Here is a 227,938-nt window from a genome sequence, read left to right as displayed (position 1 = left end):
AGGGGCTTGCCGTTGATCGCATAGCCGTCGTCGGCCGCAGTCGCGCTGGCCGCCAAATCGTGCTCCGACCGGCCGAACGTGTAGACGCGATAGAGTGGCTCGCCCTGCTCGACGCGGTCGCCGATCTTCTTGAACAGGCGGATGCCGGCGCCCTTGTCGAGCGGCGCGCCGGCGGTGCGGGCGAGGCGGTTCAGACGCAGGCAGTCGATTGCGGACACGATGCCGTCATGCCTCGCCTCGACGTCGAAGCTGAGCGGTCCGAGCTCGTTGCTGCATGTCGAGGGGCCCTGTGCGTCGATGATCTTCTGCATCTGCTGCAGTGCCGCGCCGCTATCCAGCAGTTCGCGCGCCCGGGCATAGCCGGCCCCGCCGCGCAGCTTGGGATCGTATTCCAGCAGATGGGCGGCGAGCCGGAGCGACTTCTCGCGCAGATCGCGCGGCGCATCCTTGTCATTGCCGAGCACCGCCATGACGTCGTTGGCCTCCAGCACCGGCCCAATGCCGTTGCCGATCGGCTGGCTGCCGTCGGTCGTGATCACCTCGACCGTCCGGCCGAAGCGGTCGCCGACGAATTCGAACAGCTTTCGCAGCCGCATGGCCTCGACGCCGCCGGTGACCTTCGCGGTCGGCCCGACCGGAATGTCGATCAGCAGATGGGTCGAGCCTGCCGCGATCTTCTTGGACATGATGGACGCGACCATCTGCTCGCGAGTATCCAGGCTCAGCGGGCGCTCGACCGAGATCAGGACGTCGTCGGCCGGCGACAGGTTCACGTGCCCGCCCCAGATCAGGCAGCCGTTGCAGGAGGAGACGATCGCCTTCATCTCCTCGACGGAGATATTCACCCGCGCCAGCACCTCCATCGTGTCGGCGGTGCCGGCCGGCGAGGTGATCGCGCGCGAGGAGGTCTTCGGGATCGGCAGGCCATGCGCGGCGACGATCGGCACCACCACCATCGAGGTGCGGTTGCCGGGGATGCCGCCGATGCAATGCTTGTCGACGACGACAGGGGTCGGCCAGACCAATTGCGTGCCGGCCTGCGCCATGGCCCCCGTGAGGGCGAGCAGCTCGTCGCTGGTGATGAAGCTCGCCGACCCGATCAGGAAGGCGGCGATCTCCATGTCGGAGTAGCGATAATGGGCAAGGTCGCTGATGATCGCGCCGATCTCGGCCTGGCTCAGAGTTCGTCCGCGGATCTTCGCACGCACCGCTTCCAGGCTCTCCGGAGGCGAGGCGGGCCTGACCGTGACCTCCGTTCCGACCGCTTCGGCGAAGCGCCGGAACGCAGGCTCGGAGAGGCCGATCTCGTCGGGAGCCGCGAGCGTATCGTCGTCCGTGATCAGCAGGGTCGCCAGCAGAACCTTGCCGCCCTGACGAAGCTCGACGCGGCTGAAACCGCGGAAGATCTCCGCGCGCAGCGCCTTGGAGCGCCTCGAGACGACGACGACGTTCTCACGGCCGGTGTCGAGGCGGACGCGGCGGATCTTCAGTTGGGAATGCGGAAGGTCTGGATGCATGGACGGGCCGGCAGCAGGGAGTCGGACCTCCATGCTTAGACGTCGCCGTCCCGATGCTGTTGACCCAGATCATGGCCCGCCGCTCCGGCGGGCAGCCGCTGCGCAGGCCGTTGGCCGGCGGTTACTTCATCGCCGTGCTGACCGAGTTGAACTTGTTGTTGAGCAGCGCAGCGCCCGTGCTGTTGACGATGGTCACGATTGCCAGAGCGATCCCTGCGGCGATCAGGCCGTACTCGATTGCGGTTGCGCCATTCTCATCGGCAAGGAAGGACCTAAGCAGACGCATTGCCAACTCCTGTTCATCCGATCCGATGGATGGTCGCGTCGTTATCGGACTTGCAAATCGATCGAATAAATCTTCGAGCGCGCCAAAACACGGCGATCGCACCTTACCTCGTACGACGGCATTCATTAAATTAGGGTTCCGTCGATCCGTTCAAATGAAGTCAAACCGACAGCCTGTTGCATTGCCCCCATTGGCTTGGCCGCTTAACCGATTGTTGAGCCTGTTCGTCAACGAATAGGCAAGGATGTCTCGATCGCGCTCATCCGCGCCGGCCGTCCGCATTCAGCGCCCGCAACATCGCGATGCGGGCGAACATCACCCAGCCGCCGCCGGTCTCGGCCGCATTGATCAAGGTCTCGATCGCCGTCTGCCAATGCGCCTCGTGCTGGGCGTCCTCGGGCAGCTCCATGATGTAGTCGGCGGCTTCTTGAAGCGTGAACAACTTGCGCTTGTTGCTCACGCGGACGGGATCGTCGAACGCCGTCGACCAGGGCATGTCAGGCCGGCCGATCGGCGAGGAGAGACATCACGGCGTGATCGCGGGGCGTGGTGCTGTCAGCCGGCCTTCTTTGCCCGCGCCGGTGCGCGCACCGGCTTGTCGGCGGCCTTCTTCGGCGTGGTCGCAGCCTTCGCCGCAGCGTCCTTGCCGCCCTTGCCTGATATCGGCAGCAGCATCTCGCGCTGGCCCTCGACGCGCTTCTTCGGCTTCTTGGCCTTGATGTCCTTGGCGGTCTCCTTGTCCGTGTCCCTGGCGACCTTCGCCGCGGGGGCCGCGTCCTTCTCGTTCGCGATGCTCTTCTTCAGCGCGTCCATCAAGCTGATGACGTTGCCGCCGGTCTTCGGTGCGGCCTTGGCGGTGATCGGCATGCCGCTGCGCTTCTTGTTGATGAGATCGATCAAGGCGGTCTCGTAATGATCCTCGAACAGCTCGGGCTCGAACGCGCCGGACTTCTTCTCGACGATGTGCTTGGCGAGGTCGAGCATGTCCCTCGTCAGCTTCACGTCCTGGATGTCGTCGAAATATTCCTTCTCGCTGCGGACCTCGTAGGGGTAGCGCAGCAGCGTGCCCATCAGCCCGTTCTCGAGCGGCTCCAGCGCGATGATGTGCTCGCGGTTGGTCAGCACCACGCGGCCGATCGCGACCTTGTCCATGCTCCGGATGGTCTCGCGGATCACCGCATAGGCGTCGTGGCCGACCTTGCCGTCGGGCACGAGGTAGTAGGGGCGGATCAGATAGCGGTTGTCGATGTCGGCCTTGGGCACGAACTCGTCGATCTCGATCGTGTGGGTGGAATCGAGCGCGATGTCGTCCAGCTCGTCCTTAGTGACCTCGATATAAGTGTCGGTGTCGACCTTGTAGCCCTTGACGATGTCCTCGGAGGTCACCTCGTCGCCGGTCTCGGCATCGACCTTGAGATACTTGATGCGGTGGCCGGTCCTGCGGTTGATCTGGTTGAACGAAACCTTCTCCGTATCCGAAGTGGCCGGATAGAGCGCGACCGGGCAGGTCACGAGCGACAGACGCAGAAAACCCTTCCAATTGGCGCGGGGGGCCATGGGCTACTCCAGACGCAACAGCGGACAAGCTTTGAGGATACCATCGCCCAGTTGCGAATCATAGCAACCGCCGGCGCGGAATCTTGCAACGGCGTTAATCGCCGCCTGCGCGGTGTTTGCTGGACCGGAACATCGCCCGAGATGACGCGTTGCCTCGGCAATTCATCGCCGAGGAGGTCGCGGCCATCCGACGCGACAGCCACAGATCGAGGTCACCATGGCAACCAGGCGAGAGCAGAACCGGATCGTCGAAACTCCGACCGAGGCGCGCCAGGGCGAGCCCGGACCTTCGGTGGCGGCGCTGCTCGCCATCTCGACCGGGCTTGCGATCCTGATCCTCGCCGTCGTCTGGTTCGTGTTCTTCCGGACCTGACGGCCGGATCAGCACGCCGGCACCTTCCGGCTCGCCGCGCGATGCGGCACGTTGCGCCCACCATGCCGCCGGCTCCTCCGGCGGCATGGTGGGCGCAGTCGCATTTGCGCGCGCCGGGTCGTATATGACCAAAAAGTAACGTAGCCTGGTTCCCTGCGTTCATATTCAGTTCACGCCCGAATTGCTCATCTGTGGCGGTGTTCATGTCGCCTGTTCTTGCAGCCTATCCTTGGAGAGAAGCGTGCGCCTGCTCGTTGTTGAGGACGACCCCGATCTCAATCGCCAGCTCACCAAGGCGCTGACCGACGCCGGCTATGTCGTCGATCGGGCTTTCGACGGGGAGGAGGGGCACTATCTCGGCGACAACGAGCCGTATGACGCCGTGGTGCTCGATATCGGCCTGCCGAAGAAGGACGGCATCTCGGTGCTGGAAGCCTGGCGCCGCAACGGCCGCACCATGCCGGTTCTGATCCTCACTGCACGCGACCGCTGGAGCGACAAGGTGCAGGGCTTCGATGCCGGCGCCGACGACTACGTCGCAAAGCCGTTCCACCTCGAGGAGGTGCTGGCGCGCATCCGCGCCCTGCTGCGCCGCTCCACCGGCCATGCCCAGAGCGAATTGACCTGCGGCCCGGTTACGCTCGACACCCGAACCGGCCGGGTCAGCGTGTCGGGCAATCCCATCAAGATGACCTCGCACGAATATCGGCTTCTGGCCTACTTGATGCACCATTCCGGGCGGGTGGTCTCGCGCACCGAGCTGGTCGAGCATCTCTACGACCAGGATTTCGACCGCGACTCCAACACCATCGAGGTCTTCGTCGGCCGCATCCGCAAGAAGCTCGACGTCGACATCATCCAGACCGTCCGCGGCCTGGGCTATCTCCTGACCCCGCCGCCGGCCCCGGGCGCCTGAGGCGTTCCGGCCTTTGAAGTATCTTGGCTTGACGGGAGGCCGAACAGGGCCCTTGGTCCGGTCATGACGTCCGACCACCTGCCATCCTGCGCCGCCCGGGATCATTCCGATGGCCGCTAGCTCGCTTGCGAACCGACTGTTCCTGTCGGCGACCGCCTGGCTCGTGGTGATCCTGGCCATCACAGGCGTGGTGCTGTCGTCAGTCTACAAGAACGCCACCGAGCGCGCCTTCGACCGCCGGCTCAATCTCTACCTGCGCACCCTCATCGCCGAGGTCGCAACGCCCGACGAGCCGCCGGATCGCCAGTTCCAGTCGCTTGGCGAGCCCCTGTTCGACCTGCCGCTGTCCGGCTGGTACTGGCAGATCACGCGGACCGACACCGAAAAGCCGGAAGTGCGCTCCTCGCGCTCGCTTTGGGACAAGAAGCTACCGAAGCTCGAAGAGCAGGGTGCCGAGCTCACCGCCGCCGGCATCCGCCTCGCCTATGTCGACGGGCCGGAAGGGCAGAATCTGCGCATGGTGGAACGGCCGGTCGATCTCGGTGCCGACGGCAAATTTCTGGTCAGCGTCGCCGGGGACGATACCGAGATTTTCGACGAGACACGCAGCTTCGACTACTATCTCGGCGGCACCTTCACGGCGCTCGGCATCGTGCTGCTGCTGACGACCGTGTTCCAGGTCCGTTTCGGCCTTGCACCGCTCAAGCGCATCTCGGACGCGATCGCCGACATCCGCTCCGGGCGGGCGGAACGGCTCGAGGGTGAATTCCCGGTCGAGATCGCGCCGCTGGCGCGCGAGACCAACGCGCTGATCGACGCCAATCGCGAGATCGTCGAGCGGGCGCGCACCCATGTCGGCAATCTCGCTCATGCGATCAAGACGCCGCTTTCGGTCATCGTCAACGAAGCCAGCGCGCATGCCGCCGATCCGTTCGCGGAGAAGGTGATGGAGCAGGCGGATGTGATGCGTGATCAGGTCGCCCATCATCTGGAGCGCGCCCGCATCGCGGCACGGGTCTCGGTGGTCGCGACCGTGACGGAGGTGGCGCCTGCCATCGAGGGACTGCGGCGGACCATGGAGAAGATCCATCGCGACCGCGGCATCGTGGTCGAGGCCAAGGCCGATCCATCCGCCAAGTTCCGGGGCGAGCGGCAGGATCTCGAGGAGATGGTCGGCAATCTCGTCGACAATGCCTGCAAATGGGCGGCCTCCCGCGTCCTCATTGAGGTCCTGGTCGAGCCGCAACAGCGGGCCGGCGCCGGCCCGAGTTTGCGGGTGATCGTCGACGACGACGGCCGTGGTCTGTCGGAAGCCGAGCGCGCCCAGGTCGCCCGGCGCGGCAAGCGCCTCGACGAGTCCAAGCCCGGGTCGGGACTGGGGCTGTCGATCGTCACCGACCTCGCGGCCCTCTATGGCGGCAGCCTTTCGCTCGGCAGCGCTCCGACTGGGGGTCTGCGCGCCGAGCTGGTTCTTCCCGGACTATAATCCCTTGTTTCGACGACAATTTCCGGCGCGGCCGAGGCTCCTCCAGCGAAGCATGGGAGGCATTCGAGGCAGCTTCCTAAACGGCTTCTTAAGTGGGGACCCCCTATGATCGCGCCGGACCCATCCCATGTCCGCCATTTTACCGTGCATTACCCGGGCGCATGAGCCAGACATCGATCGAGCGGCTGAGGGAATATCTCGCGCAGCTCCCGCCGCAGTCGCAGGCACTGCTGATGCGGGAGTTCGAGCGTGCGCTGGAGCGCGGCCAGGACACGGCGGTGGCCACCCTCGTGCTCGAGCAGCTGCGCAAGATCGTCCGCAAGAGCGAGGCCGACGAGGCTTTGCCGCCGCGCACGGACGATCTGTCGCGGCTCCTATTCCAGGTGTTGGAACCGTTCCTCGTCGAAGCGGGCACTCCTGTCAGGGCCGGCCAGATTCGCCGCTCCTCGCTGCAGCCGATCTGGCAGTGGCTTGGCCGTGACGGCGCACCGGACAAGGTGAACGAATTCGAGGCGGCGCTGGCGCGCATGCCGGCGGACAGTGCTGGGCAGGTCGAAGCCCTGGCGCAGAAGCTTCAGGCGGTGGCCGCGGACGCCATCTTCGAGCTGACGGGGCCGGGCGGCGGCGACAAGTCGCGGGCGCTGGCCCGGGTCGGACCGCCCAACGTGATCGAGGATCTCTATTCGATCGGTGCGGTGCTCCAGGTCCGGGACGCCATTGCGACATTGAACGAGAAATTACCGCGCACCTTGCGGGCCTTCGGGGATTCCCAGATCGCCTCGGTGACGTCGGCGCTCAACATTCCGGCGCTTCAGACGCCGCAGATGCTGCCTTTCGCCTTGTCGATCGTCGTGCAGCGGATGACCGCGCCCTGGCAGATCATCCGCCTTGCGGTCAAGATAGCGGCGTCCGATGACGAGATCCGCGTCGCGGCGACGCCCTACGGTATGGCCGTCACGATGGCCCTGCACGATTTGTCCTGCGTCGCCGCGGTCCTGCGCATGGACATCAAGCGCGGCCATTTCGACAATGTCGCCGGCAACCTCAAGACGCTGCACGACGGCGTGCGCGGACTGCGCACCGAGCTCGACCTGCGCAACGATTCGACCTGGGGCAAGCAACTGACGTCGATCCGGGCCGACATCTCCAATGCGCTGCAGTCCGAGATCGACAGCGTTCCCGGCCGCGTCCGCCGCATCCTGCGCCAGCGCCCCGAAAAGGACATTCCGCCGGGCGCGCGGATCGACAGCACCGAAGTCGAGGAAACGGTGGCACTGATCGACTTCGTCGCGACGTGCCGCAACTATGCGAGCGAGCTTGCGATCAACGAGGTGACGCTGCGTACCTTCTCCGATCTCCAGCAATATGTGGAACGGTCGACCGAGCAGCTGGTGCAGTCGCTGCGTGCCGCCGATCACAAGGTCCGCACCTATCGGCAGCAGCAGGTGCAGGCCGCGATCCGCTTCTGCCAGGTGCTGTTCGGCGACGATTACGCCTCATTGATGAGCCGGGCCGCCGAAAATGCACTCACGGGCGAGCGCAAATCGTCGCGCGCAGGCTGATCGGCGCGCATTTTTCCTGATCACAATTTGAAGTTGACGACACTGATGGCGCACCGTACTTTCGCAGGTGCAAGTCTGGAAATTTCCATCTGTAGGCGCATGAAACCGGTCATCAGCTCGATTGAAATTGAGAACCGCGTCATCGTTGCCAAGTATCAACGGCTGATGGTTGGAGCCAAGGTGGTGCTGGTCGAGAAGGCCAGCGATCGGCAGCTGCCCGAGACCGCCACCAGGGTTGCATCTCGGGTTCCGGTCGGAGCGCTGCGCATCAGATTGCCGGATGCAATCAAGCCCGGAACATACTTCCTGAAGGCCTTCGACGGGCACGGCGAGCAGGCCGCGCAAAGTATCGACTTCGAGATCGGCTAAGCCGTTGGATTTTCACCTTTTCGGCACTACATGCGGTTGCGCCGCCTTGACAATTGTCAATTGCCGCATCGTCCGGCCGTGGTGTAAAGGCACCTACAGGCGCGGTTCGGGCGCCGCCGGAAGCTTGCCAGATGACGCTATGGTTCGTGTTCGCGCTGATGACGGTCGCGGCGATTTTCGCCGTGCTCTTGCCGCTTGGCCGCACCAGCCGCGCACAAGATCAGGGCAGCGAGGTCGCGGTCTACAAGGACCAGCTGGCCGAGATCGAGCGTGATCTCGCCGCAGGGTTGATCTTGGCGCCGGAGGCGGAGGCTGCGCGCGTCGAGGTCAGCCGCAGGCTGCTCGCGGCGGCGGCCAGCGAGCCGGCAACGGCGCCGAAGTCGAACCTCAAATGGCGCCGTGCGGCGGCCGTGCTGGCGCTTGCCGGACTGCCGCTCATCGCGGCCGGCGTCTACATGCCACTCGGCTCGCCCCGGCTGCAGGACTTTCCCCTTGCGCAGCGGGAGCGCGGGGGTGGCATGGCGCAGTCGCTCGAGAACCTCGTCGTGCAGGTCGAGCAGCATCTTGAGAAGAATCCGACGGACGGGCGCGGCTGGAACGTGCTCGCGCCGGTTCTGGAGCGGCTCGGCCGCTTCGACGACGCGGTGCGCGCCTATCGCAACTCGCTCACTTACAACGGTGAGAGCGCGGAGCGCCGGTCCGATCTCGGCGAAGCGATCTCGGCTGCCGCCGGCGGCGTGGTGACCGCCGAGGCCAAGGCCGAATTCGAGCGCGCACACGCCTTGAACGCCGACGATCCCAAGGCGAATTACTTTCTGGGCCTTGCCGCCGAGCAGGACGGCCGCAAGGACGACGCGGCCAATATCTGGCGCGCGCTGCTTGCGAAAGCTCCTGCGGATGCGCCGTGGCGTGCCCTGGTGCAGTCCTCGCTGGCGCGGGTCGGTGGCGGCGGCACGCTGCCGGCGCTGTCCGACGAGACGATTGCTGCCTCCAAGGACATAGCCGAAACCGATCGCAACGCCATGGTGCGCGGCATGGTCGACCGTCTGGCGACGCGGCTGAAGCAGAACGGCGACGATGTCGAGGGCTGGCTGCGTCTGGTGCGCGCCTATCTGGTGATGGGCGAGCGGGACAAGGCAATGGGCGCTTCGGCCGATGCCCGGCAGGCGGTTGCCAGCAACGCCGAGCGGCTGCGCCAGCTCAACGAAGGCCTGAAGACTCTCGGGATCGGCGGATGATTTCGGGACGACAGATGCGGAGAACGGATACGCCATGACGCGCAAGCAGCGACGTATGACCATCATCGGCGGATCGCTCGCCGTGCTCGCGCTCGCGGCCGCGCTGGTGCTCAACGCGCTGCGCGACTCCATTGTGTTCTTCTCGACCCCGACCATGGTCGCCGAGAAGGATGTCGAGCCCGGCAAGCGGTTTCGCCTCGGCGGCCTGGTGCAGCCCGGCTCGCTCCAGCGCGGCGACAATCTTGCGGTGACGTTCGAGGTCGCCGACGGCAACGCCAAGCTGCCGGTCGCCTTCAAAGGCATTCTGCCCGATCTGTTCCGCGAAGGGCAGGGCGTCGTCGCGGAAGGCGCACTCGATGCCAACGGCGTGTTCAAGGCCGATACCGTCCTTGCCAAGCACGACGAGACCTACATGCCCAAGGACGTCGCCGATGCCCTGAAGAAGCAGGGGCACTGGAAGGACGATTACGGTACCCAAGGTTCCGGCACCCAAGCTTCTGGCGCTGCCACCCCCGCGGCGACGACCGCGCAGGGCAATCCGCAGGGAGCGGTGCGGTGATCGCGGAATCAGGACATTACGCGCTGGTGCTGGCGCTCGCCCTCGCACTGATCCAGTCCGTCGTGCCGCTGATCGGCGCGCGCCTTGGCGACGCCGCCCTGATGAATGTGGCGCGCTCGACCGCACTGGCGCAGCTGCTGTTCGTCGGCGCCTCGTTCACGGCGCTGGTGATGCTGCACGTGAACTCGGATTTCTCCGTCGCCAACGTCTACGAGAATTCCCACTCGATGAAGCCGCTGCTCTACAAGATTACCGGCGTGTGGGGAAACCATGAAGGCTCGATGCTGCTGTGGGTGTTGATCCTCGCGCTGTTCGGCGGCTTGGTCGCCAGCTTCGGCAATAATCTGCCGCTCTCGCTGCGCGCGCATGTGCTGGCTGTGCAGGCCTGGGTCGCCAGCGCGTTCTACCTCTTCATCCTGATGACATCGAACCCTTTCCTGCGCATCGCCAGCCCGCCGATCGAAGGACGCGATCTCAATCCCGTGCTTCAGGACATCGGTCTCGCCGTGCATCCCCCGATGCTCTATCTCGGCTATGTCGGCTTCTCGATCTCGTTCTCCTTCGCGATCGCGGCGCTGATGGAGGGACGGATCGATGCGGCCTGGGCGCGCTGGGTGCGGCCCTGGACGCTGGTCGCCTGGATCTTCCTGACCCTCGGCATCGCCATGGGCTCGTACTGGGCCTATTACGAGCTCGGTTGGGGCGGCTGGTGGTTCTGGGATCCGGTGGAGAACGCTTCGCTGATGCCCTGGCTCGCCGGCACCGCGCTATTGCATTCGGCGCTGGTGATGGAGAAGCGCAACGCGCTGAAGGTCTGGACCATCCTGCTCTCGATCCTGACCTTCTCGCTGTCGCTGCTCGGCACCTTTCTGGTGCGCTCGGGCGTCATCACCTCGGTGCACGCCTTCGCCACCGATCCGACCCGCGGCGTGTTCATCCTCTTGATCCTGTGCCTGTTCATCGGCGGCAGCCTCTCGCTGTTCGCGGGCCGCGCCACCTCGCTGAAGCAGGGCGGCCTGTTCGCACCGATCTCGCGCGAGGGCGCGCTGGTGCTGAACAATCTGCTGCTCACCGTGGCCTGCGCGGTGGTGCTGTTCGGCACGCTCTATCCGCTCGCGATGGAGATGCTCGCCGATTTCAAGATGTCGGTCGGCGCACCCTTCTACAATCTGAGCTTCGCGCCGCTGTTCGCGCTGCTGCTGCTCGCGGTGCCGTTCGGGCCGATGCTAGCGTGGAAGCGCGGCGACCTGCTCGGCGTGATGCAACGTCTGCTCGCGGCCGGCGTTGCCGGACTGGTCGTGGTCGCCATCGTCTGGGCCTGGGTGCGGGGCGGCAGCGCGCTGGCGCCGCTCGCGATCGGCCTCGGCGTCTTCGTCATCGCCGGCGCGGTCACCGATCTGGTCGAGCGGACGGGCCTGGTGCGCCTGCCGTTCGCAACGGTGCTGCACCGGGCGCGCGGCCTGCCGCGCTCGGCCTGGGGCACCGCGTTCGCGCATGCCGGCCTCGGCGTTGCGCTGATCGGGATCGTCTGCGAGACCACCTGGAACAGCGAATACATCGCGACCATGAAGCCGAACGAGACTGCCCATGTCGCCGGCTACGATCTGAAGCTCGACGGGCTGTTTCAACGCCAGGGCCCGAACTACCGCGAGATGATCGCAGAGTTCAAGATCAGCCGCGATGGCGAGGCGGTCACGGTGATGACGCCGTCCAAGCGCAGCTTCACCACGCGCGGCTCGTCGACCACCGAAGCGGCGCTGCTGACGCGCGGGGCGAGCCAGCTCTACGTCTCGCTCGGCGACGCCACCGCCGAAGGCGCCATCGCCGTGCGCATCTATCACAAGCCGCTGGTTCTCCTGATCTGGTGGGGGCCGGTGCTGATGGCGTTCGGCGGCGTGCTCTCGCTCTCCGACCGCCGCCTGCGGGTCGGCGCGCCGAAGCCGGCGCGCGCCAAGCAGCGCCTCCAGCCCGCGGAATGACCCGATGCGCCGGATGATGGCCGCGTTCATCGCGTTGGTGTTGCTGGCTTTGCCGGCGGCCCACGCCGTGCAGCCCGACGAGATCATGCCGGATCCGGTGAAGGAATCGCGCGCGCGCGAATTGTCGCGCGAGCTTCGCTGCATGGTTTGCCAGAATCAGTCGATCGACGATTCCGATGCGCCGCTGGCACGCGATCTCAGACTGCTGGTGCGCGAGCGCATCGCGGCCGGCGACAGCAATTCGCAGGTGCTCGATTTCCTGGTGGCGCGGTACGGCGAGTTCGTGCTGCTCAAGCCGCGCTTCGAGCTGCAGACCCTGCTGCTGTGGCTGCTCGGGCCGGTGCTGCTGATCGGCGGCGGCCTGGCGCTGTGGCTGCAAATCCGCCGCCGCTCGCGAACTGGTGTGGACGTACCGGCACCGCCGCTCACGCCCGACGAGAAGGCACGGCTCGCGGCCTTGATGTCGGACGAACCCAAATCGCCCTGAAGCCGTCTACGTCGTGCCACGCAGTGCGCGGCAACGGCTGCGTGGTTCATGCTAAATTGACCTTTGTCTGGAAGCTTGTCGCGAGATTTTGATTCCAGCTCCTGAGTCCCCCGATGTTCGCGAACAGCAATCTGACGATCCGCTTCCTGGTCGGCGCCGTCGTCGCTGCGTTATTGTTCCTGCTTGGCATCGGCGGCGGCACCGGCTTCATCGCGGTCCTCTATCTCAACAACGAGATCACCAGCCTGTCCTCGAACTTCGCCGCGCTGAGCGGCCCGGCGCGCGACCATGCCATGCAGATCTACCAGCAGGCGCAGACCGCGTTTTCTTATTTCCTGGTCGCCTGCGGCGTGATCGCCGTCGTCGCTTTCGCGATCTGCTTCACCACCTGGTTCGCCGTGCGCAACGGCATCCTCAATCCCCTCGCGGCCATCGTGCATGCCATGCGCGAGGTTGCCGACCAGAAGTTCGAGACATCAGTTCCGGGGCTCGGCCGCACCAACGAGATCGGCCTGCTCGCCGGTGCGCTGGAGGTGTTCAAGACCAACGGCATCGAGCGGCGCCGCCTCTCCGAGCAGCAGCTGCATGAAGCGCAGCACCAGGCCGAGCGGTCGAAATTCCTCGATAACAGGATCAAGCGCTTCAACGATCTCGTCGCCAGTGTCGTCGCCAGCGTGGCGTCATCGGCCGTGCATCTGAAGACCAACGCGGAGACGCTGTCGCGGACCGCCAACGAGACCAGCACCAAGGCCAATGCGGTCGCGAGCGCGGCGAGCCAGGCCAGCGCCAGCGTGCAGACGGTTGCAGGGTCCGCCGAGGCGATGACGAACTCGATCGGCACGATCAGCCGCCGCGTCACGGACGCGACCCAGCGCGCCGAGGGCGCTGCAAGCCAGGCGGAGAAGAGCCGCGATACCATTCACACGCTGTCGGATGCCGCCGAAAAGATCGGCGAGGTCGTCCAGCTCGTCCAGGCGATCGCATCCCAGACCAATCTCCTGGCGCTCAACGCCACCATCGAGGCTGCACGGGCCGGCGAAGCGGGCAAGGGGTTTGCGGTGGTCGCCTCGGAAGTGAAGAACCTGGCGCATCAGACCAGCAAGGCGACGGAGGAGATCACCTCGCAGGTCGCCAGCATTCAGGGCATCACCGCGGAGACCCGCGGCGCGATCGACGGCATTTCCAGGACGCTGTCGGAGATCTCGTCGATCATGTCGGGCATCGAGGTCGACACCGCCCAGCAGCGCAACGCCACACAGGAGATCACGCGCAGCGCCCAGGACGCCGCGCGCGGAACCCTCGACGTCTCCAACCATATCGTCCAGATCACCTCCACCTCGGCCGAGACCGGCCGCATGGCGGCCGAAGCCAGGGATTCGGCCGTCGATCTGTCGCGGCAGGCCGAGACCTTGAAGCGCGAAGTCGACGAGTTCATCGTCAGTGTCAGGGCGAGCTGAGGGGCCAGAATTCGCGCCTGCCGCTTTGTCGGGGAACTCGATTAAGTTCCTGTAAGGCCACGATTTTTGGCCTGTGCTGAACTGCCGCATCCGCCTCGACACATCATTACGAAAGTTTAACCCCGCCGCCAGCGCGCGGTAAGGCGGGAGTCCCCATGTTCAGGTCCGCAAGGTGCCGGCATCCGGCACCAACAGGAATTCAGGGCTCTGGAGATTTCCGCATGAACGATCGTATCGACCTTTCGAACCTCCCGTCCTACCGGCAGCCGCGCCGGTCGGTGTTTTCCGCGCGCAAGCTCGCGTTGATGGCTTCCGTCGTCGCCGGTCTCGGCGCGGCCGTCTATGGCTTCAGCCCGTCGACCTCGCCGGCCGACCTGTTCTCCAGCCCGGCGCATGCGCAGGTCAACAACGAGGTCCGCAAGGTCGAGCGTCCGGTCGGATTCGCCGACGTCGTCGAGCGCGTGAAGCCTTCGGTGATCTCGGTCAAGGTCAACATGAAGGAGAAGACCGCCAGCAATGACGACGGCGACGATTCCTCCTCGCCGTTCCAGCCGGGCTCGCCGATGGAGCGCTTCTTCCGCCGCTTCGGTGGTCCGGATGGTTTGCCCCCCGGCCTGAAGGGCGGCCGTGGCCGCGTCGTGCAGGGGCAGGGCTCCGGCTTCTTCATCTCGGCTGACGGCTATGCCGTGACCAACAACCACGTGGTCGATGGCGCCGACAAGGTCGAGGTTACCACCGACGACGGCAAGACCTACACGGCCAAGGTGATCGGCACCGACCAGCGCACCGACCTCGCGCTGATCAAGGTCGAAGGCAGCACGAACTTCCCGTTCGCCAAGCTCGCCGACAGCAAACCGCGGATCGGCGACTGGGTGCTCGCGGTCGGCAATCCCTTCGGTCTCGGCGGCACCGTGACCGCGGGCATCGTCTCGGCGAGCGGCCGCGACATCGGCAACGGCCCGTATGACGATTTCATCCAGATCGACGCGCCCGTGAACAAGGGTAATTCCGGCGGTCCGGCCTTCGACACCAACGGCGAGGTGATGGGCGTCAACACCGCGATCTACTCGCCCTCCGGCGGCAGCGTCGGCATCGCGTTCTCGATCCCGGCCAACACCGTCAAGAGCGTGGTTGCGCAGCTCAAGGACAAGGGCTCGGTCAGCCGCGGCTGGATCGGCGTCCAGATCCAGCCCGTCACCTCCGACATCGCCGACAGCCTCGGCATGAAGAAGGCCGAAGGTGCGCTGGTGGCGGAACCGCAGGCCAACGGTCCGGCGGCAAAGGCCGGTATCGAGTCCGGCGACGTGATCACCGCGGTCAACGGCGACCCCGTCAAGGATGCCCGCGAGCTCGCCCGCACGATCGGCGGCATGGCGCCCGGCGCGTCCGTGAAGCTCAATGTGCTGCACAAGGGCCAGGACAAGGTCGTCAACCTCACCCTCGGCCAGTTGCCGAATACGGTCGAGGCCAAGGCCGATACCGACAAGGACAGCGGCAAGGGCGCCAGCAAGGGCACCGACGTGCCGAAGCTCGGCATGACCGTTGCGCCGGCCAATTCCGTGGCCGGTGCCGGCAAGGAAGGCGTCGTGGTCACCGAGGTCGATCCGAAGAGCGCGGCGGCCGAACGCGGCTTCAAGGAAGGCGACGTGATCCTCGAGGTCGGCGGCAAGAGCGTGGCGACCGCCGGCGAAGTCCGCGACGCCATCAATGCGGCGCGGACCGACAACAAGAACAGCGTCCTGATGCGCGTGAAGAGCGGCGGCCAGTCGCGCTTCGTCGCGGTGCCCATCGCCAAGGGCTGAGGCCTTCAGGAGGCCCACGAGATGAAGGGTACCGCCGGCATCAGTCGCCCCCGCCGCCGGTGCCCTTCGGGGAAGCAGCGCAACGCTGGCTTCCCTCATCTACCTTCCGGTGGAATTACGCCCCCCTCCGTCGGAAGGCCTAGGGCGGTGAGGTCCCCCCAGCTTCACCGCCCGCCTTTTTCCCCGCTTCGAGCCTCTCCTGCTCGGCTTGCATGCGGTCGCCGCTCGCGCCATGTTTAGAGAAGGTTGACCTCCTTGACCGCCGCCGAACGCACGATGCGCCTCCTCATCATCGAAGACGACCGTGAATCCGCCGATTACCTCGCCAAGGCGTTTCGCGAAGTCGGACACATCGCCGACCACGCCGCCGACGGCGAGGAAGGCCTCGCCATGGCAGAGAACGGCGAATACGACGTGCTGGTGGTCGACCGCATGCTGCCCAAGCGCGACGGGCTGTCGCTGATCGGCGCATTGCGCGACAAGGGCAATACGACGCCGGTGCTGATTCTCTCCGCGCTCGGGCAGGTCGATGACCGCATCAAGGGTCTGCGCGCGGGCGGCGACGATTATCTGCCGAAGCCCTATTCCTTCGCCGAGCTGCTGGCCCGCGTCGAAGTGCTGTCGCGCCGCCGCGGCGGTCCCGCCGAGGAGACGCTTTATCGCGTCGGCGATCTCGAGCTCGACCGGCTCTCGCATCGCGTCGCCCGCGGCAAGGACGAGCTGACGCTGCAGCCGCGCGAATTTCGCTTGCTCGAATATTTGATGAAGCACGCCGGCCAGGTGGTGACGCGCACCATGCTGCTGGAGAACGTCTGGGACTATCATTTCGATCCGCAGACCAACGTCATCGACGTGCACATCTCGCGGCTGCGCTCCAAGATCGACAAGGGCTTCGAGCGCCCGCTGCTGCACACGATCCGCGGCGCCGGATACATGATCCGTGACGGCATGAGATAGGGCGTTCGGCGTCGATCTACGGCGCGCCTGCAATCATCGGCTGCGTCTTCATTTGCACCGCCGTCCGAGGGTTGCGGGCGATACTGGCCTAACGCCTCGTCCGATGGCAAGAATATCCGACGTGTGGTAGTGGACGTTTCACCGGGGTGAATCCGTCCACGATCAGGAAGGATATTCAAGCTTGCAAGTCGCCGCCTTCCCGTCCGACCGAGCTGAAGAGATCCTCGTGTCGGCTTCCAAGCTGTTTGCCCGCCATAGCTATGCGAATGTGACGATGGAGCAGGTCGCAGCATCGGTTCGATCGGTGCCGGGAGCGCTGTACCACTACTTCCGCGACAAGGAAGACCTGATCTTTCACTGCTACCTGCGCGGTCTTGCGATCTACAGGCACGAAATCGAGACGGCGGCCGAACCCGGGATAGACGGGCTCGAAATCGTCAGGCGCTTCATAAGAGCCCGGCTGCGGCCTGAAGGCCAGCGCATGATCCTGTTCTCCGACATCGATGCACTGGCTGCGTCTTACAGCAAAGACGTGCATGCCAGGCGCTGGCAGAATGCCGCGCTGCTCGCCGACTTTCTGAAGCGTGGCATTGCCGACGGCTCGATTGCCTGCGAGGAGCCGCTCCTTACGGCCGTCGCCCTCATCTCCATCCTGGATTGGGTTCCGTTCTGGTTCTCCGAGCGCGACTATTATTCGCGCCAGCAGGCGATTGATGCCATTGACGACATCATCACGCATGGGGTGTATCGGCGTGAGATTGCCTTACCGGACATGCCTGAAGCGCCGAGCCTGGCACCATTTCTCCAGTCCCGCTCGAAATTGAACAAGCGCGCCGCGAAGCTGGACAGGATGCTCTCGATTGCTTCGGACAGTTTCAATCGAAGGGGCGCGTCCGGTACGTCGCTCGAGAGCATCGCGGCGGAGGCAGGCATGACCCGCGCCGGCATCTATTATCATTTCAGCGAGAAGGAGCGCCTCTTGCTGGCTTGCCTGCGAAGAGGTCTGGCCGGTGAGATCGGGATTCGAGAATATTTGCAGGACCTGAGGCTCGGGGCGTTCGATTACGTCGTCCAGAGAGTCCGCCTGTTGTTGATGCTGCACGATACCCCTTGCGGCCCGAAGGCGACCTACCACAACATCAACTATCTCAACGACGTTGACCGCAAGCACTATGTCAGGCAGGTGCTCGCAACGATCCAGCAGGACCAGAGAAACCACCAGTGTTGGATCGACGAGGGATACTTCCGCAGCGTCGACACTTACTTCGCCGAACGCGTTCTGACTGGAATGGGCCACTGGTACCCGATCTGGTTCAGGGACGAGCGGAGCTGGTCTCCGATGCAGATTGCCGATTATTTTTCGCGGCTGTTCCTTTTGGGGCTCAAGCCCCGTCGGGGAGTGGTATAAAGCAACCAATATGAGACCCTGATCGCGCTCTTCATCCTTTCCCGTTCGGACTTGATGTCAGCCGCAGATTGAGCGCGGCTTTGATCCCAAAAGTTGCCTGTGAACTCAATATTCCGGACGGCGCGCGGCAATCTTCACGTTGAGGCCGCAATTACTTCTTGCACCAAAACTTTACACAGTATTCAATATTGGAGTAGCGAAGAGTGGGCGCGACCGACGTTGTGAGTCAGCTTCGATCGCCAAGGACAAGAACATACAAAAGGGAGAAGGCCAGGATGCACAAGCTCGCAATTGCTGCGGCGGCAGCGCTGACGATGCTCGGAGGAGCGGCATTCGCGCAGGAAACAATCAAGTTCGGCTACATCGATCCGCTGTCCGGCGGTGGCGCCAGCATCGGTGAAGGCGGCTTGAAGACGTTCCAGTATCTGGCTGACGAGATCAACGCCAAGGGCGGCATATTGGGCCGCAAGATCGAGATTCTGCCTCTCGACAACAAGACCAACCCGCAGGAAAGCCTGGTGCAGGCGCAGAAGGCCATCGATGCCGGCGCCCGCTTCATCACGCAAGGCAACGGCTCGTCGGTCGCCGCAGCGCTGTCCGACTTCGTTACCAAGAACAACACGCGCAATCCCGGCAAGGAAGTGCTCTACTTCAACTATGCCGCCGTAGATCCGAGCCTGACCAACGAAAAGTGCAGCTACTGGCATTTTCGCTGGGATGCGAGCTCCGACATCAAGATGGAAGCGCTCACCAGCTACATGAAGGATGTCCCCGCGATCAAGAAGGTGTACCTGATCAACCAGGACTACTCCTTCGGCCAGTCGGTGCGTGCGGATGCGCGCAAGATGCTGGGCGCCAAGCGGCCCGACATCCAAATCGTCGGTGACGAACTGCATCCGCTGTTGAAGATCACCGACTTCTCGCCTTATATCGCCAAGATCAAGGCTTCGGGCGCCGATAGCGTCGTGACCGGCAACTGGGGCCAGGACATCGCACTGCTGCTCAAAGCCGCGGCGGACGCCGGCCTGAAGGTCAATTGGTACACCTACTATGCCGGCGGCGCTGGTGGTCCGACCGCAATCAAGCAGACCGGTCTCGACCATCAGGTCTTCCAGATCACCGAGGGCTTTGCCAATTCCGGCCACCAGCCGGCGATGGACTTCGAAAAGACCTTCCGTGCCAAGGTCAACATGTCGCTTTGGTATCCGCGCGCCGTCAACGAGATGCGCATGTTCAAGGCCGCGGCCGAGAAGGCCAACTCGCTCGACCCGGTGAAGGTCGCGGCTGCCCTCGAGGATCTCAAGTTCGAGGTGCTGGATGGCGGTGAGGGCGTCATGCGCAAGGACGATCACCAGTTCTTCCAGCCGATCTACATCTCCTCCTTCGGCAAGCTCGCTGCAGACGAGCCGTTCGACGAGGAAGGTACCGGCTGGGGATGGCATCTGGTTTCCAAGATCGACACATCCAAGACGATGGTTCCCACAACCTGCAAGATGACCCGGCCGTAAGCCTGGAATAGCTTTGCCTTCCCGCAGCCGACAGCGGCTCGCGGGAAGGTTGCTGCTCGCATCCGGACCGACTTCGCCGGGGCCGTTTCTGTCCCGGCCAGAGGTGTGATTACTGTGCTTGAACTGATCGTTATATCGACGCTGAACGGTCTGCTGTTCGGCATGCTGCTGTTCCTGCTGTCGAGCGGCCTGACCGTCATCTTCAGCATGATGGGCGTGCTCAACTTCGCCCATGCCAGCTTTTACATGCTCGGCGCCTTCTTCGGTTTCCAGCTCACCAAATGGATTGGCTTCTGGCCGGCCCTGCTGCTGGCTCCGCTGCTGGTCGGCGCGATCGGCATGGCGGTCGAGCGCTACGGCCTGCGCAATACGCACAAGCACGGCCATGTGGCGGAGTTGCTCCTGACCTTCGGTCTTGCGTTCGCGATCGAAGAAATCGTGGCGATGATGTGGGGCAGGAGCCCCGTCGATTACCGCGTGCCGGCGCTGCTCGACTTTCCGGCCTTCACGATCTTCTCGACGAATTATCCCGCCTACAAGATTTTCATGCTGGCTGTGTCGATCCTGATATTCATCGTGTTGCTGATGGTGCTCAAGCGCACGAGGGTGGGCCTGATCGTTCAGGCCGCGCTGACGCATCCCCATATGGTGGGGCATCTCGGTCACAATGTCGGACGCATATTCATGCTGGTGTTCGGCGTCGGCAGCGCGCTGGCGGGAATTGCCGGCGTGATCGCCGGTCCGGCGCTGGTGACGCAGTCCGACATGGCCGCGGCGCTGGGACCGATCCTGTTCGTCGTCATCGTGTTTGGCGGCCTCGGCTCCTTGCCGGGCGCCTTCATCGCCTCGCTGGTGATCGGCCTGATACAGACCTTCGCGGTGGCGCTGAACGGTTCGTTGGCGAGCGCCTTCGGTCCGCTCGATCCGTCGGCAGGGCCGTCCGTGCTCACCGACATCTGGAACGTCACCATTGCCCAGGTGGCGCCGATCGTACCCTACCTGCTGCTGGTGATCATTCTGATCGTACGCCCCATGGGCCTGATGGGGACGCGCGAGACATGAACGCCAAAACGACATCGACGCCGACATCGACAATCGCAGGGAAGCCGGCCGGCGACGGCCTGCGCTTCTACGGCATATGGCTTGCCGGCATCGCCGTGCTGATCGTGCTGCCGCTGATCTTCTCCTCCGGCGGCTCGCTGACGTCCTTCAGCCTGATCGGCATCGCGATCGTGTTCGCGCTGTCCTACAACATCCTGCTCGGCCAGACCGGCCTCTTGTCGTTCGGCCATGCGGTGCATTACGGCCTCGGCGGCTTCGCAGCGTGCCACATGATGAATGCAGTGGTCTCGCACGGCTGGCCAATCCCGCTGCCGTTCATACCGCTGTTCGGTGGACTCGGCGGCCTCGTTTTCGCGATCATCATCGGCTGGCTGATGACCAAGCGGGCTGGTACCGTGTTCTCGATGATCTCGCTCGGCATTGCCGAGCTGGTGGCGTCGTCCTCGCTGATCCTGCGTTCGGTGTTCGGCGGCGAGTCCGGAATATCGACCGACCGCACGGCTTTGCCGAAGATCTTCGGCTTGAGTTTCGGCCCGCAGCTTCAGGTCTATTACCTCATCGCGTTCTGGCTGGTGATCTCGGCCGTCGCGATGTATGCGCTGACGCGGACCCCGCTGGGGCGAATCAGCAATGCGGTGCGGGACAACCCCGAGCGCGTCCAGTTCATCGGTTATGATCCGCACGTGGTGCGCTACATCGCCTTCTGTTTTGCCGGCTTCTTCGCTGGCGTGGCAGGGGGCCTGGCCGCGATCAACTTCGAGATCGCCAACGCCGCCTATCTCGGCGCGATCCAATCCGGCCTCGTGCTGTTCTCGACCTTCATTGGCGGCGTCGCGTACTTCTTCGGACCCATCCTGGGTGCAATCCTCGTGACCTATCTTCAGCTCGGGCTGACCAGCGTCACCGGCGTGTGGCAGCTCTATTTCGGCATTATCTTCATCGGCATCGTGATGCTGTCCCCCGGCGGCATCGCCGGGCTGGTCATGATGCACCGGCCGCTGGTTCGCGCCGGAACTCTGCCGACGGTGATCCCTTCCTATCTGATCGCGGCGGTGCCGACCTTGGCACTGGCTTGCGGTGTGATCCTGACGATCGAATCGATCGCGCGCACGCATAGCGGTCAGGGCAATCCGATCAACCTGTTCGGCGTTGCCTTCAGTCCGGCGTCGCCGCTGACGTGGGCGAGCGCGGCGGTCCTCCTCATCGGCGGCTTCTTCGTCGCGCGCCTGAGCTGGCGGCGCGTCGCCGAGGCATGGGACCGCGCGGCGACGGTCGCGCGCGATCGGGGGTACTTGGCATGACGGCAGCGATCGAAGTCCGCGCCGTTGAGAAGCGCTTTGGCAATGTCGGCATCATCCGCGATCTCAATCTCAGCATCGCGCAAGGTGAGCGTCACGCCATCATCGGTCCGAACGGTGCCGGGAAATCGACGACGTTCAATCTCATCAGTGGCCACATCAAGCCGACCTCGGGCGAGGTGAGACTGAACGGCGATGTGATCTCCGGCCTCAGGCCGTTCGAGATCAACCGGCGCGGCCTGTCGCGGTCGTTCCAGGTCACCAACGTATTCGCGCGCATGTCGGTCTGGGAGAACGTCCGCTGTGCCGTGCTGTGGGCGACGGGGCACCGTTACGCCTTCTGGAAGAACGTCGATAGCCTGCCGGAGGTGCGCGAGCGCACGGCGCAAATCCTCGACGACATCCATCTGACGCATCGGCGCGATGTTCCGGCCGGCTTGTTGACCTACGCGGAGCAGCGCGAACTCGAGATCGGCATCACCATCGCCAGCGGCGCGACCGTCGTGCTGCTGGACGAACCGACGGCGGGCATGAGCCACGCCGAGACCGACCGCGCGGTGTCGCTGATCCGGCGCCTGACCGAGGGCAAGACCCTGGTCATCGTCGAACACGACATGAGCGTTGTGTTCGGCCTGGCCGACCGCATTTCCGTGCTGGTCTACGGCCACATCATTGCTTCCGGCACGCCGGAGGAGATCAGGCGGGACCCGAAAGTCAAGGAAGCCTATCTCGGCGAGGAGGCGCACTGATGCTGGAGGTCAGGGACCTGCACGCCTATTACGGCAAGAGCCACATTCTCCAGGGCGTCGATCTCGACGTTGCGGCAGGCGAGGTCGTCAGCCTGCTCGGCCGCAACGGCGTCGGACGTTCGACCACTGTCAAGGCGATCATGGGCGAGGTTGCGCCGCAAGGCACGATCCGCTTCAAAGGCAAGGACATCGCGGGGCTGCCGAGCTACAGGATCGCGCGCCTCGGTCTCGGCTATGTGCCGGAGCATCGGGACGTCTTTCCGGGGCTGACGGTCCGCCAGAATCTGCTCCTCGGCATCAAGGATACGCGGCGTCCCGGCAAATGGCAGCTTAAGGACATGCTCGACATGTTTCCGAATCTTGCCGCGCGGGCAGATACGCCTGCGGGGGTGCTGTCAGGCGGCGAGAAGCAGATGCTCACGACGTGCCGGACCCTGATGGGCGACCCCGATCTCATCATGATCGACGAGCCGACCGAAGGTCTTGCGCCCTTGATCGTGCAGCAGGTCGGCGATCTCATCGCCCGCATTGCGCAGGCCGGCGTCGCAATTTTGCTCGTCGAGCAGAAGCTGTCGATTGCGATGAAGATCTCCAACCGCGTCTACGTCATGGGGCACGGTCGTGTGGTCTTCGAAGGTACGCCCGAGCAACTGAAATCAAACAGCGACGTTCGCGCGCAATGGCTGGAAGTGTGAGGGAGGCCGGCGGGTTTGACCGCAATGGCGCGATGCCCTCGACAAGGACGTCCGCCCGTAACGGCTGATGTTCCTCAGCGTGGTCGGAAGGGGAGGCCCACAGCGGATCACTGCTCCCGCAGGCTCCGTCCGGTGTCCGCATGGCCCGAGCTTGCGGGGATTTAACTTGGTTCCGATCGAGTGCCCCTTTAACGTTCCGCGTGCGCCTATCACGTGTGGTCACGAATGCCTTTCGCGTTGCTCGTTCCACCAGGGACCTAGGCGCAGGTGCGACAATCTATAGGCTATGTTATTGTAAACAAAGCGAAATACGTGAGTGTCGATGCTCGTGATGCAGGCGCGTGGTTGAAACTGGGTACATGATCCGTGACGGCATTCGGTAAACTCGTCCGCACCACGGCGTTCCGGCTGACGCTGGTCTATCTGCTGCTGTTCGCGATGTTCGCGGCCTCGCTGCTGGCCTATTTCGCCTGGAATACGCGGCGGCTGATCACCGAGGAGATCACGCAGACCGTCAATGCCGAGACCTCGGAGATCAACGAGATCTACGACCGCCGCGGCCTAGTCGGTCTCGTGCGCACGATCGAGTATCGGGCGCTGCGGCCAGGCGCCAATCTCTATCTCGTGACCACGCCGACGGGCCAGGCGATCGCCGGCAATGTCGGCTCGCTGGCGCCGGGCGTTATGGCGACGCGCGGCTGGTCGGAGACAGCCTACCGGCGGATCGAGGACAGCGATGACCGCGATCATCGCGCGCTCGTTCGCGTCACCGAATTGGAGAACGGCTTCCGGCTTCTGATCGGCCGCGACTTGGCCGAGCGGCGGCGCCTGTTCGGCATCGTCGCCAAGGCGGCGCAGTTTTCGGTCCTGATCGTCGTCGTGCTCGGCCTCGGCGGCGGCATCTTCGTCGCGCGGCGGGTGCTGAGGCGCATCGACGCGATGACCGGCACGGCGCAGCGGATCATGACCGGCGATCTCAGCGAGCGCCTGCCGGTGGGGCGCAGCGGCGACGAGATCGATCGCCTCGCCGAGAACCTCAACGCCATGCTGGAGCGGATCGAGGCGCTGATGGCGGGACTGAAGGAGGTTTCCGACAACATCGCCCACGACCTCAAGACGCCGCTGACACGGCTGCGCAATCGCGCCGAGGAGGCGCTGGCGAGATCGGGCTGCGAGGCGGATTATCGCGCCGCGCTGGAGCGGACCATCGAGGAGTCCGACGGGCTGATCCGGACCTTCAACGCGCTGCTGATGATCGCGCGCGCGGAATCCGGACAGGCGCGCGGCAACATGGACGACTTCGACGCCGCAGAGGTCGCGGAGGGCATCCACGAGCTCTACGAGCCGCTCGCCGAGGACGACGGCATGACCCTGAAGGTCAAGTGCGAGCCGACGCCGGTTCATGCCAATCGCGAGCTGATCAGCCAGGCGCTCGCCAATCTTGTCGAGAACGCGATCAAATACGGCCAGCCCGCGGCACAGCCGGCGGGAACCGTGGTCAGCATGGACGCGAGGCAAATCACGATCGAGGCGAGGCGCGAGGGCGACCAGGTGCTGCTCAGCGTCACCGATCGCGGCCCCGGCATCCCCGAAGCCGACCGCAAGCACGTCATCGAGCGATTCGTGCGGCTGGAGGCCAGCCGCACGCTGCCGGGCTCGGGCCTCGGCCTCAGCCTCGCCTCGGCGGTGGCGACGTTGCACGGCGGCGAATTGCGCTTGGGCGATGCCCATCCCGGCCTCGTCGCCACGCTCGTGCTGCCGGCGCGCGCGGGCGCCGGCGACAGGGTTGCTCCGCCAACACCGGATGTGCCACAGAAGGTGGCATGAACCACTCCGCGCCGGGAAACGCGGACAAGCATGGTGAGAGGCTGGCCGCACGCTTCGCGGAGGCTCCCCATATTGCCGCTTCCGCAACCGATGAACCCCGTTTCGAAAGCTGGCTGGCCGAGCTCGAGCCGGCACAATCGGCCCGTCTCGAAACGCATCTCGGTCATCCCTTCGCCCGCGAGATCCTGACCGGGATTGCGGAATTCTCGCCCTATCTGTTCGAACTGGTGCGCGCCGATGCCTTGCGCCTGATCCGGCTGCTCGAATGCGATCCGGATGCGCATCTGACGGCGCTGATCGCGGAGGCGCGCAGCGCGGTGCTCGCGGCTTCGGAGGAGGCCGAGGTGATGCGGCTGCTCCGCCGCATGAAGGCTGAGGCTGCGCTCCTGATCGCGCTGTGCGATATCGGCGGTGTCTGGCCGGTGATGCGGGTGACGGCGGCGCTGACCGATGTCGCGGTGTCCTCGGTGCAGGCGGCACTGCAATATCTGCTGCGGCAGGAAGCCGCACGCGGCAAGCTCTCACCGCCCAATCCCGAGGCACCCGAAGAGGGCTGCGGGCTGATCGTGCTCGCGATGGGCAAGATGGGTGCGGGCGAGCTGAACTATTCCAGCGATATCGATCTCATCGTGTTCTTCGATCCCGATGCGACGACCCTCGCGCCCGATATCGAGCCGCAGCCGTTCTTCGTCCGCGTGACGCAAGGCATGGCGCGCATCCTGCAGCAGCGCACCTATGATGGTTACGTCTTCCGCGTCGATTTGCGGCTGCGGCCCGACCCGTCCTCGACGCAGGTGGCGATCTCGCGGGACGCCGCGCTGAACTATTACGAGCGGGAAGGGCGCACCTGGGAGCGCGCCGCGATGATCAAGGCGCGGACCTGTGCCGGCGATTCAAAAGCGGGCGAGGCATTGCTCGCCGAGATCGGGCCGTTCGTCTGGCGCAAGCATCTCGACTTTGCCGCACTTGCCGACGTACACGACATGAAGCGGCAGATGCAGACCTATCGCGGCCAGAGCGAGGTTGCGGTCGAGGGCCACAACGTCAAGGTCGGACGCGGCGGCATTCGCGAGATCGAATTCTTCGCGCAGACCCAGCAATTGATTGCCGGCGGCCGCCATCCGGAATTGCGGGTGCGGCCGACACTGCGGGCGCTTGACGTGCTCGCCGCCAGCAACTGGATCACTGTGGCGGCGCGTGACGAGCTGGCGACCGCCTACGAATTCCTGCGCCGTGTCGAGCATCGCCTGCAGATGATCGCCGACGAGCAAACCCACACGCTGCCGGAGGACAAGCAAGCGGTCGAGCGCTTTGCGTGGTTCTTCGGCTATCGGACTCGGGAGGCCTTTGCGCGCGACCTCTTGCGCCAGCTCCAGATCGTCCAGGGCCATTACGAAAAACTGTTCGAGGGCGATGACCCCACCGGCACGGCGAGGCTGCCGGCGCTCGACTACGGTGCGGGCCCCGATGATCCGCGCCTGCTGCAGCACCTCGCGACGCTCGGCTTCAAGAAGCCCGCCGCGGTCGCGCAGACGGTGCGCGACTGGATCACCGGCGACTATCGCGTCTTCCGCGTTGAGGCGACGCGAAGCGCCTTCGTCGAGTTCGTGCCGGCCTTGATCGACGGCCTTGCCCATGCCGAAGAGCCGGATCGCGCCGTCGTTTCGTTCGATCATTTCCTCGGCGCGCTGCAGCGCGGCGGCCGGCTGATCACGCTGCTCGGCCAGAACCGCGATCTCGTCGCGCTGGTGGCGCTGGTGCTGGGAGCCGCGCCGCGGCTCGGCGACATGCTGGCGCGGCAGCCTCAGCTGATGGATGGCCTGATCGATCCGCGCTTCTTCGGCGCCATGCCCGACAGGCAGGAATTGTCGGGGCGGCTCGCGACCACCGTGCAGGACGCCGGCTCATACGAGGAGTTCCTCGATCGCCTGCGCCTGTTCGGGCAGGAGAGCCTGTTCCTGATCGGCACACGCATCCTCTCCGGCACCGTCTCGGCGCAGCAGGCGAGCACGGCCTTCGCCGACGTCGCGGAGGGAATCGTCCACACCGTGCACGGTCTCGTCGCCGATCGCTTCGCCGCCCAGCACGGCCGCATCAAGGGTCAGGAGACCGCGATCGTCGCGATGGGCCGGCTCGGCAGCCGCGAGATGACGGCCTCGTCCGATCTCGACCTGATCCTGCTCTATGATTTCGACGGCGACCATCCGGACTCCGACGGGGTGAAATCGCTTCACGGCGCACACTATTTCGCCCGTTTCACCCAGCGCCTGATCAGCGCCTTCACGACCCGCACCAATTACGGCGTGCTCTACGAGATCGACATGCGGCTGCGGCCCTCGGGACGCGCAGGTCCGGTGGCTTCGAGCCTCGTCTCGTTCGCGGACTACCAGGCCAACGAAGCCTGGACCTGGGAGCACATGGCATTGACGCGTGCGCGCGTGGTCTCGGCTTCGCCCGAATTCCGGGAACGGATCGAGCGCGTCATCCGCGATGTCCTCACCCGCCGCCGCGATCCCGCCATCACCGCCAACGACGTCGCCGACATGCGGCGCGCGATCGCGCAGGAGAAGGGCGAGGCGGATTGCTGGGATCTCAAGCATGCCGCCGGCGGCATGGTCGATATCGACTTCATCGCGCAGTATCTCCAGCTCGTGCACGCGCACGACAAACCCGAGATTCTCGACGTCAGCACCATGCAGGTGCTGGAGAATGCCTGCAGGATCGGCGTGCTCGCGCAATCCGAGACGGAGATTTTGCGGGCCGCGGCGCGGCTCTATCACGACCTCACGCAGATCCTGCGTCTCTGCGTCAGCGAGCGCTTCAAGCCTGATACCGCCGGCACCGACCTGCAGCGCGTCATGGCGCGCGCCGGCGACGCGCCGGACTTCTCCTCACTGGAGGCGCGGGTGAAGGAGACCCAGAGCGAGGTGCGGCGCGTGTTCAGGGCGCTGCTGGAAGGGTCATAGCCTGCTTCAGCGCGGTGATGGCCTCGCGCACGTCGGGCTCCAGGCCCGCACCGCCCGCATCCAGATGGGCGAAGACCGCGCGCTTCATGCGGGGATCCCAGAACTTCTTGATGTGCTCGGCAATGCCCGGCACGGCCTTGTCATGACCCTGACTACCAAAGAACTTGCCGATCTGGTTGGCCATGTAGATCAGGCGGTCAGGCGACATCGGCAACCTCCGTGGCATGGCGCGTGACGATCCGGTCGCCATGCGAAAACACTTCGAACCCGTCCTGGCGGGCGATGGCGATCAGAGTGATGCCGGCGGCTTCCGCCGTGCGCACCGCGAGGGCGGTGGGCGCAGAAACCGCGACCATCACGGGCGCGCCGATCGCGGCGGTCTTCTGTACCATCTCGACTGAGACGCGGCTGGTCAGCAGCACCATGCCGTTGCGCGGCTCGTTGCGGCTGCGCGCCAGGGCGCCAGCGAGCTTGTCGAGCGCGTTGTGGCGGCCGACATCCTCGCGCAGCGCGACGATGTTGCTTGTGGGGGACCAGAACGCGGCGGCGTGAACGGCGCGGGTCTGCAGATTGATCGATTGCAGCGGCGCAATGGCCTGCATCGCCGCCATGACCTGCTCGGGGGTGAAGGTCTGCCCGTCCGGGACGATCGCCGCGGGCCGCACCGCTTCGGCAATGGACTCGATGCCGCAGATGCCGCAGCCGGTGGGACCTGCAATGTGGCGACGGCGCTGGTTGATGCGCGCGGCATCTTCCGGTGCGAGCCACATGCGCAGCTCGATGCCGTCGTCGAGGCGGACCATTTCGAGCGACTTGATGTCGTCGACCGACTTGACGATGCCTTCGCTCACGCTGAAACCGACCGCGAAATCCTCGAGGTTCTGCGGCGTTCCCATCATGACGGCATAGGTGCCGCCATTATAGGTCAGCGCCAGCGGCGTCTCCTCCGGGACGAACCGCGTTCCTTCCGACGCCGCGCCGTTGCGCCAGATGTCGCGATCGATGGCCTGGACCGCTACGTGCATGCGCTTACTCCGCGGCTTCGGCCGGCACGATGCGGCGGGATTGGCGCGCCTGCGCATCATAGGCCTTTTGCCAGTCGGACGGGCCGTTCGAGGACGAGACCTGCACCGCCGTGACCTTGTATTCGGGACAGTTGGTCGCCCAGTCCGAATAGTCGGTCGTGATGACGTTGGCCTGCGTGTCGGGATGATGGAAGGTGGTATAGACGACGCCGGGCGCGACGCGGTCGGTGATCTCGGCGCGCAGCGTGGTCTCGCCGGCGCGGCTCTTCAGCCGCACCCAGTCGCCGTCGCGCACGCCGCGCTGCTCGGCATCATGCGGGTGGATCTCTAGCCGGTCCTCGGCATGCCAGACCACGTTTTCTGTGCGCCGCGTCTGCGCGCCGACATTGCACTGGCTGAGGATGCGGCCCGTGGTGAGCAGCAGCGGATAGCGCGGGCCGGTGCGCTCGTCCGTTGCGACGTATTCGGTCACGACGAACTTGCCCTTGCCACGGACGAAGCCGTCGATATGCATCACCGGCGTGCCCTCGGGCGCCTTGTCGTTGCAGGGCCACTGCACCGAACCGAGCTCATCTAACTTGGCATAGGAGACGCCGGCGAAGGTCGGCGCCAGCGCCGCGATCTCGTCCATGATCTCGGACGGGTGGTTGTACTTCATGTCGAAGCCCATCGCCTTGGCAAGGCCGATGGTGACCTCCCAGTCGGCCAGGCCGTTCTTCGGCGTCATCACCTTGCGGACGCGCTGGATGCGGCGCTCGGCGTTGGTGAAGGTGCCGTCCTTCTCGAGGAAGCTCGAGCCGGGCAGAAAAGACGTGGGCGTAGTTCGCGGTCTCGTTCAGGAAGAGGTCGTGGACGATGACGCACTCCATCGCCGATAGCGCCGCGACCACGTGGCTGGTGTTGGGATCGGACTGTAGGATGTCCTCGCCCTGCACGTAGATCCCCATGAAGGTGCCTTCGACCGCGGCGTCGAACATGTTGGGGATGCGCAGGCCGGGCTCGGGGTTGAGCTTGACGTTCCACATCTCCTCGAACTGGTCGCGCACCGCGTCGCCGGAGATGTGGCGGTAGCCGGGCAGCTCGTGCGGGAACGAGCCCATGTCGCAGGAGCCTTGAACGTTATTTTGGCCGCGCAGCGGGTTCACGCCGACGCCGGGGCGGCCGATATTGCCTGTGACCATCGCGAGGTTGGCGATCGCGATCACGGTGGTCGAGCCCTGGCTGTGCTCGGTGACGCCGAGGCCATAATAGATCGCCCCGTTCCCGCCCGCGGCATAGATGCGGGCCGCTTCGCGCAGCACCTTGGGATCGACGCCGGTGAGGATGGAGGTGGCTTCGGGGCTGTTCTTCGGCTGGGCGACGAAGGCGGCCCATTCCTCGAACTCGCTCCAGTCGCAGCGCTCGCGCACGAAGGCTTCGTTGACGAGGCTTTCGGTGACAATGACATGCGCCAGCGCGGTCATGACGGCGACGTTGGTGCCGGGCATCAGGGGCAGGTGCAGCGCCTTCACATGCGGCGATTCCACCATCTCGGTGCGGCGCGGGTCGATCACGATCAGCTTGGCGCCCTGGCGCAGCCGCTTCTTCAAGCGGGACGCGAACACCGGATGGGCGGAAGCCGGATTGGCGCCGATCACGACCACGACGTCGGTGTCCTCGACCGAGTCGAAATCCTGCGTGCCGGCGGAGGTGCCGAAGGTGGTGGCCAGGCCATAGCCGGTCGGCGAATGGCAGACGCGGGCGCAGGTATCGACATTGTGGTTGCCGAAGCCGGCGCGGATCAGCTTCTGCACCAGATAGGTCTCTTCGTTGGTGCAGCGCGACGAGGTGATGCCGCCGATGGCGTCGCGGCCGTATTTCTTCTGGATACCGCGCATCCTGGCGGCGGCAAACGAGAACGCCTCGTCCCAGGACACTTCGCGCCAGGGATCCTCGATCCGTTCGCGGATCATCGGCTTGAGGATGCGCTCCTTGTGATTGGTATAGCCCCAGGCGAAGCGGCCCTTGACGCAGGAATGGCCGCGATTGGCCTTGCCGTCCTTGTAGGGCACCATGCGCACGACTTCTTCGCCGCGCATCTCCGCCTTGAAGGCACAGCCGACGCCGCAATAGGCGCAGGTGGTGACCACGGAATGCTCGGGCTGGCCAATCTCGATCACCGACTTCTCGGTCAGCGTCGCGGTCGGGCAGGCCTGCACGCAGGCGCCGCAGGAGACGCATTCGGAGCCCAAAAAACTCTCGCTCATGCCCGGCGAGACGCGACTGTCGAAGCCGCGTCCGGAGATGGTCAGCGCGAAGGTGCCTTGCACCTCCTCGCAGGCGCGGACGCAGCGCGAGCAGACGATGCACTTGGAGGGATCGTAGGTGAAGTATGGATTGGACTCGTCTTTCGGCATCCAGTGGTCGTTGTCGCAGCCGTGGCGCGTGGCAAAGACGTGGTTCTCGCCCTCATAGCCGTAACGCACATCGCGCAGGCCGACGGCGCCGGCCATGTCCTGTAACTCGCAATCGCCGTTGGCGCCGCAGGTGAGGCAGTCGAGCGGATGGTCGGAGATGTAGAGCTCCATAACGCCCTTGCGCAACTTTTTGAGTCGCTCGGTCTGGGTGTGCACGACGAGACCGTTCATCACTGGCGTGGTGCAGGAGGCCGGCGTTCCGGCGCGACCCTCGATCTCAACGAGGCAAAGTCGACAGGACCCGAACGCGTCGACCATGTCGGTTGCGCAGAGCTTCGGGATCTGGTGGCCGGCGTCCATCGCGGCGCGCATGATCGAGGTGCCCTCGGGCACCGTGACCTCTCTGCCGTCGATGATGAGCGTCACCATCGTCGTGGATTTGGAGCGCGGCGTGCCGTAGTCGATTTCTTCGATCAGAGACATCGTCGTTCTCCTATTCCGCGGCCTGCAGCGTGGTCGGGAGGGATGCGAAATCCTCCCGGAAGTGCTTCAACGCGCTGAGCACGGGGTAGGGCGTGAAGCCGCCGAGTGCGCAGAGCGAGCCGAATTTCATGGTGTTGCAGAGGTCCTCGACCAGCGCGATGTTTTCATTGACGCGCTCGCCGCGCATGATCTTCTCGATGGTCTCGACGCCGCGGGTCGAGCCGATCCGGCACGGCGTGCACTTGCCGCAGGATTCGACGGCACAGAACTCCATGGCGAAGCGCGCCTGCCTGCGCATGTCGACGCTGTCGTCGAACACGACGATGCCGCCATGGCCGATCAATCCGTCGCGTGCGGCAAAGGCCTCATAATCGAACGGCGTGTCGAACAGCGCACGGGGGAAATAGGCCCCTAACGGCCCGCCGACCTGCACGGCGCGGACCGGGCGGCCGGTAAAGGTGCCGCCGCCGATGTCGTCGACGAGCTCGCCGAGCGTCACACCGAAGGCGGTCTCGAACAGGCCACCGTAGCGGATGTTGCCCGCGAGCTGGATCGGCATCGTGCCGCGCGAGCGGCCCATGCCGAAATCGGCATACGCCTTGGCGCCCTCGGCGAGGATGAACGGGATCGCGGCGAACGACAGCACGTTGTTGATCACGGTCGGCTTGCCGAACAGGCCGTGATGCGCCGGCAGCGGCGGTTTTGCGCGCACGATGCCGCGGCGGCCTTCGAGACTTTCCAGCAGCGAGGTCTCCTCGCCACAGACATAGGCGCCGGCGCCGACGCGGACTTCGAGATCGAAGCTGGTGGTGGAGCCGCCGATCTTGTCGCCGAGATAGCCGCCGCGCCTGGCCGCCGCGATGGCGGCGTTCATGGCTTCCACCGCATGCGGATATTCGCTGCGGATGTAGATGTAGCCCTTGGTCGCGCCGACGGTGAGGCCGGCGATGGTCATGCCCTCGATCACCAGGAAGGGATCGCCTTCCATGATCATGCGGTCGGCAAAGGTGCCGCTGTCGCCCTCGTCGGCGTTGCAGACGATGAACTTGCGGTCGGCCTTGGCCTGCGCGACGGTCTTCCACTTGATCCCGGTCGGAAAGCCGGCGCCGCCGCGGCCGCGCAGGCCCGATGCGGTGACTTCGGTGAGGATCGCATCCGAGCCAAGCGAGAGAGCCCGCGCGAGGCCCTTGTAGCCGCCATGGGCACGGTAGTCGTCGAGCGAGCGCGGATCGATCACGCCGCAGCGCGCGAAGGTGAGGCGGGTTTGGCGCTTCAGCCAGGGGATCTCGTCGGTGGCCCCTAACCGCAAGAGATGCGGGGTGTTGTTTGCGAGCGCGTCGAGCAGGGAGGGCACATCTGCTTCCGCCACCGGGCCGAAGGCGATGCGTCCCTGCGGCGTTGCGACCTCGACCAGCGGCTCCAGCCAGTACATTCCGCGCGAGCCGGTCCTGACGATTTCGATTGCAACACCGCGCGTGGCCGCGGCCCGCTCGAGCGCCTGCGCCACCTCGTCGGCGCCGACGGCGACCGCGCCAGCATCACGTGAGACGTAGACACGCATGCTCATCGCTGCGCCTCCGCAACCAGCGCATCGAGGCGCTTCTGGTCGAGCCGGCCGATCAGGCGGCCGTCGAGCATGGCGGATGGCGCGGTCGCGCACAGGCCGAGGCAATAGATCGGCTCCAGCGTGACGCGCTCGTCGGGCGTCGTGCTGCCGAGCGACACGCCGAGCTTCGTCTCCGCCCGCGCAACCAGCGCGTCGCCGCCGGCAGCCTGGCATGCCTCGGCGCGGCACAGCTTCAGCACATGGCGGCCGGCGGGCTTGTGGCGGAAATCATGATAGAAGGTGAACACCCCATGGACTTCGGCTCGCGACAAATTGAGCGCTTTCGCCACCATGGGAATCGCGGCTTCGGGCACATAGCCAAATGCGTCCTGAAGCGCATGCAGGATGACCAGCGTCGCTCCCTCCTGGTTGGCATGTTCGGCGATGATCTCTGCGCCGCGCGTCTCGTTCCAAGGCTCATAAACCGTTGTCATTCTTCGTTCTCAACCAGAGCGTTTCCTTCGCCGCAAACTAGTTGGAATCATTCGCAGATCAATAAAGCTGTCCCGTGCTGCGATTGCGGATTCCGATCGATTTGCAACCGCAATCGATCGATACGGATTGGTCATGAAAGTTGGGTGGGCTGCGGGTTTTTGCGTGTTGGTGCAGGCCCGGCGTGCTAGCTTGCGTGCCACGATGGAATCCGAGGGGACGGCCGGTTGATCGACAAGCTTGAACTATTGCTGGCGCTGGCGAAGGAGCGGCATTTCGGACGCGCGGCCGAGGCCTGCGGTGTGACGCAACCGACGATGTCGACCGGGCTCAAGCAGCTCGAGGAAATTCTCGGCGTGATGCTGGTCCAGCGCGGCTCGCGCTTTCAGGGATTTACGCCGGAAGGCGAGCGGGCGCTCGACTGGGCGCGGCGGATCGTGGGCGATGCCCGGGCGATGCGCGACGAGATCAACGGGCTGAAGCATCAGCTCTCCGGCGAGATCCGCATCGCGGCGGTCCCGACCGTGCTCGGCATGGTCGCCGCGCTGACGACGCCGTTTCGTGCCAAGCATCCGGAGGTGCGCTTCCGCATCCAGTCCACCACCTCGTCCGAGGTGCTGGGGCTCTTGGAAAATCTCGAGGTCGATGCGGGGCTGACCTATATCGAGAACGAGCCGATCGGCAAGGTGCGCACCATCCCGCTCTACAACGAGAGCTATCGCCTGCTCACCGCGCCGGACGCGATGTTCGGCGATCGCGAGACGGTGACCTGGACCGAGGTCGGGCAAGTGCCGCTGTGCCTCTTGACGCCAGACATGCAGAACCGCCGCATCATCGACCGCGCATTGCGATCGGTCGGCGCGGAGGCGACGCCGACGCTGACGTCGAACTCGCTGCTGGTGCTGTTCACGCACGTCAAGACCGGGCGCTGGGCCAGCGTGATGCCGGCCAAGCTCGCCGAGACGCTCGGCCTGTCCGACACCGTCCGCTCGATCCCGATCGTCGACCCCGAGGTCAATTACAGCATCGGCCTGGTGATCCCGCAGCGCGATCCCATGACGCCACTGATCGCGGCTCTGGTCAACGTCGCGCGCGAAGTCGCGCCGACGCTGCAATCGTAAGCGGAAGGTCTTTTGGCTGAGCCGAGTGAACCGAGAGCTCTTCTTCCCCTCTCTCCTTGTGGGAGAGGGTGGCTCGCCGCGTAGCGGCGAGACGGGTGAGGGGTATCTCTCCTCCCGAAAGTATTGCGCGTGGATAGACACCCCTCATCCGGCGCTTCGCGCCACCTTCTCCCACAAGGGGAGAAGGGCATCCCAGATCGAAACTGACTCGATCGTTGCTCGCGGTTTTAAGCCGCAGCCGATATCCCCGATCCCGCCTTCACCGCATCCCGCGGCAGGGTCACGCGCACGACGGTGCCGACGTCGATCTTCGAGCGCAGGCGCATCGAGCCGCCGTGGAGCTGCGCCAGTGAGCGGGCGATGGCAAGGCCGAGGCCCGAGCCGTGATAGGTCTTGGTGAGCTGGCTCTCGACCTGCTCGAACGGGCGCCCGAGCCGCGCCAGCGAATGCGGTGCGATGCCGATGCCGGTGTCGGCGATCATCAGCACGATCCTGTCGTCGAGCTGCCGGCTGCGCACCACGACGCGTCCGCCGTCGGGCGTGAACTTCACCGCGTTGGAAAGCAGGTTGACGATGATCTGCTTGGTGGCGCGGCGGTCGGCGACGACCGAGATGGATTTCGCGATGTCGGCATCGAGCGTCAGGTGCTTGTCCTGCGCACGGCCGGTGACGACCCGCAAGGATTCGGCGAGCGTCTGCGCGAGGTCGAGCTCTTCCATGTCGAGCTTCATGCGGCCGGCCTCGATCTTGGACATGTCGAGGATGTCGTTGATGACCTCGAGCAGATAATGGCCGCTGGTCAGGATGTCCTGGCAGTATTCCTGGTACTTCTCGCTGCCGAGTTCGCCGAACATGCCCGACCCCATGATCTCGGAGAAGCCGATGATGGCATTGAGCGGCGTGCGCAGCTCGTGGCTCATATTGGCGAGGAATTTCGACTTGGTCTGGTTGGCTTCCTCGGCGCGGGTCTTCTCGCGCTGGTACTTTTCGGCGAGGTCGGCGAGCTCGACCGCCTGGCGCTCCAGCGCGGCCTGCGAGCGCTTGAGGTCGATGACGGTGGCGCGCAGGCGCAGATCGTTGTCGACCAGCTTCTGCTCGTGCTCTTTGATACGGGTGATGTCGGTGCCGACCGAGACGTAGCCGCCGTCCTTGGTGCGGCGCTCGCTGATGTGCAGCCAGCTGCCGTCGTCGAGCTGCGCCTCGAAGGTGCGCGCCCCCGGGCCTTGGGCCGCGGTCTCGTTGTGGCGGGTGCGCACCTCCGGCATGCGGCCGACCTCGAGCACGGTCTCGTAGGAGGTGCCGGGGATGACGGCGCTGTCGGGCAGCTTGTGCAGGCGCTGGAAGTGCGAGTTGCAGAGCACCAGGCGGTCGCTCGCATCCCACAGCACGAAGGCCTCCGGAATGGTCTCGATCGCGTCGCGCAGGCGGAGGTCGGCTTCCACGGTCTTTTCGGCGAGGCTCTTCTGCTCGGTGATGTCGACGGCGATTCCGATCAGGTGCACGCTGGAATCGGTCGCGCCGCGCGTCTTCTCGCAGCGGACGCGGAGCCAGATCCAGTGGCCGTCGACATGCTGCATGCGGAAGGTCTGGTCGATATGGTCGATCTTCTCGGAGATGAGCTGGTCGGCGATCGCGAACAGGTCGATGTCATCGGACTTCACCAGCGCATTGACCTCTCCGAAGGTGAGGAGTTCGTGACGGCCGTCGAGACCGAGGATCGAGAACATCGACTGCGACCAGAAGATCCGGCCGCGCGACAGGTCCCAGTCCCACAGCCCGCAGCGGCCGCGGTTGAGCGCCGTGTCGATGCGGCCGCGCACCGCGTCGTTGATGAGGTCGCCTTCGCGGGCGCGGGTCGACTGCCAGTGGAAGGCGAAGCCCAGGATCAGGACGACGAAGCCCGTGGTCGCCGACAGCGTCACTGAAAGCGCGGCGTCCGAGCCCCAGATCGGCTCGTTGCGCTCCTGGATCACGGTGACGAAGCCGGGCAGTGACTTGATCTGCCGCGAGGTCGCCATCGCCGCGTTGCCGCTCGGCAGCGTCAGGTCGGAGACGTTGGCGTCGCGTGGCGGCGCCGCGACCAGCTGCGCGGTCGTGATCGCATCGAGCAGGCGGTCGTTGCCGATCGGGTCGCTGTCGGCCGGGATGCGCGCGAGGATGCGGCGGTCGATGCCGGCGGAGGTGACGATGACGTGCCGGCCCGAGGCCGTGGCCCAGGACGGAATGAGATCAGGCATCAGCGTCGGCAGGCCCTCGATGGTCTTGAGCCGCTCCTGGCGAACCGAAGTGAGGCGGTCGATGCGCTCGGCGAGCAGGTCGGCGAGCGCCGAAATGTCGTGTCGGATCACCAGCCGCTTCTGGCGCGTTTGATCGACCACCTGCACGAAGGCACCGAGGCAGATCGTGATCAGGAAGGCGATGATGAGCGTCGGCACGGCGCGACGCAGCGCCGGCTCCGCGATCAACAGCCGATGATAGGCAGGTTTCGCGATCGATTGCGCCAATCCCTTGATCGAATCGGATTGGACGCACGCGTTCGCGGCGTCTGCACGCGACATGCCTTCGGCCCCCTGAAAAACGAGTTCCGGAAGCAGCCCCACGTCACTTCCGAATCACACCGATTTGAATCCAGTTTTCGCGGGCTGTCGAGAGTCAACGAATCGTTAACGCGAAATTATTCTTATCCAACACGCAGTTTGTGCGTCGCGCGTCCGCAAAGGCACGGGTGCAACGAGTCCGAAACGAGAACGTGTGACTCGTCGCGCATTCTTCATCACGCCCGCGGCGGCTCGGCGTGGCTGATGACGCGCTTCACGCTCGGGAACGCGCGCCGCAACGCACGCTCGATCGCGTCGACATGCTCGTGCACCTTGATCACGCTCATCGACGGTGTTGCGCGGCAGTGGAAGTTGACGATCTCGCCGGCGTCGGTGTTGCGGACCCGCACATTGTGGATGTCGTGGATCTCGCTGCCGGCGGCATATTCCGTCAGCGCGGCGGCGATGGTCCGCACCCGGTCCGGCGTGGCATCGACCCCGAACGGAAGTTCCGGTTCCAGCGGCTCGATGTGAACGTCGACCTCGACGTCCTCGCCGAACTCCTCCTGGATGTTGCGCTCCAGCGTGTTGGCGATGTCGTGCGCGGCCTCGAGCTGCATGTTGGCATCGACCTCGAGGTCGATGCTGACGATCAGCTTGACGCCGAGATCGTGCACCGTGACGTGGTGGACGGCGAGGGCGGAATTGCGCGCGATCACCATGATGCGGTCGCGCACGGTCTCGTTGTCGCGCGCGACGGGCACTGCGGCGAAGGTAAGGTCGGCATCGCCGAAAGCCTTGGCGACGGCGGCCTGCGCGTTGCGCTTGATGTCCTCGACCCGGTCGATCGGATAGGTCCGCGGCACCTTCGCGATAGTGTCGATGAACGTGGTCGCTCCGACCATGCGCACGCGCAAGCGTTCGACGTCGATCACGCCGGGTACGCTGCGGATCGCCGCTTTGGCCTTCTCCTGCGCGCCTTCGGGAGCGCGATCGACCAGCGTCTGCACGGTCGAGCCGGCCATGCGCAGGCCGAGCGCTGCGATCATCACGGCAACCGCTGCGGCCGCCGCGGTGTCACCCCACCAGAAGCCGAGCCCGGCCAGGATCAGGCCCACGATCACGGCGCAGGAGCCCATCACGTCCGAGGCGAAATGCAGCGCGTCGGCCGCCAAGGCCTGGCTTCTGGTCTCCCGCGCGGCACGGTGCAGGGCGCGGGCGCGCCAGAGATTGACGGCGATATCGATCACCAGCACCACGAACGGCACGGCCGAGATGGTCGGCGGCGGGGTTCCCTCGCGCAGCCGGCTATAGGCCTCGACCAGGATGCCCCCGGCCAGCACGTAGAGCAGGGCGGTGACGCCGAGCGCGGAGATGCTTTCCAGCTTGCCGTGGCCGTAATGGTGCTCCTCGTCGGCGGGCTTGTCGGACACCCGCACCACCGCCCAGGTGATGATGGTCGCAACCAGGTCGATTAGGGAATGCAGGGCTTCCGAGATCAGCGCCAGCGAGCCGATCGCGATCCCGACCGCGAACTTGGCCGCCGCCATGCCGCCGCTGGCGAAGATCGAGATGGCCGCGACCGAGGTTTTGTCATGCTGGGAGGTCATGGGCGGGGATTTAGCAGCCCCGTGTGGGACATCAAGCGATGATCCACAGGATGTAGTCGCTAGTGAGTTGCAGGAGCGGTCTACGCCTTGCTCCGGCCCCGTAGGGTGGGCAAAGGCGCGTTAGCGCCGTGCCCACCATTCGTCCGCGATGGATGCAGATCGTGGGTACGCTTCGCTTTGCCCACCCTACCGGGCCGCTGCCGGCGCCCTACGGCACCGTCACCACGATCTTCCCCAGATGCTTGTTCGCTTCCATGTGCTCGAACGCCTTGTCGATGTCGTCGAACGCGAACACCTTGTCGATCGGCAGTTGCAGCTTGCGCGATTCCACCGCGCCCCAGATGTCCCTGCGGACCTCGGCAAAGATCTCGCGGACCTCCTCGATGGTACGGGTACGGAAGGTGACGCCGACATAGTCGATGCGGCGGGCCGCGTGCAGGTCGAAATTGAAGTCGGCGTGGGTGCCGCCGAGGCGGCCGACATTGACGATGCGGCCCTTGATCTTCGTCGCGGCGAGGTTCTGGTTGGCGACCTTGCCCGAGACCTGGTCGACGACGAGGTCGACGCCTTCGCCGTTCGTCGCCTTCAGCGCCTCGTCGACCCATTTCGGATCGGAGCTGTCGACGGCGAGATCGGCGCCATACTCCTTCAGCCGGCCGCGGCGATACGCGTCGGTGGACGAGCCGATCACCAGCTTCGCGCCCTTGAGCCGGGCGATCTGCATTGCCATCAGCCCGACGCCGGAGCTCGCACCCTGGACCAGCACGCTCTGGCCGGCCTGCACCCCGCCGATCGTGACGACGGCGTTGTGCATGGTCGCGAGCGCGACGGGGAGGGTGGCGGCCTCCTCGAAATTCATGTTCGAGGGCGCGTGAAACAGCCGGCCGTGATCGGCCAGCGTATATTCGGCGAACGCCGCGCCGCCCGATCCCATGATGCGGTCGCCGATCTTCACGCCCTTCGCATCGGGCCCGAGCTCGGCGACCTCACCGGCCCATTCCATGCCCAGCACGGTGCCGACGCCGCCGGCCGCGCCATGGGCGTGGCCCTTGCGCATGCCGGTGTCGGCGCGGTTGAGGCCGCAGGCGCGAACGCGGACGAGCACCTGCGTGCCTTTGGGCTTTGGTTGAGCGACGTCGGAAATCCTCGCGCCTTCAGGGCGGTAGACGTAGGCTTTCATGCAATACTCTCACGTCTTGCAGTGATTATTCCGCCGCTTCGCGTTGTGACTGAACGATCATCCCCTCGAGCCGGCTGCGAATGATCGCCTCCGCCTCGCGCACGATGCGGGAGACGAGCTCGGCACAGCTCGGGATGTCCTGGATCAGGCCCTGCACCTGGCCGGCCGACCAGATGCCTTCGTCGGAATTGCCGGTGGCATAGACCATCTTGCCGCGGGCACCGGCGACGAGCTCGCGGATGTCCTCGAACTTGGCGCCTTCCTTCTCCATCGCGACGACCTTGGTCGAGACCGCGTTCTTGGCCACGCGCGAGGTGTTGCGCATGGTGCGGAAGATCAGCTCGGTCTCGCGCTCGTCATTGGCGACGATCTTCTCCTTGATGAGCTGATGGATCGGGCTCTCCTTGGTGGCCATGAAACGGGTGCCCATGTTGATGCCCTCGGCTCCCAGCGCCAGCGCCGCGACGAGGCCGCGGCCATCGGCAAAGCCGCCCGAGGCGATCATCGGGATCTTGATCTTGTCGGCGGCGGCCGGGATCAGGATCAGGCCGGGCGTGTCGTCCTCGCCGGGATGGCCGGCGCATTCGAAGCCGTCGATCGAGATGGCGTCGACGCCCATCCGCTCGGCCGAGAGCGCGTGACGGACGCTGGTGCATTTGTGCACGACCTTGACGCCGTGTTTCCTGAATTCGTCGACATGCTCCTGCGGCTTGTTGCCGGCGGTCTCGACCACCTTGATGCCGCTCTCGATGATCGCGGCGCGGTACTCGGCATAGGGCGGCGGCTTGATCGCCGGCAGGATGGTGAGGTTGACGCCGAACGGCTTGTCCGTGAGGTCGCGGCAGCGCGCGATCTCCTTGGTCAGGTCCTCCGGCGTCGGCTGGGTCAGCGCGGTGATGAAGCCGAGCGCGCCGGCATTGGCGACGGCTGCGACCAGCTCGGCGCGTCCGACCCATTGCATGCCGCCCTGAACGATCGGGTGCTGGACGCCGACGAGCTTGGTGAACCGTGTCTGCAACATGATCTGTTTCCCCCGCGCCCCGCGTGGCGCTTTGTTCTCGGTTGATGGCGGCAGGATGCCGCTGGGGGTGGGAAAAGTCTATTGCACCGCCAGGCGGGGCGACCATGCGGAAGGCGAGGAGATTCCGCGGGGCGGATAATTGGGGTGCGCTGCTGCCTGACGAGGGCAAGCTCTTTCCTCAAACTCCGCCGTCATACCCCGCGAAGGCGGGGTATCCAGTACGCCGCGACCTCTCGGCTCTACCCTCGCAGTCTCTGGAATACTGGATTGCCCGCCTCCGCGGGCAATGACACCGAATATGGGGCGAAGAGCTACTTCGCCGACAACCGCACCATCTGGCGCCCGCCGTTCATTTCCTTGAGGCTGTTGACGAAGTTTTCCGGGCGCTGCCAGCGATGGGGGACCTTCAATCCCATGAACTCCGCGATGTCGCCGATGAAGCCGGTACAGTTGATGGTCTCGGCATTCCAGACTGGAGAGCTGGCCTGCAACTCCTTGATGTAGGCGAACACGCGCTTGGCGTCGGCTTCGTTCAGGTAGACCCGATAGCTCGCGGTCAGATATTCCGGATCGAGATCGCCATAGCTGGCGCCGGTCTCGGATGGCACAAAGGTGATGTGACCGAGCACGTAAGCGAGCGTATCGCCGGCCGGTGTCAGGCCCGCAACCTCGACGGCCTTCTCGCTGGTCTTGCCGTACCAGACGAAGGCATGGCCCCAGCTCGCAGCCGTGCGGGCGCGGAAGTCGACGTAATAGGGGCCTTTCTCCGCCCGCGCGACCGAGCGCCGCGTCGATTGCGGCTGTGGCCGCGAGGCAGTGTCGGTCGTAGCAAGCGCGTTCGCATCGGCAACGCGCCTGTCGGTCTGCTTGTCGGTCTGCTTGTCGGTCTCATGGGCCGAGGCCGAGGGCGTCGTGCATGAGAGCATAGCTGCAAGAGCGAAGCCCGCGAGGATGCAGGATCCCGATCGACCAGCTTTGTTCGTCACGCTATTCCCCCTCGACCATCGAGCGCAAATGTCTGACGCGTATTTCGCTGCGCGTCAGTAGCGCGCGGCGACCGGGCCCGGCGCCTTGCCGATCGGGGCCTTTCCAATCGGGCTCTTGCCGATCGGCATCTTGCCGATTGGCGCCTGCTCGCCCGGATAGGCTGGCACCGGCTGCCGGCGCGGCAGATCTGCAGCGTTTGCAGCCGTCGCAAAAGCAAGCGTGGCACCCAGAGCAAATACAATCTTCTTCACAGCGATACCCCTAGAAGGTTTGGTCCAAACACGGTCATGCCGTGCCCCCAGACACGCCTCCCAAAAGGGCGGCCGAATGCGTCCAAGTTGCGGCGCGCACGGGACATGTTGGCGGCATTGCTCGGGCGCGCGAAGATGTGATGTGTCTGGATGTTTCGGAGCGCGACCGACCCTTGGTGCCGACGGGGGCCCGCTGGGCTTGCCGGGAGCGCGCAGCACCGGGATTCCGTCAACGCCAGGCGCTGCGGAAGATGCGAGGTGGCGCCCACATCCCTGTGCCGGCCCGCTTGCACCCAGGCCAGCCGCCACCGCTAGGACGAAGCAACGTGCCCTGGGGCTATTGCTTGCCGAGCAAGTTCGACCGGATCTTGTCGGCGAACCAGACCACGAAGATCGCGGCGAACGAGAGCGCGACGTACAGCACCGTCCACAGCAGTGCGTTGCCGGCATTCGACATGTGCGTCCTCCCTTGCATCAGAAATCAATCTTTTGCCGGGGAGGGTAGCCTTGGCCGCGACGGCGGGTTTGCGCCAGATCAATTTTGCTGCTCTGCGGCGGCGAAAAAGTCTACAGCCGAAACTCGTTGGTGAGCTCGCCGATGCCGTCGATCGCGACGGTCACCGTGTTGACGGGCTCCTTCATCACGCCGACGCCGACCGAGGTGCCGACCGCGATGAGGTCGCCGGGCGAGAGGGTCATGTCGTGCGAGATCCTGCTCACCAGCTCCTGCGCGCTGAAGATCATGTCCGAGATCGGGTAGTTCTGCCGCTCCGCGCCGTTGAGGATGGTGCGAACCGTGAGTTTTGCCGAATCGAGACCGGTCGCGATCACGGGACCGAACGGGCCGTAATCGTCGATGCCCTTGGCGCGGGCCCATTGGGCGAAGGTGGGGTCGCGCGTCAGGATGTCGTTGGCGGTAATGTCGTTGACGCAGGTGTAGCCGAAGATGAAGCCGTCGGCCTCATCTGGCGAGACACGGGCGCAGGTCCTGCCGATGACAATGCCGAGCTCGCCCTCATAGGTGGTCTTGCCGTCGTAATAAGAGGGGCGGCGGATCACGGCGCCGGGTGCGGCGATGCTGGTGGTGGCCTTGAGCAGGTACAGCGGCTCCGGCGGTTCAGGCTGGTTCAGCTTGGCCGCGAGCGCGTGGAAATTATTCCAGAGCGCGACGATCTTGCTAGGCACGCAGGGCGCAAGCAGCTCGACCTCCGAGAGCGCCAAAATCTTGCCCGTTGCGGCGTTGCGGCCGACCATGTCGCCCTCGTGCACGGTGATGCCGGAGGACGTCAGCGTGCCGAAGCCCGTCGTCCCGGCATGGCGGAAGCGCAGCCATTTGGTCACGCTCGTCATCACGCCACCGCCAGTGCGCGCGAATCAGCCGGTGTCGAGACGCCGTCATAGAGGCCGGCGATGCGGGCGCGCTGCGTCACCATGGCCAGCACCGAATCGAGCGCGGGCGTGGCGATGCCGGTGAGCCGGCCCATCTCCTGCACCACGGTGACGAGCGGATCGATCTCCATCGGGCGGCCGCGCTCGAGATCCTGCAGCATCGAGGTCTTGTGCGCGCCAACCTTGCGCGCCCCCTCGATGCGGCGCTCGACGTCGACGCGGAACTTGACGCCGAAGGTCTCGGCGATGGCTTGCGTCTCCACCATGATCGCGCGCGACAGCGCGCGCGTGGCGGGATCGGTGCAGATCACGTCGAGCGTGGCGTGGGTCAGCGCGCTGATCGGGTTGAAGCAGACATTGCCCCAGAGCTTCAGCCAGATCTCGTCGCGGATGCGGTCGAGCACGGGAGCCTTCAGGCCGGCGGCGGCGAAGAGATCGGCGAGGTGCTGCACGTCGGAGGTGATCTCGCCCGAGGGCTCGCCGAGCGGAAAGTTGTTGCCGTAGACGTGGCGGATCACGCCGGGCGCCTCGATCTCGGTGGCGGGATAGACGATGCAGCCGATGGCGCGCTCGGCCCCCAGCTCACGCCACTGCCGGCCGCCGGGATCGATGCTCTCCAGCGTCGAGTTCTCGTATTGGCCGCCGTGCTTGTAGAAGTACCAGTAGGGAACGCCGTTGACGGCGGTGACGATGCGGGTGTGAGGCCCGAGCAGCGGCTGCATCTTTTCGATCACGCCGGTGATCGAATGGGCCTTCAGCGTGATGATGATGAAGTCCTGCACGCCGAGTTCGGTGGGATCATCGGTGCAGCGCGGATGAACGGTGTGCTTTTCCTCGCCCGCGAGCAGCGTCAGGCCGCGCTCGCGCATGGCGGCAAGGTGCGCGCCGCGTGCGATCAGGCTGACGTCGGCGCCCGCGCGCCCGAGCTGAACCCCGAGATATCCGCCGATCGCGCCGGCGCCGTAGATGCAGATCTTCATGAAATCCTCGCGAGCAGAGACGGATTTTGGGACGAAAGATCCGGTCCGGCTCGGAAGGATCCGAGCCGGGGCCGGCAGTCGCAGGGGGAAGTTTTGCCGCTCTAAAGCGCGATGCGCTTTAGTCTATTGTTTGAGCATGATCTTGTCGGAAAACCGCTGCGCACTTTTCCGGATCATGCTTTAAGCCGCCGCTTGCGGCGTGCCGTTGAGCGCCTCATCCATCGCCGCGGCGATGTCGCGCATGCTGATGACGGAGACGAGGCTGTAATCGTCGATCACGGGCAGATGGCGGATATGATGACGGTTCATCAGATGCCGGACGTGCTCGATCGTGTCGGTGGAGGTGCAGGACACCAGCTGCTGCACCGAGACCAGCTGGGAGACCTTGACGTTGACGGCGCCCGCGCCGTGCTCGGCGACGGCGCGCACCACGTCGCGCTCGGTGAACATGCCAACCGCGGTGTTGCCCTCGGAGCGGACCACATCCTTGACCACCAGCGCGCTGATATTGTTGGCGCGCATCAGCTTGGCCGCGATCCCCACCGTTTCGTTCATACGTACCGTGACAACGCGCGGCGTCTTCTTGCGCAGAATGTCTCCGACCAGCATTGCAACCTCCCTGGGTGAGTGGTGAGGAAGTGTGGTATACATAATGCCAATCGTCAAGCGCTGGATTTGGCGGATCCGAAAAATCTTGCGACAGGCGTACTGACATTATCGCCGTGCCCAAAAAGAAAGGGGCGCATCGCTGCGCCCCTCTGCAAGCCGGCAAGGTGCGGCGCCTTACGCCGTCTCGGTCTTGGCGGTTCCGCTTGCGGTCTCCGTGCGCTCGGCTTCCTGGCCGAGGATGAAGGCGCGGCGCAGCGGCTTGATCACGAGCAGCGCCATCAGCGCCGCCGTGGCGTTCAGCGCCACCGCCACCACGAATACGGCCTTCCAGCCATAGGCGGTCGAGATCACGCTCGCGAGCGGGACGAGCAGGGAGGCCGTGCCCTTCGCGGTGTAGAGCATGCCGTTGTTGGTGGTTGCGAACTTCGCACCGAAGGTGTCGCCGCAGGTCGCGGGGAACAGCGAATAGATCTCGCCGAACACGCCGAAATAAACCGCGGTGGCCAGCACGAAGACGACAGGCACCTGGCCATAGGCCGAGAGCGTCAGCAGCATCAAGGCCGCGGTGCCGAAGGCGATGAACATGGTGGGCTCGCGGCCGATCGTGTCGGAGACCCAGCCGAAGAAGGGTCGCCCGAATCCGTCGAAGATGCGGTCGAGCGAGATCGCGAAGGTCAGCGCCGCCATCTGGAAGCCGGCGAGCGTCACCGGCTTGTCGGCGATCTTGAAGTCGTGTGCGATCGGGGCGATCTGCGCCGCAGTCATCAGTCCGCCGGAAGCGACCATGACGAAGACGAGATACATCGCCCAGAAAACAGGGCTGCGCAGCACTTGCGGCGGGGTGAAATCGATCCTGGTCTGCGGCAGGTTGATCTGCTTCTTCTTCGGCGGAATGGAGAGGCGCGGCGGCTGGATGAAGAAGGCGAGCACGAACACGACGAGGCCCTGGGCGATGCCGAAGGTGAGGAAGGCGTGCTGATAGCCGCTCGAGGCGATCATGCTCGCGATCGGCACGATGGTGATCGCGGCCCCTGCGCCGAAGCCGGCGGCGGTCGCGCCCGCCGCGAGGCCGCGGCGGTCGGGAAACCATTTCAGCGCGTTGCCGACGCAGGTGCCGTACACGGCACCCGCGCCCATGCCGCCGACGATCGCCGCCGCATAGAGCAGGGTGAGGCTGTCAGCGGAGGCGTTGAGGATCCAGGACAGTGCGATCATCACGCCGCCGAACATGATGACGATGCGCGGGCCGTATTTGTCGACGAACCAGGCCTCGACCGGCACCAGCCAGGTCTCGGTGACGACGAAGATGGTGAAGGCGAGCTGGATCGCGGTGCGCCCCCAGTGGTGGGCGGCATCGATCGGATCGACGAACAGCGTCCAGCCATATTGCAGATTGGCGATCATCGCCATGCAGACGATGCCCATGCCGAGCTGGAGCCAGCGGAAACCGGTGCGAAGCGGCGCGGCGGTGACGGCGCCGTCCGGGCTGGAAATCATCGAGAACCTCCCAGCGCCTGATTGTCCGTGACACAGGATCGCAAGACGACCTGGTGTCGCGAGTATTGTGGCTTATCGTCGCAGGCGCGGCGCGGAGATTGGTATACGATATTCCAGATTGCAAGCCCTAACTTGTCACTTCTTGGTGGCTCCGCCCGCGCCCCGGCGAGGCGATGCGACGATCGCCAAAGAAAAACGCCCGGCCGTGAGGCCGGGCGTCGTGCTTGCTGAATTGTATCGCCGGTCAGATCGTCGATTTCGCGACCACGACCTTGCGCCAGGGCTTGAGCACCGCGATCGCCAGCACCGAAGCCAGGATGTTGGCGCCGGCCGCGATGATGAACACGCTGTCCCAGGTCCCCGATGTCTGCTGCATGTAGTTGGCGATCGGCACCAGCAGCGCGGCGGTGCCCTTCGCGGTGTAGAGCAGGCCGGCATTGGTGGTCGCGAACTTGGTGCCGAACGTGTCGGTGCAGGTCGAGGGGAATAGTGAGTAGATCTCACCCCAGGCGAAGAACACGAAGCCCGAGAGCAGCACGAACCAGACCGGATCGTGACCCCAGAGGTAGAGCATCCAGATGCCGAACCCTTCCATGCCGAAGGCGATGAACATCGTGTTCTCGCGGCCGATCATGTCGGAGATCCAGCCGAAGAACGGACGCGTCAGGCCGTTGAGCACGCGGTCGATCGTGGCCGCGAAGGTCACCGCCGTCATCGTCACCGCCATCAGCGTGACCGGGACGCTGTCGACCTTCCAGTCAACCGCGATCGGCTTCAGGTTCGCGGTGACCATCAGTCCACCCGCGCCGACGATCACGAACATGAAGTACATCAGCCAGAAGATCGGCTGGCGCAGCACTTCGGTCGGCTGATAGTTGCGCCGGGTCTGGATGATATTGGCATTCGCCACCACGTGCGGCACCTGGCCCGCTTTCGGCGCGAGCAGGAAGAAGGCGAGGAGGCAGATGATGATGCCTTGCCCGAGGCCGAAATAGAGGAAGGTGGTCTGGAATCCGCTGTCCTTGATCATGGCCTGGATCGGCGCCACGGTCAGCGCGGAGCCTGCCCCGAAGCCGGCCGCCGTGATGCCGGCCGCAAGACCGCGCTTGTCCGGAAACCATTTCAGCGCGTTGCCGACGCAGGTGCCGTAGACGCCGCCGGCGCCGATGCCTGCGATGATCATGCCGAGATAGTAGCCGTTCAGCGAGGTCGCCTGCGCGTTGATCGCCCAGCCGATAGCGCAGAGCACGCCGCCGACCAGCACCACGATGCGCGGGCCGTATTTGTCGACGAACCATCCTTCAACCGGCACCAGCCAGGTCTCGAACAACACGAAGAGCGTGAAGGCCCATTGGATCGAGGCACGATCCCAGCCGAACGTCTTCTGGATGTCGGGGACGAAGAACGTCCAGCCATATTGGTAGTTGGCGATCATCACCATCGCCGCCACACCGATCGCCAATTGCGCCCAGCGATAGGCATCGCTTACGCGCGCGGCACTCGGGGCCGCTGCTGCCGACTGCACCATGTCCGTCATCAAAAACCCTCCCAAACGCGCCCATCATTTTTATGCATGCGCTGGCGCGCACTCTGGTATGCAATATGCCAAGATTCAAGCGAGGACGGGAGGGTGCGGCGAAATAGCGCGGGCTTGTTCACATGCGCTATGAGCGCGGAAATGTAAAGCCCGATCGCGTCGGCGTGATGGCGGCGATTGCAGTTGATTAAAGCTAAGAGGCTGTTTTTACAGCGCTTTATCTCGGATCGGCGACGTCGCGGGGCGTTGTTGAAAGCCTATGCACTTGGCGTTCTTGCAGGCCTGCATTGGTCGCGTGCGCCGAGGCGCCGTCGGCGGGGGACGGCGCAATCTCTGGAATTCTATATTCCAGAAGTCTGGAGTGCGGCAATTTGGCGTCGGTACCGATGCGGATTGCGCAGATCCCCCTCACGCCATCGACGTGCGCAGCCGGCTGTAGCCTTCCTGGATCGCGGACCAGAACAGGGCGACCAAGCCGAGCGCCATGATGGTGCTGACGAGGCCGTTGGAGAAGAACACCCCGAGCGATCCTTGCGAGCCCAGCAGCGATTGTCGGAAGGCTTCCTCGGCCTTGTCGCCGAGCACGATGGCGAGCACCAGCGGCGCGAGCGGGTAATTGCACTTCTTCAGGAGATAGCCGATCACGCCGAACACCAACATCAGCATCACGTCGAAGGTGCTGTTGTGCACCGAATAGGCGCCGATCGCGCAGAGCACCAGGATCAACGGCGCGATGATGCCGAAGGGTACGCGCAGGATCGCGGCGAAGATCGGCACGCAGGTGAGTACGACGATGAGCCCGACGAGATTGCCGAGATACATCGAGGCGATCAGGCCCCAGACGAATTCCTTCTGCTCGACGAACAGCATCGGGCCAGGCTGCAGGCCCCAGATCAAGAGGCCGCCGAGCAGCACGGCGGCGGTCGGCGAGCCCGGCACGCCGAGCGACAGCATCGGCAGCAGCGCCGCGGTGCCGGCGGCGTGTGCGGCCGTCTCCGGCGCGATCACGCCCTCGATCTCGCCCTTGCCGAAATTGTTGCCGCGTCGCGCCAGCCGCTTGGCGATGCCGTAGCTCATGAAGGAAGCAGGCGTCGCGCCGGCCGGGGTGACGCCCATCCAGCAACCGATCAGGCAGGACCGCAGCGATGTCATCCAATAGGCGGGCAACTCGCGCCAGGTCTGGAGCACGACACGAAGGTTGATGCTGGCTTTGCCGCCGCGGAAGGCGAGCCCTTCCTCCATGGTCAGCAGGATCTCGCCGATGCCGAACAGGCCGATCACGGCGATCAGGAAGTCGAAGCCGTTGAGCAGTTCGGTGATGCCGAAGGTCAGCCGCAATTGTCCGGTGATCGAGTCCAGCCCGACCGCCGCGAGCGCAAAGCCGATCATCATTGCGGCGATGGTCTTGAACGGCGGCTCCTTGCTGAGGCCGACGAAGGAGCAGAAAGCGAGGAAATACACCGCGAACTTCTCCGCCGGCCCAAATCGAAGCGCAAAGCCCGCGACGAGCGGCGCAACCAGCGTGATCATGACGACGGCAAACAGCGCGCCGACGAAGGAGGAGGTAAAGGCCGCCGTCAGGGCCTCGCCGGGCTTGCCCTGCTGGGCCATCGGATAGCCGTCGAAGGTGGTCGCCACCGACCATGGCTCGCCAGGGATGTTGAACAGGATCGAGGTGATGGCTCCCCCGAACAATGCGCCCCAATAGATGCAGGACAGCATGATGATGGCCGATGTCGGCGGCATGCTGAAGGTCAGCGGAAGCAGGATCGCGACGCCGTTGGCGCCCCCGAGCCCCGGCAGCACGCCGATGAGGACGCCGAGCGTGATGCCGATCACCATCAGCATGATGTTGTAGGGCTGCAGGGCGACCGCGAAGCCGTGAAACAGATTGGCCAACTCTTCCATGTCAAAACGTCCTGCAGCAGCAATTGAATGGGTGGATGGGTCTCACAGGCCGAGCCATTCCTCGAGCGGCCCCTTGGGCAGAGGGACGAGGAACCAGCGCTCGAAAACGAGGTAAGTCACGACCGGCATGCCGACCGCCACCGCTGCGACGGTCAGCCAGCGATAGCCGCCGAGCCAGCGCATGAACCAGGCGATGAAGAGCATCGAGCCGACGTAAAGGCCGATGAACGGCATTGTGCCGACGTAGATGGCGGTCGGCACCACGACGCTCATGACCTGGCGCAGCTGCCCCCATTCGGCGAACAACCGTCCGTCGTCGTCGCGCTGCGCGTTCCAGACGTTGATCGCACTCGCCGCGACGATGGCCGCGCCGATATAGAACGGGAAAAATCCGGCGCGCGGCCCCTCCGGGCCCCAATTGATGCCGGCCTTGAGGCTGCCGAAGATCACGATGAGGCCGAACACGCCGATCAGCAGCCCCATGCCGATTTCCAGCGTCTTGTGGGCGGGGCCGGATTCGGCTCGGGATCGTTCAGTCATGAGGCCTCCAGGCGGAAATGCAGTCTTTCGCAGTCGCTGCCGGCGCGAGGACGCGCAGCATCCTCGGCCGTCATCGATGCCAGGCTCAATTCGATGCGAGGAAGCCGGCTTCCTTCATCAGGCTTTCGTGCCGCTTCTCCTCCGCCTCGATCCACTTGGCGTAATCGGCGCCGGTCAGGAAGGTCGTGTTGAAGGCGCCGCTCTTCATGAACTCCTGCCATTCCGGCGTGGCGCGCACCTTCTTGAACAGCTCGACGTAATATTCGACCTGGTCCTTCGTGGCCTTGGGCGACATGAAGATACCGCGCAGCATGAGATATTCCATCGCAAGGCCCTGCGACTTGCAGGTCGGAATGTCCTTCCAGGCCTTGCCGTCGGCGATCGGCTCGTCATAGGCCATCGGCTGGGCGTCGAACACGCAGAGCGGACGGAGCTTGCCGCCGCGCCATTGCGCGACCGCCTCGATCGGGTTGTTGACGGTCGAATCGACGTGGTTGCCGACGAGCTGCACCGCGACTTCGCCGCCGCCCTTGTAGGGAATGTAGGTGAACTTGGCGTCGATGGCCTTCTCGATCCCGACCGTGATGATCTGGTCTTCCTGCTTGGATCCAGTGCCGCCCATCTTGAACGTGCCGCTTGGTGCCTTCTTCGCGGCCTCGACATAGTCCTTGACGGAATTGTACGGCTTCTCGGCATTCACCCAAAGCACGAACTCGTCGAGCGCGAGCATCGCAACCGGAGTCAAATCCTTCCAGTTGAAGGGGATGCCCGTCGCCAGCGGCGTCGTGAACAGGTTCGACAGCGTGATGATGATCTTGTGCGGATTGTTCGCCGACGTCTTCACATCGAGGAAGCCTTCACCGCCTGCGCCACCGGCCTTGTTGATGACGACCAGCGGCTGCTTCATCAGATTGTGCTTGGTGACGATGCCCTGGATGGTGCGCGCCATCTGATCGGCGCCGCCTCCGGTACCCGCGGGCACGATGAACTCGACCGGACGGACCGGCTCCCAGGCGGCACGGCTTGCGGTGCTGCTCGCGCACGACATCACCATTGCCGCCAACGCGACATTCAGAACGAATGGCTTCATCTTGTTCACTCCCTGTCGAACCCTCAACGCAGCCGCTCTTTGTCGGCTTGCGTCAGCCCATCCCGAGTCACATGCCCCGGGATTACCCTTGCGGTCTAGCACCCATGGCAGTCCCGATAGAAACTGTATGAGCAGGGATAACGCGCGGCATCCGCATCTTTCGGCTAAGGCTTCGCCAAGGGCGCGGCAAAACTTGCCACTCGGCCTTCCGTCCTGCGTTACGCTTCCCCGTCCTTACACTTTTGAATCGTGCAACCATTCTTGTTTGAATGGATGGTATGCGAAATGCCAGTAGACAAACAACCGGAATCGTCGGTTGGCCTCGGCGGACTAATCGTCGCAGTTCCGCTCGTCTGCGAGGGAGGGCGCTGCCAAACAGAAATGGCCCCGACAAGCGGGGCCATTTGGTCAAACAACGTGTTTTTGGCTTCTGTGCCGTCGCCCGTTCGGTGCGGGAGCGAAGGCCTTCTTACAGGCCGAAACGCGGCAAGTCTCCGTTGCGATTGGAGATTTCGGCGCTCGCCAGCAGCAAGCCGTCGATCGCGGCCATCAGGCGGGCGAACAGCGAGGAGGAGGGCGCAAGAGCGACGGAAGCGGTCTTGGACATCGGAAATCCCTTTCTTGAGAACAGTCAGTCTTGCTGTCTCATTTCTGGGAGCAATCTATGTATGCCAGATGCCAGCGTCCATGCTCTTGTTTGCATAGCAGCATTCTTTCTTCCGCATTGCGGCATAGGCGGTGAACCCTGGGCGGGCCGAGCGCCTTGACAGGGTCAGGTCGAATAGAGAATGTAATGTTATAACATTACATAGTGAGATGCCGTGTCTCGTTGTCCTCGGCCCATCCCCCTCAAGAGGCTGTTCGATCTCCATGCCCAAACTCCCCGTCACCGTCTTGTCCGGCTTCCTCGGGGCTGGAAAGACCACTTTGCTGAATCACGTCCTGAACAATCGGCACGGCTTGAAAGTGGCGGTAATCGTGAACGACATGAGCGAGGTGAACATCGATGCGGACCTGGTCCGCGATGGTGGTGCCAACCTCTCGCGGACTGATGAGAAACTGGTGGAGATGACCAACGGTTGCATCTGCTGCACTCTGCGCGACGATCTCCTGAGGGAAGTACGTGCGCTCGCCGAAAGCGGGCGCTTCGATTATCTGCTGATCGAATCGACGGGCATTTCGGAGCCGCTCCCGGTCGCAGCGACGTTCGATTTCCGCTCGGAAGAGGGCGAAAGCCTCTCCGACATCGCTCACCTGGACACGATGGTGACGGTGGTCGACGCCGCCAACCTGCTGAAGGACTATTCCTCGACCGAGTTCCTCGGCGAGCGCGGCGAGGCGCTGGACGGCGACAAGCGGACGCTGGTCGATCTCCTCGTGGAGCAGATCGAGTTCGCCGACGTGATCGTCCTCAACAAGGTGGACGATGCCTCGCCGCAACAGCGCGAGGCGGCACGGCAGATCATCCGCTCGTTGAATCCCGAAGCCGACATCATCGAGGCCAATCACAGCCGCGTGCCGTTCGACCGCGTGCTCAACACCGGCCGGTTCGACTTCGAGAAGGCCCAGCAGCATCCGCTCTGGTACAAGGAGCTCTATGGTTTCGCCGACCACGTGCCTGAAACGCAGGAATATGGCGTGAAGAACTTCGTCTACCGCGCCCGCCGGCCGTTCGATCCGGCGAAGTTCGACAAGTTCGTCAAGGCATCCTGGCCAGGCGTGATCCGGGCGAAGGGTCATTTCTGGCTGGCGACGAGGCCGCAATGGATTGGCGAGATCAGCCAGGCGGGAGCGATTGTGAGGACCGAAGCGCTGGGGTTCTGGTGGGCGAGCGTTCCAAAGGAGCGGTGGCCGAACGATGAGGCCTGGCGCAAGCGGCTCGGCCAGTATTGGGACAAGCTGTACGGCGATCGTCGCCAGGAGATCGTGTTCATCGGCACTGGCATGGACGAGGCCGAGATCCGTGGCAGGCTGGACGCATGCCTTGTCCCTGATACGTCCACCATGGACATCGCCGCATGGTCCGCTCTCGCCGATCCGTTTCCGGCCTGGCGTCGAGGCGATCAGTCCAACTGATCGACGTGCCTGCCAGCCACGCGACGTGAGGTCCGGGCTCGACCATCTCGGACCAGGTCTTGCAAGGGGACGGCAAAGCCGTTAGTGCTCTGCCCCCTTTCCAAGCATCATTCAGAGTGGTTCATGTCGAGCGCCTCGCCCGCCGTCTCGATCGGCATCGATTTTGGCACGAGCAACACGGTTGTTGCGCTGGCGGCGGACGACCGCCGGGTCGAAGCCATTCGCTTCGACCATGGCGGGCAGCGCCACAGCGTCTACGTGTCGGCCCTGTGCTTCTGGGAGGACCGGCCGGGCGCCGGTGCCCAGGCCGAGGGCGGGCCATGGGCGATCGAGCAGTTTCTCGAAGGACGCCACGTCTACCGCTTCCTGCAATCGTTCAAGACCTTCGCAGCGAGCTCGAGCTTCAACACCACGCAAGTCTTCCGGCAGCGCTACAAATTCGAGGACATCCTGGCGGCGTTCCTGCGCACGCTGGCGCGCCATGGCGGGGACAAGTTCGGCTTCGAGGCGGCGAACATCACGGTCGGCCGCCCTGTGCGCTTTGCCGGCGGCAATCCCGACGAGGCGCTGGCGATGCAGCGCTACCGCGCCGCGTTCGAGCGCTTGGGCGCCGGCCACGCGCGCTATGTCTACGAGCCCGTGGGCGCGGCATTCTCGTTTGCCCGCAGGCTGGAGCGCGATGCCACCGTGCTGGTGGCCGATTTCGGCGGCGGCACCAGCGACTTTTCCGTGATGCGTTTCTCGCGTACGGGCGGCGTTCTTCGCGCCGAGCCGCTCGGCCATGCCGGCATCGGCGTTGCCGGCGACACCTTCGACTATCGCATCGTCGACCACATCGTGTCGCCGCGGCTCGGCAAGGGCTCCAGCTTCCGCTCGTTCGACAAGGTGCTGCCGGTCCCGACCGGGCACTACACGAACCTGGCGCGCTGGCATCAGCTCGCGATGATGAAGAGCAACGGCGATCTGCGCGAGCTCCGCGAGCTCGCGCGCACCGCGCTGAAGCCCGAGCTGCTCGAGGACTTCATCACTATCGTCGATCTCGACCTCGGCTTTGCGCTTTACCGCGCGGTGTCCGACGCCAAGGTGGCGCTCTCGGCGCAGGACGAGGTGGACTTCCGCTTTAGGGGCGGCGGCGTCGACATCGGCGCGGCCATCACGCGGAAGAAATTCGAAGCCTGGATTGCCGACGACATCGCCCGGTTAGGTGCCACCGTCGACAAGGTGCTGGCCGAGGCCCGCATCGCCTCGCGCGAGGTGGAGAAGGTGTTTCTGACCGGCGGCACCTCGTTTGTGCCTGCGGTCCGAAAATTGTTCGCCGACCGCTTCGGCAACGAGCGCCTGATGTCCGGCGACCAGTTCGAGTCGATCGCCTATGGCCTGGCGCTGATCGGGCACAGTCCGGATCCCGAGCGCTGGACGGCAGGCGGAGGGCCTGCCGCGAAGGCATAGCAGGCGGCGTTCGGCGTCTGTGCGGCGACGCTGTTCGATCGCTATTTCTGCTGAATTCGGTTCAGGTAGTCGATCACCGCGAGAATGCGAGTCCGCACGACGACCTCCGGGTTCTGCTGCGGCCCTGCCTTTTGCCAATAATAAGAATCGACGGCGTGAGGCAGGTTGACGATGGGGTTGAACCGCTCGCCCCAGATCGGCATTTCACGGGTGCCGTGCGCCGGAACCGATTTCGACCCGTATATGGTTTCGTAAACGGCGTTGGTGGGAAACACCCCGTTGTTGTTCTTGGTCAACATGGTCAAGTCGGAAGGCCGGGTCTTGAGCTGGCTGCTGACGGGGCCGCTGCCCTTTGCGTCGGCGCCATGACAGCTCGCGCAGGAAGACTGAAATTCCGCCTTGCCGATATCGACGTCTTCGCCCTTGGCCGCGGTGACGAAACCGGCGGCAACACCGGCAATGATCAACCATTCGACAGCAGATCGCATCATTTCGCCTCCGACGCGCGCAGGGAAGACTTCTGCTCCTAGCCGCTTCGCCGTCTTGACGGCTTGATGCATATCAAGACCGCACACCAGTGCCGCCGCGTGGGCAAAGGCGCGCTCCGCCGTGCGCGCCATCTGGCAAGTGCCGTTGGGTGGGCAAAGGCGCGCTCTTCGCGCGCCGTGCCCACCATCTTTGCGAGGTTGAGAGACCGTTGGTGGGCACGCTTCCGCCTTCGCTCTTCGAGCTACGGCGGACAAGTCGCTTGGCCCACCCTACCATACTGACCGCTATTCATTGATCTCCGGCTCGACGAGCCTGGCCAGATTACGCAGCGATTCCTGCCAGCCGAGATAGCACGCCTCCGGTGGAATGACGTCGGGGATACCGGCCTGCGTGATGTCGATCTCGATGCCGACCGAGACTTTCTTCAGGATCACGGTCACCTGGATTTCGCCGGGCAGGTTGGGGTCGTCGAATCTGTCGGTGTAGCGGAGACGTTCGCCCGGCACGAGCTCGAGATATTCGCCGCCGAACGAATGGCTGTTGCCCGTCGTGAAGTTCCGGAACGACATCTTGAACGTGCCGCCGACCTTGGGCTCGAAATGATGCACGGTGCAGGTAAAGCCGTTCGGCGGAAGCCATTTCGCCATCGCGTCGGCTTCCAGGAAGGCGCGATAGACTTTCTCCGGGCTGGTGGCGAGAACGCGGTGCAGGCGGACGGTATTGGGCATGGTTGTTATCCTCAGTGTTGATGGGCCCGAGCTGGCCTCTATGGCCCATTCATGTCACGAGGACGACCGGGACGTCGCTGATCCGACAGGACTTTGCGGATTTTTTGTCGCGGGTGCCGGGACCGCGAACCCTCATATGCGAGAACCCTGCCTGCGCAGGGACCGCAGAGCGCAGAAGCTCTCTCCTGGTTTAACCGCGCACGTGAGGAACACGGAGCGTATCGGCTTGTTGTTGGCAGTCAGAACAGGAGACAGGTCAGATGATCAAGAAGCTCATGCTGGGCGCAGTGATCGCCTCGATGATGGGATCCACCGCAATGGCGCAACCCAGTCAGCAACAGGGAGGCGCGCAATCCGGGGTGGGCGGAACAAGCGACACCACGAAGAACAATGACAAAACCAAAGGCGGCATGACGACCGGGACCTCGTCGACCGGCACCACGGACGGCTCGGGCAGCAGCACCCCTGGCGGACAATCCTCCAAGAAGAGCTCGACGCCCAAATGAGTTCAGGAGGCGCTCATTGTCGGTCTACGACCAAACGATGGGCGCAAACTTCACGACGCGGCAAGGAAGTTCTTTGCGGAGCAGCGGCGCGCTCTTTGATCGGCTCGGCCTAGGCCCCAACGTCATTCGGTGTCATTGTGAACGCCAATCTGTAACGACCTGGCGTCGGACCATCCTGCGCGCCCGCTCTTTGAAGCGATGGCGGCGAGAGCTGTCCGGCGATGACAGCGTCAACCGCATCGATATCGTAACCTGACACCAGAATGATCCAATCGGCGGCACCGTCATTGCCGCGGATTTGCTGTTCAGTGGTGGGCGAACTCGTCTTGGGCGTATCGGTCAGGAGGAGGTGGGCGCCCGTCAGCCCCGGCTTGGAGGCGAGAGCGCCAAGCGTATCGAGAAGGTGGGCCTGTAGCTCGGCGGCCCGTCCGTTGAGCGGCGACAGCCTGATGGTGGCGAGCGCGCCTGCGATGCCGCAGCCAAAGCTCGCGGCGATCCGGCACTGGCTGCGCACCATGCCGAGATGATGTGGCATCATCTTCGTCGACCACGGCGTCGGCGCATTGAGCCGGTCGAGATATCCCTTCGACGTAAGGACGTCGTAGTGCTCGAGCTCGTAGAGCACGAAGAAGCCCTCGGCATCCGTCGCGCTGGTCCAGCGCGAACCCCGGCGAAAGCCGGGAATGCTCATCCGCTCGGGAAAGTGCTCGTGCGAATGCCAGTCACCGAACTCGCTGCGCTGCTCGGCGCGGACGCTCCACCACATCGCGACGGCGGCCTTGCCGAGCAGTGACATGCTGACCTCCCTGCCTTGCGCGGGGCTACCGCATTTGAAAGCTTCTCCTTGCTGCCATCCTCGAGACGCCCGCTTTAGGCGGGCTCTCAGGATGAGGGCGGAGTGCGCGCAGGCCGCCACTAGTCATATGCGATAGCCCTGACTTTCTTGCGGACATTTTGCCTCAACACCAACAGCGGCGGCAAGGTGTCTCCGCCTGGCAAGCCGCAGCCACGACGCGATCGGAGGCGATCATGGTGCGTGGTGGACGCGAGCCAGCGGATCGCGGGACTGCGCGTCCGATCACATCGGCTCGCCGACATCGCGCCGATAATGCCTCGGCGAAGTTCCGAAGCGGCGGCGGAAACAGCGGTTGAAGTAGGACACCTCGTTGAATCCGCAGGCATAGGCGATATCGCTGATCTTCGATCGGTTGTAGCGGGAATCGAGCAGCATCTTCCGTGCCTTCTGCAACCGCAGCTCGGTGACACGTTCGGTAAAGCTCGATCCGGTCTCCTGCAGCAGTTCCTGGACGTAACGCGGCGAAAGCCCTAACTTGCGTGCAAGTTCGCTCGGCGAAAACGACGGATCAGCGAAACGCCCCCTGATATCTGCGATCACGTCCTGCAGCCGCGCGGCACGCAACCCGCGCCGCGTCGCAAGCTCGGCTGAATCGCCGCGGGCGCCGAGGGCCAGCGCGACCAGATCGATGAGATGCGTGCCGATGTTCTCCTTCAGCACGAGGTCGGCATCGATGTCGGAGTCGATGACGATGGCGAGATAGCGCTCCAGGTGACGCAAGGCCGGCGATGCAGCCAACGGCGTCAAGGCAAGGTCCTCGAAATTCGGCAGCCGCTCGGCCAGCAGCGCGCGCGGCACCGTGATGCCGCGAAAGGCGATCGGCCCATCAAGTTGCGACGCGATCGGCGCGGCGTTGGTATAGAGCATCGCCTCCCCCGCGCCGCGAATGGCTTCGCGGCCTTCCTGCCTGATTAGCGTACTCACACCGTTGAACGTGGTGCCGATGATGTAGTCGCCGCGGGTATCGGCTTCGACGTGACGCTGGGTACGAACTGCCGTCTGAATATTAGCCTCAAGCTGGGTGACCGCGATATCGCCGAGTTTCAGGAATTCGGACCGCGAGTAAAACGGCGCATCGGGAAAGAACGAAATGTCCGCCGCGCACAAATGGTCGGTGAACAGGTCGAGCCACAGCCGCTGGCGCGCACCTTCGTCAAGATGCGCGGGAAGCTGATCCGAAGCGAATACGACCTTGGACATCGTTGCACGGCAAAGTTCAGGTGTAACTTGATACCGCCGCAGAGTTTATCGCGGCGCAAGCGCTACGTGTGCGGTAAAGCGCCGCATTCTCTGCGAGAACTGATTGGCTGCGCGCGCCAGTCTAAGTCGAGCGCGCCGCTGTCAAACTTCGTCATGCTTTGAACGGGCGAATGTATCCACCGAGCAACATGGATTCCGAAAAGGGCAGACGATGCGGAATCGTCCAACTCGGGTGCAGGCCAGGACAAGAAGCCGATGGCCATGACGTGTCAGTAACTTAGCCATCGAACGAAGGCGGCAAAGGCGTGGTGCGCTACGCCTGTTGAGGGGGCGTTCCGGTAGTTTTGGAGCGCCTGCTTTGGAATTGGAATTGGGGGGTGGAGTGAAAAAGCTGACATCACTGACGGGCGCTTCATTGGCTGGCGCCTCGATCATGGTTTCTGCAGGAGCTCTGGCCGCCGACCTCTCTGTGAAGGCGCCGCCCCGACCGGCTTGGGTCGATAGCTGGGCCGGGCCTTATATCGGCGCCTATTTCGGCGCGGGTGCCGGACGTGTGACGGAATCCTCGACGGGCCGTTTCGGTAACAGTTCTGTCTCGACAAACGCCGGTGTTGTGACGTCGAGCTCGACCCTGGCCGGAACGACCGCGAGCAATCTTGCGGGCGATGTGACCGGTTCGATGGTCGACCTGTTCGCGGGGTATAATTGGCAGGCCGGGAGTATCGTGGCGGGCGGACAGGTCGAAGGCACGGTCTTTTCCGATGTCGCGTTGAAGCCGTTCGGCAACGAGACGCTCAACAGCGTCAGCACCAACGTGCTGCTCGGGGCGGTGACCTCGACGGGTGCCCGCACGGCGATCGTGCAGAGCAACCAGCAGCTGCGCTCGCGGGTCGGGCTGATCGGCCGGGTCGGTTTTCTCGCGCGTCCGGATCTGCTGCTGTATGGCCTCGGCGGCCTCGAGCTCGGTCACTTTACCTTTGCCGACGGCGCCGATCCTTTCGGCGGTGACAACAACAAATGGGTTGCCGGCTACACGGTCGGCGCCGGCGGCGAGCTGAAGCTGACCGGCAATTGGTCGCTGCGCGGCGAGTATCGGTATCTGAACGTTGGCTTCAACCGGAGCGCAGCCGCCAGCTCAACCGCCAGCTCGGCGACGGGCGCAACCACGTCCGTCTCGACTAGCAGTCAATCCTTTTCGTCACGCATAAATGCTGATTTCCACCTGGCCAAGATCGGTCTGGTCTACCAATTCGGTGATTCCGGGCCGCTGTCCGCAATGGCGGCGATACCTTCGGCAGCACGCGGGTCTTCATTCGCAGGCGCCTGGGGTGACAGCTGGGCCGGCCCCTATATCGGTGCTTACGTCAGCGCCGGCGCCGGGCGGGCAAGGCAGACCTCCACGAGAATCGACGACGAAGGCAATGCCAGCAGTCTCGGCGGGTCGTCGGCGTTCACGCGATCAGGATTCGGCAATCTCGCCGGCGACATGACCGGTTCGATGGTCGATCTGTTCGCGGGCTACAATTGGCGAACCGGCAATGTCGTGGTCGGCGGGCAGATCGAAGGCACCCTGTTCAGCGACGTCACCACAAGGATGGTCGGCAACGAGGCATACAGCTCGGTGTCGAGCGACAACGGCGTCGTCACCTCGACAGAATCGGGGACGAACAGCATCGAGGACCGGCAGCAATTGCGCTCGAACGTCGGCGTGATCGGCCGGGCCGGTTATCTGGTGACACCGAATGTGCTGCTGTACGGCCTCGGAGGACTGGCGCTGGGGCACCTGACCTATCCCGACAATTATCCCGACCCGGAAGCGCAGGTCAGCGACAAGAACGGCAAATGGGTGGCCGGTTATGTCGCGGGCGCGGGCGGCGAGGTCAAGCTGACGGACAGCTGGTCGCTGCGCGGCGAATACCGCTACATGCATTTCGGATATGACCGTAACGAGCCGTCAGGCAACTCGTCGACGTCCGTATCGGGCGGCGGCACCAACACGTCCACCAACAGCACCGTCCACCGGCGGCATATCGATGCCGATTTCCACGTCGGCAAGGTTGGACTGGTTTACCAATTCGGCGCGTCAGGCGCGCGGTCGGCGATGGCGGCACCGCCGGGCCCGGCCTGGAGCGACGGCTGGGCGGGACCCTATATCGGTGCCTATTTTGGTGCCGGTGCCGGACGTGCGGCGGAAACCATCGCAACGAACAACAGCAGGACGAGCACGACCACCAGCGTCGGGACCACGACCTCCACCAGCACTGAATCGGCGCGCGGCCGTCCCGTCGGGGACGTGACGGGCTCGATGGTCGATCTTTTCGCGGGCTACAATTGGCGCGCCGGCAATGTCGTGGCGGGCGGGCAGATCGAAGGCTCGGTGTTCTCCGACGTTACGTTCAACACCATCGGTCCTCAGACATTCACCTCAGTCGACACCTCGAACGGAGCTGTCACCTCGCGGTTCTCGGGCTCGCAAACCGCCGCGAGCCAGGCTCCGCAGCAGCTGCGTTCGAATGTCGGCGTGATCGGCCGGGCCGGTTATCTGGTGACACCGAACGTGCTGCTCTACGGCCTCGGGGGTCTGGCGCTGGGGCATTTCACTAACGCAGACGGGGACTTCAGCCGCGGCGATTCCAGCGGCAAGTGGGTGGCCGGCTACACATTGGGCGCCGGCGGCGAAGTGAAGCTGACAGGCAATTGGTCGCTGCGTGGCGAGTATCGCTATGCGCATTACGGCTTCGACCGCAACGAAACCAGCAAATTCGCATCGAACTCGCAATCGACCGGATCCTCCAGGACCTCTGTGTCCACCGACAGCACCCATCGTCAGATCAATGCCGATTTCCACACCGGGAAGATCGGCATGGTCTACCGGTTCGGTGAAGGCGGACCGCGTTCGGCCATGGCCGCGATGCCTGGCGCCCCCAGCGACCACTGGGCGGGCCCCTATCTCGGCGCCTATTTCGCTGCCGGCGCAGGCCGCGCCCGACAGAACCTCGCCTCGACGGCCGACTCCGCGCAGCAGAATTTCAATGGCGCCGTGCTAACGACGAATGGCGTCGTCAGCACGACGACCCGCGGCAATGCCGTCGGCGACACGATGGGCTCGATGGTCGACCTGTTCGCAGGCTACAATTGGCGAGCCGGCAATGTCGTGGCCGGCGGTCAGATCGAAGGCACGCTGTTCTCCGATGTCGCGTTCAAGACGGTCGGCGAGCAAACGAGGAATACCCGGCAAGTTTCCAACGGTGTCGTGACGACAGGTGTCAATCAGGTGGCGATGCAGGCCAGCGAGCAATTGCGCTCGAACGTCGGCGTGATCGGCCGGGCCGGCTATCTCGTGACCCCGAACTTGATGCTTTACGGTCTCGGCGGCCTGGCGCTGGGCCATTTCACTTTTCCCGATCCCGGCAATTTCGAAGGGCCCAACGGCAAGTGGGTGGCGGGTTATACGGCCGGCGCGGGCGGCGAGTTCAAGCTGACGCAGCGATGGTCATTGCGCGGCGAATATCGCTACATGCACTTCGACATCGACCGCAACGAGACACGGACCAGCTCGAGCACGCAGACCCTGGGCACCACGACCATTTTCAGGTCGAACGCAGACACCACGTCGCGAAAGACCAGTGCGGATATTCACATTGCGAAGATCGGTGCCGTCTATGGCTTCTGCTATTGCGACTAGGTGCACGGTGGCAAACGCGCATGCAGATGGTGGTTGCGATCACCTCTGTGAAATAGGCAGGCGAAAAGCCGCTACTGAATCGTTCCATGGGTGCGCCGCCTCTCGGCGCAATTTGAGGGAAGTCATGAAATCCATCGTCTCTGCTGCCCTTCTGGCCTCGGCTGTGTGTCTCTCCCACGCCGCCTCCGCGGCCGATCTTGCCAGGGCCTACACCAAGGCGCCGCCCGCGCCGGTCGCATTCAGCTGGACCGGTTTTTACGCCGGCGTGCATGGCGGTTATGGCTGGAGCGATCCGACGGCGACCTTCGATCCCGGCGCGCTCGCAACCGGGACGGTGCCCGGCTATGTCGTCACGGGCGGGACTGGGCCGTTCACCCTGGATGTGAGCCCCAAGGGCGGATTCGGCGGCGGCCAAATCGGCTATAACTGGCAGTCCGGCACGTTCGTGTACGGCCTGGAAGCGGATGTCAGCGGCGCTGCCATCAGAGAGACGGCGAGCCGCCCCTTCAGCGTCACCGGAACGATCGGCGGCGACAATGGCGCCTTCACCGGCGTATTCAATCTCAAGCAGGAAATCGACGTCTTCGGCACGGTCCGCGGACGTCTCGGATACGCGGCGAACAATGTGCTGATCTACGGTACCGGTGGCTTCGCCTGGGGCCACGTCAAGAACAGCATCTTCACCTCCAACCTTGCCACGCCGAACATCGCCAATTTCAACGGCTTCTTCCCGGCCCTGACGCGAAGCGCGTCCTCGTCGGAGGTCCAGGTGGGCTTCTCCGTGGGTGGCGGCCTTGAATGGGCATTCGATCCGCGCTGGACGTTCAAGGCCGAGTACATCTACATCAATCTCGGAAAGTCGAACGGCAATGCTCTTGCATTCCCCGGCGCGTCCTTCACGGACACCGAGGTTCAGCTTCATAGGGCCAAGGGCGGCATCAATTATCGGTTTTGACTGAATGGATTTTGTGGTGCTTAGTGGTGGTAACGCAGGCGCGGCCAGTAGCGAACCACGGGCAGGGCAGAGCAAGTCTGCTCTGCCCCGAACTCAGACGTCAACTTGTTCGGCTATCGCGAGGGCGTCATCGACCCCGATGTCGAAATAATCGAACGGTACTCTCGGTCTTCCGAGACTAGCCGCTGAGCAAAAGAGGAGTCCGAGTCAATCGGTGGTGCCGGATGAACGAGTTATCAAGCACTTTCGACGGCCTCTTCAAAAGTGAATTCTCGATCAATCAAATGGTTGGCCGGAGCGTCACGTATGTGCGCCGGGGCAAGTTGCTGGGCGGCAATTCAGGGTTTGCTCATATCGGGAATTACCATGTCGAGGGGGACTCAATCCGTGTCGATGTGACCAGCCGACGACACAATTTTGGCGCTGATCATCAGTCTTTGCTGGGTTCCGACGTCTCGTCAATTTCCGTCGTTGGAAGAGCCGTTGGCAAGGCGTTTCACTTCGAGGGCAGTTCCCCGCAGGTGCCGGGTGCCGTCTTTCGATCCATCATGACCCCGCTGGATGAAAGCGACCTTCCGGCGCCCGGGATGATTGGTGAAGGTGGCATTTCCAACGGATTGTACTCCATCCATCTGAAAATCTTGGACGGCGTCCCCGGCGGCCTGACTGGAGTGATGCTATTGAACAACGGCCGTATCCTGGGTGGCGATGCCTTCTTCTACTATCTGGGGTCATATTCCTCCTCCAGCGGTCGATGGAGAGGGCAGATGGTCAATCAAGAGCATACGCCGGCGCGAGGGGAAGACCCGGTATTCGGCGGACACGAGATTGGAATTGGTTTTTCCGGGACGTGCGATGCCAAGGGCGGTTTCCTCGAGGGCACGGCGCTTGCGGGCAAGCGCAGCATCAGGTTCGAAGCTGATCTGAAATTGATCTGCGCTGCTTAGGGAGCGCGAAAGCCGAGGGCGCAGCTGCCGCGCGACGCCGCGCCGCACACCCATCATTTTTCCAAGCTCAAGTAGTCGAAATAGAGATAAGCTACTTGAAGTTGTCAACCGAACCGCGGCGTAGCTCGCGAACCGGCCTGTCCTAGTCGCTTTGAGCACTTGTGGAGGAGGAGATGAAACGGCTGCTATTCGTTGGGCTTGTCGCGCTTCAATCGATCGGTATCGGATTGGCTCATGCCCAATCCGACGACTTAGCCAGACGCATCGAGCTGGGCATGAGGCTTATTAAAGTAGGATGCCCTACCGGCTCGGCAACGCAGAAAACAGAAGTGAAGGGAAATGCGACCGGTCGCATTACACTGTTGAGACCTGCTGACGCATCCGCCGACGCCAGTGTCAACTTCACGAAGGAGGAAGCCCACGGGCTGGTGGCTGCACTGCAAAAAGAAGTAACTGACAGCGGAGTCAAACTCTCTGAGCGACAGCTCGATTGCCTAAAGCCCTATATCGACCGAATCTTCGAAGAGCTTTTCCCGAACAAGAAATCAGGTACACGCGATGAAAAGCGTTTAGCTCTTGCAGACCTTCATACTGCATTCAGAAAGATTGCAAGGCACGCGTATGGAGAGCAGATTGGTCCCCCTTTGACGTACGGGGTTAGCATCAATGACGACAAAATTGAGATATCCAACAGATCTTCGGCTTATTGGGCTCGCCTCGGCGATCTCAAACCAGAACCGGAATTTGTAACGCACGCTCCGGGGCTTCCACATCTCAGATTATATTGCCTGCTAAGCGACTGCGTGTCTCAGGTCTACAAAGATGGAAATTCCGAAAAAAGAAGCTACGCCCCAGTCTATGTAAAAATCGGAGCAGACCCGAAGCCGCTTGAGAATGCATTTGCTCGCGTGATCCGCCTATATTGAATCTAGCAGTTGTTGTGTCGCTTTTTTCCGCTCTCTGAGAGTTCCTGAGGGAGTGGACGGGTTTGAGCCTGAATCGGGCTAGAGGTCTTTTGGCGCAACCCCCGATTCACTTATCTTAATGAGCTGCGCACTTCCTCTTCTCTACTCTTAGACCGTTCAAGTCTTATGGCGAGGGCGTCGATGCAGAACCACCGCACGATTGTGTTTGTCGAACGGCTGAACGAACTCTCTTCCCAACTTGCAGAACTAGAAGAACTCCGCCTCAAGGTCGAAGAGGCGGAGCGACTCGCCTGCGCTGTGCATACGTCGCGTTCGCCCGGACCTCTGACCACCCGCTGGAAACACAAATGCGCGCCAGACGCCGCGACATAGATTGGCACTTCGCCACTGTTGTCGTGACGCTGCTCTGGCTAGCGTGCTTTCTGCGACGCTGTTCGTGGTCCTTTTGCGTGGGCACCCCTGAGAGGAGTGACAGTCAGTGAAAGTCGCGTATTGGCTTGTCGCTGACGTCCTTGCGCCTCGCGAGACTGCGATACCGCCGCCAAAGCTCTGGCGATCCGGCACTGGCTGCGCACCATGCCGAGATGATGCGGCATCATCTTCGTCGACTACGACGTCGGCGCATTGAGCCGCTCGAGATAGCCAACGAGCACTGACGCCGATGAGCCTCATCCTGAGGAGGCGCGTGAGCGCCGTCTCGAAGGACGAGGCGTGCGCGCAGGCCGCCACCAGTCATATGCGATAGCCCTGGCTTCTTGCGGACACTTTGCTTCAACACCGACGGCGGCGGCAAGGTGTCCCCGCTCGGCAAGCCGAAGCCACAATTCCGCTATCGTTACCTCGTTCAACTCCTGCGGGAAATCAGGAGAACTTTCGTTGCGCAGCACGCTTTGGGCTTTCGCTATCACGCTCTGCTGTCTTGGTTCGCCGGCCGCGGCTGTGGGCATTCAGTTGCTCGATGCCGATCCAGCGCTGTCAGGCGCGATCTGGTATCCGTGCGCGGCGGAGCCCACGCATGTGGCGCTGGGCCGTTTATCGGTCGCCGCCGATTTCGACCTGAAGGGCGTGAAGGATTGCCCCGTCACGGGCGCAAAGCTGCCGCTCGTCATCTACTCGCACGGACGGGGTGGATTTTTCGGCCAGCAGCACGACACGGCGGAGGCGCTGGCCGATGCCGGGTTCATCGTCGCCGCCATCAATCATCCCGGCGATACGGTCGGCGATCCCTCGAGGCGCGATACGCTGTCGGTCTAGGGATCGCGTCCGACCGACATCGTGCGCCTGCTCGATTTTCTGTTGAACGACTGGAAGGACAGGGCGGTGATCGATCCTGCCCGGGTCGGCTTCGTCGGTTTCTCGCTCGGAGGGGCGACCGGCCTCGTGCTGATGGGGATCAAGCCGGATTTCGCCAGGGTCGCCAGCCTCTGCAAGGAGACGACCGGCATGTGCGCACAGCCTCACAACGGCGAGACGCCGCCCGAGCCGATACAGGACGCGCGCATTCGCGCCGCCGTCATCGTTGATCCCGCACCGGCGACCCTGACGCGGGACACCGCGGACGGTGTAATGCTAAGGGACACGACGAGCGACCATGGTGCGAGCTACGATCTGATTGCAATTAAGCCGGACCGCGCCCCAGTTGACCTCGCCTCCGTGCTGCCGCCGGCCCGTTTATTTGTGCGTGCCACCTGGGGAATACCTGATTAGTTCGGCTGTACTTCTTCCGCTTCTGGCCCTTGGCAGACCTATTGCGGCTTCGTGTTCGACAGCAGCTTTTGACCCGAAGCAGTCATTGCACCCGGTCTCACGAAAAAAGTGCTAAGCTGATCTTCCCACAGGCGTGATCCCTAGAGGGAGCGACGCATGCGACGGCGGGAATTCATAGCCTTCAGCGGTGCCGTAGCAATCCTCCCATATACTGCGGGGGCTCAGGCCCAAGTCCGCCGCGTGGGTGCGCTCCTAGCTAGCCCTCTAAGCAGGCCGATTCTCGAAAGAGTATTGAAGGAGAAAGGATGGCTGTTGGGTCAGAACCTGCTCATAGACTATTGCATAAGCGATGGCGATACTGAGGAGAGCCGCAAGTGCGCGCGCGAATTGATCTCGTTGAAGCCTGATGTCTTGTTCGCGGTTACCAACACGTCGATGGCGTCACTGCAAGCTGAGGGGTCTAATATCCCGACCGTATTCGCGATGGTCAGCGATCCGATTGGAATGCGCTATGTCGAGACTTTCGCGCGGCCCGGTCGTAATGTTACCGGGTTCACTGCCTTTGTACCATCTCTCGGGGGTAAGTGGGTCTCCCTGCTGAAGGAAATCGCGCCGCAGATTGAGCGGATCGGCGTTGTCTACAACCCAGAACTAGGGAATAACTCTGCTGCGTTTCTCGCTTCGATAAAGGCCGTCGCACAAACCTCCGGAGTGGTTTCGGTGGAGACGCCCCACGGCGATAGCTCCAGCATCGAACGGCTAATCGTATCTCTCCAAGACACGCGGAACGCTGGTCTTGTTTTTCTACCTGACGCACTGACTGCCGCACGACGGAAGGAAATGACCGCGCTTGTTGCTAAGTGCAGGTTGCCCGCGATCTACTTCCTACGACTATTCTGCGATGTAGGGGGTCTTGTTTCGTATGGAGTAAACCTCAATAAAATATATGCAGGCGCGGCATCCTACGTTGATCGAATTTTGCGCGGCGCCAATCCGGCAGACCTGCCAGTGCAAGCTCCGACCGAATTCGAATTCATCATCAACCGCAAGACCGCGAGGGTGCTCGGCTTGGAATTACCTGAAAGCCTCCTAGCCCGCGCCGATGAAGTTATCGAATAGAGAGCCGACTTCCGCTTGTGGCCCATCGCAGACGTCCCGGGCGGCCACACAAGCGAATGTGCGGTGAATCGTTCTTAGCGTGTAACCCCGACGCTTCCATCTTAATCCATCGACCTAAAATTTAATGCCGGAAGAAAGTGACGAAATCCGACCGGCTGCATGCTCCCAACGGATTATCCTGTTGCCTCACCAGAGGAGGTGACCATGGTACAATTTATTCCGACTTCCATCACACGACGAAGCATGGTCGCAGGAATGGCGCTGACCGCCGCCCCGACGACTGCATTGCAGGGAGCGAGTAAGGCATACGCGCAGGCCCAGCAAACCTCGCCTGAGAAAAGTCTGTATGAGCGGCTGGGCGGCGTTTTTGCTATTGCGGCCGTGGTGGATCACTTCAGCGACGCTGTCGTGAAGAATCCCGTCGTGGGCCAGAAGTCCAAGAATCCGCAACTACGAGAATGGCACACCAAGAACCTGACAAGGTTGCCGGGCCTCAAGTTCATGCGGACGCTGTGGGTCTGCGACGTTTCGGGCGGGCCCCTTAAGTTCGCAGCCACCAAGCCTGGCGCGACGCCGCTCGGACTTGAGGAAGCGCACCGCAATCTCAGAATATCTCCGGCAGAGTTCGATGAGGTCGCGGCGGAACTCGGGCGGAGCCTCGACTTTGCCAAAGTCCCTAAGCGCGAGAAAGCCGAGGTGCTGGCTGCGTTTTCCGCGCACAAGGACGAGGTTACCGCCGGGTCTGCGACGGTCGGCAAGCGCGGCTGAAGGGTGATCTTCCCGGTCTTCGCTAGCACCGACTGGCTCCGGCTGGGCGGGGACGTTAGATTGCGCCGCCAATCCGTCCGGTTGTGGCCCATGCTGACGTCCCTCGCGCTGACGTCCGATAAACGCCCTTGGACTCCAGATCTCTGCAGCCCTTCCGCGAACAGCGTGTGGTCGGGGATCCGCTCCGATGTGCAGCAGCCAGCGCCGGATGTGCGCTCCCGACATGACATCCACGATGACATAATACCCCTGTTTTGCCCGACGGGGCAGAATTTTTTCGTCGAATCAGAAATATCGTTGCGTGCCAGTGGGATGGCTACTGTGCATGGGGTTGTTTTCCAGTTTTGATTTTGAGCCTGCGATTGCACGCCTTCCCAAGCAAAAGGGGCCGCCCCTTCGGACGGCCCCTTTGGTCTCGTGAAATGTGGCCCGCTTACTCGGCGGCCTGCTTCTGCGGCGGGTCGAGCGCGCCGGACTTGTGGATCTCGGCGACCTGGTGATCGCTGAAGCCCAGCACCGACCGCAGGATCTCGTCGGTGTGCTCGCCGAGCAGCGGCGATCGCGTCACGTCTGCCGGGCTATCCGACAGCTTGATCGGGTTGCCGACCGAGACGTACTTGCCGCGGGTGGGGTGGTCGACCTCGACCACCGTGCCGGTGGCGCGCAGCGACTGGTCTTCCGCGATCTCCTTCATCGACAGGATCGGGCCGCAGGGGATGTCGTCCTTGTTGAGGATCTCCATCGCCTCGAACTTTGTCTTCGTCATCGTCCACTGCTCGATGCGGGCGAAGATCTCGTTCAGGCGCGGCAGGCGCGCCGCCGGCTTGGCGTAGTTCGGATCGGTCTTCCAGCTGGGTTCGCCGATCACATCGCAGATCTTCTCCCAGACCGGGGCCTGGGTGATGAAGTAGATGTAGGCGTTGGGATCGGTCTCCCAGCCCTTGCACTTCAGGATGCGGCCGGGCTGGCCGCCGCCGGAATCGTTGCCGGCGCGCGGCACGGCGTCGCCGAACGGCACGCCTTCGCCGAACTGGCTGTATTCCTTCAGCGGGCCGTGGGCGAGGCGCTGCTGGTCGCGCAGCTTGACGCGGCAGAGGTTGAGCACGCCGTCCTGCATCGCGGCAGTGACGCGCTGGCCCTTGCCGCTGTGGGTGCGCTGGTAGAGCGCGGTGACGATGCCGAGCGCGAGGTGCAGGCCGGTGCCGCTATCGCCGATCTGCGCGCCGGTGACGAGCGGGACGCCGTCGCGGAAGCCGGTGGTGGAGGCGGCGCCGCCGGTGCACTGGGCGACGTTCTCATAGACCTTGCAGTCTTCATACGGTCCGGGGCCAAAACCCTTGATCGAGGCGACGATCATCTTCGGGTTGATCGCCTGGATCTTCTCCCAAGGAAAGCCCATGCGGTCGAGCACGCCGGGGCCGAAATTCTCCACCAGCACGTCGCACTTCTTGATCAACTCGGTGAGGACTTCCTTGCCCTTGGGGTTTTTGGTGTCGAGCGTGATCGAGCGCTTGTTGTGGTTGAGCATGGTGAAATACAGGCTGTCCACGTTCGGGATGTCCTGCAGCTGGCCGCGGGTGATGTCACCCACGCCCGGGCGTTCCACCTTGATCACGTCGGCGCCGAACCAGGCCAGCAGCTGCGTGCAGGTCGGTCCTGACTGGACGTGGGTGAAGTCGAGAATGCGAACGCCCTCGAGCGCTTTGGTCATCGTATTGCTCCGTACTCTGTCTGCCCCTGCACCCGGCAGGGAATAAGGGTTGAGGGGTGGACTTACTTCTTCTTCTGCAGAACGCTCTGTGGATTGAGGTTGCCGATGCGGCCGCTCTCCGAGCCGGCGGCCGGATCGATCACGGCGTTGATGAGCGTCGGCTTACCGGACTTCATGGCGTCGTTGACGGCACGCTTCAGCTCGTCCGGCGAGGTCGCGTTGACGCCGACGCCGCCGAAGGCTTCCATCATCTTGTCGTAGCGCGCGCCCTTGACGAACACGGTGGTCGCCGGATCGGAGTTGGCGCCGTTGACGTCGGTGCCGCGATAGATGCCGTCATTGTTGAAGATGACGACGCAGATCGGCAAATTGTAGCGGCAGATGGTCTCGACCTCCATGCCGGAGAAGCCGAACGCCGAGTCGCCTTCCACGGCCAGCACGGGGTGACCGGTCTCGAGCGCGGCCGCGATCGCCTGGCCCATGCCGATGCCCATCACGCCCCAGGTGCCGACGTCGAGACGCTTGCGGGGCTTGTACATGTCGATGACGCCGCGGGCGAGGTCGAGTGTGTTGGCGCCTTCGTTGACGAGGATCGCCTCGGGATAGTCCTTGATGACGTTCTTCAGCACACCGAGCGCGCCGTGATAATCCATCGGCGATTTGTTGTTCATGAGCTTCGGCGCCATCTTGGCGACGTTCTCTTCGCGCTTGGTCGAAACGGCGTTGGTCCATTCGGCCGGCGGGGCGGTCCAGGATGATCCCATCGCCTGGTTGAAGGCGGAGACCACCGAGCCGATGTCGCCGACGACGGGCGCGACGATCTCGACGTTGGAATCCATCTCCTTCGGCTCGATGTCGACCTGGATGAACTTCTTCGGCGCCTCGCCCCAGCTCTTGCCCTTGCCGTGCGACAGCAGCCAGTTCAGCCGCGCGCCGATCAGCATGACGACGTCGGAGTCCTTCAGCACCGTCGAGCGGGCGGCGCCGGCGCATTGCGGATGGGTGTCGGGGAGCAGGCCCTTGGCCATGCTCATGGGCAGGAACGGAACGCCGCTCTTCTCGACGAAGCTCTTGATCTCCTCATCGGCCTGCGCGTAGGCCGCGCCCTTGCCGAGGATGATGAGGGGGCGCTTGGCGCTCTTGAGCACGTCGAGCGCGCGCTTCACGGATGCGGGCGAGGGGATCTGCGCGGGCGCCGCGTCTATCACCTTGACCAGCGACTTCTGGCCGGCCTCGGCGTTCATGACTTGGCCGAACAGTTTTGCCGGCAGGTCGAGATAGACGCCGCCCGGACGGCCTGAGACCGCAGCGCGGATGGCGCGGGCGAAGCCGATGCCGATGTCCTGGGCGTGCAGCACGCGATAGGCCGCCTTGCACAGCGGCTTTGCGATCGCAAGCTGGTCCATCTCCTCGTAGTCGCCCTGCTGGAGGTCGACGATCTCGCGCTCGGAAGAGCCGGAGACCAGGATCATCGGATAGCAATTGGTGGTGGCGTGGGCGAGGGCGGTGAGACCATTCAGGAAGCCGGGCGCCGACACCGTGAGGCAGACGCCGGGCTTCTTGGTGAGATAGCCGGCGATGCCGGCGGCGTAGCCGGCGTTCTGCTCGTGACGGAACGAGATCACGCGAATACCCGCGGCCTGCGCCATGCGGCCCAAATCCGTGATCGGGATGCCCGGCACATTATAGATGGTGTTGATGCCGTTCAGCTTGAGCGCGTCGATGACGAGATGGAAGCCATCCGTCAGTTCCTGCTCGGTGCCCGGTGCTTCGGACTTGGTCGCGGTATTCAGCATGGGCCTTGTCTCCCTGGTCTCAAGGTCGTTGGGGCGAATTGTTCGCCCTTCTGGTGAACGTTGCTTAAGTGAACAGTTACGTAAACAGTTCTTGGCCGTGCGCTTCGACGTAAGCGGCAAGGCCGAGGGTGTGATCGCGGGCGCGCTTCTCGGCAAGCTCGGTGTCGCGCGCTTCCAGCGCTTCGATGATGCCGAGATGCTCGGGCAGTGACGTCGCGGTGCGGTCCTTGCGTCCGATGGTCAGCTGGCGATAGCCGCGCACGTGCAAGAGCAGGTCGTTGGTGAGATCGACCAGCACCGGCGATTCCGACAGCGAGATCAGCGCCTGGTGGAAGGCGATGTTGGCGCGCGAATATTCCTCGACGTGATCCTCGGGCAGTCGGTCCTTGCCGAAATCCTTGAAATAGTCGCGCAGCGCCGTGATGTCCTTCTTGCGCGCGGTGGTGGTGATGAGACGGGCGGCCATGCTCTCCAGCGCCGCCCAGGCGCGGATCATGTCGACGATCTCGCTCTTGGTCCTGCGCACCACCATGATGCCGCGGCGGGGCACAGTCTTCACGAAACCGTCCTGCTCCAGCATCGCGATGGCCTCGCGGATCGGCGTGCGGCTGACGCCGAGCCGTTCGGACAGCGCGCGCTCGTCGAGCATCACCGGCTCGGGCGTCGAGTAGATGTCCATCTTGAGGATGGCTTCCTTCAAGGCGTCATACGCCTTGTTCTTGAAGCTGCTCTCCGGGGCAATACGAACGATTGCGATGTCTGCCTCGGCCATGTTCGGCAACGCCTTGGTTGGTTTCCGTAGTGACACGACGAATCTCCTCCAGTGGGGAGTCGTCTTTTACAGGAATATTAACGGGAAAGTTTTTGGCATACCACATGCCAGAATGTCAAGCTGCCTATTTTTTGCGGCCTTCTAGGCCCTACACCAGCTTGACAAGTTGGCTTCTGGCATACCAAATGCCATCGCCAGCCATTTTTGATCCATGCCGGCGGAGTAGTCCTGAGGCTTATGCCACTCCGTACCGCCGCATGGAACAGAGCGCGGCGAATGGCAAGCATCATGGGCAGCCGCAAACACGCGCGCGCTTTGAAAAGAACGAACTGAGGTCAAGGGAGAAGCCACATGTCCAATTCCAAAGATGCCGTCCGCAAGGTGCTTGACCAGGTCAAGGCGGACAATCGCACCAGCCTGACGGCCCCGGAAGGCAAGCTGGTCTGCGACGCCTACGGCATTCCGGTGCCGAAGGAGGGCGTGGCCAAGTCGGCGGGCGAGGCCGGCAAGATGGCCTCGTCCATGGGCTTCCCCGTCGTGATGAAGATCGTCTCGCCGGACATTCTCCACAAAACCGAAGCCGGCGGCGTCATCGTCGGCCTCAAGACGACCGAGGAGGCCGAGAAGGCCTACGAGACCATCCTCGGCAACGCAAAGAAATATAAGTCCGATGCCAAGATCGAAGGTGTGCAGGTGCAGCAGATGTTGGCCGGCGGAACCGAGGTCATCGTCGGCTCGATCACCGACGGCTCGTTCGGCAAGCTGGTCGCCTTCGGCCTCGGCGGCGTGCTCGTCGAGGTGCTCAAGGACATCACCTTCCGCCTCGCGCCGGCGACCAAGGAAGACGCGCTCTCGATGCTCGACGGCATCCAGGCGCACGAGATCCTGAAAGGCGTGCGCGGCGGCGAGCCGGTGAACCGCAACGCGCTCGCCGACGTCATCGTCAAGGTCTCGCAGCTCGTCACCGATTTCCCTGAGATCGTCGAGCTCGACCTCAACCCGGTGTTCGCGACGCCGAAGGATGCCACGGCCGCAGACGTCCGCATCGTGGTCGACTTCGCCTACAAGCCCAAGCCGAAGCCGCGTCCGACCGATGAGATCGTCGCGGCGATGAACCGCATCATGCAGCCGAAGGCGGTCGCCGTGGTCGGCGCCTCCGCGGAGGACGGCAAGATCGGCAATTCCGTGATGAAGAACCTCATCAACGGCGGCTACAAGGGTGAGATCTATCCGATCCATCCCAAGGCCGCCGAGATCCTCGGCTACAAGGCCTACAAGAGCGTCAAGGACGTGCCTGGTGTGATCGACGTCGCGGTGTTCGCAATCCCCGCGAAATTCGTCGCGGCCGCGCTGACCGAATGCGGCGAGAAGAAGATCCCGGGCGCGGTGCTGATCCCGTCGGGCTTCGCTGAAGCCGGTGCGCCGGAGCTGCAGGCCGAGATCGTCGAGGTCGGCAAGAAGTACGACATCCGTCTGATGGGGCCGAACATCTACGGCTTCTATTATACGCCCGCCAATCTCTGCGCGACCTTCTGCACCGCCTATGACGTCAAGGGCCATGCGGCGCTGTCGTCGCAGTCGGGCGGCATCGGCATGGCCATCATCGGCTTCTCGCGCTCGGCCAAGATGGGCGTGTCCGCGATCGTCGGCCTCGGCAACAAGTCCGATATCGACGAGGACGATCTGCTCGCCTTCTTCGAGCAGGACCCGAACACCAATCTGATCGCCCAGCACTGCGAAGACCTCAAGGACGGCCGCGCCTTCGCGGAAGCCGCAAAGCGCGTGTCCAAGAAGAAGCCGGTGGTGGTGCTCAAGGCCGGCCGGACCTCGGCCGGCGCGAAGGCGGCGTCGTCCCACACCGGCGCGCTCGCCGGCAACGATCGCATCTATGAGGACGTGTTCAAGCAGTCCGGCGTGATCCGTGCCCGCTCACTTCGCCAGTTGCTTGAATTCGCCCGCGGCGTACCGGTGCTGCCGACGCCGAAGGGCGAGAACGTTCTCATCATCACCGGTGCCGGCGGCTCGGGCGTGCTGCTGTCGGACTCCTGCGTCGATAACGGCCTGTCGCTGATGTCGATGCCGCCGGATCTCGATGCGGCCTTCCGCAAGTTCATCCCGCCGTTTGGAGCGGCCGGCAATCCCGTGGATATCACCGGCGGCGAGCCGCCGATCACCTACGTCAACACCGTGAAGCTCGGCCTGTCGGATGAGCGCATCCACGCGCTGATCCTCGGCTATTGGCACACCATCGTCACGCCGCCGATGGTGTTCGCCCGCAACATGGTCGAGGTGAAAAAGGAGATGGAGGCCAAGGGCTTCGTGAAGCCGATGGTCGCCTCGCTCGCTGGCGACGTCGAGGTCGAGGAGGCCGCCGAATATCTCTATCAGAACGGCATCCCGGCTTACGCCTATTCGACCGAGCTGCCGGTCGAGGTGCTTGGCGCCAAGTACAAGTGGGCACGCGGGGCAGGGCTGCTCTGAGCTGCGACTTCACCTCTCCCCGCTTGCGGGGAGAGGCCGAATTGCAAAGCAATTCGGGTGAGGGGACTCTCCACGAATCCATCTCTCACCGTCTTTGCGGAGACTCCCCTCACCCCGACCCTCTCCCCGCGAGCGGGGCGAGGGAGAACGGTCAGGTCGCGATGAGCAAGAACGTGATCCGGCGCAAATCGCTCGAGCCCAAATCGGCCTCGGAGGCCGATCACGAGAGCCGCGACGGTGGCGTGCAATCGGTCGACCGCGCGCTGTCGATCATCGAGACGCTGGCCGAGGACGACGAAGGCTATCGTCTGAGCGATCTCGCGATCCGCACCGGCCTGTCGGCGTCCACCGTGCACCGGCTGCTCGCAACGCTCGAAAGCCGCCGTTTCGTGCAGTTCGACCGTGGCGAATCCAAATGGCACGTCGGCGTGCGCAGCTTCACGGTCGGCGCCAGCTTTGCGCGGCGACGCAATTTCTCCGCACAGGCGATTCCATATTTGCGCAAGCTGCGCGATCTCACCCGCGAGACGGCCAATCTCGCCGTGGTCGACGATGAATTCATCATCGTGCTGACCCGCATGGAAAGCCGCGAGATCATGCGCTCGCTGACCAAGGTCGGTGGCCGCGTCCCCATGGTGACCTCCGGCGTCGGCAAGGCGGTGCTCGCAACCTATTCAGACGAGGACGTCGGCGCCGTCATCCGCCATCACGGCATGCCCCGCCTGACCGAGAAGTCGATCGTGCGGCCGAGCGACCTGTTCAGGGAGCTCGAGAAAATCCGCAAACAGGGCTTTGCCGTCGACGATGAGGAGGCGCAGATCGGCCTGCGCTGCGTCGCGGCGGTGGTATACAACGCGCTGGCCGAACCGCTTGCGGCGATCTCTGTTTCCGGCCTGACGAGCCGCGTCACCGACGAACGGTTGCCGGAGATCGGCCAGATCGTCCGGGACGTCGCGGCGGAACTGACTGCCGCGCTCGGCGGGGTGATCCCGGCGCCCCGCTGACCAAAAACGCTGAGGCATGTCACTGGACAGCATCGGGCGTTTTGGTTGATATGCGACCAAACGACACAATGCGGCAAACGTCCGCATGAGCCTGGAGATGCCCACATGTTCCGATTTCCCGTGCGCCTTGTCGGCGCAGCCGTCGCGTTGACTCTTGCGGCAGCCAATCCGGGCTTTGCCCAGCAGCTCGAGCTCAAGCTGATGGCGCCGGCGGCTCCGGGCGGAGGCTGGGACCAGACCGCGCGCTCGATGCAGCAGGCGCTGGTGGCTGCGGGCGTCGCCCGCAGCGTGCAGGTCACCAATGTTCCCGGTGCAGGTGGCAGCGTCGGCATCGCCCAGTTCGTCAACGGCGCCAAGGGCGACGGCAACCAGATGATGGTCAACGGCTTCGTCATGGTCGGCGCGCTCGCCATGAACAAGTCGCCGGTGACGCTGGAGCAGGTGACGCCGATCGCGCGCCTCACCGAGGAAATCCAGGTGATCGTGGTTCCCGCGAACTCGCCGATCAAGACTGCGCAGGATCTGGCCGCCGCGGTGAAGGCCGATATCGCGAAGGTCACCTTTGCCGGCGGTTCGGCCGGCGGCGTCGACCATGTGATGGCGGCCTTGTTCGCCGGCGCCGTCGGTGCCGACGCCAAGAAGATCAATTACATCCCGTTCTCCGGCGGCGGCGAGTCGCTGGCGGCGATCCTCGGCGGCAAGGTCACCGCGGGCATTTCGGGGCTCAGCGAATATGAAGGGCAGATCAAGTCCGGCAAGCTGCGCGCGATCGGCGTGACCTCGGAGAAGCGCATCGCGGGCAGCGACATCCCCACGTTCAAGGAGCAGGGCATCGACCTCGTGATCGCCAATTGGCGTTCGGTGGTCGCGCCTCCCGGCATCACGCCGGAGCAGCGCAAGACCTTGAGCGATGCGGTCGAGAAGATGGTGAAGTCTGACGCCTGGAAAGAGATCCTCAAGCAAAAAGGCTGGGAGGATGCCTATCTCGGCGGCGATGCTTTTGCCGACTTCCTGAAGAAGGAAACGGCCCGTGTCACCGACGTGCTGAAATCGGTCGGCCTGGTCAAGTCATGACCTCGGGCGATCCCGTCCAGCCGCCGCGGCGCGTCGACCGCGCCGGTCTCGTCATCGCGGCATCGCTTGCGGTGCTCGCGGTCGTGCTGGTCTGGGACGCGCGCGGCCTGCAATCCGCCGCGATGTACGGGATGGGGCCGGAGGCGATGCCGGTCGTGGTCGCCTGCGGCCTTGCGCTGCTTGCGATCGTCAATTTCGTCGATGCACTGCGCGGCAATCTGCCGGCACGCGAAAGCGCCGATCCCGTGCCTGTGGTTCTGATCCTCGTCGGTCTGGCGCTGCTGATCGCCATCATCGGCTTTGGCGGCGGCTTCATCCTAGCGACCTCAGCCCTGTTCGTGACGACCTCGGCGGCCTTCGGACGCCGTGCCATCCTCATCGACGCCATCATCGCTCTCGTGATGTCGACCCTCATCTATCTCGCGTTCGACCGGTTGTTGACGCTGAGCCTGCCTGCCGGCCCGCTGGAGCGACTGCTGTGATGGATACCTTTGCCGCGCTGGCTCACGGCATGGCGGTCGCCGTCCAGCCGATGAACCTGCTTTACGCGCTGATCGGCGTGTTCCTCGGCACGGCCGTGGGCGTTCTGCCCGGCATCGGCCCGGCATTGACGGTCGCGCTGCTGCTGCCAGTGACCTACAAGCTCGACCCCGGCGGTTCGCTGATCATGTTCGCCGGCATCTATTATGGCGGCATGTACGGCGGATCGACCACAGCGATCCTCATCAACACGCCGGGTGAAAGCGCCTCGATGGCGACCGCGCTCGAAGGCAACAAGATGGCCAAGGCCGGCCGCGGCGGGCCGGCGCTTGCGACCTCCGCAATCGGTTCCTTCGTCGCCGGCACCATCGCCACCATTGGCTTGGCTTTCCTTGCGCCATGGCTGGTCGATGTCGCCGTGCGCTTCGGTCCGGAGGATTATTTCGCGCTGATGTGCGTTGCCTTCGTCACGGTGTCGGCGACCTTCGGCGATTCCCCAATCCGCGGCCTGACCAGCCTGTTCATCGGTCTGACGCTCGGTCTCGTCGGCATCGACAAGTTGACCGGTCAGGCGCGGCTTGCGTTCGGCGTTCCTGAATTGCTCGACGGCGTTGAAGTCACAACGCTCGCGGTCGGCCTGTTCGCGGTGGGCGAGGCACTCTACGTCGCATCGCGCCGCCACCACACCGAGGAGAAGCTGGAGCCGGTGCGCGGCTCGCTGTGGATGACCAAGGAGGACTGGAAGCGGTCTTGGAAGCCCTGGCTGCGCGGCACCATGTTCGGCTTTCCGATCGGTGCGCTGCCGGCCGGCGGTGCGGAGATCCCGACCTTCCTGTCCTATTCGACTGAGAAGCGGCTGACGAAGCACCCCGAAGAGTTCGGCAAGGGCGCGATCGAAGGGGTCGCCGGGCCCGAAGCCGCCAACAACGCCTCCGCCGCAGGCACGCTGGTGCCGCTCTTGACGCTGGGCCTGCCGACTTCGGCGACCGCCGCGATGATGCTGGCGGGCTTCCAGCAATATGGTCTCAATCCGGGCCCGCTGCTGTTCGCCGAGCGGCCCGACCTCGTGTGGGGCCTGATCGCCAGCCTGTTCATCGCCAACATGATGCTATTGGTGCTCAATCTGCCGCTGGTCGGCCTGTGGGTGCGGCTGCTCGCGATCCCGCAGCCCTGGCTCTATGCCGGCATCCTGGTGTTCGCGACCATGGGCACCATCGCGGCAAAGCCGTCGGTGGTGGAATTGTCGATGCTCGCCGGTTTCGGCGTGCTCGGCTTCCTGATGCGCCGGTTCGATTTCCCGATCGCGCCGGTCGTGGTCGGCCTGATCCTGGGCCCGATTGCCGAAAGCCAGCTGCGCCGCGCGCTCGCGATCAGCCTCGGCGATCCCATGACGCTGCTGCAGAGCCCGATCTCGGCGACGCTCCTCGGCGTCGCGCTGATCGCGCTGGTCGCGCCCTTCGTCTTGAAGGGGCTCGGGCGGTTCAAGGCCAATGAGGACTAGCGGAACTCATCAACGGCCAGTTTGCCCAATGCGTAAGCAAAGGTGCCGTTTTATTTGAGTTGCCCCTGCCGCCGTCGGGGGCAACCATCGCTGGGCTGTCCAATATCCGTGAGAGCCCCGATGACCAAACTCACCCGCTTCACCGTTGCTCCCCTGCACAGCATGACGCGGCGCTTGGCCGATGTTGCGTCGGCCCGCGTCGCGCCGGATCTCGTCGTCACGGGGGCGCGGGTGCTCTCGACCTATTCGGAGCGCATTCATCAGGGGCGGGAAGTCTGGATCACAGGCGGCCGCATCGCGGCGGTGAAACCGGCAGGCACAGCCAAGAAAGCCTGGAGCGATGTTCCGCTGTATGACGCCGCCGGTGGCATCATCGCGCCCGGCCTCGTCGATCCGCACATCCACATCGAATCCTCGATGGTGACGGCCTGCGCCTATGCCGAGGCTGCGTTGCTGAACGGCACCACCACGATCTTCTGCGACAGCCACGAGATCGGCAACGTCATGGACGTCGCCGGTGTGGAGGCGATGCTGGAAGATGCGCGCGAGGCGCCGCTGTCGATCTTCTTGACCGTGCCGAGCACGGTTCCCGCGACCTCGGCTGAACTGGAGACGGCGGGCGGCGACCTCACGCCGGACAAGATCGCCGGTCTGTTCGATCGCTGGCCCGAAGCGGTGGCGCTTGGCGAGAAGATGGATTTCGTGCCTGTCACGATGGGCGACGAGCGCAGCCATGCCATCCTCTCCGCAGCCTTAAAGCGGGGGCGTCCCGTTTCCGGGCATGTCTACGGCCGCGAATTCGTTGCGGCCTATGCGGCATCCGGCGTCACCGACACCCATGAGGCGATCGACCGCGACATCGCCGATGACCTGCTCGATGCCGGCGTTTGGGTGTTTTTGCGCGGGGGACCGCCGACCACGCCCTGGCATTCGCTGCCGCAAGCGATCCGAACGATCACCGAGCTCGGGGCCTCGCACAAGCGCACCACCGTTTGCACCGACGATCGCGATGCCGACGATCTCCTGCTGTTCGGTCTCGACTGGGTGGTGCGCGAGGCCGTGAAGGCGGGGATGTCGCCCGAGCAGGCCTGGTCAATGGGCTCTCTGCATGGCGCGACCCGCTTCGGGATGGAAGGCGATATCGGCGGGCTTGGCGGCGGCCGCCGCGCCGATCTCGTGCTGATGGACGATCAGCTCGAGCCACAATGCACCTGGTATGGAGGCGAGCTCGTGGTCGAGCACGGCAAGATCACCCCGCGTCTCGATCAGGCGCTGTCGCATCGCTACCAATATCCCAAGGGAGCCTATGCGACCGTCAAGCTGCCGCAGACGATGAAGCTGACGCCCGAATTGCCCGCGAAGGCCTGCACCGTCAACGCCATCAAGACCGCGCTGCCTGGCATCACGCTGATCCACGAGAAAGTGGAGATCGAACCCGCAAAAGACTGGCCGTCGCTGTTCGCGCGCTACGGTCTCTGCTTCGTCGCCGTGGTCGAGCGTCATGGCAAATCCGCCGGGAACGTTGCCCATGGGCTCCTGAAGGATTTCGGCCTGAAGCGCGGCGCGGTCGCCTCCAGCGTCGGACACGACAGCCACAATCTCATCGTCGCTGGCACCAACGAGGGCGACATGCAGGTCGCCATCGCCGCCATCAAGGAGCGGCAGGGCGGCGTCTGCGTCGTCGCCGACGGCGAGGTGAGGGCGCTGGTTCCGCTGCCGATCGCAGGACTCCTGTCCGGCAAGCGTGTCACCGAAGTGGCGGAAGAGGTGAAGGTGCTGAAGAAGGAATGGGCCGAGGCCGGCTGCACCATCCCGTACATGGGCTTCAATTTGATTCCGCTATCGGTCATTCCGGAAATTCGCATCACCGATAAGGGACTCGTGCTGGTGCCGCAGATGCAGCTGGCGCCGCTGTTCGAGTGAGCTGCTTTCACGCATCTGTTGATCTAACCGATTGACACGTCCACGATTTTCTCGTGGTTGCCGCATCGTGGAAAATAAAATCGGTCTCGTTGAGATCGGCTTCTGCGTATCTGATGATCTCGCTCGCTGACGCAATTTGAGCGAGGTCCGATATGGCGAAGATGCGAGCTGTCGATGCGGCCGTGCGTATCCTGGAGAAGGAAGGTATATCGACGGCCTTCGGTGTTCCCGGCGCTGCAATCAATCCGCTTTACTCGGCGCTGAAGAAGCGCGGCTCGATCCGCCACATCCTGGCGCGCCATGTCGAGGGCGCTTCGCACATGGCCGAAGGCTATACGCGCGCCAAGGCCGGCAATATCGGGGTCTGTATCGGCACCTCCGGGCCGGCTGGCACCGACATGATCACCGGTCTTTACTCCGCGATCGCCGATTCCATCCCGATCCTCTGCATCACCGGGCAGGCGCCGCGCGCGCGGCTCTACAAGGAGGATTTCCAGGCGGTCGACATCGAGTCGATTGCAAAGCCTGTCACGAAGTGGGCACTGACGGTACGTGAGCCGGCGCTGGTGCCGCGAGTGTTCAGCCAAGCCTTTCACGTGATGCGCTCAGGCAGGCCGGGGCCGGTGCTGATCGACATGCCCCTCGACGTACAGCTCGCCGAGATCGAATTCGATGACGAGACCTACGAGCCGCTGCCGGTCTATAAGCCCGCCGCGACGCGCAAGCAGGTCGAGAAGGCGCTGGAGATGCTCAACGCCGCCGAACGGCCGCTGATCGTCGCGGGCGGCGGCATCATCAACGCCGACGCCTCGGACCTGCTGGTCGAGTTCGCCGAAATCGCCAACATACCCGTCGTGCCGACGCTGATGGGATGGGGCGCGATCCCCGATGATCACGTGCTGATGGCCGGCATGGTGGGTCTCCAGACCAGCCACCGCTATGGTAATGCCACGCTGCTGGAGTCCGACTTCGTGCTCGGCATCGGCAATCGCTGGGCCAACCGCCACACCGGCTCGGTCGAGACCTACACCAAGGGTCGCAAATTCGTTCACGTGGACATCGAGCCGACGCAGATCGGGCGCGTGTTCAATCCCGATCTCGGCATCGTCTCGGACGCAAAGGCCGCGCTCGAACTGTTCGTCGCCGTCGCCAGGGAGTGGCGGCGGTCAGGCAGGCTCCGCGAGCGCCAGGCGTGGCCTGCGGCCTGCCGCGACCGCAAGAAGACGATGCTGCGCAAGAGCCATTTCGACAACGTCCCGATCAAGCCGCAGCGCGTCTACGAGGAAATGAACAAGGCGTTCGGCCGCGACACCACCTATGTCACCGTGATCGGCCTGTCGCAGATCGCCGGCGCGCAGTTCCTCGGCGTCTACAAGCCCCGCAACTGGATCAATGCCGGGCAGGCGGGGCCGCTCGGCTGGACGCTGCCGGCCGCGCTCGGCGTGCGCGCGGCGTGCCCGGAGCGCGAGATCGTCGCGCTCTCCGGCGACTACGATTTCCAGTTCCTGATCGAGGAGCTCGCGGTCGGCGCGCAGTTCAATCTGCCCTACATCCACGTCGTCGTGAACAATTCCTATCTCGGCCTGATCCGACAGGCCCAGCGCGGCTTCGACATGGACTATCACGTCCAGCTCTCCTTCGAGAACATCAACGCGCCCGAGATCGGCGTCTACGGCGTCGACCATGTCGCGGTCGCCGAAGGCCTCGGCTGCAAGGCCATCCGCGTCACCGACCCGAAGGACACGCAGGCAGCGTTTGCGACCGCCCGCGAATTGATGGCCAAGCACCGCGTGCCTGTGGTGGTCGAGTTCATCCTCGAACGGGTCACCAACATCGCGATGGGCACGGAGATCGACAACATCGTCGAGTTCGAGGAGGTGCTGGACCTTCCGCTCGACGAAGTCGAGACCACGCGCGTGCTGCAGCCGGCGGAATAGGGGGAAGAAGCACCATGCCGAAATTTGCCGCCAATCTCACCATGCTCTTCAACGAGATGCCGTTCCTCGACCGCTTTGCGGCGGCGAAGGCGGCGGGCTTTGCCGGGGTCGAATATCTCTTCCCCTATGATTTCGAGAAGGCGCAGCTGCGCGAGCAGCTCGAGGCGCATGGCTTGACGCAGGTGCTGCACAATCTCCCCGCCGGCAACTGGGCGGGGGGCGAGCGCGGCATTGCGATCCTGCCCGACCGCATCGCCGAATTCCGCGACGGCGTGTTCCGCGCGATCGATTATGCCAGGGCGCTCGATTGCGAGCAGCTCAACTGCCTCGTCGGCATCGCCCCTGTCGACGCCGATCCGCACGAGCTTCGGGAGACGCTGGTCGGGAATCTGCGTTTTGCAGCTTCGACGCTGGCGCGAGAGAACATCAAGCTATTGGTCGAGCCCATCAACACGCTCGACATTCCCGGCTTCTTCCTCAACGGCACCGAGCAGGCGGTGCAGCTGATCTCCGAGGTGAGATCGAACAACCTCTTCATCCAGTACGACATCTACCACATGCAGATCATGGAGGGCGATCTCGCCCGCACCATGCAGGAATATCTGCCTCAGATCGCTCACGTCCAACTTGCCGACAATCCCGGCCGTCACGAGCCCGGCACCGGCGAGATCAACTATCCCTTCCTGTTCCGCCACCTCGACGCGATCGGCTATCGCGGCTGGATCGGCTGCGAATACAAGCCGCGCACCACGACGCTGGAGGGCCTGTCGTGGCATGCGGCACAGACGTTTGAGACCTGAGAATATTGCCACGTCGGCGGTGCGCTCCCTCTCCCGCTAGCGGGAGAGGTGCACCGAGTGCGCGGATGAGTTTTGCTACTCCAACTGTGAGAAATCAGACATGACCAACATCGGCTTCATCGGACTTGGCACCATGGGACGGCCGATGGCCGGCCATCTGCTGGCTGCGGGCCATCGGGTGCTTCTGCGTGACGTTGCTCCGATCGCGCCGGAGCTGATGTCCGCGGGCGGCATCGCCTGCACATCGGCCAGGGAGGTCGCGGAGCAGGCGGACGCGGTCATCATCATGGTGCCGGATACGCCGCATGTGGAGGCCGTGCTGTTCGGCAAGGAGGGTGTCGCTAGCGGCATCTCCAAGGGCAAGATCGTCGTCGACATGAGCTCGATCTCGCCGCTGGCGACGAAGGAGTTTGCAAAAAAGATCGAGGCGCTCGGCGCCGATTATCTCGATGCGCCGGTGTCGGGCGGGGAGGTCGGCGCCAAGGCGGCGAGCCTCACCATCATGGTCGGCGGGCCCGAGCGGGCTTTTGGCACCATGAAGCCAATCTTCGACAAGATGGGCAAGAACGTCACGCATGTCGGCGCCAACGGCGACGGGCAGACGACAAAGGTTGCCAACCAGATCATCGTCGCGCTCACCATCGAAGCCGTGAGCGAGGCCCTGTTGTTCGCATCCAAGGCCGGTGCGAATCCCGCGCTGGTGCGCAAGGCGCTGATGGGCGGCTTCGCGTCCTCGCGAATTCTGGAGGTGCATGGCGAGCGCATGGTGAAGCGCAATTTCGATCCTGGCTTCCGCATCGAGCTGCACCAGAAGGATCTCAATCTCGCGCTCGAAGGTGCGCGTGCACTCGGCCTGTCGCTGCCGAGCACGGCGGTGGCGCAGCAATTGTTCTCGTCCTGCACTGCACATGGCGGCAAGGCCTGGGATCACTCCGCCATGGTGCGGGCGCTGGAACTGATGGCGGGGCATGAGATCGCCAGGGCCTGAACTGTTACGCGGTAACACTGTCCAGTGATGCATCTTTCGTCGCAGGGGAACCGGAACAATGCTCCGGCCCCGCGGGTTGAAGGCGCAGGACAATCACTGGAGACAAAACACCATGAAAACCCGTCTTGCGATTACGTTGGCTGCAGCGTCGCTGCTGGCGTCGAGCGCAGCCTTTGCTCAGTCGACGACCGAACAGGGCGCCAGGGACGGCGCGCGTGCAGGTGGCGACATCGGCGGCCCGATCGGTGCAATGGTTGGCGGCACCGTGGGTGCAGCCGTCGGCGCCGGTCTCGAAATTCCGAATGCGGTCCTCGGCGGAATTCCTCGCAGCGACTCCGTCGTGGTCCAGGAGCGCGTCGTGGTCGGCGAGCCGCTGCCTCCGACCGTGGTGCTGCGGCCCGTGCCGAACTACACCGAATATCGCTATGCGGTCGTGAACGATCGCCGGGTGATCGTCGAGCCGCGCACACGCCGCGTGGTCAAGATCATCGACTGATCGACGCAATTCTTTGTGCTGAGCAGGGCCCTGCGGAGCATCACTCCGCGGGGCCTTCGCTTGTCATGGCGGAGCTGGTGCGAAAGCGCGAGAGTAGCCGGTCTGCGGCGGCGGCGAGTGCAAAGCCGAGGCACGCGGTGGCAGCATCGACCACAAAATCCACCAGCCGCGCGTGACGGCCGGGTGCCCAAAATTGCATCAGCTCGAGAACGCCGATCAGGACGACCGCGGCCGCTGCGCTCAGTAGGCGCCGGCGTGGATAGGCGAGGCCGAAGGCCAATCCCACCATGACGAAGGCAAGCGCATGTTCGCCGTCCTGACCGAGGTCGGAATGGGGGCGAAGGCCGGGAGGACCGAGGGTGGCGAACGTAACGGCAGCGGCGAGCAGCCAGGCAAAGGTACGAATGAACATCCGGGTCGCTTAGCACGAATTTGGTCGGGTTGTCGCGAGGCTCGTATCAGATCGCCGTGTAGTTAATGACAAAAATGTTAAAGCGGATCGCGCACGCCGAGGCCATGCATGAAGCGTTCCCGGATCTGCACGGGGTCGCGCCGGGTGGTGCCCACGCCGGGCTTGTCGTCGATCCTGACCGCGATCAGGCTCGGCTCGGAAGCGGCCATGGCGTCGTCGACCAGCCGCTCGAAATCTTCCTCGTCCGCGGCCCAGGCGCTGCTCGCAAGACCAGAGCCAATGGCAATGGCGACGATGTCGGCAACGTTCGCTGCCGGCGTCGGCTGCGCCCCGGTGATTTGGTAGATGCCGTTGTCCATCACGATCATCGTGAGGTTCTTCGGCTTCAAGGCTGCAATCGTCGAGAGCGCACCGAGCTGCATCAGGAGCGAGCCGTCGCCTTCCAGCGCGAAGACGCGGCGGTCGGGCTGCGCCAGCGCGACGCCGAGCGCGATCGGAAAGGCGAGTCCCATGCTGCCCAGCATGTAGAAGTTCTGCGGGCGGTGGCCGGCGGCCCACAGGTCGAAATTGGTGTTGCCGATGCCGCCGATCACGGCTTCCTCGTGCTTCAGCTTCGCGATCAGCCGCGAGGTGACGTCGAAGCGGTTCATCACCTTGGTGTTGCCAGTGTTCATCGCCGGCCTCACTTGTCGAAGACCTTGCCGCCCGTCAGCAGCGGGTTGAGGATCAACGCCACCGGCGCCTGCGTGGTGACGGCCTGCTTGATCGAGCGGTCGGTGATGAATTCGAGCTCGTCGAGCCGGGTGATGGTGTGATGCTCCAGCGCCAGCGAATCCAGCACCGGTCGCATGGTGCGGCAGACCAGGGACTGGCCGTAGTTGAATTCGCCGAGCGTGCCGCGCTCAGAGACGAGCATGATCAGCGGAATCTGGTAGGGCACTGCGAGCGAGGCCAGCACGTTTGCGAGCGTCGCAAAGCCGGAGGTCTGCATCAGCACCGCGCCGCGCCGACCGCCCATCCAGGCGCCGGCGACGATGCCGACGGCCTCTTCCTCACGGGCGGTCGCGAAAGTGGTGAAGAAGGGATCGGCGTGCAGGTTCTTGATCAGCGGCGTCAGCACGCGGTCCGGCACGTAAGGGATCAGGTTGATCTCGTTCCGCTTCAAGGTTTGCAGGACGATGCCGTGCCAGCTTCCGTCGCTGCTCCCCTGCGGCTGCTGTTCCGCAATCGCCATCGCGCTCTCCCTGGGGCCGCGCATGCTTCTTGGTTCTTGCCGTCGCGGCGGTCTGCCGAACTTGACGCGGGCAGCGGGATTGTCAACATGTCCGCGCCGTCACCGTGATCTGCGCCAGCAGGCCTGCCGTGGCCGGCACCGCCATGGCATAAGCGGCGACAACCAGAACACGGGAGGGGGCATAGGAGGGCGCGCATCGCGCTGACCGTGCGGACCTCCCGCGAACGAGCCGGAAGGGTCCTGATGTCCGTCAACAACAAGCGCGTCGTCTACTCCAATTATTTGGCCAATCCGATCTATATCGACATCCTGAAGGCGCGGTCCGACGTGCGGGTCGATCGCATCGAAAATGGAAGCCCTGAGGATGTTTATGGCCCGCTCCTCGGCGCTGCCCACGTCTACCAGGTCGGCGCCGCCCGCGATGAGCTCGCCCCGCATTTCCATGTCGATGCCGCCTTCCTGAAGCGGACGCCGAATTTGCTGCTGGTCTCCAGCAACGGTGCCGGCTTCGATCCCGTCGACGTCGAGGCCTGCACGGAGGCAGGCGTCGTAGTCGTCAACCAGTCCGGCGGCAACGCCCATTCGGTCGCCGAGCACGCGCTGGCGATGATGCTGACGCTGTCCAAGCGCATCATCCAGTCGGATCGCCGGCTGCGCCGCGAGCGCGACGTCAACCGCAACGATCTCGTCGGCAACGAGGTCGAGGGCAAGACCGTCGGCGTCATCGGCCTCGGCAATGTCGGCCGGCGCATCGCCGCCTTGTGCAAGGGCCTGCTCGGCATGACAGTGCTTGCCTACGATCCGTATTTGTCGGCTGAGGTGATGGCCGAGCGGGGCGGGGAGAAGGTCGAGCTCGACGAGCTGTTGCGCCGCGCCGATTTCGTCTCGATCTCATGCCCGCTCAACAAGGGCAGCCGCAACTTGATCAGCACACGCGAATTCGCGCTGATGCAGCCGCATGCCTATTTCATCACCACCGCACGCGGCTTCATCCACGACGAGGACGCGCTGCTGCAGGCGCTGCGCGACAAGCGCATCGCCGGTGCCGGCCTCGACGTCTGGTCCAAGGAGCCGCCGCCGCCGGAGCATCCGCTGCTCCAGTTCGACAACGTGCTGGCGAGCCCGCACACGGCAGGCGTCACCATCGAGGCGCGCCAGAACATGGGCCGGATCGCCGCCGAGCAGGTGCTGGATGTGCTCGACGGCAAGCGCCCGCCGCGCATCATCAATCCCGAAGCCTGGCCGCGCTATGCCGAGCGCTTCAAGCAGGCTTTTGGCGTGACGCCGGGGTAGGGCGCGCGAAGCCCAGTCGCGCGCCGATCCTTGGTTATCAGGATGAAAACGGAGCGCGGTGGACTTTACTGATGGCGTGAATGAACGCGTATGACCTCTCCTGTAGATCAGGGAGCATGAGCATACTTTCGATTGCGACATCCGGACTTTCTGCGGCGAGTTTGCGCGTGAACGTGGCGGCGAGCAATATCGCCAACATCAGCACGACCGGCCCACTACCCGCGTCAGGCGGGTCGAGCGCATCGGCCGGTGCGGGCATTGCTCCAACGTTTCCTGCAGCCTACGTGCCCTTGCGGGTCGATCAGGTCTCCCAGTCGAGCGGTTCGACGCCGGGCGGTACGGTTGCGACCGTATCGACGGTATCGCCGAGCTATACCGCGCAATCCGACCCGAGCGCTCCCTTCGCAAACCAGGACGGCCTGGTGGCAGCGCCGAATGTCGATCTTGCTAGCGAATTCGCTCAGCTGGTGACCGCAAAATACAGCTTTGTTGCCAATGCGAAGGTCATTCAGGCCTACGCCGAGACGCAAGACACGCTCCTCGACATCAAGGCGTGAGGGCCGACGTCGGCCGTGTCTCGCCAGCCTGGGCCACTACCCCAGCTTTGCGCCGAGCTGCTGGAACACGGCCTCGCAGGTCATGAGGTCGAGATGGCCGCCGCCCGCGTTCTTGAAGAACGTGATGTCGGACGGTGACGTTCGCCCCTGCACAAGGCCGCCGACGAGGTCGTAGAGGTCGCCGAGGACGTCCGCCTCGCTGATCGCGCCGCTCGCGATCGGCTGCAGGATGTCGCCGACGCCGTGGAAGGCGGATTCCCGCCGGTCCACGAAGACGCGGGAGCGCTTGGCCGCCTCGTCATCAGCCTCCCGGGTTTGCGGTGTGTAGCCGCCGACGAGGTCCAGATGCGTGCCCGGCCGCAGATTGCGGCCCTTGATCAGCGGCTGATGCGCGCGGGTGCAGGTGGTAATGACATCGGCCTCGCGCGTCGCGGCGTCGAGATCCGTGATTGCTTCCGCCTTGATGCCGGCCTTCGCCAAGCGCTGAGCGAGATCCATGCCCCGATCCGGGCTGCGATTCCAGATCAGCACGCGCTCCAGTGACGGCCGCACGGTGCGATGACCCCGGATCAGCCATTCGGACATCTCGCCGGCCCCGACGCAGAGCAGCGTCTCGGGATTGGGCGGGGCGAGCAGTTTCGTGGCCAACGCGGAGTCGGCTGCGGTGCGCCAATGCGTGATCTCGGTCCCGTCCATCGCCGCCAGCGGCCGGCCGTTGGTGCCGTCGAACAGCACGCACACGGCCTGCACCGCCGGCATCCTGCCTTCGGCCAGATTGGCCGGAAAGCTGGTGAACATCTTGCTGGCCATGTATCGGCCGGAATCGACGGCGCTGCGGATGACGTATTGCCCCCTCTCGTCTCCAAGGAACGCGTCCAGCACCTCCATCTTCGGCCGGCGATGCGCTTCTTCGAGGGCCGCAATCAGGATCGGAAAGGTCAGAGCCTTCGTGACTTCGGTATCGGAGACAAAGTGCAAGGCAAGTTCCTCATTGGCGACCGGCATTTGCCCATAAACCCGCGCGGCAGGTTCCGCAACGAATCTTCCGCCGGGACTGGACAAGCCTTGATCCGCGTCAAAATCTCCTTTCCCCGTCCGGCCTAAATGGGACTAGAGTGCCGGCGGGCAGGCAGGGAGGTCCCATGTCAACTTATGTCGTCAGGTTCATGAAGGACGTGCTCGGCGAATACGGCCGGCAATGCGAGGTCTGCCAGGGCACGCTCGAGATCGACGCCGCCGACGAGGACGAGGCCAGGGAACGGGCGAAAGCGAGGTTCTGCAAGGACCAGGCGTTGCATCACTGGTCACTGCATGCCGACCGCATCCATGTCAGACCCGCCGACTTCCCGTCGTAGCGACTAGCGCCCGGGTGCCGTGACGGGCGGGGGCGTCGTCGTCCCCGCGCCGAGCGAGCGTTGCACCATGACGGTGTCGGACCAGCGGCCGTGGCGGTAGGCAACGCCGCTGAGCAGGCCGGCGCGCGCGAAGCCGAACCGCTCGTGCAGCTTCAGCGAGGGCGCGTTATCGGCATCGATATAGCCGATCATCTGGCGGAAGCCGGCCGCAGCGCAGGCGTCGATCAATTCCTGCAGCAACAGCCGTCCGACCCCGCGGCCGAGATGGGCGTGATGGACGTAGATCGAGTGCTTGGCGGTGTAGCGATAGGCCGGCCTTTTGCGGAACAGCACGGCATAGGCATAGCCGACGACCTCGCCGCGCCAGGTCGCAACCAGATGCGGCAGGCGGGTCTGCTTCAGGTTCTTGCGCCGGTCGCGCAGATCGTCCGGCTCCGGCGCACCGGTTCCTTCGACATCGCGCGGCACGCCGCTGCGGACGTGATGGCGGTAGATCGCCAGCATCGCCTCGATGTCGCTTTCGCGTGATGGCCGAACCAGGACGGGTTCATCGCTCGCGCGCGCAGCTGCTTCGTTCATCGGCACCTACTCGGTCACGACATAAGTGTAGAGCCCGATGCGCCCATTCGCATCGACCTCCTTGTAGACGCCCTGGATCTCGACGTCGAAGCCCGGAAATGTGTTGAAGCAGGTCTCGAACATCTTGAGATAATCGATCATGGGCTTGGCTCGTTCCGTCAGCCGCTCGCCGGGCACGATGGTGGCGATGCCGGGCGGGTAGACCACGAACGGCGTGGTCGCGATTCGGCCCGCGATCGCCTCGATCGGGAGGTAGTCGACGTCGTTCTTGAACAGATAGCGCGCGGCATCGCGGGGCGACATCGCTATCTCGGGCATATGCTCGGGCATGAACTGCCGCGCCTGGAGCGCGCTGACATCGGCGGTGCGGAAGAAACGGTGCATCTCGCCGCAGAGGTCACGCAGCCGTGCACCGGCGTAGCGCGCCTGCCGCCTCTGATAGAATTCGGGGATGACGTCGGCGAGCAGCGCATTGTCGTCGTGCAGTCGCTTGAACGCGACGAGGCCGGAGATCAGCGTGCCCGCCTTGCTCGCCTCGACGCCGGGCGTGAGCAGGAAGAGCAGGGAATTGAGGTCGTTCTTCTCGGGGACGATGCGGTTCTCGCGCAGATATTGCGCGACGACCGGCGCGGGAATGCCGTGCTCGGCATAAGCTCCCGTCGCACGATCGAACCCGGGCGTGAGCAGCGTCAGCTTGTTCGGATCGGTCATGGCAAAGCCTTCCGCGAGATCGGGAAAGCCGTGCCAGTTGGTATCCGGGGAGAGCTGCCACAGCGCGGGGTTGGTGGCGAGCTCGTCGGTCGAGAGAGTCTCCCAGGCGACGTTATGCGCCGCGCCGGGACGGCTGACATCGGCAATGGCGACGCGATCGGGAACGAAGGGCTCGAAGAACCAGCGGCGATCCGGGTTCTGCTCCTTCTCCTCGAACTCCTGGCGCATCGCGCGGATCTTCTTGCGCAGCTCGATGCCGAGCCGGATCGTGTCGTCCCACAGCACTTCGCCGGAGCGGCCCTTCATCATCTGTGCGCCGACGTCGAGCGAGGCGAACAGCGGGTAGAACGGCGAGGTCGAGGCGTGCTGCATGAAGCTCTCGTTGAAGCGGCGGTGCTCGACGCGACGCTTCTGGCCGCGGATATGGCGGTCCTTGATGTGGATCTGCGAGGCCTGCGAGAAGCTTGCCAGCTGCTTGTGCGTCGACTGCGTCGCGATGATGCCGGGGGCGTCGGGCGAGAGATTTACCAGCCCCATGGCGAAGCGGCCGGCATAAAGGGGGTGGAATTTCATGAAGCCGGCCCAAGCCTCGTCGAACAGGATGTAGTCGCAGAGATGGCCGATACGCTTGATGATCATCTCGGCGCTGTGGATCGAGCCGTCATATGTGCACTGCTCGACCACGGCGACACGGAACGGCCGCTCCTTGCGCCAAGCGTCGCGATCGTTCACCAGGGGATGGTTGCGGATCGCCTCGCGCAAGCTCTTCTCTTCGAGCCGGTCCCAGCGCATCGGGCCGATCAGTCCCCAGGCGTTGCGAACGGTCGGCACATAGACCGGGATGCCGCCATTGATCATCAGCGCGCCGTGATGGGCGGCCTTGTGGTTGTTGCGGTCGAACAGCACGAGATCGCCGTCGGTGACGAGGGCGCCCAGCGCGACCTTGTTCGAGGTCGAGGTGCCGTTGAGCACGAAATAGGTCTTTTCCGCCCCAAAGATCGCCGCCGCTTCTTTCTGCGCCCTCAGCGCCGGGCCCTCATGGGTGAGGAGGTCGCCGAGGTCGAGCACGGAATTGTCGAGGTCGTCGCGGAACACGGACTCGCCGAGATGCTCGACGAACACGCGCCCGATCGGGCTGCGGTTGTAGAACACGCCGCCATTGTGGCCCGGGCAGGTCCAGAGCTGGTTGCCTTCCTCGGCATAGTCGACCAGCGCGCCGAAGAACGGCGTCTTCAGCGTCTCGGCATATTGCTTCAGCCGGCTGATCAGGTTCTTTGCGATGAAGGTTGGCGTCTCCTCGGACAGGAAGACATAGCCGTCGATGAAATCGAGCACCTCGACCGGCAAATCCTCGAACCGCTTGCGGCGGATCAGGAGGATGATCGGGAAGTCGAGGCCGCGGCGGCGCATCAGATTGATCAGCGCCGAGGTCTTGCCTTCCAGGCCCTTCTTGCCCCAGTCCACCACCATGCAGCCGATCGCGGCATCGGTCTGCACCGCCATCTCGGCATCCTCCAGCTTGCGGGCCCGGACCACCTCGAAGCCGGAGCGCTGGATCTCCTCGATGATCTGGTTGAAGCGGACGCCTTCGAGATCGTCGGCATCGAACACAGGGGCGGCGAACAGGAAGTTGAAGCGCTTGAAATAGTCCATGGCAGGTCCCGAATGTGCAGGAAGATACAGCTCTCTGCACATTCGATGACATCTGGATGACATGCCCGAGTGCTGCGGCAAGGTTAGCCTGACGCTTCACTCCAGCAGCTTGTCCAGTGTGATCGGGAAGCGCCGGATGCGCTTGCCGGTGGCATGATAGACGGCGTTCGCAATTGCGGCCGGGACGCCGACGATGCCGATCTCGCCGAGCCCCTTGATTCCCAACCGGTTGATGCGCTCGTCGGGCTCGTCGACGAAAATGACGTCAATGTCGTGGACGTCGGCGTTCACGGGAATGTGGTATTCGGCAATGTTCGCGTTCATGATGCGGCCGAAGCGGTGATCCATCACCGTTTCCTCGTGCAGCGCCATTCCAATACCCCAGACCACCCCGCCCATGATCTGGCTGCGGCCGGTCTTGGTGTTCAGGATGCGCCCGGCCGCGACCGCATTCACGATCCGGGTGACGCGGATAATTCCCAGCTCCTCGTCGATCTTCACCTCCGCGAAGACCGCCGAATGTGTGTTGCGGGCATGCGATTTATCCTCCGCGAATTGGTTGAGCTTCTCCTTTTCGATCCGCTCGAGCTTGCTGTGGCGCATGACATCCGCAATCGAGACAGCGGCCCCGCGACCGTCGCTGCTGGCGATCATGCCGTCAGTCAGGGTGACGTTGGCGGCGTCGAGGTCAGCGAGCGGTGAGCCCGGCATGGCCTTGGCAAGACGTGCGAGTTCCCAGCGAATTTCTTCGGCCGCTCCCAAGACCGCATGCGCGCTTGATGCCGCCATCCAGGAGCCGCCCTCGACGGGGGCTTGCGGCAAGGTCGAATCGGCGAGCCGGACGCTGATATTCTCGATCGGCAGCCCGAGGGCATCGGCCGCGACCTGCGCCACGATGGTGTACGTGCCGGTGCCGATATCGGACGCGGCGCAGGAGACCTCGGCATGGCCGTTGGCCGTCAGCACGATGCGGACGGCGACCGGCATCTGCAGCGCTTCCCACACCCCAGTCGCCATGCCCCAGCCGACGAGTTCCTTGCCGTCTCGCATGGAACGCGGCGCCGGATTACGCCGGCTCCAGCCGAACGCTTCGGCGCCGCGGGCGTAGCACTCGCGCAACTGCTTGCTGGTGTAAGGCAGGCCTTGGCTCTGGTCGCGATCCGAGTAGCACCTCAGGCGCAGCTCGACCGGATCGAGCTTCAGCGCGACGGCCAATTCGTCCATGGCGCATTCGAGTGCGCACACGCCCGTTGCCGCACCCGGCGCGCGCATGTCGGAGGGCGTCGAAACGTCGAGGTCGACCAGCTTATGGGAAAAGTTGCTGTTGGGACTCTTGTAAAGCTGCTCGGCCCAGCCCGTATCGTTGCGCGAAAAATCCTCATAGCGTGAGGTCACGGCGATGGCTTCGTGGGTGATCGCATCGAGGGTGCCGTCCGGCTTTGCACCGAGCGCAACGCGCTCGATGGTCATGGGACGATAGCCCAGGCCATACATCTGTTGCCTCGTCAGCACGACCCGGACGGACCGCTTCAGTGCGAGCGCGGCAAGGGTTGCCAGCACCACCTGGTGCTGCGGCCGCAGGCCCGAGCCGAAGGCGCCGCCGACATAGGGCGAGATCACGCGGATGTCGTCCGGTTCCTTGCCGAAAACACTGCAGAGAAACTTCTGGACGTTCTGGACGCCCTGCGTCTTGTCGTAGACCGTGAGCCCGCCACTGCCGTTCCAGACGGCTGTCGTCGCGAAGAGCTCCATGGGGTTGTGGTGCTCGGTCGGAATGACGTAATCCGCCTCGTGGCGCACGGCCGCGCGCGTCAGGGCTGCTGCGGCATCACCACGCGGCTTGTGCGGTTGATCCACTTTCTCGGCCTTGCCGCGTTCGGATTCAAGATCGGTCGAAAACGCCTCCTGCTCATATTCGACGCGAACGCGGGTTGCGGCGAACTTGGCGATCTCCCAGTCCTCCGCGACGACCAGTGCGATCGGCTGGCCGTTGAACTTGACCCTCTCATCATAGAGCGGCCGGAACGGCGAGCCCTTCTCCGGCGCCACCTCATCCTTCCAGGCTTCGTCCTTGTCGGCGAGGGGCGGCCGATGTTCATGCGTGAGCACGTCGACCACGCCCTTCACCTTCAGCGCCTCGCTGGTGTCGAGACGAGCGATGCGCCCGCGCGCGATGCTGGCCTCGACCACGAAGCCGTGAAGGAGACCGTCTGCTGCGAATTCGCCGGCATATTTGGCGGCCCCGGTGACCTTGGCGCGGCCGTCGACGCGCGACGTTGGTGTTCCGACATAGGCGTTCATCGGGTCCTCATGCGATCTTCTTGTGAGCTTGTGATTGCGGCGTGGCGCTTGCGGCCTGCATCAGCGCACGCACGACGGCTCGGCGCGCCAGGTCGATCTTGAACCCGTTGTGGGAGCGTGCCGTCGCTCCCTGCAGCAGCAGGTCGGCGGCGCGCCCGAAATGATCCGGTGTTGCCGCCTGACCGCGCAATGCGGCTTCGGCCTCGAGGCTTCGCCAGGGCTTGTGGGCCACGCCACCGAGCGCAAGGCGCGCTTCGCTGATCGCGTTGCCCTCCAGGTCGACCGCGGCCGCGACCGAGACCAGAGCAAAGGCGTAGGACAGCCGGTCGCGGATCTTCAGATAGCTGTAGTTCCGGGCAAAGCCGTGCGGCGGCAGCTCGATGGCGATAATGATCTCGCAGCTGCCGAGATTGGTATCGAGATGAGGCTTGTCCTCGGGAAGCCGATGGAAATCCGTCAGCGCGATGGTGCGCTGCCCCGAGGGGCGTGCGATATGCACGAGCGCGCCGAGCGCGGCCAGCGCCACGCTCATGTCGGATGGATTGGTCGCGATGCAGGAGTTGCTGGTGCCGAGGATGGCATGGTTGCGGTTGAGGCCATCGAGGGCCGAGCAGCCCGTGCCGGGGCTTCGCTTGTTGCAGGGTGTCGTGGTGTCATAGAAGTAGGGGCAGCGCGTACGTTGCATCAGATTGCCGCCGACCGAGGCCATGTTGCGCAGTTGCGCGGAGGCGCCGGCCAGGATGGCGCTGGCAAGGAGGGGATAGCGCTGCTCGATCAACGGGTGGTAGGCGAGGTCCGAATTCGGCACCAAGGCGCCGATGCGCAGACCGCCGTCCGCCGTCTCCTCGACGTCGCGGAGCGGCAGGCGGGAGATGTCGATCAGCCGGGAGGGCCGTTCGACGTTCTCCTTCATCAGATCGATCAGGTTGGTGCCGCCGGCGATCAACTTCGCACCGGGATCGGCGGCGAGCAGGCGGATGGCGTCGGCAACATCGGTTGCGCGGGAATATTGGAAGTTGTTCATGACCGGCTCATTGCCTGCTCGATCGCAGCCACGATGTTGAGGTAGGCACCGCAGCGACAGAGGTTTCCGCTCATCAGCTCCCGGATCTCATCCGCATCGCGCGCACGGCCTTCGGCCAACAGGCCCGCGGCAGAGCAAATCTGCCCCGGCGTGCAATAACCGCACTGAAAGGCATCGTGGTCGATGAAGGCCTGTTGCAGAGGATGCAGCGCGCCGTCCCTGGCCAAGCCTTCGATGGTCGTGATCTCGGCGCCATCCTTCATGACGGCCAGGGTCAGGCAGGAATTGACCCGTCTTCCGTCGATCAGCACGGTACAGGCACCGCATTGGCCGTGATCGCAGCCTTTTTTGGTGCCGGTCAGTTGCAGACGGTCACGTAGCGCATCCAGAAGCGTGGTCCATGGCATGACCTCGAGCGCGCGGCTTTCGCCATTGACGACGAGGTTGATCGGAATGCGTTCGGGGATCGTAAGGTCGGCCATGGTGTATTTCCCTGCGGAAAGGCCGAGCCGGGCAAATTGTGCAAATGACGCGAGACTGCGTTGCCGCCGCTGGCCGATAGCGCCCAACGGATGACGAGTTGCTTGGTTCCCAATCGGTTCTCCCGATTGGATTTACGAGATCAGCGCTTCGTCTCGCCGAACACCACGGTCGGCACCGCGCGGTTGACGATCTCGCGCAGCGCGAAGCTCGATTGCACCCGCGCGACGCGGGGCAGGCGGGACAGCTCGGTGCGATGGATGCGCTCGAAATCCTGGATGTCGCGGGCGAGCACGATCAGGATGTAGTCGTCCGTCCCCGACATCAGGAAGCAGCGCACGACAGAGGGGCATTTCGTCACCTCTGCCTCGAACGCCTTCAGTGCCTCGTCGCTCTGGCTCTCCAGCGCGATGCGGACCAGCACCGTGGTGGTGAGGCCGAACTGGGCCAGGTCGAGCGCGGCCTGGTAGGCCTGGATGTAGCCGTCATCCTCCAGCGCCTTCTGCCGCCGCGCCAGCGCCGTGCTCGACAAGCCGATCTTGTTGGCAAGCTCGGTGTGGCTGGCTCGCGCATTGGTCGTGAGTTCCGCGAGGATGGCGAGATCTTTCCGGTCGAGGGCCAAGGTTTCGTTTCCAGCGTCAAAGGACCATTTCGCGCCGGAAACCGGCGCGGGCGCTGCCAAGGTAGCGGATATTTGCACGAAACCAAACCGACCCTCTCGCTACGATCAACAATGGAATCAAAGCATTGGCGAGGGAGATCAAGATGCGCGTCGGAGTCCCGAAGGAGATCAAGGTGCAGGAATATCGGGTCGGGCTCACCCCAGGTGCGGTCCGCGAATACGTTGCCGCCGGGCACCAGGTGACGGTCGAGAGCGGCGCCGGCAGCGGCATTGGTGCGTCCGACGAGGTGTACCGGCGGGCAGGGGCGTCCATTGCCGAGACCGCTCGCGAGATCTTTGCAAAGTCCGACATGATCGTGAAGGTGAAGGAGCCGCAGAAGAGCGAATGGGCTCAGCTTCGCGAAGGCCAGATCCTTTTTACTTACCTTCATCTTGCGCCGGATCCCGACCAGGCCAAGGGCCTGCTTGCTTCCGGCTGCACCGCAATCGCCTATGAAACCGTCACGGACGCGAGCGGTCACCTCCCGCTGCTCGCCCCGATGAGCGAAGTCGCCGGCCGCCTCGCCATCGAGGCCGCCGGCGCCGCGCTCAAGCGTTCCAGCGGCGGCCGCGGCCTGCTGCTCGGCGGCGTGCCCGGCGTGCAGCCGGCACGCGTCGTCGTGCTCGGCGGCGGCGTGGTCGGAACGCAGGCGGCACGCATGGCCGCCGGCTTAGGTGCCGAAGCCACCGTGATCGACCGCTCGATCCCGCGCCTGCGCGAACTAGACGATCTGTTTGTTGGACGCGTACGCACCCGTTTCTCCACCATCGAGGCGGTCGAGGACGAGGTGTTCGCCGCCGACGTCGTGATCGGTGCAGTGCTGGTGCCCGGCGCCAGCGCGCCGAAGCTCGTCACCCGTGCGATGCTGAAATCGATGCGGCCGGGAGCCGTGCTGGTCGACGTCGCGATCGACCAGGGCGGTTGCTTTGAGACCTCGCACCCGACCACGCACGCGGAGCCGACCTACGAGGTCGACGGCGTCGTTCACTATTGCGTCGCCAACATGCCGGGAGCCGTGCCGGTGACCTCGAGCCAAGCCCTGAACAACGCCACGCTGCCGTTCGGCCTGATGCTCGCCAACAAGGGATTTGCGGCCATCTTGGAGAATCCGCATCTGCGCAACGGGCTCAACGTGCATCGCGGCCGGGTGACGAACAAGGCGGTGGCGGAGAGTCTGGGGCTGGAGTTTGCGCCAGTAGAGAGCGGACTGGCGGCGTAGCGAGATGGGCCATCGTCGGTGCGGCGCCATCAACCGACTGGAAGATGGCGCTGCCGCCGTGCTCCCGAGCCCTCGGGGAATCCCGACGCGGTGAAGGCGTTGTGACCGGAGCGGCGGTGTCCAAATAGGCGGAAAGAAGAAAACTATTGCCGCGGTCCTGTCAGGAGGAAGGAGTTTCCCCTTCCGAGCGCAAAAACGCCAATCGCTTCCATTGCTGTTTGCAGCCGAAACGACGACATTTCCGCCAGAAATTGGTGGATCGGCAGCCATGGAACGCACTGGATTTGAGCCCTTCGGCGAGCAACTGGTGTCCGCAACGGACACACAGCCGAAGTCGCGCGCCTCGAAGCTCCTGCTGCGGGCCGGCACCACCCTGTTCTGGTCGCTGGTCGCGGGCATCGTGCTGGCCCGTGCAGCCTTCTTCGAGCCCGGCATCTATGACGGTTTCAGCCGCGTCGCCTCGCTGGCCAAGAACCTGATCTTCTGAGGCCGTTTATTCCGGTCCGAGGACAGAACTTCTCTCGGCCCTGATATGTCGAAAACATATTTCCCAATCGGGTCGTGGTGCGTATAAATCTTTCTCCTTCGGGAGAGATTTGTGTCGCAGAATCAAGCATCCAGCCCGGCCGATTCCAAGCCGGTCACCGCCGCGGGCCGTATTGCGGCGCTGATTCCGGGCATCCTCCTCTGCGTTCTCGTGGCCGGTGTGTCGGCCCTGCTCGAGCGGGCCGAACTGGGCATGTTCGAGCACCCCTATGTCGAGGCGCTGGTCATGGCGATCCTGCTCGGCATGGCGGTGCGCAGCTTCTGGAAGCCGGCCCCGCGGTGGCAGGCCGGCATCGCCTTCAGCGCCAAGCAACTGCTGGAAGTCGCGGTGATGCTGCTCGGGGCCTCCATCAGCTTTGCCGCGATCGCGGCTTCCGGCATTGCGCTGCTCGCCTCCATCGCCGCGGTCGTCGTGGTCGCGCTCTGCGTCTCCTTCGGCCTCAGCCGGCTACTCGGCCTGTCGACGCGCCTGTCGATCCTGATCGCCTGCGGCAACTCGATCTGCGGCAATTCCGCCATCGCCGCAGTGGCGCCCATCATCGGCGCCAGCAACGACGAGATTGCATCCTCGATCTCCTTTACGGCGATCCTTGGCGTGATGATGGTGCTGGGCCTGCCGCTGCTGATCCCGCTGCTGCAATTGTCCGCAACGCAGTACGGCATTCTCGCCGGGCTCACCGTTTACGCAGTGCCGCAGGTGCTCGCCGCGACGGTGCCGGCAGGTCTCGTCTCAACCCAGATCGGCACGCTGGTGAAGCTGATGCGTGTCCTGATGCTCGGCCCGGTCGTCGTCGGCCTGTCGCTGGTCGCTTCGCGCTGGCAGAGCGATGCCAAGAAAACCAGCGTCGGCTTCTTCCGCCTGGTCCCCTGGTTCATCCTCGGCTTCCTTGCGCTTGCGACCCTGCGCTCGCTGGAGATCGTGCCGGCGACGGTGGTTGGCCCCGTGACGACGATCACGAGCTTTCTCACGGTGGTCTCGATGGCCGCCCTCGGCCTTGGCGTCGACGTGCGGGTGCTCGCCAATGTCGGCGGCCGGGTGACGGCCGCCGTGACGCTGTCGCTGATCCTGCTGCTGGGGATCAGCATCGCGCTGGTGCATTGGTTCAAGTGATCGGGGCAAAGCTGCAGTAGGGTGGGCAAAGGAGCGCCCTTCGCGCCGTGCCCACCAGTTCTACGAGATACGGAGAATGGTGGGCACGCTTTCGCTTTGCCCACCCTACGAGACCGTCATTGCTGCGAGCGGTAAGCTAAATCACGTCCGCGAGCGAGTGGCCGTGCAGCTCGATGTTGAGCCCCTGCATGCCCAAGTCGTTGATCTCGCCGCCCATCGCCTTCAGGCTCTCTTCGCGGATCAGCGACATCAGCCCGCGGCGGAGCGCCAAGAATTCCGACGACATCATCATCGATTGCTGCCGCGGCCGCTCCAGCGGGATCGGGATCTCCGCCTTGATCGAGCCCGGCCGCGCGGTCATGCAATAGACGCGGTCGGAAAGGAAGATGGCTTCGTCAATGTCGTGGGTGACAAACAGCACCGAGATCTTCAGCCGCTGCCACATATTGGTGAGGATCTGCTGCATGATGACGCGCGTCTGCGCGTCGAGCGCGCCAAAGGGCTCGTCCAGCAACAGCACTTTCGGTCCCGTCGCGAGCGCGCGGACGATGCCGACGCGCTGCTTCATGCCGCCGGAGAGCTTTTCCGGATAATGCTTTTCGAACGCTTCGAGTCCCGCAAGCCCCAACAGCGTGCGCGCGGCGCGTTCGCGCTGCGAGCGCGGCATGCCGCGCATCTTCAGGCCGAACTCGACGTTCTCGCGCACGGTCTTCCACGGAAAAAGAGAATATTGCTGAAACACCATGCCGCGTTCGGCGCTCGGACCGTTTACCCGCTCGCCGTCGACGGTAACTACACCGGTCGTCGGCTTGAGGAAGCCTGCGACGGCATTGAGCAGCGTCGACTTTCCGCAGCCGGACGGGCCGACGATCGACACGAACTCGCCGGGCCGCACATGGATCTGCGTGTCGGTGACAGCCTGCACCGCGCCCTCGATGGTCTCGTAGGCGAGGGAGAAGTTCTTGACTTCGATGTGGCCTTTTGGGCTGTTCGCTAGCAGCTCGCTCATGTCGATCTCCACGGCATCACCAATTGCCCCGCGCCCCTGATCAGCAGGCTCGACCCGAGGCCGAGCACCCCGATTGCGATCATGCCGAGCGCGATGTCGGCATATTGGACCAGCGAATAAGCTTCCCAGGTGAAGTAACCGATGCCGTATTGGCCCGAGATCATCTCTGCGGCGATCAGCGAGACCCAGGCGACGCCCATGCCGACGGTGAGGCCGGTGAAGATGTGCGGCAGCGAGGCTGGGAAATAGACCTCCCGAAAGATCGAGCGTTCGCGCGCGCCGAGACATTGTGCGGCGCGTACCAGCACGGGGTCGACCAGCGACATGCCGTGCAGGGTGTTGACGAGAATCGGGAAGAACGAACCGAGGAAGGTGATGTAGACGATGCTCTGCTCGTTGGTCGGCCACAGCATGATCGCCATCGGCACCCAGGCGATTGCCGGGATCGGCCGCAGCACTTCGGCGACCGGGAAAATCACCTCATGCACCAGCTTGAAGCGCCCCATGATCAGGCCGAGCGGCACGCCGACGATCGCCGCGAGCGAGAATCCGATGAAGATGCGCCGGCAACTGAGCAGGATGTGCATCAGGAATTTGGGATCGTGAATCGCCTTTATGAAGCTGTCATAGACCGCGAGCGGCGAGGGCACGTTGGTGAAGCGCACGAAGAACACGACCCGATAGGTCGTGAGCAGATGCCAGACCAGCAGAAAGGCGAGCAGCGAAATCACGCCGATTGCCGCCGCGCGCAGACCTGCCCGATTGAGCCGGTACCAGCGCAACCCCAGTGTGGCGAAGGAAGGCGGCGTCGAAGGCCGGATGATGGCGGCGGGCGCGGAGCCCGCCTCAGCAAGTGCTGTTGCCGGCATGCTGTCCTCGGGCTGTCTGACGAGGGCGGGGCTGCTCACGTCTTGCCTCCGCCGACGGCGGCCTTCATCGCTTCATCGAAGCCGAGCACCTTGCCGCTGATCTTGGCAGCGTAGGCTTCGGCGTCCTTCTTCAGCAGGAACGGGGCGACCTCGCTATTGCCGACGGCGAAGAAGGCCTGATCGGCGAACAGCTTGATGCCGCGCGTGGTGTCGAAGACGTAGGCGACGTTGATCTTCTTGCCCTTGGCCTTGTAGTCGGCATAGGCGCCGAGCGTGCAGCTGGCGGACGAGAAGGGCATGATGCCGGCACCGTCGACCCAAACTTCGCCCGCCTTGCGCGGATCGGTGATGGGCTTCTTGCAGAAGCTGTCCTCGCCCGAGATCTCATAGTTGTTGGTGCTCGCGAGCTGGGCGTCGTAGTCGAGCTTCATTTCGGCATAGGCCTTGCGGATGTATTTGTCGTCGACCCATTTCTTCGGATCGAACTCCTTCATGCGGCCGAGATTCTGTAGCACCTTGACGTCGGTCGTGGCCGCATCGATCAGCGCTGGCTTGATCGTCGGATCGGTCGTCATATTGCCGCTGGGCCCTAAGAAGATGTAGACGACCTCCTTGTTGATGCCGGTCCATTCCTGGATCTTCTCGGCGGCCAGCTTGGGATCCGCACGCAGCCACTGATTGGCGGCGATTAGCGCCTTGAAATAGGCGACGACGACCTCGGGATATTTTTCGGCGAAGTCGGTGCGAACCACGATGCCGTGGAAGGTCGGCAAGTTCGTTTCGACGCCGTCGAAGATCTTCCGCGCGAAGCCGCGGAACGGCAACAGCTCGGCGAAGGGGACGAAATCGGCGTGCCCGTCGATCTTCTTCTCCTGCAGATTGGTCGAGCCGACCTCCGGGCTCTGGCTGACGAGCTGGAAGAAATCGGACGCATAGCCGCGATCCTGCATCGCTTTCAGCACCATGCCGTGCGCGGCGGAACCGAAAGGCACGCTGACGAGCTTACCCTTGAGATCGGCAAGGTCGTAATAGGGTGAGTCCTTGTGAACGACGAGGCCGTTGCCCGAGCCGGACAGGCTGTAGGCGGCGATGCCGACGAGGCGGCTCTTGCTCTCCGGATTGCTCTCAAAGGTGAATCCGTTCACGATGAGCGGATAGTCGCCCATCATCCCGATCTGCAGCTTGTTCGCCATCATCGCGTTGGTGACGGGCGGACCGGAGGTGAAGTTCTGCCATTCGAGCTCAAACTTCATGTTGGCGTATTTGCCGTCCTTCGGCAGGTACTTCTCAAGCAGTTGCAATTGGCGGATGACGACGCCTGCGGTGACCGTGTTGGACGTGGTATCCTGCGTTCCGATGCCGAGCTTGACGGTTTCCGCAGAAGCCGGCTGCGCGACGAGCAGCGCCAGCGACGTCACTGACATCGCGATCGAGAGCGTGGGAAGATGGCGGGCCATTCTCATCCTCATTCGGTTGGATGTGCTGTGGGTGCCATGATTGGGGGAGGGCGCAGGCAGGGCAAATCCGGAGTGGCCGCCGCAGTCGATTAGTTGCCGGGAAAAGCTGATTGCATACTCCTTGGGCAGTCCTGCACTATAAAGCCGCTTGCCTGTGCACCGGCCATGGTCGCGGGCCCCTTCAATCCGCCGCCTGGCCGCGCATCTCCTCCAGAATGTCGGTCCGGCAGACCACGATCTGCGACCGTTTGGTCAGCACGATTCCCTTCTCCTGCATCCGCTTCAGGCTGATCGTGACCCATTGTCTGGTGGCGCCGACCATGTGGGCGATGTCGGCGTGGGTGAAGGCCGCAGCGATCACGGTGCCGTCGGCATCCGCGACGCCGTAAAGCTCGACGAGATGCAGCAAGAGATGGGCGAGACGCTGCGTGATCGAGCGCGTCCCAAGCATCTGGGCCAGCGCCGAATAGCATTTGCCTTTGAACGTCAGGCCTTCGATCAGGCCAATCGCGAGGTTCGGGATCTCTGCGGCAAGGGACCGCAGTTCCTTTCCGGGCAGGTGCACGACGCTGCAATTACTGGAGGCAACGCCGGACCATTGATGCACGGTGCCTTCGAACACTTCGGGACCGCCGACGAAATTGCCAACGTGCCAATAGGCCAGCGTGATCTCGCGTCCGAGTGGCGAGGTGTAGAAGACACGGATGCGGCCGCTCTCGATCAGCCAGATGCCGTCATGCTTGCCGCCCTGGCTGAACAGCGTTTGGCCGCGATTGAGCACCTTGCGGCGGCCCTGCTTCAGCACCAACTCCCGCTCGCGCGGTGAGAGCTTGTCCATCAACGGGGGTGGACCGCCGATCCATTGCTGGTTCTCGGTGAGCAGCAGCGAGGAACTGCTGGCAGGCCTGACTGCTGGGGGAACAGCCCCGCGAACCGCATTCGCTGCCTGCAACATCGCCTGCCTCCCGAACGTTTCAAATCGTTCTAAAGAGGAGCAATGTCCGTGCCAGATGGGGGCAGACGCCTCGCGCGGGGAAATGACACCGAATACCGGGTCACCGCCCCGCCAAGTTCAGCAGATACGGCTTCGGATAAATCCCCCGGTTGTGCCCATCCGAAAACGAAATGTTCAGCCCATAGCCGAGATCGCCGATGTCGGTAATCGCAATCCCCGGAAACGCTTTGGGGAAGCGGCCGTCGAAGCGGGCGCGGGTGCAATGGGCGCATTTGCAGGAGAGGCGGAGTGTTTCGGCAGAAACGCTGAGCGCGTCGTCCTGCGCGGTGCGGACCAGGAGCGAAGCGAGATCGGCGCTGGCTTCGTAGTCGGCCACGGTCGGTGCCACCAATGTCATTGTCATGACGAACCTCTGACTTCGTTCTACGTCGAGGCGGGAACGCACGAATAGCAACTAATTGCCGGTGCGGGTGGGATCGCGAGCCTGCTCTTCGAGCAACCCACGCGAAATGTGAAACTAATCGACCGGGAACTTCACTTCCGAATTGCCGGACTCTCCTCTCTCCGAAACCTTGCGCGTCATCGATGACCAAGGAGAGACGATGAGTGCATTTCAGAAGGAAACGGTTCTGTCGGTCAGGCACTGGACCGAGTCCCTGTTCAGCTTCACCGCGACGCGCGATCCCGGCTTCCGCTTCCAGAACGGCCAGTTCGCAATGATTGGTCTGGAGGTCGAGGGCAAGCCGTTGATGCGGGCCTACAGCATGGCCAGCGCCAATCACGAGGAGGCGCTCGAATTCTTCTCGATCAAGGTGCAGGACGGCCCGCTGACCTCGCGCCTTCAGAAGATCAGGGAAGGTGACATCATCCTGGTCGGGCGCAAGGCGACGGGCACGCTGATCACCGGCAACCTCATTCCGGGAAAACGCCTGCTGCTGCTTTCAACCGGAACGGGCCTGGCGCCCTTCGCCAGCCTGATCAAGGACCCCGACGTCTATGAGAATTACGAGACCATCGTGCTCGCCCATGGCTGCCGCCAGGTCTCGGAACTCGCCTATGGCGAGCACCTCGTCGAGGACCTGCGCAATCACGAATTCTTCGGCCCCTTGATCCGCGACAAGCTCGTCTACTACCCGACCGTCACCCGCGAGCCGTTCCGGAATCGCGGCCGCATCACCGACCTGATCGCCTCGAACCAGCTCTTCGAGGATATCGGACAAGCGAGCCTCGACATCGAAACTGACCGCATCATGCTGTGCGGCAGCCCGGCGATGCTCGAGGAACTCCCCGCGATGTTCGCGGCGCGCGGCTTTGTCGAGGGCAACCATAGCCAGCCCGGCCATTTCGTCATCGAAAAAGCCTTCGTCGAGCGCTGAGCTACAAATCGCGTCCCAGCGACAACTAATTGCTATCGCGGCGACGCCCCCTGAACAAATCTGACGCAAAGGCGCCGGGATCGGCGAACCAGGAGCAAGCGATGGCACTAGATCAGATCGTCGACGGACTTTCGGAAGTTTCCTGCGATGTGCTGGTGATCGGCGGCGGCACAGCCGGCCCGATGGCGGCACTGAAGGCGAAGCTGAAGAACCCGAAGGCCAATGTCGTCCTGCTCGAGAAGGCGAACGTCAAGCGCTCCGGCGCGATCTCGATGGGTATGGATGGGCTCAACAACGCCGTCATCCCCGGTTACGCGACGCCGGAGCAGTACACCAAGGAAATCACCATCGCCAATGACGGCATCGTCGATCAGAAGGCGGTCTACAAATACGCCCAGAACTGCTACAAGATCATCGAGGAACTGGACAGCTTCGGCATTCGCTTCCTGAAGAACGAGAACGGCGACTACGCCGTCAAGAAGGTGCACCACATCGGCACTTATGTGCTGCCAATGCCGAACGGCGAGACCGTGAAGAAGGCGCTCTACCGCCAGCTCCGCCGCGCCCGCATCCTGATCTCCAACCGCTACATGGCGACGCGTCTGCTCAAGTCCTCCGACGGTCGCATCGCCGGTGCCATCAGCGTCAATACGCGCACCGCCGAGATGCTCGTGATCAAGGCCAAGGCCGTGATCCTGTGCATGGGCGCCGCCGGCCGGCTAGGTCTGCCGACCTCCGGCTACATGTTCGGCACCTATGAGAACGCCGCCAATACCGGCGACGGCTACGCCATGGCGTATCACGCCGGCGCCGCGCTTGCGAACCTCGAATGCTTCCAGATCAACCCGCTGATCAAGGACTATAACGGCCCGGCTTGCGCCTATGTCGCCGGCCCGTTCGGCGCATATACGGCAAACAACGAAGGCTCGCGCTTCATCGAATGCGACTACTGGTCCGGCCAGATGATGCTGGAGTTCTACAACGAGCTCCTCTCCGGCAAGGGTCCGGTGTTCCTCCAGCTCAAGCATCTCCACCCCGACACCATTTCCGAGATCGAATCCACGCTGCACAAGGTCGAGCGTCCGACGCGCGGCCTGTTCCAGCAGGGGCGCGGGGTCGACTACCGCAGTGAGTCCATCGAGATGCATATCTCCGAGATCGGCTTCTGCTCCGGCCACAGCGCGTCAGGCGTGTTCGTCGACGACAATGCCCGCACCACCGTACCCGGCCTCTACGCCGCCGGCGACATGGCGAGCGTCCCGCACAATTACATGCTCGGCGCCTTCACCAACGGCTCGGTCGCAGGCATCGACGCGATGGAGTTCGCCGACAACCATGATTTCGCGGAATTCGACGCGGCCGACGTCGCCATGGAACGCGAGCGCGTGATGGCGCCGACCAAGCGCGAGGACGGCATTCCGCCGAACCAGATCGAGTACAAGACCCGCCGTCTGGTCAACGACTACCTCCAGCCGCCGAAGGTCACGCGCAAATATGAGCTCGGCATGCGGCGGCTCGCCGAAGCGCGTGAGGATATGCAGGAGCGCATGATCGCGCGCAACGCGCACGAATTGCTGCGCGCGCTCGAAGTGCAGTCGATCATGGACTGTGCCGATATGGCCGCACACGCCTCGCTCTACCGCGAAGAGAGCCGCTGGGGTCTCTATCACTGGCGGACGGATTTCCCGGAGAAGGACAACGAGAACTGGTTCTGCCACACGCTGCTGTCCAAGCAGGACGGCAGGATGACCAGCGAGAAGCGCGCAGTCGAGCCCTATGTCGTGCCGATCGCGGACGACGAGAAGGACCTCTACGACAAGCAGCGCATTCGCGCCTCGGCCTGATCCACCAGAACATAGCCAACAGGAGACATCACATGCCTCTCGCGTCCTATCAGACATCGGTTCCGGTGGTGGTCGACGACGCCAAATGCATCGCGGACAAGGGCTGCACGGTGTGCGTCGATGTCTGCCCGCTCGACGTGCTGCGCATCAGCGACATGACCAACAAGGCCTACATGGCCTATGACGAGTGCTGGTATTGCATGCCCTGCGAAGCGGATTGTCCGACCGGCGCCGTCACCGTCAACATTCCCTATCTGTTGAGGTGATCATGTCGAGCCCGTTCGAATCCTATGACGATCTCGAGGACGCCGACGAGCGGCTGCAGGCGGCCGATCCCGCCGAACGCCGCGTCGCCATCATTGCACTCGGTCATTCCGGCGATCCCGCCGCGGTCGCACATCTCGCCAAAATGGTCACCGATCCCGATGCCGGTGTGCGCCAGCAGGTCGCGATGGCGCTCGGCGAGTTCGACGGACCGGAGGCAGCAAGCGCGCTGGTGAAGCTGCTCGTCGATCCCGAGAGGATCGTCGCGGCGGCTGCGGCCGACAGCATGGCTGAATTCAAGGATCCCGCCTGCGCCGACGCGATTCTGCCGCTGGTCAGGCATACCCACGCTTTCGTCCGCATGGGCGCTCTGCGCGCGCTGAAGGAACTGCGGCGCAGGGATACACTCAAGCCCGCGCTGGAAGCGCTCCAGGACCCTGACGCCGCCGTGCGCGTGCAGGCGATCGGCGTGATCGGCTTTCTCAAGCTGGAGGAATCCATTCCGGCGCTGACCGCGCTGATCAACGATCCCGATGCCCATGTGCGCCGCGCCGCCGTGAGCGCATTGGCCTTTTCGCAGATGAAGCCGGCGGCGGAGACCATCACCCGCGCGCTGAAGGATGCCGACTGGATGGTCCGCGAGATGGCAGCGGAGACGCTGGGTCTCAACGTGAATGGTGCAATCGCGGCTGATCAGCTCGTCGGCTGCCTCGCGGACGAGTTCTGGCAGGTGCGGCTGAAGGCGATCCGCAGCCTTGGCAAGATGAAGATCGAACGCGCGGTGCGGCCGATCGGCAATTGCGTCAATCACGACCAGGCGAATTTGCGCAAAGAGGCCGCCGCCGCGCTCGGCGAGATCGGCCATCCTGACGGCGAGGCATTCCTGGCCGTGATCGCCGACGATCCTGATCCTGATGTCCGCAAGAATGCGCGCTGGGCACTGCACCAGATTGCAGCGCGAAAGGCGCGGGCAGGGGCATAGTTGCACGGCGCGCCGCCGCTCTGGACTTCCAGCGCCAGACGTTTATTGGTCTTCGCTAACGGGAACGGCCGCTGCGAATGCGGCCGTTCCTTAGAACAGCGAGGACGCGGCCATGACGACATTGACTGTAAAGGACCTTCTCCCCGAGGACGGCACGAAGGGAACGCTGGTTGGCCGCGTCTGGCTGCCGCAGGTCAACGGTCCGGCCATCGTCGCCGTGCGCGGTGACGGCGTGTATGACGTCACAGCAAATTTTCCGACCATCAGCGCGCTCTGCGAGACGGACGATCCCGCCAAGGCGCTTGCCGCCACCAAGGGCGAGCGCATCAGTGATCTCGAGGCGATCGTCGCCAACACCCCGCCGGACGGGCGCGATCCCCAAAAGCCCTGGCTGCTCGCGCCCGTCGATCTCCAGACGCTGAAGGCCGCCGGCGTCACGTTCGCGATCTCGATGCTGGAACGCGTTATCGAAGAGCGCGCCAAGGGCAATCCGGCCTCGGCCGAAGCGATCCGGAAAGAAGTGACGCGCCTGATCGGCGACGATCTGTCAAAGCTCAAGCCGGGCTCGGATCAGGCGATGCACCTGAAGCAAGTGCTGATCGATCAGAATGCCTGGAGCCAATATCTTGAGGTCGGCATCGGTCCGGATGCCGAGGTTTTCACCAAGGCGCCCACCTTGTCGTCGGTCGGCACCGGCATGGATGCCGGCCTGCATCCGAAATCGACCTGGAACAATCCCGAGCCCGAGCTCGTGCTGTTCGTGTCGAGCCGCGGCAAGATCGTTGGCGGCGCGCTCGGCAACGACGTGAACCTGCGCGACTTCGAGGGCCGCTCGGCGCTGCTGTTGTCGAAGGCCAAGGACAACAACGCGTCCTGCTCGATCGGCCCGCTGCTGCGCCTGTTCGACGACACCTTCACGCTCGACGACGCGCGCAGGCTGGACATCAGCCTGAACGTCATGGGGACGGACGGCTTCGTTCTCGACGGCCATTCCTCGATCAGCAAGATCAGCCGCGATCCGACCGATCTCGTCGCGCAGACCATCGGCAAGGTGCATCAATATCCTGACGGCTTCGTGCTGTTCCTCGGCACCATGTTCGCACCCGTGAAGGATCGCGATGCGCCGGGGCAGGGATTCACCCACAAGCGCGACGACATTGTCACTATCGCAGCGCCTCAGCTCGGCAAGCTCGTCAACCGCATGCGCACCAGCGACGAGTGCGAGCCCTGGACGTTCGGCATCGGCGCACTAATGAAGAACCTGGCGCAGCGGAAGCTGATCTAGCGCTGCTGCCCTTCGCCTCCCGCAAGCGGGGGCGCACCTTCGCCCCGCTGACAGCTGAGGCTCCATCGCGCCGCCTAATTTTTTCATCCCTCCGTTGCATGAAGAGAGCAAAATCGCGCTGAACGTGTCATAACTCAGCTCGCCCCACCTCGCTGCGTTCGCTCCAAATAGTCAAATAATATGACTAGTCGGAACTCAACTTCCGTGAAATAGTGCCCGCCGCTGGCGCGAAGGCCGGCCTGTGGGTGCCATGCTACCAATCGGCGCCCCCGGATAAAACATCTTGGGAGACGCGCCTGATGCCCCCTAAAGCTCTCTGTGCGGCCAGCGCCATGGCCGCCTTGTTGCTCGCGACGCCGGCCAGCGCCCAGCTCACGATCGGCTTCTCGCAGATTGGATCGGAATCCGGCTGGCGCGCGGCCGAAACGTCTGTCTCAGCATGAAGTCGACCTCCTGCACCGCGCCAAAGCTCTTGCTGATCCCCCGCACCTCGGGCGTGCTTCTATTCGCCTTCATCGCCCTGGTGCAGGGGCTGGTCGCGCTTGCGCGCCGGCCGGCGGCGAAGCATGCGGGAGCGACGTCATGACCTCGCGGATCGTCGTCATCCCGACGCGGCGGGCCCATTCCAACCATGCGGAGGTGGCGCGTTCGATCGGCGTCGACATCATCGCCGGCCGCTATGCGGAAGGCACGCGCCTGCCGGGGGATGCCGAGATGATCGCAATGTTCGGCGTGTCGCGGCCGGTGCTGCGCGAGAGCGTCAAGACGCTGGTCGCCAAGGGCCTGCTCACCACCAAGGCGCGGGTCGGCACCGTCGTGCGCGAGCGAGCTGCCTGGAACATGTTCGACGCAGACGTGCTGGCCTGGCACCTCGATGCCGGCATCGACAAGCGCTTCCTTGACGACCTCGCCGAGATCCGTTTCGCCGTGGAGCCGCGCGCGGCGATGCTGGCGGCAACACAGCGATCCGAGCAAGACATCAGCGAGCTGCGCCGCAGCATGGATCGGATGCGGCATGAAGCGTCCGACTCGGTCGGATTTGCAGATGCAGATCTCGCGCTTCATGTTGCCGTGGCGCGTGCCTCGGGCAATCTGTTCATGCGCTCGATTGGGCATGTCATTGAAGCAGCGCTGCGCGCCTCTTTCCTGCTCAGCGCTCCGGTCGAGCCGGAGGATCGCGATACCGTGCTGCTCTGGCATCAGAAGATCGTCGATGCCATCGTCGCGGGCGATGCCCATGCCGCATCCGAGGCCATGGTCTATGTCATTCACAACGGCATGCGCCGCCATGACAGTACGGCGATCGAGACCGCCCCGGCCGAGCCGCCACCGTCGGCCGACACTGGAGAACAAGCGTGACAGACCTTCGCATCGCCATCGTCGGCTTCGGCAAGATCGCGCGGGACCAGCATGTGGCGGCGATCGCCGCCACACCGGGCGCAACGCTTGCCGCCGTGGCGAGCCGCAACGCCTCGCTGCAGGGGGTGCCGCATTTTGCGACCATCGAGGAATTGCTTCAGAAGGGGCCGCCGATCGACGCGGTCTCGCTCTGCACGCCGCCGCAGGTGCGGCGGGCCCAGGCCGCGGCGGCGCTCGCCGCCGGCAAGCACGTCATGCTGGAGAAGCCGCCGGGCACCGGCGTTGCCGAGCTTGATCCGTTGATCGCGATGGCGGCGGGTGCGAAGCGGACATTGTTTGCGACCTGGCATTCGCGCCATGCGCCGGCGGTGGAGCCGGCCCGGCAATGGCTCACTGATCGGCACATCAAATCCGTTCACATCAGCTGGAAGGAGGACGTGCGTGTCTGGCATCCCGGGCAGGGCTGGATCTGGGAGCCCGGCGGCCTCGGCGTGTTCGATCCGGGCATCAATGCGCTGTCGATCCTGACCAGGATTCTGCCGAAGCCCGTGTTTGTCACCGCGGCCGAGCTGGCCTTTCCAGCCAATTGCCAGGCGCCGATCGCGGCGAACGTGAACCTGACGGATATCAGCGGCCTGCCCGTGACCGCCGAGTTCGACTTCCGCCAGACCGGGCCGCAGAGCTGGGATATCCTGGTCGAAACCGATCAAGGCCGGCTGACGCTGTCCAGCGGTGGCGCGCGCATGGCCGTCGACGGCAAGGTGCTTGCCGAAGGGCCCGATGAGGAATATCGCGGGCTCTACCGACGCTTCGTCGCGCTCGCAGCAACCGGCGCAAGTGACGTCGATCTGACGCCGCTCCGTCTCGTCGCCGACGCCTTCCTGCTCGGCAAGCGCACGATCGTCGAACCGTTTGTGGATTGAGCATGGCCGCATCAACAATCACAAGAGACGTGTTCGGGACGCTGCCCGACGGCCGCGAGGTCGAGCGCGTCGTGCTGCGCGGGGAGGGCGCCTTCGAGGCGCGCATCATCAGCTACGGCGCGGTGCTGCAGGCGTTGATCGCGCCGGATGCCAACGGCGGATATGACGACGTCGTGCTTGGCCATGATGCCTTCGCCGGCTATCTCGCCGAACGGAAGTTTCTGGGCGCCACCGTCGGCCGCTATGCCAACCGCATCGCCAAGGGACAGTTTTCGCTTCAAGGCGAGACGGTGCAGCTAGCGGTCAACAACGGTCCGAATGCGTTGCACGGCGGGCTCGAGGGTTTTGATCGCAAGCTCTGGGAGATCGCGGAGATCGACGAAGGCGCCGAGCCCGCGGTGACGCTCACCTATGTCAGCCCGCATGGCGAGGAGAGTTATCCCGGTGGGCTCGACGTTCGCGTGACCTATCGCATCACCGGGCCGACCGAGCTGTCGCTGCTGATGGAAGCGCGGACCGACCGGCCGACCGTCGTCAATTTGACCAACCACAGCTTCTTCAATCTCGAGGGTGCGACGTCAGAGACGTCCATTCTCGACCACCGCCTGATGGTCGCCGCCGAGCAGTTCCTCGCCATCGATCCCACCGCCATTCCGCTGCCGGAGCCGCCGCGCAGCGTGGCCGGCACGCCGTTCGATTTCCGCAAACCGTGGCCGGTGGGTGAGCGCATCCGCGAAGGTGACCCGCAATTGCGCAACGGCAGGGGCTACGACCACACCTACTGCCTCGGGCGCGACGGCAAGCTTGCGCTCGCGGCGCGGCTGGAGGCGCCGCGCTCCGGGCGCATCATGGAGCTGTTCACCGATCAGCCCGGACTTCAGGTCTATTCGGGCAATTATCTCGACGGTACGATGTCCGGCAAGGGCGGCAAGCTGATCCGGCAATCGGACGCCATGTGCCTGGAGCCGCACATCTGGCCCGACGCGCCGAACCGGCCGGATTTCCCGAGCCCGCGCCTCGATCCCGGCGCGGTCTATCGCCATCACACGGTCTATCGCTTTTCAGTGAGGTCGCCATGATGGAGCAGGTGCCGACGACTGTCCTCTCGGATCATCCTTGCCATCTCGGCGAAGGTCCGACCTATGACGTGACCACGGATATGGCGTGGTGGTTCGACATTCGCGAAGGCAAGCTGTTCGAGGCGCAACTCGGCACCGGCACTGTCCGCAGCCACGCGCTCGGGCGGATGGCGAGCGCGCTGGGGCGCATCGACGCCGAGCGGCAGCTGATCGTCGCCGAGGACGGCCTCTATATCCGCAAGCTCGCTGATGGTGCGATGACGCTGTTCTGTCCGCTCGAAGCGGACAATCCGGCGACGCGCTCAAACGATTGCCGCGTGCATCAATCCGGTACGTTCTGGATCGGCACCATGGGCAAGAAAGCCGAGCCGAAGGCGGGCGCGATCTACGCCCTTCATCGCGGCAAGATCTTGACGCTGTTTCCCGGCATCAGCATTCCCAATTCGATCTGCTTCTCGCCCGACGGCGCCACCGGCTACTTCACCGACACGCCGCGTGCGGTGCTCTATGCCGTGCCGCTCAACCCCGCGACCGGCCTGCCGCGCGGCGAGCCGGAGGTGCTGTTGCGCCACAGCGGCATCGGCGGTCTCGACGGTTCGGTATGCGACGCCGACGGGCAGATCTGGAATGCGTGCTGGGGCGCGAGCCGGATCGACGTCTACTCGCCGCAAGGCGAGCGCCTGCGTTCGCTTAGCGTGCCGGCGAAGCAGGCGAGCTGCCCCGCCTTCGTCGGCCCCGACCTGTCGCGCCTGCTCGTCACGTCGGCTTGGCAGGATATGGACACGGCGGCACGCGCTGCCGATCCGCAAGCCGGCTGCACCTTTCTGCTCGAAGCAGCCGCACGCGGACGCGCGGAACCCGACGTCAAGCTCGCATAGGAGGCCCAAGCCGTACACGACCGTCGTTCTCGACACCACGAAGAAAGTCTGACACCCAAAGGGAGTGAAACATGCTGAAACTGAAGACAACATTTCTCGCGCTGGCGTTGGCCAGTGCCGCCACGATGGCCACAGGCGTCGCTGCCTTCGCCCAGAAGGCGACGGTCGGCATCGCCATGCCGACGAAGTCCTCGGCGCGCTGGATCGACGACGGCAACAACATGGTCAAGGTGCTGAAGGAGCGCGGCTACAACACCGACCTGCAATATGCCGAGGACGACATCCCGAACCAGCTCTCCCAGGTCGAGAACATGGTGACCAAGGGCGCCAAGGCGCTGGTGATCGCCGCGATCGACGGTACCACCTTGTCCGACGTGCTCAAGCAGGCGAAAGCAAAAGGCATCACCGTGATCGCCTATGACCGCCTGATCCGCGGCACGCCGAACGTCGACTATTACGCGACCTTCGACAACTTCCAGGTCGGCGTGCTCCAGGCGGAGTCGATCGTGCAAGGTCTCGGCCTGAAGGACGGCAAGGGCCCCTTCAACATCGAGCTGTTCGGCGGCTCGCCCGACGACAACAATGCCTACTTCTTCTACAACGGCGCCATGAGCGTGCTGAAGCCGTATATCGACAGCGGCAAGCTCGTCGTCGTGTCCGGCCAGATGGGCATGGATAAGGTCGCGACCCTGCGCTGGGACGGCGCCACGGCGCAGGCCCGCATGGACAACCTGCTCAGCGCCTACTACGGCAACAAGAAGGTCAACGCCGTGCTGTCGCCCTATGACGGCCTCTCGATCGGCATCATCTCCTCGCTGAAGGGCGTCGGCTACGGCAGTGCCGGCCAGCCGATGCCCATCATCTCGGGCCAGGATGCCGAGGTGCCCTCGATCAAGGCCATGCTGCGCGGCGACCAGTACTCGACCATCTTCAAGGACACCCGCGACCTCGCCAAGGTGACCGCCGACATGGTCGACGCCGCGCTCGCCGGCAAGCAGGTCACCGTCAACGACACCAAGACCTACGAGAACGGTGTCAAGACCGTGCCGTCCTATCTGCTGAAGCCGGTTGTGGTCTACAAGGACAATTGGGAGAAGACCCTGGTCGACAGCGGCTACTACAAGAAGTCGCAGTTCCAGTAAGACTCTCTCTTTTTCCCCTCTCCCCGCTTGCGGGGAGAGGGTTAGGGTGAGGGGCCTCTTTCCATACGGGCAGTGGTTGGTATGCACTCCGTCATTGCGAGCGCAGCGAAGCAATCCAGTCTGCCACCGCGGAAATTGTCTGGATTGCTTCGCTGCGCTCGCAATGACGATGTGGATGCAGCGATATCAGTCAACCTCTCCCCGCACGCGGGGAGAGACGAAGTAACGCAAGGGACACCAAAGCCATGACCGCCATGCTGGAGATGCGCAACGTCAGCAAGAGCTTTGCCGGCGTGCAGGCGTTGCGCGACGTCAACTTCTCGGTTCGCGCCGGGCAGATCCATGCGCTCGTCGGCGAGAACGGCGCCGGCAAGTCGACGCTGATGAAGGTGCTGAGCGGGGTCTATCCGCACGGCAGCTACGAGGGCACCATCGTCTTCGAGGGCGAGGAGCGCCGCTTCCGCGACATCAATGATTCCGAGGCGCTGGGCATCATCATCATCCATCAGGAGCTGGCGCTGATCCCGCTGATGTCGATCGCGGAGAACATCTTCCTGTCGCATCCGCCGTCGAAGTTGGGGGTGATCGACCGCGACGAGGTCTACCGGCGCACGCGCGAGCTGCTGGCGCAGGTCGGCCTGAAGGAATCGCCGGATACGCTGATCACCGATCTCGGCGTCGGCAAGCAGCAGCTTGTCGAGATCGCGAAGGCGCTGTCCAAGCGGGTGCGGATGCTGATCCTGGACGAGCCGACCGCGAGTCTCAACGAGGCCGACAGCGCCGCGCTGCTCGAACGGCTGATGACGTTCCGCGAGCAGGGCATCGGCTCGATCCTGATCTCGCACAAGCTGAACGAGGTTGCCAAGGTCGCCGACCACATCACCGTGCTGCGCGACGGCCGCACGGTGGACAGCATCGACTGCCACGCCGAGCAGATCCAGGAAGACCGCATCATCCGCAGCATGGTCAACCGCGATATGGCGCACCGCTTCCCGGAGCGCAACGTGAAGATCGGCGAGCCGGTGCTCGACGTCGAGAACTGGTCGGTCTATCACCCCATTCATCCCGAGCGGCAGGTGATCAAGAACGTCAGTTTCGGTGTCAAGCGCGGCGAGGTCGTGGGCATTGCCGGGCTGATGGGGGCTGGGCGCACCGAGTTCGCCATGAGCCTGTTCGGCCGCTCCTGGGGCACCAATATCAGCGGCACTATCCGGCTCGAAGGCCGGGAGATCGCGCTGCCGAGCGTCGCCGCCGCGATCGACGCCGGCCTTGCCTACGTCACCGAGGACCGCAAGCAGCTCGGCCTGATCCTCGCCGACGACGTCCGCAAGAACATTACGCTGGCGAGCCTCGACCAGGTCGCACCTGGGAGGGTGATCGACGACATCGCCGAGCTCAAGGTCGCCAGCGACTACCGCAACCGCATGCGCATCCGCTGCTCCGACGTCTACCAGGAGACCGGCCAGCTCTCCGGCGGCAACCAGCAAAAGGTCGTGCTGTCGAAATGGCTGATGACCGACCCGAAGGTCCTGATCCTGGACGAGCCGACCAGGGGTATCGACGTCGGTGCCAAATATGAGATTTACTGTATCATCAACGAGCTTGCGGAAGCCGGCCGCGGCGTCGTGGTGATCTCCTCGGAGATGCCCGAGCTGCTCGGCATCTGCGACCGCATCTGCGTCATGAACGACGGCGCCTTCGTCGGCGAGTTCAAGGGCTCAGAGGCGACACAGGAAAAGATCATGCGCGCCATCATGCGCAACGAACGAAGCATTGGGAACGCCGCGCCCGCGGCCGCGGAGATGGGAGGATCGCAGCTATGACCGACAAGACGGTTTCGCTGCCCGAGGAGCGCCGGCACGGCAGCTTCATCAAGAACAATTTGCGCAATTACGGCATGTTGATGTCGCTGGTTGCAATCATGCTGTTCTTCCAGGTCGTGACCGGCGGCACGCTGCTGCAGCCGCTCAACCTCACCAACCTGGTGCTGCAGAACAGCTACATCGTCATCATGGCGCTGGGCATGCTGCTGGTCATCGTCACCGGCCATATCGACCTTTCGGTCGGCTCGGTCGCGGGCTTCATCGGCGCCGTGGCGGCCTTGCTGATGGTGACCTACAAGGTCGATTATACGCTCGCCTTCATCGCTTGCCTCGCGCTCGGTGGCGCGATCGGTGCCGCGCAGGGCTATTGGGTGGCCTATTTCAAGATCCCCTCCTTCATCGTGACGTTGGCGGGCATGCTGGTGTTCAAGGGCCTGGCGCTCGCGGTGTTGCAGGGCCAGTCGCTCGGGCCGTTCCCGGCGACCTTCCAGAAGCTGTCCTCGGGTTTCATTCCGGAACTGCTGCCGGAGGCCGGCACGCTGCATCCGACCTCGATGCTGATCGGCGCCGTTCTCGCGCTCGGGCTCGTCTATGCCAGCGCCAAGGGAAGGTCGCGCGAGCAGTCGCACGGCATCGAGGTCGAACCCTATGCGTTCTTCCTCGGCAAGAGCATCTTGCTCGCCTGCGCCGTGCTCTATTTCACCTATCTGATCGCCTCGCATCGCGGCCTGCCCAACGTGCTGGTGATCATGACTGCGCTGATCGCGCTCTACGGCTTCGTCACCCGCCGCACCGTGATCGGCCGACAGATCTACGCCGTCGGCGGCAACGCCAAGGCGGCGAGCCTGTCTGGCATCAAGACCGAGCGGCTGACCTTCCTCACCTTCGTCAACATGGGCGTGCTCGCCGCGCTCGCCGGCCTCGTCTTCGCCGCGCGGCTCAACACGGCGACCCCGAAGGCCGGCCTCGGCTTCGAGCTCGACGTCATCGCCGCCTGTTTCATCGGCGGCGCCTCGGCCTATGGCGGTGTCGGGCGGGTCGGCGGTGCCGTGGTCGGCGCCATGATCATGGGCGTGATGAACAACGGCATGTCCATCCTCGGCATCGGCATCGACTATCAGCAGGTCATCAAGGGCCTGGTGCTGCTGGGCGCGGTGTGCATCGACGTGTACAATCAGCGGCGGTAGCGCTTCGTAGCCCGGATGCGGCGCAGCGTAATCCGGGTCTCTGCGCTTGGTGAGATTTCCCGGATTGCGCTGCGCTGCATCCGGGCTGCGGTCCTAAGCACTACGGCAGCGGTGATTGCGTCGTGAACAGCACGGTCGCGATCCCGATCGAGAGCCCCACCGCCGATACGGTTCCCACCGTCGACAGCACGCCCATGCGCCTGAGCGCGATGGCGAAGGCAATGATGATGGGTGTTGCGGTCATCAGCCCGATCTGTGCATCGCTCATGGGATCGTCCGGCGCTCCGTGAAGCTCTGAGCCGGTTCGTACCGCGAAACGGCTGGCTGAACGTTGTGTCGGCGCAAACAGGAGCCCTGCAGTCCTCCAGTTTGTCCGGCAACAAATTCGGAACCTGGTGGCCGAGCTAAGTCTGACCGGTGTCCTGATCCGGAAAGACGATGTCGACGGCCGAGTGCGAACAGCAGGAAACAGGCTGGGGAATCCTGCAGGATCTCCCCGGCGATCCCATGATCTGGGTGCTGATCTTCAGCGAACTCGTCGCCTTCGGCCTGCTCCTCGGCGCCTTCTGTGTCGCCCGCGCGATTCACCCCGCGGTGTTCGCGGCCGGGCAGGCCACGCTCGATTCGCATCTCGCCGGCCTCAACACCGTCGTGCTGGTGACCAGCGGCTGGGCGGCGGCCCGGGCGACCAAGGCCGTGCGGAATGGACAACGGGCAACGACACGATACTGGCTTCTCGGCGCCATGGCACTCGGCTGCCTTTTCATCGCGATCAAGCTCGCAGAGTACGCCGAAGAAACCGGGCGCGGGGTCGGGCTTGAGACCAATCCCTTCTTCACGCTCTACTTCCTGCTGACCGGCTTTCATCTCCTGCACGTTGGCCTCGGCATCATCATTCTCGCCGTGGTCTGCCGCCGTGCCGGGATATCAGGCGTCGAGACGGGAACGGCCTTCTGGCACATGGTCGATCTGGTCTGGATCGTGATGTTCCCGATCCTGTATCTGGTGAAATGACGATGCCAGATCGTGTCGACGTCACCTGGATCGCCTTGATCGGCCTTGCGCTTGCGATCGTCCTGCTGCCGCCGCTAATACCACGGGCGCTGCTCGGCAACGCTCTGCTGCTTGCCTTCGCCGCGCTCAAGGGGCATCGCATCGCGCTCGACTTCATGGATCTTCGCGCCGTCCCCGCACTCTGGCGCGGTCTCGTCGCGAGCTGGATCCTCATCGTGCTGCTGCTTGCCTGGCTAGCCTCGGCGCTCGTCGCCCTGATCTGACGCGCTCATTGCGCCCTGACAAAGAACGGGCCGGGCAAAGCGGCAATAAATCACACCATCGCAATTTCGCAGGAATCAACCGGAAAGGATTGGCAATGGCTGAACGCCTGACCAAGTCGGCCGCTCGAAACGTCTTCTACGGCGGCTCGGCCTTTTTCTTCGCCATCTTCATAGGGCTAACGGCGCACAGCCATTACTACATGGCCACGACATCGACCGACGCAGCCACGCTGACGTCTTCGGTTGCCCGCGGCAAGCACGTCTGGGAGAAGAATTCTTGCATCAACTGTCATACCCTGCTGGGCGAGGGCGCCTACTTTGCGCCTGAAGTCGGCAATGTCTGGGATCGCTGGGGTGGCAACGAGGATCCGGCCGCCGCGCGCGAGACATTGAAGGCCTGGATGCAGTCGCAGCCTTCGGGCGCACCGGGCCGCCGGCAGATGCCTCAATTCAACCTCACCGACCAGGAGCTCGATGATCTCGCCGACTTCCTGCAATGGACCAGCAAGATCAAGCGCCAAGAGTGGCCGCCGAACAAGGCGGGCTGAGCGCATCGCTTCCTGAAATCCCTCAAGACAGAGAGCCTGAGATGAAATATCAGACCCAGAAAGTCGCGATGCTGTATTTCTACGGCGCGCTGACCCTGTTCGTGGCGCAGGTCCTATTCGGCCTCGTCGCTGGAACGATCTACGTCCTGCCCAATACGCTGTCGACCCTGCTGCCGTTCAACGTCGTCAGGATGATCCACACCAACGCGCTGATCGTGTGGTCGTTGATCGGCTTCATGGGCGCGACCTACTTCCTGCTGCCCGAGGAAACCGAGACAGAGCTCTACAGCCCGCTGCTGGCCAAGATCCAGTTCTGGATGTTTTTCGGTGCTGCGGGTGTGGCTGTGGTCGGTTATCTCTTCCAATACCACGAGGGCCGCGAATTCCTCGAACAGCCCTTCATCATCAAGGTCGGCATCGTCGTCGTCTGCCTGATGTTCCTGTTCAACGTCACCATGACGGCGCTGAAGGGCCGTAAGACCACGATCACCAACATCCTGCTATTCGGGCTGTGGGGCGTTGCGATCTTCTTCCTGTTCGCCTTTTACAACCCGGTAAATCTCGCGGTCGACAAGATGTACTGGTGGTATGTTGTTCATCTCTGGGTCGAGGGCGTCTGGGAGCTGATCATGGCCTCCGTGCTCGCTTATCTCATGATCAAGCTCAACGGCATCGACCGCGAAGTGGTCGAGAAGTGGCTCTACGTCATCATCGGGCTGGCGCTGTTCTCCGGCATCCTCGGCACCGGCCATCATTTCTACTGGATCGGCGCGCCCGGTTACTGGCAGTGGATCGGCTCGCTGTTCTCCACGCTCGAGGTCGCGCCGTTCTTCACCATGGTGATCTTCACGGTGCAGATGACCTGGAAGGCCGGCCGCAAGCACCCGAACCGCGCTGCATTGTTGTGGTCGGTCGGCTGCTCGGTCATGGCGTTCCTCGGCGCCGGTGTCTGGGGTTTCCTGCACACCCTGTCCTCGGTCAACTACTACACCCACGGCACCCAGGTTACCGCCGCGCACGGCCATCTCGCCTTCTTCGGCGCCTATGTGATGCTGAACCTGTCCGTGATGGCCTATGCAATCCCACAGATCAGAGGGCGTGCGCCCTACAATCAATGGCTCTCCATGGCGAGCTTCTGGATCATGTGCACCGCCATGATGGTTATGACCTTCGCGCTGACCTTCGCCGGCGTGGTCCAGGTCCATCTCCAGCGCGTGCTCGGCCAGGGCTACATGGACGTGCAGGACCAACTCGCGATGTTTTACTGGGTCCGGCTGGGGTCCGGCGTGTTCGTCGCGATCTCCGCGCTGATGTTCGTGTGGGCCGTGCTTGTGCCCGGTCGCGCCCGTCAGCCGGTCATCCCCGGCGCGTTGCAGCCGGCCGAGTGAGCGCGCAAAGGCGGCCGTGGCTCGCTGCGGCCGCCGTCACTATGTGAATTCCGGAGAAAAACCATGAATGCAGCAATTCTCGCCGTGGCGAAGCCCGAACCTCAGCCGCCCGCCTATATTGCCAGTGGCAACGAATGCGCGCTGTTCGAGCACGCTTGGCGCAATCAGCTGCCGGTGCTGCTGAAGGGGCCGACCGGCTGCGGCAAGACGCGCTTCGTCACGCATATGGCGGCGCGGCTGGGATTGCCGCTGCACACCGTCGCCTGCCACGACGATCTCACCGCGGCCGATCTCACCGGCCGCTATCTGCTCAGGGGCGGCGATACCGTGTGGAGCGACGGCCCGTTGACGCGGGCGGTGCGCGAGGGCGGCATCTGCTATCTCGACGAGGTCGTGGAGGCGCGCAAGGACGTAACGGTGGTGCTGCATCCCCTGACCGACGATCGCCGCATCCTGCCTCTGGAGCGTACCGGCGAGCAGCTTGCCGCGCCGAACAGCTTCATGCTCGTCGTCTCCTACAATCCAGGCTATCAGACGCTGCTCAAGGCGCTCAAGCCGTCGACGCGGCAGCGCTTTGTCGCGATCGAGTTCGGCTTCCTGCCGCCGGAGCAGGAGATTGCGGTGGTCGCCGCCGAGAGCGGACTATCGCCGGAGCGCGTGCGGCCGCTGGTCGGGCTGGCTGGCCGGCTGCGCGCGCTGAAGGGCCACGACCTGGAGGAGGGTGTCTCGACCCGGCTCGTCGTCTATTGCGCGACCCTGATTGCGGCCGGCATGCCGACGGCCGATGCCGTGCTCGCTGGCATGATCGAGCCGCTGACCGACGATGCCGATGTCAAGGCGGCGCTGCTGGACGTCGCGCGTGCCGTGATCGGCTGAGGCGGCTCCGATGCTCGATTTCCTCGAACTGGAAGAGACCGTCGGCCGCGCCTGGCACCGCATGGTCGGTGGCACCGCCAGCTATCCGGTTCATGCCGAGCATGCGGTCTCGCTTGCGGAAATGAGAAACAGGCTCGCGGTGATGTTCCGCGCGCTGGGCGGTGAGGCGGGTGTGCAGATCGCCGGTGCCGGCGCGCGCAAGTCCGGGCATCGGCTCGGCTGGCGGCAACGCATCGGTCTCGGTGACGAGCGCCTGGAGCAGCCGGGCCGCGATGCCACCTCCATCTTCCTTCCTGAAAGCATCGCGATCTTTCCCGACAACGCGCTGAATGCAGCGCTCTATCGCTGGCTCGCGGCATGGTTCGCAGCCGCGCCGATCGAAACCATCACCGAATCCGATCCGCTGCGGCGGGATCTTCTGGTGTTGCGCCGGGCCAGCGAGACGGCGGTCTTCGTGCTCACGCAATTTCCCGGCCTCGTCGACGACTATGCGCAACTCGCCGCAGCAACTGCCGAAGCCAGGCCGCGTCGCCCCTTGCCGCGCATCGAGCAGGAGGTCGAGCAGATCGTGCTGGCGCTACTTGGAACCGGAAAGGCTCCCGTGGGCAAGCTGTGGCCGGCGATGATGGGAACGGAGCCGCTACCGGTCAAGGCGTCGCCTGGCTATCGCTCGATGCTTCCGTGCCCGCTGTGGGGCGATTGCTGGACCCGCGAGCTGTCGCCTGCGCATGCGGGCGTGGATGAATGCGCCGATGGTGCGGAGGCCGCGAGCGAGGACAATCGCAAGCACTTTGCCGTGCGCGAGCGCGAGGACGGCGCCAATCGCCGCGATCCCTTCGTACTCAACCGCTTCGAGAAAATTCTCGCGATGGCCGAGATGGTCAATGTCGACCGCCCCACCGATGACAGTGAGGAGGAGGATGCGCAGAAGGCGGCGGACGATCTCGAGGAGATAACGCTCAGCCGCCGCAGCGGCAAGCCGGCGGGCCGGTTCAAGTTTGATCTCGACCTCCCGCCGGAGGCCCTCGATGCCTCGCGCTTGACTGCGGACCTGACCTATCCAGAATGGGATTATCGCAGCGGCTCCTATTTGCCGGATCATTGCCGCGTACTCGCATCTGCCGCCCCCGAGAATGGGGAAAGCTGGACGCCCGACGAGACCATGCGCCGGCACATCCGCCAGGTGCGCCGCCGCTTCGAGGTCCTGCGGCCGCGCCATGAGTTGATGCGGGCTCAGGCCGACGGGCATGATCTGGATCTAGACGCGCTGGTGCGTGCGCGGTGCGATCTCCGCGCCGGCAGCAGCAGCGGTCTTGATCGCGTCCACGTGGCGATGCGCCCGCAAGGTCACGATCTCGCTGTCACGCTGCTGGTCGACGTCTCGCTCTCCACGGACGCCTGGGCCAATGGCTACCGCGTGCTCGACGTCGAGAAGGAGGCGCTGCTCGTGCTTGCCCACGGCCTATCCGCCTGCGGCGATCACCACAGCATCCTGACCTTCACCTCGCGCCGGCGCTCCTGGGTGCGGCTCGAGACGGTTAAGGCGTTCGGCGAGCCGATGAGTGACGTGGTCGAGCGCTGCATTGGCGCGCTCAAGCCCGGCTATTACACGCGGATCGGTGCGGCGGTACGGCATGCCGTCGCCGAGCTTGCACGCCAGCCGCAGCGCAAGAAGCTGCTGCTCGTCCTCACCGACGGCAAACCGAACGACGTCGACCACTATGAAGGGCGCTTTGCGGTCGAAGACACCAGAAAGTCCGTGCAGGAAGCGCGCCGGCTCGGGATCGCGGTGTTCGGCGTAACGATCGACGCGGCGGCGCAATCCTATTTTCCGGCCCTGTTCGGGCGCAGCGGCTATGCGATCGTCGGCAACATCAAGCGACTGCCCGCGGCACTGCCGGCGATCTACCGGCAGGTGGCCCACTGAGGCGGTTCATGCAACTCGACGTTGGGCTATTGCTCACGGCTTGGGTATATGATCGAATGTCCGGATGGACCAGAGCCGGCCAAATCCCGATCTGATCATCTTCGACTGCGACGGCGTGCTCGTCGACAGCGAGCTCTTGAGCTGCCGCTGCCTGTCCGAGGTCCTGGCGGAATTCGGTCTCGTGCTCAGCGAGGAGCAGGCGCTCGAGCTGTTTCTCGGACGCAGCACCAAGGCCGTCGAGCAGCATTATCGCGATCTCGGGCACTCGCTGACGGACGCCTTCCCGCCCCGACTGAAGTCGCGTGTGCTGGAGAATTTTGCCGCCTCGCTCGCGCCGATTCCCGGGGTGGAGGCGGCGATCTCCGGACTGACCGTGCCGTTCTGCGTGGCCTCGTCGAGCGATCTCGACCGCGTCTCGCTCTCGCTCGACGTCACCAGTCTTCGGGCATATTTCGGCGATCGGATCTACACCGCGCAGATGGTCAGGCACGGCAAGCCGGCGCCTGATCTCTTTCTTCATGCGGCCGAGAGCATGCGCACGCCGCCATCGCGCACGCTGGTGATCGAGGATAGCGTCAGCGGCGTGCAGGCGGGTAAGGCGGCCGGCATGACCGTCTGGGGATTTGTCGGCGGCGGCCATTATCGCAGCCGCGATGGCCGGGCTATATTATCGGCCGCCGGGGCCGATCGGGTCTTTACACATATGAGCGATCTCTGGGAGGTGTGAGCGCGCATGGCCGCCGAGAACGACAAGTCGAGACTCGACGACGCCGCGCGCGCCGGCTGGCTCTATTTCATTGCCGGTCACACACAGGACGAGATCGCAAAGATGCTTCAGGTGTCGCGGGCCTCGGCGCAGCGGCTGGTCTCGTTGTGCCTCGCCGAGCGGCTCATCACCTTCCGGCTCGAGCACCCCATCGCAGCCTGCATGGAGCTGGCGGCGCGCTTGAAGCAACGGTTCGACCTCGTTCATTGCGAGGTGGTGCCGGCCGATCCGGCCGCGCCGCAGGCGGTGGCTGGAATCGCCGAGCGCTGCGCCAATTTGCTCGATTCCACGCTGCGTTCGGAGACGCCCGTGATCGTCGCGCTCGGCACGGGCCGGGCGGTGCGTGCCGCCGTCGAGCGCGTCACGCCGATCGAGCGGCCCAATCACCAGATCGTCTCGCTGGTCGGCAACATCTCCGCCGACGGCTCGGCGAGCTTCTACGACACCGTTGGCCGGCTCGCCGATCGCACCGGCGCGCGACACTATCCGATGCCGCTGCCGTTCCTGATGTCGTCGGAGGACGAGCGCAACAGGATGGTGCGCATCGAGCCGATTGCGAAGGTGAAAGCGGTCGCAGCCAAAGCGGATTTGCGCCTTGTCGGCATCGGCCAGATGGACCAGAAGGCGCAGGTGCACATCGACGGCTTCGTCACCCGCGACGAATTGTTCGAGATGATGCGGCTGGGCGCCATCGGCGAGATCACCGGCTGGGCCTATGACGCCAAGGGCCGCCTGCTCAAGGCCGGCACCAACAAGCGCCTCACCAGCATTCCGCCGGAAGTGCCGGCGAAGACCACCACGATCGGTGCGGCGGTGGGCGCGGCCAAGGTGGCGGCGATCTCTGCGGCCTTGAGCGGGGGCCTGATCAACGGCCTGATCACCGACGAAGCGACGGCAAGGGCGATTCTGGAGCGGTAAAGCGCTCACGCTTCGCGTGCCTACCACACTGGATGCTTCGCGTTCGCGGAGGACGGCAGCCGTGGGTGAAGCAAAACCTCCCCATCCTTCCCGCACCGCAGCACTCACAAGTTGCTGGAATGCCCACGCGCCTGCTTGACAACGTGCCGCCCTTGCGCTGAACATACGCCCAACGCGTGGGCATATGCCCAAAACGCGAATTGAGGGGAGGTCACCGTGAAACATGTCCTGGGCGCCGTCTGCGGCGCGTCTTGCCTGCTGCTGGCCGTCCCGGCGACGGCCGAAACGACCCTGACGATCGCCACCGTCAACAATGGCGACATGATCCGCATGCAGGGGCTGACGGGTGAGTTCACCAAGAAGAACCCTGACATCACCGTGAAATGGGTGACGCTGGAGGAGAACGTGCTGCGCCAGCGCGTCACCACCGATATCGCCACCAAGGGTGGCCAGTTCGACGTCCTCACCATCGGCACGTACGAGGTGCCGATCTGGGCCAAGAAGGGCTGGCTGGTACCGCTCGCCAACCTCGGCGCCGATTACGACGTCGCCGACCTCCTGCCCAAGATCAAGGACGCGGTCTCCGCCGACGGCAAGCTCTACGCCGCCCCGTTCTACGGCGAGAGCTCGATGGTGATGTACCGCACTGATCTGTTCGAGAAGGCCGGCCTGAAAATGCCGGAAAAGCCGAGCTGGGATTTCGTGATCGACGCGGCCAAGAAGCTCACCGACAAGAGCGCCGGCACCTATGGCATCTGTCTGCGCGGCAAGGCAGGCTGGGGCGAGAACATGGCGTTCCTCTCGGCGATGGCCAATTCCTATGGCGCGCGCTGGTTCGACGAAAAGTGGCAGCCGCAGTTCAACACGCCGGAATGGAAGACGACACTCACGACCTACGTCAACCTGATGAAGGAAGCCGGGCCTCCCGGCGCCAGCTCCAACGGCTTCAACGAGAATCTGGCGCTGTTCAACGCCGGCAAATGCGCGATGTGGATCGACGCCACGGTCGCGGCGTCCTTCGTCACCAACCCCAAGGAGTCCAAGGTCGCCGACAAGGTCGGCTTCGCGCTCGCGCCCAACACTGGGCTCGGCAAGAACGCCAACTGGCTGTGGGCCTGGAATCTCGCAATCCCTGCCGGCTCCAAGAAGACGGAAGCCGCCGAGAAGTTCATCGCTTGGGCAACTAGCAAGGACTACACCAAGCTGGTGGCGTCGAAGGAGGGCTGGGCCAACGTGCCGCCGGGCACGCGCACCTCGCTCTACCAGAACGATGAGTACCTGAAGGTCGCGCCGTTCGCGAAACTGACGCTGGCCTCGATCGACGCCGCCGATCCCAACAAGCCGACGGTGAAGCCCGTTCCCTACGTCGGCGTGCAATACGCCGCCATCCCTGAATTCCAGGGCATCGGCACCCAGGTGGGCCAGCAGTTCTCGGCGGCGCTTGCGGGATCGATGACGGTCGATGCAGCACTCACGGCTGCGCAGTCCGCTACCGAACGCGAAATGAAGCGCGCCGGCTACATCAAGTAAACCCGGGCTCTCCCTGAGCTCAAACTTGCGGCCATCCATCCTTGCGGGATGGCCGCCCTTCATCCTCCGAGCGGAGCGCCAAGAATGGCAACCCGGCAGACGCAGTTCCTTGCGCGCTCGCTTCTGACGCCGGCGGTCGGGCTGCTGTTCATCTGGATGATCGTCCCGCTGGGGCTGACGATCTATTTTTCGACGCTGCATTACAGCCTGCTCGATCCCGGCTCGGAATCGTTCGTTGGCCTGGAAAATTTCCGCTATTTCCTCACCGATCCTGCCTTCCTTGCCTCGCTCCAGAACACGCTCGTGCTGGTCGGCTCGGTGCTGGCGTTGACCATCCTGCTCGGCATTCCCCTGGCGCTGCTGATGGACCAGCCGGTGATCGGGCGCAATTTCGTTCGCCTGATGGTGATCGCCCCGTTCTTCGTGATGCCGACGGTGAGCGCGCTGGTCTGGAAGAACCTGTTGATGCATCCGGTGTCGGGATTGTTCGCCTGGCTCGCCTCGCTGTTCGGCCTGACGCCGATCGATTGGTTCAACGACGTGCCGCTGTTTGCGGTGATTTTGATCGTGACCTGGCAATGGCTGCCGTTCGCGACTCTGATCCTGCTCACCGCGCTGCAATCGCTCGACGAAGAGCAGAAGGAAGCCGCCGAGATGGACGGCGCCAGCGCCGTTTCGACCTTCATCTACATCACGCTGCCGCACCTGGCGCGTCCCATCACGGTGGTGATCCTGATCGAGACCATCTTCCTGCTTACGGTGTTCGCCGAGATCTTCGTCACCACCGGCGGCGGGCCGGGCCTGCAAACCACCAACATCGCCTTCCTGATCTATTCGCAGGCGCTGATCCAGTTCGACGTCGGCAGCGCCTCGGCGGGCGGGCTCGTCGCGGTGGTCATCGCCAACATCGTCGCCTTCTTCCTGGTCCGCATCGTCGGCCGCAACCTGGAGGCCTGACATGGCACGGATGCCGACGACGCGGCGGGTGATGATATCGACGGCGGCGGCCTGGCTGTTCGGCTTCCTGATCTTCTTTCCGATCCTGTGGATGGGGCTGGCGAGCTTCAAGACCGAGCTCGAGGCCTTCGCGATCCCGCCATCCTTCCTGTTCTTCCACTGGACCACCGAAAACTACGCGACCGTGCAGGAACGCAGCGATTATCTGCACCACGCGATGAACTCGATTATCATCGCCGGCGGCTCGACGCTCATTGCGCTGCTGATCGCCATTCCGGCGGCCTGGTCGATGGCGTTCTCGCCAACCAAGCGCACCAAGGACATCCTGCTCTGGATGCTCTCGACCAAGATGATGCCGCCGGTCGGCGTGTTGGTGCCGATCTACCTGATCTACAAGAGCCTCGGGCTGCTCGATTCCCGCATCGGCCTCGTCTTCATCCTCTGCCTCGGGAATCTGCCGATCGTCATCTGGATGCTCTTCACATATTTCAAGGAGATCCCGCGCGACATCTTAGAGGCCGCGCGCATGGACGGCGCCACGATCGGCCGCGAGCTGGTCTATGTGCTGACGCCGATGGCGATCCCGGGACTGGCGTCCACGCTGTTGCTCAATCTGATCCTGGCCTGGAACGAGGCGTTCTGGACGCTGAACCTGTCCACCTCGAGCGCTGCGCCGCTCACCACGTTCATCGCCTCCTATTCGAGCCCCGAAGGGCTGTTCTGGGCAAAACTGTCGGCGGCGTCCACGCTGGCGATCGCGCCGATTCTCGTCCTGGGTTGGTTCAGCCAGAAGCAGCTCGTGCGCGGGCTCACCTTTGGCGCGGTGAAATAGGGGGCTGCCGGATCATGGGTCAGATCACACTTCAGGGCGTGCAGAAATCCTTCGGCCCCGTGCACATCATCAAGGGCGCCGACCTCGAGATCGCCGATGGCTCCTTCGTGGTGTTCGTCGGTCCCTCCGGCTGCGGCAAGACCACGCTGCTGCGGCTGATCGCGGGGCTCGAGGACGTCAGCGGCGGCAAGATCCTGATCGACGGCAAGAACGTCGTCGATACGCCGCCCGCCAAGCGCGGGCTGTCGATGGTGTTCCAGTCCTACGCGCTCTATCCGCATATGAGCGTGCGCGGCAATATCGGCTTCGGCCTCAAGATGGCGGGCTTGCCGAAGGACGAGATCAACCGCAAGGTCGAGGCGGCCGCCGCGACGCTGAATCTCACGCCCTACCTCGACCGCAAGCCGCGCGAGCTCTCCGGCGGCCAGCGCCAGCGCGTCGCGATCGGCCGCGCCATCGTTCGCGAGCCCAAGGCATTCCTGTTCGACGAGCCGCTCTCCAACCTCGACGCCGCGCTGCGCGTGCAGATGCGCATCGAGGTGACGCGACTTCAGAAGCAGCTCGGCACCACCGCGATCTACGTCACCCACGACCAGGTCGAGGCCATGACCATGGCCGACAAGATCGTCGTGCTCAACGGCGGCAAGATCGAGCAATATGGCTCGCCGCTGGAGCTTTACGAGCGACCCGCCAATCTCTTCGTCGCCGGCTTCATCGGCTCGCCCAAGATGAATTTCGTCACCGGAGAGCCTGCTTTGCAGAAGGGGGCGGCGACGATCGGCGTTCGGCCGGAGCATCTGAAGATCGAGCGCGACGGCGGTGGCGGCTGGCAGGGAACCATTGCGGTGGCCGAGCATCTCGGCAGTGACACCTTCCTCTACGTCGACGCCGGCGCGCTCGGCATGCTGACGGCGCGCTACATCGGCGAATTGAGCCTGCATGGCGGCGACCGGGTGTCGCTGATGCCCGACCCTGCGCGCATTCACCGCTTCGACGAGAGCGGCAACGCTCTTCGGGGCTGACAAGAAACGGCAAGAAGATGGAAAGACGACCATGTATCTGGAAAAATTCAGGCTGAGCGGCAAGACCGCGTTCATCACCGGCGGCGGCCAGGGCATCGGCCTCGCCTGCGCGGAGGCGCTGGCCGAGGCCGGCGCGAAGGTCATCATCGGCGACCGCGACGGCAAGGTCGCCGACGGCGCCAAAGCCAGCCTGAGGGCGAAGGGCTACGACATCGAGACCGCAATCATGGACGTCACCAACACCACACGCGTGGCGGAGGTGGCAAATGATCTCGTCGCCCGCCATGGCAAGGTCGACATCCTCGTCAACAATGCCGGCATCGCGCGGAGCGAGACGCCGGCCGAGACCGTTACCGACGAGCACTGGCTCAACGTCATCGACGTCAATCTCAACGGCACCTTCTGGTGCTGCCGCGAGTTCGGCAAGCACATGTTGAAGGCCGGAAGCGGCGCCATCGTCAATGTCGGCTCGATGAGCGGCTTCATCGTCAACAAGCCGCAGGAGCAGTGCTTCTATAACGCCTCCAAGGCCGCCGTGCACCATCTGACCAAGTCGCTGGCCGCCGAATGGGGCGCGCGCGGCATCCGCGTCAACGCGGTGGCGCCGACCTATATCGAGACGCCGCTCAACGCCTTCGTGAAGAGCAATCCGAAAATGTATGACGCCTGGATCGGTGGAACTCCGATGGCGCGCATGGGGCAGGTCGAGGAGATCGCCTCCGTCGTGCTGTTCCTCTCGTCCGAGGCCGCGAGCCTGATGACTGGCAGCATCGTGCTGGTGGATGGCGGCTACACTTGCTGGTAGGCTCACCGTCAAAACGGACGGACCGGGAGAGACCATGCCGCGAGCGTATATCGGCGTCGACGTGGGGACCACGAGCACGCGGGCAGGGGTGTTTGACGAGGCCGGCACGCTGCTCGCGACGGCCCGGCATCCGATCAGGATCTGGCACGAGGCCGGCGACATCGTCGAGCAGTCGTCGGAGGACATCTGGCAGGCCTGCGCCAAATCGGTGCGCGCGGCGATGGCGGAAGCAGCGATTGCGCCGGGCAGCATCGGCGGCATCGGTTTCGACGCCACCTGTTCCCTCGTGGTGCTCGATCCGCAAGGCGAGCCGCTCACCGTCAGCACCTCCGGCGAGGCGCAGCGCAACGTCATCGTCTGGATGGACCATCGCGCCACGGCCGAAGCGCGGCTGATCAACGAGACCGAGGACGCCGTGCTGCGCTATGTCGGCGGCTCGATCTCGCCGGAGATGGAGATGCCGAAGCTGCTCTGGCTGAAGCGGCATCTGCGTGCGAGTTTCGATGCCGCCGGTCATTTCTTCGATCTGGCCGATTATCTGACCTGGCGGGCGACCGGCGCGCTGCAGCGCTCGACCTGCACCGTCACCTGCAAGTGGAACTATCTCGCCCATGACGGCGGCGGCTGGAGCGCGCCGTTCTTCAAGCGCATCGGCCTGTCCGACTTCGTCGCCGAAAAATATGCGCGCATCGGCACCGAAATCGTTGCGCCCGGTACGCGCCTCGGCGTCGGGCTCACGCCGGCAGCAGCAGTCGAGCTCGGCCTTCCTCCCGGCACCCCGGTCGGCGCCTCCCTGATCGACGCCCATGCCGGCGGTATCGGTGCGATTGGCGGCCGTGACGGGGCAGCCGGCCCGAGCGATGTCGGCGATCGTCTCGCCTACATCATGGGAACGTCGGCCTGCATCATGGCGACGACGAAGGAGCCGTGCTTCGTGCCGGGCGTGTGGGGTCCCTATTATTCCGGCATGGTGCCGGAGTTCTGGCTCAATGAAGGCGGGCAGTCCGCCGCGGGCGCTGCGATCGATCATCTCCTCAAGTCGCATCCCGGCCATGGCGAGGCGAGCGCGGCGGCACGCAGCGAAGGCCTCGATCTCATCGATTTCCTCGAGCGCCGCATCATCGCGCGCTCCGGCGGTGCCAGCCGTGCCGCGCTGCTGGCGCGCGACGTCCACGTGCTGCCGGAATTCATTGGCAACCGCTCGCCCTATGCCGATCCCGACACGCGCGCGGTGATCGCGGGCCTTGATCTCGACACCGACATCGCCGCGATGGAACGGCTGTTCGTCGCCGGCCTCTGCGGTCTTGCCTACGGGCTTGCGGAGGTCATCGAGGCTTTTGCCGCGCATGGGGTCCGCTCCAGCATCATGGTCATGGGTGGCGGTGCCAGCCGCAGTCCTTTGGTGCGGCAGATCATGGCGGATACCACCGGTCTCACGGTCGCGTTGCCGCAGACGAAGGAGCCGGTGCTGCTGGGCGCCGCGATGTTAGGGGCGGTCGCCGGTGGCGCCTATGCCTCGATCGGTGAGACCATGGCCAAGATGTCGGCGCTGGGGCGCAAGAGCGAGCCGGCCGCGCCTGATATGGCCGCGTTTCACGCCCGCAAGCGCGAGGTCTACAAGCTGCTGCGCGAGCTCGATCGCGGCAGCCGTGCCGCGATGCGCAGCGTCGCGAGAGGTTGAAGGACATGCTGATTGCCTGCGGCGACGCGCTGATCGATTTCGTGCCGACGCGAAACGTCGAAGGGCGCGAAGCGGTGATGCCCGCGGTCGGCGGCTCCTGCCTCAACGTCGCGATCGGCATGGCGCGGCTGGGCGCGCCGACTGGTTTCGTCGGCGGCATCTCGACCGACCTGTTCGGGCGCATGATCGCCGATCATGCCTCCGCATCGAAGGTTGCACTCGATCTCGCCACCCGCAGCGACCACCAGACCACGCTCGCCTTTGTCCGCATTGTCGAGGGCGAGTCGCACTACGCCTTCTACGATGCCGAGACCGCGACGCGGAACTGGACTTACCGGCATGGGTCCATTCCGTTCGATACTGTCGAGGCCGTCCATGTCGGCTCGACCACGCTGGTCAACGACCAGGGTGCGGCCGAGACCAAGGCGCTGATCGCAGACGCGCGGGCGTCGTCCACGATCTCCTTCGATCCGAACTGCCGACCGAACCTCGTCAAGGACAGGCCAACCTATCTCGGCCGAATGGCCGAGTTCGCCGGAAGCGCCGATCTCATCAAGATGTCGGACGTCGATTTCGCCTATCTCTTCGGCGAGGAGCCGTATCAGCAGCGCGCGAGCACATTGCTGGGGCAGGGGACGAGCCTCGTCGTCATCACCCGCGGCAATAACGGTGCCATAGCCTGGCATGCGCAAGCAGGGCAGATCGAAGTGCAAGCACCAAAGGTCGAGGTGGCCGACACTATTGGCGCCGGCGACAGCTTTCAGGCGGCGCTGCTGTTCGCACTTTACAAGCAGGGTCGCATCGCCCGGCCGAGATTGAAGGACATCGGCGCGGACGAGCTCCGCCGTGCGCTGTCCTTCGCCGCCAATTGTGCCGGCCTGACCTGCACCCGTCCGGGCGCCGATCCGCCTTGGAGCCACGAGATCAATTGGGACTGGTAGTCCACGTCACATCCGCGCGACGGCCTTCTCGGCACATTTGAGGAAGGTTCCGATCAACGGACTGTGGGAGTCCCGCCGCCAACAGACTGCGATGTCGAGGGAATCGGCGACGTCACGCAGGGGTCTGAACACGACTCCGCGTGGCGCGCCGAGCTGTGCGCAGGCCGGCAGGATGGCGAGACCTTCGCCGGCCAGGACCAGGCTCATCGCCGAATGCACCGTCTCGACGCGGCTGGCGATCGGCATCACCACCTGGTGCCGACGCAATAAAGGGACGACCGCGGAGGAGGAGGGCCCATGGTCCGGATGCGGGAGTGCGATCAGCGGGCGGCCCTGCAGCCGGGCCATCGGCACCGAGCTCAAGCGGGCGAGTGGCGAGCGGATCGGCATGGCCAGCATGAAAGGCTGTGCACCGATCTTTGCCACCTGTATCTCGGGATGATTGATTGCGGGCATACACAGCGCGACTGTGACGCTGCGGTCGAGCACGCGGGCCTCGCGCGTCGAGGCGCTCAGCTCAACGAAGCTGAGATCGACGCCGGGAACTGCGCGGCGCAGTTCGGGGATGAGTCGCGGCAACATCGCATTCGCCAGCACGAACATGTAACCGACTGACAGCCGGCCGCGCCGTCCCGAAGCAACCGCGCGTGCGGCTTCGGCGCCGTCGGCTGCCAACGCCAGCGCTTCGCTGGCGCGCGCCAGCAATGCCTGGCCGGCCTCGGTCAGATCCATGCCACGGGTGCCGCGGCGGAACAGCGGCGCGCCGATCTCGGCCTCGAGCTTGCGGATCTGGACCGAGAGGGGCGGCTGCGCCATCCGGAGCTGCTCGGCCGCCTTGCCGATGCTGCGCGCCTCGGCAACGGCGACAAAATAGCGGAGCCGGCGAAGATCCATTGGCATACCGAGAGCGTATGGGTTGGCGATAAAAATCGTATTGGACGGCGAGTTAACAAAACTGTCATTCTCGCTGTCAATGTCTTCGGGCCAATGGCGGCCCGCTTCGGAGCGTGATGTGACGATGAACGGCGATCCCTGTCTGTTGTCCGCGACCGAGCTGCGCGGTCTCGTCGCGGCAAAGCGGATTTCGCCAGTCGAGCTCACCCGCGCTGTGCTTGCCCGCGCCGAGGCCCTCCAGCCCGAATTGAACTGTTTCGTCACGTTGTGCGGCGACGAGGCGATCGCAGCGGCGCGCGAAGCCGAGCGCAAGGTGATGGCGGGCGAACCGCTCGGCCTGCTGCACGGCATCCCCGTAACCGTCAAGGACATCGTCAATACCAAGGGGGTCAAGACCACCTTCGGCGCCGTTCCCTACAAGGATAATGTGCCGGCCGAGGATGCCGTCGCCGTCGCGCGGTTGCGCAGCGAAGGCGCGATCCTGATCGGCAAGACCACGACGCCGGAGTTCGGCAGCAAGTGCCTCACCGATTCACCTTTGTTCGGTCGGACCCGCAATGCGTGGGACGCCTGCCGTTCCTCCGGCGGCTCCAGCGGCGGCGCGGCGGTCGCTGTGGCGAGCGGCATCGCGCCGCTCGCTATTGCGACCGACGGCGGCGGCTCGACACGAATTCCGGCCGCCTGCAACGGCGTGGTGGGCCTGAAGCAGAGCAACGGCGTGATCCCGCACAGCCAGGCGCTCGACGTGTTCGGCAACCAAACCTATGTCACGCCGACCACCCGGACCGTCGCCGATACTGCGCTGATGATGCAGGCGATGGCGGGCGAAGATCCTATCGATCCCTGGTCGATCGGCGTGCCCGTGCCCGACTTCATCGGCACCGCCGCCCCGCATGGTGATTTGCGCGGGCTGAGGATCCTGTACTGCCTGACGCCGCCGGGCCGTCCGGTATCGGCCGAAGTCGCCGCCAATTTCAAGGTGAGCCTCGACCGGCTGGCCGGGTTAGGGGCCGAGCTCGAGGAATTCTCCGGTGAGGGGTTCGACATCGAGCCGATCTGGCGCGCCATCAACCACACCGTCTGGCGCACGCGCTTTGCCAAGCTTGCGGCCGAGCATCGGGACGAACTGAGCGAGGCCTTCCTCAAGCAGCTCGCGCTCGCCAGCGAAGTCAGCGGCATCGACTATCAGGAGGCGATGTTCGCGCGCACCGCGTTGTTCCGCCGCGTGCAATCGCTGCTTGCGCGCGGTCACCTGCTGGCGATGCCGACGCTGACGCGCACCGCGCTGCCGATCAAGCAGGACCTGTTCGGCAATATCGAGATCGACGGCAGGCATTACGACAGCGTCCGGCCGCATTGGTTCCCCTGGACAATGCCGTTCAACATGACCGGTCACCCCGCGATCAGCCTTCCCTCGGGCTTTGCCCGCGACGGGCTGCCGATCGGGCTCCAACTGGTCGGCCGTTTCCGGGCCGATGCGGAATTGCTGCGCGTGAGCGCTCTGTTCGAGGCGTCAAGCGACCTTCTGTCCCGCTGGCCGTCTTGAGGAGATGGAGATGCAGCAAAGAGCTTGCTTAAGGCGTCCGGACATGTTGATCGTGGCCTGGGTGAGCCCTGAAGCCGAGCGCGCATGAGCGTCTTTGTCCTCCGACGTCTGTTGACTCTGCTGGCGACGCTGGTCGGCGCATCGCTGATCATCTTCCTGGTGCTGGACGCGCTGCCCGGCAACGCAGCGCAGATGCTAATGGGCGCCGATGCTTCGCCCGACGCGGTGCGCGCGCTCACCGTCAAGCTCGGGCTCGACCAGCCGCTGGCGGTTCGCTATTTGCAGTGGATCAAGGGCCTCCTCGTCGGCGATCTCGGCAATTCCTACGTCTACGGCACCCCGGTCGGCAGCCTGATCGCCGAGCGGCTGGTGCTGACCATTCCGCTCGCGATCATGGCCATGACGATCACGGTGACGCTGGCGCTCTCGGCCGGTATCTACACCGCCGCCAACCACAACAAGCTCGGCGATGTCGGCGTGATGTCGTTGACCCAAGTGGGCATCGCGCTGCCGAATTTCTGGTTCGCGATTCTCCTGGTGCTGCTGTTCTCGGTGCGGCTGCAATGGCTTTCGGCCGGTGGCTTTGCCGGCTGGGAGGACGGCATCTGGCCGGGGATCAGGTCGCTGCTGTTGCCCGCGATCTCGCTCGCGGTGGTGCAGGCCGCGATCCTCGCGCGCGTCACGCGTTCGGCCGTGCTCGAAGTGCTGCGCGAGGATTTCGTCCGCACCGCCCGCGCAAAGGGCCTCGGCAAGCGCGAGGTGCTGTGGAGCCACGTGCTGCGGAATGCCATGATCCCCGTGATGACCGTGATGGGCCTGCAATTCGCCAATCTGCTCGCCGGCACCATCGTGATCGAGAACGTGTTCTACCTGCCGGGCCTCGGCCGCCTGATCTTCCAGTCGATCGCCAACCGCGACCTGATCGTGGTGCGCAATTGCGTGATGTTGCTCGCCGCGATGGTGGTGATCGTCAATTTCGTGGTCGATGTGCTCTATGCCTTCATCGATCCCCGCATCAAGGTGCACGACCTGTGAGCGCGCCCATCACCATCGACGCGCCCGTCGCAACGCGTCCGCTGCCGGCGCGCACGTTCTGGCGCCGCGCGCTGCGCCACCGCAGCTTCGTCCTCGGTGGCACGCTGAGCCTTCTGGTGCTGGCTTCGGCACTGTTGTCGCTGGTATGGACGCCGTGGTCGCCTTACGAAATCGACATCGCCGCAAAGCTCCGCCCGCCCTCGGCGGCGCATTGGCTCGGCACCGATTCCTTCGGCCGCGACATCGTCTCGCTGCTGCTTGCGGGCGCCCGATCCACCATCATGGTCGGTGTCATCGCCGTCAGCATCGGTCTCACCTTCGGCGTCACTCTGGGTCTGATCGCCTCGGCCCGGCGCGGCTGGACGGAGGAGATCATCATGCGCTTTTCCGATTTCACCTTCGCCTTTCCGGCCGTGCTGTCCGCGATCATGCTCGCCGCCGTCGTGGGGCCGGGCATGGTGACCTCGATCGTCGCGATCGGCATCTTCCAGATCCCGACCTTGACCCGGCTGACGCGCGGCTCGGCCAATGCGATCTGGGCGCGTGAATTCGTGCTGGCGGCACGGGCGGCGGGCAAGGGGCGCTTCCGCATCACCATCGAGCATGTGCTGCCGAACATCCTGTCGATCCTGATCGTGCAGGTCACCATCCAGTTCGCGCTCGCCATTCTCGCCGAGGCCGCGCTGTCCTATCTCGGCCTCGGCACGCAGCCGCCGCAGCCATCCTGGGGACGGATGCTGAACGATGCGCAGACGTTGCTGTTCCAGTCGCCGATGCTCGCGGTCTATCCGGGCGTTGCGATCGCAATCTCGGTGCTCGGCCTCAACCTGCTCGGTGACGGATTGCGCGACCTGCTCGATCCCCGGCTGGCGCGGGAGCGATGACGATGGCCGAGTGCTCCAACATGCCGCTAATCGTGGTCGACAATCTCGGCGTTCGCCTCAACACCAGCCGCGGGCCAGCGCAGGCCGTGCGCGGTGTTAGCTTTGCGCTGACGCGCGGCGAGACGCTCGGGCTCGTCGGCGAGTCCGGCTGCGGCAAGTCGGTCACGGCGTTGTCGTTGATGGGGTTGCTGCCGGACAGTGCCGTCGTGACCGGCAGCGTCAAGCTGGACGGCGACGAACTCGTCGGACTTCCGGATTCCGACTATTGCCGCCTGCGCGGCAACCGAATCAGCATGATCTTCCAGGAGCCGATGACAGCGCTCAATCCGATGCATACGATCGGCAACCAGGTCGCCGAGCCGCTGCGCCGTCACAAGAATTATTCGGCGGCGCAGGCTCGTCGGGAAGCAATCGCCTTGCTCGACCGCGTCGGGCTGCCCGACCCCGCGCGTCGTGTCGATGCCTATCCGCATCAGTTCTCCGGCGGCCAGCGCCAGCGCGTCACCATCGCGATGGCGCTCGCGTGCGAGCCGGACCTGTTGATCGCGGACGAGCCGACCACCGCGCTCGACGTCACCATCCAGGGCCAGATCCTCGACCTCATCGCCGATCTCGTCGAGGAGCGCGGCATGTCCATGATCCTGATCTCGCACGATCTCGGCGTCATTGCAGAGAACGTCCAGCGCATGATGGTGATGTATGGCGGCACCGTCGTCGAGAGCGGCCCGACCGACGAGGTGTTCCGTCGCATGGGCCATCCCTACACGCAGGGCCTGTTCCGTGCCCGGCCCAAGCTCGGCGCGCGTAAGGGGACGCGGCTGAGGACGATCTCCGGCACGGTGCCGGAGCTCGCCGATCTGCCGTCCGGCTGCACCTTCTCCGATCGCTGCCCGCTGGTGATCGACCAATGCCGCGTCGCGCTGCCGCCGATGGTGGACGTCGGGCCCGGCCATTTTGCGCGCTGCATAAGAACGGACGTGTCGATGGCCGAACGCGTCGGAGCGCTGACCGCATGAGCACCGCGCCGCTTCTCGACGTCAGGGATCTCGAACAGCGCTACACGCTGCCGCGCGAGAGCCTGTTCCGTCCGCCGGGGCAGGTGCGCGCGCTCAACGGCGTCAGTGTGCAGGTCCGGGCCGGCAAGAGCCTCGGCATCGTCGGCGAGTCCGGCTCCGGCAAGTCCACCTTCGCGCGCGTCGTGATGGCGCTGGAGCGGCCGACGGCAGGACAGGTCGCGCTGCTCGGGCGCGATCTCAACCGCTTGCCGGCCGACGAGCTGCGCCGCGCCCGGCGCGATTTCCAGATGGTGTTCCAGGATCCCTATGGATCGCTCGATCCGCGGCAGACCATCGCGCGGATCGTCGCCGAGCCGCTGACCGTGCTGGAAGGTGCCGACCGCACCACGTTCCGCGACCGCGTCGCCGCGGTGCTGCGCCAGGTCGGCTTGCGCGATGCGGACATGGAAAAATATCCGCACGAATTCTCCGGCGGCCAGCGCCAGCGCATCGCGATTGCGCGTGCGCTGATCACCCAGCCGAAGCTGATCGTTGCCGACGAGCCGGTCTCGGCGCTCGACGTCTCCGTGCAGGCCCAGGTGCTGAACCTGATGCAGGACCTCCAGGAGCAGTTCGGGCTGAGCTACATCCTGATCAGCCATGACCTCGCCGTGGTCGACTATCTCTGCGACGAGGTCGCGGTGATGTATCTCGGCCGCATCGTCGAGCAGGGGCGGCCAGAGGATTTGTTCGAGCGCTGCGCCCATCCCTATACGCGGGCGCTGCTGGAGGCGGTGCCGCGGGCTCGCGCCGGGGGTGGCCGCCGCCGGCGCGGGGCCCAGGCGATCGCCTCGCACTCGGCGGTGACGACCGGATGCCCCTATGCATCGCGCTGCCCGCTTACCGACCAGCATTGCCGCGAGGTTCCGCCTGCGTTACGCAAGGTGGGCGAGGGGCACCTTGCCGCCTGCCACAAGGCCGAGGCCGTGATGGCGTTGCCGCAGGCGGCCATGGAAGGTTAGTGTCCGGGGCAGGATTGGCGTTAAGCTGGAAACAGGATTGGCAGGGGAGTTTGCGCATGTTCAGGAAACTATCGATCGTCGCATTTGCCGCTGCGCTCGTCGCGACGCCTTTGCCGGTGCTGGCGCAGAGCAAGAAGGACAGCGTCGTCATGGGGATGACGCTTGAGCCGCCGGGGCTCGACCCCACCAACGCCGCCGCGGCCGCGATCGCCGAGGTCACGCTCTACAATATCTATGAGACGCTGACCAAGATCAACGAGGACGGCTCCACCTCACCGCTGCTCGCCGAGAGCTGGACCGCGTCGCCCGATCTGAAGACCTATACGTTCAAACTGCGCAAGGGCGTCAAATTCCACAATGGCGAAGCGTTCGATTCCGCGGCGGTGAAGTTCTCGTTCGAGCGCAACGCGGCGCCCACCAGCACCAACAAGGACAAGAGCCTGTACCAGGCCTTCGAGAAGGTCGAGACGCCCGACGCCGACACCGTCGTGATCACGGTGAAATATTCCGAGCCGAACCTGCCGTTCCTGCTCGGCCAGGCGGGCGGCTCGATCGTCGAGCCGAAGAGCGCTGGCACCAATGTCACGCAGCCGGTCGGCACCGGACCATACCAGCTTGGCGCCTGGGCCAAGGGCTCTTCGATCACGCTGAACAAATGGGCCGACTACCGCAACGCCTCTGCGATCAAGCTGTCGAAGGTGACGATCCGCTTCATCTCCGATCCGGCGGCGCAGGCCGCGGCGTTGCTCTCGAACGACGTCGACGCATTCCCGCGCATCGCGACCCGCGTGGTTGCTCAGTTCAAGTCTGATCCGCGCTTCACGGTGCTGATCGGCGGCTCCAGGGCCAAGACCATCGTGGCCATCAACCACCGCAAGAAGCCGCTCGACGACGTCCGCGTTCGCCGCGCCATCCTCGCCGCGATCGACCGCAAGGCCTTGATCGACGGCGCGGTCGAGGGTTACGGCACGCCGATCGGCAGCTTCTACACGCCGGGATCGCTCGGCTATGTCGACACCACCGGCATCAACCCGTACGATCCCGAGAAGGCCAAGAAGCTGCTGACTGAAGCCGGCGTCACCACGCCGCTCGAACTGTCATTGAAGCTGCCGCCGCCACCCTATGCGCGGCAAGGCGGCGAGATCGTCGCCGCCCAGCTCGCCAAGGTCGGCATCATCGCCAAGATCGAGAACGTCGAATGGGCGCAATGGCTGTCGCAGGTGTTCGCCGGCAATGGCCCGCAAAATTTCGATCTCACCATCGTCAGCCATGTCGAGCCGTTCGACCTCGTCAAGATCACGGAGCCGGACTACTACCTCGGTTACAACAACGAGAAGTTCAACGCGCTCTACAAGCAGATCGTCTCGACGCCGGACGAAGCCGGCCGCGCCAAGCTGCTTGGCGATGCCCAGCGCATGCTGGCGACCGATGCAGTCTCGGCTTACCTGTTCCAGCCACAATGGCCCACCGTCATCAACAAGAAGCTGAAGGGCGTCTGGAAGGAAGTCCCGCAATTCGAGAACGACTTCTCCGCCTGGTATTGGGAATAGGCGGCGTCCATTGCTGTGCCCTCTCCACGCGTTGGAGAGGGCAGCTCCAAACAAAACCTGAAAAACAACCCCATGCACAGTAGCCGGGGTCAGTCATTTCAATGGCTTGCACGTTGCGCCTGTGTGATCGGCGCGATGCGCCCGAAAGTTGACCCGTCGGGCAAAACACTGGCATGATGGCATGCTCGTGTCTCGTGGTGGAGACGCGCGCCGTCGGTCGAGGCAGCCGTGCAGAAATCATCCCGCCGCAATGCCGGCATTGCCGCGGCGGCCGTCAGCGCCGAGGCGCCGATCTCCCCAAAGCTTGATCATGCAAGGCTCGATCATGCGTCGATGAGCGATATCGCTCATGCTTTGGCCGATGGGCGTGTCACTGCCACGGCGCTGGTCGAAGCCTATCTCGCGCGCATTGAAGCCTACGACCGCGACGGGCCCAAGCTCAACGCGGTCCGCGCGCTCAATCCCAACGCGCTCACGATCGCGGGCAGGCTCGACGGCGTCAAGCCGTCGGCCAAGCGGCCGCTGGCCGGCATCCCGATCCTTGTGAAGGACAACATCGCGACCGGCGACGCTCAGCCGACCACGGCGGGCTCGCTGGCGCTGGAAGGCGCGCGCGCCCGGGACGATGCGACGCTCCTCAAGCTGCTGCGCGAAGCCGGCGCGGTGATCCTCGGCAAGGCGAACCTGACCGAGTTTTCCAACATGCTCGCGGTCGACATGCCCTCCGGCTATTCGTCGCTGGGCGGTCAGGTCAAAAATCCCTATGCGCCGGCGCTGGCCGACGATCACGGCATGCCCGTCGTGTCCCCGGGCGGCTCGAGCGCGGGTTCGGCGGTCGCGGTGGCGGCAGGCTTGTGTGCGGCTTCGATCGGCACGGAGACTTCGGGCTCGCTGCTCTTTCCCGCTAGCCAGAATGGCCTCGTCACCGTGAAGCCGACGGTCGGGCTCATCAGCCGTGCCGGCATTGTGCCGATCTCACATAGTCAGGACACCGCGGGGCCGATGACGCGGACCGTGCGCGACGCGGCGCTGCTGCTCAACGTGCTCGCGGCCAAGGACCCGCTCGATCCGGCGACGCAAAAGCAGCGGCGGCCGGCCGATTTCACCGCCGGCCTGACGCGCGATGCGATGAAGGGGGCGCGTATCGGCGTGCCCAGCGATCCCGCCGATCCGCTGAACGATCCCTTCTTCCGCAAGCTGCCCCCCAAAGGAGCGAAGGTGGTGGCGGAAGCGATCAAGGTGCTGGAGGATCTCGGCGCCGTGATCGTGCGCGCTAGCATGCCGACAGCCGGCTGGATGAGCGGACCGGGTACGATCATGGCCGTGCTCAACCGCAATCCGCTGAGCGCCAACAGGGGCAATGCGGTCGCGCAGCGGATCGTCTTCATCTACGAGTTGAAACGAGACCTCAACCTCTACCTGAGGGATTGGGCGACCAACACCACCTTCAAGACCATGACCGACATCGTGGCCTTCAACGAGGCGAATGCGGGCAAGGCGCTCCGCTTCGGCCAGGACAACTTCCTCGCAGCCGACCTCACCCGGGGCGACCTGAGCGAACGCGAGTACAAGGCGGCACTCGCCATGGACCTGCTCAGCGCCAGGACTCGCGGCATGGATGCCTACATGAACCAGCACAAGCTCGACGCCGTGCTGTTCCCGGGCAGCGAAGGCGCCGCGATCGCCGCCAGGGCGGGCTATCCCAGTGTCCTCGTGCCGTGCGGCTTCGTCGCCGGCGTCGACGGCAAGGACACGCCCGATTATCCGTTCGGCGTTACCTTGGCAGGCCGCGCCTGGAGCGAACACAAGCTGCTGCGTCTGGCCTACGCGTATGAGCAGGCCTCCGCCAAGCGCAAGCCGCCGCCTGGCTTGCCGGCGCTTTAGAGTGCACTGTGCATGTGCCGGTTGGTGGCGATGGCATGCGCTGACAAATCCGCTGTCAGTTCCCACCGATACAGCGGACGCACCGACCTGCCCTGGGGCGGGCGTATTGCAGACCTACTCTCCTTCAATCCAAATTCCTGCTTCGCTAAGGGCGCTTAGAATGCGGTCGATGTCTTTCGGGTCCAATACTCGGCTGTCACACAGCTCATTCAACTCATCGAAGGTAATCTTACCGTCACGTTGACCGATTTCGATGGCTCGTCGACTGATTTCGGGCACGCTCATGCTCTCTCCATTTCAGCAGCCTCTACTATGATGGGAGAGAGTCGGGTTGTGGCTCTTGGCCGAACCGGGCTGAGGCATTTGCGATTTCGGCTGAGGGAGCCAGAGCGGACGCGGGGCTTGAACTTGCCCGACCGCCGCTTTTGACCCTAAGCAGACAAGTGCCGCATCGAACACGCAATGCGTAAGCGATGGTGACCCACAATTCGTTCTCCGAATTGACCCAGCGCAACTTCGATAAATACAGCCAGTGGTGAAATTTTATAGGGAGCAACGCCTGCGGTGGAGTGGTGCGATGAATCAGCACGACCAAAAGGTGAAACTGCTGGAAGAAAAAATAGCGCAACAGATCGAATTAGTCGCTGAACTGATCTGCCAAGGACAACCCGCACTAGCAGCCATGCGGGTGCTGGATGCTCTCACCGGGGAACTTGTCGCGCTGGATAGTCCCCGTCATATGGTCCGCAGCGCACTCGCGCCGGAAGGTGCTCCGCAACGGTCTTTTTTCGACAGACGAAACGCCTCTTCTGGGACATCGAGTGACCAGGCCGGAGCAGAGGTTGATCCTCGCCACGCTGCGCACGCTATGCGACTCGGGGATCAGGCCGAAGAGTGCCGGGCTCAACCGATCTAAATGCCCTCCGGTCGGCTCAGCTTCTGACCAGACACCGACGTGCTTTACGTATTCACCCGGAGATGACGACGGGATGGGCAACGCCGCACACGCAAAGCGCCTTCGAGAGCGAGCCAACGAGTTTCGTCGGGTGGCCGAAACCATTGCGGAAGAACACACCAAGCAAAGTTTTCTTGAATTGGCGCGCTCATACGACGAGTTGGCAAAAGCCGAGGAGGCCCTGGTGCACGGTTCAAAATAGCGCACCAGCCCGGTCGTTGCTGGGATCAGGAAGGTCAAGCGTCCCCGGATGGCTATTTGGAGCTGGCCGAGGCTTACGAAGCGCTTGCGAACAACGAAGAGGCCGTTGGCACAATGAGGTAAGCCCGCCATCTCAGGCGGCCTCTTCCATATTTCAGCTCTCCTTCGACTTCCCCTGCTGGCCCTCAGTGGAACAACGAGGCGTCGATCGTCAAGTCGGCTGTCAGCATTAAACCGCACCCGAACTTGATTTCCGCTTCGAGAGCCCCCGTGCGAGCGGAGCGGACGCATCGTCGCGATGACAGCGCCACAGCCTCCAGACGGGCAATAGGAACCAAGACGACCGGTACGCAATTGGGATGCAATTCTCCATGGAGGCGCTTCCCGATGCTGTAAGCGTCGATTCCTGGAGCGCGTTCATGAACCTATCAAAGAACTCCAAGGGAGGCGCCAATGTCTGACGTCGTAGCAACGTCGCCCATGCAGTATCTTGACAGAGCGACCCGAGCTTTGCAGGCAATAGGTATTGCCCCGCCCCAGGCCATGGAGGCTCCAATTGCCGGGTTGCTGGAGAAAATCACCGCTCTCGATGAAGATCGAATCGTCATCATCGCTCGCACTCTCGGTCAGACCAGCGTCTTCAACGAGGTCGTCCGCGAGCAAGTTCAGGCGATGGAGATCGGCGAACGTTACCGTCAGATCACCGAATCCTTCAACTCCATTCGCGATGACACCAAGAAAATGGTCGACCAGCTGGAAGACCAGAAGATTGATCTTTTCGAACGCATCAACAACGTTTGGATGAAGCTGTCTCGCGGTGATGTTGCCGATCGCTTTGATGAGATCAGGCAAGTTTATCTTGACGTCACACGCTCAACGAAGGACCAGATCCAGCGTGAGCAGGTCATTCTGGACGCCTACCGTGACTTCCGCGGCGCGCTCAAGCATGCTGAGGTGATGGCGCTGGAGGTGCTCAAGATAGCGGAGGAAAGCCTCGCCGGCGCCCAGGCGCAGTTGCAGAAGGCGTCTAGTGCCGTGGCCAATTTCACGGGACAGGAGGTATCTGAACGCGCACGGCTCGAACTCGCCCGTGACGAGCAACTCCGGCGCACCCAGGACGAGGAGAAACGCTATCAGATCGCCAAGGACCTCTCGGACAACCTAACGATTGGCTACAACACGTCTGAGGTCGTCATGGCGCGGCTCATGCAGATGACAAACGCCAAGGAGCGCGTTTACGCGCAAGCCGTGACCTTTTTCTCGACCAACGATTCCGTCTTCACGGCTCTGAAAGCCTCATTCACGGGCATGTTCGGCCTAAATGAGTCGACACAGACCCTGAATGAAATGAAAGAGGGTGTGTCCCGCAGCCTCGAAGTGCTGGCTGAAATTGGCGATCAGGTCGGAGAAGCTGCCGTCAGGGCGGGGTATGGCCCGACGATCCGCGCGGATGCGGTCAAGAAGCTCGTGGATTCCGTGATCACGTTTCAGGAGCGCTCCCAGGAGATCATCGGGGAAATGCGACAACTTGCGACACGGAACTCGGCCGAAATTCGTGACGCGGTCGAGGAAGGCAAGCGCCGCATCGCGCGTCTCGTAGCGGAAGGACAGGCACTGCCGGCCAATGGCTGATCAAGCTGCATCGATGGAGCAGGAGCCCTTGAAGGCTCCGTCGAGCCTCAATGACGTGATGCTCGCGATGGACGTCGTCGACACGCTGCGCCACCAGGAGAATCTCGTCAGTCGAGAGCTGGGCGAAGAGCAGCGGGACGCCCAGCTCCTGAAGCGATTGCGCGAGATCTACCATGGGCAGGGCATCGAAGTGCCTGACAGTATACTGGTGGAGGGGGTGCAGGCTCTCAAGGAGCAGCGCTTCGTCTATAACCCGCCTCCTGCCAGCTTCGTCCGCACGATCGCGCTTGCCTGGGTCAATCGTGGTCGCATCGGTCGGCGTGTAATGTCTTTGCTTGCGCTGCTGGCGTTCGGCTGGGGCGCTTACCACTTCGGCGTAGTCGAGCCAGCAAATCGACGGGCAGCGCAGGAACAGGCTCAAGCGGAGCGTACCAGGGTCGACCTGGCCGAGAGGCTGCCGGCAGCCCTGGAGCAGAAGCACGAGGATCTCCTGCGGGAAGCGAAGGTGCCAGCAGCGCGGGAGAAGGCCGACGCCCTTCTTGCGGATGGAACAGCCGCCATTGCCCGCGGCGACGCCGATGGCGCACGGAAGGCCGTCGACGATCTCGACACGCTGCGCGCGGAGCTGCGCCGGGAATACGTCCTACGTATCGTCTCGCGACCCGGCGATGCGACCGGCGTGTGGCGCATACCGCAACGCAATCCGGCCAGCCGCAACTATTATTTGATCGTTGAACCGGTCACGCCTGACGGGCGCGTTCTAAAGCTACCGGTGACGAGCGAAGAGGACGGCCGCACCGTCGAGGTCTCAAAGTGGGGCGTGCGTGTGAGCGAGGCAACGGCCATGCAGGTGCAGCGAGACAAGAACGACGACGGAATCGTGCAGCAGAATAATCTCGGCGAGAAGCGGCGCGGCCAGCTAGACGTGGAATACAAGTTGCCGGTACTCGGCGGGGCGATCACGCAATGGTAAGACCATGATATCCGGAAGGCAGGCGCTTGCCGAGATCGAACAGTTCATCCAGAAGGCTCGCCAGCAGGAGGCGCAAGTCGAGCGGGCCTATGCGAAGGCGACTGAGGAGGTGGGTCGCCTCCGCCTCCAGCGCACGGAAGCGTTCCGCGAACTCGCACGTCTAAAGCTTGACGCAATCAGGCAGAACCAAGTCGTCGGCGAGTTGGATGTAGCGGAGCGTCAGGCCATCAGCCTGCTCGAGAGCCGTCAGCAAGCCTTGCAGCGATTGACCGAGCGACGGCACGAAGCCGAGCAACGGGTGCGGCAAGCGGAGGCCGAGCGGCAGGCTGCCTTGGATGAACTGCAGCGGGCCTTGGCCAACGCGGAAACGATTCGTAAGAGCGTCGAAGCCAAGATCAGCCTCAACCGCGAATGGATTTCTGTGCGGGCGCGAGTTGACGAGATCACCGGACAAGCCCAGCAAGCCGAGAAGAAGGCCATACAGGCGCAAGCCGACCGGGAGGAAAAGCGCCGTCCTTACGAAGCCGATCCGCTGTTCATGTACTTGTGGAGCCGGAAGTTCGGAACCGCCGCCTACCGGGCAAACCCGTTCACCCGCTACATGGATCGCCTGGTGGCCAGCGTAGTCCGGTATGACAAGGCGCGGGTCAACTACTCTCTTCTTAACGAAATCCCCGAGCGCCTACGCGACCACTCCAGGAAGATTATCGAGAAGCTGCAAGAGGAACGATTCAACCTGAAGGCCCTGGAGCGCAAGGCGCTCGTGGACGCTGGCTCCGAGGCTGCTGAAGCTGAAGTCGCCAAGGCGCGGAACACGGTAACACACCGCGAGCGCCAGCTTGAACAGGCGCGCGCGGCCCTGGCTGCTCAAGACCGCGCCTATGACGCATCGATCCTCGAGGGGGACGCTCCCTACCGTGATGCGGTCGAGCTGCTGGCAGTCGCCGACCAGCGCGAAGATCTGCACGAACTCTACGAGGAGGCCACTCGCACGCCGACGTCCAAGGACGAGGAGATTGTCAGGCGGATTCAGTCTACGGACGCAGCAATGAACCTGGCGCTACGACAGGCAGTAGAGACCCATAAGAGGCTCAAGGAGCTTGCTCACCGCCGTGCGACGGTCGAAACCGAATGGGCGCAACTCCGGCATCAAGGCTACGACACGCCTTACGGCACTTTCGGCAACGAGGCATCACTCGGAAACGTCCTTGGAGGTATTTTGACCGGCGCTGTTGGAGGCGCGATACTGGGGCAGGTTCTACGTGATGGCTTCCACCATGGGCCCAGCCCATGGGACTCGGGCTTTGGCGGAGGGCTGCCGATCCCGCCGCCGGATGGTTTCGGGACCGGAGGATCCTTTGGCGGCGGAGACTTCAGGACGGGTGGATCATTCTGATTCCACCATGCAGGCTAGTATCCCGTATCGTTGGCATGGAGCCGCTACGTGGAATCGATGTGAGCGTTGCAGTAGGTCGCCGCCGAGCGGCCAGTCGACTGCAGAATGCGCATCTTGTCTCTCTAAGCGGAGCCCGACCGGGCATGGCCGGCGAGAAACCAGCCGCATGGACCCTTTCCCGCGCACTTCAATGCTGGCGAGCGAAGCGCGCTTAAACACCTCTAGGAGGATGCCGACAGACTCCCCGGATTGCCCAATATTTGATGTCCGCTTCTGGCCCATCTGCGAAGTTGCGCTGCGTCTCACAGAGGTCTGCTTATCGCGGCAGAGCGGACCAGATTTGCTCAACCTGAGTTCTTCGCATTTTGACCCGTTTGAGACATCAGCCACCTCCCGCCGACGCTATCCCCGAACCCCGTTCAGTGCGATAATTTAAATTGGGACTAACGTTCTCCTGATCCGGGAGACAACCATGCGGCGGCGGCAATTTGTTAAATTCATTGGCGGCGTGGCACTTGCTTGGCCGCTCAGTGGCGGAGCGCAGCCGGTGGGCAAGTTATACCGTATTGGTTATTTCAACGCGGGCGCCGCAGCTGCGCAGGGTGGCGTCGGACTCGAACGAGCTTTCGCTGAAGCCCTCCGTGAGCTGGGCTGGATGGAAGGGACTAACGTTGCCTTCGAGTACCGATTCGCAGAAGGTCATTCGGATCGGCTACCCGGCATGGCCACAGAGTTGGTGCATCTCAAGGTCGATGTCATCGTTGCAAACGGAACATTGGCATCACTCGCCGCCAAGCAAGCCACCTCGACGATCCCCATTGTCACGGCACCTGCTGGCGATCCACTCGGGAGCGGGCTTGTTCCGAGTTTGGCGCACCCAGGCGGGAATGTCACAGGTTTGAGCCTAATGGCTCCGGATTTGGGCGGGAAGCGGTTGGAGCTACTCAAGGAGCTTCTGCCCGACGTCTCCAGAGCGGCCATCCTGTGGAATGCTGCCAATCCCTATGCGGCGGATGTGTTCAGAGAGACGGACCGTGCCGCCCGGACATTGCGAGTTACGCTCCAATCGGTTGAGGTGCGCAGCCTCGATGATTTTGATACAGCGTTCGAGGCTGCCAAAGTCCAACGTCCAGAGGGCCTGATTACGGTCGAAGACCCACTCACCGTTCGTTATCGAAAACAGATCGTCGACTTCGCAGCGAGAAATCGCTTGCCTGCCATCCACGGCGTTCGGGAGTTTGTGGAGGCTGGAGGCCTCATCGCTTATGGCGCGAGCCTATCGGATTTGTCCCGGCGCGCTGCGACCTACGTAGACAAGATCCTGAAGGGCACCAAGCCTGCGGATCTTCCAGTTCAACAGCCAACTAAGTTCGAGTTTATTGTCAATCTCAGCGCTGCCAAGGCGCTCGGGCTGACCATGCCGCCATCGCTGCTCGCCCGCGCCGACGAGGTCATCGAATGAGGGCGTAGTTTGCTGTGGTGCATGAGTCCGTTGCTGGCCCGATGGCGAAGTTCGGTTTGGATCAGAAATGGGCTGCTAATCGGGGCACACCGGAAGTGAAGCGGCGCCGTTCAAACCGGCGCTTTTGATCCGCAAGGTGACATCGACCAGACGTCTAATCGGCCCTTCAACTCGCCTGTGTGCCCTTGTGTTATTGTATCCCTTCCGGCAACTCGATGGAGGGAAGGATGGACATTCGATCGAAATTGACGGCGCTGTGTGAAGCGTTCAACGCGCACGACTTGGATTCCATCATGGAGTTCTTTGCTGACGATTGTGTCTTGGAGATGCCGAGGGGAAGTAAGCCTTGGGGATCTCGCTTCGAGGGCAAACGCAACGTACGAGACGGGCTCGCGACGCGCTTTGAAGGCTTACCGGATGTTCACTACGGCGACGCCGAGCATTTTGTGGATACGATGGCAAACACGGGCATTTCAAAATGGACGCTAACGGGCACGACCGGCGAAGGAAAAAAGATCGAGGTCCGAGGATGTGACTTTTACACTTTTCGCGCGGACGAGGTGATCCGCAAGGACTCGTATTGGAAGATTGTTGAAGGACCTTCGTCAGCCTAACGACGCACATGTCCGAATGTGGCCCAGAGGTGCAGGTCCAGGCAGCGTCTCTGTTGTCGGCTCATCGGGGGAAATCGGAAGTAACCTGCGTGCCGACAATTGGCGCTCATGACTCATATCGGACTTACTGCCGTTCTCAGTTTGTATATCCGATGGACTAGGCTTACCCGGTAGGGGAACCGATCTTACCTGTTCGCGAACCCGCAAATCTCCCATGGACGTGAAGTAAGACCGGACAGAGCCCGCCGAGCTAAGCTTGACCTGTGCGCGCGCGGACGGCAGAGCGCGCAGGCAGAATGCTTTCATGCATTTCCTTTCCAGATCAGCCACCGGTAGACGCCGAACACGTTGATAAGTGTCACCACCACGTTTTGCACCATCAGCGCATATTCCGCTGTTAGATAGCCGACGACGATCCAGATCACCGATGCACCGCTCAGTACGACGAAGGCCCAGCCGGTAATGAGTGGCCGCGCCCGGGCAGCTAGGATCAGCCCGGCACCGATCGTGCCGACTGTCGCCACCCAACGCAGGATTTCATCCATGACGCGTGTGCTCCCCGAAAACCGACGTCGGAGCGTCGTTCTGCGATTTGCCTATACGGACGCAGTCACAGGCAGGCCGCCGGAGTGGAACTTTCCGTCTCGTGCCGACCACCATGCGACCCCCCCCCGCCCGAGCGACTTGGCCCCACAGTGGCGGCGGAAGGTCAGGCGCCACTGTGGTGATCCCATGCGGTATCAACTCCGCTGCGCCGAAATCGGAAGCTCCTTTTTTCTCATCCCCGAACTGCGTTTCCATCAACCGGCGTGCTGGCACATTGCCCCGGGCTGCCGAAATGAAATCTGAGCCGAGGACTTATCTGCACAACGAGCTGATCGAATGAGCGCGACTTCCGCGTTTGCTCAACCTGAGTTCTTCGCGTTGTGACCCTTTACAGACGCCGAACACTCAACGGAACGAGCCAGTTTCCGTGGTTGCCGAAGGGGCGAGATCGGCGTTTCGAAAGCGATCAGCGAGCGCAAAGACGTCCGCACGCTCGATGATCAGATCGCGGAACAGTCGCGCCCGGTGTGACATCCATTGCGGGTCGGGATAGACGATGTGCATGGGCAGCGGCGGCACGACGAAGTCGGGCAGCACATGGACGAGACGGCCGGCCGCGATGTGCTCGACGGTGCACCAGTTCGGCAGCACGGCGACGCCTATCCCCTCCAATGCAGCCAGCGTCATCACGTCCGCATCGTCACAGGTCATCGCCGGCGCGATGTCCACGACGTAACGGCCGGTTTCGGATTCGAACGTCCACTGATTCTTCTGCGACAGGCGTGAGTAGGTGACGCAGGGCATGCGGCGCAGATGGTCCGGCAGCGAAGGCACCTGATGACGCGCAAGCAGCGCGGGCGCCGCCACCAGCAGGCGTTTGATGGTGCCCACCCGCCGCGCCACCAACGAACTCGAATTGAGACTGCCGATCCGGATCGCAAGCTCGGTCCCGGTTTCGATGAGGTCGACGAACTGTTCCGTAAAGCTGACGTCCAGCCGGACATCGGGATAGCGGCGGGTGTATTCGGCGAAGATCTCACGGAAGAAGAAGCGGCCGAACGAGGTCGGCACCGTCATGCGCAACGTCCCTGACGGATTGCCGATCCGGCTCTGCGTCGGCGCGCCCGCGCTCTCGAGCAGCGCGACGATGTCCTTGGCGTATTTCAAGACGCGGTCGGCTTCCGGGGTCGGCCGCAGCTTGCGCGTGGTGCGCACGAACAGTCGGCAGCGAAACTCGGCTTCCAGCAGCGCGATGCGCTTGCTGATCGCCGGTTGCCCCAAACCGAGGTCGTCGGCGGCCTGGGTGAAACTCCCTGCCTCCATCACCCGGATGAAGGTCTGCAGCGCCTCGATCCGGTCCATTCATTCCTCGCCGGAATTTATATTATTCTGACCATTCCATATACGGCATGGCTGGTCCGGTCTAGCCTTCCTGCGTTCAGGGGAGGACACGAATGAGCAAATCGATCGGCATTCTCGGGGCCGGCATCGGCGGCCTGCATCTGGCACTCTACCTGCAGAAGCAGGGCATCATGGCAACCGTGCTGACGGATCGCGCCCCGGAGCAGTATGCGGCGACACGGCTGATGAACACCGTCGCGCATCACAGCGTCACCATCGCGCGCGAGAACGAGCTCGGCGTGAACCACTGGGACGATCCCCGAGTGATCTATCACCACCACGATCATTTCTTCAATTTCCCGGATGGCGGGCTGCTGTTCCGCGGTGCATTTCAGCGGCCGAGCCGCGCGGTGGATTATCGGATCTACCTGCCGGCCCTGATGAAGGACTTCGAGGATCGTGGCGGCCTGATCGAGTATGCCAGCATTCAGGATGACGACATCCCCGCGCTGGTCTCGCGCTTCGACCTTCTCGTCGTCTCCACCGGCAAGGGCGCCCTCGGGCGCATGTTCGCTCACCGGCCCGAACTCTCTCCGTACACGCGGCCGCAGCGCCTGCTTTGCGTCGGCCTGTACGATGGCGTCGATCACGGCAGCCCCGATGGTGACGATCCACGCGGTGTCACCCTGTCCGTCTCGCCCGGCCATGGCGAGATGATCGTCATTCCCACGCTGAGCTTCGGCGGGATGAAAACGGCGCTGTTGATGGAAAACATTCCAGGCGGCGACATGGCCGACCTGGTCTCGCTCAGCTACGATGCCAACCCGGCAGCATTCCGGCAGACCCTTCTGGACAAGCTGGAAAAGCATCATCCGCACACCTACGACCGGATCGACACGCACCGCTTCGGGCTGGCCCAGCCGCTCGACCTGCTGCAAGGCGCGGTGGTGCCGACGGTGCGGCAGTCCTGGGTAGCTTTCGACGGCGACAAGCTCGCCATTGCCTTGGGCGACGTTCACTCCGTCGTCGATCCCTTGATGGGCCAGGGCGCCAACATGGCCTCATATGCGGCCTTCGAGCTCGGCAAGGCGATCGCCGATGCGGTGGCATTCGATGCGCGCTTCGTCGAGGACGTCGACCGTGCGCGCGAGAACCGCGTGCTTGCCGCTGCCCGCTGGACCAACATGATGCTGCAGCCGCCATCGGAAGCCATGGGCCGGCTGATCTTCGCCATGTCGCAGGACCGGGAGCTTTGCGACGAGTTCACCGAGAACTTCAATTATCCGGAGCGCCAGTGGGATCGTCTGGCGAGCGACAAACGCATCCACGCCTGGATCGATAGAAGCGGCAGGATCGCCGCCTGACGACGAACCGCCGTACGGACTCAGTTCCGCTCCTGGGCGGATGCTGAACCATGTCTGAGAGGAACACCAATGCATTGCCTGACCGTTCTTTACCCGACGCCCGACGATCCATCGGCCTTCAGGGCCTACTACGTCGACAAGCATGCCCCCCTGGCAGCGACGCTCCCTGGTCTGGTGCGTCATCATTACGCTTTCCCCCAACGACTCGGACCGGGGGAGGCGCCGTTCTGCATCTTCCAGGCATTCTTCTCCGATGCGGCTGCGATGGACGCGGCGCTCGGTTCGGAGATCGGCCGGAAGGTCGCAGCCGACGTGCCAAACTATTCGCCCAAGGGGGCGACACTCTGCCATTTCAAGATCGAAGGCGCGTAATGGGCCATCATGCCGAACCGGCCGGTTTTCGGGCAGCCGCATCGCGGTTCGCGACGGGCATTACCGTCGTCGCGACCGTCGATGAGGATGGCGCGCCGCTCGGCATGACCGCCAACAGCTTCACGACCGTTTCGGCAAACCCGCCGACGGTGCTTGTCTCTCTCATGCACGGGCGGACGTGGCAGGCTGTGGCCAGGTCCGGCGTCTATTCGGTCAATGTCCTGCATGCGGAAGACGCCGCGATCTGCGCGCACTTTGCCGGAAGGCCCTTGTTGCGCGACGCTCCGCCGCTCGTCGCTCGCCAAGGATTTTTCGTGCTCCCGCAGGCGATCGCGCAGTTCGCCTGCGAGGTGGTCCAATCGATCGATATCGCCGACCACACGCTCTTCATCGGCGAGGTGCGCTGGTGCCGGCACAATGAGGGAACGCCTCTCGCATTCTACGCCAGCCGTCTTCGAAGGGGCATGGGGATAGAAATCTCTTCCGCGGATAACGTTGCCTATCCCGGTGACGGATGGTGGACTTGAGACCTCTGTTGTTGCGCCAGGAGCCAAAGCGTCAGTCTTCTTCAATCCGAATTCCAGCCTCGCTCACAGCGCTCAGAATGCGGTCGATGTCTTCGGGGCTCAGTACACGGCCTTCACAAATCTGATTCAACTGATCGAATGTGATCTTGCCGCTCCGTTCGCCAATTTCGATGGCTCGTCGTATGATGTCCGGCACTAGCATGTTCTCACCTTTTCGGTCGCCCTACTGGGTTATCGCATTTGAGGGCTTTCGCTGCGGCCATCCTTCGAGACGCCCGCTTTGGGCGGGCTCCTCAGGATGAGGATCGAATGCGTGGCGGCAGTTTCAACGGGCACTGATGCTGATGAGCCTCATCCTGAGGAGGCGCGTTAGCGCCGCCTCGAAGGACGAGGCGTGCGCACCGGTCGCCGCCACGATTCATATGCGGTAGCAGCTATACCTTCCGCCGACCAATGCAACCCAGCGCATTGCAGATGATCCGCGCGACCGCAATCGCTCCAAGATTCTGCACATCGCGCTCGGGAACGAATTCGACGATGTCCAGGCCCACTATTCTGGACTTTGCCGCGACACCCCGTATGAGGTCGATAACGTCGAAATAAGACAGGCCGCCGGGCTGTGGGACGAGCACGCCGGGGATGACCGATGGATCGAGACCGTCGCAATCGATGGTCATCAGGCACTCGCCGTCATCCTCGATCGCGTCGAGCACGCTTGCGATCCCGTGATGCTGGACATGTCTTGCCGTGAAGATCTTCGCGCCCCACGCCTTTGCATCGTCGAATTCGGCGCGACCGGAGCCGCCGATGCCGCGCAAGCCGACCTGCACGATGCGCTTGACCCAGGGCAATTCGCTGGCGCGCCGCATCGTGCTGGAGAAGGTATAGCCCGATCCGTTTCGCTGATCCCGCCAATCAAGGTGGGCGTCGATCTGCACGACTGTCAGTCCCTTGCAGTCCTGGAACGCCTCGAAGAAAGGAATGGGGACGGAATCATCACCGCCCAGGAGGATCGGAACGGCGCCGACCGAAAGGACGGCCTGCGTGGCTGCTCTGATGGCATCACGGTTGCTCTCCGGCGTCATTGGGTCGGTCGGGACGTTTCCACCGTCCAAGACCCTCATTTTGCTCGGATCGAGCAGCTCGGCGTCCTGATCGAAATCCCAGCGGGTGAGATCGCTCTCATAGTGACGCAGCGCGCGACGGATGACGTCGGGCGCTCTTGCGGCATGGCTGGTCTGACCTGCGAGGTACGGGGTGGCATCCGACGCGCCGAACAGGATCGCGTCAGCCGCCGGCGGTGGGGCGGTCAGGTCGCAGGCCTCAACACCTAGGAATGTCGTCATGTCGGGATGCACTACGCGTATCCATGGATCACCCGCGCGTCCGTCAACGTGCATCGCTCGACCGTGTTCCGGGTCGGTATCTCGATGTCCCCTGGAATGCCGCTGTCACTTGGAGGGTCTTGAACGTCTGGAACTCTCATGCGTTAGTCGGCGGCGCCATCCGGCATGACGATGCGGCCACGGAGTTCGGTTCTTGCTCAGACTTTACAGGTGGCCGTCCGACGACTGGCACGGCATCGGCGCGGAAATGCCCACGGAGGTCATCTGGGCCGATCTTCTAAACGGTACCGACGAGGAAAAGCAGTTCGTCGAGCGGCTGCTCGGCATCCGCATTCCCTCGGAAGACTCGCTCAGCGAGATCGAGGCGTCGAGCCGCCTGATCTTCGACCACGGCACGCTCTATCTCAGTTCGCCCGCGGTCCGGGTCACCGAGGCCGACGAGGCCGAGATCACGCCGGTGGGCTTCGTCATCGGTCCGCATGTGCTGGTGACGGTGCGCTTCGCAGAGCTGCCGATCTTCGACGACATCGGCAAGCGCATCGGCTCCGATGACAGCCTGGAGAACGGCATGTGCGTGTTCGTCAGCCTGCTCGAGGCCATGATCGATCGCGGCGCCGATGTCCTGGAGCATCTCGGCGGCAAGGTCGACCAGCTCTCGCGCGGTGTCTTTAGGGGCGGGCTGGTGCGCACCCAGCGCCCGGTGCGCTCCAGCCGCAGGATGCGGGAGGCCCTGGAGACTGTCGGCGAGCTGGCCGACCGGCTCGCCAAGGCGCGCGATGTCCTGCTCGGGGTGGGCCGCGTTGCCGCGTTTGCCGGCGACGTCGGCAGCGAGTGGATCACGGCATCCTCGAAGAAGCGTCTGGAAGCCGTGTCCAAGGACGTCGTCTCGCTCAGCGATTACGAGACGCGATTGTCGGACAAGATCCAGCTGCTGCTCGATGCCGTGCTCGGCTTCATCAACATCCAGCAGAACGAGCTGTTCAAGATCCTGACGATCGTCTCAGTCGTCGGCGTGCCGCCAACCATCATGGTCGGCGTCTGGGGCATGAACTTCAAGCACATGCCCGAATTGGACTGGAGCTTCGGCTATCCGCTGGCCTGGCTCGCAATCATCGCCAGCGGCCTGTTGCCGCTGATCTGGTTCAAGCGGCGCGGCTGGTTCGAGTGATGGCAGCGGCGCATCGTTCAAACGATGCGCCGCTGCTCGATCATGCGGCCTTGGCGTCCGCCTTGCTGATCCAGTCGCGGGCGAGCGTCACGTCAGCTTGCGACAATTGATGGCCTGCCGGCAGCACCTTGTGGGTGACGCTCGCACCTGCCTGCGACAGCAGTGCGGCGAGCCGTGCCGAATTGCTCGCCGGCACGATTGGATCAGCCTGCCCGGAGAGCAGCAGCACCGGCTTGCCGCCGAGCGCAGCCTTGGGCGGATCCGACAACGGCACCATCGCGCGCAGCAGGATCGCGCCGGCCAGCACGTCCGGCTGCAGCAGCAACAGCGCGGCCGCGATGTTGGCGCCGTTGGAGAATCCGACTGCGATCGGCGCGGCGAGGCCGTAGCGTTGCCGCGCCTCTGCGACGAACTCGCCCAGCTCGTGCGCGCGACGGCGCACGTCCTCCTCGTCGAACACGCCTTCGGCGAGACGGCGGAAGAAGCGCGGCATGCCGTGCTCGAGCACGCGGCCGCGCGGCGAAAGCAGGGCAGAGCCGGGCGAGATCATCTGGCCGAGGCCGAGCAGGTCGTTCTCGTCGCCGCCGGTGCCGTGCAGCAGCAGCAGAGGTGGAGAGCCCGCGTCGCCTGCGGGCTCGAAACGATGGATGAATGCAGTCTCCGTCATGACGCGGTCTCTTCCAGATTCGGCAGAACGCCCTCGATCTGCTTGCGGTGCGGTTCGAGGAAAGCAGGCAGCTTCAGCTCGCGCCCGAGGCTCGCCACGGGCTCGTCGACCGCGAAGCCGGGGATGTCGGTCGCGATCTCGAACAGCACGCCGCCGGGCTCGCGGAAGTAGATCGAGCGGAAGTAGTTGCGGTCGCGCTGCTCGGTCGGGTGCAGGCCGTGATTGCTCACGAGCCTCTCGGCCATCTGGCCCTGCTCGGCATCGTCGGCCGCGCGGAAGGCGATGTGGTGCACCGAACCGCCGCCCTGGTGCCCGCGCAAGAAGCCCTTGGCCTCGTAGATGTCGACGACGCTGCCCTCTGCATCGCCGGGTGCCTTGAAGCGGATCACCGAGCCCTCACGCCCGCTCTCCTTGAAGCCGAACACGTCGGTGAGGATGGCCGCCGTCTTCGCCGCGCTGTCGAGCAGCAGGGTCACGCCGTGGAAGCCGCGGATCGCATGCTCGGCCGGCACGTCGCCATTGCTCCAGCCCGGCTCGTTTTCGGCACCGGGAATGCCGACCAGCGCGAGCGCCATGCCATCAGGATCGGTGAACGGCAGGACGGACTCGCCGAAGCGCTTCTCCAGCGCCTCGTAGCGAATGCCCTTCTCGGTGAAGCGCTGCGTCCAGTAGCCGAGCGAGCGCTGCGGAACGCGGAAGGCGGTCTGATGGGTCTCGCCGACGCCGCGGCGGCCGGCCGAGACGCCGGCCCACGGAAAGAAGGTCAAGATGGTGCCGGGGCGGCCGGTCTCGTCGCCATAATAGAAGTGGTAGGTGCCGGGATCGTCGAAATTGACCGTCTTCTTGACGAAGCGCAGGCCAAGATCCCGCGTGTAGAAGCCGAAATTGCGGATGGGATCGCCAGCGATCGCGGTGACATGGTGCAGTCCAGACATTGTCGTCCTCCAGGTTCGGGGAGCGGTCTTGCTCTGGCCGGAAATATCGTTCCGCTTTAGACTGGAGACAATCCATGCAAATATGACGGCTATGTCTACGATTTGGAAACAGTCGACGGGGCGATCCCTTGGATAAGCTCGGCAGCCTCCGGGCCTTCGTGAAGGTGGTGGAAAGCGGCAGCTTTGCCGAGGCCGGCCGGCAGCTGCGGCTGTCGCGCTCGGCGATCAGCAAATACATCGCCGACCTCGAGGAGAGCCTCGGGGTCCAGCTTCTGAACCGCACCACAAGGCACGCCAGCCCGACCGAGAACGGCCAGCGCTATTTCGAGCGCGCGGTCGTGATCCTCTCGGAGATCGAGGCGGCGGACCAGGCGGTGACGCAGGCGCAATCGGCGCCGCGGGGACTGCTCCGCGTCAACGCGCCGATGTCGTTCGGCACGATGCGCCTCGGGCCGGTCCTCGCCGATTTCATGGCGCGCTTCCCGGAGCTGCAGCTCCAGATCGTGCTCAGCGACGATCTGCTCGATCCCGTGCAGGACGGCTTTGACGTGACGTTGCGGATCGCGGAGCTGGAATCGTCGAGCCTGATCGCGCGCAAAATCATGCCGGTGGCGCGCATGATCTGCGCGTCGCCGGATTATCTCGCCCGGCACGGCACGCCAAAACATCCGCAGGATTTGCGCGAGCATGCTTCGCTGACCTACGGCTTCCTGCTGACGGGCAATCAATGGAAGCTCACAGGCCGCGACGGCGATCACTGGATCCAGCCGGCCTGGTCGCTCTGCGTCAACAATGCCGAGGTGCTGCGCGACGTCGCAGTCAAGGGCAGGGGGCTGGCGCTGCTGCCGGAGTTCATTGCGGTCGATGCGTTGCGGAAAGGCGAGTTGCGGACAGTGCTGGATGATTATTCCGCGCCGCCGCTAGCGCTCTATGCGGTGTATCCGCCGACGCGGCATCTGTCGGTGAAGGTGCGGCTGTTCATCGATTTTCTGGTCGAGCGGTTCGGGCGGGAGGATGAGGAAGTTGGCGGGCGCAGACGTGCGGAGGCTGGGTCGTGAAGCCACGAATCTGCCGGGGCAACGGCTCGCAGCGCCAGTCTAGGGACTCTGCCGCTGAAATTGTGAGTGGCATGGGTTCTCCCATTGTCAGCGTTGTTGACAGTGATTCCTCGGAATTACTCTTGCGCGAATGATAAGATGAAGTCCGGCAACCAGCAGCGGCCATGATGATTGTGCCTCTGCTGAGAGTCCTGCGCAGTGGCTGGATAAGATTATATCGCAACGGAGACTTGAACTTTCTTCCCGTGGCTTGGGACTCATATTCGCGTCCCGACTTCGCCTCAGGACAGGGAGAGTTCAGCCGCTGTCGGGCGTTGCCGAGGGCTCTCTTCCGTGCCACCGCGAAGAGCCTGGCTCGATGAGTCGCCCGCACTTCTCGACTTGGTTTCAACAAGCGCAGGAGGAAGCTATGCGGAAGTCTCTCACCTTTTTCCTTTCTGGTGTGGCATTGGCCGTCGCGGCGTCAACCGCCGTAGCCGGTGAGCGGGTGCTCGAGTTCAAGCTCGTCACCAAGCCGCTCGACCTCAAGGTCATAGAGGCCGCAAACGTTGAAGGACAGACGGTCGTGTCCGGGAAATTCTTCGGAGTGGCCGTCTTCAGCGATGGCCGTATCGGCGTGAAAGAGTTCGTCAATAGTTCGGACCTGCTCAAAGGGTCTGGCCCCTTCTTCGGCTATAGCACTTACACGTTCGAGGAAGGCTCGATTACGGCGCGCTACACCGGATCGGCCAAAGACGGCAAATCGACGGGCGAATACACGATTCTGTCGGGCACTGGTGCCTACGCGAATGCAACGGGTACGGGAACCATCGAAAGCGCGCCGAACCCATTCAAGGGTGTCAACCTGCTCAACATAAAGCTGGTCGTTAAAACTTCGGGCTCGTGATAGCGAATGCTAACAGGTCCCGCACGAAGGTAGTTGATCTCTTGGGGGGCGCGCTGGCCCGGCCGGAAACACAGCGCCGGCCGGGCGACCTGCTGAAGAACCGGCTGGAGTCGTGGGATTGATCTTTCAGCTTGGCCAGCCGCTGGTGCCGCAGGAGAGAACGCTTGGGAGCTCCGACCTGCGCAAATCTAGCTGACAGATTGCTGTCCGGCAGGTTCAAGCAGATCATTCAGCGCTTGCATCGACGCCTGTCGAATCTCGGCGAGTTCGCGTGCGGCACTGTCGAGTTCGGCAGGTGACATCGCGGGTGCCGCCAGCTCGACGTCGCGGCTGCGCTCGAACAGGCGGACGAGGCCGAGCGCACTTGCCGCGCTGCCAAGTTGATGCGCGGATCGTGCGAGGTGCTTGTGATCGCCCGCCGCCGCGGCGTCGGCGATGTCGTGGATCAATCGTTCTCCCGTCTGCTGGAGCAGATGGTGGAGCTTGTGGATTTGCGCGGCGCCCAGCAGCTCCCGCTGGTCGTCGAGGAAAGGCCGATCGATCAGTTCGGTCGCCGGGCGTTGCGCGGCTGCCGGCTCGGCCACCAGATCATCCTCGATCGCCTCGCGCAGCGCGTTGATCAGGATCGGCTTGCTGACGACCTTGGCGATGCCGGCGCCGGCAAGCCGATCGCGGGCGCGGCCGGAGACGTCGGCGGTCACGGCGATGAGGCGCGGCATCTTGGCAAGTCCGAGCTCGCCGATCCGGAAGGCCGCCTCCACGCCGTCCATGTCGGGCATGTGCAGATCCATCAGGATGACGTCGAAGGCCTGATCGCGGGCGAGCTCGACGGCTGCGGCGCCGTTCCTGGCGATCGTCGTGTGGTGGCCGAGCCGGTGCAGGATCGCTGCGCCGACCTCGCAATTGACGGGGTCATCGTCGACCAGGAGCACGCGGAGCTGCCGCGACGGCGGCGCAAGCGCGCCTTGCGCCACGCTGCTTCCGGCAAGCCCGAGCGGCACTTCGAGCGTGAACGTGCTGCCCGCGCCGGGCGCGCTCTCGACCTTGAGCTCGCCGCGCATCAGGCGGGTGAGACGGTGCGCGATCGCAAGGCCGAGGCCGGTGCCGCCGAAGCGGCGCGCGATACTGTCGTCGGCCTGGACGAAATCCTCGAAAATCCGCTCGTGCAGCTCGGGCGCGATGCCGATGCCGGTGTCGCGCACGATGATGCACAGCAGGAGGTGATCGCCGCGCCGCTCGGTTGCCGCGCTCACGCCGATGCCGCCGCTCGGGGTGAACTTGATCGCGTTGCCGATCAGGTTGAGCAGGATGCGGTTGAGCCTGACGGGATCGCCATGCGCGGCGGTGTCGACCGTGTCATCGCAGGCGAGATCGAAGCTCAGGCCCTTGTCGAGGGCTTGCGGACGCATCAGGTCGCCGGCGGCTTCGATCAACTGGTCGAGACGGAAGTCGCGCGTCTCCAGCATTTCCGTGCTGGCCTCGAGGCGCGCATATTCCAGCACCGCATCGACCAGCGCGATCAGCGTTTCGCCCGACGCCGCCGCGGTGGCAAGATGGCGGCGCTGGGCCTCGCTGAGGCTGCCGTCGTCCAAGAGTTGCAGCACGCCCATGACGCCGTTGAGCGGCGTGCGCAACTCATGGCTGACGACGGCGAGGAAGCGCGACTTGGTCTCATTGGCCGCGACCGCCGCGCGGCGCGCGCGCTCGGCGGCGTCGTGCTCGGCGAGCGCGTGGTCACGGGCCTTCTCCAGCTCGGAGGTGCGCTCGATCACCTTGCGCTCGAGCGTGGCGTAGGATTCGCGCAAATGCGCCGCCATGCGGTTGAACTGCTCGCCGAGCGCCTCCAGCTCGTCGCCGGTCTTGATCGCGAGCCGCGAGTTGAGGTCGCCGCTGCCGATCCGCCTGGCTCCTTGGGTCAGCAGCTGGATCGGCACGGTCATGCGCCGGCTGAGAATGAGCGAGACCAGCACCGCGCAGGCGAGCAGGATCACGTGCAGGAAGGTCGAGCGGCCGATCGAGGCATAGATCGGCGCGTAGGCTTCGGTAAGCGGCAGCTCGACGAACACCAGCCAGCCGAGCGAGGGCACGGTCGCATAGGTCGACAGCACGCGCTGGCCGGAGAGATCCTCCTTGACGAGGCCGCCCGAAGGCGGCCCGATGCCGCCGAGCGCGGCGCGGACGTCGGCATGGCCGGAGAGATCGCTGCGCTGGAGCGCCCGCCATAAATCGGGATGCGCGATCAACACGCCCATGCGGTCGACGACATAGGCCTTGCCGGTGTTGCCGACCCTGATTCCCGTGACGAGGTCCCAGATGAAGCGCAGATTGACCTCGGCGACGATCACATCGGGAGCGCGCCCGATGCCGCGCGTGGCGAGCGTCATGAAGGGCTCGGTGTCGCCGACGAAATAGACGGGACCGTAATAGGCCCGGCTGTCATTGGCACCGCGGAAGGCGGCTGAAGCGGAGAGATCGGCGTTGCTGCCGACCTTGTCGGCGATCCGGCGCGATACGCGCAGCTGCTCGCGGCCTTCCGAATTGAGCTGGGCGATCTCCGCGATCGCAGGCGAGAGGCGCAGGAGGCGGATGGCGTTCAGCCGCTCGTCCTCGTGGGTCGACAGCTCCGGCGGCAGGCGCGCGAGCCACCTGATCTGGTTCTCGATCTGGCCGATGAACTGGCCGATCTGAATCGCTGCGGAGGCGGCCTGTTCGCGCTGGGTCGCCGCCAGCAGCTGCTTCTGCTCGCGATAGGAGAACCAGACGTCGAAGCTGGTGTTGATGGCGAGCGCGGCGAAGGCGAGGGCGACGATCGAGTAGAGATATTTCCTGAACAGCCGGCCGGAAGGCGTGCGCGAAGGTTCCTGGTCGCCGGGATCGTTCACTCGCGGATCTCGTCGGCGCGCGCGAGCAGCGTGAACGGGATCGTCAAGCCGAACGAGCGGGCGACCGCGCGGTTGATCAACAGCTCGTATTTGCGCGGCGATTGCACTGGAAGGTCGCCGGGCTTGGTGCCGCGCAGGATCAGGTCGACGTAATCGGCCGAGCGCACCTCGAGCGTTGGGCCGTAGCTCATCAGCCCGCCGGCATCGATGAAGTAATGGAACGGATAGATCGTGGGCACGCGGTATTTGGCGGCAGCCGCGACCACCGCCTTGCGGTTGACCACGAGGAAGCTGTCGACCAGCGCCACCATCGCCGCCTTGGGCAGTTCGGAAAAGCGCTTGACGGCGTCGTCGATCTCCGCGGGCGCGTTGACGGGCGCGGGGATCACGGAGACGCCGGATGCGGCAGCCTCCTGCTCGATCGATTCGAGGAAGAAGCGTCCGCCGCGCGGCGTGGTCGCGGGGTTGAACAGGATGCCGACGCGCGCGACGTCGGGCACGGCCTCGCGGATCAGCTGGAGCCACTTGCCGCCCATCTCGGCGCTGCTGTTGGTGAAGCCGGTGGCGTTGCCGCGGGGATGCGCGAGGCTTTCGACGAAGCCGTTGCCGACCGGATCGTTCGCGGTCGCAAACACGACCGGGATGGTCTTGGTGGCGGCAAGGACGGCGGCGGTCTCGATCGTCGACCCCGTCAGGATCACGTCCGGCTTGAGGTCGAGCAATTCCTGGACGGCCATCTTCAGCCGGTCCGGCGCGCCGAAGGTGGAACGGAGCTCGAGGCGGAAGTTGACGCCTTCGACCCAGCCGCGCTGCCGCAAGCCGGCGACGAGGTTGCCCAGGCGAGAGCTCGCGCTGTCGATCATGCCGCGTCTGGTCAGCTCGTCGTCGAGCGGCAATGCGGTGAGCGAGGCGACGATCCGCATACGATCCGGCGTTGCGCCGAGCGCGATCCATCCCGCGACCGATGCAGTCGCGAGGCGAATGAAGCCGCGGCAATTGACCGCCGAGGAAACGAAAGATCGCCCCGTCATGGACTACGTTGCACGATCGCCCTTGCTTTGCTCGATGCTTAGCGCGAAAGCGGGGTGCCCACAATCGACGAAAGGCGCATGTGAATGTTCGTTCGCAGGCTTTCGATCTGGTGCCCGGCGGCCTAGCGCCGCAGCGTGAACGCGTCCGCGCTGCGCCGTTGCTCCCATTTCGCCTGCTCCAGCTCGGGCCGGTCGCACTCGATCTCGGGATAGCCGATGCAGAGATAGGCGATGAACTTCCAGCTGTCAGGCACGTCGAGAACAGCGTGCATGCGCGCAGGGTTCAGTATCGACACCCAGCCGAGGCCGATGCCCTCGGCGCGGGCGGCGAGCCACATCGCGGTGATGGCGGCGACCACGGAATATTCCGTCGTTTCAGGCATGGTCGCGCGGCCGAGGCCGTGGCCGATGTCGCTGCCCTTGTCGGCGAACACGGCAAGTTGGCCGGGCGCCTGCTCGAGGCCGGACAGTTTCAAGGTGGCATAGCGTGCGGCGCGGTCGCCGGAGTAGCAGCTCAGCGCGTCGGCATTGCACGTCCTGAAATCTTCGACCACGGCGCGGCGCGTTGCAGTATCATTGACGATCACGAAGCGCCAGGGCTGGCTGAGGCCGACCGAAGGCGAGAGGCAGGCGGTCTCGATCAGGCGATCGATCGCCCCCTCCGGCAGCGGATCGCTGCGGAAGCGGCGCACGTCGCGGCGCCACACGAACAGCTCGCGTAAGTGCTGGCGGAAGCTATCGTCGAACTCGACCATGAGGTCATCGCCCCATTTGGAAGGACGCCGCCACCAGCAGGATCAGGATCTCGCCCGTCTGCTCGAACGCGCCGAGGATGTCGCCGGTCTGCCCCCCGATTTGGCGGATGGCAAGCCGCGCCAGCAGCAGGCCGGCCAGTGACAGCAGGATCAGGCCGACCAGCGCCTTGCCCGGCCCCAACGTCAGGGCAAGCGCAAGCGTTCCAAGCGCGAAGGCGATGGCCACGCTGCGCCCGGGCGGCGCCCCGGCGCCGGCAGAGAGGCCATCAGGCCGCGCCGACGGGACTAGCGACATGAAGGCCGGCAGGCCGGCACGGGCAGCAACGTGCGCCGCGCACAGCGCGAGCATGACGGCCCATGGATTTGCGATCGTCGCAAGCGCGCTCCAGCGCAGGCCGAACGATAGGATCAGGGCGCAGACGCCATAGGTCCCGATCCGGCTGTCGCGCATGATCTCGACCTTGCGCTCGCGCGTGCGGCCGCCGCCGAGGCCGTCCGCGGTGTCGGCAAGTCCGTCCTCGTGCAGCGCGCCGGTGATGAGGGCGGTCGTGGCTAGCACGAGGAGGGCGGCAAGGCTCGGCGTCAGTCCGAAGCGAATGGCGATCTTGTAAGTGAGGGCGCCGGCGAGGCCGACCAGCAGTCCCGCGACCGGCAGCGCCCACATTGCCCGCGCAACGGCGCCGTCGCCCGCAGGCTTCGAGGATGCCACCGGCAGGATCGTCACGAACGATGTCGCCATCTTGAGATCGGCGAGGATGTCCTTGAGGTGCTCGGCGCGCGGGATCATTTCAGCTTTAACGGCAGGCCGGCGACGACGAACTCGACCTCGTCGGCGACACCGGCAATGATCTGGTTCATGATTCCGGCGGCATCGCGGAAGCTGCGCGCCAGCGCGTTGTCGGGCACGATGCCGAGGCCGACCTCGTTGGTGACGAGCACGACGGGGCTGTTGAGGCGGGGCAGCGTGTCGGCGAGCTCTCTCACCTCTCGCTCCCAATCGCGCGCCGCATGCATCAGGTTGGAGAGCCACAGCGTCAGGCAGTCCACCAGCCTCGCGCCGCCACCTTCGGTCGAGAGCAGCGCGGGCACGAGATCGAGCGGCACCTCGCGCTCGATCCAATCGGCTCCGCGCCGCGCGCGATGTCTTGCGATGCGTTCCTGCATTTCGCCGTCGAGCGCCTCGGCCGTCGCGACGTAGACGGGCTGGCCGGCAAAGCTGCGCGCGCGCGCCTCCGCCCGGGTGCTCTTGCCCGATCGCGCCCCGCCGGTGATCAAGATGATGGCCATAAAGGTCTCCTGCCGCAGCACTAATCATCAAACGCGGCCAAAGACAAAGCCGAAATCAGGCAGCGAGGGGCTTGCGCTCGGCCGCCGTCTTGCGCAACAGGGGCGGGACAGGAGCTGGATGTGGACTTTTCGGGCGCGATGGTGGTGGCGATGGCGGTGGATGCCCTTCTGGGCTGGCCGGCGTGGCTGTTCGCGCGGATCGGGCATCCCGTCACCTGGCTGGGCGGGCTGATTGCCGGCATCGACACCGCCTTGAATCGCGCGTCCGATCCGCCGGCGTTGCGCCGAGCCGCGGGCGTCGCCGGCGCGCTTGCGGTGATCGCGCTCTCCGCGGCGCTCGGCTGGGCGCTGCAATCACTGCTTCCTTCGGGCTGGATCCAGATCGTGCTGATTGGCATCCTGGCCTGGCCATTGGTCGCGCTGCGCTCGCTGCACGATCATGTCGCTGCCGTGGCCACGCCCTTGCTGGCCGGCGACGTCGCCGCCGCGCGCGAAGCGGTCTCGCGCATCGTCGGCCGCGATCCCGCAAGCCTCGATCAAGCCGGCATCGCGCGCGCGGCGATCGAGAGCCTTGCCGAAAACGCCTCCGATGGCATCGTGGCGCCGGTGTTCTGGGGCGCACTGTTGGGCTTGCCCGGCATCCTCGGCTACAAGGCGATCAACACGCTGGACTCCATGATCGGCCATCGCAGCGAACGCCACGAAGCCTTCGGCTGGGCGGCAGCGCGCATCGACGACGTCGCCAATTTCGTCCCGGCGCGGCTGACCGGATTCCTGTTCGTGCTGCTGGCACCGCAGCGGTCGGAATCATTGGCCTGCATGACGCGCGATGCGCGCCGGCATCGCTCGCCCAATGCCGGTTGGCCGGAAGCGGCCATGGCCGGCGGACTCGGTGTGCGGCTCAGCGGTCCCCGCATCTATCACGGCAGCGCGACCGAAGAGCCCTGGCTGAACGAGGGTGCGCGCGATCCGCGCGCCGCCGATATCACCGAGGCGCTGACAGTCTATCGCCGCGCCATGCTGCTGGTTGCCGGCGTGCTTGCGATCCTGGCTTTCGCGTGAAACAACGGGGCATGCGCGAGCACGGTGGAAATCTCGATCTGGCCCAGCGGCGTTTCGGCGGACGCGCAGAGGATTGGATCGATCTGTCGACCGGGATCAACCGGATGCCCTATCCCGTGGGCGAGGTAAGCGCACGCGCGTGGAGCGCGCTGCCGTCACGCGCCGAGATCGAGGCATTGCATCGGGCCGCAGGGCACGCATACCGCACCGGCGCGCCCATCGTTGCGCTTGGCGGCGCGCAGGCTGCGATCCAATTGCTGCCCCAACTTGCGCGGCCCGGTCGCGCGCGTATTCTCGCGCCGACCTACAATGAATATGCCGGCGTGCTGTCTGCCGCAGGCTGGGAGGTGCAGGAAGTCGGAGAGCTTGGCGCGCTGCCGGGCGCGGATCTCGCCATCGTCGTCAATCCCAACAATCCCGATGGCCGGCGTTCTGCGCCACAGGATCTGCTCGCGCTGCTGCCCCGCGTCGGCCGTCTCGTCGTCGACGAGAGCTTTTCCGATGCCGATCCGCAATCGTCGCTTGCACCAGAAGCGGATCGGCCGGGACTGTTGATCCTGCGGTCGTTCGGAAAGTTCTACGGCTTGGCCGGCCTGCGGCTCGGCTTCGCCATCGCTCATGCCGCCGACATCGACAGGCTTGCCGCGATGTCGGGGCCATGGCCTGTTTCGGGTGCGGCGATCGAAATCGGCTGCCGTGCCTTGCGCGATGAGGCCTGGACCGAGGTTACGTCGGCGCGGCTCGCGCGCGACTGTGTTCGCCTCGACGCATTGGCGCATGCGCAAGGCTGGCGGCTCATCGGCGGCACGTCGCTGTTTCGCTTGTACGAAACGCCTGACGCACTGGCTGCACAGGAAAGGCTCGCGCGCAGCCACATCTGGTCCCGCGTGTTCGCGCAACAGCCGACATGGCTGCGCCTCGGGCTCCCCGGCAGCGAAGCCGAATGGACGCGCCTTGCCGTGGCCCTAGCGCGCTAGCGCGAGCAGGCCTTCGACGTCGAGATGCTTTTCGATGTGATCGGCCAGCGCCTCGAGCGCGCTTTCGACGCTGGCGTGATAGGGCTCGTCGCCTGCGGGAATGTCGAGTTTGGCGAGGTAGGCCTTGCGGAAATCATCCGACGTGAACAGGCCGTGCAGATAGCTGCCCTGCACACGGCCGTCCCTGGAGATCGCGCCTTCCGCCTCGCCGTCCAGCTTGGCGAAGGGGCGGGCGCGATCCGGGCCGTCGGTGTGGCCGATATGGATCTCGTAAGCCTGGATCGGCTGATCCGTCGCCGCATGCACGGCCGCAACACGTGTCAGCGTTTTCTGCGGGCTCATCACCGTCTCGACATCGAGAAGCCCGAGGCCCGGCGTGTCGCCCGCAGGCCCCTCGATGCCTTCGGGGTCTGCGACGCTGCGCCCCAGCATCTGATAGCCGCCGCAGAGGCCGAGCACGTGGCCGCCGCGGCGGTGGTGCGCGAGCAGGTCGATGTCCCAGCCCTGCGCGCGCAGGAAGGCGAGGTCGCCGCGGGTGGATTTTGAGCCAGGGATGATCACGAGCCTGGCATCGCCGGGAATGGCTTCGCCCGGACGCACCATCACGAGATCGACACCCGGCTCGAGCTTGAGCGGATCGAGATCGTCGAAATTGGCGATCCGCGACAGTGCGAGGCAGGCGATCTTGCATTGGCCCGGCTTGCGCGCATCGCGCAGGCCGAGCGCATCCTCGGCCGGTAGCTCGCCGGCACGCGGAAACCAGGGCAGCACGCCGAAGCCGCGCCACGACGTTTTCTGCTCGATCAGCCTGTAGCCGTCGTCGAACAGCGTGGGATCGCCGCGGAACTTGTTGATGACGAAGCCAGAGATCATCGCGGCATCGTCGGGCTCGATCACCGTCTTGATGCCGACGAGCTGGGCGATGACACCGCCACGGTCGATGTCGCCGACCAGCACGACCGGCACATTCGCCTTGCGGGCAAAGCCCATATTGGCGATGTCGGACTTGCGCAAATTCACCTCGGCCGGGCTGCCGGCGCCTTCGACCAGCACCAGATCGGCGCGCTCCTTCAGCCGTTCGAAACTCTCCAGCACCGCGCCCATCAGCGACGGTTTCATCGCCGCGTAGTCGCGCGCACGCGCCGTCGCGATGCGCTTGCCGTGGACCACGACCTGCGCGCCGACATCGGTCTCGGGCTTGAGCAGCACCGGGTTCATGTCGGTGTGCGGCTCGACGCCGGCGGCGAGGGCCTGCAGCGCCTGGGCGCGGCCGATCTCACCGCCATCGACGGTGACGGCGGCGTTGTTCGACATGTTCTGCGGCTTGAACGGCAGCACGCGCAGACCACGGCGCGTAAAGGCGCGCGCGAGGCCGGCGACGATGAGCGACTTGCCCACGTCCGAGCCGGCTCCCTGGATCATCAGCGCGCGTGCCATCGTGCCTTCAAAACTCGACGCCGGCCTGCGCCTTGATGCCGGAACGGAACGGATGCTTGACCAGCGTCATCTCGGTGACGAGGTCGGCGATCTCGATCAGCTCGTCCTTGGCGTTGCGACCGGTGAGCACGACATGCGTCATCGCAGGCTTTTGCGTCGTCAGGAAGTCGACCACCTCCGCGACGTCGAGATAGTCGTAGCGCAGCGCGATGTTGATCTCGTCGAGCACGACCATGCGCAGCCGCTCGTCCAGGATCAGTTCCTTGGCCTTCTCCCAACCGGCGCGCGCTGCGGCGATGTCGCGGGCACGGTCCTGCGTCTCCCAGGTGAAGCCTTCGCCCATCGCGTGGAACTGACAGAGTTCGCCGAAATGGCCGGTGAGTAGGCGCCGTTCGCCGGTATCCCAGGCGCCCTTGATGAATTGCACCACCGCACAAGGAAAGCCATGCGCGACGCAGCGGACGATCATGCCGAAAGCCGAGGAGGATTTGCCCTTGCCGGCGCCGGTATGGACGATGATCAGGCCCTTTTCGCCGCTCTTGGTCGCCATGATCTTGTCGCGAGCGGCCTTCTTCTTCGCCATTTTGGCGGCGTGGCGGGCGTCGGTTTCCTCGGTCGTGTGGGTTTCCGGTTCAGGCGTCATCGGTCCCGGTCCTTCGGCTTGACAAGTGGCGGCCACCGGCAAATGGTGGCCGGGCGTTGGTTCCTGTCCTATGACAGGCGAAGAGGGAATGCGATAGGGTCCGAATCCGCAAAGATTTGGGTCCAAAATGCAGCCGCCCCCGCGACCGTGACCGGAGAGATGCCCGAAGCCACTGATTCCTTTTGGAATCGGGAAGGCGGGGATCGAAGGGCCAAAACCCTGCTCCGCAAGCCGGGAGACCTGCCAGCGCGGACGAGTTTTGGACCGGCGGACGGGGTGTTCCGCGACGGGGAAGCGGGCCTTCAGGAGAATGGTCCGTGCGCCTCATCGCCTCCCGCTGTTATCTGGAAGAGGCGATGACCGTCACACTTCATGTCTGCATCACCTGCCGCGCCGGCCAGACGCTTGGCGAGGGCGAGACGACGCCCGGCAAGCGCCTGCATGGCGCGATTCTCGAGGCCGGCGTGCCCGAGGGCGTCAGCGTGGTTCCCGTCGAATGCCTGTCGGCGTGCAGCCAGGGCTGCTCGGTCGCGCTCAGCGCGCCCGGCCGCTGGTCCTATGTCTATGGCCGCCTCTCCGATGCGAATGCGCAGGACGTGGTCGCAGGTGCTGCGGCCTACGCGGCGGCGCCCGACGGAATCGTGCCCTGGCGCAGCCGTCCCGAAATCTTCCGCAAGCAGTCGCTTGCCCGTATTCCCCCTGTTACCGTCGTGCCGGAGGCCGCTGAATGAACTCGCTCGCAAAAGTCCCGGTTACGGTCGTCACGGGTTTCCTGGGCTCCGGCAAGACGACGCTGATCCAGCATCTGCTCAGCAATGCCGGCGGCAAGAAGCTCGCCGTGCTCGTCAACGAGTTCGGCAGCGAAGGCGTCGACGGCGAGATCCTGAAGTCCTGCGCCGATGCGAATTGCCCGGAGGAGAACATCGTCGAGCTCGCCAATGGCTGCATCTGCTGCACCGTCGCCGACGATTTCATTCCGACCATGGAGCAACTCTTGGCGCGCCCGGTGCGGCCCGATCACATCCTGATCGAGACCTCGGGCCTGGCGCTGCCAAAGCCGCTGCTGAAGGCGTTCGACTGGCCGGAGATCCGCTCGCGCATCACGGTCGACGGCGTGATCGCGCTGGCCGACGCCGAGGCCGTCGCGGCCGGCCGCTTCGCGCCGGATCCGGCTGCGGTGGAAGCGCAGCGCACGGCGGACGACAATCTCGATCACGAAACGCCGCTGTCGGAAGTGTTCGAGGACCAGATCGCCTGCGCCGACATCGTGCTGCTGACCAAGGCCGACCTTGCGGGCGCAGCCGGAATCGAAGCCGCAAAAGCGGCGATCACCGCCGAGATGCCGCGCCGCGTGCCGATGCTGCCGGTCACCGACGGTGCGATCGATGCGCGCGTCATTCTCGGCCTCGGCGCTGCCGCCGAGAATGATCTCGCCGCGCGGCCATCGCATCATGACGGCGAGGAGGAGCACGAGCACGATGATTTTGCCTCGGTCGTGATTGACCTTCCGGAGGTCGCCGACATCGACGCGCTGGTCGCATCGGTCCAGAAACTGGCGCGCGAGCAGAACGTGCTGCGGGCCAAGGGCTACATCGCGGTTGCGGGCAAGCCGATGCGCCTGTTGTTGCAGGCGGTCGGTGAGCGCGTGCGCCATCAGTTCGACAAGCCATGGGGTGTGGCTCAACGGCAGTCCAAGCTCGTTGTGATCGGCGAGCATGGCGATATCGACGAGGCCGCCATCAAGGCAGGACTTGGTCTTTCAGGATCTGGCATCTGATGCACGTCGTCTTCCGCGAGAGCCGCGGTCTCGAGGAGACCGCGACGCCAAGAGACATCGGCCAGGACCCGGCCGATCTCGTGGTGCTCTCGTATTCGGATTCCGATTTGGCCGCGTTTGCGGCCGGCTGGCGCCGCGGTCGGGGCAGCCTGCCGTCGCTGCGGCTGGCCAATCTCGCGGAGCTGCGTCATCCGCTGTCGGTCGACACCTATATCGAACGGACGCTGTCGCAGGCGCGGGGCATAATGGTGCGCCTGATCGGCGGGGAATCCTATTGGGCGTACGGGCTTGCGGCGCTCCAGCAACTCGCGCAAGAGCGCAACATCGTGCTCGCCGTGCTGCCGGCGGACGGCCGCGACGACGCGCGGCTGGATGCGTACTCGACCCTGCCGGTCTCGACGCTGCGGCGGCTCAAGGTGCTCTGCGACTCCGGTGGCCCGGTCGCCGCGCAAGCCGCGATCGCGCAGCTCGCGCTGGCCTCGGGCCTCTATGCCGGCCCGGTCATCGGCGAGATGACCGTGCCCGAGATGGGCTTCTACGATCCCGCGCGCGGTGTCATTGCCGCGCCAGTTGGCGAGGGCAAGCCGCGCGCACTCGTGACGTTCTATCGCTCCTATCTCACGGCCGCCGATACGGGGCCGGTCGACGCCTTGATTGCGGCGCTGCGCGAGAAGGGATTTGACGCCTACGGCGTGTTCGTCACGTCGCTGAAGGCGCCGGGCGTTGCCGACTGGCTGCGCGCGCATCTGGCGCAACATCCTGCGGCGGCGATCGTCAATGCGACGGCGTTCTCGGCCCTTGGCGATGACGGCACGACGCCGTTCGATGCCGCATTCTGTCCGGTGTTCCAGGTCGCGCTCTCGACGGCGCGGCGCGAAGATTGGGCGGAATCACTGCGTGGCCTGTCGCCCGGCGATCTCGCGATGCATGTCGTGCTGCCGGAGGTCGACGGCCGCCTGTTCGCCGGCGTGGTGAGTTTCAAATCGGCCGGTCAGCGCGATCCCGATCTGCAATTCGCGCATCTAGCGCACAGGCCCGACGAAGAGCGCGTCAATGCCGTTGCCACGCGCGTCGCGGCTTGGCGTCGCCTCGCGGAGAAGCCCGCCGGCGAGAAGCGGCTGGCGATCGTGCTCTCGAATTATCCGGGCCGTCCGCATCAGATCGCGCACGCCGTCGGGCTCGACGCGTTGGCGTCGGTCGAGGCTTTGATTTCCGATGTCGCTGAGGTCGGCTTCGACGTTGCGCCGGTTGATGCGCTCGGCGAGACACTGTTGAAGCAGAGTTTGACTTGGGGCGTCGCCGATTATCGAGCGGGGCTGTCGCGCCTGCCGCAATCCTTGCAGGACGATCTCGCGCGCGCCTGGGGCGCGGTGGAAAACGACCCGAGCTGCCGCGATGGTGCGTTCCACTTCGCCGCCATCGCGTGCGGCCGGTCGGTCATCGCGGTTCAGCCCGAGCGCGGCGACGCGGCCTCGCGCGATGCCGATTATCACGATCTCGCCTGCACGCCGCGCCACGCCTATGTCGCGTTCTATCTCTGGCTCCGGCAGCAAGGCTGCGATGCCGTCGTGCATATGGGCGCGCACGGCACGCTGGAATGGCTGCCCGGAAAATCCGTGGCGCTGTCGCAAGCGTGCTGGCCGGAAGCGCTGATCGGCGATCTCCCCGTCATCTATCCCTTCATCGTCAACGATCCCGGCGAGGCCGCGCAGGCCAAGCGGCGCATCGGCGCGGTCACGATCGGCCATCTGCCGCCGCCGCTTGAGACATCCGCGGTGCCGGAGGGCCTGCGCCGGCTCGAACGCCTGCTCGACGAATATTCGACCGCCGATGGTCTCGATCCCGCGCGCCGCCAGCGGCTGATCGCGGCGATCCGTGACGAGGCGCGGGCGGCGGGTCTCGAAGACGATCTCGGCCTCGATGCAATGGCCGCACCGGCCGAAGCCATCCCGCGGATCGACCGCTTCGTCTGCGACCTCAAGGAGAGCCAGTTCGGCGATGGCCTGCACGTGTTCGGCCGCGGTGCCTGCGGCGAAGCGGAGCGCGATGCATTGCGTTCCGTGCTCGCCGGAAAACGCGTTGCCCCCGGGCCGTCGGGCTCTCCGTATCGCGGGCGTCAGGATGTGCTGCCGACAGGGCGCAACCTCTTCGCCGTCGACCCGCGTGCGGTGCCGACGCCGTCGGCGCATGCGCAGGGGATAAAACTCGCCGAAGAGCTGTTGCGCCGTCACTTGCAGGATCGCGGCGACTGGCCGAAGGGCCTCGTGGTGGATCTCTGGGGCTCGGCGACGATGCGCACCGCAGGCGAAGAGTTCGCGATGGCGTTGCATCTGGCCGGCCTCGCGCCGCGCTGGGATCACGCTTCCGGCCGTGTCACCGGTTACGACATCATCGCCCCGGCCGAGCTCGGCCGTCCGCGCATCGACGTCACGCTGCGCGTATCCGGCCTGTTCCGCGATGTCTTCGCAGGGCTGGCGCAATTGTTCGAAGCCGCCGCCGAGGCGCTCGCCGCGCGCGAGGACGAGGGCGATGAGAATCCCTATCGCCAGCGTGCGTCCCGCGTGTTCGCGCCGCGGCCCGGACAATACGGCGTCGGGCTCTCGGCGATCCCGGATGCCTTCACGCCGGAGACGCGCGAGGCCGCAGGCGAAGCGTGGCTGTCGGCATCGTCCTGGGCGTTCTCTGCCGATGGCGCGATGCAGCCGGATCGCGCAGGTATCGAACAGCGTCTCGCGTCCGCCGACGCTTTTGTCCACGTCCAGGACTTGCCCGAAACCGATCTGCTGCTGGCCGCCGATTATGCCGCGCATGAGGCAGGCATCGCCGCGGCAGCCGCGCACCTCGGGGCAGGCGCGCCGTCGCTCTATCACCTCGATGCGACGCGGCCCGGCGAACCACATGCGCGCACGCTGACGGAAGAGATCTCGCGCGTCGTTCGCGCACGGGCGGCCAATCCGGCCTGGATCTCCGGCATGATGCGCCACGGTTTCCGCGGCGCCGCCGAGATCACCGCGACGCTGGAGCACATGGCCGCCTTCGCGCATCTCGCCGGCGCCGTGCCGCCGCATCTGTTCGACCTCTATTACGACGCGACACTCGGCAACGACGACGTCCGCGCCTTCATGGCGCACGAAAATCCGTCCGCACTCGCCGCAATGGAAACCTGCTTCACGCGCCTGCACGAAGCCTCGCTCTGGCGAACGCGCCGCAATTCGATTGCGGCGGCGCTGCGGGAGGCGTCATGAGCACGGCCACGGTCAAGGGTTGGTGTCCGGGCGCGCTGCGCCCGATGCAATCGGGCGACGGGCTCGTGGTGCGCGTGCGCCCGTTCGGTGGGCGCCTTGAAGCGCCGCAAATCTCCGGGCTTGCGGAACTCGCCGAGCGCTTCGGCAATGGTCTGATCGACGTCACGAGCCGGGCCAATCTGCAGATCAGGGGCGTGAATGAGGACGGCCATCGGCCGTTGCTCGATGGTCTTGCGCGATTGGCACTGCTCGATCCCGACGCCGACATCGAAGCCAGGCGCAACATCCTGGTGACGCCATTCTGGAGCAACGGCGACGAAACGCAGTCGCTCGCCGCGGAGCTCGAGGAGGCGCTTGCCGATTCTGGCCTGGCGCTTCCCACCAAGTTCGGCTTCGCCATCGATGACGGGCGGTCGCGTGTTCTCGCTGGCGATTCCGCCGACATCCGCATCGAGCGCGACCGCTCGGGCGGTCTCCTGGTGCGGGCCGATGGCGCCAAGCTCGGTCGTTCCGTTGAACGCGGACAGGCCGTGAGCGCGGCGCTGGCGCTCGCAAGCTGGTTCGTCATCTCCGGCGGTGCAAACGGCGGGCGAGGGCGCATGGCAGCCCACATCGCATCCGGCGCCGAGTTGCCTCAATCCTTGCGCGGCGAGACCGAGCCTGCGCCGGTGATGGCCGCGGTGCGTCCCGGGCACTATCCGCAAGGCGCAATGGTCGGGGTGGCGTTCGGGCAGATGCTGCACGCGACGCTGCATCAATTCTCTGCTTGCGGCCATGCGCTGCGCATGACCCCCTGGCGGATGGTGCTGAGCGAGGGCAAGCGCGAGATGCCGAGCGCGGCGGGGCTCATCACCGAGCCGTTCGATCCGGCGCTGCGCGTCATCGCCTGCAGCGGCGCGCCGCGTTGCCGCGAAGCCCATGCCGATACGCGCGCGCTGGCCGCGGCGCTGGCGCCGCGCATCCCCGCCGACGCGCGGCTCCATGTCTCCGGCTGCGGCAAGGGCTGCGCCCATTCCGGCGCGGCTGCGGTTACCCTGATTGCGACGCGCGCCGGGTTCGATCTCGTCCGCGACGGCTCGACCCGCGACGCGCCGGTCCTGCGCGGGCTGAACGGCGCCGACATCGTCAGCGATCCCTCCATCCTGGTCGGAGGGAACTGATGCCGCACACCTACGAGACCGACGGCGCTGTGATCTACCGGCAATCCTTTGCCACCATCCGGGCCGAGGCCGATCTCGCGCGCTTCACGTCGGACGAGGAGCAGGTGGTGGTGCGGATGATCCATGCCGCCGGGATGGTTGGCCTCGAGGCGCATATCCGCTTCACCCCTGATATGGCGATTGCCGCGCGCGCGGCCTTGCAGAAGGGGGCGCCGATCCTGTGCGACGCGCGCATGGTGTCCGAAGGCATTACGCGGGCAAGACTGCCCGCGGCCAATGCCGTGATCTGCACGCTCGGCGATCCCGCCGTGCCCGCGCTGGCGCAGTCCATGCGCAACACGCGCTCGGCCGCGGCTCTGGAGCTGTGGCGGCCGCATCTTGATGGCGCGATCATCGCGATCGGCAATGCACCGACCGCGCTGTTTCATCTGCTCAACATGCTGGAGGATCGCGACTGCCCGCGGCCGGCTGCGATCATCGGCTGTCCGGTCGGCTTCGTCGGCGCGGCCGAATCCAAGGCCGCGCTGATGGCCGATCCGCCGGCACCGGCGCTCACCGTCGAAGGCCGCCTCGGCGGCTCCGCCATCACGGTTGCTGCCGTGAACGCGCTGGCAAGCCGGAGCGAATAGCCATGGGACGCATCATCTGCTGCGGTCTCGGCCCCGGCGATCCTGATCTGATGAGCGTGCGTGCCGATCGTACGGTGCGGGGCGCCAGCCACGTCGCCTATTTTCGCAAGAAGGGCAGGCCCGGTCAGGCGCGCCGCATCGTCGATGGCATGCTGGCTGCGGGCGTTACCGAATATCCCATGGAATATCCTGTTACGACGGAGATCGCTTTCGACAGCCCCGAATATGTCCAGCTGCTCGCCGGCTTCTACGACGAATGGGCCGAGCGCCTGGCGCGGCTTTCGCGCGCCGTCGACGTCGTCGTGCTCTGCGAGGGCGATCCCTACTTTTACGGATCGTTCATGCATCTGCACACGCGCCTGCAGGGCCGCGTCGAGATCGAGGTGATCGCCGGCATCCCCGGCATGGTCGGTTGCTGGAACGGCGTCGGCCGGCCGATCGCGCTCGGCGACGACGTGACGACGGTGCTGATGGGCACGCTGCCCGAGGCCGAGCTCGAACGCCGCATGCGCGATTCCGATGCACTGGTCGTCATGAAGACCGGCCGCAATCTCGCAAAAGTGCGCCGCGCGCTCAGCTCCGCCGGGCGGCTCGCCGATGCCTGGCTGGTTGAGCGTGGCACCATGCCAGGCGAGCGCGTGGTGCGGCTCGCCGAGATCGATGCGGCCGACTGTCCCTATTTCGCGATCGTGCTCGTGCACGGCAAGGGCCGGCATCTGGATGCCGCCGAATGACAGGCACACTGATCATCGCGGGCCTCGGGCCGGGCAGCGACGCGCTGGTGACGCCGGAAGTTTCCGCCGCGCTTGCGACGGCGACCGACATTCTGGGCTATGCGCCCTATGTCGCGCGCGTGCCGCCGCGGCCTGGGCTCACTCTGCATCCATCCGACAATCGCGAAGAGCTGCAACGCGCGAGCGAAGCCCTGCGGCTTGCCGCCGAAGGCGGTCAGGTCGTCGTCGTCTCTTCTGGCGATCCCGGCGTGTTCGCGATGGCATCCGCCGTGTTCGAGGCGCTCGAGCAGGCGCCGGAATTTCGTGAACTTTCGATCCGTGTGCTGCCCGGCGTCACCGCGATGCTGGCGGCCGCCGCGCGTGCCGGCGCGCCGCTCGGCCATGATTTCTGTGCGATCAACCTCTCCGACAATCTCAAGCCGTGGGCGGTGATCGAGAAGCGCCTGCGCCTCGCGGCGGAAGGCGATTTTGCCATCGCGATGTACAACCCGCGCTCGGCCAGCCGCCCGGAAGGATTCGGCCGTGCGCTGGCGCTGCTTCGCGAGGCCGGCTGCGGCGAGCGTCTCATGATCTTCGCGCGCGCGATCAGCGCGGCCGATGAAAAGATCGAGATCGTGACGCTGAACCAGGCGACGCCCGAGATGGCCGACATGCGCACGCTGGTGATCCTCGGCAACTCGCAGACGCGCCGCGTCGGCCGCTGGGTCTATGCGCCGAGGCGGGCAGAATGACCGAGCCATTGCATCACGTCAGTGACACTCTCGACCCTTTGGCGCTCGGGCAGCTCTGGTCGCGAGATCATGATTACGGGCAGGCCAAGCATGCGCGCCGCGTCGATCTTCGCGCGTGCGCCGTCGCCGCCGGAATTGCGGGCAACGATCCAGGCGATGCCGCGTGTGCGCATCATCGCCAGCTCACTATGAAGCGTGAACGGTCCGCGCGACACGATCACATCGGCCGCGAAGGGCAGGGGCGCGTCGGGCGGGTCGACGAAGCGCAGCGTGTAGGCGTGCTGCGGCTTCGTCGCGAATGGCGCAATGTGCTGGCGGCCGATGGCGAGGAACACGTTTGCCGGGGCGTCGGGCAGCGCGGAGACGGCAGCATTGACATCCGCCACCTCGATCCAGTTGTCGGTGGACGCCTTGATCCAGGGCGCGCGCTCCAGCGCAAGCAACGGCGTGCCCGTCTCGGTGCAAGCCGCAACGGCGTTGCGGCTCATTTCCGCGGCGAAGGGATGCGTTGCATCGATCACATGCGTGATGCCTTCGGCGCGGATGTAATCCGCAAGTCCGCTCACGCCGCCGAAACCGCCGATGCGGGTCGGCAGCGGCTGACCGGCCGGGACTCGCGTGCGGCCGCCATAGGAATAGACGGCGTCGATGCCGGCGCGCGCGATCTCCGCGGCGAGCAGGCTCGCATCGGCCGTTCCGCCCAGAATGAGGGCGCGAATCATGAATGAGCCCTGGCTGACCATCATCGGTATCGGCGAAGATGGCCTTGCCGGGCTGTCGGAGGCAAGCCGAAAGGCGCTTGCCAAGGCCGAAACCGTGTTCGGCGGCGAGCGCCATCTTGCGCTTGCCGAAATTGGCAGCCGCGGTCGTCCATGGCCGGTGCCGTTCGATGCGAATGTCGTGCTGAGCTGTCGCGGCAGGCCGACGGTGGTGCTCGCCTCCGGCGATCCGTTCTGGCATGGCGCTGGCGCAAGCCTCGCCGAGAAGCTCGATAGCGGCGAATGGATCGCGCATCCCGCACCTTCGACCTTCTCGCTTGCGGCCGCGCAGCTGGGCTGGCGACTCGAATCCACCGTCTGCCTCGGGCTTCACGCCGCACCGTTCGAGCGTCTCGGTCCGCATCTGGCGCGAGGGGCGCGCATCATCTGTTTCGTGCGCGATGGGAACGCGGCTGGCGATCTGGCTAGGTGGTTGAGCGAGCGCGGGTGGGGCGCCTCAGCCTTCTGGATGCTCGCCGCCCTCGGTGGCCCGCGCGAAAGCATCACAGAATATCGCGCCGATAGTCTTGCCGATGATCTCGCCGGAAACCTGGTCACCGTCGCCGTCGAGGCGAAGGGCGGACAGGGGATGCCCCGCAGTTCGGGATTATCGGACGACCTCTTCGTTCACGACGGCCAGATCACCAAGCGGCCGGTGCGCGCGCTTGCGCTCTCGGCGCTGGCGCCGCGTGCCGGCGAGCGGCTGTGGGATATCGGCGCTGGTTCAGGCTCGATCTCCGTGGAGTGGGCGCTGGATGGTGGGACGGCGATTGCGGTCGAGGCGCGCGAGGATCGCGTCGCGAACATTCGCAAGAATGCAGCCGCCTTCGGTCTGGCACATCGGATCACAATCGTCACGGGCAGGGCACCGGAAGCTCTTGCCGGGTTGGAAGCGCCGGATGCCGTCTTCATTGGCGGTGGTCTCGACGAAGTGTTATTTGATGCGATCTGGTCGCGGCTCTCGCTCGGAGCGCGGCTCGTCGCACACTCGGTCACGCTGGAAACGGAAGCGTTGCTCAGCGAGCTACATCAGCGCCATGGTGGCGAGCTTATGAGAGCCGAAATTTCTCATGCCGCTCCGCTCGGCCGCTATCGGTCGTGGGAAGCAGCACGCCCCGTGGTGCAGTGGAGTGTGGTCCGATGAAGGTCGCCGGACTCGGCTTCAAGCGCGATGTGACGCTGGCTTCGTTGCGCGAAGCGCTGCTCGCTGCGGGCGGTGCGGAAGGGCTTGCGGCGATGGCAACCGTCAGCGACAAGGCCGATACCGAGGCGCTGAAGCAGCTCGCACGCGAATGCGGCGTGCCGATCAGGGCCGTTCCGGTCGCGACACTGGCCGGCATCGACACGCCCACGCAATCGAAGCTCATCGCGGAGAAATTTGGCACCGGATCTGTAGCCGAGGCTGCTGCGCTCGCGGTCGCCGGTCCGCGCGCGCGGTTGATTGCAGCACGGGTTGTCTCGCAGGATCGCACCGCGACCGCGGCGATTGCCGAAGGAGACGGCCCATGACCGTGCATTTCATCGGCGCCGGGCCGGGCGCGCCCGATCTGCTGACGTTGCGCGGCCGCGACCTGATCGCGGCCAGTCCGGTTTGTCTCTATGCCGGCTCGCTGGTGCCGGAGGGCATGTTGGCGCATTGCCCGCCCGGCGCACGTATCGTCAACACCGCGCCAATGTCGCTCGACGAGATCATCGCCGAGATCGCAGCCGCGCATGCGGCAGGCCTGGATGTCGCGCGGCTGCATTCCGGCGATCTCTCAATCTGGTCGGCGATGGGCGAGCAGCTCCGCCGTTTGCGTGCGCTCGGGATTCCCTACTCGGTGACACCCGGCGTTCCCTCGTTCTCGGCTGCCGCGGCCGCGCTGGAGGCTGAGCTGACGCTGCCCGGTCTTGCTCAGACGGTCGTGCTGACGCGCACGCCGGGCCGTGCCAGCGCGATGCCCGAGGGCGAGAAGCTCGCCGCGTTCGCTGCGACCGGCGCGGTGCTCGCGATCCACCTGTCGATCCATCTGCTCGACCAGGTCGTCGCCGAGCTGACGCCGCATTACGGCGCGGATTGCCCGGTCGCGATCGTCTGGCGCGCGAGCTGGCCGGAGCAGCGCATCGTGCGTGCGACGCTCGCAACGCTCGATGCGTTCGTGGGTGGCGAGATGGAGCGCACGGCGCTGATCCTGGTCGGCAAGACGCTTGGCGCTGCCGATTTTGACGAGAGCCGTCTCTATGCCGCCGATTACGACCGCCGCTACCGGCCCGTCGGTGCCGAGCCGCGCTTTCCGGAGGCGTCGTGATGCCGGCGAGCCTTGTCATCTCCGCGCCGGCCTCCGGCGTCGGCAAGACGACGCTGACGCTGGCGCTCGCCCGCGCCTGGCGCAAGCGCGGCTTGAACGTGCAGTGCTTCAAGAGCGGCCCCGACTATATCGATCCCGCCTTCCACGCCGCGGCCACGGAACGCGCCTCGGTCAACGTCGACAGCTGGGCGATGGATCGCAGCACCATCGCGCATCTCGTCAGCCGTGGCGGCGATGCAGATGTCGTGCTCGCCGAGGGATCGATGGGCCTGTTCGACGGTGTCGCTGCGCGCGGTGTCTCCGGCACGGGAGCGACCGCTGATATCGCGGAGATGCTGGGTTGGCCGGTGGTTCTGGTGATCGATCCCTCCGGCCAGGCGCAGACTGCGGCAGCGATCGCCGGCGGCCTTCGCGATTACCGCGCCGGCGTGCGCCTTGCGGGCGTCGTGCTCAATCGCGTCGCCAGCCCGCGCCATGAGGATCTGGTGCGGCGCGCGCTGAACGAGGCCGGTATCAAAGTGTTCGGCGCGCTGCCGCGCCATGCCGAGATCAGCCTGCCGAAGCGGCATCTCGGTCTCGTGCAGGCCGAGGAGCAGGCCGAGATCGGCAAGCTGATCGACGAGGCCGCGCGCTTTGTCGCCGAGCACGTCGATCTCGATGCGGTGCTCCACTCGGCAGGCCAATGGTCGCCGCAAGCTGTGGCGAACGGCTTGAACGTGAGGCCGCCCGGCCAGCGCATCGCGCTGGCGCGCGATGCGGCGTTCTCGTTCGTCTATCCGCATATGCTGGAAGCCTGGCGCGCGGCGGGCGCCGAGATCGTGCCGTTCTCGCCGCTGGCCGATGAAGCGCCCGATGCGAGCGCCAACGTGTGTTGGCTGCCCGGCGGCTATCCCGAGCTTCATGCAGGAAAGATCGCGGCCAATGCGCGCTTTCGCAGCGGCTTGCGCGCTTTCGCCGAGACGCGGCCGGTGCATGGCGAATGCGGAGGCTATATGGTGCTGGGCGCAGGCCTGACCGACGCCGACGGTATCAGCCATGAGATGGCGGGGCTGCTTGGCCTCGAGACCAGCTTTGCCAAGCGCCGCATGCATCTCGGCTATCGTCTTGCTGAACTGGCTGCGCCGATGCCGGGGCATCAGCCTGGCGCGCGCCTGCGCGGCCACGAGTTCCACTATTCGACGATCCTCGCCCAGCCCGATACGCCGCTCGCGGTCGTGCACGATGCCACCGGCGCGGTCATTGCCGAAACCGGCTCGCGCCGTGGCCATGCCACCGGCACGTTCTTCCATCTGATCGCGGAGGACCGGTGAGCGGTTTTGTCTCTTTCGTTTCCGCCGGTCCGGGCGATCCCGAACTCCTCACGGTGAAGGGCGCCACGCGGCTGCGCGAGGCCGACGTCGTGCTTTATGACGATCTTGCCTCCGGCGCGATCCTCGATCTCGCACGGCCCGGCGCCAATCTCGTTGCGGTGGGAAAGCGGGCCGGGCGTCCTTCGACCAAGCAGCACCACGTCAACCGTCTCCTGGTCGACTATGCCGCAACCGGCGCGCGCGTGGTGCGGCTCAAGTCCGGCGATGCCGGCATTTTCGGCCGGCTGGAGGAGGAGATCGAGACGCTGCGCGAGGCCGGCATCGGCTACGAGATCGTTCCCGGCGTCACCTCCGCCTGTGTCGCCGCCGCCCAGGCCGGCATTCCCCTGACCCGCCGGTATACCTCCCGCCGGGTGCAGTTCATCACCGGCGCTGACGTCACGGGCGAGCTGCCGCCCAATCTGAATTGGGCGGCACTGGCCGACCCCGAGGCCACGACCGTGGTCTATATGGGCCGGCGCACCTTTCCGGCGCTTGCCGCAAAATTGATCGCGCACGGCCTCGCTCCCAGCACTCCGGCGCTGTTCGCCGAATCTCTCGGGCGTCCCGACGAACGGCTGGTCCGCACCACGATTGCCGAGCTCGCCGAGCAGCTTGCGCGCGGCGGCGCCGCTTCCACCGCCGCCGTCATCCTGTTCGGCGCGCTGGCGGGAGAATATCCGGCATGACGGCTCCGGCATCGGTTCGCCCCTTGACGCCCGCGATGCGAAAGGGGCACACAAGAGCGGCATGGTGCTCGACGCGGCGCAAAGCGCCGGAGCATAATCGGGAATGGGGATGGGCGGACCCAGTTGCGGCGCCCAAAACCCCAGCCGCCCCCGCGACTGTAAGCGGTGAGGGCCTCCGAACCGCCACTGGACCGCAAGGTCCGGGAAGGCCGGAGAACCCAGTGAACCGCGAGCCAGGAGACCGGCCGTGCACGTATTGAGGCCAAGGCCGTCGGGTGTGACGGCGGAAAGGAATTGAGCCATGCATATCGAACCCGGGATCGTGACGGGCGCCAAGCTCGTGTTGAGTTACGCAACCGGCATCGCCGCAGGCGGCGTTGCCTTGAAGCTCGCGGTCGAGACCGTGCGCGAGCAGGGCGCCGGCTCGTTCGCGGCGCGGACGCTGGCCACCACCGCTCTCGTCTTCGTCTTCTTCGAGATCCTGCCGCACTTCCCGGTTGGGGTATCAGAGGTGCACTTCATCCTCGGCTCGACCTTGTTCCTGCTCTTTGGTGCTGCGCCCGCCGCCTTCGGCCTTGCATTTGGCCTGCTGCTTCAGGGCATGCTGCTGGAGCCAGTCGATCTGCCGCAATACGGCATGAACGTCACCACGCTGCTAGTGCCGCTGTTCGCGATCCAGGCGATCGCCACGCGGATCATCCCTCGCAACACCGCCTATGTCGATTTGAAATACGGTCAGGCGCTGGCGCTTTCGACGACCTACCAGGCCGGCGTGATCGCATGGGTGGCGTTCTGGGCGCTCTATGGCTCCGGCTTTGCGATGAGCAACCTCGCCAGCGTCGGGACGTTCGCTGCCGCTTATGCGCTGGTGATCGTGATCGAACCGCTCGCCGATCTCGCGGTGCTGGCGCTGGCGAAGTCGCTGCGCGGCGTCACCGCGCCCGGCCTCGTCACCCCGCGCCTGCACAACGCGGCGTAAGAGATCAGCGATGGGCGGCCGGTGTGGCCGCCCATCGCGCTCGCGATGCTCACGCTCTCCCTGATCGGCATCGGTTGCGGCGATCCCGCGCAGCTCACGCGCGCCGCCGTTGACGCCATCAACGCCGCCGATCTCATCCTGATCCCGCGCAAGGGGACTGCGAAATCCGATCTCGCCGATCTCAGGCGAACGATCTGCGCCGGTGTGCTCACCAACAAAACGACGCGCATCGCCGAATTCGATCTTCCCGTGCGCGATGCGACCGAGGCGGACTACCGCAAGGGCGTCGACGATTGGCACGATGCGGTGGCCGCGATTTGGTCGCAGACGATAGCTGGGCATCTCGAAGATGAGGGCAAGGTCGCGCTGCTGATCTGGGGCGATCCTTCGCTCTATGATTCTTCGCTGCGCATTGCGCGGCGGCTCGATCCATTGCCGACAATCGAGGTCGTGCCTGGGATCACCTCGATCCAGGCGCTGTGCGCGGCGCATGCGCTGCCGCTCAACGACATCGGCGAGCCGTTCCTGGTCACGACGGGGCGGCGCTTGCGCGAAGGCGGCTGGCCGCAGGGCGTCGATACCGTCGTCGTGATGCTCGATGGCGGCACGGCGTTCCAATCGCTGGATCCAGAAGGCCTGCAGATCTGGTGGGGTGCCTATCTCGGCATGCCCGATCAGATCATCATGTCCGGCGCGCTGGCTGAACTGGGCGCGCGCATTGCCGCCGTGCGGCAGGACGCACGCGAGCGGCACGGCTGGATCATGGACAGCTACATCATCAAACGCAGGCGTTGAGCAGCATGCTTCCCGAATGGGTTACCCAGAACTGCCCCGAGGTCTCCGCTGTTCATCGCGAGGCGGCCATTGCGCGGCAGGCGCAACTGACGAAGCCGACCGGCGCGCTCGGCCGGCTCGAGCAGCTCGCAATCGAGCTTGCGGGCCTGCAGGCCACCGAGCAACCGCGCGCCGCGCGGGTGCCGATCATCATCTTCGCCGGCGACCACGGCATCGTCGCGCAGGGCGTGTCGGCCTATCCGCAAGCCGTCACCATCGCGATGATGACGAATTTTGCTGCCGGTGGCGCCGCGATCTCGGTGCTGGCGCGCGAGCTGGGTTCGAGCCTCGAGGTGGTCGACGCCGGCACGCTGACCGAGGCGCAGATCGCGGGAATCGTCACCGACAAGCCGCGCAGCGGCACCCGCGATTTCAGTGTCGAGGCCGCGCTCACGCCCACGGAATTGGCCTTCGCCTTCGAGGCCGGGCAGCGCGCGGTGGTGCGCGCCGAGGCCGGCCGGCCTGATCTCTTGATCTTCGGCGAGATGGGGATCGGCAACACCACGACGTCGGCGGCGATTGCTGCGAGCCTGCTCGGTGTGAGTGCCGACGAGATCGCGGGCAGCGGCACCGGCGTCGATGCGTTGGGCCGCGCGCACAAGGTGCGGGTGATCGATGCGGCGATCGCGCATCACGGCGTTGCGGGGGCGTCACCCGAAAAAATCCTGTGCGCCGTCGGCGGCCTCGAGATCGCGGCGATCTCGGGCGCGATCATCGCGGCTGCGCAACGTCGCATCCCCGTGTTGATCGACGGCTTTATCGTCTCGGTGGCGGCGCTGGCAGCAGTGCGCCTCAACCCGTCCTGCCAGCCGTTCCTATTGCCCTCGCATCAATCGGCGGAGCAGGGACATCGGCTGGTGTTGCGCGCGCTGAATGTGCAGCCGCTGATCAGCCTCGATCTCAGGCTCGGCGAGGGGTCGGGGGCGGCGATCGCGCTGCCGCTGGTGCGCTCGGCCTGCGCACTTCACAACGGCATGGCGACGTTCGCGCAGGCCAACGTGCCGGATCGGCCTAGCTGATGCGTTGATTGACCGAGACGACACGCCAGCCGCCCGCGAGCCGGTCGATCCGGGTCAGCGACAGCGGATCTATCACGAAGCGCAGCGCGGCGTCCGGTGTGAGATCGAGCGCGATGCAGAGCGTGGCACGAATGGTGCCGGAATGAACGACCAGCGCCGCGGAGCCTGCGCCAATCTGCGCCAGGCCGAGGCGGACGCGGGCGACCTGATCCGCAAAGCTTTCGCCGTTCGGCGGCCGTCCGTGCGCGGGATCGCGCCAGACCTGCGCGTAGGCCTCGCCGCCGGTCGCGGCGAGCTCGTCATGCCGATGGCCGGTCCAATCGCCGAAATCCTGCTCTCCGAATTCGCTGACCAGCTCCGGTTCGAGTCCCAGGGCGCGCGCCGTCTCGACCGTGCGCCGCGATGGGCTGGCATAGCCGGCGACATCCGCGGGCAAGAGGCGCCTCAGGGCCGCCAATGCAGCGTGATCGCCGAGGTCGGCCCGCGCATCGGCCGCATGGATCGTCCCGGGCACGCCCGCGACGGCCGCATGCCTGATCAACCAGAGGAAGGTCTCGCCTTCCATGCTCATCTCCAAGGAAGTTGGTTGCTGTGGCCCCAACGCCGCAACTGGCACATTGACTCTGTCTTGGTGGTAATCCTAGATGCTCGCGACGGTTTTCCCGAGAGGGAATGAAAAGGGAATGCGGTGCGGGGAAAATTGTCCCCAATGCCGCGGCTGCCCCCGCAACTGTAAGCGGTGAATCCTTCGTCACGAGCCACTGGGTCCTCGGTCCCGGGAAGGCGACGAAGCGGTCACGACCCGCGAGCCAGGAGACCTGCCGTCAGCCGTGGTCACACGCGAAGATGTCGGTCGGGGAGTACAGACATTCGGCTTCATCGGACGGCTAAGGCCGACGGTGAAACCTCGTTCGCTGTGACGTGCCACTGACGTCATACCGAGGTTTTGACCTGTGTCTTCCATCCGTATCGCACGACCGCGCCGCGTCCTGCTTGCCTCCGCCGCGTTCACGTCCTTTGCCGCTCTTGGTCTGCCGGCCGCTCTGGCGCAGCAGGCCCGAGAGTCACTGCCACCCGTCGAGGTGTCGCCCGCCCAGGCCCGCAAGCCGGCCAAACCGGCAGCAGGAACGGCGCAGGGCGCGCGCCGCGCGGCAGCGCGCAGGCCGGCGGCTGTATCCGCAGCGCCAAGACCCGTCACGCCGGATTCAACGCCGCAAACGCCGCTCAACTCCAACGCCGTTGCCGAAAGCGCCTCGCGGCTCGGCTTGACGGTGCGGCAGACGCCCGCGACCGTCGAGGTTGTCTCCGCCGAAACCATGCGCGAGCAGGGCCATCGCACCGTGTCCGAGGTGGCGCAGGGCGCCGCCGGCGTCACCTCGGGCGACAACCCGGCCGAACCTTCGGCCTTCTCGATGCGCGGCTTCACCAACAGCCAGATCAACACGCTCTACAACGGCATCAAGATCGGTCCGCAGAACATGACCTCGCGGATCGTGGACACCGCCAACCTTGAGGCGGTGGAATTCCTCAAGGGCCCGGCCTCGCTGATTTCGGGCGAGGGCGCCGCGGGCGGCGCGATCAACTTCGTCACCAAGCAGCCGCACACCGGAGCTGTCCGTAACGAGGCCGATTTCTCCTGGGACTCGCTGAACTCGTTCCGTGCCCATTACGGCTCCGGCGGCAGCACCAATGTGCAGGGCCTGGACTATCGCTTCGACATCAGCCGTTCCGCCCTCAACGGCTTTGCCGATGACACCAATGTCAAGACGTTCGGCACGTCCGGCCAGCTCAACTACCGTGTTTCCGACAGCCTCAGGATCTGGGGTGCGGTCGAATATCGCGAAGACCGCTCGAAGGCCTATTGGGGCGCGCCGCTGGTGCCGGTGGCCTTCAGCGGTTCGCATGCGACGACGGGGATCGTCTCCGGCAATTACGTCTCGAATTACAACGGAACCAATCTCGGTGCCGTCACCATCGACGACCGCACCTTCAACACCAATTACAACGTTCTCGATAACCGCAACGTGGCGCAGGAAGTGTGGCTGCGTGGCGGCTTCGAGCTGAAGCTCGCGCCTGACCTCACGCTGAAAAGTCAGGCCTATGGCTATGGCGCGGAACGGACCTGGTTCAATAACGAGATCGAGGCGTTCAATTCCACCACGAACCTGGTCGATCGCGAGCGTTTCTATGTCGCCCACAGTCAGCGACTGGTCGGCAACATCACCGACCTGATCTGGGATACAAATATTGCGGGCTTCGACAACCGGCTGGTCACGACGCTGTCGTCGAGCTATCTCGATTTCGTCAGGCCCGGCGCGGCAAACTTTCCCGGCGATTCCGTCTCGCTGGTCGACCCCAACCGCGGCTTCTACGGCCTGCTCACGACACAGCAGCAGACCGCGCGCATCGACAACGAGGCGCTGTCATTCGAGGACAGGCTCAAGCTGACGCGCAGCTTCGCGCTGATCGGCGGCCTCCGCGTCGAGCATATCGGGCTCGACCGCAATTCGACCGACCAGAACGGGATCGTGAAGGCGGGCTTTCCATTCACGAAAGACTGGGCACCGGTCACGGGGCGCATCGGCTACACCTGGGAGGCCGTTCCCGGGCTCACCTTCTTCAGCCAATACGCCACCGGCGCCGACGTCGCAGCCAACAACATCTTCCTGCTCTCGCCCACCCAGCCGCTCGATCTGACCACCGCGCGCACCTATGAGACCGGTGTCAAGCACCTGTTCTGGGACAATCGGGCGGAGTGGTCGTTCTCGGCCTATGACATCCTGCGCAAGAACGTCTATGCGGCCGCCGGCGGCATGCAACTCAACATCGCCGGACGACAGGAGTCGAAAGGCGTCGAGCTTGCCGCCTCGATACGCCCGATCGAGCCGCTGCGGCTGTGGGGCAACATCGCCTATGTCGATGCGCGCTATGCCGACTACAATTTTGCCGGCGGCTCGTTCTCCGGCAACACGCCGCCAAACGTGCCGCGTATCGTCGCCAATGCCGGCGCGTCGTATCGCTTCTTCACACCATGGCCGGTGGAGCTTGGCATCACCGGCCGTCATGTCGGCGACCGCTACAACACCGACGCCAACGTCGTGACGATGAAGGCTTACACCGTGGCCGACGTCTACGCCTTCGTCGACATCCCCAAGACGGCGTTCAATGCGGTCGACCAGGCCCGCCTGACCTTCCGTGTCCGCAACATCACTGATAAGCGCTATGCGATCTGGGGCGATCCGTTCTATCCGGACCAGATCCTCCTGGGCGCGCCGCGCACCTACGAGATCTCGGCCGCGTTCAAATGGTGAGGCCCTGAGCGCATGATGGGCGCGATCGTCCTCACGCATCGCTGGCTCGGCATCGCGTTCTGCCTGCTGTTCGCGATGTGGTTCGCGACGGGAATCGTGATGCACTTCGTCCCGTTTCCGTCGCTGACGGAAGCGGAGCGATTTGCCGGACTTGTGCCGGTCGATCGCGACGGGACGAAGATCTCGGTCGCGGACGCCGTTGCGGCGAGCGGGATTGCCGATGCCACGCGTGTTCGGCTGATCCAGCGGAGCGATGGACCGGTCTACGTCGTCTCGGGCTCCACAGGTTCGCGAGCGGTTCGCGCCTCCGATGGAGGAGACGCGTCGGTGACATCAGCCGATGTCGCGCTCACCATCGTGCAAGCTTATTCACGTCAGCGCGGGCTTGAGGCGGTACGCGCTGCGATCGTCGCGCGGTCGGATTACGATCAATGGAGCGTGCCGAACGGTTTTGATCGCCATCGCCCCTTGTTTCGCGCCGCTCTTGGCGATGCCCCTGGAACGGAGGTCTACGTTTCGTCGCTGACCGGCGAAGTCGTCCTGGATACGACGCGCAGCGAGCGCGCGTGGAACTGGGCCGGCAGCGTGCTGCACTGGATCTATCCGACAATTCTGCGCAGCAGCTGGGCGCTGTGGGATGGCGTGGTCTGGACGCTGTCGCTGCTGGCCCTAATCGCGGCATTGCTTGGTGCGGTGCTCGGAATCGTGCGTGTGAAGATACGGGGACGCCAGCTCTCGTCGCCCTATCGTGGCTGGCACGCCCTGCATCACATCATCGGTCTCGTCGCGACCGTGTTTGTGCTGACCTGGATCTTCAGCGGCTGGCTGTCGATGGATCACGGCCGCCTGTTCTCGCGCGGGCAACTGACTCCGACAGAGGCCGGCGTGGTCGATGCCGCCCCGGATTGGCGAGACGCGTCGTCGCTCGATCCGCAGCCAATATCGCCGTTGGCCCGCGAGGTCGAATGGTTCGCCTTCAACGGCCATGTCTATCGGTGCGACCGGGTTGGTCTCGGCCGTCAGGCGTTGATCAGGGCAGGGGACGCGCCGCGCGATGGACCGGCGTCATACCTGGACAGGCAGGAGATCGGCGACCTGACGGCGCGCCTTGGCACCGGCTGTGCCGCACCGTTCCTGCTCGCCGGCAACGACGACTATCCGGCGCAATCCGCACTTCCGGGGGCCCCCGTCTACCGGACGACCTGCGGCGATCTCTGGTTCGATGTCGATGCTGCCGATGGCAAGCTGCTGCAAAGACTGGACCCGTCGCGCCGCGCCTATCGCTGGCTTTACAGTGCGCTGCACACGCTTGATTTCCCGATTCTGCTGGCTCATGCGCGGCTGCGTGACGCTCTCATTGTCGGGCTCTGTACGCTCGGGCTGATGTTCTCCATCACAGGCATCGTCATCGGCTGGCGGCGCTTGCGGGCATGGCTGGCGAGCGCATAGCCAGTCGCGAAATCTCCGTACCCGGCGCGACCCGTTCGGCGCGCCGGGTTATCCACCAGCGGCCGGTGATGTCCTCGCTTACCGACCGTACAATAAAGAGAGGCTGAGCCGACCTGCGTGCATAGCTCTTGGTCAGTGCTGTCTCCCGCACCGCCGACCGATCGCCTGCAAATTAGACAAACGGCCTTGTGCGATCCGATTGCAGTGCAACGGGCGCTTCTATTTGCCTCGAAGAATCCAAGGGTGCGCTGCACATTTTGACTTCGCGGCCTTCTGCTCTCTGCGCGAGCAGCGCTGCACGGAAACGTGCAGCCGATGCTGCGCCGCGCAAGGCCGGTGGCTTGCTAGCGCTTTGGTTTGCGACAACTCTGACCCTATCCCGCGGCCATCGCTCTGTCGCACGCTCGCACGTGATGGCATGACAGGGAATGATGATGAACGTCACGCGTAGCTGATTGTGCAGATGAGCGATCCCGGCAATCATTGGGAGGTCGGCACCGATATCGGTGGCACCTTCACCGACATCATCGCGATCCGGCGCGATTCCGCGGAAGCGCGGATTGCGAAGGTGCCGTCGCGCCCCGACGCACCGGTGCAAGCGATGCTGGAGGCGATCGAGGCGGTCGGCCTTCGCAAGAGCGAGGTGAAGCGCTTCGTCCACGGCACCACGCGCGTGACCAACGCGATCGTCGAGAACCGGCTGCCGAAGGTGGCGCTGGTCGCGACCGAAGGCTTTGCCGACGTGCTCGAGATCGCGCGCTATCGCCGCCGAGACCTCTACCGGCTCGACATTCCGCCGAAATCGCCGCCTCTGGTGCCGCCTGAACGCTGCTTTGGGCTCGCCGAGCGCCTCGATCATGAGGGGCGGGTGCTGAAGGCGCTCGAGGAAGCGGAGGTCGAACGCCTGGTGGCGTGGCTGAAGGGGACCGGCGTGCAGAGCGTCGCAGTCGCGCTCCTTCACGCTTATGCCAATCCGGTGCATGAAAAGATGCTGGGCGAGCGGCTCAGGGGCGTCGTCGCCCACGTCTCGCTCTCGCACGAGGTCAATCCCGAGGCGCGCGAATATGAGCGAACCTCGGCAACCGTGTTCAACGCGGCCGCGATGCCGATCGCGGTGGAATATCTCAGCGAGCTGGAGCAGCGGCTGCCGATCGGGCCCGGCCTGCAGGTGTTTCACTCCGCCGGCGCCATGGTGCCGATTTCGGCGGTGAAGCAGCGTCCGCTGGTGATGGCGATGTCGGGCCCGGCGGCCGGCGTCTCGGCGTCGGTCAGCATTGCGCGCCAGCTCGGCTGCGCGCGGATGCTGACCTTCGACATGGGCGGCACCACGACGGATGTGTGCCTGATCGTCGACGGCCAGGCCGAGATGACCGACGGCCGCATGCTCGGCGACAAGCCGCTGCGCCAGCCGATGCTCGCGGTGCATTCGATCGGCGCCGGCGGTGGATCGATCGTGCGCAACGGTCCCGGCGGGCTGACGGTCGGGCCGGAGAGCGCCGGCTCCGAGCCGGGCCCGGCCTGCTATGGCCGCGGCGGCACGGAGCCGACCATCACCGATGCCAATGCGGTGCTCGGCTATCTCAATCCTGAGACCAAGCTTGGTGACCGCATCGGCATCGACATCGCGGCCGCAAAGCGCGTCATCGCGCCGATTTCCCGCGCGCTCGGGCTGAGCCTGACGGAGACGGCGCTCGGCATCATCAAGGTCGCGAACGCGACCATGGCCCGCGCGCTCCGCCGCGTCACGGTCGAGTGCGGCATCGACGGGCGCGATTGCACGCTGCTGGCCTTCGGCGGCGGCGGCCCGATGCATGCCGCGGGCCTTGCCGATCTCTACGGCATTGCGGAGGTGGTCGTGCCCAGTGCCTCGAGCGCATTCTCGGCGCTGGGCTGCCTCACCGCCGATTTCAGCTTCCTGCAGCAGCAGACCCTTCGCGCCGCCCTCGACGGCATCGATCTCGCCCGCGCCTCGGAACGGATCGAGGCCCTGATTGCCGATGCCTCGGCGCCGCTTCTCGCCAACAATGTTGCGAAGGCCGAGATCCAGGTCGAGCCGGTGGCCTTGATGCGCTACGCGGCGCAGAACGACGCCATTCCGGTATCCTTCACGCTGCCGCTCGACGTCGCCAGGCTGAAGCAGGACTTCCTGACGCGGCATCATGAGCTGTTCGGCTATGCGACCGGCGAGCCCTGCGTCATCGAATCGGTGCGGGTGCAGGCGCGTCGCCCATCAACGACAATTGTCAGCCGGCCGGCGACCGCGGCGAGGGCAGTGTCTATGACCACGCGCACCTGCTCGTTCGACGGCTTCCACGACATCGCAACCGCGATCGTCGACCGCGCCTCGCTCACGGAGACCATCATTGGTCCCGCCATCATCGAAGACGCCTGGTCGACCGTGGTGGTGCCGCCGGGCTGGCAGGCGAGGCCCGATACATCAGGCAATCTGTTCCTGACGCGGAGGGCGGCATGAAGCTCGATCCGTTCGTCGTCGAGGTCATCAGGCACGGGCTCTCCGCCGCGGCCGAGGAGATGAGCCTCGTCATGACGCGCTCGGCGCGCTCGCCGCTCTTGCGCGAGGCCGGCGACCTCTCCTCCGCGATCACCGACGGTCACGGCGGCCTGGTCGGGCAGGGCCGCGACATTCCAATTCATCTCGGCGCGATGGCCTACACCATCCCCGAACTGTTGAAGGTGATGCCGCGCGATGGCCTGAACGACGGCGACGTCGTGATCTACAATGTCGGCGCGCTCGGCGGCAATCATCTCAACGACGTCAAGGTCGTGCGTCCCGTCTTCTTCGACGGCGAGATCGTCGCCTTTGCAGTCAGCCTCGCGCATTGGCCCGACATCGGCGGCACCTGGCCCGGCAGCTATTTCGCCAAGGCGGTCGATACCTTCCAGGAGGCGATGCGGATTCCGCCGGTGCTGATCGCAACGGCAGCCGGCCTCAACACGCCGATCGTGCAGCTGCTCAAGGCCAATGTCCGCGATGCCGAATCCTGCGAGGGCGACCTTCTTGCCCAGATCGCGGCGACCAAGGCCGGCGAGAAGCGCATCGTCGAGCTCTGCCGCGAGCATGGCAAGGCGGTCTTCATGGCGGCGCAGTCGCGCCTGCACGACCTCTCCGAAATCGAGATGCGGGAAGCGCTGCGCGATCTGCCGGATGGCATCTATGAGGGCGAGGATTATCTCGACGACGGCAGCGCGAACAACGCGCCGGCGCGCATCCATGTCAAGATCACCATCCGCGGCGACGAAGCGACCTTCGACCTTTCCGGAAGTTGCGACCGCGTCTCCAATTTCTGCAACACGACGCCATTCATGGCGCGCTCGGCGGTCGCCTATGCCGCGCGCATCATGAGTGGGCGCGACATGCAGCAGAATGCCGGCGCGCTGCGGCCGCTGACCATCATCACGCGCCCGGGCTCGATCCTCGAGCCCGGCTGGACCGCCTCCGTTGCCGCCGGCAATCACGAGACCTCCATGCGCATCGTCGATGCGATTTTCCGTGCCATGCAGGACACCATTCCCGAGCGCCTGTCCGCGGGCGGTGCGACCACCGCGGGTGTGCTGTTCTTCGCCGAGCCGCGGCCGAACGGGTCGTGGAAGATGCTCTATGAAGTCCATGGCGGTGGCGAAGGCGCGCGGCACGATCGGGCCGGCACGTCCGCGACCCGCGTGCATCTGTCCAACACCTCGAACACGCCGGTCGAGGTGATCGAGGCGAATTACGCGATCCGGCTCGAGCAGCAGGCCATCCGCCGGAATTCCGGCGGCGCGGGCGCGCATCGCGGCGGTGACGGCTCGGTCCGCACCTACCGCATCCTGGCGCCCTCGATGCACCTGACCACCTGCGTCGAACGCATGGTGATGGCGCCGTGGGGCATGCAGGGCGGCTCTCCCGGCAAGGCCTGCCGCATCTCGCTGGTCCGGCAGGGCGCCAACGTCGCCATCGACGGCAAGTCGAACCTGGTGTTGCAGCAAGGTGATCTCGTCACGATCGAGATGTGCGGTGGCGGTGGCTACGGCGCCGTTCCGGCGGAGTGAGGCAGTGGCGATGAGCAGATTGTTGCGAACCGGGCTGAATGCGGGCGAGGCTGCGCCGATGGCCGTGGTCGGCGGCGAGGGCGTCTACTTTCACCTTGCGGACGGCCGCAAGCTGATCGACGGCAGCAACACCGGCGGCGGCCTCGGCCATCGCCATCCTGCAATGGTGGAGGCGATCCGCCGCGCGGCCGATACGCCCGTCGTCAATGAAGGGTGGACCTGGGTTGGCCGCGAGCAGGCCGCCGACGATCTGATGACCACCGCCTTCAAGGGCGAAGAGGACTGGGTCGGCGCGGTGCGCTTCTGCATCAGCGGCAGCGAGGCCAATGACATGGCGCTGTCGCTCTGCCAGGCGCTGACGCAGCGCTCGGCGCTGGCAACGCGCGAGCGCGCCTATCACGGCATCACCGGGCTGTCGCGCAGCATGACGGTGCAGCCGCAATGGCACGGTGGCCTTGCGGTGCACGCCGGCGGCTCGAAACTACCGGCACCGATGGCGCCGGTGCGGATCCTGCCGGCGCCGGATGGGGCGATCTATGGCGCGCCGGCCATCAACACCCCGCCCAGCGAATATCTCGCGGACGCCCCGCGCCTGCTCTCGGACACGGCGGCGACGATCATCGACTATACGCAAGGCGGCATCTACTACGACGGGGCCTATCAGGACGAGGTCGCGCGCTGCGCGCGGCAGGCCGGCTCTTACTGGATCGCGGACGAGGTCGTCACCGGCGCGGGCCGCGCGGGGCGCTGGTTCGCGTTCCAGGGCGCGCAGAGCCGGCCCGATATCGTGACGCTCGGAAAGTCGCTCGGCGGCGGCGCGGCGGCCGTTGCCGCTGTCGTGGCGTCCAAAGACATCGTCGAGCGGCTGAAGGGCACGAGCTGGCAGAACTACGGCACGCTGCGTGGCCATCCGATCAGCATGGCGGCCGTCAGCGCCTATCTGAAGGTCGTCAGTGAGGACAGGATTCTGGACCACGTGCAGAATCTGGAGAAGCTGTTCACCCGCCGCCTCCTCGCAATAGCGCAAAAGCACCCCAGCGTGCAGCGCGTGGCCGGGCAGGGGCTGCACTGGACGGTGGAGCTGCATGGCCCGGATTGGCGCAGCTGGCATGCCGACACCACCGAGGTGCCGATCGCTTCGCGCGTCGCGGAGCGCGCACTGGAAGCCGGAGCCGTGATCGGCACCAGCGGCGAGCAGACCTCGCTGTTCCTGGCGCCGCCGCTGGTGATCTCCGAGCGCGAGGCGACGCTGCTGCTCGATGCGCTCGACCACGGCCTCGAAATTGCCGATAAGGAGCACGGGTGATCGCGGACCACGCAGCACCTCGTCGTTCGCCGGCCTGGCCGGCGGATGAGCCGTGGCATCTCGCGATGCCGGAGGGGACGCTCTACGACGCGCTGGCGCGCGCTGCAGGTGAACGGCCAACGCATCCGGCCACAATGTTCTACGGGGCGAGCCTGAGCTACGCCGAGCTGCGCGACCGGGTCGATGCCATGGCCGGCTTTCTGCAAGGCGTTTGCGGAGTGAAGCGCGGCGACCGCGTCATGATCGCGCTGCAGAATTCGCCGCAATACGTCATCGCTTACTATGCGACGATGCGGGCGAACGCCGTGATCGTGCCGGTCAATCCCATGAACAAGACCGCCGAGATCGCGTATCTCGCCGTGGACAGCGGCGCCAGGGTTGCAATCATCGGCAGCGAGCTAAGCGATGTGTTTGCACCGCTTGTGGGCGAGGCGATTACGCATGCGATTGTGGCGCAATACCGCGACGAAGTTCCAGCCGCGACGCCCGACACACTGCCATCATGCGTGACCGAGGCGCCGTTGGAGCCGCCTTCATCGCCGGGCTGGTATTCGTGGTCGCCCGCGATAGTGCAGGGCCTGCAGCCGGGTGCGATGGAGGCGGGGCCGGCGGATCTGATGATCCTGCCCTATACCTCAGGGACAACAGGCAAGCCCAAGGCGTGCATGCACACCCATCGCAGCGCGCTGTTCACCGCCGTCTTGCAGGCGCGCTGGTATCGGCTCAATGGCAGCGACGTGATGACCGGCTTCATGCCGCTGTTCCATGTCGCGGGCATGCAGGGCTCGATGAATGCCGCCATCGTCTCCGGCGCCACGCTGCTGCTGATGGCGCGCTGGGACAAGGATCTGCTGTCGGATTTGTTCGAGACCTATGGCGTCACGTTCTGGAACGCTGCGCCGACCATGATCGTGGATGTGCTCGCCAGCGCCGGCTTCCGCGACAAATGTTTTGCGAAGCTCAAGGTGCTGACTGGTGGCGGCGCGGCGATGCCGACAGCCGTCGCGGAACGGCTGAAGGGGCGGTTTGGGCTCGATTTCGTCGAGGGCTACGGCATGACCGAGACGATGTCTCCGACGCACCTCAATCCGATGGCGGCGCCGAAGCGGCAGTGCCTCGGCATCGCCGTGCACGAGACCGACGCCCGGGTGATCGATCCCGAGAGCCTGGTCGAGCTCGACGACAATGTCGTCGGCGAGATCATCGTGCACGGGCCGCAGGTGCTGCAGGGTTACTGGAACAGGCCGGAGGCGGATGCTGAAGCCTTCATCGAGCGCGACGGCAAGCGCTTCCTGCGTACGGGCGATCTCGGCTATCGCGATGCCGGCGGCTATTTCTTCGCCGTCGACCGCCTCAAGCGGATGATCAATGTCAGCGGCTTCAAGGTGTGGCCGGCCGAGGTCGAGGCGGCGATGTACCAGAACCGCGCCATCCGGGAATGCTGCATCATTTCAGCGCCGGACGGCTATCGCGGTGAGACCGTCAAGGCGCTGGTAGTGCTCGATGACGCCGCGCGCGCGACGACGTCGGAGGGCGACATCGTCGGCTGGGCGCGCAGCGCGATGGCGAGCTACAAGGCGCCGCGCGCCGTCGTCTTCGTCGAGTCCCTGCCGCGAACCGCCAGCAACAAGATCAACTGGCGGTTGTTGCAGGATGCCGAATGGGGGCGGACGGCATGAAAGCTGCTTGGCTGGAATATCGGCACGGAGCCGCGTTATGCTCGGCGCCGCGGAAGATCCTGCAAGCCGACGCTTCCCCCCAGACATCACCAGGAACTCGCTGATGCGCATCGTCAATGTCGCCGCCGCCCAGATGGGCCCGATTCAGAAAGCCGACAGCCGCGAGGCCGTGGTCAAGCGCATGATCGCGCTGATGGACGAAGCCAAGAGCAAGGGTGCCGACCTGATCGTCTATCCCGAGCTGGCGCTGACGACGTTCTTCCCGCGCTGGTACGTCGAGGACCGCGCCGAGTTCGACATCTGGTTCGAGCGCGAAATGCCGAACGCAGCGACCAGGCCGCTGTTCGAGCGCGCGGCGCAGCACGGAATGGCGATGAATTTCGGCTATGCCGAGCTGACGCCCGATGGCCACCACTTCAACACCGCGATCCTGACCGACAAAACCGGCAGGATCGTCGGCAAATACCGCAAGGTGCATCTGCCTGGCCATGTGGAATACGACAGCAAGCGCTCGCATCAGCACCTGGAGAAGCGTTACTTCGAGCCGGGCGATCTCGGCTTCAAGGTCTGGCGCGAGCTTGGCGGCATCATCGGCATGGCGATCTGCAACGACCGCCGCTGGCCCGAGACCTATCGCGTCATGGGCCTGCAGGGCGTCGAAATGGTGCTGATCGGCTACAATACGCCGTCGGTGAATGCCGAGAAGAGCGAGGAGGGCGTCGAGAAGCGCCTGTTCCACAACCGCCTCTCGGTGCAGGCCGGCGCCTATCAGAACGCGACCTGGGTGGTCGCGGTGGCCAAGGCCGGAAATGAGGATGGCCACCCGCTGTTCGGCGGCAGCCTGATCGTCGATCCCAATGGCGAGATCGTTGCCGAGGCCAAGACGGAGGACGACGAGGTGCTGGTCCACGCCTGCGACCTCGATGCCACGGCTTTCGGCAAGACCACGATCTTCGATTTCGCCCGGCATCGCCGCATCGAGCATTACGGTCTGATCACCAGCCAGACCGGCGCGGTGCCGCCGCCGGAGAAGTGACGCCATGGCTGACAAGGGCATATCCCTGCGTGAACTCGATCCGCGCGATCGCTACAAGCTGCTGTGCGGCGTGGTGGTGCCGCGGCCGATCGCGCTGGTGACGACGCTGGATGAGAACGGGGCGGTGAATGCCGCGCCGTTCAGCTTCTTCAACGTGTTCTCCGAAAGTCCGGCGCTGATCGTGCTCGGGCTGCAGCACAAGCCGGATCACTCGCCGAAGGACACCACCCGCAACATCCATCGCGACGGCGAGTTCGTGGTGCACATGGTCGACGAGGCGCTGTCGGGCGCGATGAACGACTGCGCGGTCGATTTCCCCTCCGGCGACAGCGAGGTCGCCGCGACGGGCCTGGCGACGCTACCTTCGGTCGACGTGAAGGTGCCGCGTCTCGCCGCGGCGCCCTTCGCGCTGGAATGCCGGCGCCATGTCGTGCTGACCTTCTCGCCGGAACGCGAGCTGCTGGTTGGCGAGGTCGTGCGGGTTCACGCCCGCGGGGGGCTAGTCGACACCGCCAACATGTATGTCGATCTCGACGCCTATCGGCCGATCGGCCGCATGTTCGGCAATCTCTACACCACGCAGCGGGACACGTTTGCTCTTGTCCGCGAGAGCCATGCGCAATGGCTCGCGCGCCAGGATTCCAAAGAGCTGAAGGACGCCTAGTGAGCCGAGAACTGCACCGTACCCAGCGCCATCGTGACGGCCGCCTGCGTCGGGTCGATCACGGGAATCCGCAGCGCGTCTTCCAGCGCACGGCGGTGGCGGGCCATGCCGGCGCAGCCCATCACGATGGCGCGGGCGCCGTCCTCGTCGCGCAGCGTGCGGCCGATCTCGATCATCTTGGCGAGCGTGCCTTCGCCCGAGGCGGTTTCGGCGACGCTCATGTTCAGCGGCCGCTCGCCGGAAAAGCGGTCGGTCAGGCCCATCTGCCTGAGATAGCGCATGTGACGCGGGATCGAACGCTGGGCGATCGCGATGACGCCAAAAGTCTCCGCGCGGGAAAGCGCCGTCAGCACGCCGCACTCGGCGATGCCGAACACCGGGCGGTCGGTGCCTTCGCGGCAAACCTGCAGTCCGGGATCGCTGTAGCAGGCAATGACGAAGGCGGCCGAGCTGTTGTCGCTTTCGACCAGCTTTCGCAGCGGGATCGCAACGCTATCGGCGTCCGCCTGGCTTTCAATGCCGAACGGACCCTCGGCCAGCGTCTGGCAGACCACCTCGGGCCCGCCCTCGAAATCGAGCGGCTTCAACGCGTCCTCCAGTCCCTGCGTGACCTTGTGGTTGGAGTTCGGGTTGATGACGAGAATGCGCGGCCGGGACATGATGATCTTCCTGCGAGATTTAGCGAACGTGCCTTGAGCCTATCACGGAGTGCCTCATGACTGAACCCGCTTACGACCTGATCATCCGCGGCGGCCGCGTCGCCACCACGGCCGACGTCTTCGAGGCCGACGTCGCCATCTCCGGCGAGACCATTGCGGCCATCGGCCGCGGGCTTCCGCCCGCAAAGCGCGAGATCGACGCGCGCGGCAAGCTGGTGCTGCCCGGCGGCGTCGACAGCCACGCGCATATCGAGCAGCTGTCGGCCGCCGGCATCATGAACGCCGATACGTTCGAGAGCGCCACCGTCTCCGCCGCCTTCGGCGGCACCACCACGGTGATTCCGTTCGCGGCTCAACATGTCGGCATGAAGCTGCCTGAGGTCGTCGCGGATTATCACGCCCTGGCAAAGAAGGGCGCCGTGATCGACTACGCTTTTCACATGATTATTGCGGACGCGACCAAGGAGACGGTCGAGGAGCACATTCCCGCGCTGGTGAAGCAGGGCCATGCCTCGATCAAGATATTCATGACCTATGACCGCCTCAAGGTCGATGACGAGCCGCTGCTCGACATCCTGCTGGCGGCGCGCCAGTCCGGCGCGATGCTGTGCGCCCATGCCGAGAACCACGGCATCATCGCCTGGATGGTGAAGCGGCTGCTCGCACGTGGCTACACCATGCCGAAATACCACGCCGTCAGCCACGCCCGCGTGTCGGAAGCCGAAGCCTTCACCCGGCTGATCGGCATGGCCGCGCTGATCGACCAGCCGATCATGATCTTCCACGTCTCGACCGCCGAAGGCGCCAAGGTGATCCGCGACGCGCGCGGGCAGGGGCTCAAGATCTTTGCCGAGACCTGCCCGCAATATCTGTTCCTGACCGCTGGCGATCTCGACAAGCCCGGCTCGGAGGGTGCCAAGTGGATGTGCAGTCCGCCGCCGCGCTCGCATGCCGACCAGGAGGCGCTGTGGCAGGCGCTCTCGCTCGGCGATCTCCAGACCATCTCGTCGGACCACGCGCCGTATCGCTACGACGAGACCGGCAAGCTGCGCGCCGGCCCCAATCCGAATTTCAAGCAGGTCGCCAACGGCCTGCCGGGCCTGGAGCTGCGGCTGCCGCTGTTGTTCGACGCGATGGTGTCGAAGGGCCGGCTGGGCCTGGAGAAATTCGTCGAGCTGACCGCGACCGCCCCGGCAAAGATCTACAACCTGCACCCGCGCAAGGGCTCGATCGCCGTCGGGGCCGACGCCGATATCGCGATCTGGGATCCCAACCGCGAGGTCACCATCGCGGACGAGATGATGCACGACCTCGCCGGCTACACGCCGTTCGCGGGTCGCAAGCTGAAGGGCTGGCCGGTGTCGGTGCTTTCGCGCGGCCGCGTGATCATCGAGGGCGACAAGTGCCTCGCGAGCGCCGGCAGCGGAAAGTTCCTCGCGCGCAGCGGCGGCGAGGCGGCCAGGCCGACCGGCCGGCTCGTCGCCGACATGGATCCCGAACGGAATTTTGGGGCAGAGCTGCTGTGATGGTGGATCGCGCGCGATGAGGATCGTCATCTTCGGCGGCACCGGCTTTGTCGGCCTCAATCTCGCCGAGGTGCTGCTCGCGCGCGGGCATGAGGTGACGCTGTATGATCGTAAGCAACTGCCGGCTGGAGCGGAGCGATCCTTTGCCGACTACCGGGAGCGGCTCACGATTATTCAGGGCGAGATCTCGGACGTCGAGAGGATCGAAACGCTTGTAAAGCAGGGCTTTGACGCGATTGTCCTTGGCGCTGCCATAACTGCCGGGGATCAGCTCGAGCGGTCCACGACCTCGAGCATTCTCGAGATCAATGTGATGGCTCAGTTCCCGATTCTGAGCGCTGCGATCCGCCGCGGTGTTCGGCGTGTGATCAATCTGTCGTCAGCATCTGCCTATGGAGCCGCGGGGCAACGCTATCCGATATTGGACGAGGAGACGCCGTGCGATCCCGTCTCCTTCTACGCTGTCAGCAAATTCACGTCAGAGAGATCCGTGGCGCGGCTTGCCGAGTTGTGGGGAGGCGATTTTCTGAGTGTGCGCTTAAGCGCAGTGTTCGGTCCGTGGGAACGCATCGGGAAGGTGCGCGATACGCCAAGCCTCCAGTTTCAGATTCTAGCCGCATTCGCGCGCAGCGAGCCGGCGCTGCTGCCGGCGCCAGGCATCAAGGATTGGACCTACGCGCCGGACGCCGCCGAGGCCGTGGCTGTGCTGATCGAAGCCGAGCGGCCGCGCCATCGGCTCTACAATATCTCCAGCGGCGCGGCCTGGTCGGCGCTGCAATGGGGCGAGGCTTTTGCGGCCCTGCATCCCGGGCTGGAGTGTCGGCTGGCGGAGCCGGGCGAGAAGACCTTCATCAAGCTTCATGGAGGCGATCGCGCGCCGCTCTCAGTGAGGCGAATGGCCGACGAATTCGGCTGGCGCGCGCGGTTCGGCTGTGCGGAGTCAGCTGCCGCGATGAGCGCCTGGTGGATGCAGCACAGGGAGGGGATCTGACATGCGGCTGCAGGGGCGCACGGCCATCATCACCGGCGCAGGCTCGGGCATCGGCCGCGCCAGCGCAAAACTGTTCGCGGAGGAGGGCGCGCGCCTTGCTTTGGTCGATCGTGACGCCGCGGGCCTCGAGGAAACGCTGAGCCTTATCGGCGAAGCGACGACGCATATCGGCGACGTCGGCGATGGCGCATTCGCCGAAACCGTCGTCGGCGACGTCGTGGCCCGGCATGGTCGGCTCGATATCCTCATGACCGCGGCTGGCTTCTCCTGTGGTGGCACGGTGCTGACCACGAGCCTGGACGACTGGGATGCGGTGTTCCGCGCCAATGTCGGCGGCACCTGGCTGTGGGCGCGGGCTGCGGTGCCGCAGATGCAGCGGCAGAACAGCGGCTCGATCATCACGCTGGCATCGCAGCTCGCCATTGCCGGCGGCAAGGGCAACAGCGCCTATATCGCGGCCAAGGGCGCGATCATCAGCCTGACGCGGACCATGGCGGTGGATTTCGCAACGGATGGCATCCGTGTCAACGCGATCGCGCCCGGCGCAATCGACACGCCGATGCTTCGCCGCAGCTTTGCCCGGCACGCCAATTCCGAGCAAGTGCGCGAGGCCTCGCGCAACCGCCACGCCATGAAGCGCTTCGGCGTGCCTGAGGAGATCGCGCAAACCGCACTGCATCTCGCGAGCGATGCCTCGTCGTTCACGACCGGCACCGTGATGGTGGTCGACGGAGGCTGGCTCGCCGCATGAGTGAGACGCTGACCCAGCTCGAAGCCGACATTCACGCCGATCTCGCTCGGATCGCGCATCCCGGCGCGGCGTGGCTCGAACCGAAAGCGGGGCCAGACGGCAAGCCGGCGCTGGATGTTCTCATCGTCGGCGCCGGCCAGTCCGGCATCGCCATCGGCTTCGGCCTGCTGCGCTCGCGCGTCAGCAACATCCTGCTGATCGACAAGGCCGAAGAGGGCAAGGAGGGCCCGTGGCTCACCTACGCCCGGATGCCGACGCTCCGCAGCCCGAAGGACTACACCGGGCCCGACCTCGACATCCCCGGCCTGACGTACCAGTCCTGGCACGAGGCCCGCTTCGGCAAGGCGAGCTGGCAGGAGCTCGGCCTGATCGCGCGCGAGCATTGGGCGGAGTATCTGCTCTGGCTGCGGCGCGCGGTCGGCTTGCCGGTGCGCAACGCTTGCGAGCTCAAGGAGATCGCGCCGGCGGCTGACGGCCTGCTCGCTGCGCGCGTGAAACGGGCAGCAGAGGTCGAAACGCTCTATGCCCGCAAAATCGTGCTGGCGACAGGGCAGGAGGGCATGGGCGGCTGGATGATTCCGGAGCAGCTGGTGCATCTGCCGGCGAGCTCTGTTGCAACCGTCGCCGACGACATCGATTTCGAAAGCCTGCGCGGCAAGCGCGTCGCCGTGATCGGTGCCGGCGCCTCCGCTTTCGACAATGCGGCGACTGCGCTGGAGGCCGGTGCCGCTGAAGTGCGCCTGCTGTGCCGACGCGCTCAGATCCAGGTGATCCAGCCCTATCGCTGGCTGACCTTTCGCGGCTTCCTGCGCCATCTCAGCGATCTCGACGATGCCTGGCGCTGGCGCTTCATGCGCAAGATCCTCGAGATGCGGGAAGGATTTCCGCAGCCGACCTATGACCGCTGCGCGCGTCACGCCAACTTCACACTGCACGAGGGCGCGCCGGTCGAAGCCGCGCGCAAGACTGATAACGGCGTTGAACTCCAGACGCCGCGCGGCGCCATCACCGCCGATTTCGTCATCTGCGGCACCGGCATCGACATGGACTTTGCCGGCCGCGGCGAGCTCGCCCAATGTGCCGGCAACATCGCGACCTGGGCCGACCGCTACCAGCCGCCGGAAGACGAACGCAACGAACGGCTCGGCCGCTTTCCCTATCTCGCCGACGACTATGCCTTCACCGAGCGCGAGCCGGGAATGACGCCGTGGATCGCCGACATCCATCTGTTCGCCATCGCCTCGACCATGAGCTTCGGTCCGTCGGGATCGTCGATCAATGCGATGACGACCGCCGTTCCAAAGCTGGTCCACGGCCTGACGCGCGGCCTGTTTCGCGCCGATGTCGCACGGCACTGGGATTCGCTCAGCGCCTATGACGTGCCCCAGGCTGTGGTGACGCGTCAGGCGCGAGAAATCGGGGAATCGCTGTGATCACCCATGCGCCGTCGCGACCTCGCGTCCCTCGAAATGTCCGATCGGACTGGCGCGCAACTTGCTTCCTTCTGAACCTGCCTTGCTGGCGTTCTCGTTCGAAATTCAGGGAAAAACCAATGCGTTTTGTGTCTTTCAGACTGGCGACCTCGGTTCTCGCCACCACTGCGCTGCTGCTCATCGCCACTGCGCCGTCGCAAGCGCAAACCAGGGCAGAGACCTTGCGCTACGTCACCGGCGCCTCCGTCAACACGCTCGATCCCAACATCCCCGGCTCGACCCGCGAATCCTTCGCGTTGAGCATGAGCACCTATGACAGGCTGGTGGCATTCGGCCGCAAGCAGCTCAACGGCAAATGGGTGTTCGACCTCGACACGATCACCGGCGAGCTCGCCGAATCCTATGACGTCAGTCCCGACGGCCTTAAGATCACCTTCCGCCTGCGCAAGGATGCAAAGTTCCAGGACGGCTCGCCTGTTACGGCCGAGGATGTCAAGTGGTCGCTCGACCGCTGCGTGACCGCGCCGATCCTCGGCAAGGCGCAGCTGCTGACGGGCTCGCTGACGTCGGCCGATCAGTTCAAGGTGATCGATCCCCTCACCATCGAGGTGACGCTTCCCAAACCCGACAAGCTTGCGCTGCCTAATCTTGCCACCGTGTACCCGATGATCATCAACTCGAAAGTGGCGAAAGAGCACGCGACGGCTGACGATCCCTGGGCCACGGCCTGGCTGAAGGAGCACACCGCCGGCAGCGGCGCCTATGCGGTCGAGAGCTTCAAGCCGGGCGAGCAGGTGATCATCAAGCGCAACGAGGCCTGGAACCGGGGATCGCCCGGCAAGCCGGCGTACTTCAAGCGCGTCATCGTGCAATCGGTGCCGGAGCCGGCGACCCGCGCCAACCTCGTCGAGCGCGGCGATGCCGATCTCGTGCTCGACCTGCAGGCCAGCGACGTGCAGTCGCTGGAGGCCAAGGGCAAGCTCAAGGTAATCTCGACGCCGCAATACAATGCGGTCACCTACGTCTCGATGAACAACCAGATCCCGCCCTTCGACAACGTCAATGTCCGCCGCGCCATCGCTTCCGCGCTGCCCTATGAGGACATGTTCAAGGCGGCCCTGTTCGGCCGCGGCGCGCCGCTGTTCGGCGCGACCTGGCCGGACGGCAAGCCGGCGAACGGCATCTATCCGTTCCAACAGCCGGTGAAGATGGATCTCGACAAGGCCAGGGAATACCTCAAGGCTGCAGGTCTGCCCGAAGGCTTCTCGACCACCTTCAGCTTCAATGTCGGCCAGGCCTCGACGGCCGAGCCGATGGCCGCCCTCGTCAAGGAGTCTCTTGGCAAGATCGGCATCAAGGTCGACATCCAGAAGCTGCCGGACGCGCAGATGTCGACGCAGATCAACGAGAAGAAGCTGCCGTTCTTCACCGAAGGCATCGTCGCCTGGCTGCCGTCGACCGACTATTTCTACCGCAACTTCTACACCGGCACTCAGCGCTGGAATTACTCTTCGATCAACAATCCGGACCTTGCCGCGATTGCGCAGGAGGCCCGCTTCGAGCCGGATAAGGCCAAGTACGAGGAAGCCGGCCGCAAGCTCAACGCGATGCATGTCGACCTGATGCCGCAGATCATGCTGTGGCAGCCCAATCAGGACGCGGTGATGGCGCCGTCGATCGAAGGCTACACCTATGAGTTCCACCGCCAGGTGGATTATCGCGATGTCAGCCGCAAGTGACATCCGCGGCCAGCAGGGACGCTGAATGGTGACGACCGGTCTTGGTGCAACGATGGTGCGGGCGGGCAGGCGGCTCTTGTCGTCGCTGCCGGCACTGTTCGGTGTGCTGGTCTTCACCTTCCTGTTGATGCGCGTCCTGCCCGGCGACCCCGCGGTGTTCTTCGCCTCGGGGCCCAATGCCGGCAAGGAGGAGATCGAGCAGATCCGCAAGCAGATGGGGCTCGACAAATCCGTGCCGGAGCAGCTCGTGTTCTATCTCTCCGACATCGGCCACGGCAATCTCGGCCGCTCGATGATGACGGGACAGCCGGTGCTGAAGGACCTGCGCGAGCGATTGCCGGCCTCGCTCGAGCTCACCTTCACCGCACTGTTGATCGCGCTCATCGCGGCGGTGCCGCTTGGGGTGCTGGCGGCGCTGCGGCCGGGATCAATCATCGATCACGGCGTGCGGCTGTTCTGCGCACTCGGCGTCTGCGTGCCGACCTTCGTCTCGGGCCTGCTCTTGATCTATGTCTTCTATTATCTGTTCGGGCTGGCCCCTGATCCGACCGGGCGCATCGACGTCTTCACCTCGCTGCCGCCGCAGCGCACCGGCTTCCTCTCGATCGATTTCCTGCTCGCCGGCGACGTCGAGGGCTGGTGGGCGGCCTGCAGGCAGTTGATCCTGCCGGCGGTGAGCATGGCGCTGTTCGTGATCGCGCCGCTGGCGCGGATCACGCGGGCCTCGATGCTGGTCTCGCTCGGCAGCGATTTCGTGCGCACTGCGCGCTCGGTCGGATTGTCCTGGCGCAAGGTGGTCGTCACCTATGCGCTCCGCAATGCGATCCTGCCCGTCATCACCATCGCCGGCATCGTGTTCTCGACCATGCTGGGCGCCAACGTGCTGGTGGAGAAAGTGTTCTCCTGGCCGGGCGTGGCCTCTTATGCGCTCGACGCGTTGCTGTCCTCCGACTATGCGCCGGTGCAGGGTTTCGTGCTGCTGATGGCCAGCCTGTTCGTGCTGGTCAATCTCGTCGTGGACATCTGCTACGGCATCGCCGATCCCAGGGTGTCGATCGAATGACCAGCGCCACACTTCGCCATTCGGTCTGGATCCTGCGCGGCAATCCGCTCACGGCGGTGGCCGCGGCCGGGGTGACGCTGTTCGTCCTGGTCGCGATCTTCGGACCGTGGATCGTGCCCTACGATCCCGTGGCCTCGAACGTGTCGGAGGCCCTGCTGCCACCGAGTGCGGCGCACATTGCCGGTACGGACCAGCTCGGCCGCGACGTGTTCAGCCGTCTCATCATCGCTGCACGGCTCGACCTTGCCATCGCAGTCTCCGCGGTCGGAATCTCCTTCGTGATCGGGGCCGTGGTCGGCGCGTTCTGCGGCTATGCCGGCGGACGGCTTGATCGCGCCGTCGGCCGCTTCGTCGACGTGATGATGGCGTTTCCGCTGTTCGTGCTGGCGATGGCGATGGTCGCCGCGCTCGGCAACCGGATCGAGAACATCGTGATCGCGACCGCGATCATCAATCTTCCGTTCTACATCCGCTTCGCGCGCGCCGAGGTCAACGTCCGCCGCAATGTCGGCTGGGTCGAGGCTGCGCGCGCCTGCGGCGAGAGCCATTTCTCGGTGGTGCTGCGCTTCCTGCTGCCGAACATCCTGCCGGCGATGGCGGTGCAGATCTCGCTCAATCTCGGCTGGGCCATTCTCAATGCCGCCGGCCTGTCGTTCATCGGTCTCGGCGTCAAGCCGCCGACGCCGGAATGGGGCATCATGGTCGCGGAAGGCGCGCGCTTCATCTCCACCGGACGCTGGTGGCTGGTGGCCTTTCCCGGCCTCGCACTGATGCTGGCCGTGCTGTGCTTCAACCTCCTCGGCGACGGCATGCGGGACATTCTCGATCCCCGGATGCGCACATGAGCGAGGACCTGCTTAGGATCGACGACCTCCACGTCGCGTTCTCGACGCGGCGGGGCATGGTCGAGGCCGTGCGCGGCGTCACGCTCACCGTCAAGGCCGGCGAGATGCTCGGCCTCGTCGGCGAGAGCGGCTCGGGCAAGTCGGTCACCGGCTTTGCGACGACGCGGCTGCTCGATGCAGCCGGCCGCGTCACCGGCGGCAAGATTCTGTTCCGCGGGCAGGACGTCACCAAGCTCCGCGGCGATGATCTGCGACAGCTGCAGGGCGCCGCGATGTCGATGATCTTCCAGAATCCGCGGGCGGCGCTCAACCCGATCCGCGCGATCGGCCTGCAGATCGCGGACGCGATCCTCACCCACAAGCGTATCTCGAAAGAGGCCGCGCGTGCCGAGGCGCTGGACCTGCTGCGCGCCGTTCAGATCCGCGATCCCGAGGCGCGGATGAACGCCTATCCGCACGAGCTTTCCGGCGGCATGTGCCAGCGCGTCATGATCGCGATCGCGATCTCCTGCAATCCCGCGCTGCTCATCGCGGACGAGCCGACCACCGGGCTCGACGTCACGACGCAGAAGGTGGTGATGGATCTGCTGGCAGACATTGCCGCCGCGCGAGGCATGGCCACGATCCTGATCACGCACGACCTCGGCCTTGCGGCACGCTACTGCCGCCGCATTGCCGTGATGGAGCGCGGCCGCATCGTCGAGGAGGCGAGCCCCGGCATTCTCTTCAGCGCGCCGCAGCACGCCTATACCAGACGCCTGGTAGCGGCGTCGCCGACGGCGACGTCACGGATCGCAGATCTCGTGACGGAGGAGGACAGAGAGCGTTACGCCAACGTCGTCACCAGACCCAGGCAGGAGCGAGCGCACGGCACGCCGCCGCTCCTGGAAGTGCGCAAGCTCGCCAAGCGTTTCGATCAGGGCTCCGCTGCGGTTGCCGACTTCTCGATGACGATGGCGGGCGGCGAGAGTGTCGGGCTAGTCGGCGAGTCCGGCTCGGGCAAGAGCACGACCTCGCGCATGATCTGCCGCCTGATCGATCCGAGCGAGGGCGACATCGTGTTCGACGGGCAGTCGATCGGGCACGTGGCGGCGCGCGATTTCCACCGCTCGCCGTTGCGCAAAGACATCCAGATGGTCTTTCAGGACCCGAACGAAAGCCTCAACCCGCGCTTCACGGCGTTCGATTGCATTGCCCATCCCTTGATGCGGCTCGACGGCATGCGCGCGGGCGCAGGCTTGCGCAAACGGGTGGAAGAATGCGCCGAGCGAGTCGGGCTGCCGCTCGATCTGTTGCCGCGGTTTCCGCATCAACTCTCCGGCGGGCAGAAGGCCCGCGTCGGCATCGCCCGCGCCATCGCCTGCCGGCCGCGGCTGCTGGTGCTGGACGAGCCGACCGCCGCACTCGACGTCTCGGTGCAGGCGGTTGTGCTGCAACTGCTCGATCGCCTCAGGCGCGAGAACGACATTGCGCTGCTGTTCGTCAGCCACGATCTCAACGTCGTGCGCATGCTGTGCGACCGCACCATCGTGCTGCGCAACGGCGGCATCGTGGAGCAGGGCGAGAGCCGGGCGTTATTTGATAATCCAAAGACCGACTACACGCGCAAACTGGTCGAAGCGATCCCGCATATCGAGACCGGGCCGACGCTGGCGGCCGCTCTGTAAGCCCCGAACTCGCATTCCTGGACCGCCAAATGGCGAGATCCCGCTGGCGAAGCCGCATTTAGTGGCATACCATTTGCTTGCAAATGGGCTCGGTTTCACTTGCCCTTTGCCAATGAATAGCTGGCATCACGGCACTTCTGGGAGGACTTCATGGATCGCAGGACGGTATTGAAGGGACTGGCTGGCGCGGGCAGCCTGGCATTGACGGGTGGCCTGTCGGCCCCGGCGATCGCTCAGGGTGCCTCGGCGCGCACCCTGCGTTTCGTGCCCCAGGCCAATCTCGCCAATTTCGACCCGATCTGGGGCACGCAATATGTCGTGCGCAATGCCGCCGCGATGGTTTGGGACACGCTATACGGCATCGATTCCTCGTTCCGGCCGCAGCGGCAGATGGTCGAGTCCGAGGAAGTGACCGACGACGGCACCACCTGGACGTTCAGGCTGCGGCCCGGCCTCAAATTCCACGATGGCGAGCCGGTGCTCAGCAAGGACGTCGTGGCAAGCCTGACGCGGTGGTCGGCGCGCGATCCGATGGGCCTGATGATCAAGGCGCTCCAGCAGGAGCTCACGGCCGTCGACGACCGCACCTTCAAATGGGTGCTGAAGCAGCCCTTCCCGAAATTGCTCTACGCGCTCGGCAAGAACAATTCGCCTTGCAGCTTCATCATGCCGGAGCGCATCGCGCAGACCGATCCGTTCAAGCAGATTTCTGAGTATATCGGCTCCGGTCCGCTCAAGTTCGCCAAGAGCGAGTGGGTCCCCGGTGCGAAGGCCGTGTTCGAGAAATTCGCCGACTATTCACCGCGGCAGGAGAAGGCGTCCTGGCTTGCTGGCGGCAAGCAGGTGATGGTCGACCGCGTCGAGTGGGTGATCATGCCGGATCCGGCAACCGCGGCGGCCGCGTTGCAGAACGGCGAGATCGACTGGTGGGAGAACCCGATCGCGGATCTCGTTCCGGTTCTGAAGAAGAACAAGAATATCAGCGTCGATATCGGCGATCCCCTCGGCAATATCGGCTCGTTCCGCATGAACTTCCTCTATCCGCCGTTCAATGACGTCAAGGCGCGGCGTGCGGTGCTGATGGCGCTCAGCCAGGAAGACTACATGCGCGCGATCGTCGGCGACGACAATTCGCTGTGGAAGCCGCTGCCCGGCTACTTCACGCCGGATACGCCGCTCTACACCGAAGTGGGCGGCGAGATCCTGAAGGGCAAGCGCGATCTGGACGCCGCCAAGAAGCTGCTCGCCGAGAGCGGCTATTCCGGCCAGCCGGTGACGTGCCTCGTCGCGCAGGACCAGCCAATCACCAAGGCGATGGGCGACGTCACCGCCGATCTTCTCAAGAAGCTCGGCATGAATGTCGACTTCGTCGCAACCGATTGGGGCACGGTCGGCTCCCGCCGCGCGCAGAAGACACCTCCGGGACAGGGCGGCTGGAACATGTTCCACACCTGGCACGCCGGCGCGGATTGCGTCAATCCGGCTCCCTACACCGCCATTCGTGCCAACGGCGACAAGGCCTGGTTCGGCTGGCCCACCAGCGCGGCCACCGAAAAGGAGGTCGCCTCGTGGTTCGAGGCCAAGAACGTCGACGAGGAGAAGGCTGCCATCGGCCGCCTCAACAAGGCGGCGCTCGATGACGTGGTTTACGCGCCCACGGGCTTCTTCCTGAGCTACACCGCCTGGCGCAAGAACGTCTCCGGCGTTGCCAAGGGACCGCTGCCGTTCTTCTGGGGCGTGTCGAAGTCCGCATGATCGTGCGCTGAGGCCAGATGCTCTCCTACATCCTCCGTCGCATCGTTGCGACCTTGCCAGTCATGGCGATCGTCGCGCTGTTCGTGTTCAGCCTGCTTTATATCGCGCCCGGCGATCCGGCCGTGGTGATCGCGGGCGATCAGGCAAGCCCGGAGGATGTGGAGCGCATCCGCCAGAGCCTCGGGCTGGACCGGCCCTTCCTGGTCCAGTTCGGAGGCTGGGTCTGGCGCATCCTGCACGGCGATCTCGGCACCTCGATCTTCACCAACCTGCCGGTCTCGGCGATGATCGGGCAGCGTCTCGGACCGACGCTGTCGCTGATGATCGTCACGCTGCTGCTGACGATCGTGGTGGCGGTGCCGCTCGGCGTGGTGGCGGCATGGAAGGCCGGCAGCCTGATCGATCGCGTCATCATGGGCTTTGCCGTGTTCGGATTCTCGCTGCCGGTCTTCGTGGTCGGCTACATGCTCGCCTACATCTTCGCGCTGGAGCTGGAATGGCTGCCGGTGCAGGGCTACACGCCGCTGGCCCAGGGTTTCTGGCCATGGCTGGAAAACCTGATCCTGCCGGCGATCGCGCTCGGCTGCGTCTATATCGCGCTGGTCGCCCGCATCACGCGGGCAGCCATGCTCGAAGTGCTGCAGCAGGACTATATCCGCACCGCCAAGGCCAAGGGCCTCGGGCAGGGCGGCATCCTGTTCATTCACGCGCTGAAGAACGCGGCGGTGCCGATCGTCACCGTGATCGGGATCGGCATCGCGCTCCTGATCGGCGGAGCGGTCGTCACCGAGAGCGTGTTCGCGATTCCCGGCCTCGGCCGCCTCACCATCGATGCCATCCTGCGCCGTGACTATCCGGTGATTCAGGGCATCGTGCTGCTGTTCAGCTTCGTCTACGTCCTCGTCAATCTGATGATCGACGTCGTCTACACGCTCGTTGACCCGAGGATCCGCTATTGACCGACACCACCGTTAATCCGCATTCGCTTCCGGCCGGCCTCGTCCTTGCGCCGCAACTGCCCGAGATCCTGCGGCCGGTCAGGATACGGCGCGGCTTCGTCGGCCTCCTGCGCGGCCACCCGACGGTCGCGATCGGCGGCGCGCTGCTGCTGATGCTGGTGCTGATCGCGATCTTTGCGCCATACCTCGGCACGGTCGATCCGACCGCGCTTGCGCCCGCCAAGCGCACCCGCGCGCCGTCGGCCGATTTCTGGTTCGGCACCGACGTGCTCGGCCGCGACATCTATTCGCGCGTGCTGTTCGGCGCGCGCGTCTCGCTCACGGTCGGCCTGTCGGTCGCGATCTGCGCCTCGGCGATCGGCCTTGCCATCGGCATGGTCTCCGGCTTCATCCGCTGGGCCGACGGCATCCTGATGCGGTTCATGGACGGGCTGATGTCGATTCCGCCGATCCTGCTGGCGATCGCGCTCATGGCCCTGACGCGCGGCAGCGTCGGCAACGTCATCCTGGCGATCACCATCGCCGAGATTCCGCGCGTCTCGCGCCTCGTCCGCAGCGTCGTGCTGTCCTTGCGCGAGCAGCCCTATGTGGACGCGGCCGTGGCCTGCGGCACGCGCACGCCGATGATCATCCTGCGCCACATCCTGCCCAACACGGTTGCGCCGATGCTGGTCCAGGCGACCTACATCTGCGCCAGCGCCATGATCACGGAGGCGATCCTATCCTTCATCGGCGCCGGCACGCCGCCGACCATTCCGTCCTGGGGCAACATCATGGCCGAGGGCCGCGCGCTTTGGCAGGTGAAGCCCTACATCGTGTTCTTCCCGGCGGCGTTCCTGTCCGTCACCGTGCTCGCAGTGAATCTGCTCGGCGACGGCCTTCGCGATGCGCTCGACCCGCGCATGGCCAAAAGCCTGTGATGTTGTCTGTGATGGATCGAGGCTGATTGCGATGGCTTTGCTCGAAGTCGAGAACCTCCAGACCCATTTCCGCACGCCCGGCGGCATCAACCGCGCGGTCGACGGGGTATCCTTCCATGTCAACGAGGGTGAGACGCTCGCCATCGTCGGCGAATCCGGTTGCGGCAAGTCGGTGACGTCGATGTCCTTGATGCGGCTGATTCCGGAGCCGCCGGGCCGGATCGCAGGCAGCATCCGCTTCGCGGGCAGGGATCTGCTGAAACTGTCCGATCGCGAGATGCGCGCGATCCGCGGCAACGACATCTCGATGATCTTTCAGGAACCGATGACGAGCCTGAACCCGGTGCTCACCGTCGGCCGCCAGATCCGCGAGACCTTGATGATCCATCAGGGCCTCGACAAGCAGGCGGCGGAGGCGCATGCGGTGGAGATGCTGACACTGGTCGGCATTCCCGAGCCGAAACGGCGCGTCGGCGAATATCCGCACCAGCTGTCTGGCGGCATGCGCCAGCGCGTGATGATCGCGGTTGCGCTGGCCTGCAATCCGAAGCTTCTCATTGCAGACGAGCCGACAACCGCCCTCGACGTGACAATCCAGGCGCAGATCCTCAAGCTGATGCTGGACCTGAAGCGCCGGGTCGGTGCGGCCATCATCCTGATCACCCACGATCTCGGCGTCGTCGCCGAGATTGCCGAGCGTGTCATGGTGATGTATGCCGGCCGCAAGGTCGAGGAGGCGCCGGTGGCCGAGCTGTTCCGTTCCCCGCGCCATCCCTATACGCAGGGCCTGTTAGGCGCGGTGCCGAAGCTCGGCTCTTCGCTTGCGGGCACCGCGACGCGGCTCGCCGAGATTCCCGGGCAGGTGCCTGATCTGCGCAAGCCGATCACGGGCTGCGTCTTTGCCGGGCGCTGTGCGCTCGCGACCGATCTGTGCCGCCAGTATGCGCCGGGGCTGGAAGAGAAGGGCCCCCGCCACATCGCTGCGTGCCATTACGCCGCCAAGGGAGCGATCGCGGCATGAGTGTTCCGCTGCTCCAGGTCAACGACCTCAAGAAGCACTTTCCGATCAACAAGGGCCTCTTCGGACGGCAAACCGAATTCGTCTACGCGGTGGACGGCGTCTCCTTCGAGATCGCGCGCGGCGAGACGCTGTCCCTGGTCGGCGAGTCCGGCTGCGGAAAATCGACGGTCGGCCGCGCCATCCTGCGACTGTTCGAGATCACCTCGGGCCAGGTCATCCTCGATGGCCAGAGGATCGACGACGCAGCACCTGGCACGATGCGCCAGATGCGCCGCCGCGTGCAGGTCGTGTTCCAGGACCCCTTCTCCAGCCTCAATCCGCGCATGCGTGTGCGCGACATTCTCGCCGAGCCGATCCGCAATTTCGGCCTCGCCAAGTCCGCAGAGGATCTCGAGGTCCGTGTCACATCACTGATGGACACGGTGCGCCTGCCGCGCGAGGCGCTGAACCGCAGGCCGCACGAATTCTCCGGCGGCCAGCGTCAGCGCATTGGCATTGCGCGGGCGCTGGCTGCCGAGCCCGAGCTGATCGTCTGCGACGAGGCGGTCTCCGCGCTGGACGTTTCGGTCAAGGCGCAGATCGTCAATCTACTGCAGGATCTGCAGCGCGAGTTCGGGCTCGCGCTGCTCTTCATCAGCCACGATCTTGCCATCGTCGAGCACATGACCCATCGCGTCGCCGTGATGTATCTCGGCAAGATCGTCGAGCTGGCTCCGCGCCGCGAGATCTTTGCCGCGCCAAGGCATCCATACACCAAGGCGCTGCTTTCGGCCGTGCCGCTGCCGGAGCCCGGAGCCCAGCGCAATCCCATCATCCTCAAGGGCGACGTGCCGAGCCCGATCAATCCGCCGAAGGGATGCCGCTTTCACACCCGTTGCCCGTTCGTGTTCGATCGTTGCCGGACCGAGGAGCCGACGCTGCGCGCGACGGGACCCGAGCAGTGGGTGGCGTGTCACCTGGAAGAGGCTGCGCCGGCAGTCAGCGGTTAAGGACCTGACTCCAGTCCGCGTCGCACACCGCGCCGACGCTGGGCAGGTGCCTGGATGGCGGGCGCAACTGACATCGGGTGATGATTACATTATGCCCCTGTTTTGCCCGACGAGTCAAAATCCACCGCCGATCCTGGTCGGCATTGGCCTCGGATGCGAGGTCGCGCGGTGCATCGGAAATTCGTAAGCGAAAACAAGCCCCGTTCTACTGTGCATGGGGTTGTTTTCGCACTTTGTCGTGGCGGACCCTCAACCCTGCCGGCGCAGGAAGCCGGTGATCGTCACCTTGTCCCAGATGCCGGCCGCGGCAAACGGATCGGCGCGATTGAAGGCCTCGACCTCGCTACGGCTAGGGGCCTCGATCAGGAACAGGCTGCCGATCATGGTCTGGCCGTCGTCGGAGACGAGCGGACCGGACATCACGATCTTGACGCCGAAGCGCGAGGTGTCGCTGAGGAAAGCCTTGTGGGCATCGTAATTGGCGAGCCGGGTCGGCAACGCGCCGGTGCGGTCGAGGGCGTGAATGGCGAACAGCATGCTGTCTCCGTTTCTTGGCTTCATTCTTGGGACGGCCGCGGGCTGCGGCCGTCCGGTCTTGATGTGGGGGGATGGCCTACTTCGCGCTGAGCTTGCCGGCGTCCTCGAAGGTGGGGCAGGTCCGCTGCTCCAGCGGCACGTCGAACGGCCCGTAATTGTCCTTGGTGATCACCGTCGGCTTCAGCACGATCTCGCTGATGACAGGCTGGCCCCGCAAGGAGCGGATCGCCATCATGGTGCCGAGGCAGCCTTGCGCAAAGCCGTTGTAGTCGCCGCTCGCCAGCAGCTTGCCGGACTTGATCGCGTCGATCGCCTCCTTGGTGCCGTTGATGCCGATCACCTGCGCCTTGCGGTTGGCACCGTCGAGCGCCTCGATCGCGCCGACCGCCATGGCATCGTTGGCGGCTAACACGCCGTCGATCTGCGAATTCGACTGCATCAAGTTCTCCATCACCTGGAGCGCCTGGAGCCGCTGGTAGTTGCCGGGCTGCGAGGCCAAAAGCTTGGCGCCGGGGGCTTCCTTCAGCGCGTCGTTGAAGCCGCGGACGCGGTCGACATTGGTCAGCGAGCCCTTGACGCCTTCGATGATGACGATGTTGCCCTTGCCGCCGAGCGTCTTGAGCAGGAAGCGCGCGGTCTCCAGCCCAAGGCTGTAATCGTCGGCGCCGACGAAGGACAGGAACTTGCCGCCGGCAGAACGGTCGGTGATGTTGACGACCGGGATCTTGGCTTCGTTGATCTTCTCGACGCCCGGCACCATCGCCTTGTAATCGACCGGCGTGAACACGATCGCGCTCGGCTTCTTCACCACCACGTCCTCGATCTGGCTGAGCTGCTCGGGAATCGAGTCCGGCTTGGTCGGGATGTATTGCAGCGTCTTCGCGTTCAGCACCTTCGCCATGTTGTCGGCGCCGACCCGCACCGTCTGGAAGAACGGATTGGTCTGGTTCTTGGTGAAGACGGCGATGGTCTCGCCGTCGGCACGCGCCGCAGTGGTGAGCGCGGTCGCCATCAGCAGCGGCAGCGCCACATAGCCAATTGTCTTTCTCATATTGCCTCCATCCCTCATTTTGCTTGTTGGATTGCTGGAACTCATTGCGCGCGGCGGCGGGTCTTCATGTCGAGCCAGACCGCGAGAATGACGATAACGCCGGTGACGAGCGGCTGCCAATTGGCGCTGACCGCGAGCAGGTTCATGCCGTTCAGCACCAGGGTCAGTATCAGCGCGCCGATGAAGGTGCCGAACACGGTGCCGACGCCGCCGAACAGCGAGGTGCCCCCGATCAGAACGGCCGCGATCGCCGGCAGCGTCAGGCTCTCGCCGATATCGGCCTCGGCCGAATTGAGCCGCGACAGGAAGATGATCGAGGCAAGTCCCGCCATGGTGCCTGAGACCGCGTAGACCAGCAGCAGGCGGCGCGCGACGGGAATGCCTGATAGTCGTGCGGCGACAGGATTGGCGCCGATCGCGTAGATCTCCTGGCCCCAGACCGTGCGCTGCGCGAAGAACGTCCCGATGCCGAGGAACACCAGGAGCAGGTAGACCGGAATGGGTAGGCCGAACAGATAGCCGCTGCCGATCTGGCGGAAGCCGGCCGGGAAGCCGTGCAGGGTCTCGCCCGCCATGTACCAATAGGTGAGGCCGTTCAGCACCCAGAGCATGCCGTAGGTGGCGATGAAGGAGGGGATGCGGAGCGCCGTGACCATGACGCCGTTGATCAGGCCGACGAGCCCGCCGCAGGCAAGTCCGGTGAGGATGCCGAGCGCAGGCGAACCGGTCGTGTGGATCACGGTACCGGCGAGGCAGGCGGACAGCGCGACATTGGCGCCGACGGAGAGATCGAGGCCTGCGGTCAGCACCACCAGCGTCAGGCCGGAGGCGATGAAGAAGGTCAAGCTTGCCTGCCTCAGCACGTTGAGGATGTTGCCGAGGCTCAGGAAGGAATCGCTGAGCACGGCCAGCACCGCGCAGATCAGGAAAGCCGCGAGCAGGCGATAGAATAGCTGGACCGCGTCCTGCGACAGGAAGGAGCGGGGCGGCGCCATGGCGCCCTTGGTGATGTCGGTCATGTGCGGCTCCTGAGGCCGTCGAGGAACAGGGCAACGATGACGAGCACGCCGACGCTGGCGACCTGCACCGAGGAGGGGAGCGAGATCAGGTTCAGGCCGTTGCGCAACACGCCGACGGAAAGGACCCCGAGCAGCGTACCGAGTAGCCAGCCATTGCCCCGCTCGAACGAGGTGCCGCCGACGGCGACGGCCGCGATGGCATCGAATTCCAGGCCGAGGCCGGCGGTGGGATGGCCGGAGTTCATGCGTGCGGTCATCAACAGGCCTGCGATTCCGGCCATGGCGCCACCGATCGCGTAGACCGCGATCAGCAGCCTGTTGGGCGAGAGCCCGGCATAGCGCAGCGCCTCGCGGTTGCCGCCGAGGGCGAAGATGTAGGTGCCGAAGCGGGTGTGATAGAGCAGGCCGTGAAAGGTCGCATATGTCACCAGCGCCATCACGATCGGCACGGGAATGCCGAGCAGCGTCGCCGAATAGATGTCGCGCACGCTGTGGGGAATGCCGACCACGCTCTGGCCGTCGCTGACGATCAGCGACAGGCCCTGCGCCATGCCGAGCGTGCCGAGCGTCGCGACGAAGGGCGGTATGCCGAGAATCGCGACCAGCCAGCCGTTGGCGAGGCCGAAGGCGGTGCCGACCAGAAGGCCGGCGCCGAGGCCCAGCAGCATCGACTTGGTCGCAAGCGACACGATCGCGACGCAGAGCGAGGTCAGCGTCAGCACCGCGCCCATCGACAGGTCCAGCCCCTCCGTCATGATGATCAGGGTCATCGGCAGCGCGAGCATGGTCAGGATGGTCGACTGCACCAGCACGTTGGAGAGGTTGGCGACCGACAGGAAGCCGGGCGCGATCACGCTGAACAGCGCGATCAGTAGCACCAGCACCATGGCAACGCCGGGAATGCGCTGCAGCGGATTGGGTTGAGCGACGACCGCGACCTCACGCATGATGCATCCCCAATCGCACGATGTTCTCCTCGGTCAATTCGTTGCGGGTCAGGTGTCCGGCGATGCGCCCCTCGCGCATCACATAGGCGCGGTCGCAGACATGGCAGATCTCGACCTGTTCGGACGAGATCATCAGCGCCGCCGCGCCGTCCGCGACCAGGCGGTCGATCAGCGCGAAAATCTCCGACTTGGCGCCGATGTCGATGCCCCGTGTCGGCTCGTCGAAGATGAAGAGCTTCGAGCCGGCGGCGAGCCATTTGCCGATCACGACCTTCTGCTGGTTGCCGCCCGAGAGCAGGCCGACGGTCTGGCGTGCGCTTGGTGTCGCGATGCGGAGCTGCCGGATCAGACCGTCAGCGGTACGCTGGGCCGAGCGTTGGTCGAATAGCCCGCTCGGAAACAGCTTTTTCAGCGCCGACACCACCAGATTGTCGCTGACGGATCGCAGCAGCGCGAGGCCTTCGCTCTTGCGGCTTTCGGGGATCAGCGCGATGCCGCGACGGGCGGCGAGATCCGGCTCGCCGGAAATGCTCTTACCATCGAAGATGATCTCGCCCGAGGTCACGGGGTCGGCGCCGAAGATGGCGCGGGCGACCTCGCTGCGGCCGGAGCCGACCAGGCCGCATAGCCCGACGATCTCGCCCCGGCGCACCTCGATGTTGATGTCGGAGATGCCGGTGGGCGCGGAGAGGCCCTTGACCTGGAGCAGCACCTCGCCGGGCTTGTCGGCGAAATGGCGCGGATAGGTCATGTCGACGTTGCGGCCGACCATCATGCGCACGAGCTGGTCCGGCGTGACGTCGGCGGGCCGGACGCCGTCGATGCGGCGGCCGTCGCGCAGCACGGTGATGCGATCGCCGAGCGCGAACACCTCGGCCATGCGGTGCGAGATATAGACGATCGAGACGCCGTCGGCCTTCAGCCGCGCGATCAGCGCGAACAAGAGCTCGGTCTCGCGGTCGGACAGCGCCGCGGTCGGCTCGTCCATGACGAGGATGCGGGCGTTCTGGCTGATCGCTTTGGCGATCTCGACCATCTGCTGCTGGGCGACGCCGAGCTTGTCGACGGTGGTGGCGGGATCGATGTCGAAGCCGATCGTGTCGAGCACGCGCCTTGCGTCAGCCAATATCCTGCGGCGGTCGATGGTGCCGGGAATGCGGCCCTTCGGCTCGCGTCCCAAGAAGATGTTCTGGGCGATGTCGAGATGGGGGACCAGCGAGAATTCCTGGAAGATCACGGCGATGCCGAGCTTCTGCGCATCCGCGGTGGAATTGATCGCGACCTTCTCGCCCTTGTAGTAGAATTCGCCGGCGTCGGCGCGATAGGCGCCGCACAGCACTTTCATCAGGCTCGACTTGCCGGCGCCGTTCTCGCCCAGCAGCATATGGACCTCGCCGGGGTAGACGGCGAAGGACACGTCGTCGAGCGCCTTGACGCCGGGAAACTCCTTGCTGATGCCGCGCAGCTCCAGCAGCGGCGTGGGTGAGGTGACCTCGATCGGGAGCGCGTCGCTCATGGCTTGTTGCTCATGTTGTGGCTCTGCCAGAAAAGATCTTTCCGGGGTTCATCAATCCGTCGGGATCGAGCGCCGCCTTGATCGATCGCATCACGTCCACGGCCTCGCCGAGCTCGTCGGTGAGATAGTCGATCTTGCCGAGCCCGATGCCGTGCTCGCCGGTGCAGGTGCCGTCCATGGCGATGGCACGCGCGACCATGCGGGCCTGCAGCGCCTTGGCGCCCTCGACCGCCTCCGGTCGTGTCGGGTCGATCAGGATCAGCATGTGGAAATTGCCGTCGCCGACATGGCCGACGATCGGCGCGGTGAAGCCGTGCTCGTCAGCATCGCGCCGCGTCTCGATCAGGCATTCCGCCAGACGCGAGATCGGCACGCAGACGTCGGTGATCACAGCGCGCGCGCCGGGCCGCAAGCCAAGGCCGGCGTACAGGGTGTTGTCGCGGGCATGCCAGAGCCGGCTGCGGTCTTCCTGCGCCTTAGCCCAGGCAAAGCCATGGCCGCCATGCTCGGCCGCGATCGCCTGCGCGGCTTCGGCCTGCTCGGCGACGGAAGTCTCTGAGCCATGGAATTCGAAGAACAGGGTGGGAGCCTCGCGATAGCCGAGCTTTGCGTAGGCATTGATGCCGCGCATCATGACATCGTCGAGCAGCTCGATGCGGGCCACGGGGATCGCGGACTGGATCACGGAGATCGCGGTGTCCACCGCATCGTGCAGGGTGTCGAAGCTGCAGACTGCCGCCGAGATCGCCTGCGGCACCGGGTGTACCTTCAGCGTGATCTCGGTGATGACGCCGAGGGTGCCTTCCGCACCGACGAACATGCGCGTGAGGTCGTAGCCGGCCGCCGATTTCCGCGCGCGCCGGGCGGTACGGATCACGCGGCCGTCGGCCAACACCACCTCCAGCGCCATGACATTGTCCTTCATGGTGCCGTAGCGCACCGCCATCGTGCCCGAGGCGCGCGTCGAAGTCATGCCGCCGATCGAGGCGTCGGCGCCGGGATCGATCGGGAAGAACAGGCCGGTGTTGCGCAGCTCCGCATTCAGCTGCTTGCGCGTGATGCCGGGCTGCACCACGACGTCCATGTCGCTGTCGTGCAACATCAGTACCTTGTTCATCCGCGCGAAGTCGAAGCAGACGCCCCCCGCGACCGCGGCCGCATTGCCTTCGAGCGAGGTGCCGGCGCCGAACGGGACGATCGGCATGCCGACGCCGGCGCAGAGCTTGACGATTTCGGCGACCTCCTGCGTGGTCTCGGGGAAGACCACGATGTCGGGCGGCAGGCTCTGATAGTGCGACTCGCTCTGCCCGTGCTGATCGAGGACGCCGCGCGCAACGCTCGCGCGCGGACCGATCATGCCGGTGAGGCGCTCGGCCAAAACGCCCGTGCTGATCCGCGGTCCCATCCTCAGCTCCCGTCCCTGTTTTACGGACTCTTGTTGGTCCGTTGTTGAGCTTAAGCGGCTCTTGCGTTGCTTGCGACCTGCTTCAGGCCGAAATCATAGTTGAGATGAAAATAATCGCGCTCCACCATGCGACCATCCGGCGCACGGCCGGCGGGATGACGGACGAATTCGCGGATCAGGCTGTCCTTGACGCCGAACACCACGTCGCTGTCGAGATATTGGTCGCCGGCAACGAACACGTGCGTCACCAGCTGCTCGAAACCGGGCGCTGAGATCATGAAGTGCACGTGCGCCGGGCGCCAGGGATGGCGTCCCTGCACCTCCAGCATCTCGCCGACCGGTCCATCATGCGGAATCGGGTAGGCGGCCGGCTTGATCGACCAGAAATGGAAGCGGCCGTTGGTGTCGGTATGGAAGCGGGCGCGCATCGCGAGATCGCCGATCTTGTCGAGCTGCTGCACGTCGTAATAACCGTCGTGGTCGGAGTGCCAGACGTCGACGATGGCGCCGGCGAGCGGCTTTCCGTCCACGGCCGAGACCGAGCCGGTGACCAGCATCGGATCGCCATCCATCGGCCCGGAGATGTCAGCGCCGCTGTCCTTCTCGGGCGCAGCCTGGACGAAGAAGGGGCCGAGCACCGTGGTCTCGGTCGCGCCTTCGGGCACCGGATGGTTGATGGCATCGACCAGCATGGAGACGCCAAGCGTGTCCGAGAGCAAGATGAATTCTTGGCGCTTGTCGTTGCACATGTGCCCGGTGCGGGTCAGGAAATCGATGCCGAACTCCCATTCGTTCTGGGTGGGCCGCACCTCGCGGACGAAGGCGTGCAAGTGCCGCACCAGCGCTTCGCTCACCTGCTTGATGCGCGGGTCGGTCGCGCCCGCGATCCGCTCCAGCACCGCATCCGTGATCGTATTTTCGTTGAAGTTACGCATGTGTATCTCCGCGATCAGGGTTTTGGTTCGCCGAGGCCGGACAGCCGTTCGAGATGCTTGACGGTCGCGATGAAGTCGGTATCGCCGTCGCCCTGCGCGACCAGCGCGCCATAGGTCTCGCGCACTTGCGCGGCGAGCTGCAGCGGCACGCCGACGGCATGGCCGGCGCCCAGGATCAGGTCGAGATCCTTGGCCATCTGCCTGCAGGAGAAGGTGGACTCGAAGTCGCGAGTCCGTAGCGGCGCGGTCTTGTACTTCACCATGGGAGAGGCGACCGCGCTGTCGTCGAGCACTTTTAGGATGTCCTGCCAGGCGATGCCGCCCTTGCGCGCCAGCGCCAGGCTCTCGGCCATCATCGCCGCAGACACCGCGATCATCAGGTTGACCGAGAGTTTTGCGTAGCGCGCTTCCTCGGCCGGGCCGAGATAGGTTTGGGCGCGGGTGAATGCGGTGAACAGCGGCTTTGCGCTCTCGAAGGCGTCCTTCGGCCCCGAGACGAAGCAGGTCAGCGCCCCCGTGTGCACGATGCTGGCATTGCCGGAAACCGGCGCGCGCAGATAGGCAATGCCACGCGCCTGCGCGGCGGCTGCAACCTCAGCCGAGGCTTCGACACTCACGGTGCTGGTTTCGATCAAGACGGCACCGGGCGCCATCGCGGCGATCAGGCCGGCGGAGCCGAGCAATGCGCCGCGCAAAGCGGCGTCGTCGGGCAGGGACGTGATCACGGCGGCCTTGCCGCGCACGGCCTCGGCCGGCGAAGCGGCAATCGCAATGCCCTGCGCGCGTGCCTCGTCGATGCGCGCCGCGCTCTGGTCGAACGCGGTAACGGCAAAGCCCGCCTTGGCGACGAGCACCGACATCGGCAGGCCCATCTTGCCGATCCCGATGAAACCAACTGTTTTCAGAGCGTCAGTCATTGTTCTTGTCCATTGGCGCCTCAGGCGGCGCGTCCCTGTCGTTCAATATCCTGCACCAGCCGCCGGCCGGATTGCGCCAGCAGCTCCTTCTTCGTCTCGAGTCCCTCGACCAATAGCCGCCCGTTCTGCTTCTTCCAGGCACCGCCGATCATGACGGCCTCGATGTTGGCGAGGCTTGTCTGCATCACGACGGTTGCGACGGGATCATGCACTGGATGGAGATTGAGGTCGGAGGCGTTGATGATGACGAGGTCGGCGAGCTTGCCCGGCGTCAGCGAGCCGATCTGGTGCTCGCGGCCGAGCATGCGGGCGCCTTCCGTCGTGATCCAGCGCAGCGCTTCGCGCACGGGAATCGTGGTCGTCGCCGGAATGGCGCCACTTGCTTTGCGCGATTCCACATTGTCCAGTGCCCGCTGCATCGACAGCGCAACGCGCGCGGCGGAGAGGAGATCGCCGGCCAGCACGGACTCCAGGTCGATGCCGATGGTCGGCCGCACGCCGCGCTTCAGGAGGCGGCCGGTGATCGGAAAGCCATGGCCCTGGATCATCTCGTTCTCGGGCGTCACCGAGAACGATACGCCGAGATCGACGAGACGATCGAGCAGATCATC

Annotated in this window: 207 protein-coding genes, 2 pseudogenes and 3 riboswitches (2 of these 212 cut by a window edge); of the genes and pseudogenes, 135 read left to right on the top strand and 74 right to left on the bottom strand. The window is 64.7% G+C overall.

All coding sequences use genetic code 11. The annotated features are described in order from the left end of the window. The 4 genes from I6F24_RS01315 to I6F24_RS01300 all read right to left on the bottom strand — a co-directional run. Positions 1–1,517, bottom strand: partial view of a thymidine phosphorylase family protein gene (locus tag I6F24_RS01315; RefSeq protein WP_225111882.1) — the 5' portion only. Its footprint begins 10 nt before the window's first position; the window shows 1,517 of its 1,527 coding nt (coding positions 1–1,517); its start codon is at positions 1,515–1,517; its stop codon lies beyond the left edge, outside the window. A gap of 121 nt (positions 1,518–1,638) precedes the next feature. Next, complete coding sequence (locus I6F24_RS01310; protein ID WP_036005811.1) at positions 1,639–1,803, bottom strand: Flp family type IVb pilin; 165 nt, start codon at positions 1,801–1,803, stop codon at positions 1,639–1,641. A gap of 259 nt (positions 1,804–2,062) precedes the next feature. Then, complete coding sequence (locus I6F24_RS01305) at positions 2,063–2,299, bottom strand: hypothetical protein (protein ID WP_225149853.1); 237 nt, start codon at positions 2,297–2,299, stop codon at positions 2,063–2,065. 59 nt (positions 2,300–2,358) lie between these two features. Continuing rightward, positions 2,359–3,360: a Ku protein gene (locus I6F24_RS01300; protein WP_225149852.1), complete on the bottom strand. Its 1,002-nt coding sequence runs from the start codon at positions 3,358–3,360 to the stop codon at positions 2,359–2,361. Between the two features lie 217 nt (positions 3,361–3,577). Between I6F24_RS01300 and I6F24_RS01295 the strand changes: the two genes are divergently transcribed. The 20 genes from I6F24_RS01295 (at position 3,578) to I6F24_RS01200 (ending at position 28,058) form a co-directional block, all read left to right on the top strand. Next, positions 3,578–3,733 (top strand): hypothetical protein, encoded by a 156-nt coding sequence (locus I6F24_RS01295; RefSeq protein WP_167361642.1) that lies wholly within the window; start codon positions 3,578–3,580, stop codon positions 3,731–3,733. 241 nt (positions 3,734–3,974) lie between these two features. Beyond that, entirely contained in the window at positions 3,975–4,649 is a 675-nt protein-coding gene (locus I6F24_RS01290) for a response regulator transcription factor (protein ID WP_036005801.1), read from the top strand. Positions 4,650–4,758: 109 nt separating this feature from the next. After that, positions 4,759–6,135 carry a sensor histidine kinase gene (locus I6F24_RS01285; protein WP_225149851.1) on the top strand — a complete coding sequence of 459 codons (1,377 nt, stop codon included), beginning with the start codon at positions 4,759–4,761 and terminating at the stop codon, positions 6,133–6,135. Positions 6,136–6,296: 161 nt separating this feature from the next. Then, positions 6,297–7,697, top strand: coding sequence for a hypothetical protein (locus I6F24_RS01280; RefSeq protein ID WP_036023270.1), 1,401 nt, complete (start codon positions 6,297–6,299; stop codon positions 7,695–7,697). A gap of 99 nt (positions 7,698–7,796) precedes the next feature. Continuing rightward, on the top strand, positions 7,797–8,066 hold the full coding sequence (locus I6F24_RS01275; protein ID WP_036005792.1) for a hypothetical protein: 270 nt from the start codon (positions 7,797–7,799) through the stop codon (positions 8,064–8,066). Between the two features lie 131 nt (positions 8,067–8,197). Further along, positions 8,198–9,304 (top strand): c-type cytochrome biogenesis protein CcmI, encoded by a 1,107-nt coding sequence (ccmI, locus tag I6F24_RS01270; protein ID WP_225149850.1) that lies wholly within the window; start codon positions 8,198–8,200, stop codon positions 9,302–9,304. Positions 9,305–9,338: 34 nt separating this feature from the next. Beyond that, complete coding sequence (ccmE, locus tag I6F24_RS01265) at positions 9,339–9,863, top strand: cytochrome c maturation protein CcmE (protein ID WP_225149849.1); 525 nt, start codon at positions 9,339–9,341, stop codon at positions 9,861–9,863. Next, positions 9,860–11,842, top strand: a complete 1,983-nt coding sequence (locus tag I6F24_RS01260; protein ID WP_057027209.1) for a heme lyase CcmF/NrfE family subunit — start codon at positions 9,860–9,862, stop codon at positions 11,840–11,842. Before ccmE ends, I6F24_RS01260 begins: the two co-directional genes overlap by 4 nt. 4 nt (positions 11,843–11,846) lie before the next feature. Further along, positions 11,847–12,329: a cytochrome c-type biogenesis protein gene (locus I6F24_RS01255; protein WP_036005780.1), complete on the top strand. Its 483-nt coding sequence runs from the start codon at positions 11,847–11,849 to the stop codon at positions 12,327–12,329. A gap of 113 nt (positions 12,330–12,442) precedes the next feature. Then, positions 12,443–13,786, top strand: coding sequence for a HAMP domain-containing methyl-accepting chemotaxis protein (locus I6F24_RS01250; protein WP_225149848.1), 1,344 nt, complete (start codon positions 12,443–12,445; stop codon positions 13,784–13,786). A gap of 221 nt (positions 13,787–14,007) precedes the next feature. Next, entirely contained in the window at positions 14,008–15,588 is a 1,581-nt protein-coding gene (locus tag I6F24_RS01245; RefSeq protein ID WP_036005773.1) for a Do family serine endopeptidase, read from the top strand. A 276-nt stretch (positions 15,589–15,864) separates the two neighbouring features. Further along, the gene (locus tag I6F24_RS01240; RefSeq protein WP_036023302.1) at positions 15,865–16,545 is read left to right on the top strand and encodes a response regulator transcription factor; all 681 of its coding nucleotides are present in this window, start codon (positions 15,865–15,867) and stop codon (positions 16,543–16,545) included. Positions 16,546–16,726: 181 nt separating this feature from the next. After that, positions 16,727–17,953: a TetR family transcriptional regulator gene (locus I6F24_RS01235; RefSeq protein WP_082641338.1), complete on the top strand. Its 1,227-nt coding sequence runs from the start codon at positions 16,727–16,729 to the stop codon at positions 17,951–17,953. A gap of 275 nt (positions 17,954–18,228) precedes the next feature. Continuing rightward, positions 18,229–19,461: a branched-chain amino acid ABC transporter substrate-binding protein gene (locus tag I6F24_RS01230; protein ID WP_036005770.1), complete on the top strand. Its 1,233-nt coding sequence runs from the start codon at positions 18,229–18,231 to the stop codon at positions 19,459–19,461. Between the two features lie 114 nt (positions 19,462–19,575). Then, positions 19,576–20,523, top strand: coding sequence for a branched-chain amino acid ABC transporter permease (locus I6F24_RS01225; protein ID WP_036005767.1), 948 nt, complete (start codon positions 19,576–19,578; stop codon positions 20,521–20,523). Continuing rightward, positions 20,520–21,824, top strand: a complete 1,305-nt coding sequence (locus I6F24_RS01220; RefSeq protein WP_225111756.1) for a branched-chain amino acid ABC transporter permease — start codon at positions 20,520–20,522, stop codon at positions 21,822–21,824. The genes I6F24_RS01225 and I6F24_RS01220 overlap by 4 nt, the downstream gene beginning before the upstream one ends. Beyond that, on the top strand, positions 21,821–22,570 hold the full coding sequence (locus I6F24_RS01215) for an ABC transporter ATP-binding protein (RefSeq protein ID WP_225149847.1): 750 nt from the start codon (positions 21,821–21,823) through the stop codon (positions 22,568–22,570). The genes I6F24_RS01220 and I6F24_RS01215 overlap by 4 nt, the downstream gene beginning before the upstream one ends. Then, positions 22,570–23,265, top strand: a complete 696-nt coding sequence (locus I6F24_RS01210) for an ABC transporter ATP-binding protein (RefSeq protein WP_225149846.1) — start codon at positions 22,570–22,572, stop codon at positions 23,263–23,265. Before I6F24_RS01215 ends, I6F24_RS01210 begins: the two co-directional genes overlap by 1 nt. A 366-nt stretch (positions 23,266–23,631) precedes the next feature. Then, positions 23,632–25,092, top strand: coding sequence for an ATP-binding protein (locus tag I6F24_RS01205; protein WP_036023279.1), 1,461 nt, complete (start codon positions 23,632–23,634; stop codon positions 25,090–25,092). Next, positions 25,089–28,058, top strand: a complete 2,970-nt coding sequence (locus I6F24_RS01200; RefSeq protein ID WP_225149845.1) for a bifunctional [glutamine synthetase] adenylyltransferase/[glutamine synthetase]-adenylyl-L-tyrosine phosphorylase — start codon at positions 25,089–25,091, stop codon at positions 28,056–28,058. Before I6F24_RS01205 ends, I6F24_RS01200 begins: the two co-directional genes overlap by 4 nt. On the opposite strand, the gene I6F24_RS01195 is transcribed toward I6F24_RS01200, so the two are convergent. The 5 genes and pseudogenes from I6F24_RS01195 to I6F24_RS01175 all read right to left on the bottom strand — a co-directional run bounded on the left by I6F24_RS01195 (position 28,033) and on the right by I6F24_RS01175 (position 34,002). Next, on the bottom strand, positions 28,033–28,266 hold the full coding sequence (locus tag I6F24_RS01195; RefSeq protein ID WP_225149844.1) for a formate dehydrogenase subunit delta: 234 nt from the start codon (positions 28,264–28,266) through the stop codon (positions 28,033–28,035). The genes I6F24_RS01200 and I6F24_RS01195 overlap by 26 nt on opposite strands. Further along, a complete protein-coding gene (fdhD, locus tag I6F24_RS01190) occupies positions 28,256–29,083 on the bottom strand; it encodes a formate dehydrogenase accessory sulfurtransferase FdhD (protein WP_225149843.1) in 828 nt (275 codons plus the stop codon). Before fdhD ends, I6F24_RS01195 begins: the two co-directional genes overlap by 11 nt. A 4-nt stretch (positions 29,084–29,087) precedes the next feature. Then, a pseudogene (fdhF, locus tag I6F24_RS01185) lies at positions 29,088–31,962 on the bottom strand (formate dehydrogenase subunit alpha). A gap of 10 nt (positions 31,963–31,972) precedes the next feature. After that, positions 31,973–33,529, bottom strand: a complete 1,557-nt coding sequence (locus I6F24_RS01180) for an NADH-quinone oxidoreductase subunit NuoF (protein WP_225149842.1) — start codon at positions 33,527–33,529, stop codon at positions 31,973–31,975. Next, positions 33,526–34,002 carry a formate dehydrogenase subunit gamma gene (locus I6F24_RS01175; RefSeq protein ID WP_036023289.1) on the bottom strand — a complete coding sequence of 159 codons (477 nt, stop codon included), beginning with the start codon at positions 34,000–34,002 and terminating at the stop codon, positions 33,526–33,528. The genes I6F24_RS01180 and I6F24_RS01175 overlap by 4 nt, the downstream gene beginning before the upstream one ends. A 225-nt stretch (positions 34,003–34,227) precedes the next feature. On the opposite strand from I6F24_RS01175, the gene I6F24_RS01170 reads away from it, so the two are divergent. Further along, complete coding sequence (locus I6F24_RS01170; RefSeq protein WP_036005748.1) at positions 34,228–35,121, top strand: LysR family transcriptional regulator; 894 nt, start codon at positions 34,228–34,230, stop codon at positions 35,119–35,121. Between the two features lie 227 nt (positions 35,122–35,348). Here the strand turns inward: I6F24_RS01170 and I6F24_RS01165 are convergent, their stop codons facing one another. From I6F24_RS01165 to I6F24_RS01095, 15 genes are all read right to left on the bottom strand, one after another. Beyond that, positions 35,349–37,679 carry a PAS domain-containing sensor histidine kinase gene (locus tag I6F24_RS01165; protein ID WP_225149841.1) on the bottom strand — a complete coding sequence of 777 codons (2,331 nt, stop codon included), beginning with the start codon at positions 37,677–37,679 and terminating at the stop codon, positions 35,349–35,351. A 215-nt stretch (positions 37,680–37,894) separates the two neighbouring features. Beyond that, entirely contained in the window at positions 37,895–39,268 is a 1,374-nt protein-coding gene (locus I6F24_RS01160) for a cation-efflux pump (protein ID WP_128262575.1), read from the bottom strand. Between the two features lie 208 nt (positions 39,269–39,476). Continuing rightward, complete coding sequence (locus tag I6F24_RS01155; protein WP_225149840.1) at positions 39,477–40,448, bottom strand: zinc-binding dehydrogenase; 972 nt, start codon at positions 40,446–40,448, stop codon at positions 39,477–39,479. A gap of 25 nt (positions 40,449–40,473) precedes the next feature. Then, positions 40,474–41,469, bottom strand: coding sequence for a nitronate monooxygenase family protein (locus I6F24_RS01150; RefSeq protein WP_036005739.1), 996 nt, complete (start codon positions 41,467–41,469; stop codon positions 40,474–40,476). Between the two features lie 311 nt (positions 41,470–41,780). Beyond that, positions 41,781–42,455, bottom strand: a complete 675-nt coding sequence (locus I6F24_RS01145) for a hypothetical protein (protein ID WP_225149839.1) — start codon at positions 42,453–42,455, stop codon at positions 41,781–41,783. Positions 42,456–42,509: 54 nt separating this feature from the next. After that, a complete protein-coding gene (locus tag I6F24_RS01140) occupies positions 42,510–42,713 on the bottom strand; it encodes a hypothetical protein (protein ID WP_036005927.1) in 204 nt (67 codons plus the stop codon). A 561-nt stretch (positions 42,714–43,274) separates the two neighbouring features. Beyond that, positions 43,275–44,057, bottom strand: a complete 783-nt coding sequence (locus I6F24_RS01135) for a fumarylacetoacetate hydrolase family protein (RefSeq protein WP_225149838.1) — start codon at positions 44,055–44,057, stop codon at positions 43,275–43,277. Further along, on the bottom strand, positions 44,057–45,076 hold the full coding sequence (locus I6F24_RS01130; RefSeq protein WP_225149837.1) for a 2-dehydropantoate 2-reductase: 1,020 nt from the start codon (positions 45,074–45,076) through the stop codon (positions 44,057–44,059). The genes I6F24_RS01135 and I6F24_RS01130 overlap by 1 nt, the downstream gene beginning before the upstream one ends. Positions 45,077–45,256: 180 nt before the next feature. Next, the gene (locus I6F24_RS01125) at positions 45,257–45,685 is read right to left on the bottom strand and encodes a CBS domain-containing protein (RefSeq protein WP_036005729.1); all 429 of its coding nucleotides are present in this window, start codon (positions 45,683–45,685) and stop codon (positions 45,257–45,259) included. 174 nt (positions 45,686–45,859) lie between these two features. Beyond that, the gene (gene oxlT, locus I6F24_RS01120) at positions 45,860–47,182 is read right to left on the bottom strand and encodes an oxalate/formate MFS antiporter (RefSeq protein WP_036005726.1); all 1,323 of its coding nucleotides are present in this window, start codon (positions 47,180–47,182) and stop codon (positions 45,860–45,862) included. A gap of 244 nt (positions 47,183–47,426) precedes the next feature. Then, positions 47,427–48,719, bottom strand: a complete 1,293-nt coding sequence (gene oxlT, locus I6F24_RS01115) for an oxalate/formate MFS antiporter (RefSeq protein ID WP_036005723.1) — start codon at positions 48,717–48,719, stop codon at positions 47,427–47,429. 408 nt (positions 48,720–49,127) lie between these two features. Further along, a complete protein-coding gene (locus I6F24_RS01110) occupies positions 49,128–50,627 on the bottom strand; it encodes a tripartite tricarboxylate transporter permease (RefSeq protein ID WP_036005721.1) in 1,500 nt (499 codons plus the stop codon). A 42-nt stretch (positions 50,628–50,669) separates the two neighbouring features. Beyond that, on the bottom strand, positions 50,670–51,167 hold the full coding sequence (locus I6F24_RS01105; protein WP_036005718.1) for a tripartite tricarboxylate transporter TctB family protein: 498 nt from the start codon (positions 51,165–51,167) through the stop codon (positions 50,670–50,672). A gap of 85 nt (positions 51,168–51,252) precedes the next feature. After that, positions 51,253–52,257 carry a tripartite tricarboxylate transporter substrate-binding protein gene (locus tag I6F24_RS01100; RefSeq protein WP_225145976.1) on the bottom strand — a complete coding sequence of 335 codons (1,005 nt, stop codon included), beginning with the start codon at positions 52,255–52,257 and terminating at the stop codon, positions 51,253–51,255. 469 nt (positions 52,258–52,726) lie between these two features. Further along, entirely contained in the window at positions 52,727–52,864 is a 138-nt protein-coding gene (locus I6F24_RS01095) for a hypothetical protein (protein WP_167361641.1), read from the bottom strand. A 263-nt stretch (positions 52,865–53,127) separates the two neighbouring features. Between I6F24_RS01095 and zigA the strand changes: the two genes are divergently transcribed. Continuing rightward, positions 53,128–54,333: a zinc metallochaperone GTPase ZigA gene (gene zigA / locus I6F24_RS01090; protein ID WP_225149836.1), complete on the top strand. Its 1,206-nt coding sequence runs from the start codon at positions 53,128–53,130 to the stop codon at positions 54,331–54,333. A 123-nt stretch (positions 54,334–54,456) separates the two neighbouring features. Further along, on the top strand, positions 54,457–55,782 hold the full coding sequence (locus tag I6F24_RS01085) for an Hsp70 family protein (RefSeq protein WP_036023319.1): 1,326 nt from the start codon (positions 54,457–54,459) through the stop codon (positions 55,780–55,782). A 41-nt stretch (positions 55,783–55,823) separates the two neighbouring features. Here the strand turns inward: I6F24_RS01085 and I6F24_RS01080 are convergent, their stop codons facing one another. Both I6F24_RS01080 and I6F24_RS01075 read right to left on the bottom strand, forming a co-directional pair. Beyond that, positions 55,824–56,402, bottom strand: coding sequence for a c-type cytochrome (locus tag I6F24_RS01080; RefSeq protein WP_225149835.1), 579 nt, complete (start codon positions 56,400–56,402; stop codon positions 55,824–55,826). 153 nt (positions 56,403–56,555) lie between these two features. Then, a complete protein-coding gene (locus tag I6F24_RS01075) occupies positions 56,556–56,999 on the bottom strand; it encodes an SRPBCC family protein (RefSeq protein ID WP_225149834.1) in 444 nt (147 codons plus the stop codon). 260 nt (positions 57,000–57,259) lie between these two features. Here I6F24_RS01075 and I6F24_RS01070 point away from each other — a divergent pair, with 260 nt between their 5' ends. Continuing rightward, positions 57,260–57,505 carry a hypothetical protein gene (locus I6F24_RS01070; protein ID WP_036005707.1) on the top strand — a complete coding sequence of 82 codons (246 nt, stop codon included), beginning with the start codon at positions 57,260–57,262 and terminating at the stop codon, positions 57,503–57,505. 109 nt (positions 57,506–57,614) lie between these two features. On the opposite strand, the gene I6F24_RS01065 is transcribed toward I6F24_RS01070, so the two are convergent. Both I6F24_RS01065 and I6F24_RS01060 read right to left on the bottom strand, forming a co-directional pair. After that, positions 57,615–58,301: a hypothetical protein gene (locus I6F24_RS01065; protein ID WP_225149833.1), complete on the bottom strand. Its 687-nt coding sequence runs from the start codon at positions 58,299–58,301 to the stop codon at positions 57,615–57,617. Between the two features lie 282 nt (positions 58,302–58,583). Then, positions 58,584–59,561 (bottom strand): AraC family transcriptional regulator, encoded by a 978-nt coding sequence (locus I6F24_RS01060; RefSeq protein ID WP_109144350.1) that lies wholly within the window; start codon positions 59,559–59,561, stop codon positions 58,584–58,586. A 382-nt stretch (positions 59,562–59,943) separates the two neighbouring features. On the opposite strand from I6F24_RS01060, the gene I6F24_RS01055 reads away from it, so the two are divergent. The 8 genes from I6F24_RS01055 to I6F24_RS01020 all read left to right on the top strand — a co-directional run bounded on the left by I6F24_RS01055 (position 59,944) and on the right by I6F24_RS01020 (position 69,668). Then, complete coding sequence (locus I6F24_RS01055; protein WP_225149832.1) at positions 59,944–63,246, top strand: outer membrane beta-barrel protein; 3,303 nt, start codon at positions 59,944–59,946, stop codon at positions 63,244–63,246. A 124-nt stretch (positions 63,247–63,370) separates the two neighbouring features. Further along, the gene (locus tag I6F24_RS01050; protein WP_225149831.1) at positions 63,371–64,201 is read left to right on the top strand and encodes an outer membrane beta-barrel protein; all 831 of its coding nucleotides are present in this window, start codon (positions 63,371–63,373) and stop codon (positions 64,199–64,201) included. Positions 64,202–64,425: 224 nt separating this feature from the next. After that, positions 64,426–65,148 carry a GrlR family regulatory protein gene (locus tag I6F24_RS01045; RefSeq protein ID WP_109144347.1) on the top strand — a complete coding sequence of 241 codons (723 nt, stop codon included), beginning with the start codon at positions 64,426–64,428 and terminating at the stop codon, positions 65,146–65,148. Positions 65,149–65,321: 173 nt separating this feature from the next. After that, a complete protein-coding gene (locus I6F24_RS01040; RefSeq protein WP_225149830.1) occupies positions 65,322–66,074 on the top strand; it encodes a hypothetical protein in 753 nt (250 codons plus the stop codon). 876 nt (positions 66,075–66,950) lie between these two features. Then, a complete protein-coding gene (locus I6F24_RS01035; protein ID WP_225149829.1) occupies positions 66,951–67,328 on the top strand; it encodes a hypothetical protein in 378 nt (125 codons plus the stop codon). Positions 67,329–67,349: 21 nt separating this feature from the next. Further along, positions 67,350–67,781, top strand: a complete 432-nt coding sequence (locus tag I6F24_RS01030; protein WP_225149828.1) for a hypothetical protein — start codon at positions 67,350–67,352, stop codon at positions 67,779–67,781. A gap of 156 nt (positions 67,782–67,937) precedes the next feature. Next, entirely contained in the window at positions 67,938–68,900 is a 963-nt protein-coding gene (locus I6F24_RS01025; protein WP_225149827.1) for an ABC transporter substrate-binding protein, read from the top strand. A gap of 204 nt (positions 68,901–69,104) precedes the next feature. Next, positions 69,105–69,668, top strand: coding sequence for a group 1 truncated hemoglobin (locus tag I6F24_RS01020; RefSeq protein WP_225149826.1), 564 nt, complete (start codon positions 69,105–69,107; stop codon positions 69,666–69,668). 433 nt (positions 69,669–70,101) lie between these two features. Here the strand turns inward: I6F24_RS01020 and frc are convergent, their stop codons facing one another. The 3 genes from frc to I6F24_RS01005 all read right to left on the bottom strand — a co-directional run bounded on the left by frc (position 70,102) and on the right by I6F24_RS01005 (position 73,947). Then, positions 70,102–71,379, bottom strand: coding sequence for a formyl-CoA transferase (frc, locus tag I6F24_RS01015; RefSeq protein ID WP_225144004.1), 1,278 nt, complete (start codon positions 71,377–71,379; stop codon positions 70,102–70,104). Between the two features lie 62 nt (positions 71,380–71,441). Further along, complete coding sequence (gene oxc / locus I6F24_RS01010) at positions 71,442–73,175, bottom strand: oxalyl-CoA decarboxylase (RefSeq protein ID WP_036005667.1); 1,734 nt, start codon at positions 73,173–73,175, stop codon at positions 71,442–71,444. Between the two features lie 76 nt (positions 73,176–73,251). Next, positions 73,252–73,947 (bottom strand): GntR family transcriptional regulator, encoded by a 696-nt coding sequence (locus I6F24_RS01005; protein ID WP_157282741.1) that lies wholly within the window; start codon positions 73,945–73,947, stop codon positions 73,252–73,254. 351 nt (positions 73,948–74,298) lie between these two features. Here I6F24_RS01005 and I6F24_RS01000 point away from each other — a divergent pair, with 351 nt between their 5' ends. From I6F24_RS01000 to I6F24_RS00955, 10 genes are all read left to right on the top strand, one after another. Continuing rightward, positions 74,299–76,428 carry an acetate--CoA ligase family protein gene (locus I6F24_RS01000; protein ID WP_036005664.1) on the top strand — a complete coding sequence of 710 codons (2,130 nt, stop codon included), beginning with the start codon at positions 74,299–74,301 and terminating at the stop codon, positions 76,426–76,428. Between the two features lie 161 nt (positions 76,429–76,589). Next, positions 76,590–77,432: an IclR family transcriptional regulator gene (locus I6F24_RS00995; protein WP_036023338.1), complete on the top strand. Its 843-nt coding sequence runs from the start codon at positions 76,590–76,592 to the stop codon at positions 77,430–77,432. Between the two features lie 105 nt (positions 77,433–77,537). Then, complete coding sequence (locus tag I6F24_RS00990) at positions 77,538–78,506, top strand: tripartite tricarboxylate transporter substrate binding protein (protein ID WP_036023339.1); 969 nt, start codon at positions 77,538–77,540, stop codon at positions 78,504–78,506. Further along, positions 78,503–78,988, top strand: coding sequence for a tripartite tricarboxylate transporter TctB family protein (locus I6F24_RS00985; RefSeq protein WP_036023340.1), 486 nt, complete (start codon positions 78,503–78,505; stop codon positions 78,986–78,988). Before I6F24_RS00990 ends, I6F24_RS00985 begins: the two co-directional genes overlap by 4 nt. Then, positions 78,988–80,487 (top strand): tripartite tricarboxylate transporter permease, encoded by a 1,500-nt coding sequence (locus I6F24_RS00980; RefSeq protein ID WP_036023341.1) that lies wholly within the window; start codon positions 78,988–78,990, stop codon positions 80,485–80,487. The genes I6F24_RS00985 and I6F24_RS00980 overlap by 1 nt, the downstream gene beginning before the upstream one ends. Before the next feature lie 120 nt (positions 80,488–80,607). Then, positions 80,608–82,410 (top strand): adenine deaminase C-terminal domain-containing protein, encoded by a 1,803-nt coding sequence (locus tag I6F24_RS00975; RefSeq protein WP_225149825.1) that lies wholly within the window; start codon positions 80,608–80,610, stop codon positions 82,408–82,410. Positions 82,411–82,562: 152 nt separating this feature from the next. Then, positions 82,563–84,347 carry a glyoxylate carboligase gene (gcl, locus tag I6F24_RS00970; RefSeq protein ID WP_036023343.1) on the top strand — a complete coding sequence of 595 codons (1,785 nt, stop codon included), beginning with the start codon at positions 82,563–82,565 and terminating at the stop codon, positions 84,345–84,347. A gap of 14 nt (positions 84,348–84,361) precedes the next feature. After that, positions 84,362–85,147, top strand: coding sequence for a hydroxypyruvate isomerase (hyi, locus tag I6F24_RS00965; RefSeq protein WP_225149824.1), 786 nt, complete (start codon positions 84,362–84,364; stop codon positions 85,145–85,147). A 100-nt stretch (positions 85,148–85,247) separates the two neighbouring features. Then, positions 85,248–86,135: a 2-hydroxy-3-oxopropionate reductase gene (locus I6F24_RS00960; protein ID WP_036005625.1), complete on the top strand. Its 888-nt coding sequence runs from the start codon at positions 85,248–85,250 to the stop codon at positions 86,133–86,135. A gap of 112 nt (positions 86,136–86,247) precedes the next feature. Next, positions 86,248–86,631: a DUF1236 domain-containing protein gene (locus I6F24_RS00955; protein ID WP_036005622.1), complete on the top strand. Its 384-nt coding sequence runs from the start codon at positions 86,248–86,250 to the stop codon at positions 86,629–86,631. 40 nt (positions 86,632–86,671) lie between these two features. On the opposite strand, the gene I6F24_RS00950 is transcribed toward I6F24_RS00955, so the two are convergent. The 3 genes from I6F24_RS00950 to I6F24_RS00940 all read right to left on the bottom strand — a co-directional run bounded on the left by I6F24_RS00950 (position 86,672) and on the right by I6F24_RS00940 (position 88,277). Further along, positions 86,672–87,043: an antibiotic resistance protein VanZ gene (locus I6F24_RS00950; protein ID WP_036023344.1), complete on the bottom strand. Its 372-nt coding sequence runs from the start codon at positions 87,041–87,043 to the stop codon at positions 86,672–86,674. Positions 87,044–87,120: 77 nt separating this feature from the next. Continuing rightward, on the bottom strand, positions 87,121–87,717 hold the full coding sequence (locus I6F24_RS00945) for a thiamine pyrophosphate-dependent enzyme (RefSeq protein WP_225111779.1): 597 nt from the start codon (positions 87,715–87,717) through the stop codon (positions 87,121–87,123). Between the two features lie 8 nt (positions 87,718–87,725). Next, the gene (locus I6F24_RS00940; protein WP_057030106.1) at positions 87,726–88,277 is read right to left on the bottom strand and encodes a thiamine pyrophosphate-binding protein; all 552 of its coding nucleotides are present in this window, start codon (positions 88,275–88,277) and stop codon (positions 87,726–87,728) included. A gap of 243 nt (positions 88,278–88,520) precedes the next feature. On the opposite strand from I6F24_RS00940, the gene I6F24_RS00935 reads away from it, so the two are divergent. Continuing rightward, positions 88,521–89,570: a hydroxyacid dehydrogenase gene (locus tag I6F24_RS00935; protein WP_036023381.1), complete on the top strand. Its 1,050-nt coding sequence runs from the start codon at positions 88,521–88,523 to the stop codon at positions 89,568–89,570. A gap of 116 nt (positions 89,571–89,686) precedes the next feature. Beyond that, a complete protein-coding gene (locus tag I6F24_RS00930) occupies positions 89,687–90,127 on the top strand; it encodes a flagellar basal body protein (RefSeq protein WP_036005608.1) in 441 nt (146 codons plus the stop codon). 36 nt (positions 90,128–90,163) lie between these two features. Here I6F24_RS00930 and I6F24_RS00925 read toward each other — a convergent pair whose 3' ends face one another. Beyond that, positions 90,164–91,105 carry a dehydrogenase gene (locus tag I6F24_RS00925; RefSeq protein ID WP_225149823.1) on the bottom strand — a complete coding sequence of 314 codons (942 nt, stop codon included), beginning with the start codon at positions 91,103–91,105 and terminating at the stop codon, positions 90,164–90,166. Between the two features lie 164 nt (positions 91,106–91,269). Here I6F24_RS00925 and I6F24_RS00920 point away from each other — a divergent pair, with 164 nt between their 5' ends. Next, positions 91,270–91,482: a hypothetical protein gene (locus I6F24_RS00920; RefSeq protein ID WP_036005605.1), complete on the top strand. Its 213-nt coding sequence runs from the start codon at positions 91,270–91,272 to the stop codon at positions 91,480–91,482. A gap of 3 nt (positions 91,483–91,485) precedes the next feature. On the opposite strand, the gene I6F24_RS00915 is transcribed toward I6F24_RS00920, so the two are convergent. The 6 genes from I6F24_RS00915 to I6F24_RS00890 all read right to left on the bottom strand — a co-directional run bounded on the left by I6F24_RS00915 (position 91,486) and on the right by I6F24_RS00890 (position 98,852). Beyond that, a complete protein-coding gene (locus I6F24_RS00915) occupies positions 91,486–92,061 on the bottom strand; it encodes a GNAT family N-acetyltransferase (RefSeq protein ID WP_225143995.1) in 576 nt (191 codons plus the stop codon). Positions 92,062–92,067: 6 nt separating this feature from the next. Further along, positions 92,068–94,425 carry an Orn/Lys/Arg decarboxylase N-terminal domain-containing protein gene (locus tag I6F24_RS00910; protein ID WP_036023350.1) on the bottom strand — a complete coding sequence of 786 codons (2,358 nt, stop codon included), beginning with the start codon at positions 94,423–94,425 and terminating at the stop codon, positions 92,068–92,070. A gap of 96 nt (positions 94,426–94,521) precedes the next feature. Next, a complete protein-coding gene (locus tag I6F24_RS00905; protein WP_225149822.1) occupies positions 94,522–96,726 on the bottom strand; it encodes a xanthine dehydrogenase family protein molybdopterin-binding subunit in 2,205 nt (734 codons plus the stop codon). Positions 96,727–96,733: 7 nt separating this feature from the next. Next, positions 96,734–97,750: a xanthine dehydrogenase family protein subunit M gene (locus tag I6F24_RS00900; RefSeq protein ID WP_225128849.1), complete on the bottom strand. Its 1,017-nt coding sequence runs from the start codon at positions 97,748–97,750 to the stop codon at positions 96,734–96,736. Further along, positions 97,747–98,232, bottom strand: coding sequence for a (2Fe-2S)-binding protein (locus tag I6F24_RS00895; protein WP_225128850.1), 486 nt, complete (start codon positions 98,230–98,232; stop codon positions 97,747–97,749). The genes I6F24_RS00900 and I6F24_RS00895 overlap by 4 nt, the downstream gene beginning before the upstream one ends. A gap of 140 nt (positions 98,233–98,372) precedes the next feature. Further along, a complete protein-coding gene (locus tag I6F24_RS00890) occupies positions 98,373–98,852 on the bottom strand; it encodes an Lrp/AsnC family transcriptional regulator (RefSeq protein WP_025035213.1) in 480 nt (159 codons plus the stop codon). 143 nt (positions 98,853–98,995) lie between these two features. Between I6F24_RS00890 and ald the strand changes: the two genes are divergently transcribed. The 3 genes from ald (at position 98,996) to I6F24_RS00875 (ending at position 101,768) form a co-directional block, all read left to right on the top strand. After that, positions 98,996–100,111 carry an alanine dehydrogenase gene (gene ald / locus I6F24_RS00885; RefSeq protein WP_225128852.1) on the top strand — a complete coding sequence of 372 codons (1,116 nt, stop codon included), beginning with the start codon at positions 98,996–98,998 and terminating at the stop codon, positions 100,109–100,111. 268 nt (positions 100,112–100,379) lie between these two features. Continuing rightward, positions 100,380–100,598, top strand: coding sequence for a hypothetical protein (locus I6F24_RS00880; protein ID WP_027546306.1), 219 nt, complete (start codon positions 100,380–100,382; stop codon positions 100,596–100,598). A 111-nt stretch (positions 100,599–100,709) separates the two neighbouring features. Then, positions 100,710–101,768, top strand: a complete 1,059-nt coding sequence (locus I6F24_RS00875) for a putative sulfate exporter family transporter (RefSeq protein ID WP_225149821.1) — start codon at positions 100,710–100,712, stop codon at positions 101,766–101,768. 136 nt (positions 101,769–101,904) lie between these two features. Here the strand turns inward: I6F24_RS00875 and I6F24_RS00870 are convergent, their stop codons facing one another. From I6F24_RS00870 to I6F24_RS00850, 5 genes are all read right to left on the bottom strand, one after another. Next, positions 101,905–102,777 (bottom strand): ABC transporter ATP-binding protein, encoded by an 873-nt coding sequence (locus tag I6F24_RS00870; RefSeq protein ID WP_225149820.1) that lies wholly within the window; start codon positions 102,775–102,777, stop codon positions 101,905–101,907. Continuing rightward, entirely contained in the window at positions 102,774–103,646 is an 873-nt protein-coding gene (locus tag I6F24_RS00865) for an ABC transporter permease (RefSeq protein ID WP_050995895.1), read from the bottom strand. Before I6F24_RS00865 ends, I6F24_RS00870 begins: the two co-directional genes overlap by 4 nt. A 35-nt stretch (positions 103,647–103,681) precedes the next feature. After that, a complete protein-coding gene (locus I6F24_RS00860) occupies positions 103,682–105,103 on the bottom strand; it encodes an ABC transporter substrate-binding protein (protein WP_225149819.1) in 1,422 nt (473 codons plus the stop codon). Positions 105,104–105,284: 181 nt separating this feature from the next. Beyond that, on the bottom strand, positions 105,285–106,058 hold the full coding sequence (locus I6F24_RS00855) for a Crp/Fnr family transcriptional regulator (protein WP_057030048.1): 774 nt from the start codon (positions 106,056–106,058) through the stop codon (positions 105,285–105,287). Between the two features lie 100 nt (positions 106,059–106,158). Next, complete coding sequence (locus I6F24_RS00850; protein WP_036005572.1) at positions 106,159–106,455, bottom strand: gamma-butyrobetaine hydroxylase-like domain-containing protein; 297 nt, start codon at positions 106,453–106,455, stop codon at positions 106,159–106,161. 205 nt (positions 106,456–106,660) lie between these two features. Between I6F24_RS00850 and I6F24_RS00845 the strand changes: the two genes are divergently transcribed. The 14 genes and pseudogenes from I6F24_RS00845 (at position 106,661) to mmsB (ending at position 120,200) form a co-directional block, all read left to right on the top strand. Next, positions 106,661–107,434 (top strand): ferredoxin--NADP reductase, encoded by a 774-nt coding sequence (locus tag I6F24_RS00845; RefSeq protein WP_225149818.1) that lies wholly within the window; start codon positions 106,661–106,663, stop codon positions 107,432–107,434. Between the two features lie 101 nt (positions 107,435–107,535). Beyond that, positions 107,536–109,278 (top strand): fumarate reductase/succinate dehydrogenase flavoprotein subunit, encoded by a 1,743-nt coding sequence (locus tag I6F24_RS00840; protein WP_225149817.1) that lies wholly within the window; start codon positions 107,536–107,538, stop codon positions 109,276–109,278. A gap of 32 nt (positions 109,279–109,310) precedes the next feature. Next, the gene (locus I6F24_RS00835) at positions 109,311–109,544 is read left to right on the top strand and encodes a ferredoxin family protein (protein ID WP_007593252.1); all 234 of its coding nucleotides are present in this window, start codon (positions 109,311–109,313) and stop codon (positions 109,542–109,544) included. Between the two features lie 2 nt (positions 109,545–109,546). Beyond that, positions 109,547–110,524 carry a HEAT repeat domain-containing protein gene (locus I6F24_RS00830; protein WP_036023369.1) on the top strand — a complete coding sequence of 326 codons (978 nt, stop codon included), beginning with the start codon at positions 109,547–109,549 and terminating at the stop codon, positions 110,522–110,524. 112 nt (positions 110,525–110,636) lie between these two features. Then, positions 110,637–111,809 carry a fumarylacetoacetate hydrolase family protein gene (locus I6F24_RS00825; RefSeq protein ID WP_225149816.1) on the top strand — a complete coding sequence of 391 codons (1,173 nt, stop codon included), beginning with the start codon at positions 110,637–110,639 and terminating at the stop codon, positions 111,807–111,809. A 299-nt stretch (positions 111,810–112,108) separates the two neighbouring features. Continuing rightward, a pseudogene (locus I6F24_RS00820) lies at positions 112,109–112,246 on the top strand (sugar ABC transporter substrate-binding protein); the annotation flags it as partial. Positions 112,247–112,248: 2 nt separating this feature from the next. Further along, on the top strand, positions 112,249–112,395 hold the full coding sequence (locus I6F24_RS00815; protein ID WP_225150127.1) for a hypothetical protein: 147 nt from the start codon (positions 112,249–112,251) through the stop codon (positions 112,393–112,395). After that, complete coding sequence (locus I6F24_RS00810) at positions 112,392–113,168, top strand: FadR/GntR family transcriptional regulator (RefSeq protein WP_225149815.1); 777 nt, start codon at positions 112,392–112,394, stop codon at positions 113,166–113,168. Before I6F24_RS00815 ends, I6F24_RS00810 begins: the two co-directional genes overlap by 4 nt. After that, positions 113,165–114,091: a Gfo/Idh/MocA family oxidoreductase gene (locus I6F24_RS00805; RefSeq protein ID WP_225149814.1), complete on the top strand. Its 927-nt coding sequence runs from the start codon at positions 113,165–113,167 to the stop codon at positions 114,089–114,091. The genes I6F24_RS00810 and I6F24_RS00805 overlap by 4 nt, the downstream gene beginning before the upstream one ends. 2 nt (positions 114,092–114,093) lie before the next feature. After that, positions 114,094–115,170 (top strand): aldose epimerase family protein, encoded by a 1,077-nt coding sequence (locus I6F24_RS00800; protein WP_225149813.1) that lies wholly within the window; start codon positions 114,094–114,096, stop codon positions 115,168–115,170. Further along, entirely contained in the window at positions 115,170–116,048 is an 879-nt protein-coding gene (locus tag I6F24_RS00795) for an SMP-30/gluconolactonase/LRE family protein (RefSeq protein ID WP_225150093.1), read from the top strand. The genes I6F24_RS00800 and I6F24_RS00795 overlap by 1 nt, the downstream gene beginning before the upstream one ends. A gap of 71 nt (positions 116,049–116,119) precedes the next feature. Next, positions 116,120–117,190, top strand: a complete 1,071-nt coding sequence (gene chvE / locus I6F24_RS00790) for a multiple monosaccharide ABC transporter substrate-binding protein (RefSeq protein WP_036005529.1) — start codon at positions 116,120–116,122, stop codon at positions 117,188–117,190. Positions 117,191–117,435: 245 nt separating this feature from the next. Continuing rightward, on the top strand, positions 117,436–119,013 hold the full coding sequence (gene mmsA, locus I6F24_RS00785) for a multiple monosaccharide ABC transporter ATP-binding protein (RefSeq protein ID WP_036023397.1): 1,578 nt from the start codon (positions 117,436–117,438) through the stop codon (positions 119,011–119,013). Further along, entirely contained in the window at positions 119,010–120,200 is a 1,191-nt protein-coding gene (mmsB, locus tag I6F24_RS00780) for a multiple monosaccharide ABC transporter permease (protein ID WP_036005525.1), read from the top strand. Before mmsA ends, mmsB begins: the two co-directional genes overlap by 4 nt. 100 nt (positions 120,201–120,300) lie before the next feature. Here the strand turns inward: mmsB and I6F24_RS00775 are convergent, their stop codons facing one another. Further along, positions 120,301–120,468 (bottom strand): hypothetical protein, encoded by a 168-nt coding sequence (locus tag I6F24_RS00775; RefSeq protein ID WP_085974376.1) that lies wholly within the window; start codon positions 120,466–120,468, stop codon positions 120,301–120,303. Positions 120,469–120,638: 170 nt separating this feature from the next. On the opposite strand from I6F24_RS00775, the gene I6F24_RS00770 reads away from it, so the two are divergent. The 15 genes from I6F24_RS00770 (at position 120,639) to I6F24_RS00700 (ending at position 135,668) form a co-directional block, all read left to right on the top strand. Further along, the gene (locus tag I6F24_RS00770) at positions 120,639–121,214 is read left to right on the top strand and encodes a cytochrome c oxidase subunit 3 family protein (protein WP_225149812.1); all 576 of its coding nucleotides are present in this window, start codon (positions 120,639–120,641) and stop codon (positions 121,212–121,214) included. A 2-nt stretch (positions 121,215–121,216) separates the two neighbouring features. Continuing rightward, positions 121,217–121,477: a cytochrome C oxidase subunit IV family protein gene (locus I6F24_RS00765; RefSeq protein ID WP_036005533.1), complete on the top strand. Its 261-nt coding sequence runs from the start codon at positions 121,217–121,219 to the stop codon at positions 121,475–121,477. A 95-nt stretch (positions 121,478–121,572) separates the two neighbouring features. Further along, a complete protein-coding gene (locus tag I6F24_RS00760) occupies positions 121,573–122,025 on the top strand; it encodes a cytochrome c (RefSeq protein WP_036005521.1) in 453 nt (150 codons plus the stop codon). Between the two features lie 41 nt (positions 122,026–122,066). Continuing rightward, the gene (locus tag I6F24_RS00755; RefSeq protein ID WP_036023400.1) at positions 122,067–123,413 is read left to right on the top strand and encodes a cbb3-type cytochrome c oxidase subunit I; all 1,347 of its coding nucleotides are present in this window, start codon (positions 122,067–122,069) and stop codon (positions 123,411–123,413) included. Between the two features lie 63 nt (positions 123,414–123,476). After that, positions 123,477–124,289: a CbbQ/NirQ/NorQ/GpvN family protein gene (locus tag I6F24_RS00750; protein WP_036023401.1), complete on the top strand. Its 813-nt coding sequence runs from the start codon at positions 123,477–123,479 to the stop codon at positions 124,287–124,289. 10 nt (positions 124,290–124,299) lie between these two features. Further along, positions 124,300–126,216, top strand: a complete 1,917-nt coding sequence (locus I6F24_RS00745; protein ID WP_036023404.1) for a VWA domain-containing protein — start codon at positions 124,300–124,302, stop codon at positions 126,214–126,216. A gap of 64 nt (positions 126,217–126,280) precedes the next feature. Further along, positions 126,281–126,943 (top strand): HAD family hydrolase, encoded by a 663-nt coding sequence (locus I6F24_RS00740; RefSeq protein WP_036023407.1) that lies wholly within the window; start codon positions 126,281–126,283, stop codon positions 126,941–126,943. A gap of 6 nt (positions 126,944–126,949) precedes the next feature. After that, positions 126,950–127,900: a sugar-binding domain-containing protein gene (locus I6F24_RS00735; RefSeq protein WP_036023408.1), complete on the top strand. Its 951-nt coding sequence runs from the start codon at positions 126,950–126,952 to the stop codon at positions 127,898–127,900. Positions 127,901–128,116: 216 nt separating this feature from the next. Then, complete coding sequence (locus I6F24_RS00730) at positions 128,117–129,430, top strand: sugar ABC transporter substrate-binding protein (protein WP_036023411.1); 1,314 nt, start codon at positions 128,117–128,119, stop codon at positions 129,428–129,430. An 84-nt stretch (positions 129,431–129,514) separates the two neighbouring features. Beyond that, on the top strand, positions 129,515–130,387 hold the full coding sequence (locus tag I6F24_RS00725; protein ID WP_036023413.1) for a sugar ABC transporter permease: 873 nt from the start codon (positions 129,515–129,517) through the stop codon (positions 130,385–130,387). A gap of 1 nt (position 130,388) precedes the next feature. Continuing rightward, the gene (locus tag I6F24_RS00720; RefSeq protein ID WP_225149811.1) at positions 130,389–131,219 is read left to right on the top strand and encodes a carbohydrate ABC transporter permease; all 831 of its coding nucleotides are present in this window, start codon (positions 130,389–130,391) and stop codon (positions 131,217–131,219) included. A 14-nt stretch (positions 131,220–131,233) separates the two neighbouring features. Further along, positions 131,234–132,241 (top strand): ABC transporter ATP-binding protein, encoded by a 1,008-nt coding sequence (locus tag I6F24_RS00715; RefSeq protein WP_036023416.1) that lies wholly within the window; start codon positions 131,234–131,236, stop codon positions 132,239–132,241. A gap of 31 nt (positions 132,242–132,272) precedes the next feature. Continuing rightward, the gene (locus I6F24_RS00710) at positions 132,273–133,046 is read left to right on the top strand and encodes an SDR family oxidoreductase (protein ID WP_036023419.1); all 774 of its coding nucleotides are present in this window, start codon (positions 132,273–132,275) and stop codon (positions 133,044–133,046) included. A 34-nt stretch (positions 133,047–133,080) separates the two neighbouring features. Next, positions 133,081–134,727 carry an FGGY-family carbohydrate kinase gene (locus I6F24_RS00705; protein ID WP_036023421.1) on the top strand — a complete coding sequence of 549 codons (1,647 nt, stop codon included), beginning with the start codon at positions 133,081–133,083 and terminating at the stop codon, positions 134,725–134,727. 5 nt (positions 134,728–134,732) lie between these two features. Next, positions 134,733–135,668 (top strand): carbohydrate kinase, encoded by a 936-nt coding sequence (locus I6F24_RS00700; RefSeq protein WP_036023438.1) that lies wholly within the window; start codon positions 134,733–134,735, stop codon positions 135,666–135,668. A 6-nt stretch (positions 135,669–135,674) separates the two neighbouring features. On the opposite strand, the gene I6F24_RS00695 is transcribed toward I6F24_RS00700, so the two are convergent. Next, positions 135,675–136,562 (bottom strand): LysR substrate-binding domain-containing protein, encoded by an 888-nt coding sequence (locus I6F24_RS00695; RefSeq protein WP_036023423.1) that lies wholly within the window; start codon positions 136,560–136,562, stop codon positions 135,675–135,677. Positions 136,563–136,686: 124 nt separating this feature from the next. Between I6F24_RS00695 and I6F24_RS00690 the strand changes: the two genes are divergently transcribed. The 7 genes from I6F24_RS00690 (at position 136,687) to I6F24_RS00660 (ending at position 145,478) form a co-directional block, all read left to right on the top strand. After that, positions 136,687–138,108, top strand: coding sequence for an amidase family protein (locus tag I6F24_RS00690; RefSeq protein ID WP_036023425.1), 1,422 nt, complete (start codon positions 136,687–136,689; stop codon positions 138,106–138,108). Positions 138,109–138,192: 84 nt separating this feature from the next. Next, positions 138,193–139,143, top strand: a complete 951-nt coding sequence (locus tag I6F24_RS00685) for an ABC transporter permease (protein WP_036005490.1) — start codon at positions 138,193–138,195, stop codon at positions 139,141–139,143. Continuing rightward, positions 139,140–140,027, top strand: a complete 888-nt coding sequence (locus I6F24_RS00680; RefSeq protein ID WP_036005488.1) for an ABC transporter permease — start codon at positions 139,140–139,142, stop codon at positions 140,025–140,027. Before I6F24_RS00685 ends, I6F24_RS00680 begins: the two co-directional genes overlap by 4 nt. A 2-nt stretch (positions 140,028–140,029) precedes the next feature. Then, a complete protein-coding gene (locus I6F24_RS00675) occupies positions 140,030–141,043 on the top strand; it encodes an ABC transporter ATP-binding protein (protein WP_225111801.1) in 1,014 nt (337 codons plus the stop codon). Next, positions 141,040–142,044, top strand: a complete 1,005-nt coding sequence (locus I6F24_RS00670) for an oligopeptide/dipeptide ABC transporter ATP-binding protein (protein ID WP_225149810.1) — start codon at positions 141,040–141,042, stop codon at positions 142,042–142,044. Before I6F24_RS00675 ends, I6F24_RS00670 begins: the two co-directional genes overlap by 4 nt. 56 nt (positions 142,045–142,100) lie before the next feature. Then, the gene (locus I6F24_RS00665) at positions 142,101–143,594 is read left to right on the top strand and encodes an ABC transporter substrate-binding protein (RefSeq protein WP_225149809.1); all 1,494 of its coding nucleotides are present in this window, start codon (positions 142,101–142,103) and stop codon (positions 143,592–143,594) included. 228 nt (positions 143,595–143,822) lie between these two features. Further along, on the top strand, positions 143,823–145,478 hold the full coding sequence (locus tag I6F24_RS00660) for an amidase family protein (RefSeq protein ID WP_225149808.1): 1,656 nt from the start codon (positions 143,823–143,825) through the stop codon (positions 145,476–145,478). Between the two features lie 114 nt (positions 145,479–145,592). Here I6F24_RS00660 and I6F24_RS00655 read toward each other — a convergent pair whose 3' ends face one another. Next, positions 145,593–145,763: an RNA polymerase sigma factor region1.1 domain-containing protein gene (locus I6F24_RS00655; RefSeq protein WP_081494519.1), complete on the bottom strand. Its 171-nt coding sequence runs from the start codon at positions 145,761–145,763 to the stop codon at positions 145,593–145,595. Between the two features lie 292 nt (positions 145,764–146,055). Between I6F24_RS00655 and I6F24_RS00650 the strand changes: the two genes are divergently transcribed. The 7 genes from I6F24_RS00650 (at position 146,056) to I6F24_RS00620 (ending at position 152,711) form a co-directional block, all read left to right on the top strand. Further along, positions 146,056–146,394, top strand: coding sequence for a hypothetical protein (locus I6F24_RS00650; protein WP_225149807.1), 339 nt, complete (start codon positions 146,056–146,058; stop codon positions 146,392–146,394). Positions 146,395–146,467: 73 nt separating this feature from the next. Next, positions 146,468–146,635 carry a hypothetical protein gene (locus I6F24_RS00645; protein ID WP_225149806.1) on the top strand — a complete coding sequence of 56 codons (168 nt, stop codon included), beginning with the start codon at positions 146,468–146,470 and terminating at the stop codon, positions 146,633–146,635. A 452-nt stretch (positions 146,636–147,087) separates the two neighbouring features. Next, the gene (locus I6F24_RS00640; RefSeq protein ID WP_225149805.1) at positions 147,088–148,266 is read left to right on the top strand and encodes a cell surface protein; all 1,179 of its coding nucleotides are present in this window, start codon (positions 147,088–147,090) and stop codon (positions 148,264–148,266) included. Further along, positions 148,259–149,239, top strand: coding sequence for a DUF6384 family protein (locus tag I6F24_RS00635; protein WP_225149804.1), 981 nt, complete (start codon positions 148,259–148,261; stop codon positions 149,237–149,239). Before I6F24_RS00640 ends, I6F24_RS00635 begins: the two co-directional genes overlap by 8 nt. A 4-nt stretch (positions 149,240–149,243) precedes the next feature. Further along, positions 149,244–150,635, top strand: coding sequence for a hypothetical protein (locus I6F24_RS00630; RefSeq protein ID WP_225149803.1), 1,392 nt, complete (start codon positions 149,244–149,246; stop codon positions 150,633–150,635). A gap of 472 nt (positions 150,636–151,107) precedes the next feature. Further along, a complete protein-coding gene (locus I6F24_RS00625) occupies positions 151,108–152,097 on the top strand; it encodes an ABC transporter substrate-binding protein (RefSeq protein ID WP_225149802.1) in 990 nt (329 codons plus the stop codon). A 227-nt stretch (positions 152,098–152,324) separates the two neighbouring features. Continuing rightward, positions 152,325–152,711 (top strand): nuclear transport factor 2 family protein, encoded by a 387-nt coding sequence (locus I6F24_RS00620; RefSeq protein ID WP_036035076.1) that lies wholly within the window; start codon positions 152,325–152,327, stop codon positions 152,709–152,711. A gap of 302 nt (positions 152,712–153,013) precedes the next feature. Here the strand turns inward: I6F24_RS00620 and I6F24_RS00615 are convergent, their stop codons facing one another. Both I6F24_RS00615 and I6F24_RS00610 read right to left on the bottom strand, forming a co-directional pair. Next, on the bottom strand, positions 153,014–153,256 hold the full coding sequence (locus I6F24_RS00615) for a hypothetical protein (RefSeq protein ID WP_050991688.1): 243 nt from the start codon (positions 153,254–153,256) through the stop codon (positions 153,014–153,016). Positions 153,257–153,662: 406 nt separating this feature from the next. Continuing rightward, a complete protein-coding gene (locus tag I6F24_RS00610) occupies positions 153,663–154,619 on the bottom strand; it encodes a LysR family transcriptional regulator (protein WP_225149800.1) in 957 nt (318 codons plus the stop codon). Positions 154,620–154,711: 92 nt separating this feature from the next. Between I6F24_RS00610 and styA the strand changes: the two genes are divergently transcribed. The 3 genes from styA to I6F24_RS00595 all read left to right on the top strand — a co-directional run bounded on the left by styA (position 154,712) and on the right by I6F24_RS00595 (position 156,861). Next, positions 154,712–155,962, top strand: coding sequence for a styrene monooxygenase subunit StyA (gene styA, locus I6F24_RS00605; protein ID WP_225149799.1), 1,251 nt, complete (start codon positions 154,712–154,714; stop codon positions 155,960–155,962). A gap of 69 nt (positions 155,963–156,031) precedes the next feature. Further along, positions 156,032–156,334 carry an EthD family reductase gene (locus tag I6F24_RS00600; RefSeq protein WP_057030019.1) on the top strand — a complete coding sequence of 101 codons (303 nt, stop codon included), beginning with the start codon at positions 156,032–156,034 and terminating at the stop codon, positions 156,332–156,334. Next, positions 156,334–156,861 carry a flavin reductase family protein gene (locus tag I6F24_RS00595; RefSeq protein WP_225149798.1) on the top strand — a complete coding sequence of 176 codons (528 nt, stop codon included), beginning with the start codon at positions 156,334–156,336 and terminating at the stop codon, positions 156,859–156,861. Before I6F24_RS00600 ends, I6F24_RS00595 begins: the two co-directional genes overlap by 1 nt. A 31-nt stretch (positions 156,862–156,892) precedes the next feature. Here the strand turns inward: I6F24_RS00595 and I6F24_RS00590 are convergent, their stop codons facing one another. Next, positions 156,893–157,063 (bottom strand): RNA polymerase sigma factor region1.1 domain-containing protein, encoded by a 171-nt coding sequence (locus I6F24_RS00590; protein WP_036005446.1) that lies wholly within the window; start codon positions 157,061–157,063, stop codon positions 156,893–156,895. A gap of 232 nt (positions 157,064–157,295) precedes the next feature. Next, positions 157,296–158,219: an arginase family protein gene (locus tag I6F24_RS00585; protein WP_225156163.1), complete on the bottom strand. Its 924-nt coding sequence runs from the start codon at positions 158,217–158,219 to the stop codon at positions 157,296–157,298. Positions 158,220–158,400: 181 nt separating this feature from the next. Between I6F24_RS00585 and I6F24_RS00580 the strand changes: the two genes are divergently transcribed. After that, positions 158,401–159,375 (top strand): magnesium transporter CorA family protein, encoded by a 975-nt coding sequence (locus I6F24_RS00580; RefSeq protein ID WP_036005440.1) that lies wholly within the window; start codon positions 158,401–158,403, stop codon positions 159,373–159,375. A gap of 40 nt (positions 159,376–159,415) precedes the next feature. Here I6F24_RS00580 and I6F24_RS00575 read toward each other — a convergent pair whose 3' ends face one another. Both I6F24_RS00575 and I6F24_RS00570 read right to left on the bottom strand, forming a co-directional pair. Then, positions 159,416–160,042, bottom strand: coding sequence for an alpha/beta hydrolase (locus I6F24_RS00575; protein ID WP_225149796.1), 627 nt, complete (start codon positions 160,040–160,042; stop codon positions 159,416–159,418). Further along, the gene (locus tag I6F24_RS00570; RefSeq protein ID WP_057030006.1) at positions 160,039–160,977 is read right to left on the bottom strand and encodes a ring-cleaving dioxygenase; all 939 of its coding nucleotides are present in this window, start codon (positions 160,975–160,977) and stop codon (positions 160,039–160,041) included. Before I6F24_RS00570 ends, I6F24_RS00575 begins: the two co-directional genes overlap by 4 nt. A 128-nt stretch (positions 160,978–161,105) precedes the next feature. Here I6F24_RS00570 and I6F24_RS00565 point away from each other — a divergent pair, with 128 nt between their 5' ends. Both I6F24_RS00565 and I6F24_RS00560 read left to right on the top strand, forming a co-directional pair. Further along, positions 161,106–162,035: a LysR family transcriptional regulator gene (locus tag I6F24_RS00565; RefSeq protein ID WP_225149795.1), complete on the top strand. Its 930-nt coding sequence runs from the start codon at positions 161,106–161,108 to the stop codon at positions 162,033–162,035. A gap of 409 nt (positions 162,036–162,444) precedes the next feature. After that, the gene (locus tag I6F24_RS00560) at positions 162,445–162,921 is read left to right on the top strand and encodes a hypothetical protein (protein ID WP_060735631.1); all 477 of its coding nucleotides are present in this window, start codon (positions 162,445–162,447) and stop codon (positions 162,919–162,921) included. A gap of 188 nt (positions 162,922–163,109) precedes the next feature. Here the strand turns inward: I6F24_RS00560 and I6F24_RS00555 are convergent, their stop codons facing one another. The 5 genes from I6F24_RS00555 to cobU all read right to left on the bottom strand — a co-directional run bounded on the left by I6F24_RS00555 (position 163,110) and on the right by cobU (position 168,876). Next, on the bottom strand, positions 163,110–165,803 hold the full coding sequence (locus I6F24_RS00555) for a hybrid sensor histidine kinase/response regulator (RefSeq protein ID WP_225149794.1): 2,694 nt from the start codon (positions 165,801–165,803) through the stop codon (positions 163,110–163,112). Next, on the bottom strand, positions 165,800–166,834 hold the full coding sequence (locus tag I6F24_RS00550; protein ID WP_225149793.1) for an ABC transporter substrate-binding protein: 1,035 nt from the start codon (positions 166,832–166,834) through the stop codon (positions 165,800–165,802). Before I6F24_RS00550 ends, I6F24_RS00555 begins: the two co-directional genes overlap by 4 nt. Before the next feature lie 122 nt (positions 166,835–166,956). Next, positions 166,957–167,589 (bottom strand): 5,6-dimethylbenzimidazole synthase, encoded by a 633-nt coding sequence (bluB, locus tag I6F24_RS00545; RefSeq protein ID WP_225149792.1) that lies wholly within the window; start codon positions 167,587–167,589, stop codon positions 166,957–166,959. Positions 167,590–167,593: 4 nt separating this feature from the next. Further along, positions 167,594–168,376 carry an adenosylcobinamide-GDP ribazoletransferase gene (gene cobS / locus I6F24_RS00540; RefSeq protein ID WP_225149791.1) on the bottom strand — a complete coding sequence of 261 codons (783 nt, stop codon included), beginning with the start codon at positions 168,374–168,376 and terminating at the stop codon, positions 167,594–167,596. Beyond that, on the bottom strand, positions 168,373–168,876 hold the full coding sequence (gene cobU, locus I6F24_RS00535) for a bifunctional adenosylcobinamide kinase/adenosylcobinamide-phosphate guanylyltransferase (RefSeq protein ID WP_036023498.1): 504 nt from the start codon (positions 168,874–168,876) through the stop codon (positions 168,373–168,375). The genes cobS and cobU overlap by 4 nt, the downstream gene beginning before the upstream one ends. Before the next feature lie 120 nt (positions 168,877–168,996). Between cobU and cbiB the strand changes: the two genes are divergently transcribed. Both cbiB and cobD read left to right on the top strand, forming a co-directional pair. Further along, complete coding sequence (gene cbiB / locus I6F24_RS00530) at positions 168,997–169,938, top strand: adenosylcobinamide-phosphate synthase CbiB (RefSeq protein WP_225149790.1); 942 nt, start codon at positions 168,997–168,999, stop codon at positions 169,936–169,938. Between the two features lie 11 nt (positions 169,939–169,949). Continuing rightward, positions 169,950–170,915 carry a threonine-phosphate decarboxylase CobD gene (gene cobD / locus I6F24_RS00525; RefSeq protein ID WP_225149789.1) on the top strand — a complete coding sequence of 322 codons (966 nt, stop codon included), beginning with the start codon at positions 169,950–169,952 and terminating at the stop codon, positions 170,913–170,915. Here cobD and I6F24_RS00520 read toward each other — a convergent pair. After that, positions 170,904–172,352: a cobyric acid synthase gene (locus I6F24_RS00520; RefSeq protein ID WP_225149788.1), complete on the bottom strand. Its 1,449-nt coding sequence runs from the start codon at positions 172,350–172,352 to the stop codon at positions 170,904–170,906. The two genes, cobD and I6F24_RS00520, sit on opposite strands and share 12 nt — an antisense overlap. A gap of 7 nt (positions 172,353–172,359) precedes the next feature. Further along, entirely contained in the window at positions 172,360–172,995 is a 636-nt protein-coding gene (gene cobO / locus I6F24_RS00515; protein ID WP_225149787.1) for a cob(I)yrinic acid a,c-diamide adenosyltransferase, read from the bottom strand. A 40-nt stretch (positions 172,996–173,035) separates the two neighbouring features. Then, positions 173,036–173,258: riboswitch (cobalamin riboswitch) on the top strand. Between the two features lie 93 nt (positions 173,259–173,351). On the opposite strand from cobO, the gene I6F24_RS00510 reads away from it, so the two are divergent. Genes I6F24_RS00510 through cobJ form a run of 7 tightly spaced genes read left to right on the top strand, consistent with a single transcriptional unit; the run spans position 173,352 to position 181,271 of the window. After that, positions 173,352–173,726: a DUF1636 domain-containing protein gene (locus I6F24_RS00510; protein WP_036005458.1), complete on the top strand. Its 375-nt coding sequence runs from the start codon at positions 173,352–173,354 to the stop codon at positions 173,724–173,726. After that, complete coding sequence (cobW, locus tag I6F24_RS00505; RefSeq protein WP_225149786.1) at positions 173,723–174,772, top strand: cobalamin biosynthesis protein CobW; 1,050 nt, start codon at positions 173,723–173,725, stop codon at positions 174,770–174,772. Before I6F24_RS00510 ends, cobW begins: the two co-directional genes overlap by 4 nt. Then, positions 174,772–178,017 carry a cobaltochelatase subunit CobN gene (gene cobN / locus I6F24_RS00500; protein WP_225149785.1) on the top strand — a complete coding sequence of 1,082 codons (3,246 nt, stop codon included), beginning with the start codon at positions 174,772–174,774 and terminating at the stop codon, positions 178,015–178,017. Before cobW ends, cobN begins: the two co-directional genes overlap by 1 nt. Continuing rightward, positions 178,014–179,177, top strand: a complete 1,164-nt coding sequence (gene cobG / locus I6F24_RS00495; protein ID WP_036023522.1) for a precorrin-3B synthase — start codon at positions 178,014–178,016, stop codon at positions 179,175–179,177. Before cobN ends, cobG begins: the two co-directional genes overlap by 4 nt. Next, positions 179,177–179,806: a precorrin-8X methylmutase gene (locus I6F24_RS00490; protein WP_036005374.1), complete on the top strand. Its 630-nt coding sequence runs from the start codon at positions 179,177–179,179 to the stop codon at positions 179,804–179,806. Before cobG ends, I6F24_RS00490 begins: the two co-directional genes overlap by 1 nt. Before the next feature lie 2 nt (positions 179,807–179,808). Continuing rightward, positions 179,809–180,540, top strand: coding sequence for a precorrin-2 C(20)-methyltransferase (locus tag I6F24_RS00485; protein WP_036023524.1), 732 nt, complete (start codon positions 179,809–179,811; stop codon positions 180,538–180,540). Beyond that, entirely contained in the window at positions 180,537–181,271 is a 735-nt protein-coding gene (gene cobJ / locus I6F24_RS00480; RefSeq protein ID WP_225149784.1) for a precorrin-3B C(17)-methyltransferase, read from the top strand. Before I6F24_RS00485 ends, cobJ begins: the two co-directional genes overlap by 4 nt. Here the strand turns inward: cobJ and I6F24_RS00475 are convergent. Next, positions 181,247–181,993, bottom strand: a complete 747-nt coding sequence (locus I6F24_RS00475) for a cobalt-precorrin-6A reductase (protein WP_225149783.1) — start codon at positions 181,991–181,993, stop codon at positions 181,247–181,249. The genes cobJ and I6F24_RS00475 overlap by 25 nt on opposite strands. Between I6F24_RS00475 and cbiE the strand changes: the two genes are divergently transcribed. The 8 genes from cbiE to cobT all read left to right on the top strand — a co-directional run bounded on the left by cbiE (position 181,992) and on the right by cobT (position 189,187). Continuing rightward, the gene (gene cbiE / locus I6F24_RS00470; protein ID WP_225149782.1) at positions 181,992–183,173 is read left to right on the top strand and encodes a precorrin-6y C5,15-methyltransferase (decarboxylating) subunit CbiE; all 1,182 of its coding nucleotides are present in this window, start codon (positions 181,992–181,994) and stop codon (positions 183,171–183,173) included. The two genes, I6F24_RS00475 and cbiE, sit on opposite strands and share 2 nt — an antisense overlap. Then, entirely contained in the window at positions 183,170–183,538 is a 369-nt protein-coding gene (locus I6F24_RS00465) for a cobalamin biosynthesis protein (RefSeq protein WP_192893258.1), read from the top strand. The genes cbiE and I6F24_RS00465 overlap by 4 nt, the downstream gene beginning before the upstream one ends. Then, on the top strand, positions 183,535–184,317 hold the full coding sequence (gene cobM, locus I6F24_RS00460) for a precorrin-4 C(11)-methyltransferase (RefSeq protein ID WP_225149781.1): 783 nt from the start codon (positions 183,535–183,537) through the stop codon (positions 184,315–184,317). The genes I6F24_RS00465 and cobM overlap by 4 nt, the downstream gene beginning before the upstream one ends. Continuing rightward, positions 184,317–185,627 carry a cobyrinate a,c-diamide synthase gene (locus I6F24_RS00455; RefSeq protein ID WP_109144286.1) on the top strand — a complete coding sequence of 437 codons (1,311 nt, stop codon included), beginning with the start codon at positions 184,317–184,319 and terminating at the stop codon, positions 185,625–185,627. The genes cobM and I6F24_RS00455 overlap by 1 nt, the downstream gene beginning before the upstream one ends. After that, positions 185,624–186,355, top strand: coding sequence for a uroporphyrinogen-III C-methyltransferase (gene cobA, locus I6F24_RS00450; RefSeq protein ID WP_225149780.1), 732 nt, complete (start codon positions 185,624–185,626; stop codon positions 186,353–186,355). The genes I6F24_RS00455 and cobA overlap by 4 nt, the downstream gene beginning before the upstream one ends. Before the next feature lie 45 nt (positions 186,356–186,400). Next, positions 186,401–186,620: riboswitch (cobalamin riboswitch) on the top strand. A 36-nt stretch (positions 186,621–186,656) separates the two neighbouring features. Next, positions 186,657–187,334 (top strand): energy-coupling factor ABC transporter permease, encoded by a 678-nt coding sequence (locus tag I6F24_RS00445; protein WP_225111828.1) that lies wholly within the window; start codon positions 186,657–186,659, stop codon positions 187,332–187,334. 45 nt (positions 187,335–187,379) lie between these two features. Further along, positions 187,380–188,129 carry a precorrin-6A synthase (deacetylating) gene (cobF, locus tag I6F24_RS00440; protein WP_225141387.1) on the top strand — a complete coding sequence of 250 codons (750 nt, stop codon included), beginning with the start codon at positions 187,380–187,382 and terminating at the stop codon, positions 188,127–188,129. A gap of 5 nt (positions 188,130–188,134) precedes the next feature. Continuing rightward, entirely contained in the window at positions 188,135–189,187 is a 1,053-nt protein-coding gene (cobT, locus tag I6F24_RS00435; RefSeq protein WP_225149779.1) for a nicotinate-nucleotide--dimethylbenzimidazole phosphoribosyltransferase, read from the top strand. Here cobT and I6F24_RS00430 read toward each other — a convergent pair. Next, positions 189,180–189,752, bottom strand: coding sequence for a histidine phosphatase family protein (locus I6F24_RS00430; RefSeq protein ID WP_225149778.1), 573 nt, complete (start codon positions 189,750–189,752; stop codon positions 189,180–189,182). The two genes, cobT and I6F24_RS00430, sit on opposite strands and share 8 nt — an antisense overlap. Positions 189,753–189,824: 72 nt before the next feature. Further along, positions 189,825–190,028, top strand: a riboswitch (cobalamin riboswitch). A 112-nt stretch (positions 190,029–190,140) separates the two neighbouring features. On the opposite strand from I6F24_RS00430, the gene I6F24_RS00425 reads away from it, so the two are divergent. The 8 genes from I6F24_RS00425 (at position 190,141) to I6F24_RS00390 (ending at position 202,682) form a co-directional block, all read left to right on the top strand. Continuing rightward, the gene (locus I6F24_RS00425; RefSeq protein WP_225149777.1) at positions 190,141–192,498 is read left to right on the top strand and encodes a TonB-dependent receptor; all 2,358 of its coding nucleotides are present in this window, start codon (positions 190,141–190,143) and stop codon (positions 192,496–192,498) included. 12 nt (positions 192,499–192,510) lie between these two features. After that, entirely contained in the window at positions 192,511–193,947 is a 1,437-nt protein-coding gene (locus I6F24_RS00420; RefSeq protein ID WP_225149776.1) for a PepSY domain-containing protein, read from the top strand. A 463-nt stretch (positions 193,948–194,410) separates the two neighbouring features. Further along, positions 194,411–196,420 (top strand): hydantoinase/oxoprolinase family protein, encoded by a 2,010-nt coding sequence (locus tag I6F24_RS00415; RefSeq protein WP_225149775.1) that lies wholly within the window; start codon positions 194,411–194,413, stop codon positions 196,418–196,420. Then, the gene (locus tag I6F24_RS00410) at positions 196,417–197,997 is read left to right on the top strand and encodes a hydantoinase B/oxoprolinase family protein (RefSeq protein WP_225149774.1); all 1,581 of its coding nucleotides are present in this window, start codon (positions 196,417–196,419) and stop codon (positions 197,995–197,997) included. The genes I6F24_RS00415 and I6F24_RS00410 overlap by 4 nt, the downstream gene beginning before the upstream one ends. Before the next feature lie 10 nt (positions 197,998–198,007). After that, positions 198,008–199,303 (top strand): aminotransferase class III-fold pyridoxal phosphate-dependent enzyme, encoded by a 1,296-nt coding sequence (locus I6F24_RS00405; protein ID WP_225149773.1) that lies wholly within the window; start codon positions 198,008–198,010, stop codon positions 199,301–199,303. Continuing rightward, positions 199,300–200,982: a long-chain-fatty-acid--CoA ligase gene (locus I6F24_RS00400; protein WP_225149772.1), complete on the top strand. Its 1,683-nt coding sequence runs from the start codon at positions 199,300–199,302 to the stop codon at positions 200,980–200,982. Before I6F24_RS00405 ends, I6F24_RS00400 begins: the two co-directional genes overlap by 4 nt. A 103-nt stretch (positions 200,983–201,085) precedes the next feature. Beyond that, positions 201,086–202,018, top strand: coding sequence for an N-carbamoyl-D-amino-acid hydrolase (locus I6F24_RS00395; RefSeq protein ID WP_225141398.1), 933 nt, complete (start codon positions 201,086–201,088; stop codon positions 202,016–202,018). Positions 202,019–202,022: 4 nt separating this feature from the next. Continuing rightward, a complete protein-coding gene (locus I6F24_RS00390; protein ID WP_225141400.1) occupies positions 202,023–202,682 on the top strand; it encodes a flavin reductase family protein in 660 nt (219 codons plus the stop codon). On the opposite strand, the gene I6F24_RS00385 is transcribed toward I6F24_RS00390, so the two are convergent. After that, positions 202,679–203,341, bottom strand: a complete 663-nt coding sequence (locus I6F24_RS00385; protein ID WP_225141402.1) for an aspartate/glutamate racemase family protein — start codon at positions 203,339–203,341, stop codon at positions 202,679–202,681. The two genes, I6F24_RS00390 and I6F24_RS00385, sit on opposite strands and share 4 nt — an antisense overlap. A 56-nt stretch (positions 203,342–203,397) precedes the next feature. On the opposite strand from I6F24_RS00385, the gene hydA reads away from it, so the two are divergent. The 13 genes from hydA (at position 203,398) to I6F24_RS00320 (ending at position 219,000) form a co-directional block, all read left to right on the top strand. Next, on the top strand, positions 203,398–204,867 hold the full coding sequence (gene hydA, locus I6F24_RS00380; protein ID WP_225141404.1) for a dihydropyrimidinase: 1,470 nt from the start codon (positions 203,398–203,400) through the stop codon (positions 204,865–204,867). Positions 204,868–204,883: 16 nt separating this feature from the next. Next, on the top strand, positions 204,884–205,858 hold the full coding sequence (locus I6F24_RS00375; protein ID WP_036023563.1) for an NAD(P)-dependent oxidoreductase: 975 nt from the start codon (positions 204,884–204,886) through the stop codon (positions 205,856–205,858). A gap of 1 nt (position 205,859) precedes the next feature. After that, positions 205,860–206,609 (top strand): SDR family oxidoreductase, encoded by a 750-nt coding sequence (locus I6F24_RS00370; protein WP_036023565.1) that lies wholly within the window; start codon positions 205,860–205,862, stop codon positions 206,607–206,609. Then, the gene (locus tag I6F24_RS00365) at positions 206,606–208,042 is read left to right on the top strand and encodes an NAD(P)/FAD-dependent oxidoreductase (RefSeq protein WP_036023571.1); all 1,437 of its coding nucleotides are present in this window, start codon (positions 206,606–206,608) and stop codon (positions 208,040–208,042) included. Before I6F24_RS00370 ends, I6F24_RS00365 begins: the two co-directional genes overlap by 4 nt. A 119-nt stretch (positions 208,043–208,161) precedes the next feature. Beyond that, the gene (locus I6F24_RS00360; protein ID WP_036023574.1) at positions 208,162–209,781 is read left to right on the top strand and encodes an ABC transporter substrate-binding protein; all 1,620 of its coding nucleotides are present in this window, start codon (positions 208,162–208,164) and stop codon (positions 209,779–209,781) included. 28 nt (positions 209,782–209,809) lie between these two features. Further along, the gene (locus I6F24_RS00355) at positions 209,810–210,844 is read left to right on the top strand and encodes an ABC transporter permease (protein ID WP_036005288.1); all 1,035 of its coding nucleotides are present in this window, start codon (positions 209,810–209,812) and stop codon (positions 210,842–210,844) included. Further along, positions 210,841–211,689 carry an ABC transporter permease gene (locus I6F24_RS00350; RefSeq protein WP_036005271.1) on the top strand — a complete coding sequence of 283 codons (849 nt, stop codon included), beginning with the start codon at positions 210,841–210,843 and terminating at the stop codon, positions 211,687–211,689. Before I6F24_RS00355 ends, I6F24_RS00350 begins: the two co-directional genes overlap by 4 nt. Further along, a complete protein-coding gene (locus tag I6F24_RS00345; RefSeq protein ID WP_036023575.1) occupies positions 211,686–213,356 on the top strand; it encodes an ABC transporter ATP-binding protein in 1,671 nt (556 codons plus the stop codon). The genes I6F24_RS00350 and I6F24_RS00345 overlap by 4 nt, the downstream gene beginning before the upstream one ends. A 150-nt stretch (positions 213,357–213,506) precedes the next feature. Further along, positions 213,507–215,111 (top strand): ABC transporter substrate-binding protein, encoded by a 1,605-nt coding sequence (locus I6F24_RS00340; RefSeq protein WP_036023576.1) that lies wholly within the window; start codon positions 213,507–213,509, stop codon positions 215,109–215,111. A gap of 17 nt (positions 215,112–215,128) precedes the next feature. Then, on the top strand, positions 215,129–216,070 hold the full coding sequence (locus I6F24_RS00335; RefSeq protein WP_036023577.1) for an ABC transporter permease: 942 nt from the start codon (positions 215,129–215,131) through the stop codon (positions 216,068–216,070). Continuing rightward, the gene (locus I6F24_RS00330; protein WP_036034858.1) at positions 216,067–216,990 is read left to right on the top strand and encodes an ABC transporter permease; all 924 of its coding nucleotides are present in this window, start codon (positions 216,067–216,069) and stop codon (positions 216,988–216,990) included. The genes I6F24_RS00335 and I6F24_RS00330 overlap by 4 nt, the downstream gene beginning before the upstream one ends. A 31-nt stretch (positions 216,991–217,021) precedes the next feature. Then, the gene (locus I6F24_RS00325) at positions 217,022–218,011 is read left to right on the top strand and encodes an ABC transporter ATP-binding protein (protein WP_036023586.1); all 990 of its coding nucleotides are present in this window, start codon (positions 217,022–217,024) and stop codon (positions 218,009–218,011) included. Further along, the gene (locus I6F24_RS00320; protein WP_036023588.1) at positions 218,008–219,000 is read left to right on the top strand and encodes an oligopeptide/dipeptide ABC transporter ATP-binding protein; all 993 of its coding nucleotides are present in this window, start codon (positions 218,008–218,010) and stop codon (positions 218,998–219,000) included. The genes I6F24_RS00325 and I6F24_RS00320 overlap by 4 nt, the downstream gene beginning before the upstream one ends. 249 nt (positions 219,001–219,249) lie before the next feature. Here I6F24_RS00320 and I6F24_RS00315 read toward each other — a convergent pair whose 3' ends face one another. The 9 genes from I6F24_RS00315 to I6F24_RS00275 all read right to left on the bottom strand — a co-directional run. Continuing rightward, positions 219,250–219,537: a YciI family protein gene (locus I6F24_RS00315; protein WP_036005205.1), complete on the bottom strand. Its 288-nt coding sequence runs from the start codon at positions 219,535–219,537 to the stop codon at positions 219,250–219,252. Positions 219,538–219,613: 76 nt separating this feature from the next. Further along, positions 219,614–220,588 carry a sugar ABC transporter substrate-binding protein gene (locus tag I6F24_RS00310; protein ID WP_036005202.1) on the bottom strand — a complete coding sequence of 325 codons (975 nt, stop codon included), beginning with the start codon at positions 220,586–220,588 and terminating at the stop codon, positions 219,614–219,616. Between the two features lie 41 nt (positions 220,589–220,629). Then, positions 220,630–221,607, bottom strand: a complete 978-nt coding sequence (locus tag I6F24_RS00305) for an ABC transporter permease (RefSeq protein ID WP_036005199.1) — start codon at positions 221,605–221,607, stop codon at positions 220,630–220,632. Next, positions 221,604–222,554: an ABC transporter permease gene (locus I6F24_RS00300; RefSeq protein ID WP_036023591.1), complete on the bottom strand. Its 951-nt coding sequence runs from the start codon at positions 222,552–222,554 to the stop codon at positions 221,604–221,606. Before I6F24_RS00300 ends, I6F24_RS00305 begins: the two co-directional genes overlap by 4 nt. Then, the gene (locus tag I6F24_RS00295; RefSeq protein WP_036023593.1) at positions 222,547–224,070 is read right to left on the bottom strand and encodes a sugar ABC transporter ATP-binding protein; all 1,524 of its coding nucleotides are present in this window, start codon (positions 224,068–224,070) and stop codon (positions 222,547–222,549) included. The genes I6F24_RS00300 and I6F24_RS00295 overlap by 8 nt, the downstream gene beginning before the upstream one ends. 10 nt (positions 224,071–224,080) lie before the next feature. Further along, complete coding sequence (locus tag I6F24_RS00290; protein WP_036023595.1) at positions 224,081–225,475, bottom strand: FAD-linked oxidase C-terminal domain-containing protein; 1,395 nt, start codon at positions 225,473–225,475, stop codon at positions 224,081–224,083. A gap of 50 nt (positions 225,476–225,525) precedes the next feature. Further along, positions 225,526–226,410 (bottom strand): intradiol ring-cleavage dioxygenase, encoded by an 885-nt coding sequence (locus I6F24_RS00285; protein ID WP_036023598.1) that lies wholly within the window; start codon positions 226,408–226,410, stop codon positions 225,526–225,528. A 14-nt stretch (positions 226,411–226,424) separates the two neighbouring features. Then, positions 226,425–227,327, bottom strand: coding sequence for an NAD(P)-dependent oxidoreductase (locus I6F24_RS00280; RefSeq protein ID WP_036023599.1), 903 nt, complete (start codon positions 227,325–227,327; stop codon positions 226,425–226,427). Between the two features lie 20 nt (positions 227,328–227,347). After that, on the bottom strand, positions 227,348–227,938 hold the final stretch of the coding sequence (locus I6F24_RS00275; RefSeq protein WP_225149771.1) for an amidohydrolase family protein. The gene runs 774 nt beyond the window's last position; 591 of the gene's 1,365 nt are visible here — the last part of the coding sequence; its start codon lies off the right edge, out of view; its stop codon occupies positions 227,348–227,350.

The sequence above is a fragment of the Bradyrhizobium sp. BRP23 genome (genome assembly GCF_020194135.1).
In the GTDB taxonomy this organism is placed as follows: domain Bacteria; phylum Pseudomonadota; class Alphaproteobacteria; order Rhizobiales; family Xanthobacteraceae; genus Bradyrhizobium; species Bradyrhizobium yuanmingense.
Note: the sequence above shows the minus strand (reverse complement) of the source record. Positions and strands in the feature narration are given on the sequence as shown.

What these genes read in the sequence shown, in the direction of transcription:
- I6F24_RS01310 (WP_036005811.1), bottom strand. Translation starts at nt 1,803, where the DNA reads ATGCGTCTGCTTAGGTCCTTCCTTGCCGATGAGAATGGCGCAACCGCA.
- I6F24_RS01305 (WP_225149853.1), bottom strand. Translation starts at nt 2,299, where the DNA reads ATGCCCTGGTCGACGGCGTTCGACGATCCCGTCCGCGTGAGCAACAAG.
- I6F24_RS01300 (WP_225149852.1), bottom strand. Translation starts at nt 3,360, where the DNA reads ATGGCCCCCCGCGCCAATTGGAAGGGTTTTCTGCGTCTGTCGCTCGTG.
- I6F24_RS01295 (WP_167361642.1), top strand. Translation starts at nt 3,578, where the DNA reads ATGGCAACCAGGCGAGAGCAGAACCGGATCGTCGAAACTCCGACCGAG.
- I6F24_RS01285 (WP_225149851.1), top strand. Translation starts at nt 4,759, where the DNA reads ATGGCCGCTAGCTCGCTTGCGAACCGACTGTTCCTGTCGGCGACCGCC.
- I6F24_RS01280 (WP_036023270.1), top strand. Translation starts at nt 6,297, where the DNA reads ATGAGCCAGACATCGATCGAGCGGCTGAGGGAATATCTCGCGCAGCTC.
- I6F24_RS01275 (WP_036005792.1), top strand. Translation starts at nt 7,797, where the DNA reads ATGAAACCGGTCATCAGCTCGATTGAAATTGAGAACCGCGTCATCGTT.
- ccmI (WP_225149850.1), top strand. Translation starts at nt 8,198, where the DNA reads ATGACGCTATGGTTCGTGTTCGCGCTGATGACGGTCGCGGCGATTTTC.
- ccmE (WP_225149849.1), top strand. Translation starts at nt 9,339, where the DNA reads ATGACGCGCAAGCAGCGACGTATGACCATCATCGGCGGATCGCTCGCC.
- I6F24_RS01255 (WP_036005780.1), top strand. Translation starts at nt 11,847, where the DNA reads ATGCGCCGGATGATGGCCGCGTTCATCGCGTTGGTGTTGCTGGCTTTG.
- I6F24_RS01250 (WP_225149848.1), top strand. Translation starts at nt 12,443, where the DNA reads ATGTTCGCGAACAGCAATCTGACGATCCGCTTCCTGGTCGGCGCCGTC.
- I6F24_RS01245 (WP_036005773.1), top strand. Translation starts at nt 14,008, where the DNA reads ATGAACGATCGTATCGACCTTTCGAACCTCCCGTCCTACCGGCAGCCG.
- I6F24_RS01240 (WP_036023302.1), top strand. Translation starts at nt 15,865, where the DNA reads ATGCGCCTCCTCATCATCGAAGACGACCGTGAATCCGCCGATTACCTC.
- I6F24_RS01230 (WP_036005770.1), top strand. Translation starts at nt 18,229, where the DNA reads ATGCACAAGCTCGCAATTGCTGCGGCGGCAGCGCTGACGATGCTCGGA.
- I6F24_RS01220 (WP_225111756.1), top strand. Translation starts at nt 20,520, where the DNA reads ATGAACGCCAAAACGACATCGACGCCGACATCGACAATCGCAGGGAAG.
- I6F24_RS01215 (WP_225149847.1), top strand. Translation starts at nt 21,821, where the DNA reads ATGACGGCAGCGATCGAAGTCCGCGCCGTTGAGAAGCGCTTTGGCAAT.
- I6F24_RS01210 (WP_225149846.1), top strand. Translation starts at nt 22,570, where the DNA reads ATGCTGGAGGTCAGGGACCTGCACGCCTATTACGGCAAGAGCCACATT.
- I6F24_RS01200 (WP_225149845.1), top strand. Translation starts at nt 25,089, where the DNA reads ATGAACCACTCCGCGCCGGGAAACGCGGACAAGCATGGTGAGAGGCTG.
- I6F24_RS01195 (WP_225149844.1), bottom strand. Translation starts at nt 28,266, where the DNA reads ATGTCGCCTGACCGCCTGATCTACATGGCCAACCAGATCGGCAAGTTC.
- fdhD (WP_225149843.1), bottom strand. Translation starts at nt 29,083, where the DNA reads ATGCACGTAGCGGTCCAGGCCATCGATCGCGACATCTGGCGCAACGGC.
- I6F24_RS01180 (WP_225149842.1), bottom strand. Translation starts at nt 33,529, where the DNA reads ATGAGCATGCGTGTCTACGTCTCACGTGATGCTGGCGCGGTCGCCGTC.
- I6F24_RS01175 (WP_036023289.1), bottom strand. Translation starts at nt 34,002, where the DNA reads ATGACAACGGTTTATGAGCCTTGGAACGAGACGCGCGGCGCAGAGATC.
- I6F24_RS01165 (WP_225149841.1), bottom strand. Translation starts at nt 37,679, where the DNA reads ATGTCGCGTGCAGACGCCGCGAACGCGTGCGTCCAATCCGATTCGATC.
- I6F24_RS01160 (WP_128262575.1), bottom strand. Translation starts at nt 39,268, where the DNA reads ATGACCTCCCAGCATGACAAAACCTCGGTCGCGGCCATCTCGATCTTC.
- I6F24_RS01155 (WP_225149840.1), bottom strand. Translation starts at nt 40,448, where the DNA reads ATGAAAGCCTACGTCTACCGCCCTGAAGGCGCGAGGATTTCCGACGTC.
- I6F24_RS01150 (WP_036005739.1), bottom strand. Translation starts at nt 41,469, where the DNA reads ATGTTGCAGACACGGTTCACCAAGCTCGTCGGCGTCCAGCACCCGATC.
- I6F24_RS01135 (WP_225149838.1), bottom strand. Translation starts at nt 44,057, where the DNA reads ATGACGAGCGTGACCAAATGGCTGCGCTTCCGCCATGCCGGGACGACG.
- I6F24_RS01130 (WP_225149837.1), bottom strand. Translation starts at nt 45,076, where the DNA reads ATGAAGATCTGCATCTACGGCGCCGGCGCGATCGGCGGATATCTCGGG.
- I6F24_RS01125 (WP_036005729.1), bottom strand. Translation starts at nt 45,685, where the DNA reads ATGCTGGTCGGAGACATTCTGCGCAAGAAGACGCCGCGCGTTGTCACG.
- oxlT (WP_036005726.1), bottom strand. Translation starts at nt 47,182, where the DNA reads ATGATTTCCAGCCCGGACGGCGCCGTCACCGCCGCGCCGCTTCGCACC.
- oxlT (WP_036005723.1), bottom strand. Translation starts at nt 48,719, where the DNA reads ATGACGGACATGGTGCAGTCGGCAGCAGCGGCCCCGAGTGCCGCGCGC.
- I6F24_RS01110 (WP_036005721.1), bottom strand. Translation starts at nt 50,627, where the DNA reads ATGGAAGAGTTGGCCAATCTGTTTCACGGCTTCGCGGTCGCCCTGCAG.
- I6F24_RS01105 (WP_036005718.1), bottom strand. Translation starts at nt 51,167, where the DNA reads ATGACTGAACGATCCCGAGCCGAATCCGGCCCCGCCCACAAGACGCTG.
- I6F24_RS01100 (WP_225145976.1), bottom strand. Translation starts at nt 52,257, where the DNA reads ATGAAGCCATTCGTTCTGAATGTCGCGTTGGCGGCAATGGTGATGTCG.
- I6F24_RS01095 (WP_167361641.1), bottom strand. Translation starts at nt 52,864, where the DNA reads ATGTCCAAGACCGCTTCCGTCGCTCTTGCGCCCTCCTCCTCGCTGTTC.
- zigA (WP_225149836.1), top strand. Translation starts at nt 53,128, where the DNA reads ATGCCCAAACTCCCCGTCACCGTCTTGTCCGGCTTCCTCGGGGCTGGA.
- I6F24_RS01085 (WP_036023319.1), top strand. Translation starts at nt 54,457, where the DNA reads ATGTCGAGCGCCTCGCCCGCCGTCTCGATCGGCATCGATTTTGGCACG.
- I6F24_RS01080 (WP_225149835.1), bottom strand. Translation starts at nt 56,402, where the DNA reads ATGGCGCGCACGGCGGAGCGCGCCTTTGCCCACGCGGCGGCACTGGTG.
- I6F24_RS01075 (WP_225149834.1), bottom strand. Translation starts at nt 56,999, where the DNA reads ATGCCCAATACCGTCCGCCTGCACCGCGTTCTCGCCACCAGCCCGGAG.
- I6F24_RS01070 (WP_036005707.1), top strand. Translation starts at nt 57,260, where the DNA reads ATGATCAAGAAGCTCATGCTGGGCGCAGTGATCGCCTCGATGATGGGA.
- I6F24_RS01065 (WP_225149833.1), bottom strand. Translation starts at nt 58,301, where the DNA reads ATGTCACTGCTCGGCAAGGCCGCCGTCGCGATGTGGTGGAGCGTCCGC.
- I6F24_RS01060 (WP_109144350.1), bottom strand. Translation starts at nt 59,561, where the DNA reads ATGTCCAAGGTCGTATTCGCTTCGGATCAGCTTCCCGCGCATCTTGAC.
- I6F24_RS01050 (WP_225149831.1), top strand. Translation starts at nt 63,371, where the DNA reads ATGAAATCCATCGTCTCTGCTGCCCTTCTGGCCTCGGCTGTGTGTCTC.
- I6F24_RS01045 (WP_109144347.1), top strand. Translation starts at nt 64,426, where the DNA reads ATGAACGAGTTATCAAGCACTTTCGACGGCCTCTTCAAAAGTGAATTC.
- I6F24_RS01040 (WP_225149830.1), top strand. Translation starts at nt 65,322, where the DNA reads ATGAAACGGCTGCTATTCGTTGGGCTTGTCGCGCTTCAATCGATCGGT.
- I6F24_RS01025 (WP_225149827.1), top strand. Translation starts at nt 67,938, where the DNA reads ATGCGACGGCGGGAATTCATAGCCTTCAGCGGTGCCGTAGCAATCCTC.
- I6F24_RS01020 (WP_225149826.1), top strand. Translation starts at nt 69,105, where the DNA reads ATGGTACAATTTATTCCGACTTCCATCACACGACGAAGCATGGTCGCA.
- frc (WP_225144004.1), bottom strand. Translation starts at nt 71,379, where the DNA reads ATGACCAAAGCGCTCGAGGGCGTTCGCATTCTCGACTTCACCCACGTC.
- oxc (WP_036005667.1), bottom strand. Translation starts at nt 73,175, where the DNA reads ATGCTGAATACCGCGACCAAGTCCGAAGCACCGGGCACCGAGCAGGAA.
- I6F24_RS01005 (WP_157282741.1), bottom strand. Translation starts at nt 73,947, where the DNA reads ATGGCCGAGGCAGACATCGCAATCGTTCGTATTGCCCCGGAGAGCAGC.
- I6F24_RS01000 (WP_036005664.1), top strand. Translation starts at nt 74,299, where the DNA reads ATGTCCAATTCCAAAGATGCCGTCCGCAAGGTGCTTGACCAGGTCAAG.
- I6F24_RS00995 (WP_036023338.1), top strand. Translation starts at nt 76,590, where the DNA reads ATGAGCAAGAACGTGATCCGGCGCAAATCGCTCGAGCCCAAATCGGCC.
- I6F24_RS00990 (WP_036023339.1), top strand. Translation starts at nt 77,538, where the DNA reads ATGTTCCGATTTCCCGTGCGCCTTGTCGGCGCAGCCGTCGCGTTGACT.
- I6F24_RS00985 (WP_036023340.1), top strand. Translation starts at nt 78,503, where the DNA reads ATGACCTCGGGCGATCCCGTCCAGCCGCCGCGGCGCGTCGACCGCGCC.
- I6F24_RS00980 (WP_036023341.1), top strand. Translation starts at nt 78,988, where the DNA reads ATGGATACCTTTGCCGCGCTGGCTCACGGCATGGCGGTCGCCGTCCAG.
- I6F24_RS00975 (WP_225149825.1), top strand. Translation starts at nt 80,608, where the DNA reads ATGACCAAACTCACCCGCTTCACCGTTGCTCCCCTGCACAGCATGACG.
- gcl (WP_036023343.1), top strand. Translation starts at nt 82,563, where the DNA reads ATGGCGAAGATGCGAGCTGTCGATGCGGCCGTGCGTATCCTGGAGAAG.
- hyi (WP_225149824.1), top strand. Translation starts at nt 84,362, where the DNA reads ATGCCGAAATTTGCCGCCAATCTCACCATGCTCTTCAACGAGATGCCG.
- I6F24_RS00960 (WP_036005625.1), top strand. Translation starts at nt 85,248, where the DNA reads ATGACCAACATCGGCTTCATCGGACTTGGCACCATGGGACGGCCGATG.
- I6F24_RS00955 (WP_036005622.1), top strand. Translation starts at nt 86,248, where the DNA reads ATGAAAACCCGTCTTGCGATTACGTTGGCTGCAGCGTCGCTGCTGGCG.
- I6F24_RS00950 (WP_036023344.1), bottom strand. Translation starts at nt 87,043, where the DNA reads ATGTTCATTCGTACCTTTGCCTGGCTGCTCGCCGCTGCCGTTACGTTC.
- I6F24_RS00945 (WP_225111779.1), bottom strand. Translation starts at nt 87,717, where the DNA reads ATGAACACTGGCAACACCAAGGTGATGAACCGCTTCGACGTCACCTCG.
- I6F24_RS00940 (WP_057030106.1), bottom strand. Translation starts at nt 88,277, where the DNA reads ATGGCGATTGCGGAACAGCAGCCGCAGGGGAGCAGCGACGGAAGCTGG.
- I6F24_RS00935 (WP_036023381.1), top strand. Translation starts at nt 88,521, where the DNA reads ATGTCCGTCAACAACAAGCGCGTCGTCTACTCCAATTATTTGGCCAAT.
- I6F24_RS00930 (WP_036005608.1), top strand. Translation starts at nt 89,687, where the DNA reads ATGAGCATACTTTCGATTGCGACATCCGGACTTTCTGCGGCGAGTTTG.
- I6F24_RS00920 (WP_036005605.1), top strand. Translation starts at nt 91,270, where the DNA reads ATGTCAACTTATGTCGTCAGGTTCATGAAGGACGTGCTCGGCGAATAC.
- I6F24_RS00915 (WP_225143995.1), bottom strand. Translation starts at nt 92,061, where the DNA reads ATGAACGAAGCAGCTGCGCGCGCGAGCGATGAACCCGTCCTGGTTCGG.
- I6F24_RS00910 (WP_036023350.1), bottom strand. Translation starts at nt 94,425, where the DNA reads ATGGACTATTTCAAGCGCTTCAACTTCCTGTTCGCCGCCCCTGTGTTC.
- I6F24_RS00905 (WP_225149822.1), bottom strand. Translation starts at nt 96,726, where the DNA reads ATGAACGCCTATGTCGGAACACCAACGTCGCGCGTCGACGGCCGCGCC.
- I6F24_RS00900 (WP_225128849.1), bottom strand. Translation starts at nt 97,750, where the DNA reads ATGAACAACTTCCAATATTCCCGCGCAACCGATGTTGCCGACGCCATC.
- I6F24_RS00895 (WP_225128850.1), bottom strand. Translation starts at nt 98,232, where the DNA reads ATGGCCGACCTTACGATCCCCGAACGCATTCCGATCAACCTCGTCGTC.
- ald (WP_225128852.1), top strand. Translation starts at nt 98,996, where the DNA reads ATGCGCGTCGGAGTCCCGAAGGAGATCAAGGTGCAGGAATATCGGGTC.
- I6F24_RS00880 (WP_027546306.1), top strand. Translation starts at nt 100,380, where the DNA reads ATGGAACGCACTGGATTTGAGCCCTTCGGCGAGCAACTGGTGTCCGCA.
- I6F24_RS00870 (WP_225149820.1), bottom strand. Translation starts at nt 102,777, where the DNA reads ATGAGCGAGCTGCTAGCGAACAGCCCAAAAGGCCACATCGAAGTCAAG.
- I6F24_RS00865 (WP_050995895.1), bottom strand. Translation starts at nt 103,646, where the DNA reads ATGCCGGCAACAGCACTTGCTGAGGCGGGCTCCGCGCCCGCCGCCATC.
- I6F24_RS00860 (WP_225149819.1), bottom strand. Translation starts at nt 105,103, where the DNA reads ATGGCCCGCCATCTTCCCACGCTCTCGATCGCGATGTCAGTGACGTCG.
- I6F24_RS00855 (WP_057030048.1), bottom strand. Translation starts at nt 106,058, where the DNA reads ATGTTGCAGGCAGCGAATGCGGTTCGCGGGGCTGTTCCCCCAGCAGTC.
- I6F24_RS00850 (WP_036005572.1), bottom strand. Translation starts at nt 106,455, where the DNA reads ATGACATTGGTGGCACCGACCGTGGCCGACTACGAAGCCAGCGCCGAT.
- I6F24_RS00845 (WP_225149818.1), top strand. Translation starts at nt 106,661, where the DNA reads ATGAGTGCATTTCAGAAGGAAACGGTTCTGTCGGTCAGGCACTGGACC.
- I6F24_RS00840 (WP_225149817.1), top strand. Translation starts at nt 107,536, where the DNA reads ATGGCACTAGATCAGATCGTCGACGGACTTTCGGAAGTTTCCTGCGAT.
- I6F24_RS00835 (WP_007593252.1), top strand. Translation starts at nt 109,311, where the DNA reads ATGCCTCTCGCGTCCTATCAGACATCGGTTCCGGTGGTGGTCGACGAC.
- I6F24_RS00830 (WP_036023369.1), top strand. Translation starts at nt 109,547, where the DNA reads ATGTCGAGCCCGTTCGAATCCTATGACGATCTCGAGGACGCCGACGAG.
- I6F24_RS00825 (WP_225149816.1), top strand. Translation starts at nt 110,637, where the DNA reads ATGACGACATTGACTGTAAAGGACCTTCTCCCCGAGGACGGCACGAAG.
- I6F24_RS00815 (WP_225150127.1), top strand. Translation starts at nt 112,249, where the DNA reads ATGAAGTCGACCTCCTGCACCGCGCCAAAGCTCTTGCTGATCCCCCGC.
- I6F24_RS00810 (WP_225149815.1), top strand. Translation starts at nt 112,392, where the DNA reads ATGACCTCGCGGATCGTCGTCATCCCGACGCGGCGGGCCCATTCCAAC.
- I6F24_RS00800 (WP_225149813.1), top strand. Translation starts at nt 114,094, where the DNA reads ATGGCCGCATCAACAATCACAAGAGACGTGTTCGGGACGCTGCCCGAC.
- I6F24_RS00795 (WP_225150093.1), top strand. Translation starts at nt 115,170, where the DNA reads ATGGAGCAGGTGCCGACGACTGTCCTCTCGGATCATCCTTGCCATCTC.
- chvE (WP_036005529.1), top strand. Translation starts at nt 116,120, where the DNA reads ATGCTGAAACTGAAGACAACATTTCTCGCGCTGGCGTTGGCCAGTGCC.
- mmsA (WP_036023397.1), top strand. Translation starts at nt 117,436, where the DNA reads ATGACCGCCATGCTGGAGATGCGCAACGTCAGCAAGAGCTTTGCCGGC.
- mmsB (WP_036005525.1), top strand. Translation starts at nt 119,010, where the DNA reads ATGACCGACAAGACGGTTTCGCTGCCCGAGGAGCGCCGGCACGGCAGC.
- I6F24_RS00775 (WP_085974376.1), bottom strand. Translation starts at nt 120,468, where the DNA reads ATGAGCGATGCACAGATCGGGCTGATGACCGCAACACCCATCATCATT.
- I6F24_RS00770 (WP_225149812.1), top strand. Translation starts at nt 120,639, where the DNA reads ATGTCGACGGCCGAGTGCGAACAGCAGGAAACAGGCTGGGGAATCCTG.
- I6F24_RS00765 (WP_036005533.1), top strand. Translation starts at nt 121,217, where the DNA reads ATGCCAGATCGTGTCGACGTCACCTGGATCGCCTTGATCGGCCTTGCG.
- I6F24_RS00760 (WP_036005521.1), top strand. Translation starts at nt 121,573, where the DNA reads ATGGCTGAACGCCTGACCAAGTCGGCCGCTCGAAACGTCTTCTACGGC.
- I6F24_RS00755 (WP_036023400.1), top strand. Translation starts at nt 122,067, where the DNA reads ATGAAATATCAGACCCAGAAAGTCGCGATGCTGTATTTCTACGGCGCG.
- I6F24_RS00750 (WP_036023401.1), top strand. Translation starts at nt 123,477, where the DNA reads ATGAATGCAGCAATTCTCGCCGTGGCGAAGCCCGAACCTCAGCCGCCC.
- I6F24_RS00745 (WP_036023404.1), top strand. Translation starts at nt 124,300, where the DNA reads ATGCTCGATTTCCTCGAACTGGAAGAGACCGTCGGCCGCGCCTGGCAC.
- I6F24_RS00740 (WP_036023407.1), top strand. Translation starts at nt 126,281, where the DNA reads ATGGACCAGAGCCGGCCAAATCCCGATCTGATCATCTTCGACTGCGAC.
- I6F24_RS00735 (WP_036023408.1), top strand. Translation starts at nt 126,950, where the DNA reads ATGGCCGCCGAGAACGACAAGTCGAGACTCGACGACGCCGCGCGCGCC.
- I6F24_RS00725 (WP_036023413.1), top strand. Translation starts at nt 129,515, where the DNA reads ATGGCAACCCGGCAGACGCAGTTCCTTGCGCGCTCGCTTCTGACGCCG.
- I6F24_RS00720 (WP_225149811.1), top strand. Translation starts at nt 130,389, where the DNA reads ATGGCACGGATGCCGACGACGCGGCGGGTGATGATATCGACGGCGGCG.
- I6F24_RS00715 (WP_036023416.1), top strand. Translation starts at nt 131,234, where the DNA reads ATGGGTCAGATCACACTTCAGGGCGTGCAGAAATCCTTCGGCCCCGTG.
- I6F24_RS00710 (WP_036023419.1), top strand. Translation starts at nt 132,273, where the DNA reads ATGTATCTGGAAAAATTCAGGCTGAGCGGCAAGACCGCGTTCATCACC.
- I6F24_RS00705 (WP_036023421.1), top strand. Translation starts at nt 133,081, where the DNA reads ATGCCGCGAGCGTATATCGGCGTCGACGTGGGGACCACGAGCACGCGG.
- I6F24_RS00700 (WP_036023438.1), top strand. Translation starts at nt 134,733, where the DNA reads ATGCTGATTGCCTGCGGCGACGCGCTGATCGATTTCGTGCCGACGCGA.
- I6F24_RS00695 (WP_036023423.1), bottom strand. Translation starts at nt 136,562, where the DNA reads ATGGATCTTCGCCGGCTCCGCTATTTTGTCGCCGTTGCCGAGGCGCGC.
- I6F24_RS00690 (WP_036023425.1), top strand. Translation starts at nt 136,687, where the DNA reads ATGAACGGCGATCCCTGTCTGTTGTCCGCGACCGAGCTGCGCGGTCTC.
- I6F24_RS00685 (WP_036005490.1), top strand. Translation starts at nt 138,193, where the DNA reads ATGAGCGTCTTTGTCCTCCGACGTCTGTTGACTCTGCTGGCGACGCTG.
- I6F24_RS00675 (WP_225111801.1), top strand. Translation starts at nt 140,030, where the DNA reads ATGGCCGAGTGCTCCAACATGCCGCTAATCGTGGTCGACAATCTCGGC.
- I6F24_RS00670 (WP_225149810.1), top strand. Translation starts at nt 141,040, where the DNA reads ATGAGCACCGCGCCGCTTCTCGACGTCAGGGATCTCGAACAGCGCTAC.
- I6F24_RS00665 (WP_225149809.1), top strand. Translation starts at nt 142,101, where the DNA reads ATGTTCAGGAAACTATCGATCGTCGCATTTGCCGCTGCGCTCGTCGCG.
- I6F24_RS00655 (WP_081494519.1), bottom strand. Translation starts at nt 145,763, where the DNA reads ATGAGCGTGCCCGAAATCAGTCGACGAGCCATCGAAATCGGTCAACGT.
- I6F24_RS00650 (WP_225149807.1), top strand. Translation starts at nt 146,056, where the DNA reads ATGAATCAGCACGACCAAAAGGTGAAACTGCTGGAAGAAAAAATAGCG.
- I6F24_RS00645 (WP_225149806.1), top strand. Translation starts at nt 146,468, where the DNA reads ATGGGCAACGCCGCACACGCAAAGCGCCTTCGAGAGCGAGCCAACGAG.
- I6F24_RS00640 (WP_225149805.1), top strand. Translation starts at nt 147,088, where the DNA reads ATGTCTGACGTCGTAGCAACGTCGCCCATGCAGTATCTTGACAGAGCG.
- I6F24_RS00635 (WP_225149804.1), top strand. Translation starts at nt 148,259, where the DNA reads ATGGCTGATCAAGCTGCATCGATGGAGCAGGAGCCCTTGAAGGCTCCG.
- I6F24_RS00630 (WP_225149803.1), top strand. Translation starts at nt 149,244, where the DNA reads ATGATATCCGGAAGGCAGGCGCTTGCCGAGATCGAACAGTTCATCCAG.
- I6F24_RS00625 (WP_225149802.1), top strand. Translation starts at nt 151,108, where the DNA reads ATGCGGCGGCGGCAATTTGTTAAATTCATTGGCGGCGTGGCACTTGCT.
- I6F24_RS00620 (WP_036035076.1), top strand. Translation starts at nt 152,325, where the DNA reads ATGGACATTCGATCGAAATTGACGGCGCTGTGTGAAGCGTTCAACGCG.
- I6F24_RS00615 (WP_050991688.1), bottom strand. Translation starts at nt 153,256, where the DNA reads ATGGATGAAATCCTGCGTTGGGTGGCGACAGTCGGCACGATCGGTGCC.
- I6F24_RS00610 (WP_225149800.1), bottom strand. Translation starts at nt 154,619, where the DNA reads ATGGACCGGATCGAGGCGCTGCAGACCTTCATCCGGGTGATGGAGGCA.
- styA (WP_225149799.1), top strand. Translation starts at nt 154,712, where the DNA reads ATGAGCAAATCGATCGGCATTCTCGGGGCCGGCATCGGCGGCCTGCAT.
- I6F24_RS00600 (WP_057030019.1), top strand. Translation starts at nt 156,032, where the DNA reads ATGCATTGCCTGACCGTTCTTTACCCGACGCCCGACGATCCATCGGCC.
- I6F24_RS00595 (WP_225149798.1), top strand. Translation starts at nt 156,334, where the DNA reads ATGGGCCATCATGCCGAACCGGCCGGTTTTCGGGCAGCCGCATCGCGG.
- I6F24_RS00590 (WP_036005446.1), bottom strand. Translation starts at nt 157,063, where the DNA reads ATGCTAGTGCCGGACATCATACGACGAGCCATCGAAATTGGCGAACGG.
- I6F24_RS00575 (WP_225149796.1), bottom strand. Translation starts at nt 160,042, where the DNA reads ATGACGGAGACTGCATTCATCCATCGTTTCGAGCCCGCAGGCGACGCG.
- I6F24_RS00570 (WP_057030006.1), bottom strand. Translation starts at nt 160,977, where the DNA reads ATGTCTGGACTGCACCATGTCACCGCGATCGCTGGCGATCCCATCCGC.
- I6F24_RS00560 (WP_060735631.1), top strand. Translation starts at nt 162,445, where the DNA reads ATGCGGAAGTCTCTCACCTTTTTCCTTTCTGGTGTGGCATTGGCCGTC.
- I6F24_RS00550 (WP_225149793.1), bottom strand. Translation starts at nt 166,834, where the DNA reads ATGACGGGGCGATCTTTCGTTTCCTCGGCGGTCAATTGCCGCGGCTTC.
- bluB (WP_225149792.1), bottom strand. Translation starts at nt 167,589, where the DNA reads ATGGTCGAGTTCGACGATAGCTTCCGCCAGCACTTACGCGAGCTGTTC.
- cobS (WP_225149791.1), bottom strand. Translation starts at nt 168,376, where the DNA reads ATGATCCCGCGCGCCGAGCACCTCAAGGACATCCTCGCCGATCTCAAG.
- cobU (WP_036023498.1), bottom strand. Translation starts at nt 168,876, where the DNA reads ATGGCCATCATCTTGATCACCGGCGGGGCGCGATCGGGCAAGAGCACC.
- cobD (WP_225149789.1), top strand. Translation starts at nt 169,950, where the DNA reads ATGCGCGAGCACGGTGGAAATCTCGATCTGGCCCAGCGGCGTTTCGGC.
- I6F24_RS00520 (WP_225149788.1), bottom strand. Translation starts at nt 172,352, where the DNA reads ATGGCACGCGCGCTGATGATCCAGGGAGCCGGCTCGGACGTGGGCAAG.
- cobO (WP_225149787.1), bottom strand. Translation starts at nt 172,995, where the DNA reads ATGACGCCTGAACCGGAAACCCACACGACCGAGGAAACCGACGCCCGC.
- I6F24_RS00510 (WP_036005458.1), top strand. Translation starts at nt 173,352, where the DNA reads ATGACCGTCACACTTCATGTCTGCATCACCTGCCGCGCCGGCCAGACG.
- cobW (WP_225149786.1), top strand. Translation starts at nt 173,723, where the DNA reads ATGAACTCGCTCGCAAAAGTCCCGGTTACGGTCGTCACGGGTTTCCTG.
- cobN (WP_225149785.1), top strand. Translation starts at nt 174,772, where the DNA reads ATGCACGTCGTCTTCCGCGAGAGCCGCGGTCTCGAGGAGACCGCGACG.
- cobG (WP_036023522.1), top strand. Translation starts at nt 178,014, where the DNA reads ATGAGCACGGCCACGGTCAAGGGTTGGTGTCCGGGCGCGCTGCGCCCG.
- I6F24_RS00490 (WP_036005374.1), top strand. Translation starts at nt 179,177, where the DNA reads ATGCCGCACACCTACGAGACCGACGGCGCTGTGATCTACCGGCAATCC.
- I6F24_RS00485 (WP_036023524.1), top strand. Translation starts at nt 179,809, where the DNA reads ATGGGACGCATCATCTGCTGCGGTCTCGGCCCCGGCGATCCTGATCTG.
- cobJ (WP_225149784.1), top strand. Translation starts at nt 180,537, where the DNA reads ATGACAGGCACACTGATCATCGCGGGCCTCGGGCCGGGCAGCGACGCG.
- cbiE (WP_225149782.1), top strand. Translation starts at nt 181,992, where the DNA reads ATGAATGAGCCCTGGCTGACCATCATCGGTATCGGCGAAGATGGCCTT.
- I6F24_RS00475 (WP_225149783.1), bottom strand. Translation starts at nt 181,993, where the DNA reads ATGATTCGCGCCCTCATTCTGGGCGGAACGGCCGATGCGAGCCTGCTC.
- I6F24_RS00465 (WP_192893258.1), top strand. Translation starts at nt 183,170, where the DNA reads ATGAAGGTCGCCGGACTCGGCTTCAAGCGCGATGTGACGCTGGCTTCG.
- cobM (WP_225149781.1), top strand. Translation starts at nt 183,535, where the DNA reads ATGACCGTGCATTTCATCGGCGCCGGGCCGGGCGCGCCCGATCTGCTG.
- I6F24_RS00455 (WP_109144286.1), top strand. Translation starts at nt 184,317, where the DNA reads ATGCCGGCGAGCCTTGTCATCTCCGCGCCGGCCTCCGGCGTCGGCAAG.
- I6F24_RS00445 (WP_225111828.1), top strand. Translation starts at nt 186,657, where the DNA reads ATGCATATCGAACCCGGGATCGTGACGGGCGCCAAGCTCGTGTTGAGT.
- cobF (WP_225141387.1), top strand. Translation starts at nt 187,380, where the DNA reads ATGCTCACGCTCTCCCTGATCGGCATCGGTTGCGGCGATCCCGCGCAG.
- cobT (WP_225149779.1), top strand. Translation starts at nt 188,135, where the DNA reads ATGCTTCCCGAATGGGTTACCCAGAACTGCCCCGAGGTCTCCGCTGTT.
- I6F24_RS00430 (WP_225149778.1), bottom strand. Translation starts at nt 189,752, where the DNA reads ATGGAAGGCGAGACCTTCCTCTGGTTGATCAGGCATGCGGCCGTCGCG.
- I6F24_RS00420 (WP_225149776.1), top strand. Translation starts at nt 192,511, where the DNA reads ATGATGGGCGCGATCGTCCTCACGCATCGCTGGCTCGGCATCGCGTTC.
- I6F24_RS00415 (WP_225149775.1), top strand. Translation starts at nt 194,411, where the DNA reads ATGAGCGATCCCGGCAATCATTGGGAGGTCGGCACCGATATCGGTGGC.
- I6F24_RS00410 (WP_225149774.1), top strand. Translation starts at nt 196,417, where the DNA reads ATGAAGCTCGATCCGTTCGTCGTCGAGGTCATCAGGCACGGGCTCTCC.
- I6F24_RS00405 (WP_225149773.1), top strand. Translation starts at nt 198,008, where the DNA reads ATGAGCAGATTGTTGCGAACCGGGCTGAATGCGGGCGAGGCTGCGCCG.
- I6F24_RS00395 (WP_225141398.1), top strand. Translation starts at nt 201,086, where the DNA reads ATGCGCATCGTCAATGTCGCCGCCGCCCAGATGGGCCCGATTCAGAAA.
- I6F24_RS00390 (WP_225141400.1), top strand. Translation starts at nt 202,023, where the DNA reads ATGGCTGACAAGGGCATATCCCTGCGTGAACTCGATCCGCGCGATCGC.
- I6F24_RS00385 (WP_225141402.1), bottom strand. Translation starts at nt 203,341, where the DNA reads ATGTCCCGGCCGCGCATTCTCGTCATCAACCCGAACTCCAACCACAAG.
- hydA (WP_225141404.1), top strand. Translation starts at nt 203,398, where the DNA reads ATGACTGAACCCGCTTACGACCTGATCATCCGCGGCGGCCGCGTCGCC.
- I6F24_RS00375 (WP_036023563.1), top strand. Translation starts at nt 204,884, where the DNA reads ATGAGGATCGTCATCTTCGGCGGCACCGGCTTTGTCGGCCTCAATCTC.
- I6F24_RS00370 (WP_036023565.1), top strand. Translation starts at nt 205,860, where the DNA reads ATGCGGCTGCAGGGGCGCACGGCCATCATCACCGGCGCAGGCTCGGGC.
- I6F24_RS00365 (WP_036023571.1), top strand. Translation starts at nt 206,606, where the DNA reads ATGAGTGAGACGCTGACCCAGCTCGAAGCCGACATTCACGCCGATCTC.
- I6F24_RS00360 (WP_036023574.1), top strand. Translation starts at nt 208,162, where the DNA reads ATGCGTTTTGTGTCTTTCAGACTGGCGACCTCGGTTCTCGCCACCACT.
- I6F24_RS00350 (WP_036005271.1), top strand. Translation starts at nt 210,841, where the DNA reads ATGACCAGCGCCACACTTCGCCATTCGGTCTGGATCCTGCGCGGCAAT.
- I6F24_RS00345 (WP_036023575.1), top strand. Translation starts at nt 211,686, where the DNA reads ATGAGCGAGGACCTGCTTAGGATCGACGACCTCCACGTCGCGTTCTCG.
- I6F24_RS00340 (WP_036023576.1), top strand. Translation starts at nt 213,507, where the DNA reads ATGGATCGCAGGACGGTATTGAAGGGACTGGCTGGCGCGGGCAGCCTG.
- I6F24_RS00335 (WP_036023577.1), top strand. Translation starts at nt 215,129, where the DNA reads ATGCTCTCCTACATCCTCCGTCGCATCGTTGCGACCTTGCCAGTCATG.
- I6F24_RS00325 (WP_036023586.1), top strand. Translation starts at nt 217,022, where the DNA reads ATGGCTTTGCTCGAAGTCGAGAACCTCCAGACCCATTTCCGCACGCCC.
- I6F24_RS00320 (WP_036023588.1), top strand. Translation starts at nt 218,008, where the DNA reads ATGAGTGTTCCGCTGCTCCAGGTCAACGACCTCAAGAAGCACTTTCCG.
- I6F24_RS00315 (WP_036005205.1), bottom strand. Translation starts at nt 219,537, where the DNA reads ATGCTGTTCGCCATTCACGCCCTCGACCGCACCGGCGCGTTGCCGACC.
- I6F24_RS00310 (WP_036005202.1), bottom strand. Translation starts at nt 220,588, where the DNA reads ATGAGAAAGACAATTGGCTATGTGGCGCTGCCGCTGCTGATGGCGACC.
- I6F24_RS00305 (WP_036005199.1), bottom strand. Translation starts at nt 221,607, where the DNA reads ATGACCGACATCACCAAGGGCGCCATGGCGCCGCCCCGCTCCTTCCTG.
- I6F24_RS00300 (WP_036023591.1), bottom strand. Translation starts at nt 222,554, where the DNA reads ATGCGTGAGGTCGCGGTCGTCGCTCAACCCAATCCGCTGCAGCGCATT.
- I6F24_RS00295 (WP_036023593.1), bottom strand. Translation starts at nt 224,070, where the DNA reads ATGAGCGACGCGCTCCCGATCGAGGTCACCTCACCCACGCCGCTGCTG.
- I6F24_RS00290 (WP_036023595.1), bottom strand. Translation starts at nt 225,475, where the DNA reads ATGGGACCGCGGATCAGCACGGGCGTTTTGGCCGAGCGCCTCACCGGC.
- I6F24_RS00285 (WP_036023598.1), bottom strand. Translation starts at nt 226,410, where the DNA reads ATGCGTAACTTCAACGAAAATACGATCACGGATGCGGTGCTGGAGCGG.
- I6F24_RS00280 (WP_036023599.1), bottom strand. Translation starts at nt 227,327, where the DNA reads ATGACTGACGCTCTGAAAACAGTTGGTTTCATCGGGATCGGCAAGATG.